Here is a 216,321-nt window from a genome sequence, read left to right as displayed (position 1 = left end):
GCCGGCTCGGCCGCGTCCGGTGACGCGCTGACCTCGCCGATGCAGGGCACGATCGTCAAGGTCGCCGTCGAGGAGGGTCAGGAGGTCGCCGAGGGCGAACTCATCGTCGTCCTCGAGGCGATGAAGATGGAGCAGCCCCTGAACGCGCACCGCGCGGGCACCGTCAAGGGCATCACCGCCGAGGTCGGCGCCTCCGTCTCCTCCGGCGCCGTCATCTGCGAAATCAAGGACTGACGCAACAGCCGTTGTCCGACTGTGGGCCCCCGCCGAGCGCTCGGCGGGGGCCCACAGGCTTGTCGGTGGCATCCTTGGCAGACGGGGAGAGAGAGGGAGGACTCGGCAGCCATGGCCACGGAGAGCACACAAGCGTCACCGCGCCCCATGCGGGCGGACGCCCGGCGCAACTACGAGCGGCTGCTCACGGAGGCCCGGACCGCGTTCACCGAGCACGGCACGGAAGCCTCCCTGGAGGACATCGCCCGCCGGGCCGGGGTCGGCATCGGCACGCTCTACCGCCACTTCCCCAACCGCACGGCGCTGATGAGCGCCGTCTTCCAGGGCGAGGTCGACGGGCTCCTCGCCCGCTCCCGCGAACTCCTGGCCTCCCCCGAGCCCTGCCGGGCCCTGGTGGACTGGCTACGGGCCTGCGTGGCGCACGCCAGCACGTACCGGGGGCTCTCACGGGCCCTGCTGGCGGCCCAGGCGGACGAGGCGTCCGCGATGTCGCGCTGCAGCCTTCCCCTGCGGGAGGCGGGGAGCGTGCTGCTCGCGCGGGCGCAGACGGCCGGGGCGGTCCGCGCCGGCGTCGACATCGTCGACATCATGCAGCTGACGAACGCGATCTCGCTGGCCGCGGAACAGTCCCCGGACGACCCCCGACTCCCGGACCGCCTTTTGTCGCTGACGCTCCAGGGCCTGGCCACGGCCCCGTGCCCGGAGGGGCCCTGACCCTTTACGTCCGTCTCGGCACCGCCGGACCGCACCGCCGTGGTGCCTCACCGCCACGGCGGAAGCAGGCGGACAGCCCCGGCTGAACGACTCCGCCGCAACGGCGCCTCGCCCCCACGGCGCGGACCGGCGGTGCCGTCGTGGCAGTGCCCCGCGCGGAAGCGCTCACCGCCTCCGCGGCGCCAGGTCCGCCACCCTCGCCGTCCCCGTCGGAGGCTCAGCGCCGAGCGAACCCGCGCTGCGGAGCTGCGGGGACGAGGCGCCGCCCCCGGAAGGGCCCGGTGGGCCCGGTGGCAGGTGGTGGCCCCCGTGCGTGCGGCGCTGCCCCGGCAAGGGCGGGACGTCGCGGCGGCGCTGCTGCGGCGGCACCTGCTCGCCGCCGCCCGACACCGCTCCCGTCGGTCCGGACCCCGGCCCCTGGCCCGACCCCGCGCCGGGCCCGGCGACCGAGATGTGGACGCCCTGGTCGGCGAGGGCCTGCAGCTCCGTCGCCGCGCGGTCGTCGTGGGACGGCGGCTCGTCCGTCACGAGCCGCGTGATCACATCCGTGGGCACGGTCTGGAACATCGTGTCCGTACCGAGCTTCGTGTGGTCCGCGAGCACGACCACCTCCGCCGCCGCCTGCACCAGCGCCCGGTCGACGCTGGCGGAGAGCATGTTGGACGTGGAGAGGCCACGCTCGGCGGTCAGCCCGCTTCCGGACAGGAACGCCCGTGTCACGCGCAGCCCGTGCAGGGACTGCTCCGCACCGCTGCCCACCAGGGCGTAGTTGGATCCTCTGAGCGTGCCGCCCGTCATGACGACCTCGACCCGGTTGGCGTGGGCGAGGGCCTGGGCGACGAGCAGGGAGTTGGTGACGACGGTCAGTCCCGGTACGCGCGCGAGCCGGCGGGCCAGCTCCTGCGTGGTCGTACCGGCGCCGACGACGACGGCTTCGCCTTCCTCGACGAAGCTCGCCGCGAGATCGGCGATGGCCGTCTTCTCGGCGGTCGCTAGATGGGATTTCTGCGGGAAGCCGGACTCTCTGGTGAAGCCTCCCGGCAGCACCGCACCGCCGTGCCGGCGGTCGAGCAGTCCTTCTGCCTCCAGTGCGCGCACGTCCCGCCGTACGGTCACTTCGGAGGTCTGGACGACGCGGGCGAGCTCACGGAGCGAAACCGCCCCGTTGGCCCGCACCATTTCGAGGATCAATTGACGACGTTCTGCAGCGAACACGAAACCGACAGTAACGCCAACGACCATCCGTTTTCAGCAGGTTGCAGCAATTAACGGAAGTTGTCCGCTGCGGAACGCTCAAAGTGGTATAGGAGGCCCGGGCTCAAGGCCAAAGCCTCCCCGACCACTCAGCGCAACAATCCAACCCCTAGGCCTCGCGCTGCGTCTTGCGCGAGTGGAGCTGCCGGGCGACCTCCGCGAGCGAACCGGACAGCGACGGGTAGACGGTGAACGCGTTGGCGATCTGCTCGACCGTCAGGCTGTTGTCGACGGCGAGGGAGATCGGGTGGATGAGCTCGCTCGCCCGCGGGGCCACCACGACGCCGCCCACGACGATGCCCGTGCCGGGCCGGCAGAACAGCTTCACGAAGCCGTCCCGGATGCCCTGCATCTTCGCCCGCGGGTTGCGCAGCAGCGGCAGCTTGACCATGCGGGCGTCGATCTTGCCGCTGTCGACGTCGGCCTGCGTGTAGCCGACGGTCGCGATCTCGGGGTCCGTGAAGACGTTCGCCGAGACCGACTTCAGGTTGAGCGGCGCGACCGCGTCGCCCAGGAAGTGGTACATGGCGATGCGTCCCTGCATCGCCGCGACCGAAGCGAGCGCGAGCACGCCCGTGCAGTCACCGGCGGCGTAGACGCCCGGCGCGCTGGTGCGCGAGACCCGGTCGGTGTGGATGTGCCCGGACTCCTTGAGCCGGACCCCGGCCTCCTCCAGCCCTATCCCGGCCGTGTTCGGAATCGAGCCGACGGCCATCAGGCAGTGCGTGCCGGTGATGACGCGGCCGTCCGCGAGGGTGACCTCGACCCGGTCGCCGACGCGCTTCGCGGACTGCGCGCGCGAGCGCGCCATGACGTTCATGCCGCGGCGCCGGAAGACGTCCTCCAGGACGGCGGCCGCGTCCGGGTCCTCACCGGGCAGCACGCGGTCCCGCGACGACACCAGCGTCACCTTGGACCCCAGCGCCTGGTACGCGCCGGCGAACTCGGCACCGGTCACACCCGAGCCCACCACGATGAGCTCCTCGGGGAGCTCGTCCAGGTCGTACACCTGGGTCCAGTTCAGGATGCGCTCGCCGTCCGGCTGCGCGTCGGGGATCTCGCGCGGGTGCGCGCCCGTGGCGACCAGCACCGCATCCGCGACGAGCGTCTCCTCGGTCCCGTCCGCGGCCGTCACGATCACGCGGCGCGAGCCGTCCGGGGCCTGGTTCGGCTCCAGCCGGCCCCGGCCGCGCAGCACGCGTGCACCCGCCCGGGTGACGGACGCCGTGATGTCGTGCGACTGCGCGAGCGCCAGCCGCTTCACACGGCGGTTGACCTTGCCCAGGTCCACGCCGACGACCCGGGCCGCCTGCTCGATGTGCGGCGTGTCGTCGGCGACGATGATCCCGAGCTCCTCGTACGAGGAGTCGAAGGTCGTCATCACCTCGGCCGTCGCAATGAGCGTCTTCGAGGGGACACAGTCGGTGAGCACCGACGCCCCGCCCAGACCGTCGCAATCGACGACGGTCACCTCCGCACCGAGCTGCGCGGCGACGAGCGCCGCCTCATAGCCGCCGGGTCCGCCACCGATGATCACGATCCGAGTCACGTACTCCATTGTCCCGCACCCGTCGAAGGGACTTCTCCCGGGGCCTCCCCAGCGGATCCGTACCCGCATGCATACGGCAATCCGTGCGAGAACCGGCAGGAGGTTCCGGACGAACCTCCCTTCGAGACTGCCATCCCAAATGCCGTCGCGCCTCACTCCCGTACCCTCGAAACCATGTCGCTCTACGCCGCGTACGCCGGCAACCTCGACGCGCGGCTGATGTCCCGCCGCGCACCCCACTCGCCGCTGCGCGGCACGGGCTGGCTCGCCGACTGGCGGCTGACCTTCGGCGGCGAGCAGCTGGGCTGGGAGGGCGCGCTCGCGACCGTGGTCGAGGCACCCCGCTCCCAGGTCTTCGTCGCCCTCTACGACATCGCCCCGATGGACGAGGACTCGATGGACCGTTGGGAGGGTGTCGGCCTCGACATCTACCGGCGGATGCGCGTCCGCGTGCACACTCTGGACGGTGAGGAGCCCGCGTGGATCTACGTCCTGAACGGTTACGAGGGCGGCCTGCCCTCCGCCCGCTACCTCGGCGAGATCGCCGACGCGGCGGAGTCCGCGGGCGCGCCCCACGACTACGTGATGGAGCTCCGCAAGCGTCCCTGCTGACGCGGCGCGCCGGGGAGTGACGATTGCATCTCGTCACAACCCACAAAGCAACAATCGGAACACCGTGAGCAGTGACATCTACGCGCGTAGGCGATAAGCGGCTACCCTCGTCCGCGTGAACGCATCAGTTACTCCCGACATCCAGGCCGACCCGTACGCCGCGGCGGACGCCGCCGCCGCCCGTCTGCGCGAGCTGACCGGCGCCGAGACCCACGACGTCGCCCTGGTCATGGGCAGCGGCTGGCTCCCCGCGACCGAGGCGCTCGGCGCTCCCGAGGCCGAGTTCCCGGTCACCGAGCTCCCCGGCTTCACCGCCGCCGCCGTGGCCGGCCACGCCGGCACGGTCCGCTCGTACAAGATCAACGACAAGCGCGCCCTGGTCTTCCTCGGCCGCACGCACTACTACGAGGGCCGCGGCGTCGCCGCCGTCGTCCACGGCGTGCGCACCTCCGTGGCCGCCGGCTGCAAGACCGTCGTCCTCACCAACGGCTGCGGCGGCCTCCGCGAGGGCATGCGCCCCGGCCAGCCCGTGCTGATCAGCGACCACATCAACATGACGGCGACCTCGCCGATCGTCGGCGCCAACTTCGTCGACCTCACCGACCTGTACTCGCGCCGCCTGCGCGCGCTGTGCAAGGAGGTGGACGAGACCCTCGAGGAGGGCGTCTACGTCCAGCTCCCCGGCCCGCACTACGAGACGCCGGCCGAGATCCGCATGGTCCGCACCCTCGGCGGCGACCTCGTCGGCATGTCCACCACGCTCGAGGCCATCGCGGCCCGCGAGGCCGGTGCCGAGGTCCTCGGCATCTCCCTCGTGACGAACCTCGCCGCGGGCATGACGGGCGAGCCCCTCAACCACGAAGAGGTCCTCCAGGCCGGCCGCGACTCCGCGTCCCGCATGGGCCAGCTCCTGGCCCGGGTCCTCCCGAAGCTCTGACCCAGCCGGTACGGCGCCGTTCCCCACACCCGGGTGCGGCGCCGTTGGCGTTCCCCGCGCGCCTGCGGCGCGCGACACGCCCGCCCACCCGTTGAGGTGGGACCGTGCCCGTACGGCGGGTCTGCGGGCCGAGCCCCCGGCTCAGGCACCACGGACCCGCAGCGGGCCACCGGCCGTAGGGGGCGGGGCGGGGTGGGCCGGGCCTGGCAAGGGGCGTAAAGCGTGATTTGTGGGCCCTGCTTCCGGGCACCCAAAGCTCGGGCCGGAGGGCCCGTAAATCATGCAGCCCCGGAAGGCCCGGTCCACCCCGACCCGACCCCGGCCCACCACCCACAGACCCCTACCCACCCAGCCACCCCTCCGGAGGAGACACCGTGGAGCGAGAGCGAGACGCCCTCATCGCCCAGGCCAAGTCCTGGCTCGCCGAGGACCCCGACCCCGACACCCGCGAAGAGCTCGCCCGGCTCATCGACGCCGGGGACACCGCCGAGATCGCCGCCCGCTTCGCCGGCACCCTCCAGTTCGGCACCGCCGGCCTCCGCGGTGAGCTCGGCGCCGGCCCCATGCGCATGAACCGCTCCGTCGTCATCCGCGCCGCCGCCGGCCTGGCCGCGTACCTCAAGAAGCAGGGCCACACCGGCGGCACGGTCGTCATCGGCTACGACGCCCGCTACAAGAGCGCGGACTTCGCCCTCGACACGGCGGCCGTCATGGTGGGCGCCGGCCTGAAGGCCGCGCTCCTCCCCAAGCCCCTGCCCACGCCCGTCCTCGCCTTCGCGATCCGCCACCTCGGCGCCGTCGCCGGCATCGAGGTCACGGCCAGCCACAACCCGCCGCGCGACAACGGCTACAAGGTCTACCTGGGCGACGGCTCCCAGATCGTGCCGCCTGCCGACGCCGAGATCGCCGCGGAGATCGCCGCCGTCCGGACCCTGGACGACGTCCCGCGCCCGTCCGCCGGCTGGGAGACCGTGCGCTACGAGAACATCGTGGGCGCCTACCTGGAGCGCACGGACGCCGTCCTGACCGGCGGCTCCGCCCGCGACGTGCGCGTCGTCTACACGCCCATGCACGGCGTGGGCCGCGACGTGCTGACGGCCGCCTTCGAGCGCGCGGGCTTCCCCGCCCCGACGGTCGTGGCCGCCCAGGCCGAGCCGGACCCGGACTTCCCGACCGTGGTGTTCCCGAACCCGGAGGAGCCGGGCGCCATGGACCTGGCGTTCGCCACCGCCCGCGAGGCCCAGCCGGACATCATCATCGCCAACGACCCGGACGCGGACCGCTGCGCCGTGGCCGTGCCCGACGCGGACAGCGTCGAGGGCTGGCGCATGCTGCGCGGCGACGAGGTCGGCGCGCTGCTCGCCACGCACCTGGTGCACAAGAGCGCCCGCGGCACGTTCACCACGACGATCGTCTCGTCCTCCCTCCTCTCCCGCATCGCCGCCGCGAGCACCGGCACGCCCTACACGGAGACGCTGACGGGCTTCAAGTGGCTGGCCCGTGTCGACGGCCTGCGCTACGCCTACGAGGAGGCGCTCGGCTACTGCGTGGACCCCGAGGGCGTCCGCGACAAGGACGGCATCACGGCGGCCCTGCTGGTCGCCGAGCTGGCCGCGGAGCTCAAGGAGTCCGGCCGGACGCTGACCGACCTCCTGGACGACCTGGCGGTCGAGCACGGCCTGCACGCCACGGACCAGCTGTCGGTGCGCGTCCAGGACCTGTCGCTGATCGCGGACGCGATGCGCCGCCTGCGCGAGCAGCCGCCGACGGTGCTCGCGGGCCTGCACGTGACGTCCGCCGAGGACCTGGCGAAGGGCACGGAGTCCCTGCCCCCGACGGACGGCCTGCGCTACCACCTGGCCGGTGACGAGTCGGGGGCCGTCTCGGCCGCCCGGGTGATCGTCCGGCCGAGCGGTACGGAGCCGAAGATCAAGTGCTACCTGGAGGTCGTGATCCCGGTCGCCGACGCGGCCGCCCTCGCGGGCGCCCGCGCCAAGGCGACGGCGGTCCTGGCCGAGATCAAGGCCGACCTGTCGAAGGCCGCGGGCATCTGAGCCCGTGACATGCGAGAAGGGCCCGGGGCGGACGCCCCGGGCCCTTCTCGCATGTCCGTAAGAACAACCGTCAGCCGACCACCAGCAACACCACGAACAACACCAGCCCCACCCCCGCGGGCGCCAGCACCTCGTACGCCCACCGCACGACGACGTCCCCCTGCGCGTCCTCCCGCGAAGCGTTCCGCTCGGCGAGCTCCTGCAGCTCCGCGACGGTCTGGTCGGCCGGAGCCGCCTCCGCTGCCCCGCCCCGGGCCGCCCGCTTCCGCTTCCTCAGCGACACGGGCACCGCCCACAGCTGGTAGGTGGAGCCCCCGGCCAGCACCTCACTGGAGTAACCGGCGCGCACCGCGTCCACCGCGCCCCACGGCAGCGTGATCGTCCGGAAGGGGTTGCGCACCAGCAGCCGCGAGGCCCCGGCGAAGACGGCCGGCCGCAGCGTGAAGGCGATGATCAGCGGCACGACGCACAGCAGCCCGGCCAGCGCGAGCCAGGGCGTGCTGCCCTCTCCGCGGACGGCGGCGTCGCCGCCCAGCCAGCCGGCGAGGGCGAGCATCAGCACGCCACCGGCGATGCCGGCGGGCGAGCGGTAGCGCCTGTCGGCGTATTCCTGTTCGGGGCTAGGGCTCGTCATGGGCAGATTGTGCCTGACGCCTCCCGCGGGGCCGCCCGAGACCGAGCCGGAACCAAGCCGGAACCAAGCCGAAAACCACCCCGCACCAGCGGGGGTGTACACGCGCTACGCGCGTAGATATGCTCATCTGGTGACCATGCCCACCACAGTTTCCGCACACGGCAACGACGCCGCGGGGCGGCTGAAGGAGCTGGCGGACGCCACCGCCTCCGACAGTGCGCTGCGCCGCTTCCTGCACGGACTCCCGGGGGTCGACGCGGTCGGGCTGGAGGCCCGCGCCGCCTCCCTCGGCACCCGCTCGATCAAGACCTCGGCGAAGGCGTACGCCATCGACCTGGCGATCTCGATGATCGACCTCACGACGCTCGAGGGTGCCGACACCCCGGGCAAGGTCCGGGCCCTGGCCGCCAAGGCCGTCCACCCCGACCCCACCGACCGCACGACGCCGCGCACCGCCGCCGTCTGCGTCTACCCCGACATGGTGGCGACGGCCAAGGCCGTCCTCGCCGGCACGGACGTGAAGGTCGCCTCCGTCGCCACCGCGTTCCCGGCGGGCCGCGCCGCGCTGCCGGTCAAGCTCGCGGACACCCGCGACGCGATCGCGGCCGGTGCCGACGAGATCGACATGGTCATCGACCGTGGCGCCTTCCTCGCCGGCCGCTACATGGACGTCCTGGAGGAGATCCGCGCCGTCAAGGCCGAGTGCGGCGACAAGGCCCGCCTGAAGGTGATCTTCGAGACGGGCGAGCTGTCGACGTACGACAACATCCGCCGCGCGTCCTGGATCGGCATGCTCGCGGGCGCCGACTTCATCAAGACCTCGACCGGCAAGGTCGCGGTCAACGCCACCCCGGCGAACACCCTGCTGATGCTGGAGGCCGTACGGGACTTCCGCGCGCTGACCGGCGTCCAGGTCGGCGTGAAGCCGGCCGGCGGCATCCGCACCACCAAGGACGCGATCAAGTTCCTGGTCCTGGTCAACGAGACCGTGGGCGAGGAGTGGCTGGACAACACCTGGTTCCGCTTCGGCGCCTCCAGCCTCCTCAACGACCTGCTGATGCAGCGGCAGAAGCTGAGCACCGGGCGTTACTCCGGTCCCGACTACGTGACGGTGGACTGACCGACATGGCATTTGAATACGCTCCCGCACCCGAGTCGCGCGCGGTCGTCGACATCGCCCCGTCCTACGGCCTGTTCATCGACGGCGAGTTCACCGAGGCGTCCGGCGGCAAGGCCTTCAAGACGATCAGCCCCTCCACCGAGGAGGTGCTCTCCGAGGTCGCCCAGGGCTCCGCGGAGGACGTGGACCGCGCGGTGAAGGCCGCCCGCAAGGCCTTCGAGAAGTGGTCGGCGCTGCCCGGCGCCGAGCGCGCCAAGTACCTGTTCCGCATCGCCCGGATCATCCAGGAGCGCAGCCGCGAGCTGGCCGTCCTGGAGACCCTGGACAACGGCAAGCCGATCAAGGAGACCCGCGACGCGGACCTCCCGCTGGTCGCCGCCCACTTCTTCTACTACGCCGGCTGGGCCGACAAGCTCGACCACGCAGGCTACGGCGCGAACCCCCGCCCGCTGGGCGTCGCGGGCCAGGTCATCCCGTGGAACTTCCCGCTGCTGATGCTGGCGTGGAAGATCGCCCCGGCGCTCGCCACGGGCAACACGGTCGTCCTCAAGCCGGCCGAGACCACCCCGCTGTCGGCGCTGTTCTTCGCGGACATCTGCCGCCAGGCGGGCCTGCCCAAGGGCGTCGTCAACATCGTCACCGGTGACGGCACCACGGGCGCCGCGCTCGTCGCGCACGAGGGCGTCAACAAGGTCGCGTTCACCGGCTCCACGGCGGTCGGCAAGGCCATCGCCCGCACGGTCGCGGGCACGGACAAGAAGCTCACGCTGGAGCTGGGCGGCAAGGGCGCCAACATCGTCTTCGACGACGCGCCCATCGACCAGGCCGTCGAGGGCATCGTCACCGGCATCTTCTTCAACCAGGGCCAGGTCTGCTGCGCGGGCTCGCGCCTGCTGGTCCAGGAGTCGATCCAGGACGAGCTGCTGGACGCCCTCAAGCGCCGTCTGTCCACGCTGCGCCTCGGCGACCCGCTGGACAAGAACACCGACATCGGCGCGATCAACTCCGCCGAGCAGCTGGCCCGGATCACCGAGCTGGCCGACAGCGGCGAGGCCGAGGGCGCCGAGCGCTGGGCCCCGTCGTGCGAGCTGCCGGAGAACGGCTTCTGGTTCCGCCCGACGCTGTTCACGGGCGTCACCCAGGCCCACCGGATCGCCCGCGAGGAGATCTTCGGCCCGGTCCTGTCGGTGCTGTCGTTCCGCACCCCGGGCGAGGCGGTCGCCAAGGCGAACAACTCGCAGTACGGCCTCTCCGCCGGCATCTGGACGGAGAAGGGCTCGCGCATGCTGGCCGTCGCGAGCAAGCTGCGCGCGGGTGTCATCTGGGCCAACACGTTCAACAAGTTCGACCCGACGTCGCCGTTCGGCGGCTTCAAGGAGTCGGGATTCGGCCGCGAGGGCGGCCGCCACGGCCTGGAGGCGTACCTCGATGTCTGAGCGCTTGACTGTCTTCAAGACCTACAAGCTGTTCGTCGGGGGCAAGTTCCCCCGGTCCGAGAGCGGGCGGGTGTACGAGGTGACCGACTCCAAGGGCAACTGGCTGGCCAACGCCCCGCTGTCCTCGCGCAAGGACGCCCGTGACGCGGTCGTCGCGGCCCGCAAGGCCGTCGGCGGCTGGTCCGGCGCGACCGCGTACAACCGCGGCCAGGTCCTCTACCGCGTCGCCGAGATGCTGGAGGGCCGCCGCGACCAGTTCGTCGCGGAGGTCGCCGACGCCGAGGGCCTGTCCAAGGCGAAGGCCGCGGCCCAGGTGGACGCCGCGATCGACCGCTGGGTCTGGTACGCGGGCTGGACCGACAAGATCGGCCAGATCACCGGTGGGACGAACCCGGTCGCGGGCCCGTTCTTCAACGTCTCCTCCACCGAGCCGACCGGCGTCGTCGCCGTGCTCGCGCCGCAGGAGTCGTCGTTCCTGGGCCTGGTGTCGGTGATCGCCCCGGCGATCGCCACGGGCAACACGGTGGTCGTGGTGGCCTCGGAGAAGGCCCCGCTGCCCGCCCTGTCGCTCGGCGAGGTGCTGGCCACCTCCGACGTCCCGGGCGGCGTCGTGAACGTCCTGTCGGGCCGTACGGCCGAGATCGCGCCGTCGCTGGCCGCGCACCAGGACGTCAACGCGATCGACCTCGCGGGGGCGGACGCCGGCCTCGCCAAGGAGCTGGAGATCGCCGCGGCGGACAACCTCAAGCGCGTGCTGCGTCCACAGGCTGTGGACTGGGCCGCGGCCCCGGGCACGGACCGCATGACGGCCTTCCTGGAGACGCGGACGGTCTGGCACCCGACGGGTTCGCTCGGCGCGGGCGGCTCGTCGTACTGAGCCGTGGCGGCCTGACGACGCACGGAGGCCGGGGCGGGTCGTGCGACCCGCCCCGGCCTCCGTGCGTCCGGGCTCAGTGCGCCTTGGGGGCCGCCGCGGGCCGTCCGGTCGGCAGCAGCGACGTCAGGTTCCCCGCGACCGGCAGGTCGGTCAGGCTGCCGCCGTTGGAGATCGGCTGCGTGGCCGGCTTGGTGGTGACCGGCTTCATGTTCCCCACCTTGGTGCCCACCGTGTTGTCGAACGGGTCGACGGGCGTGCCCGCGAAGGGGTTGGTGCGCAGGGTCTTGGCCGTGTCGAAGACGGCCTCCGCCCCCGCCCCCAGGCCCTTGTTGGCCCCCTCGATCGCGGCGGGGATGTTGGTCTCGCCGAACTGGGCGCGGGCCATGCCGGTGCTCGTGCCGCCGTCCATGCCGGTGTCGGCGCTCGCGGAGGCCGCGCCGCCCGCCGCGAAGGCCGCACCCGCCGAGACGGTCAGCCCTACGCGCAGGAGCATCCGGCGCCGCAGCGCCCTCGACTCCTTGCTGGCGGAGCGTGCGTGTCGAGCGTGCGAAGCCATGGCCACCTGCCGGGGTCGTGAAGGGCGGACGAACGACAACGCACAGTATGCGAGCGGTGACGCTGCGCGCACCATGCAACCCATGGGGATCCCCCATCCGGCCCAATGCCTCACACTGGTGTCCCGTGACTCCCCACTTGACCCCCGCGCGCGTCATCCTGCTGACCGGCCCCTCCGGCTCCGGCAAGTCGTCCCTCGCGGCCCGCACCGGGCTGCCCGTCCTCAACCTGGACGACTTCTACAAGGAGGGCACGGACCCGACGCTGCCGCTGCTCGCCGACGGCTCGGGCACCGACTGGGACTCCCCGCTGTCGTGGGACGCGGACGCCGCCGTCGCCGCGATCGACGGCCTGTGCCGGACGTCGCGGGCGGACGTGCCGCTCTACGACATCTCCAGCAGTTCGATCACCGGGGCGAGCGTTCTGGACATCGGGCGCACCCCGCTGTTCATAGCCGAGGGCATCTTCGCGGCCGACATCATCGACCGCTGCCGCGACCTGGGCGTGCTGGCGGACGCCCTGTGCCTGCGCGGCCGCCCCTCCACCACCTTCCGCCGCCGCCTGGTGCGCGACCTGCGCGAGGCCCGCAAGCCGGTGCCGTACCTGGTCCGCCGCGGCCTGCGGCTGATGCGCGCCGAGCGCGGGATCGTGGCCCGTCAGACGGCGCTGGGCGCGTACGCGTGCGGCGGGGAGACGGCGATGGGCCGGATCGCGGCGGCGGCAGCGGGCCACCGCGAGACCATCAAGATCTAGCGGCGCACAGTCGCACTGCGGGGCGCGCGGCGGGCCCCGGACGCGCAGAAGCGGGTCGGGACAGGCCCCCCGGCTGTCCGACCCGCTTCCGCTCCCCCACGGCCCTGTCCGCGCTCCCCCGAGCGCCCCCCGTTCAGGGCCCCTTGTGTCCGTGCTGTGCCGCGTCCTCGCTCCGCCCCGCCCTCAAGCGACGAGCTCGCCGAAGGACTCCAGCTGGTCCCGGCCGGAGCCGATGACCTCGTCGTCGCGCAGGCGGCGCAGCGAGCGCCAGATGCTGCTCTTGACCGTGCCCACGCTGATGTCCAGGATCTCCGCGATCTCCGGGTCCGTGCGGCCCTCGTAGTAGCGCAGGACGAGCATCGTGCGCTGCAGCTCGGGCAGCCGGGCGAGGGCCTGCCAGAGGACGGCGCGCAGCTCGGTGCCGCGCATCGCGTCGCCCTCGCCGGGCATCTCCGGCAGTTCCTCGGTCGGATACTCGTTGAGCTTGCGCCGGCGCCAGGCGCTGATGTGCAGGTTCGTCATGGTGCGGCGCAGGTAGCCGCCGACGGCCGCCTTGTCGGTGATCCGGTCCCAGGCCCGGTAGGTGGAGAACAGCGCGCTCTGCAGCAGGTCCTCCGCCTCGTGCCGGTCGCCGGTCAGGTGGTACGCGGTCGCGTACAGGGAGGCCCGGCGCTCCTGGACGTAGGCGGTGAACTCCGCCTCGGCCCGGGACGCCCCCTTGCTCTCCCCCGATGCCCCCGGAGCCGCCCCCGCGGCTCCCTTGGGCTCCCCGTACGTGACCGCGTCGATCGCCACCATGTAGGGCGGCCGCACACGTCCGGTGCCGCGGGCGCACCCCCGCCCGCCCACGGCACCGGACTTCTCCGGGCCCCGTCCGGCGTCGTGCAGGCGCGTGCGAATGACTGCGCTGGTAGTGGTGCTGTGCAGTGTGTTCATCTCGCGCCCCCCGTCGGTGGAGCCAGCCTCGGTCCGATTTCCGTACCGGGCTCCGCTGCCCGATGACCAAAAGCCTGCCGGGCCAGTTTCATCGCGTTGTCCGCCGACTGTCACAGCCCTGCAACAGGCGGCGGGGACGGGCGCGGAGGGCGGCGGTCGAACCACCTGCCCGTCGTAGGCCAGAATGACCACCGTGCCTTCCCTGTTGCTGATCGAGGACGACGACGCCATCCGCACCGCTCTCGAGTTCTCCCTGTCCCGTCAGGGCCACCGTGTGGTGACCGCGGCGACGGGCGAGGACGGCCTGAAACTGCTGCGCGAGCAGCGGCCGGATCTGATCGTGCTGGACGTGATGCTGCCCGGTATCGACGGTTTCGAGGTGTGCCGGCGGATCCGCCGCACCGACCAGCTGCCGATCATCCTGCTCACCGCGCGCAGCGACGACATCGACGTCGTCGTGGGTCTGGAGTCCGGTGCCGACGACTACGTGGTCAAGCCCGTGCAGGGCCGGGTGCTCGACGCCCGGATCCGTGCGGTGCTGCGCCGCGGCGAGCGCGAGACCAACGACTCGGCCGCGTTCGGCTCGCTGATGATCGACCGCTCCGCGATGACGGTCACCAAGAACGGCGAGGAGCTCCAGCTCACGCCGACCGAGCTGCGGCTGCTGCTGGAGCTCAGCCGCCGGCCCGGCCAGGCCCTCTCCCGGCAGCAACTGCTGCGGCTGGTCTGGGAACACGACTACCTCGGCGACTCCCGGCTGGTCGACGCCTGTGTGCAGCGGCTGCGGGCCAAGGTCGAGGACGTGCCCTCGTCCCCGACCCTGATCCGCACCGTGCGCGGCGTCGGCTACCGCCTGGACGCTCCGCAGTGACCGGACGCGTACGACGCTGGACGGCCGCCCGTAACGTGATGAAGCTGAGTCTGCGCCGGATAAGCCTGCGGCTGCGGCTGATGCTCGTCTTCGCGCTGGTCGCCCTGGCCGCAGCCGTCTCCGCGTCCGCCATCGCCTACTGGCTCAACCGCGACGCGGTGCTCACCCGCACCCAGGACGCGGCCCTCGACGACTTCCGCAAGTCCCTGCAGGACAACACCGGCACGCTGCCGCTCGGGCCGACCTGCCAGGAGCTGCAGGCGGCGGCCGAGCGGATGGCGGCCACCTCGCAGAAGTACGAAGTGCTGCTGATCGACACCGGCGAGGGCGGCCGGGCCTGCGCCGCGCCCTCCGACCGCGACCTGTTCTCGCTCAAGGTCGTGCCGAAGTCGCTGCAGGCGGCCGTCAACCGCGAGCGGCGCGTCGACGACTCCAACCGCTACGCGTACCACCTGTACTGGCAGCGGATCACGCTGGACGGCAAGCCGTACCTGGTGGGCGGCGCGAAGGTGATCGGCGGCGGCCCGACGGGCTACCTGCTGAAGTCCCTGGAGAACGAGCGCGCCGACCTCAACTCGCTGGCCTGGTCGCTGGGCATCGCCACGGCGCTGGCGCTGATCGGCTCCGCGCTGCTGGCGCAGGCCGCCGCCTCGACCGTGCTGCGGCCCGTGCAGCGGCTCGGCGACGCGGCCCGCCGGCTCGGCGAGGGCAAGCTGGACACCCGGCTGCACGTGTCGGGCACGGACGAGCTGGCCGACCTGTCGCGCACCTTCAACAAGACCGCGGAGTCCCTGGAGAAGCGCGTCGAGGAGCTCAGCGCCCGGGAGGCGGCGAGCCGCCGCTTCGTCGCGGACATGTCGCACGAGCTGCGGACCCCGCTCACGGCCATCACGGCCGTGACCGAGGTGCTGGAGGACGAGGCGGACAACCTCGATCCGATGATCGCCCCGGCGGTGCAGCTCGTGGTGAGCGAGACCCGCAGGCTGAACGACCTGGTGGAGAATCTGATGGAGGTCACCCGCTTCGACGCGGGCACGGCCCGGCTCGTGCTGGACGACGTGGACGTCGCCGACCAGGTCACCGCCTGCATCGACGCCCGCGCCTGGCTGGACGCCGTCGAGCTGGACGCCGAGCGCGGCATCGTGGCCCGGCTCGACCCGCGCCGCCTGGACGTCATCCTGGCCAACCTCATCGGCAACGCCCTCAAGCACGGCGGCTCCCCGGTGCGCGTCTCGGTCCGCACCGAGGACGACGCGCTGCGCATCGACGTGCGCGACCACGGCCCCGGCATCCCCGAGGAAGTGCTGCCGCACGTCTTCGACCGCTTCTACAAGGCGAGCGCCTCCCGTCCGCGGTCGGAGGGCAGCGGCCTCGGCCTGTCCATCGCCCTGGAGAACGCCCACATCCACGGCGGCGAGATCACCGCGGCCAACTCCCCCGAGGGCGGCGCGGTCTTCACCCTGACCCTGCCGCGGGACGTCTCGGGCCTGGAGGACCAGCCGGCCGGCGACCGGGACGGCGGCAACGGGAAGGGCGGCCGGTGAGAAGAACCCTGCGCACCGCAGCCCTGGCCCTGGCCCTGCTGGGCTCGGCCACGGCGTGCGGCATCCGCGGCACCGCCGTGCCGGTGGACGCGGGCGGCGCGCCCTCCCGCGCGTCGTGCGTCGTGCGGCCCGAGCACGCCATCCCCTCGGGCGCCGCGACCGTGACCGTCCAGCTGGAGTGCACCTCGCAGCTGGTGCCGGTCACGCGCGCCGTCGCCGAGACCTCCGAGGACAGCGTGGCCGTCGCCCGGGTCCTGCTGCAGGAGCTGCGCAAGGCGCCCGCGAACGAGGAGGCCGAGGCGGGGATGTCCACGTCCGTGCCGCAGCGGCTGACGGTCTCCGGGCAGCGCCCCGGCGACCCGGCGGGCACGCTGCGGCTGAGCCGGGAGCCGGGCGAGCTGCCGCAGGCCGGCCTGGCCCAGCTCGTGTGCACGTACGCCGGGACGGCCGCGGCCGACGGCAAGCGGTCGGTGATCCTGGGCGGGCCGGCCGACGAGCCCCCCAAGAGCTTCGCCTGCACCGACGAGCTCAGGGTGCACCCGGACAGCGCGAACATCACGGGCACCCCCGTCTCCTAGGGCCGCGGCGGGCCCGCGGGCTCCGCATGTCACCGGTGACGCTCCGTGTCCGCGCTCCGTCGCCACTCCCCGTCGCCGTCGGCCGGAACCGTGCGACCGGCGCACCGCGTCATGTGGGGCGTGCAGGGTCATGGTTACGGCGGTACGCCCGCCCTCCGATACCGCTACCGCGTCGCCGGCTGCGTGTTGCTCGTCGCCCATCTGCTGGCGGTCGTCTGGCTCGCCCTGCGGCCGCTGACGGTGCCCTGGGTGTCCGCCTCGCACCTGGAGCCGCTGGCCACGATCCGTGCCGACCTCGCCCTCGGGCCGTGGGAGGCCGCACGGGCCATAGGGGCGGGGGTGCTGCCGCTGGCCCCGCTGGGCGTGCTGCTGCCCTGGGCCAGGGGCCGGGTGGCCGCGTCGTCGCTGGGCTCGCTGACCCGCACCGTCTTCACCGCCGCGATGGTCTCGCTGACGCTGCAGGTGGTGCAGAGCGGCGTCGTGGGCCAGGTGCTGGACGTGGACGCGCTCCTGCTGAACGTGACGGGGGTGGCGGCCGTGCACCTGGCCGTCGTCCCGGCGGTCAGGGCCCGTCTCCGTCGCAGGGGTGAGAGCCCCCGCCCGGAACCCATACGCCGGGAGGAGACCCCTCAGGGTGTCACCCCGACGATCCCCAGGGTCGGGATCGCCCCTTAGGCCGACGTTCCGGCCGGGCCCGCGGACATAACGTGGAGTCATCGGGAAGCCGACGGGAGAGACGGGAAAAACGTTCCCGCGCCGTATCGGTCCCCCGTCAGACGAGGAGTCGCCGCCATGTCCGCCAAGCTGGTCCGTCCCCGCAACCACAGGATGATCGCCGGGGTGTGCGCCGGTCTGGCCGAGCGCTTCGGAATGTCCCGCACGACGATGCGGGTGATCTTCCTGCTCTCGTGCCTGCTGCCCGGCCCGCAGTTCCTGCTCTACATCGCCCTGTGGATCCTGCTGCCCTCGGAGAACTCGCACCGGGGCCACGGCGGGGCGGCGCATTCCTGGTAAAGGATCGCGGCAGGGGCCCTGGTAAGGGATCCCGGTAAGGGTTCCTGCCAAAAGCCTTCTGTACGCAAAACGGCGGGCCGTCTCCCGGACATCACGTCCGGGAGACGGCCCGCCGTCGTACGGCTCGTACGGGCGGGCGGGACGGCCCGCGAGGATCAGCCGCCGATGCCCGACACCGGCAGGCTGCCGAGCGGCAGCCCGGACAGGGGCGCCAGCAGGCCGCCGTTGCCCTTGTTGTCGGCCGGGGCGGCCTTGGTCGCGCTCTTCGGCGCGAGCTCCTGCGTCGGGAGCTGCGGCGCCACGGCCTTGTCCACGGCCTGGGCCGGGGCCTGCAGCATGCCGCTCTGGATCGCGCGGTCCGCCGCGGAGACGACCGGCCCGCCCGCGGGGGCGACCTGGGCGACCTGCTGGATGGGCAGTCCCGCCGTCGTGGTGCGGGCGGTGGTCGTGAGCGATTCGACGGCACCGGCGCTGCCGGCCGCCTGCGCGCTCCCCGCCGCGGCGGCGGCGAAGGCGACTCCGAGGGCGGCGGCACCGAGAGTCCTGAAGGTTCCGAGCTTCATCTGAATTCTGTCCTCGCGACGGGGGATTCTTGAGCGGCACTGAAACCTAGCCACGACTTCCCGGCCGCCGCAATCAGTGACACGGCCGGGACCCGAAAGTCCCGGCCGTCGCACGGTATTCCCCGCAAATTCACCGTCCGTTGCGGCCGGTGAAGACTTCGCTGGTCAGAAAGGGCCCGCTCGGGCCTACTGGAAGAGCCACTCCGACTTGATCTCGGCGTAACCCGGCTTGATCACGTCGTTGATCATGGCCAGACGTTCGTCGAATGGGATGAATGCGGACTTCATCGCGTTGACGGTGAACCACTGCATGTCGTCCAGCGTGTAGCCGAAGGCCTTCACCAGGTGCTCGAATTCGCGGCTCATGCTGGTGCCGCTCATCAGGCGATTATCGGTGTTGATGGTCGCCCGGAAATGCAGTTTACGGAGCAGTCCGACCGGGTGCTCTTCGTACGAGGTGGCCGCACCGGTCTGCAGATTCGAGGTGGGGCACATCTCCAGCGGAATGCGCTTGTCCCGGACGTAGGAGGCGAGGCGGCCCAGCTCGGCCTTCCCGTCCTCACCGATCTCGATGTCGTCGATGATGCGGACGCCGTGCCCGAGCCGGTCCGCGCCGCACCACTGGAGCGCCTGCCAGATCGACGGCAGGCCGAACGCCTCGCCCGCGTGGATGGTGAAGTGGTTGTTCTCGCGCTTGAGGTACTCGAACGCGTCCAGGTGACGGGTGGGAGGGAAGCCCGCCTCGGCGCCCGCGATGTCGAAGCCGACGACGCCGGAGTCGCGGTAGCGGTTCGCGAGTTCGGCGATCTCCAGGGCGCGGGCGGCGTGCCGCATGGCGGTCAGCAGCGCGCCCACGCGGATGCGGTGGCCGTTGGCCTTCGCGCGGCGCTCGCCCTCGCGGAAGCCCTCGTTGACGGCCTCCACGACCTCTTCGAGGGTGAGGCCGGCCTCCAGGTGCTGCTCCGGCGCGTAGCGCACCTCGGCGTAGACGACGCCGTCCTCGGCCAGGTCCTCGGCGCACTCCGCGGCGACCCGGACGAGGGCGTCACGGGTCTGCATCACGGCGCAGGTGTGCGCGAAGGTCTCCAGGTAGCGCTCCAGCGAGCCGGAGTCGGCCGCCTCGCGGAACCAGACGCCAAGCTTGTCCGCGTCGGTCTCCGGCAGACCGGTGTAGCCCGTCTCGCGGGCCAGGTCCACGATCGTGCCCGGGCGCAGGCCGCCGTCCAGGTGGTCGTGCAGCAGGACCTTGGGGGCGCGGCGGATCTGTTCGGGGTTCGGTTGGGAGTTGGTCTCGGTCGTCATTTCGGCACTCTAGCCCCTACGCGCGTAGATATCGGCGAACGATACGGAACGGTGACCCGTCGGCGGGGTGGACACCACCGGTCCTTCTGTCATCGTTTCTGCCATGGCTCAGCAAGCGTTGCCTCAACGGGACCCGGAAGGAACGCACGGACGGCCGAACGCGCCGCGGGAGAGCGGGGATACGGCGCGGCTGGGAAAGCCGCTCGGCGCCGGACGCACGGTGCACGGGGTCGCCCTGCTGCTCCCCGGCGGCCGCCCCGAGGGCACCGGCAGGCCCTCCCCGCTGACGCTCGCGGCGCAGCGGCCCCTGGCCCGCCGGCTGACCCGGGCGTGCGCCGAGGAGGGTCTGGTCACGCACGTCGTCCACTACCGGCGGCGTGGATGGAACGGTTCGGCGGCCGACCCGGTGCGGGACGCCGGCTGGGCGGCGGACGAGGTGGTGCGGCGCTACGGCGACGTGCCCGTCTGCCTCGTCGGCACCGGCATGGGCGGCCGGGCCGCACTGCGGGCCGCGGGGCACCCGGCGGTGGCCGCGGTGCTGGCGGTCGCGCCGTGGCTGCCGGAGCCCGGGGAGCTGCCGGAGCCGGAGCCGGTGCGGCAGCTGTGCGGGCGGCGGGTGCTGATCGTCCACGGCACGAACGACGAGCTCACGGACCCCGACCTGTCCTTCCGGCTCGCCCAGCGGGCGAAGAAGGCCAACCGCGACGTGTGCCGCTTCGAGGTCCACTCGGACGGGCACGGGCTGCGGCAGCACCGGGCGGAAGTCCAGTCGCTCGTGGTCGACTTCGTCCGGGGCGCGCTCTTCGGCCACCACTTCGCCCGGCCGGTGGCGGACGCCCTGGCGGCTCCGCCGCCCCTCGGCCTGCGCATGCCGCTCGCCTCCGGGTTCGGGGCGAGCCTGGGGTACTGAGGGGCCTCAGCGGGGCAGCAGTTGGCCCCTGCGCGAGAGCAGGAAGCGTTTGAAGGCCGCCACCGGCGGTGTGTCGGGGTGGCCGTCCAGCCAGGCCACGCCGATCTCGCGGAAGGCGCGCGGCGCGGTGACCGTGAGCTCGGCGACGCCGGGCCGCGGGACGGCGGGCGGGGGCAGCAGGGCCACGCCCAGGCCCGCCGCGACGAGGCCGCGCAGTGTCTCGGCCTCCTCGCCCTCGAAGGCGATCTTCGGGGTGAACCCGGCCTCCGCGCACACCGCGTCGGTGATGCGCCGCAGCCCGTACCCGGGTTCGAGGGTGACGAAGAGCTCGGAGGCGGCCTCGGCGAGGCGGATGCGCTTGCGGGAGGCGAGGGGGTGGTCGTCGGGGACGACCAGGCGCAGCTTCTGCTCGTCCAGGCGGCGGGAGACCAGGTCCGGGGCGTCGGGCACGGGCGAGGTGAGGCACAGGTCGAGCTCGCCGTCGCGCAGGCGTTCCAGCATCGACTCGCCGTAGTTCTGCACGAGCTGGAACCGGACGCGCGGGTGGTCGGCGCGGAAGGCGCGGATGAGCTCGGGTACGGTCTCGGAGCCGAGGGTGTGCAGGAAGCCGAAGGCGACCTTGCCGGCGGCGGGGTCGGCGTCCGCCCGTACGGACTCCGCGGCGCGGTCGACCTCGGACAGGGCGCGCTCGACGGTGGCCAGGAAGGTGCGGCCGGCCGCGGTCAGGGAGACCGTGCGCCCGTGGCGGGCGAACAGGGCGACGCCCAGGTCATCTTCGAGGCGGGCGACCGAGCGGCTGAGCGTGGACTGCGGCATGCCGAGCTGCTGCGCGGCGCGCGTGACGTGCTCGTGGCGGGCGACGGCCACGAACTGAGCGAGCCGCGGAGTGAGCGTGACCGCCCAGGAATCGGCCTCGACATCGACTGTTACGGGGATGTCTTTTTCGTTGCCGCCCGGTGACAAGGACCGCCGCGACCTGTACTCATGCAACACAGGATCGATTATCGCCATTCTGTGCATTGGACGCATCAGCCCAGGGTGCCTACGGTTTTTCCATGCCTCCTGCCGATACCGGGGCATCCAGCGTCATCGTGCGCTCGGGTGCCTCTGCTCTGTCGTCCCTTCACTCCTCTCACTCCGATGACACCCGGCTGGATCCGGGCGGCCCCGGCTACCGCCGGATGAGCTTCGCCCTCTTCGCCGCGGGCGTCGCCACGTTCGCCCTCCTCTACTCCACGCAGGCGCTGCTGCCGGCCGTCTCCGCCGGCCTCGGGGTGACGGCCGATCAGGCCAGCTGGACGGTCTCCGCCGCGACGGGCGGCCTCGCCCTCGCGGTCGTCCCGCTCAGCGCGCTCTCCGAGCGCTTCGGCCGCCGCACGATGATGACCGCCTCGCTGTGCGTCGCCGCGTGCCTGGCCCTGCTGGTGCCGCTCGCGCCGAGCCTGGGCTGGCTGGTGGCGCTGCGTGCGGTGCAGGGCGCGGCGCTGGCCGGGGTGCCGGCGTCGGCGATGGCCTACCTCGCGGAGGAGGTCCGGCCGAAGGCGCTGATCGGCGCGATCGGACTGTTCGTGGCGGGCAACAGCATCGGCGGCATGACGGGCCGCATCCTCGCGGGCTGGGTGGCCCAGGCGTGGGGCTGGCGGGCCGGCCTGGCCGCGGTGGGCGCCCTCGCGGTGGTCTGCGCGCTGGTCTTCCGGGCGATGATCCCGCGGGCGCGCCACTTCCGGCCGGCGCCGCTGTCGCCGCGCAGCCTGGCCCGGACGGTGGGCGGTCACCTCTCCGACCCGCTGCTGCGCCGCCTGTACGTGATCGGCGCGCTCTTCATGACGGTCTTCGGCGCGGTCTACACGGTGATCGGCTACCGCCTGGCGGAGGCGCCGTTCTCCCTCCCCCCGGGCATCGTGGGCTCGGTCTTCGTGGTCTTCCTGGTCGGCACGGCGTCCTCGGCCGCGGCCGGGAAGCTGGTCGGCCGGCTGGGCCGCCGCGGGGCGCTCTACCTGGCGGTGAGCACGACGACGCTGGGCCTGCTGCTGTCGCTGACGTCGTCTCTGCTCGCGGTCCTGGCGGGTCTGGTCCTCATCACGGCGGGCTTCTTCGCGGGCCACGCGGTGGCGTCGTCCTCGGTCAGCCGCGCCGCGAAGACGGGCCGCGCCCAGGCGTCGGCGCTCTACCAGACGGCCTACTACCTGGGCTCGTCGGTCGGCGGCACGCTCGGCGCGATGGCCTTCGGCGCGGCGGGCTGGGACGGCACGGTGGTCCTGGGCCTGCTGGCGATGGTGGGCGCGGCGTCGATCACGCTGTACGCGACGCGGCAGGCGCTCGTGGAGCGGCGCCGGGGCGTGACGGCCCGCGCGTGACCGACTCGGGCCTCGAACCCGAAGGGGCCGTCCTCCATCACCTTTCCTGGTGGGGGACGGCCTTTCGCTGCGCTCAGCCGAAGGGGAACTCCTTCGTGTCGAGCGTCAGGTCGAACGGCTCCGGCAGGTGGATCTCCTCGCCGTACTTCACAGACCGCTGCACCTGATAGACGTCTCCCTTCGGCTGTTCGAAGAGCGTGACGGTCGGCCCTGACGATGCATAGCCGTCGATGAGCAGGTACAGCGGAACACCGGCCTGTGCGTACCTCGCCGTCTTATTGATCCGGTCATGGTTCGCGTTGGATAGCGACGTGATCTCCACGATCAGTTCCGCCGCCGGCAGCGGAGCCGCCTCCCCGCCTTCGAGACCGGTGAGAACAGCGTCCGGCATGACCACCAGGTCCGGAATGTAGATAGACCAGTGGGAGGGGTGGGCCACTCCCAAGGTCTGATAGACCTCCCAGTCCTCCGGCAGGACCGTGTACAGGCGGCGCTGGACCTTCGCGGCAATGCGGTTGTGCCTGGCGGCAGGCGGTGGTGTCACAGTGATGATCCCATCGATGATCTCCACCTTGCTGCCTTCGGGCCAGTCCGACTCCTCCCAGAATCGGACGAGCTCGTCCCAGTGCCGCCCCGGGGCAGGGTCGGCCGGGAGTGCACTCATGGCGGTCTCCTTTTGTCGGAACATCACCGACTCCAGCATGCCGAACGGGGCCTCCAGAGGTCCACCGATGCCGTTCACCCATACGGGTCGCCGACGGCCTCGGCCCTGCCCAGGCGTAGGGGGCGACCGCCGATTACCGCCGAGGCCCCGCCGTCGCGCAGGATGGACCGTATGACCGAGATCCACACCCCCCGTCTCCTCCTGCGCCGCTGGCACGAAGACGACGTCCCCTTCCTGGCGGACATCAACGCGGACCCCCGGGTCATGCGGTGGGTCGGCGACGGCTCGGTGATCGGCGCCGGCACCACCGCCGAGGACGTCGAGCGGTGGGAGGAGGAGTGGGACGACGAGGGCTTCGGGGTCTTCGCCGTCGAGCTGCTGGGCTCGGGCGAGCTCATCGGCTTCACGGGCCTGTCCTGGACGGAGTTCTCCCCGGAGGAGCTGCCCGACGTGGCGATCGGCTGGCGGCTCGGCGCCCAGTTCTGGGGGCAGGGGTACGCGTCCGAGGCCGCCCACGCCACGCTGGAGTTCGCGCTCCAGGACCGGGGCCTCGACCGGGTCGTCGCCGTCATCCGGACCGGCGACGAGGCGTCCGAGAACGTCGCCCGCAAGCTCGGCATGGCGCCGGAGCGCGAGACCACCCACCCCGTGCACGGCTTTCCGCTGACGGTGCACGCCATCGACCTCACCGAGTACCAAGCCTGAGCCGGGCAGGCCCCGGAAACGCGAAACGGGCCCGGCGGAAGACTCCGCCGGGCCCGTCCCTTCGCCAGGAAATCAGGCGATGCGGTCCAGCACGATCGGGTTCGCCGTGAAGTCCGTGCCCGCCGGGGCGATCTCCACGCCGCCGTCGAGCGCGGCCAGCGCGTAGTCGAACTTCTCCGGGGTGTCCGTGTGGAGGGTCATCAGAGGCTGGCCCTCGGTGACCTTCTCGCCCGGCTTGGCGTGCATCTCGATGCCCGCGCCGAACTGGACCGGGTCCTCCTTGCGGGCGCGGCCCGCGCCCAGGCGCCAGGCGGAGACGCCGACGGCGTAGGCGTCCAGCTTGGTGAGGACGCCGGAGGCGGTCGCCTTCACGACGTGCTGCTCGCGGGCCACCGGGAGCGCCGCGTCCGGGTCGCCGCCCTGGGCCTGGATCATGCGGCGCCAGTGGTCCATGGCGGTGCCGTCGCGCAGGGCCTTGGCCGGGTCGGCGTCCTTGATGCCGGCCGCGTCGAGCATCTCGCGGGCCAGGGCGATGGTCAGCTCGACGACGTCGGCCGGGCCGCCGCCGGCGAGGACCTCGACGGACTCGCGGACCTCGAGGGCGTTGCCCGCGGTGAGGCCGAGCGGGGTGGACATGTCGGTGAGCAGGGCGACGGTCTTGACGCCGTGGTCGGTGCCGAGGCCGACCATCGTGGAGGCCAGCTCGCGGGCGTCCTCGATGTTCTTCATGAAGGCGCCGGAGCCGACCTTCACGTCCAGGACGAGCGAGCCCGTACCCTCGGCGATCTTCTTGGACATGATGGAGGACGCGATCAGCGGGATCGCCTCGACCGTGCCGGTGACGTCGCGCAGGGCGTAGAGCTTCTTGTCGGCCGGGGCCAGGCCGTCGCCGGCGGCGCAGATGACGGAGCCGACGTTGCGCAGGACGTCCATCATCTCGTCGTTCGAGAGGAGGGCGCGCCAGCCGGGGATGGACTCCAGCTTGTCGAGCGTGCCGCCGGTGTGGCCGAGGCCGCGCCCGGACAGCTGCGGGACGGCCGCGCCGCAGGCCGCGACGAGGGGGGCCAGCGGCAGGGTGATCTTGTCGCCGACGCCGCCCGTGGAGTGCTTGTCCGAGGTCGGCATGGGGAGCGACGAGAAGTCCATGCGCTCGCCGGACTTGATCATCGCGGCGGTCCAGCGGGCGATCTCGGCCCGGTCCATGCCGTTGAGCAGGATGGCCATCGCGAGCGCGGACATCTGCTCGTCGGCGACCTCGCCGCGCGTGTACGCGTCGATGACCCAGTCGATCTGCTCGTCGGTCAGACGAGCGCGGTCGCGCTTGGCGCGGATCACGGAAATGGCGTCCATCAGCACATTTTCCTTAAGTTCGTAGTCCTCAGGTCTTTCCGGGGCCGGAAAGTGACCCGGAGGGGTTGCATCAGCAACCCCTCCGGCGCTTAGGGACATCTTTAACGATTCAGGTCAGCGGGCCCAAACGCATCCGGCAGGAGCTCCGCCAGCGGGCGGATGCCGGTGGTGGTGTCCACGGCCAGCTCGGGGCCGCCGTGCTCCCACAGGAGCTGGCGGCAGCGCCCGCAGGGCATGAGGACGTTGCCGTGCCGGTCGCAGCAGGTGAAGGCCACGAGCCGGCCGCCGCCCGTGGCGACCAGCTCGGAGACCATCCCGCACTCGGCGCACAGGGCGACGCCGTAGGCCGCGTTCTCCACGTTGCAGCCGGTCACGGTGCGGCCGTCGTCCACGAGGGCGGCCGCGCCGACGGGAAAGCCGGAGTACGGGGCGTAGGCCCGGGACATCGCGTCCCGGGCCTGCCCGCGCAGCTCCTCCCAGTTGGGGGAAGAGGTCACTTGCCTTGGCCCTTCCGGTAGGGCTTGCCGTTCGCCTTGGGCATCCGCAGGCGTTGCGAGGACACCGCCAGGACGAGCAGCGTGGCCACGTACGGGGTCGCGACGACGAGCTCCAGCGGCACGGTGTCGGTCGTGGCGTACCAGACGACCAGCAGGACGCCGATCACGCCGGCGATGACCGCGGCACGCATCTTGCCGACCTTCAGGCGCCAGGCGGCGACGCCGATCAGGATGACGGCCAGGAGCAGCAGCAGCGCGTGGACGGTCGGGCCGCCGGCGCGCAGCTGGAGGCTGTCCATGAAGCCGAACAGGCCGGCGCTCATGGCCACGCCGCCCGGCCGCCAGTTGCCGGAGATCATGGTCGCGAGACCGATGTAGCCGCGGCCGGCGGTCTGGCCGTCGGAGTACATGTGCGTGCCGATGGCGAGGAACGCGCCGCCGAGGCCCGCGAGGGCGCCGGAGACGACCACGGCCGCGTACTTGTACGTGTAGACGTTGACGCCGAGGGACTCGGCGGCCACCGGGCTCTCACCGCACGAGCGCAGGCGCAGGCCGAAGGCGGAGCGCCACAGCACGTAGAAGGTGAGGACGAAGAGCAGTCCGGCGACGATCGTCAGCCACGAGACGCCGGTGGTGAGGCCGCGGACCATGCCGGCGACGTCGGAGACGAAGAACCAGTGGTGCTTCTCGATGTCGCCGAGCCAGTCGGACAGGCCGGGGATGGAGAAGTCCGGCATGTTCTCCATGACGGGCGACTGCTTGTCGTTGCCGCCCGCCTCCTGGGCCGCGCTGCCCTCCGCGCCGAACCACAGCTTGGCGAGGTACTGCGTGACGCCGAGGGCCAGGATGTTCATGGCCACACCGGAGATGATCTGGTCGACGCCGAAGGTGACGGTGGCGACGGCGTGCACGAGGCCGCCGAGCGCACCGCCGACGATGCCGGCGAGCGCCGCGGCCCAGGGGCCGTGCTGCCAGCCGATCCAGCCGGCGCAGAAGGTGCCGAGCATCATCATGCCTTCGAGGCCGATGTTGACGACGCCCGCGCGCTCGGCCCACAGCCCGCCGAGGCCGGCGAGGCCGATCGGCACGGCGGCGGCCAGCGCGGAGCTGTACTGGCCCGAGGAGGTCAGGTCGTTGGCGTCCGTGATCATCCGCAGGGCGGAGAGCAGGAGCAGGGCGCCCGCGATCATCAGGAGGACGACGGGGTAGGAGAGCTTGCGCCGCTCCTTGCCGTCCTTGTTCTTGCTGCTCAGTCGCCCGGCGAGGGCGGCGGTGAAGGTGGTGCTCACGCGGAAACCTCCGCCTTGTCGCTCTTACGGGCCTGGGCGGCGAGCTCCTCGCCGACCTTGCGCTGCTGCATCTTGAGGCCGTACCGGCGCACGAGCTCATAGGCGATGACGACGCACAGGACGATGACGCCCTGCATCACACCGACGATCTCCTGGGCGTAGCCCTCGAACTCCAGCTGGGTGCTGGTGCGGTCCAGGAAGCCCCACAGGAGGGCGCCGGCCACCATGCCGATGGGGTGGTTGCGGCCCAGGAGGGCGATGGCGATACCGGTGAAGCCGATGCCGGTGGGGAAGTCGGTGCCGTAGTTGTACGAAACGCCGAGCAGGGTCGGCATGCCGACGAGGCCGGCCATGGCGCCCGAGAGCAGCATGGCGGTGATCACCATGCGCTTGACGCTGACGCCGGAGGCGTGGGCGGCGGACTCGGACTGGCCCACGGTGCGCAGGTCGAAGCCGAAGCGGGTGCGGCCGAGCACGAACCAGTAGGCGAGGCCGGCCAGCGCCGCGACGACCACGAAGCCGTAGATCGGCTTGGGCTGGGTCGGGATCTCGAAGAAGTGCGCCGCGTCGGGCAGGTAGGGCGTGTGGACCAGGTTGCCCTCCTTCTCCGCGAGACGGCCGTCCTTCAGGAAGTAGGCGATGACCGAGGCGCCGATGGCGTTCAGCATGATCGTGCTGATCACCTCGCTGACGCCGCGGGTGGTCTTCAGCAGACCGGCGATGCCCGCCCAGAGGGCGCCCACCAGCATCGCGACGATGATGATGACCGGGATCTGGATGATGCCGGGCAGCGTGAGCGCGCCACCGACGACGGCGGCGAAGAAGGCCGCGATGCGGTACTGGCCGTCGACGCCGATGTTGAAGAGGTTCATCCGGAAGCCGATGGCGACGGCCAGCGCGGACAGGTAGTACGGGGTGGCCTTGTTGATGATCCAGACCTGGCTGTCGCTCTTCGAGCCGTAGTCGACCATCACCTCGAAGGCGTGGAACGGGTCCTTGCCGGTGGCGGCGATGATGATCGACGTGAGCACCAGGGCGGCCACGACGGCCAGGACCGGGGCGGCGATGCCCAGAATTACCTTGTTCTTGTCGAACTTCTTCACTTCTCGTCACCCTCCCCCGCGGCCTCGTCGGTAGCGTTCTTCTCGTCGCCGGCGACGTCGGCGACGCCCTCGGCGGTGGTCTTCTCTCCGCCGGTGGCGGTCTCCTCGCCGTCCTCGGTGTGCTCGAGGTGGCCGGTTGCGGCGCCGGTCATGGCCGAGCCCAACTCCTCCGGGGTGATCGTGGCGGGGTCGGCGTCGGCGACCAGGCGGCCGCGGAACATCACCCGCAGGGTGTCGGAGAGCCCGATCAGCTCGTCCAGGTCGGCGGAGATCAGCAGCACCGCCAGGCCCTCGTGGCGCGCCTCGCGGATCTGGTCCCAGATCTGCGCCTGCGCGCCGACGTCCACGCCCCGGGTGGGGTGCGCGGCGATGAGCAGCTTGGGCGCGTGGCTCATCTCGCGGCCGACGATCAGCTTCTGCTGGTTGCCGCCGGACAGGGAGGCCGCGGTGACCTCGATGCCGGGCGTGCGCACGTCGTACTCGCGCACGATGCGCTCGGTGTCGGTGCGGGCGGCCTTGTTGTCGAGGACGCCGCGCTTGCTGTTGGGCTTCTCGGTGACGTGACCGAGGATGCGGTTCTCCCACAGCGGGGCTTCCAGCAGCAGGCCGTGGCGGTGGCGGTCCTCGGGGATGTAGCCGATGCCGTCCTCGCGCCGCTTGCGCGTCGGCACGTGGCTGATGTCGGCGCCGTCGAGGGTGACGACGCCCCCGTCCGGCTCCCGCATGCCCATGATGGCCTCGACGAGCTCGGCCTGGCCGTTGCCCTCCACGCCGGCGATGCCCAGGACCTCGCCCTTGTGGATGGTCAGGGAGATGCCGTCGAGGACCGCGCGGACCACGCCGTCGGGGTCGGTCGCCGACAGGTGCAGCCCGTCCACCTTCAGCATCTCGACGTCGGTGACCGTCGACTCGCGGGTCTCCGGCGAGGGCAGCTCGCTGCCGACCATCAGCTCGGCGAGCTGCTTGGGGGTGGTCTCGCTGGGGACCGCGGTGCCGACGGTGGTGCCGCGGCGGATGACGGTGATGTCGTCCGCGACGGAGAGCACCTCGCCGAGCTTGTGCGAGATGAAGATGACCGTGAGGCCCTCGGACTTGAGCTCGCGCAGGTTGTCGAAGAGCGCGTCGACCTCCTGCGGGACCAGCACCGCGGTCGGCTCGTCGAGGATCAGCGTGCGGGCGCCGCGGTAGAGGACCTTGAGGATCTCCACGCGCTGGCGGTCGGCGACGCCGAGGTCCTCCACGAGGACGTCGGGGCGCACGCCCAGGCCGTACGCGTCGGAGATCTCCTTGATCTTCGCGCGGGCCTTGCCGCCGATGCCGTGCAGCTTCTCGGCGCCCAGGACGACGTTCTCCAGGACGGTGAGGTTGTCGGCGAGCATGAAGTGCTGGTGCACCATGCCGATGCCGCGCGCGATGGCGTCGCTCGGGCTGTGCAGGGTGACCTGCTCGCCGTCGAGCGTGATGGTGCCCTCGTCCGGCTTCTGCATGCCGTAGAGGATCTTCATCAGGGTCGACTTGCCGGCGCCGTTCTCACCGCAGAGGGCGTGGACGGTGCCGCGGCGGACCGTGAGGCGGATGTCGTGGTTGGCCACGACACCGGGAAACCGCTTGGTGATGCCCTCGAGCTCTACTGCGGGGGCCTGCGTACCTGCGGCTTCGGTACTGGTGGACGCTTTGATGGCGCACTCTCCTCGGGGAAGGGAGCGGGAGGAAGAAGAGGAACCGCCCGGGCGGGGACCGGGTGAAGCTCCTTGGGGCGGGGGCGACGCTACACGCGTCAACGGGATGCTACGCGCGTAGCGTTGGCCGCAGCGCCCCCAGCCGGGGGCCGGGGGCGTGTGTACGGGCCCGGTGGAGAGGTCCTCTCTCCGCCGGGCCCGAGGCCTTGCGGTCCGGCCGGTCGCGGGGACCGGCCGGGCCGGTGCCGGTCAGGGACCGGCACCGCGTCACGGGGTGGTCTTGACCTTGACCTTGCCGTCGACGATGTCCTTCTTCGCTTCCTCGATCTTGGCCTTGATGTCGTCGATGAAGCCGCCCGAGGTGGCCAGCGAGACGCCGCCGTCCTTGACCAGGTACGGGTGCGGGCCGGTCAGCGGCTTGCCGTCCTTGACGCTCTTGATCATGTCGAAGACCGCGACGTCCACGTTCTTCACGACCGAGGTGAGGATGTGGTCCTTGTACTTGGCCAGACCCGGCTGCTGGTACTGGTCGGAGTCGACACCGATGGCCCAGGCGTCCTTCTTGCCGGCGACGGCCTCGATGGAGCCGTTGCCGGAGAGACCGGCCGCCGTGTAGATCACGTCGATGTCGCGGTCGAGCATGCCCTTGGCCTTGTCCTTGGCGGCCGCCGGGTCGTTGAAGCCCTTGTCGCTGCTGCCGAGGTACTCGGAGGTGACCTCGATCTTCGGGTTCGCGGCCTTCGCGCCCTGCTCGAAGCCGGCCTGGAACTTCTTGATCAGCTCGTTGTCCACGCCGCCGATGAAGCCGACCTTGTTGGTCTTGGACTTCAGGGCCGCGGCAACGCCCGCGAGGTAGGAACCCTCGTGCTCACCGAAGGTGATGCTGTCGACGTTCGGGCTGTCGACGACCGAGTCGACAATCGCGAAGTTGGTCTTCGGGAACTCCTTGGAGACCTTCTCGATCGACTTCGCGTAGTTGAAGCCCACGCCGATGACCGGGTTGTAACCCGCGTCGGCGAGGGAGCTGAGGCGCTGCTCGCGCTCGGCCTCGGTCTCGCCGTTCTTGGCGGTCATCATCTTGCCCTTGATGCCCAGTTCCTTCTCGGCCTTGTCCAGGCCACGAGCGGCGGACTCGTTGAAGGAGTGGTCGTCACGACCACCGACGTCGAAGGCGAGACCGACACCCTTGCTGCTGCCGCCACCGGATTCGGTGGAGGACTCACCACAAGCGGTGAGGGTGAACGCGAGAGCTGCGGTGGTGATACCCGCGGCAGTGATTGTGGATACCCGGCGCACGAGGGGCCCCTTCACTCGAAGCGCCTCCATTGGCGCTGGACGCCGGAATCGTAACGCGCGTAGATGGACTGAAAAGGGGTACATCAAAGCCGTTATCGGATCGTCGCGAAGCACTATTGACCCGATTGCGTCGGGGATACATCCATCCAGCCCAGTCAGGGCTGGGATCGGCCGTCCGCACCCCCGATGGGTTTTACGTACAACGTGATCTGACCCCGAACCACCCAGGTTTTACGTACAACGTGACCTGGAACTCTCGATCCGGACCCGAGTCCGGCATCAACACGCCCAATGTGCACGCCTATGTGCAATCAATACGCACCCAAAAGCCGGTGCTTACTACAGCTAAACCGGCTGCCCATCCAGCAATGCGGCGGCCGTGAAGAGTTCCACGCCGGCGGTGATGGAACCCTCATCCACGTCGAAATCCCCGCAATGCAGGTCACGTCGGGTCGTGTCGCCCACCGGGCGGACGCCCAGGCGGGCCATGGCGCCGGGCACGTGCTCCAGGTACCAGGAGAAGTCCTCGCCGCCGAGGCTCTGCTCGGTGTCCTCGACGGAGGCGGCCCCGCGGCGGGCGGCCATGGCGCGCCGCAGCAGGCCCACGACCTCGGCGTCGTTGACGACCGGGGGCACCCCGCGGACGTAATTGATCTCCGACTTGGCCCGGTGGAGCGTCGCGACCTCGTCGATCGCCGCGTGCACCAGGTCGGGGGCGTCCCGCCAGGCGTGCAGGTCCAGGCAGCGGACGGTGCCGGAGAGCTCGGCGTGCTGCGGGATGACATTGGGAGCGTGACCCGTCTCCATCCGGCCCCAGGTGAGGGAGAGGCCCGAGCGGGCGTCCACCCGGCGGGCCAGCACCGCGGGCACGTCGATCGCGATGCGGGCGGCGGCGGTGACCAGGTCGGTGGTGAAGTGCGGGCGGGCGGTGTGGCCGCCGGGGCCGCCCAGCGTGACCTCCAGCCGGTCGCACGCGGAGGTGATGGGGCCGACCCGCAGGCCGATGCGGCCGACCTCGACCTTGGGGTCGCAGTGCACCGCGATGATCTTGCCGACGCCGTCCAGGGCCCCGCACTCGATGGCGTCGAGGGCGCCGCCGGGCAGCACCTCCTCGGCGGGCTGGAAGATCAGCCGGACGGGCTGGGGCAGCAGGCCCTGCTCGGCGAGGTCGGCGAGGACCAGGCCGGCGCCGAGGACCGCGGTGGTGTGCACGTCGTGGCCGCAGGCGTGCGCCATCCTGGGGACCGTCGAGCGGTACGGGACCGTCTTGGTGTCCGGGATGGGCAGCGCGTCGAGATCGGCGCGGAGCGCCAGCATGGGCCGGGCGGGCACGCCCGGCTCCCGCCCGACGTCGCAGAACAGCCCCGTGCCCGTGGACAGCGTCCGCGGGGAGAGGCCCGCCCGCTGCAGTCTCGCCTTGACGGCCGCGGTGGTCCGGAACTCGCGGTTGCCCAGCTCGGGGTGCATGTGCAAATCCCGCCGGAACGCGATGAGTTCGTCGCGCAGCCCCGGGGGGAGCGCACCGGCGAGCACCCCCTCGCCCGTCCCCTGAGAAGTGGCAGTCCCGGCGTCGCAAGGCATCAGATGGTTCACGCAGGGAAGAGTAGAGCCCCCACCCGGGCAACTGCCCCCCGATCAAGAAAAGTTCAGCCGCATGGATGGCTCACCTGAGGGGTATGACCAGTCTTTACGGCTCAGGGAGCGGTCAGCGGGCTGGCCGGAAGTCGCCGCACATCCCGGGCCGTGTCCGTCACCTCGGCCAGGAATCCCTCCGCCCGAGGAGAGGCGTGCTCGGTGAGCCAAACGGGGTCGATGTCGCAGACCGCGACCGTGATCCCGGTGCCGGCGAGGGCCAGCGGCAGCGTGTGCACGACGGTCGAGGGGAAGCTCAGGACCGTGCGGCCGACCGGGCCGCGGCGGGCGACGATCTCCAGTGGGAGCTCCGGGCGCACGACTTCCAGCCCCACCGCGTCCGCTATCCGGCGCAGCTTCTCCGCGCTCTCGCGGCGGTGGGCGAAGTAGCGGGTGGCGCCGTGGGCGCGGGCGAGGGAGGCCACGGCCCCGAGGTAGCGTTCCGGGTCCACGACCCCGGTCTCCACCAGGGAAGTGCCCACGAGGTCCGTGCCGCCGGTGAGCCGGGGCGGGCCGAAGGCGGCGCGCGTCCAGGCGAAGTCGTTGGCCCGGACGTCTACGCCGGGTGGCGGTTCGACCGGCATCGAGGTGAACACCTCTACGCTCCGGCGATCGTTGGGCGTCAGCATCCGGCGCGCTGAAGCAGAGACCGGCGCGAAGATGAGATCGCGCGCCCCTTTACTGCCGCGGCGGTGCCACCGTACAAGGCTTTCGCCCCGGCCGAGTTGGGCGACGAACTCCATGGTGGCCGTGCCGTCGTCCACCACCACCAGCTCCCGGGCGCGGGTGATCGTCAGCAGCAGCTGCACGTAGCGCGAGAACGGGTCGCCGATCACGATCCGCTGCGCCCGGCGCAGCGGGCCCGCGAGGCCGCCGACCGTGGCCACCGGCGCCGTCGGCCCGCCCCGCGCCTCCTCCCAGCGCACCTCGTGCCCCTGGTCGCGGGCCAGCTCGGCCATCCGGCGCAGCTGGCCGCGCGACATCGGGTCGTGGGGCGCGAGGACGACGACCAGGAGCCCGCTGGGTTCGGGCCGGACGGGCGACGCCCCCGGCCCGGTGCCGGCGTCCTGGTCGCGCGGCCCGGGCTGCCGGGGGACGCCGCCCGCCAAGGGCAGGCCGGGCGGTCCGGGGTGCCGGGCCGCGGAGGCCGGCCGGGCCCGCTGCCCGTCCGCCCCCGTCGCGTACGCCCATTCGAGGACGTTGAGGAGCTGGACGGGGCTCTCGACGAAGGCGAGGGTGCGGGCGGGGCCGGGGGCCGCATCGCGGGCCGGGGCAGGGGCACGGACCGGCTCGGGGGCCGGTTCCGGCGGGGGGCCGCCCTCGGGGGCGGGGCTCGGGGTCACCTGGGGCCCGTCAGACCGCGGCCGGCTCGCGGTCGCCGCCCTCGGCGACGACGCCCGCGACCCGGCGCAGCTTGCGCATCGGGCCGAGCTCGCTGTCGTAGACGCGCTTCACGCCGTCGCCGAGGGACTCCTCGACGACGCGGATGTCGCGCACGAGCCGCGCCAGGCCGCCGGGCTCGACGGAGGCGGCCTGGTCCGAGCCCCACATGGCGCGGTCGAGGGTGATGTGGCGCTCGACGAAGGCGGCGCCGAGGGCGACGGCGGCGAGGGTGGTCTGCAGGCCCGTCTCGTGGCCGGAGTAGCCGATCGGCACGTTGGGGTACTCGGCGCGGAGGGTGTGGATCACCCGGAGGTTGAGCTCGGCGGCCTTGGCGGGGTACGTGGAGGTGGCGTGGCAGAGCAGGATGTTCTCGCTGCCGAGCACCTCGACGGCGTGCCGGATCTGCTTCGGGGTGGACATGCCCGTGGAGAGGATCACCGTGCGGCCGGTGGCGCGCAGGGCGCGCAGGAGCTCGTCGTCGGTGAGGGAGGCGGAGGCCACCTTGTGGGCGGGGACGTCGAACTTCTCCAGGAAGGCGACGGCCTCGGTGTCCCAGGGCGAGGCGAACCAGTCGATGCCGCGCTCGCGGCAGTGGGCGTCGATGGCGCGGTACTCGTCCTCGCCGAACTCCACCCGGTGGCGGTAGTCGATGTAGCGCATCCGGCCCCAGGGCGTGTCGCGCTCGATGTCCCACTGGTCGCGCGGCGTGCAGATCTCGGGGGTGCGCTTCTGGAACTTGACGGCGTCGCAGCCCGCGTCGGCGGCGGCGTCGATGAGGGCGAAGGCGTTGGCCAGGTCGCCGTTGTGGTTGATGCCGATCTCGCCGGTGACGTAGACGGGGTGGCCGGGGCCCGCCGTTTTGGCGCCGAGGGTCCGGACGGGGGCGTACGGGGCGGTGAGCACGGAGTTCATGCGGGGCGGTTCCTTCGCGGTACGGGGACGGGGGGTCGTAAGGGGGCCGGGCCCGGGCGGAGAGGGCTCAGGGCATGGCCAGGCCGGGGCCCAGCAGCCAGGTGGCGATCTCGCGCAGGGCGCCGTCACCGCCGCGCGCGGCGGTGACGGCCCGGGCCGCGCCGCGCACGGTGTCGTGGGCGTCCGCGACCGCGACCGGCCAGCCGACGAGCCCGAGGCAGGAGAGGTCGTTGACGTCGTTGCCGACGTAGAGCACGCGGTCGGGGGCGATGCCCTGCTCCTCGCACCACTGCTTGAGCGCGCGGTCCTTGCGGTCGACGCCGTGCAGGACGGGCACGCGCAGCTTGCGGCCGCGGGCGGCGACGACGGCGTTGGCCTCGGTGGAGAGGATCAGCAGGCCGAGTCCGGCGCGGCGCAGGGCGGCGATGCCGAGGCCGTCGCCGCGGTGGACGGCGACGAGTTCGCGGCCGTCGGCGTCGATGAGGACGCGGTCGTCGGTCTGGGTCCCGTCGAAGTCCATGACGACGGCGTCGACGTCGGCGCGCGTGGGGCGGGCGGCGGGGTCGGGGCCGTCGAGGAGGGGCGCGAGGGCGCGGGCGCGGGCGAGGTCGTGCGGGTCGTCGACCTCCAGGACGCGGGCGGTCTCGGAGCGGACGAGCTCGGTGCGGCCGAAGAACCGGTGCCGGGCGGCCCGGAAGCCGTCGGCGCGCATGGCGTAGGCGGCGCCGGTCTCCAGGAGGTCCTGGGGGCGGTCCTGGCGGCGGGGGCGGTGGGCCTTGTCGTGGTTGACGCCGAGGGCGCCGGAGGGGGGCGGGGTTGCGGCGCGGGCGGCCGGGGTGCCGGCGTCCTCACCGCGGTCCTCACCGCGGCCCTCACCGCGGTCCTCGCCGCCGTTCTCACCGCGGTCCTCACCGCCGTCCTCGCGCCACACGAAGCCGTGGAACGGCGCCACCGTCAGGGCGCTGTCCGCGCCCCCTTCGAGGACCGCCGCGGCCACGCCGTCGACGTCCCCGCTGGTCAGGAACGGGCTCGTGCACTGCACGAGCAGGACCGTGCCCACTCCGGTGCCGTGCAGCGCCTCGTACGCGTCCATCGCGTGCAGCACGGCCGCCTCGCTGGTCGCGGTGTCCCCGGAGAGGTCGGCGGGGCGCTGGACGACGACGGCTCCGGCGCCGCGCGCGGTGGCCGCGATGCCGGGATCGTCGGTGGAGACGACGACGTCGGTGACGAGGCGGGCGGCGCGGCACGCGCGGACGGCGCGGGCCACGAGGGGCACACCGCCGATCGCGGCGAGGTTCTTGGCGGGCACGCCCTTCGACCCGCCGCGGGCGGGGATGACGGCCAGGACGGCCGGGACGGCGGAGTCGGCCGGGACGGCGGAGTCGGCCGGGACGGCGGAGTCGGCCGGGACGGCGGAGTCGGCCGGGACGGCGGAGTCGGCCGGGACGGCGGAGTCGGCCGGGACGGCGGAGTCGGCCGGGACGGCGGCTGAGGCAGCCGTGTCGGCCCGGTCGGCCGGGGCGGCTTGCATGACGGGCTCCTTGCGTGTCCGGGGTTCGGGGTGTCCGGAGCGGCGGCGGGGCACTGCCGCTCCGGCGGTCACAGCTCGCCCGCCCGGCGGATCAGCGGAGCCACCCGCTGGACGCCGTGGCGGTAGGCGCCGCGGGCCGCGTCGCGCAGGGCGGCGCGGCCCGCGCGGCGCAGGGCGCTCTCCTCGCGGGGTGTTCCCGCCCGGCCGGGAAGGGGACGGCCTCGGTGGTCGAGGCCGTGGCGGGCGAGGACGGCGGGGAGGTACCCGGGTGCGGTGGCTGCGGTGTAGTAGGGGTCGAGGGGCGGGAGGGCCGGCCGAGCTGCGAGGTCCTCGACGCGCTGCCGGGCGGCGGCGAAGGCGGCCTCCCCGGAGCCGTCGGAGGGCACGCCCTGGCGGGCGGCCCACTCCGGGTCGGCCTCGGGCAGGTGGCCCGCGTCGAGCCGGTCCCAGGAGGCGAGGCAGCCCGAGCCGAGGAAGTGGTGGTTGCCGAGGGCCTCGCGGATGCCGAGGTCGGTGAGGACCGCGGTGGGGATCCCCCGGTGGAGGGACTCCAGGGCCGCGGTGGAACTCACGGTGACCAGGAGGTCCGTGCGGTCGAGCACCTCGCCCATGTGCCCGTAGACGAGGCGGCAGTTGGCCGGGAGTCCGCCGGGCAGGCGCAGGGCGAGCTTCTGGTACGGGAGTTCCTCGATGTGGGTGGTGTGCTCTCCGGGCTTGCTGCGGAGTTTGATGAGCACCTCGCGCTCCGGGTGCGCCCGGGCGTGCGCGACGGCGCGCCGCAGCAGATAGGTGCGGTCGGCGCGGCTCTCCGGCACGGAGGGCTGGGCGGCGAACACGACGGTGAACGGGCGCACTTGATCGCGCTCGGGTCCGTTCCGGTCGCCGAGGAACGGCAGCGCCCATGCGGTCACGCACGACGCGTCCGCACCCACCCCCTCGTAGACCTCGCGGAAACGGACGGCGTCGTGCGGGGAGTTGGCGAGGACGAGGTCGGCACCGTGGCGCAGCAGCAGCCCGTCGGCGAGCTTCTCGTAGACGACGCCCACGTAGCCGGTCACCACGACGGGCCTGCGGGGTTCCCCCGCCCAGGCCGCGGCGAGACCGTGCACCATGGCCTGGACGGCGCCGCCGACGCAGGCGAGCACCACGACGTCGCAGCGGTCGCGTCCGGCCGAGCGGACGAACTCCGTCCCGGTGACCTCGGCGATCTCCGCCGCGGCCACGCCCACTTCGGTGAGCTGGCGGGCGGTGGGGGTCGCGCGGCCTCTCAGGAGGCGCCCGTCGAGCCGTGCGCCCGGGGCGAGGCGGTGCGCGGTGAGCGCCCCCCATTTCCACCGGGTGTCGGAGTCGGCGAGCACGGCGATCCGCAGCGGAGGTTCGGTACGTGATGGCACGTCGCCGACGATAGAAATCCATTCCGTTTCGTTGCCCAACGCGAGGGCAACAGCCGGTAAACAGCACACCGACGATCGGCGAATCGGCCCGGGAGCGGGTCGGGTTCATCATTCCGCCGCGCTTCGTTCACCTCCGCGCCCGCCCGTGGACAAGACGAATGCCGGGGGGCCGCCTAATGTCGCCGGGGTGGTCAAGCTCTCCGTCATCGTCCCGTTCTTCAATGTTCAGACCTTTGCGCCCGATGTGCTGAGAAGTCTGCGTGCGAATGCCCGTGGGGATTTCGAATTCATTCTCGTGGACGACCGTTCGACCGACGGCACGCCGGCGCTCCTGGAGCGCGCCGGGCGCGAGCTGCCGGGCGCCGTGGTCGTGCGCCACGAGCGCAACGGCGGCCTCGCCACCGCCCGCAACACCGGACTGGACGCGGCGCGCGGCGAGTACCTGACCTTCCTCGATGGCGACGACTGGCTCGCGCCCGGCTACTACGAGCAGCTCGTCTCGTTCATCGAGGGACTGGACGTCGACTTCGTCCGCACGGACCACGTGCAGTGCACGGGCCGCACCCGCACCGTGCAGCGCGTGCCGCACGGCCGCCGCGGGGTGGTGCTCGACCCCCGCGGCGCGATCCTGCCGGCGGACCGCTCGACGTCCGTCGACTATCCGTACGCCTGGGCCGGCATCTACCACCGGCGGCTGCTGGACGCCGGGCTGCTGCACTTCACCGACGGCCTGCGGACGGCCGAGGACCGGCCCTGGATCTGGCGCCTGCACCGCGAGGCGCGCACGTTCGCCGTGGCCGGGCTGCTGGGCGTCTTCTACCGGCGCGGAGTCGCGACGTCGCTCACCCAGATCGGCGACGTGCGCCAGCTCGATTTCCTGCGCGCATTCGATCAGGTCATCGAGGAGACGGCCCGGGACCGGGACTCGGAGGAATTCCTCCCGAAGGCCGTTCGAACATATTGCGCAATCATTGCCCATCATCTGACGAATATCGAACGTTTTGAGCCGCAGGTGGCCCGTGCATTGCGCACGAAGAGCGCGGCCGCACTGCGCCGACTGCCACCGGAACTCGTCAAGGACGCCGTGAATTCCATGGACTACGACCGTGCGATCCGCTTGCGGAGGCTGAGGCGACGGCCGGGCGGGAGGCCGGGTATTACGGGCACTGCGGGTGCTGCGGGTGCTGCGGGTGCTGCGGGTGCTGCGGGTGCTGCGGGTGCTGCGGGTGCTGCGGGTGCTGCGGGCACCGGCGGGGCCGGCGGGGCGGCCGCCTGATGCCCGCCCTGCCGCCCTCCGCGCGCCACCGCACACAGATCTTCCTCGCGTCCACGCTCTACGGAGCCGCGACGCTCGCCGCCGCCCTGGACGCCGGGTGCTTCACCCCCGCCGACCGCCGGCTGCTGCTCGTCGCCAACACCGCGGCCGTACCGGAGACCACCCCGGCCCTGGACGAAGCCCCCGGCTTCGAGCGGCTGCGCAGCCGCTTCGACGGCGTCCTTTCCTGGAACGACGCGATCCGCCCCTTCCACCCGTCCGGCTGGTCGCCCCGCCCTGACGACGCGCCCCTGTGGGAACGGCATCTGCGGCTGCTCTGGGACCTGGGCGACGACGACGTCTCCCTCGTCGTCGAGTCCCTCCAGGTCAGCCCCGCGCTCGCGATCGTGCAGTGCTTCCCCGACGCCCCTCTCGACGTCTACGCCGACGGCCTCATGAGCTACGGCCCCACCCGCAACAAGCTCGACCCGCTGATCGGCACCCGCGTCGGGCGGCTGCTCCACCTCGACCTCGTCCCCGGGCTGCGGCCGCTGCTGCTCTCGGAGTTCGGCGTCGCGCCGGAGACCGTCCCCACGGAGGTCTTCACCAAGGTGCTGGCCGAACTCGCCGACGCCGCACCCGCTCTCGACGCCCCCGAAGGCGCCGCGCTGCTGCTCGGCCAGTATCTGTCGGCGCTCGACATCCTCACCCCCGAGGAAGAGGAACAGCTGCACGTGCGGATGCTGCGCGGCGCGGCCGGGCGCGGCCACCGCGACCTCGTCTTCAAGCCCCACCCGGCGGCACCGGCCCGCTGGTCGCAGATGCTGGAGGAGGAGGCCGGCCGGCTGGGCGTCACCCTGACCGTCCTCGGCACACCCGTCCTGGCCGAGGTCGCCTACCAGCAACTGCGCCCGGCCCTGGTGGCGGGCTGCTTCTCAACGGCCCTCCTGACGGCGACGACCTTCTACGGCCTCCCGGCGGCACACACGGGCACGGACCTCCTCCTGGAACGCCTGAGCCCGTACCAGAACAGCAATCGGGTGCCGGTGACGTTGGTGGATGCGCTGCTGCCTGCGTTGCACACAGACTCCTCCCAGCCCACGTTGTGGGCAGGCGTCGGCGAGCACCCCGACCTGAACGACCTCCTGGCCGCGGTCGGCTTCGCGATGCAGCCCCAGATCTACCCGAACCTGCGCGGCACCGCCGAGCGCTACCTCACCACCCACCTCACCCCCCACACCCGCCGCTACTTCAAGCGCCGCCGCCTGACCTCCCTGGCATTGCCGGGCGCGATCCCGTCGCAACTGGCGTTCCTGCCGCGCAACCCGACCGTACGGAAGGTGGCCCGGAGGGCGCGCGCTCTGCAGCGGCGGCTGTCCAAGGCGAGGGCAGCAAAGGCGACGAAGGCGACGGTGACCACGTGACGGCCCCGACCCAGCCGCGGCTGCGCCGCAAGGCACCCTTGGAGCGGCCGGCGCCGTTAGGGGAGCCCCACGGCGGCAGCCGCCTCCGTGCCCTGGACGCCCTCCGCATCATCGCCGCCCTGATGGTGGCCCTCTACCACTACGGCGGCCGCGACGGCGACGTGAGCCGCGCGTGGGGCGCATCGCCGCGGCACGAATTCCCCACCCTGTCGGGCGCGTTCGCCTACGGCTGCCTCGGCGTCGAGATCTTCTTCGTCATCAGCGGCTTCGTGATCTGCATGAGCGGCTGGGGACGCCCCCTGCGCTCGTTCTTCGCCTCCCGCGCGGCCCGCCTCTACCCCGCCTACTGGGCGGCGATCGTGCTGGTGACCGTCGCGTTCGCGCTACCGTGGGTCGCGTACAAGACGGTGTCGTTCAGCGACGCGCTCGTGAATCTGACGATGCTGCAGCAGCCGGTGGGCGCGCAGCGCGTGCTGGGCGTGTGCTGGACGCTCTGGGCGGAGTTGCGGTTCTACGCGCTCTTCGCGTTGTTCGTGGTGCTGCCGGGGGCGACGCGGCACCGGGTGGTGCTGTTCTGTGCGGTGTGGACGCTGGCGACCGTGGTGACGACGGCCTCGCACGTGGAGTTCCTGCGGGTCGTGGTGATGCCGGAGTACTCGTCGTACTTCATCGGCGGCATCGGCCTGTATCTGCTCCACCGCTTCGGGCACGACCTCCTGCACTGGGGGATCGTCGCCGTGAGCTTCCTGGTCGGGCAGCACTACGCGGTGGCGGGGCTGTGGCACCCGCCGAGCCCGCACTACTTCTCGTACCGCTCCCCGTACGTGATCGTGGCCGTCCTGGCGCTGGGCTACGCGGCCGTGGCGGCCGTCGCCCTGGGCCGGTTCTGTTGGGCCAACTGGCGCTGGCTGACGGTCGCGGGCGCGCTGACGTACCCGTTCTACCTCGTGCACGAGCACCTGGGGTGGGTGGTGATCGGCGCCCTGCACCGGAGCCTCGGCATCCCCTCGTACGCGACGCTCGGTCTGACCGTCGCCCTGATGCTGGGCCTGGCGTGGCTGCTGCACCGGTGCGTGGAGCAGCGGCTCACGCCCGTCCTGCGCAGGTCACTCGACGCCGGGGGAACCGCCCGCGGATCCTCTGACGGACGGCGGTAGCAGGGTCGCCTCGATGCCGGCGACGACGGCGTGCAGTCCGTCCTCGAAGCCGGCGTCGAGATCGCTGAAGAACACCTCTCCGGCCTGTATGGCCAGGGGGTAACCCTCCAGTTTCCGGGCGCGCTCGGCCAGTTCGTACGCGGGGTCGCGCTCGCCGCCGGGGTCGGGGTAGACGGACTGCTCCTCGATCACGTACCCCATCGTGTACGTGTTGATCGTGAACCAGGCGCGGGCGGCGGCCTGCGGGGTGAAGCCCGCGTCCACGATCACCCGCATCATCTCCTCCACCGGGCCCGCGTAGCCCATGCCGGTGAAGCGCGTGCCGCTGAAGACCTTGGCGCCGTCGCGGTAGCCGAGCAGGAAGCTGCGGATCGCGCGGGCCGCGCCGGTCAGGAACTCCTGCCACGTGCCGGTGTCGACGGCGGTGAGCGATCCGGCCATGCGCCGGAACATCTCGGTGGCCACCTCGTCGAGCAGCTCCTGCTTGTTCTTGAAGTGCCAGTAGAGCGCCGGGGCCTGGACGCCCAGCTCCTGGGCGATCCTGCGCAGGGTCAGGCCTTCGAGGCCCACCTCGTTGAGCAGGCGGAGGGCGGTTTCGGCCACTTGGGCGCGGTCGATGCGAGTTGCCACCTTGACAGCTTAACGGCGTTCAGTTCAGTCTGGGTACAGCGCGAACTTAACAACGTTAAGGGGGATTCTCGTGGACACCGCAGCACTGGGCACCACAGCCATGGGCACCGCAGCACCGGGCATCACAGCACCGGACACCGCAGCGCTGGACACCGAAGTACTCATCGCCGGAGCCGGGCCCACCGGCCTCGTCCTCGCCATCGACCTGACGCGGCGCGGCATCCGCCACCGGCTCGTCGAGCGGGACGGGCGCGGATTCCCCGGCTCGCGCGGCACGGGGATACAGCCGCGCAGCCTGGAGGTGATGGACGACCTGGGCACGGTGGCGGCCCTGATGGCCTCCGGCGGCCCCGTCCCGCCCATGCAGACGTGGGAGGGCACCGAGCGCCTGCGCGAGTGGGATCTCGTCGAGCCCGGCGATTCCTCACCCGGCGTGCCGTATCCCCATGTGCTGATGTGCCCCCAGTGGCGCACGGTGGAGGTGCTGTACGCGCGCCTCGAAGAGCTGGGCGGCCGGGTGGACTTCAGCACCGAGCTGACGGGATTCGCTCAGGACGAGGACGGCTCCGGTGTCACGGCCGAGCTGCGGCATGCCGACGGCACGGTGGAGACGGTGCGGGCGGCCTACCTCGTCGCGGCGGACGGCGGGCGCAGCACCGTCCGGAAGGCGCTCGGCGTGCCCTTCGAGGTCGAGGTCGTCGACGCCCGTGCGGCACAGATCGCCGATGTGAGGATGAGCGGCTTCGAGCAGGCGGGGATCGACCGCGATCACTGGCACATGTGGCCCACGGCGCCCGGCGGGCTCATCGGCCTGCGCCCGCTGGAGGCCTCGGCGGACACCGTCCAGATCATGGCCTTCTGGTCCGACACCTCCTACGAGCCGGATCCGGAGCGCGACGCCACCCCGGAGGCGCTGGCCCGGCTCATCGCCGAACGCACGGGGATCACGGGCCTCGTGCCGGAGGAGACCGTCTGGGCGTCGTCCTTCCGGCCGAAGGCCGGCATGGCCGAGCGCTTCCGCACCGGCCGGGTCTTCCTCGCCGGGGACGCCGCGCACATCCACTCCCCCGCCGGTGGGCAGGGCCTCAACACCAGCGTGCAGGACGCCTACAACCTCGGCTGGAAGCTGGGCGCCGTCCTGCGGCACGGCGCGCCGGACGCCCTGCTCGACACGTACGACGCGGAGCGGATGCAGGTGGCCTCCGACGTGCTGGCCCTGAGCACGCGCATGCATGCGCAGGACCGCTCCCTCGGCGTCGAGCGGGGCCTGTCGCGGCGCGGGAAGGACACCCACCAGCTCACCCTCCACTACCGGACGGGCCCGCTGGCGCGCGAGCTGCGCCGGGGCCTGCCGGAGGGGGCGGAGGAGAGCGCGTCGAAGGCCGGCTCGAAGTCCGGCTCGAAGTCCGGCCCGGAGGAGGACGTCCTGCGGGCGGGCGACCGGGCGCCCGACGCGCCCTGCACCGACCCCTCGGGCGCGCCTTTCAGCCTCTTCGACGCCTTCCGGGGCCCGCATTTCACCCTGTTGGACCTCACCGGGTCGGATGCCGAGGGCGCTTCGGCGGCGGCCGCGGTGGCGGACGTGGAGTGGGTGCGTACGTACCGGATCGGCGGTGCCGCGCCGGATCTGATCGATGCCGGCGAGCACGCCAAGGCGGCGTACGGCACGGGGTTGTTCCTGGTCCGCCCGGACGGCTATGTCGGGCTGGCCACGGACGACGCGGCGGACGTTCGGGCGTATCTGGCGGAGGTGTCGGGGATAGGGGCGGCGCCGGGGATACGCCCCTGAGCGGTGGTACGGGCGGGGCCTGCGGGCTCAGGCGGCGTCGTGGTCCGTGGCCGACCCGGCCGCCGGCACCTTGAGCGTGTAGTCGACCGAGACGGTGAAGCGCCCGGAGGATCCCCGGATCTGCACGGTGTGGTTGCCGGGGCGCAGCGGCTCCATCTGCACCCACAGCCCGCAGGCGTGGGTGCGGAAGCTGCCGCCGCCGTCGGTGAGGGGGTTGCCCTCCTCGGCGGTGACCCGTACGGGCGTGGCGTCGTAGCGCTCGGCCCGCAGGGGCTTGCCGTCGAGGGTGGCGGTGCCCTTGGCGGGGGCCATGAACTCGGAGCAGCCGGCCTGGTCGCTCATCAGGTTCACCAGCGGGAAGGCCACCCGCCGCCCGGCCGGGACGGCGCACGTGCGCTTGGCGCGTTCGCCGAAGGTGCCGGCCAGGAACCAGACGCCGTCCTTCTGGCCCCGGTCGCACAGGCTGCCGTCCCGGTCCTCGACCGGGTTGGAGCCGCTGGGGCTGGAGGCCGCCCAGGTCCACCAGCGGCCCTGGAGGTCGGAGGCGCCGAGCGGGCCCGCCGCCGCGTCGGGGGACGCGGGGGCGGTGGCGCCGCCGTTCGGGGTGCTCTTCGCGTCCGCGTGTTTCGGGGAGGGGCTGCCCGAGCAGCCGGCTGCCAGCAGGGAGGCGCCGAGCAGTACGGCGACAGGTCTTCCGATGCGCATGCGCGAAGCCTAAGGTCCGATATGTCCATCGGAGCGGCAGCAACGCAGAGCGGACGGCGCAACCACGGCCGAGAGGAGCAACGGACCGGGGGCCGGGGCCCCCGGCGCGTCAGAGGACCAGCGAGAGCAGCAGCACGAACACGAGGGAGACGACGGAGATCACGGTCTCCATCAGCGACCACGTCTTGACCGTCTGCCCGACGTCCATGCCGAAGTATTCCTTCACCATCCAGAACCCGGCGTCATTGACGTGGCTGAAGAACAGCGAGCCACCGCCCACGGCCAGGACGAGCAGCGCGGCGTGCGTCGTGCTCATGTCGGCGGCCAGCGGGGCGACGAGGCCCGCGGCCGAGATGGTGGCGACCGTGGCCGAGCCCGTCGCGAGCCGGATGGCGACGGCGATCAGCCAGGCCAGCAGCAGGGCCGAGACCGACCAGTCCTTGGAGAAGTCCAGGATCATCCGGCCGACGCCCACGTCGATCAGGGTCTGCTTGAAGCCGCCGCCGGCGCCGACGATCAGCAGGATGCCGGCGATGGGGACGAGGGACTTCTCCACGGTCACGGCGAGCCGGTCGCGGCCGAAGCCGGCGGCGCGGCCGAGCGTGAACAGCCCGACGAGGACGGCGGCGAGCAGGGCGATCAGCGGCGAGCCGATGACGTCGGTGACGCGCTGGACGTGGTTCTCGGGGTCGTCCACGACGATGTCGACGAGGGCCTTGGCCAGCATGAGGACGACGGGCAGCATGACCGTGGCGACGGTGGCGGCGAAGCTGGGGCGCCGCTCCAGTTCGGCCGAGGGCCGCTGAGGTATGAGCTTCTCGGGCGGCGTGACGTCCACCCAGCGGGCCGCCAGCCGGGAGAAGAGCGGGCCGGCGATCACCGCGGTGGGCACGGCGATGAGCACGCCCAGGGCGAGGGTGACGCCGAGGTTCGCGCCGATGGCGTCGATGGTGGCCAGCGGGCCGGGGTGCGGGGGCACCAGGCCGTGCATGACGGACAGTCCGGCGAGCGCGGGGATGCCGATGCGCATCAGGGAGTGGTTGCCGCGCTTGGCGACGAGCAGCACCACCGGGATCAGCAGGACGATCCCGACCTCGAAGAAGAGCGGCAGGCCGATGACGCTCGCGATCAGCACGATCGCCCAGGGCATTGAGCGCGGCCCCGCCTTCGCCAGGATCGTGTCGACGATCTGGTCGGCGCCGCCGGAGTCGGCCAGGAGCTTGCCCAGGATCGCGCCGAGCGCGATGAGGACGCCGACGCCGGCGACGGTCGCCCCGAGCCCGGTGGTGAAGCTCGCGATGGCCTTGTCCAGGGGCGCGCCCGCCACGGCCCCCAGCACCAGCGAACCGATGGTCAGGGAGAGAAAGGCGTGCAGCTTGAGGCGGGTGATGAGAAGGACGATGACGGCGATGCCGACGAGGACGGCGATCCCCAGCTGTGCGTGACCCGCCGACGTGATCGGTTCGGCGGGGGCCGCGGCCAGCATCTCGACGCTGAGAGTGCTCACGGGGCTTCCTTGGAGGGAGGAAGGGGGGAGGGGGGAAGGAGAAGGGGGAGGAGGAAGGAGAAGGGCAGGAGTGATCAGAACTGCTGCAGGCCGTGAACGGCCCGCTCCGCGATGACCTCCGGCCCGGGCTCGACGTCCACGTCGACGCCCGCCTCGTCCGCGCCGAGCGGTTCGAGGGTGGCGAACTGGGAGTCCAGCAGCCGGGTGGTCATGAAGTGGCCCTTGCGGGCGGCCATGCGGCCGGCGATCAGTTCGTGATCGCCGGTGAGGTGGAGGAAGACGAGACCGGGGGCGGCCGCGCGCAGCCGGTCCCGGTACGCACGCTTGAGCGCGGAGCAGCTGACGACCCCGCCGCGGCCGGCCCGGCCCGCGGCCCACGCGCCGATGGCGTCGAGCCAGGGGGCCCGGTCGGCATCGTCGAGGGGGGTCCCGGCGGACATCTTGGCGATGTTGGCGGCCGGGTGGAAGTCGTCGCCTTCGGCGTAGGGGACGCCGAGGGCCTCCGCGACGAGCGGGCCGACGGTGGTCTTGCCGGTGCCGGCGACGCCCATCACGACGACGACGTGGGGGTATGCCGGACGGCTGCTCATCGGGGCCTCGCTGTCTCCGTTGACGGGGGGTGCGGACACTGAAACCCATTACGTACGACATATTCAAGACTCTGTGACTCAAACGTCATACTTAATTTGCCGCGGCGGAGGACCGTAGGCTTGCCCCATGGAAAACCAGGGGCAGGGGCTGCACGGACGCGTGCTGGAGTCCCTCGGGCCCGCGATCACGGCGGGCGCGTACCCGCCGGGCAGCGTGCTGCGCACTGACGAGCTGGAACAGCGCTTCGAGGTCTCCCGCACGGTGATCCGCGAGGCGATACGCGTCCTGGAGTCCATGCACCTGGTCGTCTCCCGGCGCCGGGTCGGCGTGACCGTCCGCCCCACCGAGGAGTGGAACGTCTACGACCCGCAGGTCATCCGCTGGCGCCTGGCCGGCGCGGACCGCCCGCGCCAGCTCCGCTCCCTCACCGTCCTGCGCTCGGCCGTCGAGCCGGTGGCGGCGGGCCTCGCGGCACGCCTCGCCACGGCCGAGCAGTGCGAGGAGCTGACCCGGCACGCCCTCGGCATGGTCGCCACCTCCCGCGGCCAGCAGCTGTCCGCCTATCTGGTCCACGACGTGGCCTTCCACCGGGTGATCCTGCGCGCCTCCGGCAACGAGATGTTCGCCCGCCTGGGCGACGTCGTCGCCGAGGTCCTCACCGGCCGCACGGAACACCAGGTCATGTTCACCGACCCCGACCCGGCCGCCGTCACCCTCCACGTACGCGTCGCCGAAGCCGTACGGGAACGGGACGCGGCCCGCGCGGAGGCCCTCACCCGCGAGATCACCGCCGGCGCGATGGCGGAGCTGGACATCCTCGCCCCCTGACCCGGATGTACCAGCCACGCCACAAAGCAACAGGGGTGCGACAAAATGATCGCCACATCGAACGGCCGTCCGTAGCCTGACCCTATGCGCCCCGAGAACGACCACGCCGGCGATCCCCACCGCGACCGCACCCCCGCCGACGACGACCAGCCCCTCTTCATGCGCCAGCGCTACGGCACCCGCTGGGTCTACAACCACCGCAACCCGATGGGCCTCGCCCTCATCGTGATCACGCCGATCCTCGCCATCGGAGCGCTGCTGCTGATGACACGGGGCGGGCGCTAACGCCTCCGGCGCACCGCGGATGCATCGGGGCACGGTTTCCTACCGATGCGGGCCGGGCCCGGCGGAAAAGCGCGCACTCATGCGCGCGCCGCGCCACGACCAAGTTCACCCAACAGAGGCGCATCTCCGCCGAGTTGAGCCGATAGGGTGATCTCAGCGCGCCAATGGTGCGCCTCCCCTCATGGATCGTCTCCGGACCCCGGCCCTCGGGGCCCGGCCCGACCCTGAGGAAAGGTCGTCGACCGGGATCTCGGCGGCCGGTCTGAGGGGAGGCGCCCATGGGGCGTCGCAGGAAGCCGAAGCTGCCCATCCGCAAGCGCGTCGAGGACCTTCTGGTCCGCGCCGCGTGGAAGCTGGGGAGGTGGTTCAAGGGCTGACCTGAGCCCCAACACACGAGGCTCAGGTCAAAGCCCTTGCTTTGGCTCCAGGCTCCCGCCTTGTGGTTTCCCGGCCCTTGGCGGGGGCCCTTCGCCTTCACGGTACCGGATGCGGAGGCGCCATGGCCTCCCTCTTGAGGGTGCGTATCAGGGCGCCGAGGGCGGGTGGGGTGGTCCGCACTACGGTGCGGGGGGTGTCGCTCTCGCGGAGGACGATCAGGTCGCCTGCTGAGGCGATCTCCACGCAGTCGTTGTTGTCGCCGTTTCCCGAGTAGGTGGACTTCTGCCAGCCATCACTCATGGCCCGCTCCTGCCTTGAGGGTGCGTATCAGCGCGCCGAGGGCATGTGGGGTGGCCCGCACCACGGTGACGGGGGTGTCGATCTCGCGGAGGGCGATCACGTCGCCCTCCGCGACTACTTCCACGCAGTCGTTGCCGTCTCCCGTTCCCGAGTACGTGGATTTCTGCCAGGCACTACCCATGACACTCTCCCGCCTTGAGCCGACGTATCAGTGCCGCGAATGCCTCCGGTGAGGCTGCTATCGATCTGCTGGGCTCGTCACTTTCGCGGACCGCCACCGCGCCAAGCAGGTCAGCCACCTCAACGCAGTCATTACCCGGGCCGTTGCCGGAGAAAGAGGACTTCTGCCACGCTACTTGGCGCATCTTCGACCCCTCAGAGCTCGCGCGCAACGCGATGAATGACATTCCGCGTCTCCCCGGGGCCCAGGGCCGAGCGCTCGACCGTTCGCCAGCGGTCCCGGTAGTGGGCAAGCTGCTCCTCGGTGTCCAGGAAGACGCTGCCGTGTACGTGGTCGATCTGTACGGTGTCCAGCTGCGGCACGGGACCCGTTGCATACAGCATCGAGTAGCCCATTCCCGCGAAGCGCTCGGCCGAAAACGGAACGACGCGGATGGTCACGCCTGGTTGCTCGGACTGCTCCAAGAGGGCGTTGAGCTGTTCCCGCGCTACATCCCGGTCGCCGACCAGCACGCGCAGCGCCGCCTCATGGATGATCGCTGAGTACGGCGGAGGATCGTCTCGTTCCAGAACCGCACGACGTCGCTTGCGGAATTCCACCTCGGCATCAAGGTCGGCCGGCATGGTGCCAGGGCTCAGGTAGCTGAACAGGGCACGTGTGTAGGCGGTGGTCTGCAGCAGTCCGGGAACGTGCACGGTTTGCAGCCCCTGGATGCTCTTGGCGTACCACTCCAGCGCGGCAAGGTCCAAGGCCTCGGGAGGTACTGAATTCCGGAACTTTTGCCACCACTCCGGGCCCCGGCGTCCCGTCATGGCGACCAGCGCATCCACGTATGCGGCATCGGCGCAGCCGTACTGCGCAGCCAGGGTGCGTAGGCGCTCTTTACCGACGCCGAGGCGTGCCGTCTCCATGTGGCTCATCTGCATGGGGCTCACCCCGAGCAGGCGAGCGGCCTCGCTGGCCTTCATGCCTGCTTGCTCGCGCATCCTGCGCAGCTCCGTTCCCAGCCGGACCTGCCGGGCGGTCGGGTTGTTCCTGGGCGCCATGCGCCAACTCTCCCTGTCCTGAGGCGTCAACGGTCGTCACGATGCCACGGCACACCCCTACGGGCTAACTCCTCCGATCCCGTTGCGGGGGTGCTACCTAGCACCCTAGGTTGAGTGTCGCGCAGCTCACACCACGAGCTCACCGTCCCGGAAGCGCACCGCCCCGCCCTGCCCCCACGCAGTGGCGCCCGCGGCAATGACACCGGGCGTCAGGTCACTTCACCCCACCCCGCCGGAGGCGACATGCTGCTCCTGCCTGTCCCGAAGCCAGTTCTCTCCGTTCCCGATGAGATCGAGCCGTTCGAATACCGTCTGCGCGTCCCGAACGACGCGCGCGCCGTCCCCATCGCGCGCGGTGCCACCCGCGCCTTCCTGGCGGCCCACGGCCTGGGGGAACTGACGGGCCGGGCCGAGCTGTTGGCGTGTGAGCTGCTCACCAACGCCATCGTGCACACGACCGACGCCGCCGAGCTGCGCGTCTCCTGGTCGCAGTGGGAGGTCCTGACGCTGACCGCGTGGGACAGCGGTGACCTCCCGCCCGCCCCGCGCCCGGACTCTCATCCCTACGACGACAACGGGCGTGGCCTGACGCTTCTCCGCTCGCTCGCGGACAACTGGGGGCACTTCGCCTCGCCTCACGGGTTCACGTGCCGTCCCTCCAAGGCCGTCTGGTGTTCGATCACGCGCAGGCCGTCGCCGTCGTCGCGCCCGCCCGTGTGAGCTCGGGCCACTGTTCGAACCAGCGTTCCTCCGCCTCCAATTGGGCGGCGAGGGAGATGAGGCGCGGTTCGCTGTGGGCCGGGCCGAGGAGCTGGGCGCCCAAGGGCAGGCGGTGTTGTTCCGTGAAGCCCGCGGGGATGCTCATGCCCGGCCAGCCGAGGACGTTCCAGGGCCAGGAGTACGGGCAGGCCGCGATCATGGTCGCGTCCGTGCGGCTGCTGGAGAGGTCCGAGAGCTCCCCGTTCCGTAGCGGGGGCACGGCGGTCGTCGGGGTCAGGACCACGTCGAAACGGTCGAAGATCTCTCCCACGCGCCGCCGCAGCGGCTCCTCCGCGGCGCGGGCCACGCGCAGCACTCCGCCGCCCAGGATCAGGCCGCCGCGCGCGTTGACCTTCGTGCGGGCGTCCAGCAGGGCGGGGTCGGGGACGCGGCCGGTCCACTCCCGGATGCCGGACATGGAGCGCGGTACGAACGTGAGGCCGATCAGTCCGTAGCGCGGCTCTTCCTCGATCACCTCGTGGCCCAGGGAGGCCAGCCGTTCCGCGATACGGAGGGTCGCCGCGGCGGCCTCGGGGTCGAGCCACTGGCGGGCGGCGGCGAAGGCGGGGCGCAGGGAGAGGGCGATCCGCAGTCGGCCCGGGTCGCGTCCGGCGGCCGCCACCACGTCCACGGGCGGGGGCCGGTGCAGGTCCCCGTCGTGGCTGCCGCTCGCCGCCTGCAGCAGCAGGGCCGCGTCGGCGACGGTACGGGCGAGCGGGCCGTGGCAGGTGATGCCGCGGAAGGCTTCCGGTTCGGGCCAGGTCGAGACGCGGCCCCGCTGCGGTTTGATGCCGACCAGGTGCGTCCAGGCGGCGGGGATCCGGATCGAACCGGCGCCGTCCGACCCGAGCGCGGCCGGTACGAGCCCCGCCGCGACGGCGGCCGCGGCGCCGCCCGAGGAGCCGCCGGGCGTGTGCTCCGGACTCCACGGGTTGCGCGTCACCCCGAACGCCGGGCCCTCCGTGACGGGCCACTGCCCGAGCTCCGGCGTGTTCGTCTTGCCGACGACGACCGCGCCCGCGGCCCGCAGCCTCCGTACCGCCTCGCTGTCCGCCGATTTCGGCGGGAAATCGCCCGCGCAGCCGAAGGCGGTGGGCTCGCCCGCGACGTCGACGTCGTCCTTCACCGCGACGGGGACGCCGAGCAGCGGAAGCCGCTCCCCGGCCTCGCCCGCCGCCAGCCGCCGGTCCGCCGCGTCCGCCTCGGCGAGCGCCGCCTCGGCCCGTACGCGCCGGAACGCGTTGAGCAGCGGCTGGGTCTCCGCGATGCGGGCCAGCGAGCGTTCTACGAGTGCGCGTGACGTGACGTCACCTGCGGCCAGTGCCCGTACCTGCTCGACCAGTCCACTGCCCGTCAGATCCGTTAAGCCCGTGGTGTCTGCCATCGGGTCCCTCCCCCGTGGTTCGGAACTCTTCGCTCCGAATACCGTGAGTGCACCTCTGGCCTCATTTTGTACCCTTCCTCTGGCTTGGGGAGGCGAGAGTGACGTCATCGACGGCGTTGACGGACGAAATACGCGCACTGCATGCGGAGGAGGGGCGGCCGGCGGCGCTGGTCGGCCTGTTCCGCAGGACGGCGGTGCTGGTGCCGTCGGACGGACAGCACCGAGAGGGCGGTCAGGGCGGTCAGGACGGTCTGTGGTCCGTCGAGTACGGCGGGATCCGCTGGATCTGCGCGTTCACGGACGAGAGGGCGCTCGCGCGGTTCGCGCTCGCCCAGGGGACGGCGCCGCGTGCGGACGGGACGACCGACTGGACGTACCGCACGGTCCTGGGCGCACGGCTGCTGGACGTGGTCGTGCCGGCCGTCGGCGTACCGACCGGGGTCGCTCTCGACGTCGGCAGTGAGCATCCGATGCTGTTCCCGCCGGTCGTCGGGATCGTGCCGGACGCGTACGCCGTCGATGGCGCCGTAGATGCCGCCGTAGACGTCGCCGTCAATGTCGCCGTCGGCGGCCCGGGCGCGGAGGGCGCCGCATGACCGGCACCGGCCCCGGCGACGGCCCCGGCTCTGGCCCCGGCGACGGCCTCGCGGCCGACTCCGCCGCGCTCGACAACATCGCCAAGGGCATCAACGGTGCCATCGGCGAACTCAAGTCCATCGGCTCGCCCGGTGACGCGGCGGTCGGCCGCGGCTTCGACGAGCTCGCCCTCAGCGGCGTCGAGCTGGGACACGAGGGACTGGCCGCGGCGTTCAAGACCTTCTGTTCCCGGTGGGACTGGGGAGTCCGCGCCCTGGTCCACGACGGCAGCCAGTTCGCGCAGCGCGTGGGGCTCGCCGCGGGTTACTACCACGAGCAGGACGCGTACATCCGGGACACGTTCAAGGTCGGCGTGAACGCCGTGATGGGCAACCCGCACCTCATGGAGGAGGACGTGGAGAAGAAGTCCATGTCCGAGATCCTGGCCGACAACCCCGTCAACGACTTCAGCCACCCGGACTACAGCGCCGAATCGTTCCGCCAGGCGGACGCGAACATCCGCCGGGTCTGGGCCGACACCGCCCGCGACGCCTCCACCGGCGCCGCCAACGGCTACGGCAAGGGCCCGCTCGGCCGGCAGGGCACGGAGGCGGCGAACCGACTCGCCGACAAGCTCGACGGAGGGCGCGGCGGCGAGCACGCGGGCGAACGCGCAAGCGAGCACGGCGGCGAACGCGGCGGCGAACGCGGCGGCGAGCCGGAGGGCCGCGACTGATGGGTGTCTTCGATCCGCTGGTCAAGGGCCTCGACAAGGTCGGCGAAGCCGCCGAAAAGGGCCTGGACAAGATAGAGAAGAAGGCGGGTGAGGCCGTCGAGTGGGGCGCGGACCAGGCCGCCAAGGGGCTGGACAAGATCGGCGCCCACGACGAGGCGCTCGCCGTCAGGTACCTGGGCGACCGCACGGCATCGGAGCTCGGCGCCGAGATCAAGGAACAGCAGCTCGGTCAGACCGAGAACCCGCTGGCCCTGGTCCACGGCGAACCCTGGGGCATCGAGGCCGCCGCCAAGCACCTGCAGGCCTTCCACAAGGCCTTCGACACCACGCACTCCGGCCTCCAGCGGGTCCGCTCCGGGGAGTGGAAGGGCGAGGGCGCGAAGGGCTTCGACACCCACTTCGCGCCGGAGCCGAAGAAGTGGGCGCGGGCCGCCGACGCCTGCGAGAGCGCCGCGAGCGCGCTCACCGCGTACGCGCACACCGTCCGCTGGGCCCAGAAGCAGGCGCTGGAGGCCGTCCGCCTCTACAAGCAGGGCACGAAGGCGACGGAGAAGGCCACCAAGGCCTACAACGACAAGGTCGACGCGTACAACGCGAAGCTGAAGGCGGGCGAGGACCCGGGCACCCGGCCCGGCGCCTTCGAGGACCCCGGTGCCGCCGACATCAAGGAGGCGCACCGCATCCTTGGCGAGGCCCGCAAGCAGCGGAACACGGCGGCGGGCGAGGCCAAGTCCCGGATCGACAAGGCCGTCGAACTCGCTCCGAAGGAGCCGGCCTTCCACAACCGCATGAAGGGCGACATCCAGGACTTCGCGGCCGCCTCGAACGTCGAGCTGCTCCACTTCGGCGGCGGTGTCTTCCGGGCCGGTACGGATCTGGTGAAGTTCACCCGCAGCCTCGATCCGCTCGACCCGTACAACATCACGCACCCCGCGGAGTACGTCACCGGCATCAACAACACCGCTGCCGGTCTCGTCTCCCTCGCGTCCCACCCCGAGCGGATTCCGGGGACGCTGCTCGGCCCCGGCTGGGGCTCGGACCCCTCCGAGGCCGCGGGCCGCCTCACCGGCAACTTCCTCATGGGCCTCACCAGCGGCGGCGTCGCCGGAGCGGGCACCCGCATGGGCACGGGCGCGGCCCGGCAGGGCGCGGAGGCCGGAGCGCGGGCCGGAGCGCGGGCGGGGGCGCGCGCCGGGGTGAAGGCGGGCGCGCGGGACGCCGGGAAGGAGGGGGCGGAGAGCGCGGCGCGGCGGGCGGCCAAGGAGGAGCGGCAGGAGCCGAAGAAGGACCCCAAGGAGGTCGAGGTCTGCGAGACGGACCCCGTGGACATCGTCACGGGTCGCATGTTCCTCCCGCAGACGGACGTCACGCTCCCCGGTGCGCTGCCCCTGGTCTTCTCCCGCCACGTGAAGTCCGGCTACGGCTGCGGCCGGTGGTTCGGCCCGTCGTGGGCGAGCACCGTGGACCAGCGGCTGGAGATCGACGACGAGGGCGTGATCTTCGTCGACGAGCATGCGCGGCTGCTGGAGTACCCGCATCCGGTTCCGGGCGTGGCCACGTATCCGGCGAAGGGCCCGCGGTGGCCGCTGACGATCGAGCCCGACGGCACGTACAGCGTGACCGAGCCGGAAACGGGTCACACCAAGCACTTCACCCCCTACCCTCATCACTCCTCCGGTCTCCGGGGAGACGGCGGCCGGGCGCTTCTGCACCAGCTCAGCGACCGCAACGGCCACTGGATCGCCTTCGAGTACGACGCCGGCGGCACGCCGACCGCGATCGTCCACGACTCCGGCTACCGCATCCGCATCACCACGGATCCGGAGGCGGGCCGCATCACCGCGCTGCACCTGGCGGACACGGAAGTGATCCGCTACGGGTACGGGGGCGGGGATGGGGATGGGGATGAGGGTGAGGGTGAGGAAGGTCGTGAGGGCGGCAACCTGACCGAGGTCGTCAACTCGTCCGGTCAGCCGCTGCGTTTCGCGTACGACGAGCGCGGCCGGATGACGTCGTGGACCGACCGGAACGGCGCGCACTACGCGTACGAGTACGACGACCAGGACCGCTGCGTCTTCCAGTCGGGGACCGAGGGGCACATGCGCGGCACCCTCGAGTACGGAAGCCCCGACCCCGGCACCGGCGTGCGCGTCACCAAGGTGACCGACGCCCTCGGCAACACCAACACCTTCACCATCAACCGGCGCTCGCAGATCGTCGCCGCCACCGACCCCACGGGCGCCACGACACTGTCCACGTGGGACCGTCACGACCGCCTCCTCTCGCGCACGGACCCCCTGGGTCACAGGACGGAGTTCCGTTACGACGAGGACGGGCGCCTGGTGTCCGTGTTCCGCCCGGACGGGCGGCAGGTCTCGGCCACGTACACCGCGCTCGGCCTGCCCGAGACGACGACCGGCCCGGACGGGACGCTCTGGCGCCACACGTACGACGCGGCGGGCAACCGCACGTCGACGACGGACCCGGCGGGCGCGGTCACGACGTACGCCTACGACGGCGTCGGCCACCTCACCTCGGTCACGGACGCCCTGGGCAACACCACGCGGCTCACCTGCAACAGAGCCGGCCTGCCCGTCGAGATCACCGACCCCCTGGGAGCCGTCACCAGCTACCGCCGGGACTCCTTCGGCCGCGTCACGACCGTCATCGACCCGCTCGGCTCCACGACCCGCCTCACCTGGACGGTGGAAGGCCGGCTCGCCCGCCGCATCTCCGCGGACGGCGCCGAAGAACGCTGGACTTACGACGGCGAAGGCAACTGCACGGCGTACACGGACGCGCTGGGCGGCGTGACGCGCTACGAGTACGGCCCCTTCGACCTCATGACCGCCCGGACCGGGCCGGACGGCGTACGGCACGAGTTCACGCACAACACCCGCCTCCAGCTCACCCGCGTCACCAACCCGCAGGGCCTGACCTGGGACTACACCTACGACCCGGCAGGCCGCCCGGCCACCGAGACGGACTTCGACGGCCGCACGCTGACGTACGCGCACGACCCGGCGGGGCGGCTCGTGTCCCGTACGAACGGGATGGGCGAGACGATCACGTACGAGCACGACGTGCTGGGGCGGGTGGTGCGGAAGGACGCGGCGGGCAGGGAGACGGCATACGTCCACGACGCGGCGGGCCGGCTGGTGGAAGCCGTCGGCCCCGGCGCGACGCTCGTCTACAGCCGCGACCGCCTCGGCCGCGTCAAGTCCGAGACGACGAACGGCCGGACGCTGACCTTCGCGTACGACGCACTCGGGCGGCGCACGCGCCGGGTGACGCCCGGCGGGGCGGTGAGCACCTGGACGTACGACGCGGCGGGGCGGCGCACGTCGCTGACGGCGTCGGGGCGCGTGATCGACGTCGAGCACGACGCGGCGGGCAGGGAGGTGGCCCGGCACTTCGGGGAGGGCGTGACCCTGTCGTCGGCGTGGGACGCGGTAGGGCGCCTGGTGTCACAGGGGCTGGAAGGCGCGGGCGAGTTGCTCCAGCACCGCGCCTACACCTACCGCCGCGACGGCCACCTCACCGGCGTCACGGACACCACCACCGGCTCCCGCACCTTCGACCTGGACACGGCGGGACGGGTCACCGCCGTCCACGCCCCCGGCTGGACCGAACGCTACGTCTACGACGAAGCCGGAAACCAGACGGAGGCCACGTGGCCGGCGGCCCACCCGGGCGCCGAGGCGCAAGGCGTCCGCGCGTACACGGGCACGCGAATATCCCGCGCCGGTGGAATCCGCTACGAACACGACGAACAAGGCCGCGTAACCCTCCGGCAGAAGACCCGCCTCTCGCGGAAACCGGACACATGGCGCTACGAGTGGGACCCGGAGGACCGCCTGACCGGGGTCACCACCCCGGACGGCACGCAATGGCGCTACGCGTACGACCCGCTGGGCCGCCGCATATCCAAGGAACGCCTGACGGCGGCGGCGGACGAGGTCGCGGAACGCGTGGACTTCACATGGGACGGCGCGACACTGACGGAACAGACGTCGTGGTCACCGTCGCTGCCGAACCCCATAACCCTCACCTGGGACCACAACGGCCTCCACCCGATAGCCCAGACGGAACGCATATCGGCGGCGGACGCGCCCCAAAGAGAAGTGGACCGCCGCTTCTTCGCGATCGTCACCGACCTCGTCGGCACACCGACGGAGTTGGTCGACGAGACCGGCCGAACGGCGTGGCGCACCCGCGCGACCCTCTGGGGCACGACGGCGTGGTCACGCGACAGCACGACGTACACCCCGCTCCGCTTCCCGGGCCAATACTTCGACCCGGAAACCGGCCTCCACTACAACTACCACCGCCACTACGACCCGGAAACGGCCCGCTACACCTCCCCGGACCCCTTGGGCCTGACCCCGGCCCCGAACCCGGCGACGTACGTCGAGAACCCGCACACGTGGGCAGATCCGCTGGGCCTTGCACCCTGCAACAAGGACTTCGAAAACCGGAGAGAGGCCTTCAACGCAGCCAAGGACTGGGCAGGCATTCCTCATAGCCAGCAGCCGACAAAGCAATGGACGGTCGGCGCTGACCCGACACAACGCCACAGGGTGAGCAATTACGTCTACGACGAGAGCCCAGGCTCACACGGGCGCTACTACCAGTTCGAAACCCCGGAGGGCACTCGCGTCATCGTCAATCACACCAATGACCCGAAAGCCCCTGACCCTCACTTTCACGCCGGCCAGTCGAAGAGCGGAGGCCATGATGTCGACATGATGGGAGAGCGATACCAGCAGGTCGGAGAGAAACATCATTTCTACTACCCGGGGAACTGACGTGCCGATGAGCGACCTTCAGCGGAAGATCCAACTGAACAAGGAACGCAAGGAAGCCGAACTGCTCCCCAGCAGACTGACCGGGGTTCGGGTTCTCGGATACGCCGATGCGACAAGCATGCCAAGCTGGACGGACGATGCCCGGAAAGCATGCCTCGGCATCGCTTCCACCCCCGACACCCAGATCCCTTGCTCTGCCAGCAGCACAGATGTGGACTCCTGGTACGCGAGCCTCCTGCACACCGCAGGCGTGAAGGAACGGTTCTACTGCAGCACAAGGATGACGAACTTCCCATGGGTGGAGTGTCTCGTCACGGAAGACGGGTGGATCCGGTCAGTCCGTGAAGCACTCGGAGACGACATCTATTTCATCTCCCATGACAAGCGATCACTGGTCGTGGTGTTCGAGGAGGAGTACGAGTACATCGGCTTCCACTGCAGCGAGCCCACCCTCAAGTGACCCTGCAGCTAGCCCCACCCCGCTTGGCCAGTTGTCCCCATAGTTGTCCAACGCCCCGTCAGCCACCCTCATCCCTATGAGATCCCGTAGCCGTACCGGCATTCTCCTGACCCTGTCCGCCGCCGCCTGTGCCACCGCTCTCACCGCCCCCGCGCAGGCGGTGGGTGCCGCCGCGCCGCACACCGGCTCCCTTCACTGGGGCCCCTGTGCCGCCAAGGACAGTGCCCCCGGGTCCGAGTGCGCCACGCTTCCCGTTCCGCTCGATTACCGGAAGCCTTCCGGGCCCGCCGTCGACGTTGCCGTCTCCCGGCTTCGTTCGGAGCGGCCCGGGGCGCGGCGTGGGGCGTTGTTGCTCATAGCGGGTGGTCCGGGTGGGTCGGGAGTGGGGGCTGTGGCGCAGGAGGGGGAGAAGGTACGGAAGGCGACCAACGGGGCCTACGACGTCGTGGGGATTGATCCGCGGGGCGTGGGCGGCAGCACCGCGGCCGACTGCGGGATCGCCGAGAGCGACCGGCAGATGGTCGACTTCCGGGCCTGGCCGCGGCCGGACGGGGACATCTCGGAGGGCGTGGCCCGGGCCCGGCGCATCGCCGAGGCGTGTGCCCGCAACGGCGGCGACATCGTGCGCAGTCTGACGACGCGCAACGAGGCCCGGGACATCGACAGCTTCCGCAAGGCGCTGGGTGAGGAGAAGCTGTCCGCCGTCGGCGTGTCCTACGGGACGTACGTCGGGGGCGTCTACGCGCAGATGTTCCCCGAGCGCACGGACCGCTGGGTACTCGACAGCAGCGTCGACCCCGACCCCGCCCGCGTCGGGCGCGGCTGGCTGGCCAACATGGCGCCCGGCGCGGAGGAGAGCCTTCCCGACTTCGCGCGGTGGGCCACCGACCCCGCCCGCGGCAAGGACCGGATCGCCGAGCGGCCCGAGGAGGTCCGCCCCATGTTCCTCGCCCTGGCCGCCGAGCTCGACCGCAAGCCGCGCACCTTCAAGGACACCGGCCACCGGCTGACCGGCAACGTCCTGCGGCAGTCCCTGCAGTTGAGCCTGTACGACCCCGACCGCTATCCCCAGGCCGCCGCGCTCATCCGGGCCGCCCGCAGCGGCGGTGACGGCCCGCTCACCGCCCCCGACCCGTTCCCCGAGCCGCTGCCGCAGCGCGACGCCGCCGTGTTCGCCGGCATCGTCTGCAACGACGGAAGCTGGTCGCGCGACGTCTCCTCGTACGAGCGGGGCGTGGCCGCCGACCGTGCCCGCTACCCGCTCACGGCCGGCATGCCGGCGAGCATCACGCCGTGCGCGTTCTGGAAGGGCGAGCCCGCGGAGAAGCCCACCCGCATCACGTCCCGGGGGCCGTCCAACATCCTCATGGTCCAGAACCTGCGCGACCCCTCGACCCCGTACCGCGGGGCCCTGAAGATGCGCGCGGCGCTCGGTGACCGCGCCCGGCTCGTCTCGGTGGACGCGGGCGGGCACGGCGTGTGGCTCGACACCGGCAACGCGTGCAGCGATCGTGTCGTCAGCCGGTTCCTCGTCACGGGGCAGCGGCCCGCCGGGGACACCCTCTGCGCGGCGGAGGGTCAGCGCTCCAAGTAGGCCAGCACCGCCAGTACGCGCCTGTTGTCCGTGTCGCACGCGTGCAGGTCCAGCTTGGCGAAGATGTTGCCGATGTGCTTGGCCACCGCCTTCTCCGTGATGAACAGGTCCTCGGCGATGCCCGCGTTCGAGCGGCCCTGGGCCAGGCAGGACAGGACCTCGCGCTCGCGCGGCGTGAGGGCGGCCACCCCGCGGTCGCGGTCCTTGCTCCCCAGGAGCTGGGAGACGACCTGGGGGTCCATGGCGGTGCCGCCCTCCGCCACGCACTCCAGCGTGGCCATGAACTCGGCGCCGTTGGAGACCCGGTCCTTCAGGAGGTAGCCGACGGCCCCCGCGCCGTCGGCGAGGAGTTCGCGGGCGTAGAGCGGCTCGACGTACTGGGAGAGGAGCAGCACCGGCAGGCCGGGCAGGGCGCGGCGGGCGGTGAGGGCCGCACGCAGGCCGTCGTCGGCGAAGCCCGGGGGGAGGCGGACGTCGACGAGGGCGAGGCCGGGGCGGTGCTCGGTGAGCGCGGCCAGCAGGCCGGGGCCGTTGTCGACCGCCGCGACGACCTCGTGGCCGAAGGCCTGCAGCAGCCGGATCAGGCCGTCCCTCAGCAGGAAGTGGTCTTCGGCGAGGACAACCCGCACGGCACCTCCATCGTCACGATCGTCGGCCCGCCCGCGGGGCTGCTGACGGCCAGCACGCCGTCGAAGGTGGCCAGCCGCCGCTCGATGCCGCGCAGCCCCGTGCCGCGCGCCACGTCGGCGCCGCCGTGCCCGTCGTCGGTGACGGTGATCCGCAGCATCCCGGCCCCCGCTACGGTTCCAGCCCCCGCCCCGGCCTCGTAACGGGCGTCGATCCACGCGCGGTCGGCGCCGGCGTGCTTGGCGGCGTTGGTCAGGGCCTCGGAGACCGCGAAGTACAGGGCGGACTCGACGGGCGGCTCGGGGCGGCCGGGCACCTCGAAGGAGACCTCGGTCGTCAGCGGGCTGACCAGGGCCAGGGCCCGTACGGCGTCGGGCAGGCCGCGGTCGGCGAGGACCGGCGGGTGGATGCCGCGGACGAGGTCGCGCAGTTCCTCCAGCGCCTTGGCGGACGACTCGCGCGCCTCCTCCAGCAGGACCTTGACGGCTCCGGGGTTCTTCTCCAGCAGGTGCGCGGCGGCGTCCAGGGTCATTCCCATGGCCACGAGCCGTGCCTGGGCGCCGTCGTGCAGGTCGCGCTCGATGCGCTGGATCTCGGCCATGCGGACGTCGACGGCGTGCGAGCGGGTCGTGGCGAGGTGCTCGATGCGGTCGTTCATCCGGGCCATCCGCTCCGCCTCGTTCGGGGCGAGGATCCGGCGGGTCCACCGCGCGTGGGCGCGCACCGTCCGGGGCGCGACCCAGAGCGCGAGCCCCAGCTCGCCGACGCCGAGCACCCCGGCGAGCGCGGCCGTGACCGGGCCCTCGACCGGCAGGAACCCGAACCACACCCCGCCCCACAGCTCCGCCAGCCGCTCCCCCTCGAAGCCGAGGAAGACGCCCCAGAGCCCACTCAAAATCAGGGCGACCGGCGCGAAGGCCAGCGCCCCGCCCACGACGGGGTCGAGGGTGACCCAGCGCCAGTACCGCCAGGTCCTGCCGTCCTTGAGGACCCGCCGGGCGCGGTCCTTCGCGCCCGCGCCCCGCGGCGCGTCGGCCCCGGCTCCGGCCCCGGCTCCGGCAAGCGGCGGACCGTCCGCGTACGGGTCGGGGACCTCGACCCCCGACCACCGGGCGGCCAGCTCCCGCTGCCGGTCGGCCAGCCGACGGACGTCGCGCGCGGCGCGCGGCAGCAGCGCGAAGCCCAGGCCGGAGCCGAGCGTGAGGACGGCGAAGCCGAACACCAGGCCCACCAGGGTCTCCCTGACCGACAGCCCGCCGAGGATCAGAGAGCGGCGCAGCGCCAGCAGCCCGGCGGCCGCCGCCCCGCTGCGTCCTTCTCCGCCGCGTCCGTCTCCTCTCCGTCCTTCTCCTTCTTCTTCCCTCTGTGTCTCGTCCCGCCCCATGCGAGCTTCCCCCATGCCGTTGTCGTACGTCCCGTCCCGTCATTCTCGGGGGTCGTGCGGCCGGACGTCGGTGGGAAAAACTCCCCTGTTCGCAGCAGCAGCCGGTCAGAACAGCTGCTGCTGTCCGTCCGTCGGGGGCTCCTCCGGGTCGAACAGGCGCGGCTCCGTCGCCAGCAGCGGGGCCGAGCGGCGCGAGCCCGGGCAGGAGACCAGCTCGTACGAGAAGGCGGGGCGGCGGCCCGGCGGGTCGTGACGGGCGTAGCGGCCGCCGACGACGGCGATCTCGCGAGTGCATACGGGGCAGGCGCGGCGGGGAGCGGACATACCCTCCAGTGTCTCCTACGGAGCACAGTGGTCGGTCAGAAGACGTCCGCCGGGACGTGCGTCCCCCACACCTCCCGCAGCGCGTTGCACACCTCCCCGACCGTCGCCCGCGCCCGCAGGGCGTCCTTCAGCGGATACAGGACGTTGTCCGTCCCGGCGGCGGCCTTGCGCAGGGCCGCCAGCGCCGTCTCCACCGCCCGCCCGTCGCGCTCCTCCCGCAGCCGCGCGAGACGCTCCCGCTGCCGGGCCTCGATGGCCGGGTCGACGCGCAGCGGCTCGTACGGCTCCTCCTCGTCGAGCCGGAAGCGGTTGACGCCGACGACGACCCGTTCGCCGCTGTCGGTCTCCTGCGCGATGCGGTACGCGTTGCGCTCGATCTCGGCCTTCTGGAAGCCCTGTTCGATGGCGGCGACCGCCCCGCCGCGGTCCTCCACCCGGCCCATGAGGTCCAGGGCGGCCTCCTCGACCGCGTCGGTGAGGGACTCGACGGCGTACGAGCCGGCGAAGGGGTCCACGGTCGCGGTCACGTCGGTCTCGTGGGCGAGGACCTGCTGCGTGCGCAGCGCCAGCCGGGCGGCCTTGTCCGTCGGCAGGGCGATGGCCTCGTCGAAGGAGTTGGTGTGCAGGGACTGGGTGCCGCCGAGGACGGCGGCGAGGCCCTGGACGGCGACGCGCACCAGGTTCACCTCCGGCTGCTGCGCCGTGAGCTGGACGCCCGCGGTCTGGGTGTGGAAGCGCAGCATCTGCGACTTGGGGTCGCGGGCGCCGAAGGTCTCCTTCATCACGCGCGCCCAGATCCTCCTGGCCGCCCGGAACTTGGCGACCTCCTCCAGGAGCGTCGTGCGCGAGACGAAGAAGAAGCTCAGCCGGGGGGCGAAGCGGTCGACGTCCATGCCCGCGGCGACGGCCGTGCGCACGTACTCGATGCCGTTGGCGAGGGTGAAGGCGATCTCCTGCACGGGCGAGGCGCCGGCCTCGGCCATGTGGTAGCCGGAGATCGAGATCATGTTCCACTTGGGGAGCTCGGCGCCGCAGTACGCGAAGGTGTCGGCGACCAGCCGCAGCGAGGGCTTCGGCGGGAAGATGTACGTGCCGCGCGCGATGTACTCCTTGAGGACGTCGTTCTGGACGGTCCCCGTGAGCCGGTCCGCCGGGACGCCCTGCTCCTCGCCGACGAGCTGGTACATCAGCAGCAGCAGCGCGGCGGGGGCGTTGATGGTCATCGACGTGGAGACCTCGCCGAGCGGGATGCCGTCGAAGAGCACCCGCATGTCCTCGACGGAGTCCACGGCGACGCCCACCTTGCCGACCTCGCCGCCGGCCACGTCCGCGTCGGAGTCGTGGCCCATCTGCGTGGGCAGGTCGAAGGCGACGGACAGGCCGGTGGTGCCGTGGGCGATGAGCTGCCGGTAGCGGGCGTTGGACTCGGCGGCGGTGCCGAAGCCCGCGTACTGGCGCATCGTCCAGGGCCGGCCGGTGTACATCGTGGGGTACACGCCCCGCGTGAAGGGGTACGCGCCGGGCGCGCCGAGCCGCTCCGCGGGATCCCAGCCGTCGAGGTCCCCGGGTCCGTAGACGGGCCGGACGGCCTGCCCGGACTCGCTGAGCCGGGGCGCGCGCCCCGCGCCGTGCCGCCCCGCTCCCCCGCCGCCGTCGGGCTCGCCGCCGCCGGGCCTGTCGCCGTGGGGCCCGTCGCCGTGGGGCCTGCCGCTGTCCGGTTCGCGCGCCATGGGCGTCCCGCCTCCCGCTGCTGCTCGGCACATCCTGCAGACAGGATGCGCCGACCGGTGCGCCCGGGGCAGCCCCGACACGGGTGAGAACACCGGTGAGAACACCGGTGGGAACACGGGTGGGAACACGGGTGGGAAAGAGGGGGGCGCGGGCAGAGCCGGGGGAAGAGCCCCGCCCGCGCCGATGCGCATGAGCCGACGGTATGGGGGGAACTCCGGCTCGTGCGCAGCCGATGACCAGTCGGCTCACTACCTACAGCGCCGTGGGGTCGGAAAACGTCACACCGGGGGCCGGAACGGTGAAACGGGGATCGCTGTGGACGGGCGGCACAAGGCGGGAGAGACGCCCCGGAGTGTCCCAGCCGCCGCCGTCGTCACCCGTGCCGCCGGTCTTCCCGGAGCTCTGTCCCCCACCGGAATGGCCGTCGCCGGTGCCGGAGATCGTGCCGGAGCGGGCGGAGCCGCCGGCGTCGGCCGCCTTGACCACGTTCTCGCAGAACGTGCGCAGGTCGGCGTTGTTGCCGAGGCCCGCGGCGCGCTCCAGCGTCCGGACGGAGTCCTCGTCGACGCCGCCGCGGGCCTTCTGGGCCGCGAGGTAGTCGCGGCACAGGCGGGTGGCCAGGGGGCCGGCCTTGGTGCCGTCGCGGCGGGCGTCGTCGCCCTTGTCCGTCTCGTCGCGGCCGGGGCGCTGCGACGGGGACGCGGAGTCGCCGGGTCTGTCCCGGTCGGCGGGTGCGCTGCTGCGGCCGGAGCCGGGCGTGGGCGAGCCGGAGCCGTCCGGTTTCCCGCCTCGGCTCGGGCTGCCGTCCGGGCCGCGGGAGGGGGTGCCGCCGGGTGACCTGCTGCCGTCGGGGGACGCGCTCCCGGCGTGCTCGTCGCCGAAGGCGGACACGCTCGGCGCGGCCGCGGGATGCCCTCCCGAGCCGCCGAAGGGCCCGGGCAGCACGCCCGCGCCGGCCGCCACCGCGACGCCGCCGATGGCACAGCCGGCCAGGGCCATGGCCAGCGCGGCCTTGACGGGCCGCCAGCGGGTGAGCAGACCGCGCCCCGCCGCGGGGCGGGTCGCGGGCGCACCGAGCTGCACGGCCGGCTCGGGCACGGCCCGCTCGGGCACGGCCGCGAAGGCGGGCGCGGCTGCCGCGGCCCGCGCCGCGCGGAACGCCGCCAGCGCCGCGTCCTCGCCCGGCAGGGGCTGCCCGGCGGGGGCGGGCGGCGGCACGAGCGACCGCAGCGTGGCGACGAGGCGCTCGGCCTCGGGCGGCACGGCGTGGCCTTCCGGCCGGGTTCCGCGTACGGGGTCGGCCGGACCGCCGGATGCGGGTGAGGTGCCGGTTGCGTCGGCGGGGGCTCCGGGAGCGCCGGCGGCCGCAGGGGCGTCGGAGTCGGCCGAGGCGCCGGAAGTACGGGGAACCCCGGGAACGCCCGCAGCGCCGGACACGCCGGAGGCGCCCGACGCGTCGCAGGTGCCGGACGTACCGGACGGACCCGGAGCCCCGGAAGCCTCGTCGGAGCCGGAGGCCCCCGAAGGCGTCGGCGCAGCGGACTCGTTCACGGGGTCGGCGGAGTCGCCGGCCCGGGCGACGGGCGCCGTTCCGCTCAGCAAGCGCTCCACGGCGTCCTCGTCCAGCCAGTCTTCCAGCCAGTCGTACCGGTGGTCGTCCGCCATCACATGTCCTTCTGCGTCCGCGCACGCATTTGCGTCACACCGGCAGAAGCATTCGCTCCGGGGTGTGACCCGGGCTGTGCCCGCCGCTGCTGGGGGACGGTGTCGGTGACCGGCTTCCCCGCCGGCCGGTCGGCGCCACCGGGCGCCGGCACCGTTCCGCTGCCGCCCACGGTCCCGGGCGTCCCGGCCGTCCCGTCGATCGCGTCGACCCCGTCTGCTCCCGGCGTCACCATTTCGGCCAGCCGTCGCAGCCCGCGGTGCGCGGCGGTGCGCACCGCTCCCGGGCGCTTGCCGAGCACCCCGGCGGCGCTCTTCGCGTCGAGGCCGACGACCACGCGCAGCACGACGGCCTCGGCCTGGTCCTGCGGGAGGCGGGCTATGAGGGCGAGGGTGTTGCCCGTGCCGACGGCCTCCAGGGCCTCGCCGGCGGTGTCGGCGTCGGCGGCGCGGCCCGCGAGCTCGCTCTCGTCGCCGCCGATGGCGGGGCGCCGGCCGCGCATGCGTATGTGGTCCAGGGCGCGGTTGCGGGCGATCCTGGCGGCCCAGCCGCGGAAGCGGTCCGCGTCGCCGGCGAACCGTTCGAGGTCGCGGGCGATCTGCAGCCACGCCTCGGAGGCCACGTCCTCGGCGTCGGCTTCGCCGACGAGCGTCCGCACGTACCCGAGCAGGCGGGGGTGCACGGAACGGTAGACCGTACGGAATGCCGTCTCGTCCCCACCCTGGGCCGCGTTCACCGCGGCCGTCAGCTCGGCGTCGTCCCCCTGCACGCCCTCATCCTGCACCACTCGGAGATTCCGTGGCTCAGTAGCCCGCCGGCCCGCTGCCGTAAGGATTCTGCGGCGGGTTGGGCCAGCCGGCCGCGGGGCCGCCGGGCTGCTGCACGGGGACATACCCGGGCGCGCCGTACGGCACACCGGCGGGGACGGCTCCGCCGGGGCCCGCCATGGCGCGCTGCTCCTGCAGGCGGGCGAGCTGGCGGACGACGAGGACGGCGAGGACGCCGGCGGCGATCATCAGCAGCGTGGCGAGGCCGGAGACACTGGCCGAATTCTTGAGCGCCTCGACGTCCTCCCGCCAGGTGGAGCCGTCGTAGCCCTTGGTGGCGATCCGCGTGGAGGCGCCGAGGCTCAGCGCCGTCGAGAGGATGTTGCAGACCCCGCTGGCGAGCCAGAGGGTCCACCAGGAGTTCAGCAGGCCCTTGGAGACGCCCTGCGGGGCGCTGGCCTTGTAGATGTCGTTGACGATCTGCTTGGGGAACCAGAGGTTGACCACCGGGGTGAACCACGAGCCGGCGGCCCAGCCGATGCCGAGGCGCTGGCTGCCGGGCGCGAAGAACTCGGCGTTGATCCGGGCCCGGCGGAACCAGATGGCCCAGAACGTGGCGGAGGCGGCCAGGGTCAGGAGGTAGAGCAGCGCGGAGACCGTGGCCAGGGCGTCCGTGTCCTCAAGGTCCTCCTGCGTGGTGGAGCTCACGCCGTTGTCGAGCATGTCCTGCAGCGCCATGCGCGTCTGGGTGTCGGTCCAGAAGACGAACAGCAGCGACGCCACGCTCGCCCCGAGCGAGACCATCAGCGCGATCCTCAGGCCGCGGCGCAGGTCGACGCCGCCGACGGGCATCGGGGCCTGCGGCATCGCGGGGGCGTACGGGTACCCGTAGGCGGGCGCGGGCGCCGGGGCCGCCTGCTGCTGGTAGGCACCGCAGGCGGCGCAGCGGCCGTCCGGGCCGACGGCGGCGGCGCGGCAGTGACCGCACGGATACATAGGTGAGAACCCCCTGGAATGTGACCGTTTTTCCCTTTGGTCCGGTGTGCCCGGACCCGGCCACCGGGACGACAAGCGAGAGGCGCACGCTGAGCGGCGCGGACCCGCACGTTACGGGCAGCAACCCGGCTTCGTCCAGAAAGGGTCCCCGGCACCCCGGTATGACAGTGTGACGGATTGACGGCCTGCGGCGCTGTAGGAGGTGTGGGCCCCACCAGGGTTCACACCGGACGGCGGTCGGGGCCTCTCCTGTGGGGGGTGGCGGCCCCGGCCGTCCTCCGTACCGGGCCCGCCCCGCCGCCACTCCGCTCCGGGGAGGGCGCCTACGCCGCGTCCTCCTGCGCCACGTCCTTCACCGTGATCGTCAGGTCGTTGGTCACCGTGAAGTACGGCCGCAGCCGCACCTCGCCGCGCACGGCGCCCGGGAAGGTGTCGATGCCCTTGCGGTCGGCGAAGTCGCCGGCGATCCGGCCGACGCGCACCAGCGCCGCCCCCGCCCGCGGCCGCACCCACAGGTCCCACAGGTCCTGCTCCTCGTCCGGCTTCTGCCGCTTCTGCATCGGCTCGTAGGGCAGGTTCCCCGAGCCGTCCTCCAGCGGCACCCGCACGTCGGCCGCGGAGCCGTCGCCGTGGCGCAGCCGCGCGATGAGCTCGGCGCCCTCGCCGAGCGAGGTGCCGTGGGCGCGGACGGCGATGCGGACGCCGTCCGCGCCGACCTGCACCTCGGTGGCCTCCGCGTGCTGCGGGCGCAGCCAGGTGCGCACCGCGAGGAAGCCGTCGCTCGTCTCGTAGGGCACGGCGGCGGCGACACCGGCGGCGCCCTGCGCGAGCTCCAGCCCGAGCAGGGCCTTCTGCTCGACCAGCGCGGCGGTCAGGCGGCGGCGCGACTTGTCGCCGGAGCGCTCGGCGTAGGTGTCCCAGCGGCCCTCGGCCAGGGTGTGCGCGGCGCGGTCGAGGCGGGCCTCGACCCAGGTGCCGGGCTCGCGGCGGGCGGGGAGCGGCACGCGCACGGACTCCTTGCCCTTGGTGCCGCGGTGGCGCAGCAGCAGGTGCGAGTCCGCGGCGGTGAGCTGGTCGGCGCGCAGGCGGACGACGAGGGAGCCGTCGGCGGCGACGGCGCAGCGGGCCTCGGGGTGGGCGCTCTCGCCGGGGGCGGGGGCGGCCACGGCCGCCTGCTTCTTGCGGCCGCCGCCGAACAGGCCGCCGAACAGGCCCTTCTTCTTCTCGGGGGTGGTGGTGGAGCCCGGGCGCAGCTCCTCGAACAGCTCCTCGTAGCGGGCGGCGATACGCGCGGGCTCGTAGCGGCCGGCGGTCTCGCGGGCGGCCGCGCCGAGGCGGGCGCGCAGCGCGGCGTCCCCGGTGATCTTCAACAGGGCGTCGGCGTAGGCGTCGACGGCGTCCGCGTCATCGAGCGGGACGAGCATGCCGTCGGTGCCGTCGGTGAGGATCTCGCGGGGGCCGTAGGGGCAGTCGGTGGCGACGACCGGCAGGCCCGCGTGCATGGCCTCGACGATCGTCATGCCGAAGGACTCGGCGTCGGAGGCGACGGCGGCGACGGCGCCCTTGGACCACTCGGTCTCGATGGGCGAGCGGGCGCCCATGAGGGTGACGCGCTCGTAGAGGCCGAGCTCCTCGATCTGCTTGCGCAGCTTGGCCTTGGCGGGGCCGCGGCCGTAGATGCGCAGGTGCCACTCGGGGCGCTGGGCGGCGACCTTGGCGAAGGCGGCGACGAGCCGGTCGTAGCGCTTGACGGCGACGAGGCGGCCGGCGGAGACGATCAGCCGGGAGGTGCCGTCGGAGGGCTCCGCGACGGGGGCGGGGACGGCGTTGGGGATGGAGAGGATGCGCGCGCGGGCACCGGGGAGGGCCTCGCGGTAGTGCCCGGCGTCGGCCTCGGAGACGGTGGCGAAGGCGTCGAGGGCGGCGATCGCCGGGTCCATCACGGCGTGCAGCTCGGGGACGTGGGCCTCGTGCGTGAGGTGCTCCTGGCCCAGGCGCAGGTAGCGGTCGGAGCCGTACTTCGCGAGGTAGCCGATGAGCTTGGGGCGGGTGGCGATGACGACGTCGGCGTCGGTGCCGGCGAGGTGCTCGCGCAGGCGCTGGTCGGTGAGGGCCGTCGCGGCCATCCGGCCGTTGTCGATGCGCTCGTCCCGGAAGATCTCGCTGGGCTGCTGGTTGAGCGGGGCCTCGTACTCGTCGCCGTCGGTGCCCTCGCGCAGGTCGACCAGGGGCGTGAGGCGTACGCGCGGGTCGATGTCCAGCTCGGGGACGTCCACGGGCCGGTTGACGCTGATGATCCGGACCTCGTGCCGGTCCGCGAGGGCGGCGGCGAGGTTGACGGTCGAGCGGATGGTGCCGCCGATGCCGTACGCGTTGTGCAGCAGGAATTCGATCTTCATCGGGCCCTCGTTCAGATGCGCGTGCTTCCTCCCGGAGGTTAGGCCCTCGGACGGCCGGGCCGCACGTACCGTGCTGCGGCCCGCTCACCGCACGGCCCGCGCGGCGCCGGTGACCTCGCGTTCCGCCGGGCCGCCGGCGCCGAGGTGCGCCCCGCCGCGGCGGGCGTTTCACCGGATCCGCGCGCAATCACCGGCCCCGCCCGCCATCACCGGACCCGCGCGTCTCACCGGACCCGGGCGTCCAGAGCCACGAAGTCCTGCCACGGCATCGTCGGCCGGCGGGCGTCCCACAGGCGCTGGGCGACCGCGGCCAGCGGCAGCCGGATGCCGGCGGCGACCTGCTGGGCGTTCTGCGCCTCGGCCCGGTCGCACCAGACGGCCAGCCGCCCGCCCACGACCCGGTCGGGGCCGGACTGCCCCGGTACGGGCGCCGTGCCGCGCAGCACGGCCGGCGACCACTGCTCGTAGATCCGCTGCCCGGTGGGGTAGGTGAACTGGTTGGGCTCGCCGAGGACGTAATAGAGGTACTCGTCGTTGAGGTTGACGAGCGTGCGCCCCTCGTTCAGGTACTCCTGCGGGAGCCGGGCGCCGATCTCCTTGCCCGTCCAGTACTCGACCTCGATGTCCTTGTTCGCGCTCACGACGCCGCCGCGGAAGAAGCCGTCGTTCCACGCCTTGGCCTTCTTGCCGAGGGTGCGCACGAGGGCGGCCCGGTCGTTGAGCCAGCCGGTGGCCAGGTCCTGGACGCGGGCGCGCGGCCCGTACTTCTCGCGGGCGCGGGCGGCCAGGCGCGGGTAGGAGGCCTCGGGGTTCTTGGCCATCAGCGCCCGGTACTCGTCGGCGCCGAGGTGGAAGTACGGGCCGGGGAAGAGCGGGGCGTACTCGCGCAGCAGGTCGTCGACGATGCGGGCGGCGTCGGGGTTGGCGATGTCGACCGCGCCGCGGGCGGCCTTGCCGGTGGCGTCGCGCAGCTGCAGCGTGGGGTGGGCGGCGATGACCGCGCCGAGGTGGCCGGGCGAGTCGATCTCCGGGATGACGGTGATGTGCAGGGACTCGGCGAGGGCCACGATCCGGCGGACCTCGGCCTTGGTCAGCCGCTGCGGGGAGACGATCTCGGGGTGGGAGTCGCTCTCGATGCGGAAGCCCTGGTCGTCGGAGAAGTGCAGGGCGAGCTGGTTGAGCTTGAGGGCGGACAGCTCGCGCAGCCGGGCCTCGATCCACTCGGCGGTGAAGTGCTTGCGGGCGATGTCGAGGTGGAGGCCGCGCTGGGCGCGGTCGGGGGCGTCGCGCACGACGCCTTCGGGGAGCCCGCCGCCGGAGCGCACGGCCTGCAGGAGGGTGCGCGTGCCGTAGAACACTCCGGCTTCGCCCGCCGAGGCGACGAGCACCTTGCCGTCGCGGACGGTCAGCTCGTAGGCCTCGGCCGCCAGGGGGCCCTGGCCCGTGCCGGGGCGCAGGACGAGTTCGACGTCGCCGGCGCGGGCGGGGCCGGCCGCGTAGCCGAGCTTGAGTTCGCCGGCCAGGCGGCGGCCCTCGTCGGCGAGCGGGCCGGAGGCGATCACGCGGGCGCCGTCGGTGGGCCGCCAGCCGGGGCCGGCGGCGGCCTCGGCCGAGCGGACGGCGGGGATGGCGCGCGGGACTCCGGCGGGGACGGGGGCCTGCGCGGAGGACTGGCGGGCGGGCGAGCGGGTCAGGGAGGCGGGGGCCGAGGCGGAGGAGGCCCCGGGGGAGCGCGAGTCGTCCCCGCCCGGCCGGGTGCCGCCTTCGCCGGGGCAGCCCATCAGGGTCATGGTGGCGAGGAGGACGCCGGCGCAGACGGTCCCCCGGACGGCCGACGCTCTGGTCATCCTGAGGCGCAGTCCCATGGAGCAAGCCTCCTCTTCCGGAGTCTTCACGGCTCTTTCGGCCTGAATGGGGCGAAGGTAGTCCTCTTTCCCCCCGGGGCGTTCCGCCCATGTCCACCGCGCACCGGAATCCGCCCCCGTCCGAATGAAATTCATCCATACGCCGGACGGTGGCCGAGAAGCATCGCTACGGTGGCGGCCCGGTTTGACTCCTTCACCCGCCCGGTGCCGCCGGGTCCAGCTGCCGGAGGTTCGGAGATCACGCTCTACGGCCTCGACCGCCACGGCCTCGACCGGCTCAACTCCGCCGCGCCCGGCGCGGCCGAGGCCGCCCTCCTCGCCTGCTGCGGCAGCCGCCGCTGGGCCCGCCGCCTCGCCGACCTGCGCCCCTACCCCGACCTGCGCACCCTGCTGAACACCGCGGAGCACGCCGCCCGCGGGCTGGCCCCCGCCGATCTGGCCGAGGCGCTCGCCGACGAGACCGTCCCCCAGCACCTCCTGACGGGCCCCGGCGTCACCGAGGCGACCCGCGGCGCGCTGCGTCAGGCCCAGGCCGCCTACGAGGCCAGATTCGGCCATGTTTTCGTGCTCTGCCTGGACGGCAGCCGCCCGGACGACGCCCTGGACCGCGCCCTGGCCTCCTTGCGCGCCCGGCTCGCCGCCACCCCGGCCCAGGAGGCCGCCGTCACCGCCGCGGAGCTCGCCCGCCTCGCCCGCGGCCGGCTCACCCGGCTGGCCCCGGACACCCCGCCCATGCGGCCGCGCACCGCCCGGCCGTGCGGGACATAACACCCATTCGGACGGACGTCGCAGGCCAGACCGGGTGTGGAATTCTCCGCAGAGTCACCCCGTACGGCCCTTGACGGGCGCACACATGCCTGTTTGATCACACCTGCGGACCCCGGGACGCCGAACCGACAAGGCGTCGCTACGATGGCCAGGGCCGGTGGACCGTACCCGGCCGGGCCCGACCGACAGAGAAGCCGGCAGGCCCTGATCCCCGCTCCCGGAGGGTTTTCCGTGCCGGCTGGAACGCTGTACCGCGGCCGGGAAGGCATGTGGTCCTGGGTGGCTCACCGAGTCACCGGCGTCCTCATTTTCTTCTTCCTGTTCGTGCACGTCCTGGACACCGCTCTCGTCCGCGTCTCCCCCGAGGCGTACGACGACGTCGTCGCGACGTACAAGACGCCCCTCGTGAATGTGATGGAGTATGGCCTCGTCGCCGCCATCCTCTTCCACGCGCTCAACGGCCTCCGCATCATCGCCGTGGACTTCTGGTCCAAGGGCCCGCGGAAGCAGAAGCAGATGCTGTGGTGGGTCGTCGCCATCTGGGCTGTGCTCATGGCAGGCGCCTTCTACCCCGTGCTCCAGCACACGCTGCGCACGCTGTTCGGGAGCTGAGTCGCGAAATGTCTGCTGAAACCACCCCCGCCACCGCCGCCGCGGCCGACGTCTCCCTCTACGACGTCGACAACCCGGCCCCGGTCATCGAAGCGCCCCGCAAGCGCACCAAGAAGACCCCGAAGACGACCCGCACCAACTTCGAGCTGTACGGCTGGCTGTTCATGCGGCTGTCCGGCATCGTCCTGGTCGTCCTGGTCCTCGGCCACCTGCTGATCCAGCTCGTCCTCGACGGCGGCGTCAGCAAGATCGGCTTCGCCTTCGTGGCCGGCCGCTGGGCCTCGCCGTTCTGGCAGGCCTGGGACCTGGTCATGCTCTGGCTCGCGATGCTCCACGGCGCCAACGGCCTCCGCACGGTCATCAACGACTACGCGGAGCGCGCGACGACCCGTTTCTGGCTGAAGAACCTGCTGTACGCGGCCACGGTGTTCACCGTCCTGCTGGGCACGCTGGTGATCTTCACCTTCGACCCGAACATCCGCTAGAGCCCGGGGCTGACGACACCATGAAGATCCACAAGTACGACACCGTCATCGTCGGCGCCGGCGGCGCCGGCATGCGCGCGGCCATCGAGTCGACGAAGCGCAGCCGCACCGCGGTGCTCACCAAGCTCTACCCCACCCGCTCCCACACCGGCGCCGCCCAGGGCGGCATGGCCGCCGCCCTCGCGAACGTCGAGGAGGACAACTGGGAGTGGCACACCTTCGACACGATCAAGGGCGGTGACTACCTGGTCGACCAGGACGCCGCCGAGATCCTGGCGAAGGAGGCCATCGACGCGGTCCTCGACCTCGAGAAGATGGGCCTGCCGTTCAACCGCACCCCGGACGGCACCATCGACCAGCGCCGCTTCGGCGGTCACAGCCGCAACCACGGCGAGGCCCCGGTCCGCCGGTCCTGCTACGCCGCGGACCGCACCGGCCACATGATCCTCCAGACGCTGTACCAGAACTGCGTCAAGGAGGGCGTGGAGTTCTTCAACGAGTTCTACGTCCTGGACCAGCTGATCACCGAGGTCGACGGCGTCAAGAAGTCGGCCGGCGTGGTCGCCTACGAGCTGGCCACCGGCGAGATCCACATCTTCCAGGCGAAGGCGGTCATCTACGCCTCCGGCGGCACCGGCAAGTTCTTCAAGGTGACGTCGAACGCCCACACGCTCACGGGCGACGGCCAGGCGGCCTGCTACCGCCGCGGCCTGCCGCTGGAGGACATGGAGTTCTTCCAGTTCCACCCGACGGGCATCTGGCGCATGGGCATCCTGCTGACGGAGGGCGCCCGCGGTGAGGGCGGCATCCTCCGCAACAAGGACGGCGAGCGCTTCATGGAGAAGTACGCGCCGGTCATGAAGGACCTCGCGTCCCGTGACGTCGTCTCGCGCTCCATCTACACGGAGATCCGCGAGGGCCGCGGCTGCGGTCCCGAGGGCGACCACGTCTACCTCGACCTCACCCACCTGCCGCCGGAGCAGCTGGACGCCAAGCTCCCGGACATCACCGAGTTCGCGCGCACCTACCTCGGCATCGAGCCCTACACGGACCCGATCCCGATCCAGCCCACCGCGCACTACGCCATGGGCGGCATCCCGACCAACGTCGAGGGCGAGGTGCTGGCCGACAACGACACCGTCGTCCCCGGCCTCTACGCCGCCGGCGAGGTCGCGTGCGTGTCCGTGCACGGCGCCAACCGCCTGGGCACCAACTCGCTGCTCGACATCAACGTCTTCGGCCGCCGCGCGGGCATCGCCGCCGCGGAGTACTCGGCGAAGGCCGACTACGTCGAGCTGCCGGAGAACCCGGCGCAGTTCGTGGCCGAGCAGGTCGAGCGGCTGCGCAACTCCACCGGCAAGGAGCGGGTCGCCGAGCTCCGCAAGGAGCTGCAGGAGACCATGGACGCCAACGTCATGGTCTTCCGCACCGAGCAGACCATCAAGACGGCCGTCGAGAAGATCGCCGAGCTGCGCGAGCGCTACAAGAACGTGTCCGTCCAGGACAAGGGCAAGCGCTTCAACACCGACCTGCTGGAGGCCGTCGAGCTGGGCAACCTGCTCGACCTGGCCGAGGTGATGGCCGTGTCCGCGCTCGCGCGCAAGGAGTCCCGCGGTGGTCACTACCGCGAGGACTACCCCAACCGCGACGACGTCAACTTCATGCGCCACACCATGGCGTACCGCGAGGTCGACGCGGAGGGCAAGGACTCGATCCGCCTCGACTACAAGCCGGTCGTCCAGACCCGCTACCAGCCGATGGAGCGTAAGTACTGATGAGCACCGCGACTCTCGACAAGGTCGAGGCCGACTCCGCGGCCTCTCCCTACATCAAGGTCACCTTCCGCGTCCGCCGGTTCAACCCGGAGGTCTCGGACGAGGTCACCTGGCAGGACTTCGAGGTCGACATCGACCCCAAGGAGCGCGTCCTCGACGGTCTCCACAAGATCAAGTGGGACGTCGACGGTTCGCTGACGTTCCGCCGCTCCTGCGCGCACGGCATCTGCGGCTCCGACGCGATGCGCATCAACGGCAAGAACCGCCTCGCGTGCAAGACGCTGATCAAGGACCTCAACCCGTCGAAGCCGATCACGGTCGAGCCCATCAAGGGCCTCACGGTCCTGAAGGACCTCGTGGTCGACATGGAGCCGTTCTTCCAGGCCTACCGCGACGTGATGCCCTTCCTGATCACCAAGGGCAACGAGCCGACGCGCGAGCGCCTGCAGTCCGCCGAGGACCGCGAGCGCTTCGACGACACCACCAAGTGCATCCTGTGCGCCGCGTGCACGTCCTCGTGCCCGGTGTTCTGGAACGACGGCCAGTACTTCGGCCCGGCGGCGATCGTCAACGCCCACCGCTTCATCTTCGACTCGCGCGACGAGGCCGGTGAGCAGCGCCTGGAGATCCTGAACGACAAGGACGGCGTGTGGCGCTGCCGCACGACGTTCAACTGCACGGACGCCTGCCCGCGTGGCATCGAGGTCACCAAGGCGATCCAGGAGGTGAAGCGAGCGCTCATCACGCGCCGCTTCTGACCTCGGGTCCGCTTCCGGACTGCGGCCGGGGCCCGCTCCTCCCTTCCGGGGAGGGGCGGGCCCCGGCCTTTTCCGCACGCGCCGCCCCTCGGGACTTGACCCTGACACCGGTGTCATACGGCAACCTCTTGGCCATGACACAGCTTCCCGCATTCGCCACCACCGTCACCGGCTCCGGCCCCGGCATCCTCCTCGCGCACGGCGCGGGCGGCAGCATCGAGGGCAACTACGCACCGATCCTCCCGGCCCTCGCCGAGCACCACACCGTGGTGGCCCCCGACTATCCCGGCTCCGGTGCGACGCCCCGCGCGGAGCGGCTGACCCTGGACGGCCTCGTGGACGGGATCGTGGCCGCCGCCGACGCGGCGGGCCTCGACACGTTCACCCTCCTCGGCTACTCGCTGGGCACCCTGGTGTCCGTCCGGACGGCGGCCCGCCACCCGGACCGGGTGCGCGGGCTGGTCCTGACGGCCGGTCTGGCCCACCCGGACAACCGCACGATGGCCTCGCTGGACCTCTGGCAGCACTTCCTCGCGGGCGGCGACGTCAAGGCCTTCGCCCGGTTCGTCGCCCTGTCCGGCTTCGGGGAGGACTTCTACAACGCCGTGCCCGCCGAGCACGTGCCGGCCTTCCTGGACCTGATCGCCGCGGGCGTCCCGGCCGGGACCGCCGAGCAGGCCGCCGTGGTGGCGACCGCCGACACCCGGCCCCACCTGGCCGGGATCTCCGTCCCGACCCTGGTGATAGCCACGCTCCAGGACACCCTCGTCTCCCCCGCCAACTCCCGTCTCCTGGCGGACGCGATCCCCGGCGCGGAGTACGCGGAGATCGGGACGGGCCACGTCCCGATGGCCGAGAAGCCGCGCGAGTGGGAGAAGCTGATCGTCGACTTCCTTGCCCGCAAGGAACTCTGACGATCACTTGGCCGGTTTTCCTGACGTACGGCCGTTCCTGTGTTTGAGTGAGGCGCATCACTGGGCGGAGGGGGCGCGGGGATGCGTGGGCTTCGGGCGGGGGCGGCCGTGGTGGCCGCGGTGCTGTTGGCGGGCGGGACGGGAGGGTGTCAGCTGGTCTCGCCGGGGGACGACGATCAGGGGCCGATCACCGTCGGCACCACGGACGCCGTCACCTCCCTCGACCCCGCCGGCGCCTACGACGCGGGCTCCTGGGCGCTGTTCAGCAACCTCTATCAGTCATTGCTGACCTACTCCCCCGGCACGGGCTCCCCCGTGCCGGACGCGGCCGACCGGTGCGACTTCCAGGGGAAGGACTTACGCACGTACCGGTGCGAGCTCCGCGAGGGCCTGAAGTTCGGCAACGGCCGTGAACTGACCGCCGACGACGTGAAGTTCTCCTTCGACCGGATCCTGCGGATCAAGTCGCCCCAGGGCCCGCAGTCGCTGCTGGACACCCTGGAGTCCGTCGCCACCGCCGGCCGGTCGGTCACCTTCCGGCTGCGGGTCCCGGACGCCACGTTCCCGTTCAAGATAGCCACCGGTGCCGGCGCCATCGTCGACAGCTCGCGCTATCCGGCCGACAAGCTGCGCACCGGCACCGAGGCCGACGGCTCCGGCCCGTACGCCCTCAAGAGCTACCGCCCGCGCTCCGTGGCCGAGTTGCGGCCCAACAAGAACTACCAGGGCGCCGTGAAGCACCGGGGCGGCGAGGTGACCGTGCGCTACTTCCGGGACTCGGCCACGATGAGCAAGGCGTGGAAGCAGCGCTCCCTCGACGTCGCCGGGCGCCTGATGCCGCCGTCCGACATCGCCGCGCACTCCCTGTCCGACACCGGGGTGAAGCTGATGGAGAGCGCCGGCTCCGAGACCCGCTCGATGTTCTTCAACCTGCGCGACGGCTCGCCGCTGAAGCAGTTACCGGTCCGCCGGGCCATCGCCGCCGTCATCGACCGCGAGGCCCTCGCGCGCGACGTCCACCACCGCACCGTCGAGCCGCTGTACTCCCTCATCCCCCAGGGCCTCACCGGCCACACCACGTCGTTCTTCGACCTCTACCCCCAGCCGGACCCCGAGTCCGCACGCTCCCTCCTGAGCCGCGCCGGCATCACCACCCCCGTCCGCTTCACCCTCGCCTACTCGCAGGGCGCCGCCACGGACGAGGAGGCGGCGCTGGTCAAGCGGCAGCTGGAGCGCACCGGGCTGTTCGAGGTGACCACGCGGAACGTGGAGTGGACGGAGTTCCGGCAGGGCTACGCCCGGGGCGCCTACGACGCGTACTGCGTCGGCTGGCTGGCCGACTTCCCCGACCCGGACAACTTCACCACCCCGCTCGTGGGCCGGTCCTCCTCCTTCCGCACGGGCTACGCCAACCCGAAGGTGGAGCAGCTCATCGGCGCCACGCAGGACAGCTCCCGGCGCAGCGGGGTCTCGAAGGACTTCCGGGCCATCCAGGACCTCATCGCCCAGGACGTCCCCGTGCTGCCCCTGTGGCAGAAGAAGGACTACGTGCTGAGCAGCGCTTCCGTCTCGGGCACGCAGTACCTCTCCGACGGGACCGGGCAGTGGCGCCTGTGGGAGCTGGGGCGGCTCTGACGGCCCGGCACGCCGGCGGCTTCTATGACCTGCGCCGCAGCGCCCTGACGCCGCGCAACCCGATCAGCCCCACGGCCGTCCCCAGAAGAAACGAGGTGATGGCGAGCGCGAGGTGCACCCAGAAGTACGCGGTCGGGTCGCCCGCGTCGTCGAAGGCGAGACCGCTGCCGTCCTTCCACAGATTCTTCGCGAAGGTGATCCAGATGACCCAGCTCCACGCGCCGAAGGCGAGCAGGAACCAGGAGACGGGACGGGAGAGGACGGCGGGGGCGGGAGCCGCGGAGGCCCCGGGCGCGGCGGGGGCGGCGTCGGACGTAGTGCTCGGCATGGGTTTCAGTATGCGTTCGGGTCAGCGCACTAGTCCTATCGGGTCCCCGGCCGTCATCCGAGCCAGTGAGGCGGCGACTGGAACCCCCAGGTGGCGGGGTAGTTTCACGAACGTGCCGACGACGACATCACGCCCCACGCGGGCCGCCGCGACGCGACGACGTCACGGGGCCGCGCTCGCGGCCGCCGCCTCTCTGATCGTCCCGTTGACGACCGCCGCCCCCGCCCTTGCCGAACCCACGCCCTCGCCGACCCCGAGCCGGCCGAGCGTGAGCCCCAGCCCCTCGGGCCTCCGGGCCCCCGGGGGCGCGACCGCCGTGGAGGACGACGGCAAGGGCATCGGCCGGGGCGCGCCCCGCAGGCCGCCCGCGCGGATGTCCACCGTGGGCGGCGAGATGCTGGGCCGGCCGGGCCCGCAGGTGCAGCTCGGCCCGGGCGCGCCGCAGCTGCCCAAGGACCTGAGCGGGCGCTCCTGGCTCGTGGCGGACGCGGAGTCTGGCGAGATCCTCGCCGCGAACAACGCGCACTGGCAGCTGCCGCCCGCCTCGACGCTGAAGATGCTCTTCGCCGACACGGTGCTGCCGAAGCTGCCCCGGACGAAGACGCACCGGGTGGAGCCCTCCGACCTGGAGGGCATGGGCGCGGGCAGCAGCGCCGTGGGGGTGAAGGAGGGGTCCTCGTACAGCGTCCACGACCTGTGGCTGGGCGTGTTCCTGCGCTCGGGCAACGACGCGGTGCGCGTCCTCGCGTCCATGAACGGAGGGATCCCGAAGACCGTGAAGGACATGCAGGCGCACGCCGAGGATCTGCAGGCGCTGGACACCCACGTGGTCACCCCCGACGGCTACGACGCGGACGAGCAGGTCTCCAGCGCGTACGACCTGACGCTGTTCGCCCGTTCGGGGCTGCAGAAGGCGGACTTCCGGGAGTACTGCTCGACGGTGTCGGCGCAGTTCCCCGGCGAGGAGAAGCCGGGCAAGCCGCGCGAGAGCTTCGGCATCGTCAACACCAACCGGCTGCTGACCGGCGAGGGCATGCCGGGCGGCATGCCGTACAAGGGCATGGCCGGGGTGAAGAACGGCTCGACCACCAACGCGGGCAACACCTTCACGGGCGTCGCCCAGCACGACGGGCGCAAGCTGCTGGTGACGGTGATGAACCCGGAGATCCAGGAGCAGTACGAGGTCTACAAGGAGACCGCGCGGCTCCTGGACTGGGGCTTCGAGGCGGCCGGGCACGTCAAGCCGGTCGGCATGCTGGTTCCCCCGAAGGGAGGCGCCGCGGGCGGCAAGGACGGCGCCGGCAAGGCCGGGAGCAGCACGCAGGCGTCGGTGGCGAGCACGGGCTCCGGCGGGATGTGGACGGCCGTGGGGATCACGGGCGGGGCGCTGGTGGCGCTGGCCGCCGGAGCGTTCGTGGTGCACCGCCGCTGGCCGCGGCCGAAGGGGTAGCCGGTACGTCGCGGGTCCGGCGGTTCCGCATTCCGCCGGACCGGCCTCAGTCCTCCATGAGGTCCTTCTCCCGGGGCGGCTCGCCCGGCGTCGGCGTGGCCGTCCAGGCGGCGCAGAACAGCACCAGCTTCGCCATGAAGTTGATCCACAGCAGCAGGGCGACGGGCGTGCCGAAGGCCCCGTACATGCTCTTCGCCGCCACTCCGCGCAGATAGCCGCCGAGCAGCAGTTTCAGCAGCTCCAGGCCGACCGCCCCGAGGAGCGCGCCGACGACGAGGCGGCGCCGCGGGGGCAGGACGCCGGGCAGCCGGGAGAGCACGTAGAGCATCAGCAGGAAGTCGGCGAGGACGGCGATGCAGAAGCCGGCCCCGGTCAGCAGCACGCCGATGCCGTCCAGCCCGGTCCTGGTGGCCACCCAGTCCACGGCCGCCGACGCGAAGGCCGAGCAGCCCAGCGAGAGCAGCGCGACGCCGCCGAGGCCGAGGAGCAGCCCTCCGTCCTTGAGCCGGAGCAGGACGGGGTTCCCGGGGCTCTCCTCCTTCTCCCAGACCGCGCGCAGGCACTCCCGCAGCGAGCCGATCCAGCCGATGCCGGTGAACAGGAGCAGCGCTCCGGCCACGATCCCGACCGTGCCGGCGTTGTCGACGAGAGTGCTCAGGTCGAGCTGGCCGGAGATGCCGGGCACCTGCTCGGCGAGGCGCCGCTCCAGGTCCCGCATCTGCTCCTCGCTGAGCAGGGCCGCGCCGACGGCGGCCCCGACGGTGAGGAGGGGGAAGAGGGCCACGAAGCTGATGAAGGTGATCGCGGCGGCGAGCCTGGTCCACTTCACCCGGTCCAGGGTCTCGTACGAGCGCCACGCGTGGGTCCGCATGAGGCGGGTGATCAGGGGCCCGATGAAGGGGAGCCGCGTCAGCCATTCCATGGCGTACGTCTACCACCCGGGCGGGCGGTTACGCCCGCGCCGAGCTGCGCTAACGCGAAGGCGCGGGGGGTCGTACGCCGGTCTGCTGGGGGACGGCCGGCGCCGTCCCCTCCCCCTCCCCGAACGGATACTCGCGCTCCAGGCGCCACACGCCGTCCTCGCCCTGCTCGTAGAGGGCGAAGGAGTCGATCGTCCAGGCGGCCCCGAAGCCGGCGAGCTCCTCGTAGGCCCGGTCCATGGCCTCCTCGGCGATGCCGTGGGCGACGGTGACGTGCGGGTGGTACGGGAACTGCAGCTCGCGGGCGACGGGCCCGGAGGCGTCCCGGATGCGCTTCTGCAGCCAGGCGCAGGAGGCGGAGCCCTCGACCACGTTGACGTAGACGACGGGCGAGAGGGGGCGGAAGGTGCCGGTGCCGGACAGGCGCATGGGGAAGGCCCGGCCCTCGGCGGCGACCCGGGCGAGGTGCTCCTCGATCGCGGGCAGGGACGAGGTGTCGACCTCGGTGGGCGGCAGCAGGGTGACGTGGGTGGGGATGCCGTGCGCGTGCGGGTCCCCGAAGCCCTCGCGGCGCTTCTGGAGGAAGCTGCCGTACGGCTCCGGGACCGCGATCGAAACGCCGAGCGTTACGGTCCCCATTGCGTTCTCCCTCCTGTGCGCCTGTATGTCCCCGTGGCCAGTGTGACGGCTGTGCCACACCCCGTGCCAGAGCTCCTGGTCCCGTACGGGCCGGGACCAGGGGCCCGGAGCGCTTCCGGTGGCCCGGCCGCCCTCAGTGCTTGGCGGGCAGGAAGCCCACCTTGTCGTACGCCTGGGCGAGCGTCTCCGCCGCGACCGCGCGGGCCTTCTCGGCGCCCTTCGCCAGGACAGAGTCCAGCGTCTCCGGGTCGTCGAGATATTCCTGCGTGCGGGCGCGGAAGGGCGTCACCCAGTCCACCATGACCTCGGCGAGGTCGGTCTTGAGCGCACCGTAGCCCTTGCCCTCGTACTTCTGCTCCAGATCCGCCATTCCCGTACCGGTGAGCGTGGCGTAGATGGTGAGCAGATTGCTGACGCCAGGCTTGTTCTCCGGGTCGAAACGGATCACCGTGTCGGTGTCGGTGACCGCGCTCTTGATCTTCTTGGCGGAGACCTTGGGCTCGTCGAGGAGGTTGATCAGGCCCTTGGGGTTCGCCGTCGACTTGCTCATCTTCGCCGACGGGTCCTGCAGGTCGTAGATCTTCGCGGTCTCGCGGACGATGTGCGCGGCCGGGAGGGTGAAGGTGTCGCCGAAGCGGCCGTTGAAGCGCTCGGCCAGGTCGCGCGTGAGCTCGATGTGCTGGCGCTGGTCCTCGCCCACCGGGACGGCGTCCGCCTGGTAGAGGAGGATGTCGGCGACCTGGAGGATCGGGTAGGTGAACAGGCCGACCGTGGTGGCCCCGGCGCCCTGCTTGGCGGACTTGTCCTTGAACTGGGTCATCCGGGAGGCCTCGCCGAAGCCGGTGAGGCAGTTCATCACCCAGCCGAGCTGGGCGTGCTCGGGGACGTGGCTCTGCACGAAGAGGGTGCAGCGCTCGGGGTCCAGTCCGGCGGCGAGAAGCTGGGCCGCGGCGAGGCGGGTGTTGGCCCGCAGCTCCTTCGGGTCCTGCGGCACGGTGATCGCGTGCAGGTCGACCACCATGTAGAAGGCGTCGTGGGTCTCCTGCAGGGCCACGTACTGGCGGACGGCACCGAGGTAGTTCCCCAGGTGGAACGAGCCTGCGGTGGGCTGGATACCGGAGAGAGCGCGCGGTCGATCGAGGGCCATGCGCACATTCTCTCAGGTGCGCTGCCCGACTCCGTCCGACGGTGGGGCCGTGAGTAGTAGAAAGGTGGAACAGGGGGCACAGCAATGCCCGCACACGCATGCCCGTACACGAACGGAGCACACGGTGACTTCCACGGAACGCAGCATCGCCGCCGCCGAGGCCCACAGCGCGCACAACTACCATCCGTTGCCGGTCGTCGTCGCGTACGCGGAGGGCGCCTGGATGACGGACGTCGAGGGGCGGCGCTATCTCGACATGCTCGCCGGGTACTCCGCGCTCAACTTCGGCCACGGCAACCGGCGTCTGATCAACGCCGCGAAGGCGCAGCTCGATCGGGTGACGCTGACCTCGCGCGCCTTCCACCACGACCGCTTCGCCGAGTTCTGCACCGAGCTCGCCGCGCTGTGCGGCAAGGACATGGTGCTGCCCATGAACACGGGCGCGGAGGCGGTCGAGACGGCCGTGAAGACCGCCCGCAAGTGGGGCTACAAGATCAAGGGCGTGCCGGACGGCCGGGCGAAGATCGTCGTGGCGGGCGGCAACTTCCACGGCCGCACCACCACGATCATCAGCTTCTCGACGGACGAGGAGGCCCGGGCGGACTACGGCCCGTACACCCCGGGCTTCGAGATCGTCCCCTACGGCGACCTGGCCGCGCTGGAGGAGGCCGTGGACGACCACACGGTCGCCGTGCTGCTGGAGCCGATCCAGGGCGAGGCGGGCGTGCTCGTGCCGCCGGCCGGCTACCTGACGGGCGTGCGGCGGCTGACCGCCGAGCGCGGGGTGCTGTTCATCGCGGACGAGATCCAGTCCGGGCTGGGCCGCACCGGCAGAACGTTCGCGTGCGACCACGAGGACGTCGTCCCCGACATGTACGTGCTGGGCAAGGCGCTGGGCGGCGGCGTGGTGCCGGTGTCCGCCGTGGTGGCCTCCCGGGAGGTCCTCGGCGTCTACCGGCCCGGCGAGCACGGCTCGACCTTCGGCGGGAACCCGCTGGCCTGCGCGGTGGCGCTGGAGGTCATCACGATGCTGAAGTCCGGCGAGTTCCAGCAGCGGGCCACGGAGCTCGGCGAGCACCTCCACCAGGAGCTGGGCCTGCTGGTGGGCGGCGGCGCCGTCGAGGCGGTGCGCGGGCGCGGCCTGTGGGCGGGCATCGACATCGCCCCGTCGCACGGCACGGGCCGGCAGATCTCGGAGCGGCTGATGGAGCGGCGCGTGCTGGTGAAGGACACCCACGGGTCGACGATCCGGATCGCCCCGCCGCTGGTGATCAGCAAGGAGGACCTGGACTGGGGACTGGACCAGCTGCGGGCGGTGCTGGGCTCCTGACGGAGAGTCACGAGTGAAAGAGATGTGACAGAGGGGCCGGCGTGTGCGCCGGCCCCTCTGTCACATCCGGGAGTTGATCTTCTGTACCTACTAGTAGGTACACTCTTTTCATGAGCACCCCGGAACGCCTCATCGAGAGCACCCGCGAGCTGCTGTGGGAGCGCGGCTACGTCGGCACCAGCCCCAAGGCCATCCAGCAGCGCGCCGGAGCCGGCCAGGGCAGCATGTACCACCACTTCAGCGGCAAGCCCGACCTCGCGCTGGCCGCGATCCGGCGGACGGCGCAGGAGATGCGCGGCAAGGCCGAGCAGCAGCTCGGCGGGCCCGGCACCGCCGTGGAGCGGATCACCGCCTATCTGCGGCGCGAGCGCGACATCCTCAAGGGGTGCCCCGTCGGGCGGCTGACGCAGGATCCGGACGTGATGGCCGACGCCGCGCTGCGGGCGCCGGTGGACGAGACGTTCGTGTGGCTGCGGGGCCGGCTCGCCGAGGTGCTCGCAGAGGGCGTCGCGCGCGGCGAGCTGTCCGCGGGCCTCGACCCGGCGGTCACCGCCGCGACCGTCGTCGCCGTCCTCCAGGGCGGCTACGTCCTGGCCCGCGCCGCCGGTTCGACGGCGCCCTTCGAGCAGGCCGTCGACGGGGTGCTCGGGCTTCTCGCCGCGCAGTCCGCCTGATCCGTCACCCTCCAGGAGCGCACCGCATGCTGATCCACCGCGACCCGCCCGCCGCCTCCACGGCCACTCCCGAGTGGGTCACCGGAACCGTCCGCGTCACCTCCCTCGCCGCCGCGGGGGACACCTCGCGGCTGCGCATCGACGACGTCCGCTTCGAGCCCGGCAGCCGCACCCACTGGCACCGCCACCCCGGGGGCCAGGTCCTCCACATCACCGAGGGCACCGGGCTGATGCAGCGCCGGGGCGGGCCCGTCGAGGTCGTACGGGCCGGCGACCGGGTCGTCATCGCACCCGGCGAGTGGCACTGGCACGGCGCCGGGCCCACGACCTCCATGACCCACCTGGCGGTCCTGACGGCCGCCCCGGACGGCACCGAGGCCGAGCGCGGCGAGCCCGTCACCGATGCCTGCTACCCGTCCGGGCCCATCGCCTGAGCACGCGAAAGGCACAAGCACCGTGTACGCGAAGCAGTACGAGATCACCCTCCCCGCCGACTACGACATGGGGATCATCCGCGACCGCGTCGCCACGCGCGGCCACGCCCTCGACGACCGCGCCGGCATGGCCCTGAAGGCCTACGTCATCCGCGAGCGCGGCGTGGACGGGTCGCCCGTCAACCAGTACGCGCCGTTCTACCTGTGGAACGACACCGCGGCGATGAGCCGCTTCCTCGTCGGCGGCGGCGGGTTCGAGGGCGTCGTCCGGGACTTCGGGCGGCCCGTCGTGCGGCACTGGGCCGGGGTCACCCGCGAAGCCGGGCCCGCGCGGGGCGCGGTGCCGCGGGCCGCGTCCCGGCGGCTGACGCAGCTGCCCGCCGAGGGGCTGGCCGAAGCGGTGGCGGCGGAGACCGCCGCGCTGCGCGAACTGGCCGCCGGGCACGACGGCGTGCACACGGCCGCCCTCGCCGTCGACCCGCACCACTGGCAGCTGCTGCGCTTCGTGCTGTGGCAGGAGGCCGTCCCGGACGACGAGGACGCCACCGAGCGGTACGAGGTGCTGCACCTGTCCACGCCGGAGCTCTGACCGTCCGCGCGGCTCAGCCGTCGATCACGTGCGGGAGGAACCGCGCGTACTCGTCGGTGATGAGCCCCGCCGACTCCCGGATGCCCAGCCCGGCCGGCTCGCCGTCGACGACCCACGCGCCGAGGACCGTGCGGTTGCCGTCGAAGTCCGGGAGCGGGCACAGCTGCTGGTAGCAGCACGGCTCGTCCCGCGGCACCGGGGCCGTGCCCGCCTCGTGGACGGTGATGCCGGCGCCTTCCCGGCCCAGCAGCGGCTTGGCGACCCAGCCGCCGTCGCGGGCGAGCTCCCGCGGGCCGTCGAGGTAGGCGGGGAGCAGGTTGGGGTGGCCGGGGTGGAGCTCCCACAGGATCGCCATGAGCGCCTTGTTGGACAGCAGCATCTTCCACGCCGGCTCGATCCACAGCGTGGAGCCCGTACCGCCGCCGTTGTCGAGGGTGTCCAGGGCGTGGGGGCCGAAGCGGTCGGTCGCCAGCCACTCCCACGGGTAGAGCTTGAAGCAGGAGCGGATGAAGGCGTACCGCTCGTCGACGAAGCGGCCCGAGAGGGGGTCCCAGCCGATGTTCTCCATGGAGATCGCCCGGGTGTCCAGACCGGCCTGCTCGGCGGTCTCGCGCAGGTAGGCGACCGTCATCAGGTCCTCGCCGAGCTCGTCGCCGGCCGAGTGCGCGAAGTACAGCGGCGTGCCGGGCGCCAGCAGCGGCGCCTGCCGCTTCCAGGCGTCGACGAGGCGCTCGTGCAGGGAGTTCCACTGGTCGAGGCCGGGGAAGCGGTCCTCCATCCAGAACCACTGGGCGCTCGCCGCCTCCACCAGGGAGGTGGGCGTGTCGGCGTTGTACTCCAGCAGCTTGGCCGGGCCGCGGCCGTCGTGGCGCAGGTCGAAGCGGCCGTAGACCGAGGGGAGTTCGTCGCGGCGGCGCCAGGACTCGGCGATCAGGGCGGTCAGCGCCGGGTCGGTGAGGCCGAGGTCGGCGAAGCGGTCGTGCTCGACGATGTGCGCGGCCGCGGCCGTGCACATCCCGTGCAGCTCCGCGACCGTCTCCTCCAGCTCCTCGATCTCGGCGAGCGTGAAGGAGTAGTACGCGCTCTCGTCCCAGTACGGGCGCAGGGAGCCGTCGGGGAGGCGGGTCAGGGGGTAGATCACGCCCTGCTCCTCGACGGTGGCCTGCCAGCCGGGGCGGGGCTCGGTGCGGTGGCGGCGCATCGGGTCAGCCGCCGCCGGAGCCGGAGTTCGAGCAGCCGAAGCCGCCCCGGTCGGCGGCCTGGCTCTTGCTGAAGGTGCCGCTCTCGGCGTAGCCGCCGGACTTGTTCGAGCCGTAGTACCAGCGGCCCGCAGAGCTGCTGCCGCCGCTGCCGCCGCCGTTCCCGCTGCCGCCGCCCTTGCTCTTGCACGCCTTGGAGTCGACGACCCGGTAGCCGCCGCGCCCGACGTCGTAGCTGTTCGGGTCGACGCAGCGCTTGTCCGGCTCGGAGCCGCAGGAGGTCAGGGCCGCGGCGAGCGCGCCCATCCCGCCGAGGACGACCGTGGACGAGCGCAGCCTGCGCCGTGTCCTGCCCGTCTTTTCCGTCTTTTCCGTCATGCAGATGACCCCCGTCATGTTCTGCCTCTGCCGTTCTTCTCCCGCACTGGCGTGCGATGAGGCCCCTCACCCTAAAGGGCGCTTCCGCCCGCCGGACGGTGGGGCGGCCTACAGTCGGACGGTGCTCCTGGGGATGCTCTGCGCGCTGGGTTCGGCGGTGTGTTTCGGCACCGCGTCCGTCCTGCAGGCCGTCGCCGCACGGGCGTCCGCGCCGGGCAGCGGCTCGGGGGTGGACCCCGTCCTGCTGCTGCGGGTGCTGCGGCAGTGGCGCTGTCCGGCCGGGCTCGCGGCCGGAGCGCCCGCCCCCGGGCCGGTCGTCACTCCGCCGGCGGCAGGACCCTCAGCAGCGCCTCCAGCGCGCCCGGGAACGCGTGGTCCGGCGGGGTGCCGTAGCCGACGATGAGGCCGCTGGGGGCGGAGTCCGGGGCCGGGGTGCAGCGCAGGCGGGAGAGGCCCTCCAGGGCCAGGCCCTCCCACGCCGCCGCCTGCAGGGTGGGGTGCTCCGTGCCCGGCGGCAGTTCGAGGACGGCGTGCAGCCCGGCCGCGATGCCGGTGACCTTGATGTGCGGGGCGCGCTCGGCGAGCACCTCCACGAGCCGGTCGCGCCGGCGCCGGTACCGCAGCCGCATCGCGCGGACGTGACGGTCGTACGCCCCGGAGGTGAGGAACTCCGCGAGCGTCAGCTGCTCCAGGGCGCCCGAGCTCCACTCCCCCGCCCGCTTGTGGGCCAGCACCTCGCCGGCGAGGTGCTCCGGCAGGACCATCCACGCGAGCCGCAGCCCCGGCGCGAGGGCCTTGCTCGCGGTGCCGAAGTAGACGATGCGCTCCGGGCTCAGGCCCTGCAGGCAGCCCACCGGCTGCCGGTCGTAGCGGAACTCGCCGTCGTAGTCGTCCTCCAGGATCGTCCCGCCGGTGCGGGCCGCCCAGTCGACGACCGCGGCGCGCCGGTCGGGGTGCAGGGGCACGCCGGTGGGGAACTGGTGCGCCGGGGTGATCAGCACCGACCGGACGGCCGCCTTGCCGCCTTCCAGCACGCCGACGTCGGCGCCCTGATCGTCCAGCGGCATCGGCAGGCAGCGCAGCCCCGCCCGCTCCAGCGCCTCCCGGTGGAACCACAGCCCGTACTCCTCCACCCCCATCTCCCGCGTCCCGCGCTCCCGCAGCACCCGGCTCACCAGCCCCAGCCCCTGGGTGAACCCCGAGCACACCACGATCCGCTCCGGGTCCGCGTGCACGCCGCGGGCCCGCGCCAGGTAGCCCGCGAGGGCGGTCCGCAGCTCGATCCGGCCCCGCTCGTCGACGTGCCCGAACGCGTCGTTGGGGGCCGCCGCCACGGCCCGGCGGGCCGCGGTGAGCCACGCGGCGCGCGGGAAGGCGGAGACGTCGGCGGTGCCGGGGCGCAGGTTGTAGACGGGCCGCGGCGGCGTCCGCACCGGCGGCGTGCGGCGCTCGGGCGCCCGCGCGGCCGCCCGCCGGGCCACCCGCGTGCCCGAACCCTGACGGGCCGTCAACCAGCCCTCGGCGACGAGCTCCCCGTACGCGTCGGCCACCGTGTTCCGGGCCAGGCCGAGGTCGGCCGCGAGCGTACGGGAGGAGGGCAGCCGGCTGCCGGGCGCGAGCCTGCCGCTGCGGACGGCCTCGCGCAGGGCCCGGATGAGGGAGGCGCGCACGCCGCCCGGCCCGCTCAGGTCCAGGTGGAAGTCCACGCCCGCGCCGGTGCCGTCCCCCGGGACGGCCTCCGCGGCTCCCGGCGCGGACTCCGGCGCACCCCCCGAAGTGGCCCATGTTTTCTCCATGGGAATGGACCATACCCGTGGGCTGCCCCCGGCCTAGTGTCGTATCCATGACGAACGCGACCACTCAGAACCCCACCCACCACCACGCCCCCCGCATGCTGCTCCACGAGGTCGCCCCCGAGGTCCAGAAGGCGATGCTGAGCCTGGAGCGGGCCGCCCGCAAGGGCCTGGAGACCTCCCTCATCGAGCTGGTCAAGATCCGCGCCTCGCAGCTCAACCACTGCGCCTTCTGCCTGGACATGCACACCAAGGACGCCCGCCGCCTGGGCGAGACCGAGGAGCGCATCTACCTCCTCAACGCCTGGCACGAGGCGGCCGGCTTCTACACCGAGAAGGAGCAGGCGGCGCTCGCCCTGACCGAGGCGGTCACCCTGCTGCCCTCCGGCGTCTCCGACGAGGTCTACGAGCGGGCGGCGAAGCACTTCCCCCAGGAGGAGCTCGCCCAGCTGATCGCCATGATCGTCACCATCAACGCCTGGAACCGGATCGGCGTGACGACGGGCCTGGCGCCGGGCGCGTACTCCGCCTGAGCCTGATCCCCCCCTTTGCACGCGGGAGCGGCGCCGTCCAACGGGGGACGGCGCCGCTCGGCTGCTTTCCTGCCACGTGCTACGCCATCACGGCAGCCACTTCTTCCAGACGTCCGGGTTCTTCTCCACCCAGCGCTTCGCGGCCTCGTCCGCGCTGAGCTTGTCCTCTGCGATCATCTGCGAGACGGCGTTCTGGTCGTCCTTCGACCACTGGAAGTTCTTCAGGAAGCGGGCCGCCTTGCCACCCTTGCGGGTGAAGTCCGCATTGAGGAACTTCTTCAGCGGCGTGGTGGGGTAGGCGCAGTTCACCGTCGCCGGGTCCTTCGCGCCCTTGTCCGCGCACTCCTCGGTGTACTCGGGCAGCTTCACCTCCACCATCGGCACCTCGTTGAAGAGCCACTGGGGCTCGTACCAGTAGGTGAGGAAGGGCTTCTTGTCCTTGGCGAACTGCTGGATCTGGGTGATCTGCGCCGCCTCGGAGCCCGCGAAGACGACCTTGTAGTCCAGGTCGAGGTTCTTCACGAGCGCCTTGTCGTTGGTGACGTACGACGGCGAGCCGTCCAGGAGCTGGCCCTTGCCGCCGCTCTCGGGCGAGCGCAGCTGCGACGCGTACTTGTTGAGGTTCCTCCAGTCGAGGACGTCGGGGTGGGCGTCGGCGAAGTACTTCGGCACCCACCAGCCGATGTGGCCGGTGACGCCGAGGTCGCCGCCGGAGGCGATCGTCTTCTTGTCCTCGACGTACCGCTTCTCCTGCTCCGGGTGGCCCCAGTCCTCCATGATCGCGTCGACGCGGCCCTGGCTGAGGGCGTCCCAGGCGGGCACCTCGTCCACCTGCACCGTGTCGACGCGGTAGCCCAGCTCGTGCTCCAGCAGGTACTTGGCGACGGCCGTGTTGGCCCGCGCGCCCACCCAGGACTGCACGGACAGGGTGACGGTCTTCGTCCCCGCCGCGTCGGCGTACGGGGACGCCTGCTTGGTCATGTCGGCCGCGCCGCAGCCGGTGGCCGTGGCGCCGGCCAGGACGGCCAGCGCGGCCGCGGCCGTCATCGTCCTACGCGCCATCACGCGCTCCCTTCGTCGGCTGCGTGACCCGGTCGAGCATCAGCCCCAGGCACGCGATGGCCACACCCGCGGTGAGACCCGTGGCCAGGTCGCCCTGGGCCAGGCCGAAGACGACCTCGTAGCCGAGCGCGCCGCCGCCGACGAGACCGCCGATGATGACGACCGACAGCACCAGCACCACGGCCTGGTTGACCGCGAGCAGCAGCTGCGGGCGGGCCAGCGGGAACTGCACCTGGCGCAGCTGCTGGCCGCCGGTCGCGCCCAGCGAGCGGGCCGACTCCATCGCACCGGGGTTCACCCGGCGCAGGCCCTCGCTCGCGATGCGGACGACGGCGGGCAGCGCGTACACGATCGCGGCCGCGGCGGCCGGGGCCCGGCCGATGCCGAACAGCGCCACGACGGGGATCAGGTACACGAACTGCGGCATCGTCTGGAAGACGTCCAGGACCGGCCGCAGCAGCCGCTCCACGCGCGGGCTGCGCGCGGCGGGCACGGCGATCGTGAAGCCGAGGACGAGCGTGACGGCCACGGCGGCCACCACCTGCGAGAGCGTGTCCATCGACAGCTCCCAGCGGCCCAGCACGCCGATCGCGGCCAGCGACAGGACGGCCGTCAGCGCCGTGCGCCACGTGCCGATCAGCCAGGCGAGGGCGGCCACGAGGAGGAGGGCGCCCCACCAGGGGAGGGCCAGGAGGCCGTCGCGCAGGGGGTCGAGGACCCAGGCGGTGTAGTGGGCGGCGAGGTCGGCGGTGCCGCCGATGCCGGGGAGGCCGGTGTAGAGGTGGTCGACCATCCAGTCCTTGGCCTCGTTGACGGGGCCGGCGATGGCGACGGTCCAGCCGTCGGGCCACGCCGTGCCGCCGAGACGGCCGAGGGCCACGGCCAGGGCTATGCCCAGCGCCCACGTGGCTACCGCCCGGGTGCGGGCCGTCGTTCGGTTGTGCCCACCCTCCCCCAGCCTTCGGCCTGCTGTGATCCTGTCGAACACGATCGCCAGGAGCACGATCGGGATGCCCGCGGCCAGGGCGCTGCCGACGTCGACCGTCGACAGGGCCTGGTAGACGCGGTCTCCCAGGCCGTCCGCGCCGATCACGGAGGCGATGACGGCCATGGACAGGGCCATCATGATGGTCTGGTTGACGCCCAGGAGCAGTTCGCGGCGGGCGAGCGGCAGGCGTGCGGTCAGCAGCCGCTGCCGTCCGGTCGCGCCGAGCGACTCCACCGCCTCCAGGACGCCCTTGTCGGTGGAGCGCAGGCCGAGCGCGGTCAGGCGGGCCATGGGCGGCGCCGCGTAGACGACGGTCGCCAGGACGGCGGGCGCCACGCCGATGCCGAAGACGAGGACGACGGGCAGCAGGTACGCGAAGGCGGGCAGCGCCTGCATGGTGTCGAGGACGGGCCGCAGCGCGCGGAACGTACGGTCCGACAGGCCCGCCGCGAGGCCCATGAGCGCGCCCACGGCGACGGACACCGCCACCGCGACGATCATCAGGGCGAGCGTGCGCATCGTGGGCACCCACATGCCGAGCAGGCCGCAGGCGGCGAACGAGGCGAGGGCGGTCACGGCGACCCGTGCGCCCGCGACGCGCCAGGCGATCAGCGCCGCCGCTGCCGTCACCCCGGCCCAGCCGAGGGCCAGGAGGACGGTGTAGACGGCGTGCACGGCGCCGATGATCGCGCCGCTGATGTGCCCGAAGAAGTAGAGGAAGGCCCAGTGGCTGTCGCGGTTGTCGATGATCCAGTCGCTGGCCCCGGTCAGGGGCTTGCTCAGGTCGACGGTGAGCGCGGTCGGCCAGGTGCCGCTGCCGTGGAGCGCTGCCGCCACGGGTACGAGGACGGCCGCCGCGGCGGCGAGGACGAGCAGCTTGCGGGCCGCGGGGCGGGCCCACAGGGCGCGCAGCGCGAGGGCCGCGGGGTGCGGCCCGGTGGCGTCGCGGCCGGGCGGCGCCGTCTTCATCTGCGGAGGAGCTGTGTGTACGGTCACGCCGCGGTCCTTTCGCCGGCGTCCAGGCCCGCGACCACGCCCAGCAGGCTGCGGTGGTCGACGACGCCGACGCAGCGGCCGCCGTCGACGACGCGGGCCGGGGTGCCCGTGCGCGCGACCGTCTCGATCGCTTCCGCCACGGTCGTCGTGGGGGCGAGGGACTCGCCCGCCTCCGACTCGCCCGCGGCGGCGGGCCGCATGGCACGCCGGACGGTCAGGACCTGTTCGCGCGGGACGTCCCGCACGAAGTCGCGGACGTAGTCGTCCGCGGGGGAGCCCACGATCTCCTCCGGCGTGCCGCACTGCACGACGCGGCCGTCGCGCATCAGGGCGATCCGGTCGCCGAGGCGCAGCGCCTCGGACAGGTCGTGGGTGATGAAGACCATGGTGCGGCCCTCGTCGCGGTGCAGGCGGACGACCTCCTCCTGCATGTCGCGGCGGATGAGCGGGTCGAGGGCGCTGAACGGCTCGTCGAACAGGAGGACTTCGGGGTCGGCGGCGAGGGCGCGGGCGAGGCCCACGCGCTGCTGCTGGCCGCCGGAGAGCTGGCCGGGGCGGCGGTCCTCCATGCCCGCGAGGCCGACCTTCTCCACCATCTCGGCGGCCTTGGTGCGGCGTTCGGCCTTGGCGACGCCCTGGATCTCCAGGCCGTAGGCGACGTTGTCGAGGACGGAGCGGTGCGGGAGCAGGCCGAAGTGCTGGAAGACCATGGCCGCGCGGTGGCGGCGCAGCTCGCGCAGGGCGCCCTTGTCCATGCCGCACACGTCCTCGCCGTCGATGGCGATGGTGCCGGAGGTCGGCTCGATGAGCCGGGTCAGGCAGCGGACGAGCGTGGACTTGCCGGAGCCGGAGAGGCCCATGACGACGAAGACCTCGCCCTGGCGGACGTCGAAGGAGACGTCGCGGACGGCCACGGTGCAGCCGGCGCGCTCGCGCAGCTCCTCCGCGGAGAGGCCGGCCAGCTCGCTGCCGGGGACGCGGTCGGCCTTCGGCCCGAAGACCTTCCACAGGTTGCGGACGGAGAAGACGGCCGGGGCGTCGGCCGGGGCGGCCTGCGGCGTGCCCTCGGGCACGGTGCCGGTGGGTGCGCCGGTGCCGGCGCCGGTGCCGTTCACCGGGCGTCACCCCCGGTGCCGGGGCCTGCCACAAGCATCTCCGCGCACTTCTCTCCCACCATCAGGACTCCGATCATCGGGTTCACGGCGGGCATCGTCGGGAAGACGGACGCGTCCGCGATGCGGATGTTCTCCAGGCCGCGGATCCGCAGCTGGGGGTCGACCACGGCGAGGGCGTCGCCGGCGGCGCCCATCCGGCAGGTGCCGGCGGGGTGGTACACGGTGTGGGCGGCCTTGCGGACGAGTTCGCTGATCTCGGCGTCGTCGGTGACCTCGGGGCCGGGGAAGACCTCGCGCTTGAGCCACTTCCTGAACGGCTCGGCCTCGGCGACCTTGCGGGCGAGCTTGATGCCGTCGACGAGGGTGCGGCCGTCGTAGTCGCTCTCGTCCTCGAAGTACCGGAAGTCGAGGGCGGGCTTGACCTCGGGGTCCGCGGAGGTGAGGTAGAGGCGGCCGCGGGCGCGGGACTTGGGGATGTTGGGGGTCATGGACACGCCGTGCTCGGGGCGTTCGTAGCCCAGGCGCTCGGGGTTGTCCGTGAAGGGGATCTGGTAGAAGTGGAACATCAGGTCGGGGCCCTGGTGCTCCGGGTCCCGCTTGACGAACAGGCCCGCGTCGGAGTCCATCGCGGAGTTGCCCGGGATGGGGCCCTCGGTCTCCCAGACGATGACCGACTCGGGGTGGTCGATGAGGTTCTCGCCGACGCCCGGCAGGTCGAGCACGCAGGGTATGCCGAGCGCTTCGAGGTCCTTCTTCGGGCCGATGCCGGAGTGCATCAGCAGCCGGGGCGTGTCGACGGCGCCGGCGCACACCAGCACCTCGCGGCCGGCCTCGACGTAGATCTCCTCGCCGGCCTTGGTGCGCACGTGCACGCCCGTGGCGCGGGTGCCGTCCAGCTCCAGCTTGTGCGCCCAGGTCTCCAGCATCAGGCGGAGGTTGGGCCGGTCGCCGGCCTCCATGTGGGGGTGGAGGTAGGCGACGGAGGCGGAGGAGCGCTTGTTGTTCTCCGGGTGGTACGCGAGGTCGAAGAAGCCGACGCCCTCGTCGAAGGGCTTGTCGTTGAAGCCGGTGACCTCCGGGACGCCGAGCGCGGTCTTCACCGCCTCGATCCAGTCGGAGGCGATGGCGTTCTGGTCCTTCTTGGCGACCCGCACGATGTTGTTGCGAAGCTTGCCGAAGTAGGGGTCCATGTCCTTCGCGCCCCAGCCCGCGGCGCCCGCGGCCTCCCACTCGTCCCAGTCGGAGGGCAGGGGCTTGAAGGAGATGAGGGTGTTGTGGGAGGAGCAGCCGCCCAGCACCTTGGCGCGGCTGTGCAGGATGTGCGAGTTGCCGCGGGGCTGTTCCGTGGTGGTGTACTCGTAGTCCAGCTCGCCGCCGAGCAGGCCGAGCCACTTGCGCAGCGTCAGCACGTCCTCGCGGTCGATGTCGGACGGGCCGCCTTCGATGACGACGACGGAGGTCCCGGGGTCCTCCGCGAGGCGGGAGGCGATGACCGAGCCGGCGGTGCCGCCGCCGACGACGACGTAATCGGCCGTGATCTTCTGGGCTACGGGGGGCATGGGGGTACTCCTCGGGGGCAGGAAGGTTCTTCGCTTACGGAATGAGGCTGGCTCAGCCGGCGAACCAGCGCACCGGCTCGGGCGCGAGGTTCTGGTAGATGTGCTTGGCCTCGCGGTATTCGGCCAGGCCCGCGGGGCCGAGCTCGCGGCCGATGCCGGACTTGCCGAACCCGCCCCACTCCGCCTGCGGCAGGTAGGGGTGGAAGTCGTTGATCCAGACGGTGCCGTGGCGCAGCCGGCCGGCGACGCGGCGGGCGCGGCCGGCGTCCTTCGTCCACACGGCGCCGGCGAGGCCGTACTCGGTGTCGTTGGCCAGGGCCACGGCCTCGTCCTCGGTGCGGAAGACCTCGACGGTGAGGATCGGGCCGAAGGTCTCCTCGCGGACGACCTTCATCGCGCGGTGGCAGTGGTCGAGGACGGTCGGCGCGAAGAAGTAACCGCCCGCGGGGCGCTTCTCGTCGGGCTCGGGCTGGGCGCCGCCGCAGCACAGCGTCGCGCCCTCGGCGAGGGCGGAGGCGACGTACGCCTCGGTCTTGTCGAGCTGCTGCGCGGAGACCAGCGGGCCGCACTCGACGCCGTCCTCGGTGCCCCGGCCGAGGCGGATCTTCGCGGCACGGCGGGCGAGTTCGGCGACGAAGCGGTCGCGGACGGACTCCTCGACGATGAGGCGGGAGCCGGCCGAGCAGACCTGGCCGCTGTGGATGAACGCGGCGTTGAGGGCCTGGTCGACGGCGGTGTCGAAGTCCTCGTCGGTCGCGCAGGCGTCGGCGAAGACCACGTTGGGGTTCTTGCCGCCGAGTTCGAGGGCGACCTTCTTCACGGTGGGCGCCGCGGCCTGCATGACCTTGGTGCCGGAGGCGAGGCCGCCGGTGAAGGAGACGAGGTCGACGTCGGGGTGCTCGGACAGGCGGGCGCCGACGGGGTCGCCCGCGCCGGTGACGAGGTTGCCCACGCCGTCCGGCAGACCCGCCTCCACCAGCAGCTTCATCAGCAGCACGGTGGACAGCGGGGTGACCTCGCTGGGCTTGACGACGAAGGTGTTGCCCGCCGCCAGCGCGGGGGCGATCTTCCAGCTGGCCTGCAGCAGCGGGTAGTTCCAGGGCGTGATCAGCGCGCAGACGCCGACCGGCTCGTGGACGACGACGCTGTGCACGGTGTCCGAGCCCGCGTCGACGACGCGCCCGCCCCCCTCGTTCACGACGAGGTCGGCGAAGTAGCGGAAGGCGTCGGTCACGCAGTCGACGTCGGTGCGGCCCTCTTCGAGGGTCTTGCCGGTGTCCCGGCTCTCGGTCAGCGCGATCTCCTCGCGGTCGCGCTGCAGGAGCTCGGCGACGCGGCGCAGCAGCGCCGCCCGCTCGGCCACGGGCGTCCGCGGCCAGACGCCCTGCCCGCCGTCGAAGGCGCGGCGGGCCGCGGCGACGGCGGCGTCCGTGTCGTCGGCGCCGCCCTCGGAGACCACGGCGAGGGTCTTGGCGTCCGCGGGGTCGAGCACCTCCCGCTGGGCACCGGACGCGGCTGCGCGCCACACCCCGTCGACGTGGATGGTCTCGGCTGACGACATGTCTTCTCTGCCTTCCGGTTCCTGGTCTGTCCCGCTGCCGCCGGGCAGGACGCTCGGGCGGCAACGGGACGCGCCTAACCAAAAGGCGAAAAGCTATGCGTCTTTCTTTACAAAGAGTGACACGGGTCACTGAGTGTCGCTGCCGCCACCGCTGCTCGCGCAGTACCCGGAAGGGCAGAACGACCCCAGCAGCACCCGGTAGATCTCCTGGTGCCCGGACCACTCGCCGGCCGGCCCCGCGACCAGCAGCGCGTACTGCCGCCGGTCGGGCCCGGTGAACGCCCGGTCGACGACGCGGCGCACCGTGCCGTCGGGCCGGACGTAGGTGTACTCCAGCTCCGCCGCGTCGGACGAGGGGCTGCCCACCGTGGTCAGCCCCAGCTTGCGGTACCCCTTGTTTTCGGACACCGCCCGCTCGGTCTCCTCCAGGGATTCATAGGGCGTCGGCTCGGGGCCCGCCAGGGTGAACACCTGGATCAGGCTGTTGCCGTCCGCCCGCCTGAAGAAGACGCTGGCGCCCTCCGTGGTGCGCTCCCACCCCTGCGGGACGTCCGCGCGGAAGCCGGAGACGTCCTCCGTGCGCCGGAAACCGGCCGGGGCGTCCGGGGCGGAGCTCTGACCGGACCCCGGTCCGGATCCTGACCCGGAGCCGGACCCGGATCCTGTTCCGGAGAAGGTGCCCGGCGGGGCGCTCGGGCTGTAGCCGCCCGTGGCATAGCCCGTGGCGCCCGCGGTGAGGCCGCCCGTGAACCCGCTGGTGCTCCCGCCAGTCGTCCCACCCGTGGTGCCTGTGGTGCCCGTGGTGCCGGAGATGCTGCCGTACGACGGGCCCGGGCTCGGCAGGACGCTCGCGCTCGGGCCGGGCGACGCCTCACCGGAGATGCCCGGGCCCGGATCGCCGCCGTCGTCCCGCATCAGGGCCCAGGCCCCGACGCCCAGGCCGCCCATGAGGACCACCCCGGCCAGCGCACCGGCCAGGATCGCCGCGTGCGAGGGCCCCTCGGGCAGGCCGTCCGGCGGCCCGGGGAGCAGGTGGACCTCGGGCTCGTCGGGATCGTGGAGGCGGTCGTGCTCGTCCGCGGCGTCCTCCGGCGCCGCGTGCGGTCGCCGGCCGGGCGGGTCGTCCTCGACCCACTGCTGGAGATCCGCGTCCCAGCGGCTCATGTGCCCCTCCCCCTCACGTCAGCAGCCGGCCGGCCGCCTCGGCGACCGTGGCCGCCGAGGCCAGGCCGCCGGCGGCCGTGGTTCCGCTGCTCAGCAGGGCCCGCAGCCGCACCAGGCGGCCGCGCTGCGTGCGGCCGGTGCGGCGGGCCTCCTCCTCCAGGCCGGCGAGCTCGTCGCCGACCGCGTCGACGCCGTCGCCCTCGGCCCGTACGAGCAGGGGCAGTTGGCGGCGCAGCTCCGCGACGGCCTCCAGCAGCTCGGGCGGCACGGCCAGGACCTCCCGGGAGGAGTCGACGGCCCGGGCCTGCCGGCCCGCGGCGACCGCGCCTCCCGAGAGCTCGCCGACCGCGACGCCCCCGTGGCCGGGCGCCTCCGCGGGAACGGGCACTAAGCCGGTGCCGGGGTGGGCGTCCCGGCCGGCCCGCTCGGCGCGGCTCTCGTTCTTCCCGGCGTGGTGCGCGGCCCGTTCCGCGTGGTTCTCGGCCTGCGCGCGCTCCCCGGCGGCCACGGCGCCGCCCGTCATCCGGCCGATGGTGATGCCGCCTCCGCTGCCGGCACCTCCGCCCGCACCGCTGCCGGCACCGCTGCCGCCGCCCTGCTTGCGATCCGTCATGATCCCCCGTCCTTCGTGGTGTTCTTGGCCTGGGCGCCGCTGCCCGCGGCCACGGCGCCGCCGCTCATCGAGCCGATGAAGACGCCGCCGTCGCTGACCTGCACGATCTGCTGCTCGAACTGGTCGGTCTCATATCCCTGGGAGCGCAGCGCGTCCCGTACGCCGCTCGCGATCCGGTCCTGGACCGTCTTCACGTAGCGGCTGATGTCCATCTCCTGGAACAGCGAGACGGACTGCACCCCGGCGATCTCCCGCACCGAGCCCGCGGGGCCGTCCGGGACCGCGCGGCGCGGGTCGGCCAGCCACGTGCGGAAACCGGCGACGGCCGTGCGCACCGTCGAGACGGCGGACGCGAACCCGGCGGCCGGCGCGGTCAGCAGGGCGCGGACGCCGTCGCGCAGGATGTCGTCCTCGCCGCGGGCGGCGATCACGTCGACCGCGCGGAACTCCGGCTTGACCGGCTTGAGCACGTGCGGCACGACCTCCAGCACCAGCATGCCGCCCTGGGTGTGCACCCTGACCAGCAGGGAGACGACGACCTGCTCGTCCCAGGCGCCGACGCGGACCCGCAGGAAGTAGCGGCGGGCCTCGCCGCCCTCGTCCACGGCGTCCCGCAGGTGCTGCCGGACGACGGGCGCGTCGTAGCGGACCTCGGGCCGGGGCGGGCCCACGGGCAGGTAGACGAACTCCTCGATCTCCAGGTCCTTCAGGCGGTCGCGGCTGGTCGCGGCGGCGGAGTCGCGCAGCGCCTCCAGGCGGGGCCGGATCAGGTCCACGACGGCGCGGGCGGTGAACGGCGGCCGCGGACCACCCTTGCCGCCGTCGCGGGGCTTGAGCTCCAGGACGAGCGACCACGGCTCGTGCGGGCGGCCCATGCCGAGGAACGGGCGGGAGGGGTCGTAGATGGTCAGCCCCGCGTACTGCTCGCGGTCGATCGTCGCCGCGATGCGGCGGTGGTGGCGCGAGCGCGGCACCGCGCGGGGGTGGTGGGCGAAGGCCTCCCGGCCGAGCTCCAGGCGCATGATCGAGGCGACGCGCGAGCGGTGCATCCACACGGGCAGGACGAGAAGCAGCGGGAAGAGCAGGGCCGCCCAGTTGCCCGCGCCCTCGAACAGGGCGACCAGGACGAAGCCCCAGTAGCCGAGCTGCAGCACGGGCGGCCCGACCGCCCGCAGGGCACGCAGCGAGGTCCGCCCCTTGACGGCTTCGCGCAGGGTCTTGTTGTCGACGGCGTAGACGGCGCTCCCGCGCCCGGCGGCCGCCTGCCCGATCCACTGCACCACGCAGACCACGGCGTAGAGGACGGCCCAGGGGATCTGCGTCTCCGGGTCGGCGCCCGCGTCGGTCGCGAACCCGACGGCGAAGAACGCGACCCATAAGCAGGCCAGCAGCACCGCCGTGAGCACGTCCTGCGCACGCGCCCGCAGCGCGTGGGTGAGCACCGGCACGACGTCGACGCCGAGCGACGGCGCGATCGGCCGCTCCTCGTGCTCCACCAGCTCTTCGACGACGCGCCGGCGGAAGTCGAGATCGAGGTACACCCCCGCGCAGAGCAGGCGGGTGGCCTCGCTCCGCGCGTCGGGCCGCACGTCGGACCTGCCGGTACCGGCCGTTCTCGCGGACCCGGAAGACGTGGCCTGATCGGTTCTTGCGGATCCGGCGGATAAGGTCATGAGCTCTCCGATCGTCGAACTCACCTGCGAATATGCAGGAGTTGACGGATTTTCGGAGAACTCACAATAAGCCAATCCGCTTCCCGCCGACCCCACTTGCACTCGGATAACGGACGGAAAAACGACCCCGTACGAGTGCAGGGCCACACGCCTGTACGGAAAAACGGGAGTGCCCCGGCAGCTGTTGCTGCCGGGGCACTCCCGTCAAGGATCCGGAAGATCAGATGAGGCCGAGGGCGCGGACCGCGTCGCGCTCCTCCGCCAGCTCCTGGACCGAGGCGTCGATGCGGGCGCGGGAGAAGTCGTTGATCTCCAGGCCCTGGACGATCTCGTACTTGCCGTCCTTGCAGGTGACCGGGAAGGAGGAGATGAGGCCCTCGGGGACGCCGTAGGAGCCGTCCGACGGGATGCCCATGGAGGCCCAGTCGCCCTCGGCGGTGCCGTTGACCCACGTGTGGACGTGGTCGATGGCGGCGTTGGCGGCCGAGGCGGCCGAGGACGCGCCGCGGGCCTCGATGATCGCCGCGCCGCGCTTGGCGACGGTCGGGATGAAGGTGTCCGCGAGCCAGGCCTCGTCGTTCACGACCTCGGCGGCGTTCTTGCCGGCGATCTCCGCGTGGAAGACGTCCGGGTACTGGGTGGCCGAGTGGTTGCCCCAGATCGTCAGGCGCTTGATGTCGGCGACGGACGAGCCGGTCTTCTGGGCCAGCTGCGTCAGGGCGCGGTTGTGGTCCAGGCGGGTCATCGCGGTGAAGCGCTCGGCCGGGACGTCCGGCGCGGCGGCCTGGGCGATGAGGGCGTTGGTGTTGGCCGGGTTGCCCACGACGAGGACCTTGATGTCGTCCGCGGCGTGGTCGTTGATGGCCTTGCCCTGCGGCTTGAAGATGCCGCCGTTGGCCTCCAGCAGGTCACCGCGCTCCATGCCCTTGGTGCGCGGGCGGGCGCCGACCAGCAGCGCGACGTTCGCACCCGCGAAGCCGACGTTCGGGTCGTCGGTGATGTCGATGCCGCGGAGCAGCGGGAAGGCGCAGTCGTCGAGCTCCATGGCGGTGCCCTCGGCGGCCTTCAGGCCCTGCGGGATCTCCAGCAGGCGCAGCTTGACCGGCACGTCGGCGCCGAGGAGCTGACCGGAGGCGATGCGGAAGAGCAGCGCGTAGCCGATCTGGCCGGCTGCACCGGTGACGGTGACATTGACGGGAGTGCGGGTCATGGCGATCTCCTGCTGCGAACTGGGGTTGGGTGTCCCTGCCCATGAGTGAGGATCTCTCTCGGTATCAAGAGATCCGGCGTCAGGCTATCCGACCCGGCCCGCTCCGAACCCCCGCCCCCGTGTGGGACGCCTCACCGTGCCGCACGCGGCGCCCCGGCCGCCGGGCGCTCACCCGGCCGGGGCGGAGGCGGCGCGCGCCACCGTGCACCCCTCGGGCCCCGAGGTCAGCGCCGCGCAGGCCGTGGCCTTCCCCGGTCCGGAGACCGCGACCATCGGGGTGTAGCCGTCGGCGTCGCGCACCACCTTGCCGGACTCCGAACGGGCGGGCACGCCGCCGTCCGCTGCCGCGTCTATCCGGACGGCGTCGCCCGGGGCCGCCTGCGTTATCCGCGCCCACGCCGCGCCGCACACCCGGCTGTAGCGGACCTCGACGTAGGACGTGCCGACGGTCGCGGATCCGGCGGTCGTCGCCCGGCCGCCGCCGCAGCCCATGGCCTCGGGGTCTTTGCCACTGCACTCGGCGCCCGTGCACTTGACGCCGGCGGGCAGGACGACGGAGGGAGAGGAGAGCGGCGGCGCGCTGCCGGGGCCCCCGCCCGCGCCGTCGCCGACGCCCAGCAGCAGGACGATCGCCGCGACGACGAGGAGGGCGCCCACCACTCCCGTGACGAAGAGGGCCGCGCGGCGGCGGGGTGCCGGGGCGTCGGCCGGGATGGCCTTCGCGCGGTAGTCGGGCGGCCGGGGCGAGTCCGGGACGGGCGGGCGCGGGGCCGGCCCGGAGGGACCCGCGGCTGCGGCGGGGCCCGCTGCTCCCGCTGGGCCCGCGGCCGGGTTCTCCTCCGTCGCTGCCGCACGGCGCGCCACCTCGTGGCAGAGCGGCTCCGAGATCACCGCACCCGGCCGGCCCCCGGCCCGTGCGGAGTGCGGGGCGGCCTGCGGGGCCGCGGTCTCCGGGGCGGCCTGCGGCGGGCCGAACTCTCCCAGCGCGGCCCGCGCCCGGGCGATCCGCGCCGACTCCACGGTGGAGTCGTGCCGCATCTCGCTGCGGCTCCACGCCCGCTCGGCGAGCTCCCACATCGTGCTCAGGTGGACCACGTCGGTCCCGGTCGCCTCGGCCAGCGCCTCGGCGGCCCCCAGCGGCGGCAGCAGCCGCCCGCCGAGATAGCGCTCCCACGACGTCTTGCTGTAACCCGTGCGGTCCGCGACGGCGCCGATGCTCAGCCCGCTGCGCTCCACGAGTCTGCGCAGCTGTTCGGTGAATTCGCGCACTTCCGGGTCGAGTTCCTCCGGTAGCGCCCTCCAACGAGGCATTGCACTCCCCTGTCCCCCGGTGTCTTCGGTGCTCTTCCCGTGCCGTGACCCGATTTCCGTGCCGTGCGTGCCGCGGCGCCCCTTCCGCAGCCTCGGTGCTGGCTACCCAGGGGGATGCCGCAATCCAGCATGGCAGTTCCCACAGGCGGGGCGCATCGTGGCATTTGGGTTAATCAGGAGTCCCACCGCGCGCCCTTGTCACATCTGCTGCACAACTGATACGCGACGGCGAACTCGTCGCAGAACCGTCACCCCCCGGCCACAGCAGGCTTGAAGATCTTGAAGCCCGAACACGCGATCATGAAACTCGTCTGCGGGGCGGTGGCCGGTCCCCCCACGGGGGTGGAGGACCGGCCACCGCGGCCGCTCACGCGACTGCCGGCACGCCGTTCACACGGCTGCCGGCACGAGCTTCCCGCGCAGGTTCGCCTCGACGGCCGCGAGGAACTCCTCGGTGGTCAGCCAGGGGGTCTCCGCACCGACCAGCAGCGCCAGGTCCTTGGTCATCCGCCCGCCCTCGACGGTCTCGACGCACACCCGCTCCAGCGTCTCCGCGAACGCGGCGACCTCGGGCGTGCCGTCCAGCCGCCCGCGGTGGGCCAGGGCCCGGGTCCAGGCGAAGACCGAGGCGATCGGGTTGGTGGAGGTGGCCTTGCCCTGCTGGTGGCGGCGGTAGTGGCGGGTGACGGTGCCGTGCGCGGCCTCGGCCTCCAGCGTGCGGCCGTCGGGCGTCATGAGGACCGAGGTCATCAGGCCGAGCGAGCCGAAGCCCTGGGCGACGGTGTCGGACTGGACGTCGCCGTCGTAGTTCTTGCAGGCCCAGACGTAGCCGCCGGAGGACTTCAGGGCGGTCGCCACCATGTCGTCGATGAGGCGGTGCTCGTACGTCAGCCCGGCCCGGTCGAAGTCCGGCTTGAACTCGGCGTCGAAGACCTCCTGGAAGAGGTCCTTGAAGCGGCCGTCGTACTTCTTCAGGATCGTGTTCTTGGTGGACAGGTAGACCGGGTAGCCGCGGTCCAGGCCGTAGCGGAAGGAGGCGCGCGCGAAGTCGCGGATCGACTCGTCCAGGTTGTACATGGCCAGGGCGACGCCGGGGCCGGGGAAGTCGTAGACCTCCAGCTCCAGCGGCTCGGAGCCGTCCTTCGGGGTGTAGGTCACGGTCAGGGTGCCCGCGCCGGGGACCTTCAGGTCGGTCGCGCGGTACTGGTCGCCGAAGGCGTGACGGCCGACGACGATGGGCTTCGTCCAGCCGGGGACGAGCCTCGGCACGTTCGCCATGATGATCGGCTCGCGGAAGATCACCCCGCCGAGGATGTTGCGGATGGTGCCGTTGGGCGAGGGGTACATCGCCTTGAGGCCGAACTCCTCGACCCGCGCCTCGTCCGGGGTGATCGTCGCGCACTTCACGCCGGCGCCGTACTGCCGGATGGCGTGCGCGGCGTCGACGGTCACCTGGTCGCCGGTGGCGTCGCGGTTCTCGATGCCCAGGTCGAAGTACTTCAGCTCCACGTCGAGGTGGGGCAGGATCAGGCGGTCCTTGATGAACCGCCAGATGATCCGGGTCATCTCGTCGCCGTCGAGCTCGACGACCGGGCCGACTACCTTGATCTTGGCCATGACGGGGACCGTCCCTCTCGCGGGCAGCACCGGCCCTTCCCCGCCCCGGAGGCAGGAAAGGGATCACCTCGTCATCAAACTACTCGAAATCAGGCAAAGCCGGTCGAGCCTGGCCCGTGGAGTCGGAGCTAGACCGTGAAGTGGAGGATGTCCTCCAGGAACGGCACCTTCAGCCACGGGTGCGGCTGCGCCATCAGGGACAGCAGCAGGATCGCCCCGCCCAGCCCGCCGTACGTGATCATGTCCGTGAAGCGCGAGCGCACGGCCAGCATGCCCACGGACGGCAGGGCCCAGCGCAGCACCGCCCCGCCGGCCATCGCCAGCCCGATCAGCAGCGTCCCGACCCGGAACGCGTCGAAGGCCACGATCAGCAGCCCGAGCCCGGTCACGCCCATGACCGCCAGCAGCGGCCACTGGCGCGCCGGCGCCGGGGCGTCACCCGGGGCGGCGCGCCCGCCGCCCTCGGGGCGGGCGGTGTCCCGCGTGAGCTGGAAGCGCCGGCCCTTGCCCGCGCCCGGCTCCTTGCCCGGTCCCTTGCCCGGTCCTTCGCCCGGCTTCTCCTCAGCCCGCATTGCCGCTTCCGGCGGCGCGCTCGGCGGCCTCCACCACGTTCACCAGCAGCAGGGCCCGGGTCATCGGGCCGACGCCGCCGGGGTTCGGCGAGACCCAGCCGGCGACCTTGGCGACCGCCGGGTCGACATCGCCCATGATCTTGCCCTCGCCGTCGCGGCTGACGCCGACGTCCAGCACGGCCGCGCCGGGCTTGACGTCCTCCGGCTTGATCAGGTGACCCACGCCCGCCGCGGCGACGATGATGTCGGCCTCGCGCAGGTGCGCCGACAGGTCACGGGTACCGGTGTGGCAGAGGGTGACCGTGGAGTTCTCGGTGCGGCGGGTCAGCAGCAGGCCGATCGAGCGGCCGACGGTGATGCCGCGGCCGACGACCACGACGTGCTTGCCGTTGAGCTCGACGTCGTGGCGGCGCAGCAGCTCGATGATGCCGTTGGGGGTGCAGGGCAGCGGGCCGGTCTCGTTCAGCACCAGGCGGCCGAGGCTCATCGGGTGCAGGCCGTCGGCGTCCTTGGCCGGGTCCATCAGCTCCAGGACGCGGTTGGTGTCGATGCCCTTGGGAAGGGGGAGTTGGACGATGTAACCGGTGCAGTCGGGGTTGTCGTTGAGCTCGCGGACGACCGCCTCGATCTCCTCCTGGGTGGCCGTGGCGGGGAGTTCGCGCTGGATGGAGGCGATGCCGACCTCGGCGCAGTCGCGGTGCTTGCCGGCGACGTACCACTTGCTGCCGGGGTCGTCGCCGACGAGGACGGTGCCGAGACCGGGCTGCACGCCCGCGGCCTTCAGCGCCTCCACTCGCACGGTGAGTTCGGACTTGATCGCTGCTGCGGTGGCCTTGCCATCGAGAATCTGGGCGGTCATGACCCCCATCCTCGCGGATGGGGCGGCCATGGTTCCAATCAGGGCGGCCCGCCGAAGGTGACGAATTCGCTTCGGTTATTCCCTGCAGCCCCCGCGGCCCCTCGGATACGGGTATCAGCTGGACAAAAGTCAGAGGCCCTATAACGATGATCCGCGTGCCGCGGGTGCAAATCGGGGGCGAGCCGCTGACACAACTCTCCTCCGAATGCCTGCGCCGTCCCCGCACGACACCGACGGAGGAAATCCCCAGCATGAGCTTCGGCGATCAGAACAACCCGTACGGCGCGCCCCAGCAGGCGCCCGGTTACGGATATCCGCAGCAGCCCCAGGGCGGTCAGCCCGGTCAGCCGTACGCCGCGTACCCGCAGGCGCAGGGCGGCTACGCCGGTGCGCCGCAGGGGCCGCAGGTGATGCCGGGCATCACCAAGGCGGCCCGCATCATGCTGTACGCGATCGCCGCGGTCCACGTGATCGTGGCGGGCCTGTGCGTCGCCGCGGTCGCGGCGATCGGTGACGCGAAGAAGACCCACGGAGGCGGCACGGTCACCACCGCGCAGGGCGACACCGTGGACGCCGACACGGTCTTCGACGCCGGAAAGGGCGTGTTCGCGTTCCTCGCCGCGCTGGCCGTGATCTTTGCGATCCTCGGCATCATTCTCGCGGTGCGCTACGCCAAGGGCGCCAATGGCGTCCGCGTCGGCTCGATCGTCTATGCGGCGTTCGGCATCATCAGCGGCCTGGTGTGCATCGTCTTCTACGGCATCGGCCTCATCGGCCTCATCCTGTCGATCCTGGTGATCGTCTTCGCGGCCAAGCAGGCGTCTCAGGACTGGTTCCGCCGCCCGCGCTTCTGAGCGCCCCCGTGACGGACACGGAGGCCCGTACACCCGATCGCATCGGGGTACGGGCCTCCGCCCGTTCCACGGCCTAGTGGAAGAAGTGGCGCGTACCCGTGAAGTACATCGTCACGCCCGCCGCCTTCGCGGCCTCCACGACCTGCTCGTCGCGGACCGAACCGCCCGGCTGCACCACGGCCTTGACGCCCGCGGCCGTCAGCACCTCCAGCCCGTCCGGGAAGGGGAAGAAGGCGTCGGAGGCGGCGTACGAGCCGCGCGCCCGCTCCTCGCCCGCCCGCTGCACGGCCAGCTTCGCGGAGTCGACGCGGTTGACCTGGCCCATGCCGACGCCGACGGTCGCGCCGTCCTTGGCCAGCAGGATCGCGTTGGACTTGACCGCGCGGCAGGCGCGCCAGGCGAAGGCCAGGCCGGCCAGCTCCTCGGCGGACAGCGCCTCGCCCGTGGCGAGCGTCCAGCCGGCCGGGTCGTCGCCCTCGGCCTGGAGGCGGTCCTTGACCTGGACCAGGACGCCGCCCTCGACGGGACGGGTCTCGCGGTGCGCCGCGGGGGCGTCGGCGCAGCGCAGCACGCGGATGTTCTTCTTGCGGGCCAGCACCTCGACGGCGCCGTCCTCGTAGGCCGGGGCGACGATGACCTCGGTGAAGATCTCGGCGACCTGCTCGGCCATGGCGACCGACACGGGGCTGTTGACGGCGATCACGCCGCCGAACGCGGACAGCGGGTCGCACTCGTGGGCCTTGCGGTGGGCCTCGGCGACGTCCGAACCGGTCGCGATGCCGCACGGGTTGGCGTGCTTGATGATCGCGACGCAGGGGTCGGTGTGGTCGTACGCGGCCCGGCGGGCCGCCTCGGTGTCCACGTAGTTGTTGTAGGACATCTCCTTGCCGTGCAGCTGCTCGGCGTAGGCGAGGCCCTTGCCCGTGCCGTCCGTGTAGAGGGCGGCGGGCTGGTGCGGGTTCTCGCCGTAGCGCAGGACCTGCTTGCGCTCGTAGGAGGCGCCGATGAAGTCCGGCCAGGGGCCCTCGTCGGCGCCGCTGTGCTCATCAGCGGCTCCGCCGCGGGCCTCGGCGAACCAGTTGGCGACGGCCACGTCGTAGGCGGCGGTGTGCTGGAACGCCTCGGCGGCCAGGCGCTTGCGCTGCGCCAGGTCGAAGCCGCCGTCGGCGACGGCCTTGAGGACGTCCTGGTAGCGGCCGGGGTTGACCACGACGGCCACCGAGGGGTGGTTCTTGGCGGCGGCGCGGACCATCGAGGGGCCGCCGATGTCGATCTGCTCCACGCACTCGTCGGGCGAGGCGCCGGAGGCGACGGTCTCCCGGAACGGGTAGAGGTTGACGATCACCAGCTCGAACGGCTCCACGCCCAGCTCGGCCAGCTGCTCGCGGTGGGAGTCCAGGCGCTGGTCGGCCAGGATGCCGGCGTGGACGCGCGGGTGGAGCGTCTTGACGCGGCCGTCCAGGCACTCGGGGAAACCGGTGAGCTCCTCGACCCGGGTGACCGGGACGCCGGCGGCGGCGATCCGGCCGGCCGTCGAGCCGGTCGAGACGAGCTCGACGCCCGCCTCGTGCAGACCGCGCGCGAGCTCCTCCAGCCCGGCCTTGTCGTAGACGCTGACCAGCGCGCGGCGGATGGGCCGCTTCATACCTTCGGCGGTCACAGGAATTTCACCTTTCGTCCCTCTATGCGGTAGCCGTTGCGGGCCAGGCGCCCCACGACCTCGACGAGCAGCTCGCGCTCGACTTCCTTGATCCGCTCGTGCAGCGCGGATTCGTCGTCCTCGTCCCGGACCCCGACCACGCCCTGGGCGATGATCGGGCCGGTGTCGACGCCGTCGTCGACGAAGTGCACGGTGCACCCGGTCACCTTGACGCCGTACGCGAGCGCGTCGCGCGCGCCGTGGGCGCCGGGGAAGCTGGGCAGCAGGGCGGGGTGCGTATTGATCACGCGGCCCCCGAAGCGGGCCAGGAACTCCTTGCCCACGATCTTCATAAAACCGGCCGAGACCACGAGGTCCGGCTCGTGGGCCGCGGTGGCCTCCGTCAGCGCCCGGTCCCAGGCGTCGCGCGTCGGGTGGTCCTTGACGCGGCAGACGAACGTGGGGATCCCGGCGCGCTCGGCCCGCTCCAGGCCGGCGATGCCGTCCCGGTCGGCGCCCACGGCCACGATCCGGGCGCCGTAGCCCTCCGGATCGGCGGCGATCGCATCGAGCAGGGCCTGCAGATTGGTGCCGGAGCCGGAGACCAGGACGACGAGGCGGGCGGGGGGCGCGGGAGGCGGGGAGGCCACGGTGGGGCCCTTTCTCGCGGGCGAGCGGTGTGATGGCCGTACGGTTTGTATGGTCGTACGAGACGAGGGCGTCGCCGAATACGGGGGACTCTACGAACCCGTCGACCGCCAGCAACGATACCGGCACACCGAACGGCCCCCGCGGGACGGGGGCGCGCGCGGAAGGTAGCGTCTGGAAGCAGCGCACGGAAAAGCGCGGGCCACGTGCACGGAATCCGGGCGCGACGCCGTACGTTCGGAGTGCGGTAGGCACGGACGCCGGGGATGTGCCGTACGTCCCGGGCGTTCGGGCACACATCCTGGACGGCGCACATCCTGGGCGTGCCGGACGACGACACAAGGGGAAGACACACTCCACATGCCGGACCGACGCCGTCACGCGGCACACCGCCTCGCGCTGCCCACCGACACCCCCGGCGGCGGTGCGATGAGGAACGCCCGCATGTCGCACGACCGCCCCACGCCGCCCTCCCCCGGCGAGCAGCGGGACAACCCCTTCGCGCCGCCGCCGGAGGGGCAGCCGGACCGGCCCTGGCAGCCGCGGCAGGCACCGTAGGGCCGCGGGGACGGCCGGGACGACGGCCGGGGAGACGGCTCGCAGGACGGGAACGACTCCGGCGACGAGCGGCAGCAGCCCCCCGCCTGGGGCAGCCAGTGGAGCAGCCGGCAGCCCGGCCGCCACGACGGCGGCTTCGGCGGCGGCCCGGGCGGCCCCGCGGGCGGTCCGGGCGGAAAGGGCGGCCCCGGCGGGAACGGCGGCCTGCGCTGGGACCCCACGGACCCCGCCCAGCGGCGCGCCCGCTACGCCCTGCTCGCGGGCATGTGGGGCTTCTTCTTCGCCCTGTTCAGCATCCCCTACGTCGCCCTGCTGCTCGGCGCCCTCTCCCTCTACTGGGGCGTCAGCGCCCTGCGCGCCAAGGCCCGGCCGCCGCGGCAGGACCCGGACACCCCGGCGGCCCCCGCCCCGGCGCCCGGCGCCTTCCGGCCGCAGACGACCGCGGCGGTCAGCGGCCTGGTGACGGGCGGACTGGCGCTGGCCATCGTGGCGGCGACGTTCGTCTTCCAGATCGTCTACAGCGACTACTACACGTGCGTGGACGACGCCCTGACCCAGAGCTCGCAGCAGGCGTGCGAGAAGCACCTCCCGAAGCAGCTGCGGCCGCTGCTGGGGACGCGGGACTGAGCCGGACGGGAGCGCGGCCGGGCCGGACGGATCCCGGCCGGGACCAGGGGCCCGGGCTCAGCCCCGGTCCTGGGGCGCCGCGTCGTGCGGTTCGAACGCCGGCATCAGACCGCCCCCGGAATCCCGCAGCGCGGCCCACCGCACCTGCCGCGCCCCCGTGTCGTGCCAGGCCGCCGCGTCGAACGCCGGCACCCGCGACTCCCCTCTCCCCCGCCGCCTGCTCCCCTTCGCCTTGCGGCGCCCGAACCACCCGCGCCGCGCGTCCCGCTCCTCGGCTCCGGACGGCCCTGACGTCCCTGACGTCCTTGACGACACGCCCGGCGCGGCGAGCCCGACCGGAGCGGAGCCGGCCGGAGCACCGCGCACGGGAAGCGCCTCCACCGCCGTGGCCCCCGGCTCGGCCGACCACGCGGGCCCCTTCGCCCCGGGCCGGGCGAAGGAGAGGGTCGCCGTGTCGGCGCGCGCCCCGCTCACCGCGGCCCGGCCCGTACCCGCACCGAAGCCCAGCCAGGAGCCCATCGCGCGGACGGCCCGGCCGCCGGTCCACCAGCGGGCGCGCGACCGGCGTGTTTTGCGGGGGCGGTCCGCCCGCGTCGGGGGGACGCGGCGGTGGGTGCCCGCGGACAGCCGGAGGGGCGGGTTCCCGGCCGGGGCGACGGAGGACGCCCAGGCCTCCGCCGACGGCCCGCCGGTCACGGCGACGGCAACCGCGCCGGGGACGGCACCGGCACCCACACCGGCACCCAGGGCGATGCGCCGCCGCAGCCAGCGGTGCACGATCGCGCCGGGGACGCTCACGGCGGTCGTCCAGGCGAGCGCGGCCGCGCCCACCAGCGGCCACGGGGGCCCGAACGTGGCGAGGACGGACGCGCCCAGGGTGCCGCCCGCCGCGTAGGCCAGCAGGGTGACGACGAGCGCGCAGAACACGGAGCCGAGGGCGGCGACGCCGGCGGTCTCGCCGAGCCCCGACCGGGCCAGGTCCGCGCCGCGGCGCGGCACGGCGGCGTAGGCGACGGTGGCCCCGGCCGCGAGGCTCACCGCCGCCGAGGCCGCCAGGGGCAGCGGCTCGGCGGGGCCCGGGGTGGGGAGGATCGCGAAGAGCGGGAAGGCGGGCAGCAGCGGGTACGCGGTGATGCCGAGGGGCGCGACGACGCCGGCCGTGCCCACGGCGAAGCCCGGCCCGAGCCCGTAGGCCGCGGCCCAGACGACGGCGTTGGGCAGCAGGGCGAGGCACAGCAGCAGCACCGCGGCGCGGCCCGACCAGGCCGCGGTGATCTGCAGGAGGGACTCGCGGACGGCGCCCGCGTGGACGGCGAGGGAGGCCGCGAGGAGGACGGCGGCCCCGCTGAGCAGGACGACGGTGCCGGCGGCCCCGGCGCGCAGGGCCGCGGCCGACCGGGCCCGGGTGAACCGGCGGCGCAGCCCCGCGGGGACCGCCGCGAGCGCCCGGCGCAGGACCGGTGGCGGCGTGCCGTGCGGGCGGCCCGCGGCGGCCCACATCCCGGCCGCGACGGACGCCCCCGCGACGGCCGGCACGTGGAGCAGGGCGCTCAGCGGCTCGGCCCGCACCGGGCCCGAGGCGGCGTAGAGGACGGCGCCGACGGCGACGAGCAGATAGCCGCCGAGCAGGGCCGCGGCGACCTTGCGCGGGGCGGGAGGGGGTCCGGCTTCCACCGGCGCCGGGGGCGGCGGCGTGGTCGCGGCGAGGATCTCCTCGGGCGTGAGCTCCTCGAAGGGGACGGCTTCCGGGTAGGGGAAGTCGTCGTGATCGCCGGGCGGCTCGACCGCCGGTTCCAGGGCGTGCCGCGCGGCCCGGTAGAGCAGCCAGCAGGGCAGCGCGGTCAGCAGCATCGGCGTGAGGCCGATCGGGGCGGGCGCCCCGGTAAGGGTGTCCGTGCGGACGAGGTCCGCGCCGTGGGCGAGCAGCCACAGGCCGGCGGCGGAACGCAGGGCCTCGCCCGCGCCGCCGTCCGGGTACGGCGAGGTGATCCACAGCAGCAGGACGACCACGGCCAGCGCCCCGAGCCCCAGTCCCGCGGCGATCGCCCCGCCGACGAACACCGTGCCCGCGGGGGGCGGCGCGCTCGCGGCGGGCCGGCCGGGCGCGGGAGGCGGGCTGTGCTCGGCATCGTGGGTCACATGGTCATGCTGCCAAGAACACGCCTTTCGTTCGGGTAGCGGGTAAATGACCGTCGTGTCGCTTTTGATACCCGGATAAACCTATTTGACGCGCAATTACCCTTACGTGAACCCGGGAACGGGCGCGGGCCCGCACCCCCTTCGAGGGGTGCGGGCCCGCGCGCGGGAACCGTCAGGCTCAGGCGCCCAGCGCGGCGCGCGCGAGGCGGGCCGTCTCGGACGGGGTCTTGCCGACCTTCACACCGGCGGCCTCGAGGGCCTCCTTCTTCGCCTGGGCGGTACCGGACGAACCGGAGACGATGGCGCCGGCGTGGCCCATGGTCTTGCCCTCGGGCGCGGTGAAGCCCGCCACGTAGCCGACGACCGGCTTGGTGACGTTGGCCTTGATGAAGTCCGCGGCACGCTCCTCGGCGTCGCCGCCGATCTCGCCGATCATCACGATCAGCTCGGTCTCCGGGTCGGCCTCGAACGCGGCGAGCGCGTCAATGTGCGTGGTGCCGATGACCGGGTCGCCACCGATGCCGACGGCGGAGGAGAAGCCGATGTCACGGAGCTCGTACATCATCTGGTAGGTCAGCGTGCCGGACTTGGACACGAGACCGATCTTGCCGGGCTTGGTGATGTCGCCCGGGATGATGCCGGCGTTGGACTGGCCCGGGGTGATGAGACCGGGGCAGTTCGGGCCGATGATGCGGGTCTTGTTGCCCTTCGAGCCCGCGTACGCCCAGAAGGCGGCGGAGTCGTGGACGGCGATGCCCTCGGTGATCACGACGGCCAGCGGGATCTCGGCGTCGATCGCCTCGACGACGGCGGCCTTGGCGAACGCCGGCGGCACGAAGACGACGGTGACGTCGGCACCGGTCTTCTCCATCGCCTCGGCGACCGAGCCGAAGACGGGGACGGCCGTGCCGTCGAAGTCGACCTCGGTACCGGCCTTGCGCGGGTTGACGCCACCCACGATGTTGGTGCCGTCGGCCAGCATGAGCTTGGTGTGCTTCATGCCCGTGGCGCCGGTCATCCCCTGGACGATGACCTTGCTGTCCTTGGTGAGGAAGATAGCCATGGTTGTGGAGTCCTCGTCCCTTACTTAGCCGCAGCCAGCTCGGCGGCCTTGTCGGCCGCGCCGTCCATGGTGTCCACGCGCTGCACCAGCGGGTGGTTGGCGTCGGACAGGATCTTGCGACCCAGCTCCGCGTTGTTGCCGTCGAGGCGCACGACCAGCGGCTTGGAGACGTCCTCGCCCTTGCTCTTGAGGAGCTCCAGGGCCTGGACGATGCCCTTGGCGACCTCGTCGCACGCGGTGATGCCACCGAAGACGTTGACGAAGACGGACTTGACGTCCGGGTCGCCGAGGATGATCTCGAGACCGTTGGCCATGACCTCGGCCGAGGCGCCGCCGCCGATGTCGAGGAAGTTGGCGGGCTTGACGCCGCCGTGGTTCTCACCGGCGTAGGCGACGACGTCGAGGGTGCTCATGACGAGACCCGCGCCGTTGCCGATGATGCCGACCTGGCCGTCGAGCTTGACGTAGTTCAGGCCCTTGGCCTTGGCGGCCGCCTCGAGGGGGTTGGCCGCGGCCTTGTCCTCGAGCGCCTCGTGCTCCGGCTGGCGGAACTCGGCGTTGGCGTCCAGGGACACCTTGCCGTCGAGGGCGATGACGTCGCCGTTCGCGACCTTGGCCAGCGGGTTGACCTCGACGAGGAGCGCGTCCTCGGCGACGAAGGTCTTCCACAGGGTCACCATGACCTCGGCGACCTTCTCGGCGACCTCGGCCGGGAACTTCGCCTGGGCGACGATCTCGCGGGCCTTCTCGATGGTGACGCCCTCGTTGGCGTCGACCGGCACCTTGGCGAGCTTCTCGGGGGTCGTCGCGGCGACCTCCTCGATGTCCATGCCGCCCGCGACCGAGGCCATGGCCAGGAAGGTGCGGTTGGTGCGGTCGAGGAGGTACGAGACGTAGTACTCCTCGAGGATCTCCGGAGCGGTCTCGGCGATCATCACCTTGTGGACCGTGTGGCCCTTGATGTCCATGCCGAGGATGTCCGTCGCGCGGGCGACGGCCTCGTCCGGGGTGGCGGCGAGCTTCACGCCGCCGGCCTTGCCACGGCCGCCGACCTTGACCTGGGCCTTGACGACCGACTTGCCGCCCAGCCGCTCGGTCGCCTCGCGGGCCGCCTCAGGCGTGTCAATGACTTCACCGGCCAGCACCGGTACACCGTGCTTGGCGAAGAGGTCCCTCGCCTGGTACTCGAACAGGTCCACGCGCGTCCGTCCCTTTTCCATGGATATCGCGGTTCGTTGTCTGCGCGGGCGTGCCGCTGGGCGGCGTGAGAGCGCGATCTCCGCAGAAGTCCGGGGGTTGCGCCCCGGGATAGCACGGGCGAGGGCGGCACACGTTCACCGTTGACGCGGCATGTCCGTCTCGCAGGTTATCCCCGCTGGCGGGGAGGCCCTAAATCAGAGGTCACACTACGGCCGTGATTACGCTCACAGATCGCAACGGCATCCGTACGCGTCCGGCCCGCGGGACGGGCGCGGCGGCCCGTCACGCGGCCGGGTCGGGGACGGGCAGCGGGCGCTTCTCCAGGGCGGCGGCCATCACCTCCGGGAAGAGGTCCGGAGTGCAGGCGAAGGCCGGTGCGCCGAGGGCGGCCAGGGCCGCGGCGTGCTCGCGGTCGTAGGCCGGGGCCCCCTCGTCGGAGAGCGCGAGCAGCGTCACGAACTGCACGCCGGAGGCCTTCATGGCCGCCACCCGTTTGAGCATCCCCTCGCGGATCCCGCCCTCGTAGAGATCACTGATGAGGACCACGACGGTTTCCGCCGGGCGGGTGATCCGCGACTGGCAGTAGGCGAGCGCGCGGTTGATGTCGGTGCCGCCGCCGAGCTGGGTGCCGAAGAGCACGTCGACCGGGTCGGTCAGCTGGTCGGTGAGGTCGACGACGGAGGTGTCGAAGACGACGAGACGGGTGTCGAGGGTGCGCATCGAGGCCAGGACGGCGCCGAAGACGGAGGCGTAGACGACGGACGCCGCCATGGAGCCGGACTGGTCGATGCAGAGGATGACGTCCTTCTTCACCGCCCGCGCCGCCCGGCCGTAGCCGACCAGCCGTTCGGGGACGACCGTGCGGTACTCGGGCAGGTAGTTCTTGAGGTTCGCCCGGATGGTGCGGTCCCAGTCGATGTCGCGGTGGCGGGGGCGGTTGATGCGGGCGGAGCGGTCGAGGGCGCCGGTGAGGGTGGCGCGCGTGCGGCCGGCCAGGCGCCGCTCCAGGTCCTCGACGACCTTGCGGACCACGGCGCGGGCGGTCTCCTTCGTGGTCTCGGGCATCGCCTTGTGGAGGGAGAGCAGCGTGCCGACGAGGTGGACGTCGGCCTCGACCGCCTCCAGCATCTCCGGCTCCAGGAGCAGCGAGGAGAGGCCGAGCCGGTCGACGGCGTCGCGCTGCATCACCTGAACGACGGACGCGGGGAAGTACGTGCGGATGTCCCCCAGCCAGCGGGCGACGCGCGGCGCGGAGCCGCCGAGGCCGGCCTCGCGGGAGCCGCCGCCCTGGGCGCCCGGGGTGCCGGAGCCGCCGTAGAGCGCTTCGAGGGTGCGGTCCATGGCGGCGTCGGTGCCGGAGAGGGCGCGGCCGGTGCCGTCCGCGGAGCCGTCGCCGCCGAGGACGAGGCGCCAGCGGCGCAGGCGCTCGTCGCCGTCGGTGGCGCTGCTGGGTGCGGTCATCGTGCGGCTCCTGGGGTGGTGGGGACTGCGGGGCCGGAGGGAGAAGAGGAAGAAGAGGGAGAGGAGGGAGAGGAGGGATCGGGGAGGCCGAGGAGGAGGTGCAGGGTGGGCAGCACGGCGTCCGCCCGTGCCGGGTCCAGGGGCGCGGCGGCGGGCCGGGCCCCGCGGCGGGTGCCGCTGCCGCCGGCCGGTCCGCCGTGGCGGACGAGCTCACCGAGGGAGCGGCGCACGCCGGGGTCGTAGGCGGAGAAGGTGCGCCGGAGGAGGGGCAGGACGTCGGTGAAGGCGCCCGGGGGCACACCGGTGAGCCAGTCGTCCACGAGGGAGAGCAGGCGCTCGTCGTGGACGAGGAGCATGCCGCCGGAGCCGCCGCTGCCGAGGAACCCCTCGATCCAGGCGGCTGCCCGGGCCGGTTCGGTGCCGGCGGACAGGGCGAGCCCCATGAGCCGGGCGGCCCGCCCGTCGGGCAGCAGCCCGTCGTCGAGCAGCAGCCGCGCGGCCCGCCCCCGGATGCCCCCGGGCAGCCCTTCCCGCCCGGCGAGCACGCCGAGCACACCGGACCAGCGGTGGCGCAGGTCCGGGGGCGCGCCGGTTTCCGGGGCGAGCAGGGCCACGGCCCGGTGGACCGCGTCCACATGGCCCCGCATGGCCTCCGCGGCGTCCGCGTCGAGGCCGGCGCACGCCGCCGGGAGGCCGACGAAGATGCGCTCGGCGAGGCCCGCGGCCACGGCGCCCAGGGCGGCGGTGTCCGTGTGGCGGACGTCGCCGTAGCGCACGGAGCGGACGAGGGCCGGCAGGGCCTCGGCCAGGTGGGCGACGTCCGCGTCGAGGGCGGCGCGGTCGGCCAGGACGCGCATCACGACCGGGAGGGCGTCGGGGAGCTCCGCCAGCAGGCAGTGCTCGGCGAGGGCCGTGACGTCGGCGAGGGCGGTGGAGCCGACGGCCCGGGCCTCTGCTTTCGCGGTGGCCGCGGCAAGCACGGTGGTGCCCCAGGCCGAGGCCTCGGCGACCCGTACGGCCAGCTCGGGCTCCCAGCTCAGCCGCCAGGTCTCGCGGAAGGTGCCGGTCCCCGCGCGGGAGCGGACGGGCTCGCCCCAGCCGACGCCGAGGAGCCGCAGGCGGTGCAGCAGCCGGCTGCGCGCGGCGTCGGTGTCCTTGCGCAGGTCGAACTCGACCTCGCGGGCGTCCGGTTCGGGCTTGAGGCGCAGGCTGCGCTGGAGGCGGGAGAGGTCGCGCTGCAGGGGCGTGGCGGGGGCCGAGTCGGGCACCTCGCCGAGGACGTCCCCGATGACGAGGCGGTCCCGTACGAGGGCGAGGGGCACGTCGGAGCCGTCGCACATCACGGCCCTGACGGCGTCGGTGGTCTCGGTGAGCCCGGCGAGCGGGCGGCCGCGCAGGGCGGCGAGGGAGCCGGCCAGGCGGACGGCTTCGATGACGTGGGCGGAGGAGACGGGGAAGTCCTCCTCCCGCAGCAGCCGGGCGGCCTTCGTCATCCAGCGTTCGAGCGGGCGGTCCGCGGCGTGGAAGAGGTGGCCGTACCAGCCGGGCGAGTCGATGCCGGCGCCGTAGCCGCTGTGACGGGAGAGGCGCCGGTGGGTCCAGGGGACCCAGCCGATCGCGGTCTTGACCTTCGGCAGGCCCTTGAGGGCCTGCCGGTCGGCGGTGACGGTCCGCCGCTCGGCGAGGGCCGGCACGTGCCAGGCGCCGCAGACGACGGCGATCCCGTCGCCGAACTCCCGCCGGGCGTCGCGGATCCGGAGCCGCATGTGCGCTTCGCGGACGAGGTCCCGCGCGCCGCCGGACCCGTCGCCGTCACCGTCGTCATCGCCGCCGTCGCCGAACGCGGACCGCAGTTCGGCCATGGCGTCGGCGAGCGCGGCGAAGGGAGCGAGGGCGTCGGCGCCGTCCCGGCCGCGGCGGTGCTCGACGGCGTCCTCCCACCACACTTCGGGGTCGTCGTAGCCCGCGGCGGCGGCGAGCGCGGCGAGGGGATCGAGACGGGGGGCGGCGTGCGGGGCTGCCGGCTGCCGCCCGGCGGTCGGCTCCGGGACCGCGACCGCGGGGTCCGGCGCGGGCCGGGGCCCTTCCTCGTCGCCCAGTGCGAGCGAGTGCGCCGCCGGCAGGTCGATGAACCGTACGGGCACCCCGTGCGCCAGGGCCCAGCGGATCGCCACCCACTCCGGGGAGAACTCGGCGAGCGGCCAGAACGCGGCACGGCCCGGGTCGTCCACCGCGTGGGCCAGCAGGGCGACGGGCGGGCGCATGCCCTCGTCGGCCGCGAGGGAGACGACCGCATCGGCCTCGGGCGGCCCCTCGATGAGGACGGCCGCGGGCCGGCACTGCTCCAGGGCCGCCCGTACCGCCCGCGCGGAGCCGGGGCCGTGGTGGCGGATGCCCAGCAGGGCGGGGCCGGTGCCGCTCACGCCGAGACCTCCCGGCAGGCGCGGTAGAAGTCCTTCCAGCCGTCGCGCTCGCGGACGACCGTCTCCAGGTACTCCTGCCAGACGAGGCGGTCGGCGGCCGGGTCGCGGACGACCGCGCCGAGGATGCCGGCGGCCACGTCGCCCGCGCGCAGCACGCCGTCGCCGAAGTGGGCGGCGAGGGCGAGGCCGCCGGTGACCACGGAGATCGCCTCGGCCGTGGAGAGCGTGCCCGAGGGCGACTTGACCTTGGTGCGGCCGTCGGTGGTGACGCCGTCGCGCAGCTCGCGGAAGACCGTGACGACGCGCCGGATCTCGTCGGTGCCGTCGGGCACGGACGGCAGGTCGAGGGAGCGGCCGATCTGGTCGACGCGCCGGGAGACGATGTCGACCTCGTCCTCGGGGGTGGCGGGCAGGGGCAGGACGACGGTGTTGAAGCGGCGGCGCAGGGCGCTGGAGAGGTCGTTGACGCCGCGGTCGCGGTCGTTGGCGGTGGCGATCAGGTTGAAGCCGCGGACGGCCTGCACCTCCTCGCCCAGCTCGGGGACGGGCAGGGTCTTCTCGGAGAGGATGGTGATCAGGGTGTCCTGGACGTCGGCGGGGATGCGGGTGAGCTCCTCGACGCGGGCGGTCATGCCCCGGGCCATGGCCCGCATGACGGGGCCGGGCACGAGCGCCTCGCGGCTGGGCCCGTGGGCGAGGAGCCGGGCGTAGTCCCACCCGTAGCGGATGGCCTCCTCCGGGGTGCCGGCCGTGCCCTGGACGAGCAGGGTGGAGTCGCCGCTGACGGCGGCTGCCAGGTGCTCGGAGACCCAGGTCTTGGCGGTGCCGGGGACGCCGAGCAGGAGCAGGGCGCGGTCGGTGGCGAGCGTGGTGACGGCCACCTCGACGACGCGGCGCGGGCCCACGTACTTGGGCGTGATCACGGTGCCGCCGGGCAGGGTGCCGCCGAGCAGGTAGGTGGCGACGGCCCACGGCGAGAGCTTCCAGCGCTCGGGGCGGGGCCGGTCGTCCGCGGCGGCGAGGGCCTTGAGCTCATCGGCGAAGGCGTGCTCCGCGTGCGGGCGCAGGGCCTGGGAGGCGGTCGCGGATTCGGGTGCGGCTTCGGGTGCGGCTCCGACTGCGGCTTCGGTTCCGGGCGCGGTCACAAGTCCCCCTAGGAGTGCGGATCCGGGATGTGCGAACCACCTTGCACCACCCCACTGACAATGGGCCGGGACCTACCGAAACCGCAGGTCAGGGCCATTGTCAGTGGGTGGTCCTAGCGTTTGGGGCATGAATCCGCAGGGGGATCGATGGACGGCGGAAACGGTGCTCTCGCTGGCGCCTGACGCCGCATCACGCAAGGCAGGAAGCAAGCTCGCGGCGCCCGGTCCGTGGTCGGGCGCGGGGGCGCGCCCGGAGGGGGGCGGGGGCGTGGTCTGGGGGGAGTGCTCCGGCAGCGGCAGCAAGCCGTACCGCACGGTGGTGGACCTGTCCGGGGAGGGCGGGCCGGGGTTCAACTGCTCCTGTCCGAGCCGCAAGTTCCCGTGCAAGCACGCGCTGGGCCTGCTGCTGCTGTGGGCTTCCGGTGAGGCGGCGGTGCCGGTCGCCGACGCTCCGCCGGAGTGGGCGGAGCAGTGGCTGGAGCGGCGCCGGAAGCGGGCCGGGAAGGCCGCCGCGGGCCCGGCCGCGGCGGGGCCCGCGGCGCCCGCGGACGAAGAGGCCTCCCGGCGGCGCGGGGAGCGCCGGGCGGAGCGGATCGGCGCGGGCGCCACGGAGTTGGAGCAGCGGCTCGCCGACCTGCTGCGCGGGGGGCTGGCGTCCGCGGAGGGCGCGGGGTACGGGCAGTGGGACGAGACGGCGGCCCGGATGGTCGACGCCCAGGCGCCCGGTCTCGCCGCGCGCGTACGGGAGTTGGCGGCCTTGCCGGGCTCGGGCGCCGACTGGGCGGGCCGGCTGCTGGAGGAGTGCGCCCTGCTGCACACCCTCAACCAGGGGTGGCTGCGCCTGGAGGAGCTGCCGGAGCCCTTGGCCGCGACGGTCCGGTCGCGGGTCGGCCTGACCGCGGACGCCGCGGCGCTGCTCGCGTCCGGGGCGCCGGTGCGCGACCACTGGCTGGTGCTGGCGCAGCGGGACGGTGACGACGGGCGCCTGGTCACCCGCCGGATCTGGCTCCACGGCCGGGACTCGGGCCGGATGGCCCTGCTCCTCTCCTACGGAGCGGCCGGCCGGGCGCCGGAACTGTCCCTGCCCGTGGGCCTGTCCCTGGACGCGGACCTCGTGTACTACCCGGCGGCGCACCCGCTCCGTGCCGCGCTGGGTACACGTCACGCCCCGCCCGCGGAGGGTGCGGGTCCGCCGCCGGGGGGCGGCGTGGAAGCGGCCCTCTCCGCGTACGGGGAGGCCCTGCGCGACGATCCCTGGCTGGAGGCGTGGCCGGTCGTCCTCGACGGCGTGGTCCCGGTCCAGGCCCCGGACGGCCACTGGCAACTGGCCGACGCCGAGGGCGGTTCGGCCGCCCTGCCCGTGGATCCCCGGATCCACGACAGCACGGCCCTGTGGCAGCTGGCCTCGATATCGGGCGGAGCCCCGATCAAAGTCTTCGCCGAATACGGCCACAGGGGCGTATCCCCTCTGGCCACGTGGACCCCGGACCCGCTCGCCCTCTGACGACCACCGACCCACACACCAGGACAGGCCGCGCGGCGAGCACCCACACCGGCGGCGCCGAACCGTCCTCAGACAGCCCGGCACCGCCGGACACCACGACGGGGGCTGATCACCATCGCGGCGGAAGCAGGGCCCGGCCCGCCGACCCGAAACCCCGGCCACCCGGCCACCCGGCCAAGCCTCGGCCGGCTTCCCCACCCCGCCGCAACGGCGAGCAACCACCCACAACCCCACCAGCGGTGCCGAGCCCACCTCAGGCAGACCGGCACCGCCGGACACCACGACGGGGGCTGATCACCATCGCGGCGGAAAGAAAGCCCCGGGCCGCCAGCCCAAGCCCCCAACCACCCGGCCACCCGGCCACCCGGCCACCCGGCCAAGCCTCGGCCGGCTTCCCCACCCCGCCGCAACGGCGAGCAACCACCCACAACCCCATCGGCGGTGCCGAGCCCACTTCAGGCAGCCCGGCACCGCCGGACACCACGACGGGGGCTGATCACCATCGCGGCGGAAGGAAGGTCCGGGCTTCCAGCCCGGTCACCCCGTCCGCATCTCGCCCCGCAGCAGCGGCGAGCAACCACCCCACAACCCCATCGGCGGTGCCGAACCCGCCCCTGCGGACCGGCACCGCCCCACCCGTCAGGAAAGGCCGCGCATGAACCGTACTTGGGACGAGCTCGTCACCTCCGCTCTGCTCGGGACCGGGCGGCGTGTGCCGCCCGTGGAGGTGCGGGACGGGCAGGACGCGGCCGTGGCGCTGCTGGACGCCGCCGCGGTGGATACCGTGCGGCGGCGCGCCGGGGCGGTGCCCGCGGCGGCGCTCGCCCGGCCCGCGCCGGCGCCGGCGGACGCCCGGCCGCCGTTGCCTCCGGCGGCCCGGCGGCGGCTCGCCCTGCTGCTCGCGGACCGCAGCGGCGGCGGCAGCGGCGGGCGCCGGGGCGCCGCCCCGGATCTGACGGAGCTGCTCCCCCAGTGGCTGGCCGCGGCCAACGGGCACGGCTATCAGGCGCCTCCCGCCCTCCTGCCCGCCCTCCTGGACGCGGCCAGGTCCCGCAGCGATCTGCGGCAGGAGGCGCTCGCGTTCGGCGGGCCCCGCGCCCGGTGGCTGGCGGCGCTCAACCCGCAGTGGAAGTACGCCTTGAGGCCCGGCCCCACCGCGGGCGCGGACGCGGGCACAGCCACGGGCACGGGCACGGGCACCGACACCGGCATCTGGGAGGAGGGGCTGTTCGCCGAGCGCGCCGCGCTCCTCGCCTCCGTACGGCTGCGGGACCCCGCGGCCGCCCGCGAGCTGCTCGCCGGCTCGTGGGCGACGGAGCGGGCGGAGGACCGTCTGATGTTCCTGGACGCGCTGCGCGAGGGGCTGTCCGCGCAGGACGAGCCGTTCCTGGAGCGGGCCCTGTCCGACCGGAGCCGCAACGTCCGGGCCACCGCGGCGGAGCTGCTGTCGGCGCTGCCCGGCTCGGCGCTCGCGGCCCGCATGGCAGAGCGGGCCCGCAGCTGCGTCTCCCTGGACCGCACGGGAGAGGGCGAGGGCCCGCGGATCGCGGTGGAGGCGCCGCACGAGTGCGACAAGGGCATGCAGCGCGACGGCGTCGTCGTGAAGCCGCCGTCCGGGCGCGGCGAGCGCTCGTGGTGGCTGGCCCAGATCGTGGAGGCGGCTCCGCTGGCGGCCTGGTCCGAGCGGTTCGGCGGCCGGAGCCCGGCGGGGATCGTGGCGCTGCCGGTCGCGGACGGCTGGCAGCCGGAGCTGCACGCCGCCTGGTGCCGGGCCGCGGTCCGGCAGCGGGACGCGGAGTGGGCGCGGGCGCTGCTGGGCCCCGCGTCGGCCCCGCCCGCGGCCGAGGGCACCTCGTGGAGGGATCCGGCGAAGCTGCTGTCGGCGCTGCCGCGGGACGAGCGGGCGGCGTGGGTGGCGGAGTTCGTCTCGGCGCACGGGCTGTCGGACGCGTTCCGGCTGCTCGGGGTGTGCGCGGTGCCGTGGGCGGAGCCGCTGGGCCGGTCGATCGTGGACGCCCTGGACGCCGCCCGCGACGCGGGCGGCTATCCGTGGAGCTTCAGCGGCGTGATGGGCCTGGCCGAGCGCTGCCTGGACCCGGCGCAGGCCGACCGGCTGGAGGCGCTGACCCTGCTGCCGGAGGAGCCGGCCGCGGACGCCCCCGGGCGCGCCGGGGCCGCCGCGTACTGGGCGGAGGCGTTCCAGCGTCTCGTGGGCACGCTGCGGCTGCGGGCCACGATGCGGGCGGAGCTGGCAGGGCGGGCGGGGTGACCCGCCGGCTCCGTCAGGCCTCGGTCGGCTGGCGGACGTTCGCGTTGACCCACTCCACGATGGAGGCCGTGGTGGCCCCAGGGGTGAAGATCGCGGCGACGCCCTGCTCCTTCAGCGGCGCGATGTCCGCCTCGGGGATGATCCCGCCGCCGAAGACCTTGATGTCCTCCGCGTCGCGCTCGCGCAGCAGTTCCAGGACCTTGGCGAACAGGGTGTTGTGGGCGCCGGAGAGGATGGAGAGGCCGATCGCGTCGGCGTCCTCCTGGATGGCGGTGTCCACGATCTGCTCGGGCGTCTGGTGCAGGCCCGTGTAGATGACCTCCATGCCGGCGTCGCGCAGCGCCCGTGCGATGACCTTCGCGCCGCGGTCATGGCCGTCGAGCCCGGGCTTGGCCACCACCACGCGGATCGGACCGGTCACTCCCATCACTGCCTCCATGTACGACTGCCGGTAACCGGCGCCCAGGGATGTGAACGAACGTTATCTCCAGCATCCCGCACGCGGCCGTTTCGCGGTGCGGAGCGAGGGGGAAATCACACGTGGGACAACACGTCGCTACGCACCGTCCGCGCGCTTCCGCGTCTTACGGGTCGCCCAGTCACCCGCGTCGCCGGGGTGGCGAGTCTCCGGGCGGACGCGAGGGGAGCCGCGACGAGGCCGCCGCACCACTGTGCCGACAGCCGCACGGCACAGCGGTGCGGCCGGTCGCGCGCAGCTGCCCGTGGGCGCACACGGGGGACTGCAGCCGCGCTTCCCGGGTGCCGTTCGGGAGGTCGGCCATGAGGACCCTGCCCTTCATCAGCATCCTTGCCGCCTTGCTGCGCCCGTCGACCGCGCTCGTCCGGTCCACGGTGCTGGAGCTGGCGATTCTCACCGGCCATCTGCTGCTCTACCCGACCGGTGTCGTCCAGGAGCGCCCGCCGCCCCGGCGGGCGCTGCCCGCGCTTCCGGCCGCCGGCGACACGCCCGACACACCCGGACTGCATGAATCCGTCGAAAGCGGACAAGAAGGTCATCTTCCTGTTCTGCTCCTCCACGGCTTCATCGACAACCGCTCGGTCTTCGTCCTGCTGCGCAGATCTCTGCGCCGGCACGGCTGGCAGCAGGTCGAGGCGCTCAACTACTCGCTCCTGACCTGCGACATCCGCACGGCCGCCCGCCTGCTGGGCCGCCACATCGAGGACATCTGCGCCCGTACGGGGCAGCGGCGGGTCGACGTGGTGGGACACAGCCTCGGCGGCCTGATCGCGCGCTACTACGTCCAGCGGATGGGCGGCGACGTCCGCGTCAGGACCCTGGTCACGCTCGGCACGCCGCACGGCGGCACCCGCGCGGCCTCGCTGCTGCCCGCACATCCCCTGGTGCGCCAGATGCGCCCGGGATCGGACGTCGTCGCCGAACTCACGGGCCCCGCACCGGATTGCGCGACGCAATTCATCGGTTTCTGGAGTGACCTGGACCAATTGATGGTGCCTGTGGAATGCGCCCGCATCGACCACCCGGATCTGAGCGCGCGCAATGTCCGGGTGACGGGCGTGGGGCACCTCGCCCTGCCGGTGCACTGGGAGGTGGCCGCCGGCATACGACAGGCCCTGACCACGGAAGAGGCGCAGGACGACGCGTCGGGGGCGGCGTCGGTCGCCTGATCCACCGGCGTTCCGCGGGGGCTCCCGGAGGCCCCGAAACCGAACGCGGGTCGAACGTCAAATCGGTTTTCCGGGGTTCAGTCCACCAAAAGGCGGCTAAATGCCCGGGCCCCTGCCGCCCGAAACGTGACGAAGATTGTCGCCGTCCCATACCGCCGGGTACAGTCGCCGCTAATTCTCCTCCCTCGGCGAAAGAGAAGTGGTGGTGAACGACCGTCACCCGGCGGCGGGCCCCGGCCCGTCCGACCCCGCTCAGGATGGCTCCTACGGGCAGTACGCGTCGTACGGTCAGCAGAGCGCACCGCACAACTACACCGGGTACGACGGCTACGACAGCGGTCAGTGGGAGACCACGGGCCAGTGGGCCAGCACCAGTCAGTGGGGCGGAGTCACCGGCCAGACCCAGATCTGGGACTTCAGCGCCTACGACGCCGGGCAGGCCGACGCCACCGGGCACTGGGACACCTCCGCCGGCATCACGACCCCCGCCACCGGGCAGTGGGACACGAGCGCCATGACGCCGGGCGCCTGGGGGGCGAACGGCACCTACGACACCTCCGGCCACTGGGAGCTGACGGGCCGGACCGGGTTCCCCGACCAGGCCCAGGCGCCCGCCCCCGACCAGGCCGCGGCACAGGGCTGGGACACCACGGGGACCGGGCAGTTCACCTCGTGGGACGGCTCCGGCCAAGCGGCGGACGCCCCGGGCTGGGGGCACCTCCCGGACGAAGCCCGGGGGAGGGACACGTCCGGGCAGTGGGACACCTCCGGAGCCTCCGGGCAGTCGGGCCAGTGGGAGACCGGGGCCGGCCAGTGGGAGGCGGGCGCCGGACAGACCCAGATCTGGGACGCCGGTGCCTTCGCCGCCGTCGACGGCACGCAGGGCGAGCCGGAGCACGCCCCGACCCTCATGACCGACCTCTCCACCATGGCCGGCCTCTCCGGCATGGCGCCCGTGGACTCCGTGCCCGCGAGCAACGAAGCGGACGGGCAGCCGGCCGACGAGGTCAAGGCCTCCCCCGCCGGCGCCGTCGCGAACGCCGAGACGCAGGCCATGCTGTTCGTCCCCCCGGACCTCGACGAAGCCGGCCCGGACGACGCCCCCCGGGACACTCCCCGCGACACCCCCACCCGCAGCAGCCGCCGCAAGAGCGCGCCCGCCCGCACCGGCTACCGGCCGCGCCGCAAGGCGCTGCTGACCGTCGCCGTGCCGTCGGTCGCCGTCATAGGGGTCGCCGGGATCGCCGCCGCGACCGTCTCCGGCGGGCAGAGCGACGACAAGAAGGAGGTCCAGGCGGCGTCCGCCCCCGACAGCGCGCCCGCACCCTCCGTCGCCAACAGCAAGCTGGACACCCAGCTCGCGAGCCTCAGCCACGGCGCCGACGACTTCGCGAACCGCGCCAACCGCACCCAGGAGCGCATCGACCTCAAGGCGCGCCAGGAAGCGGAGAAGAAACGTAAAGCGGAGGAGGCGGCCCGCAAGGAGGCCGAGCGCCCGAAGTTCTCCCTCCCCGTCGCGCAGCACGGGCTCAGCGCGATGTACGGACAGGCGGGCGTCAACTGGATGTCCGTGCACACGGGCATCGACTTCCCCGTCAGCTACGGCACCCCGGTCATGGCCGCCACGGACGGCACGGTCCGCACGCAGTACAACGTGGCCTACGGGAACATGGCCATAGTGACGTCGCCCGACGGCGTCGAGACCTGGTACTGCCACCTCAGCAGCACCAAGCTCCGCTCCGGCCAGGTCAAGGCCGGCGACGTCATCGCCTACTCCGGCAACTCCGGCAACTCCACCGGGCCGCACCTGCACTTCGAGGTCCGGCCGGGCGGCTCCGCCGTGGACCCGCTGCCGTGGCTGCGCGCCCACGGCTACGACCCGACCTAGCGGTCCGACCTAGCGGTCGGCGACGGCACACCGGCGGGTCCGCACCGGGGCTCATCCCCCGTGCGGATCCACCGGAACGGCTAGAGCTTCTCGACCGGCGCGTAGCGCAGGAGCAGCCGCTTCGGCTTCTCCTCGCCGAAGTCCACCGTGGCCTCGGCGTTGTCGCCGCTGCCCTTGACCCCGACGACGGTGCCCAGCCCGAACGAGTCGTGCGTGACCCGGTCGCCGACGGCGAGGGCCACCACGGGCCGGTCCTTGGCCCGGCGCGTGGCGAAGCCGGACGGGCCGGCCTTGCGCGACGTGAAGCCCGACGTGATCCCGGACCCCGCGCCGCCGCCCGAGCCGATCGAGTTCACCGACGCCGACGGCTTCGCGGGGCCGGTGCGCCGCCACTGCACGTACTGATCGGGGATCTCCTCGAGGAACCGCGACGGCGGGTTGTACGAGGGCTGGCCCCACGCGCTGCGCATGCTCGCGCGCGTCAGGAACAGCCGCTCCCGGGCGCGGGTGATGCCCACATAGGCGAGGCGGCGCTCCTCCTCCAGCTCCTTGGTCTGGCCGAGGGCGCGCATGTGCGGGAAGACGCCGTCCTCCATGCCGGTGAGGAAGACCACGGGGAACTCCAGGCCCTTCGCGGTGTGCAAGGTCATCAGCGTGATGACGCCGGTGCCCTCCGCGTCCTCGTCGGGGATCTGGTCGGAGTCGGCGACGAGGGCCACCTTCTCCAGGAACTCGGCCAGCGTGCCGGGCTCCCCCTCCTCGCGCTCCTGCTCGAACTCCAGGGCCACGGCCGCGAGCTCCTGCAGGTTCTCCACGCGGGTCTCGTCCTGGGGGTCGGTGGAGGCCTGGAGCTCGGCGAGATAGCCCGTGCGCTCCAGGACCGCTTCCAGGACGGTGGCGGGGCCGGCGCCCGACTCGGCGATCGTGCGCAGCTCCTCCATGAGGACGTTGAAGCGCTTGACCGCGTTCGCCGAGCGGGCGGCCATGCCGTAGGCCTCGTCGACGCGGCGCAGCGCCTGCGAGAAGCTGATCTTCTCGCGCAGCGACAGGGCGTCGATCATGGCCTCGGCGCGGTCGCCGATGCCGCGCTTGGGCACGTTGAGGATGCGCCGCAGCGGGACGGTGTCCTCGGGGTTGGCGAGGACGCGCAGGTAGGCCAGGACGTCGCGGACCTCCTTGCGCTCGTAGAAGCGCACGCCGCCGACGACCTTGTAGGGCAGGCCGACGCGGATGAAGATCTCTTCGAAGACACGGGACTGGGCGTTGGTCCGGTAGAAGACGGCCACGTCCCCGGCCTTGGCGTCGCCGGCGTCGGTGAGGCGGTCGATCTCGTCGGCCACGAACTGGGCCTCGTCGTGCTCGGTGTCGGCGACGTAGCCGGTGATGGCCGGGCCGGCGCCGGCCTCGGTCCACAGGTTCTTCGGGCGGCGGCTCTCGTTGCGCTCGATGACCGCGTTGGCGGCGTTGAGGATCGTCTGCGTGGAGCGGTAGTTCTGCTCCAGCAGGATCGTCGTGGCGTCGGGGTAGTCCTCCTCGAACTGGAGGATGTTGCGGATCGTGGCGCCGCGGAAGGCGTAGATCGACTGGTCGGCGTCACCGACGACGCACAGCTCGGCCGGGCCCTCGGCGGGCGTGGTGGCGTCGCCCGCGGTGCCGACGAGCTCGCGCACGAGGGTGTACTGCGCGTGGTTGGTGTCCTGGTACTCGTCGACCAGGACGTGCCGGAAGCGGCGGCGGTAGTGCTCGGCCACGTCGGGGAAGGCCTGGAGCAGGTGCACCGTGGTCATGATGATGTCGTCGAAGTCGAGGGCGTTGGCCTCGCGCAGCCGCGACTGGTACATCACGTACGCCTCGGCGAGGGTCTTCTCGAAGCCGTCCGCGGCCTGCGCCGCGAAGGCCTCCTCGTCGATGAGCTCGTTCTTCAGGTTGGAGATCTTCGCGCTGAAGGACTTCGGCGGGAACTTCTTCGGGTCCAGGTCGAGGTCCCGGCAGACGAGCGCCATGAGCCGCTTGGAGTCGGCCGCGTCGTAGATCGAGAAGGAGGAGGTGAAGCCGAGCTTCTTGCTCTCCCGGCGCAGGATCCGCACGCACGCGCTGTGGAACGTCATCACCCACATGGCGTGGGCCCGGGGGCCGACGAGCTGCTCGACGCGCTCCTTCATCTCGCCCGCGGCCTTGTTGGTGAAGGTGATCGCGAGGATCTGGCCGGGGTGCACGTGCCGGGCGCCCAGCAGGTGGGCGATGCGGTGGGTGAGCACGCGCGTCTTGCCCGAGCCGGCGCCGGCGACGATGAGCAGCGGGGAGCCCGTGTGCACCACCGCGGCGCGCTGCTGCTCGTTCATCCCGTCGAGCAGGGCGGCGGGGTCCACGGCGGGCCGGTGGGCGCCGTCGCGGTAGTAGGCCTCGCGGGGGACGGGCACGTCGAAGGCGCCCTGGAAGAGGTCGTCCGGCACCGGCTCCGGGGCCGCGTCCTCCGGGGGAGGGGGGTGCTCCTCGTCCGCGGGGCCGAGGTCCGCCAGGAAGCTGTCGTCAAAGAGGCTGCTCATCGCCTCCCGAGTCTAGGCCGCCCCACTGACAGCCGGGCCCCGATTCCCGGCGACAGTGGTCACCCCCACAGCGCGGGCGCGGCCGGCGCCGCACCGCGGCACCGGCCGCAGCCCCGCTTCACGGCATCGCGGCATCGCGGCATCGCGGCATCGCGGCATCGCGGCATCGCGGCATCGCGGCATCGCGGCATCGCGGCATCGCGGCATCGCGGCGGAGGTCAGACCCACATCACCGCGATGAAGATGTTCACCACGGTCAGCGCGCCCACCGCGCCGAACACCGGGGCCGGGACCTTCTCGTCGTCGCGCTTGACGTAGACCAGGCCGAGGATCACGACGAGCAGCGCGAGCTTCGTGCCGATCTTGACCATGTTCAGGGTGTGGTCCTGCGCCTGGTTGAGGCCCACCAGCGCCACGCCCGTGACGAGCATGGTCAGCGCGCCGTGCAGCATGGCGGGCACCATCCGCGCCTCGCCCCTGCCCATGGCCTTCATCTGGGTCATGAAGCCGCCGAGCAGCGCGCCGATGCCGACGATGTGCAGGCCGACGACGGCGTGAATGAGTACGTCCATGAGGCCGACCCTAGCGGGGGCCATATCACCCACGGGCAGGCAGGTGGGGCGCAATCGCCACTTCGGTCACGGGCGGCATATATCCATCCGCAGGGGCGGGGTCCACATGATCACCCGCCAAAGCGCGCCGATCGATTTCATCCACTACCGGTCATCTGTGTTCTGGAGCGTGACCCTGCGGAATAGCGTCCTGGCCCAGACGGCGGCGGTCCGCGCGCTCCCCCCTCGCGACGGACCGCCGCCGGACACCGTCCGGCGCGGCCACAGGGCCGGCGGACCGGGCAGGAACAGCAGGTCTGGAAGGAAGTGACGGCCGGCGTGGCAGCAGCGCACCGCAAGCCCAGGCAGCACCCGCTCACCAGCGGCACCGTACGGACCGCGGCCGGTCTCGCCCTCGCGGGCGCCGCCACCGCCACGCTCCTCGACGGCACCGCGCAGGCCGCTCCCCCGCCGTCGACGGCCCAGCTCAGAACCCAGGTCGACCGGTACTACCGGGAGGCCGAGGAGGCCACCGAGCGGTACAACGGCGCCAAGGAGAAGGCCGACCGGGCGGAGGCCGCCCTCGAAGAGCTGCAGGACCGGGCCGCCCGCAGGACCGAGCGCCTCAACGCCGCCCGCAACGCCCTGGGCTCCTACGCCACCGCCCAGTACCGCGAGGGCGGGATGCCCCCGAGCGTGCAGCTGATGCTCTCCTCCTCCCCCGGCCAGTACCTGGAGCGGGCTTCCCTGGCCCACCAGGCGGGCAGCCGGCAGGCGGTGGCCGTCAGCCGTTACGAGCGCGAGGTGCGGGAGATCCGGCAGGTCCGCACGGCCGCCGACGCCCGCCTCGCGGAGCTCAAGCAGGAGCAGGCCGGCCTCGCCCGCCACAAGCGGACCGTCGAGGGCAAGCTCGCGGAGGCCCGGCGGGTGCTGGCGGAGCTGCCGGAGGAGGAGCGCGCCGCCGTCGAGCGCGGGGATGCCGCCGGGGCCGCGGGCGCCGTCACGGCCGCGGCCGACCGCGCGGCCGCACCGCACGGCGGCGTGCAGGCCCCCACCGAGCGGGCCGCCCGGGCCGTCGCCTTCGCGTACTCCGCACTCGGCAAGCCCTATGTGTGGGGGGCGACCGGCCCCGCCGCCTTCGACTGCTCCGGGCTCACCAAGGCCGCCTGGCAGGCGGCGGGCGTCTCGCTGCCGCGCACCACGTACACGCAGATCAACGCGGGCCGGCGGATCTCCCGGAGCGCTCTCGCCCCCGGCGACCTGGTGTTCTTCTACTCGGGCATCAGCCACGTCGGGCTCTACATCGGCGGCGGGCGGATGATCCACGCTCCGCACCCGGGTGCGCCGGTCCGGATCGCCCCGGTCGACGAGATGCCCTTCGCGGGGGCGTCGCGACCGGTGTGAGCGCCGCGGGGCCGGTGTGACCCTGCGGCGCTCTTGTGGTGTCCACAGGCGATCTTGTGGTGTCCGACTTGTGGTGTCCAAAGGGACGAACCCCGGACGCAACACCCGCTTTCACTCAGGTGCTAGCCGAGGACCAGCAGGGTGGCGAGCGCCGGGCCGAGGGCTCCGCCCATGAGGTAGGAGAGCTGGAAGAGGCCGATGCCGGTGGGGCGCTGGGAGTCGGGGACGGCGGAGGCCGCGACCATGGACTGGGTGGCGTTGACGCCGGTGGCGCTGAAGACGGCGAAGCCGATCGCGAAGAACAGGATGACCGCGCTGTGGGCGAAGACCGCCGCCGTTGCGGCGAGCGTTCCCACCACGAGCAGGATCGCCCGCACCCTGGTCCGCCCCAGGCGCGCGGCGACGGCCGCGAAGCCGAGGGTGAGCAGAGATCCGGTGATCATGGCGGCCATCTGGCCCGTGGCCACCGAGCCGGTCGACCAGCCGGCCCGGTCGGCGATCAGCCGCGGGATCGCGAACAGCAGCGTGAAGTACGACGCGGACAGGGCGAGGGCCATCAGGACCGAACCGCGGAAGAGCCGGGAGCGCAGGGCGGCTGCCGGGACGTAGCCGTCCGGGCGGCGGCGTATGTGCAGGGCCAGCAGGACGCCGGCGACAGCCGCCGCGGCGAGGGCGGGCAGCGGGTTCGACGGCAGCAGGACGAGGCTGCTGGACAGGACCGCCAGCAGCACCGCGCCCCGGGCGTCGAAGCGGCCCTCGGCGGCCGGGACCCGGGTGGTGTGGCGGCTGACCGCCGGGACGGCCAGGAGGGTGACCAGCACGACGGACAGGGCGGCGCGCCAGGAGAGGCCGTCGGTGAGGCGCTCGCCGAGCAGCGGACCCACCGCGCCGAGGATCCCGGACCCGGCGCTGATCACGCCCATGCGGCGGGCGGTGCCGGCCAGGTTCATGGCGATGGCCACCATGCCCGCGCCGCCCGCGGCCTGGCCGGCCCGTCCGGCGAGGGTGAGCGGCAGCCAGGGCGAGGTGGCCACCACCGCGGTCCCGGCGGCGACGAAGGCAGCGCTCAGCCACAGCGCGGTGCGCGTGCCGCGCCGGCGCACCAGCGTCGCGATCAGCGGCGTCGCGATCGCCAGTGCCAGCGCGAAGACGGTGACCAGCCACGATGCGCCGGCGGTGCTGATACCGAGTGCGCGGCCCATGTCGTCGAGGATCAGGACGGTCGCGTTGTTGGCGGCGGCGACCGGTGTGGCGAGCAGCGCCAGCCACAGGACGGGGACGCGACGCGCGGATCCGGCGACGGCGGAAGGGGAGGGCGAAGAGGAAGACGAAGAGGAAGACGAAGAGGAAGGCGAGGGGGAGGGCGTGCGCGGGGCGGCCGCCACAGTGGTGGTGGGCATGTCTCTTCCTGCCGGTTGGTGTGTCTGCGGGTGCGGGGCGGATCAGAGGGTGGGCACGAGGCGTTCACCGTGGGCGCTGGTCAGTGCGCGGTCACTTCGTCGAGCAGCCGCGGGGCGTCGCCGCTGAAGTCGATCCACGGGTTCGTGCCCAGCACCTGTGCGCCGTCCACGCTCGGCTCCTCGTAACGCATGACGAACTTCTCGGGGCCGTGGACGTGGGCCACGATCAGGCCGTGCCCGGCGTCGAGGTAGGCGCCGTGGGGGCCCAGGCCGGGGTAGCTCACGCGCCAGGCCGGATCGCCGGTCCCGACCGCGCCCACCGACAGCTTCGCGACCACGCCGTCGGGCAGCAGGTAGAACCAGGTCCACGGGCCTCCGGAGACGACCGTCATCACCTCGTCGACGCCGACTCCGTGGTCGGAGCTGTTCACGTGGAGCCTGCCGAAGCGCGCCTGGACGGCGTGCAGGGCGTCGGCGTCCATCGTCCTCATGTCGTACACCTTCGGGTACGGGGGAACGCCGATCTCGGAGGTGTTCAGGAACCCGCCCCGGTGGGCCTCCGGGCGGCGGCCGGCCAGCTCGATCTGCTCCACCAGCTGCCCCCGGTGCATGCTGAACAGCTCAAGCAGCTCCGCGCCTTCCTCTTCCGAGAGCGCCCGCTCCTTCGACGCCTCCACGAGCGGGCGGGCCTCCGCGGGAACGGGAACCCGGCTGACCCGCACGCCCACCGTGCGCAGTACGCGGTTGACCGCCTCGACGCCGGTGGTGGCCGGCCGGCCGTCGGAGTACGAGAGCTTCAGGGTTCCGTGGTCTGCGGTCGTCATCGCTGCTCCTGAGTTCCTTCAACGCAAGATCTTTTGACGTTGAAATAACACCACGCTTGCTCGTTCAACGTCAAGTCTTTTAAGGTTGAAAAAAATCGAGAGAGGGTGTGGCGGCGTGACCGATGCGGTGGACCTGGTCATCGAGCAGTGGCGCAAGGAGCGGCCCGAGCTGGCGGACGGCCTGCGGTCCGTGGAGGTGCTGGGACGCATGCAGCGCATGCAGCTCGTGTACGACCAGCACTACAAGAGGATCAGCGACGAATTCGGCGTGAACGTGGGCGAGTTCGACGTGCTGTCCACGCTGCGCCGCTCGGGCGCGCCCTACACGCTCAGCGCCGGCGCCTTCGCGAAGGCGGCCATGGTGTCCCCGGGCGCCATCACGAACCGCCTGGACCGCCTGGAGGACAAGGGTCTGGTCGAGCGGATCCGCGACCGCGCCGACCGGCGCTCGGTACGGATCCGCCTCACCGGGCGCGGCAAGGCGCTGATCGACGAGGCCATGGTCGCCCACCTGCGGGACTACGACGAGATCCTGTCCGTCCTGACCCCCGAGGAGTGCGAGCAGATCGCCTCGGGGCTGCGCAAGATCTTCGAGGCCCGGGGCGACACCACGCTCACCTGATCAAGGCGCGGCGGGCAGCCCGGCCGGATCCCGGCCGAACCCCGCCGGTCCCTGCCGGGCTACGGCTTGATCTGCTGCGAGAGCCAGCGGAAGACGTCGGGGACCTGCCGCTTCCACACGGCCGTGCCGTGGCCGCCCGCGCCCGCGGGGACCTTGGTCACGTGCACCGTCGTCGGCGGCTTGGCCGCCTGCTTGAGCGCCACGCCGCCCTGGTAGCCGTCGCCCTCCGCGCCGGAGACGAACAGCGCCACGTGCGGCGGGGTCTTGGCCCGCTGGAGCATCTTCAGGACGTTGTTCTCGTCGCGCAGCTCGGGCGTCTTCGCCGTCAGCGAGGAGGGCTCGCCGGCGGGGTCGTTGTAGCCGGAGAGGCTGACGCCGGCGCGGTAGCGGTCGGGGTGGGCGACGGCCAGCTTGGCGGCGCAGTGCGCGCCCGCCGAGTAGCCCGCGACGGCCCATCCCTCGGGCTTCTCCTGCGCGCGGAAGGTGTCCGTGACCATCTTGCGGACGTCGACGCTGAGCCAGGTGTCGGCGTTGACCTTGCCGGTGATGTTGGCGCAGCCGGTGTCCACGTCGCCGAGGAGCGTGGTGCGCGGGGCCACGATGATGAAGGGCTCGACCTCGCCCTTCTCCATCATCGGCTTGAGCTGGCTGTTGACCTCCAGCGTGCCGAACCAGGCCTTCGCCGAGCCGGGGAAGCCCGGGAGGACCTCGACCACGGGGAACCTCCTGTCCTTGTACGCGGGGTCGTCGTACTGCGGCGGCAGCCAGACGTAGACCTCGCCCTCCACACCCGATATGCGGCCCTTGAACTGGGTCTCCTGCACGCCCGGGCCCATCCGCCTGTCGGACGCGGGCTTGAACTTCTGCGGGTTCCTGGGGGCCGCGTCGAGGTTCTTGCCGCCGGTGCCGTCCGGGCCGAGGTCGGCCGCGGTCCGGACGTGGTCGCCGGTGCCGAGGAGGTCGTCCCAGTTGTCGAAGAGCCCGTTGGCGTTGTTGACCATCACGAAGACCATGGCTATGGCCGTGACCTGGGCGAACAGCAGCATGAGCAGCCGCGCCGCGTGCCGTACGAGCTTGGGGCCGCCGATCCTGCCCCACAGCGTGAGCGGCAGCACGAGCGCCACCACGACCAGCGCGACCGTGGTGAGGAGGAAGGGGGTCCCCGTCAGGCTCATCGGGCTCTCGTTTCGGATCTCGGGCCCCGCGCGGGGCCGGGGCCCTGCGTGAGTGAGAGCCTCTCGTCCGTTCAAGAGTGCGAGCGGGGCGCCGGGGTTCCGCCCCTCCCCCGGCGGGAGCCGGGCTTATCCGAAATCGGACCGGAAGGGCGGCGTTCCCTTGCGGGATCCGCGGCGAGGGTCCCGCCGCGGATCCGGGGGCGGGATCAGACCAGGCGCCGGGCCGTCGCCCACCGGGTCAGCTCGTGGCGGTTGGAGAGCTGGAGCTTGCGCAGCACCGCCGAGACGTGCGACTCGACCGTCTTCACCGAGATGAACAGCTGCTTGGCGATCTCCTTGTAGGCGTAGCCGCGGGCGATCAGGCGCAGCACCTCGCGTTCGCGCTGGGTGAGCCGGTCGAGGTCCTCATCGACGGGCGGGGCGTCGGTGGAGGCGAAGGCGTCGAGGACGAAGCCGGCCAGCCGCGGCGAGAAGACGGCGTCGCCGTCCTTGACGCGGAAGACGGCGTCGACCAGATCCGCGCCGGTGATGGTCTTGGTGACGTAGCCGCGGGCGCCGCCGCGGATGACGCCGATGACGTCCTCCGCGGCGTCGGAGACGGACAGGGCCAGGAAGCGGACCGGGCGCTCGGCGTCGGCCATCAGGGGCGCGCAGCGGCGCAGCACCTCGACCCCGCCGCCGCCGGGGAGGTGGACGTCGAGGAGGACGACCTCGGGGCGGGTGGCCGTGATGACGGTGACCGCCTGGTCGACGTCGGCGGCCTCGCCGACGACCTCGACGCCCGTCCGGTCGGTGGCCCCGATCTCGGCCTGCACGCCCGTACGGAACATCCGGTGGTCGTCCACCAGCACGACCCGTGCGTGGCGCTGCACCGTCTCTTCGGTCGTCATGACGCGTTCTCCGCCCTCTCCATTTCCAGCTCCACTTCGGTTCCCCCACCGGGCACGGACCGCAGTCTCGCCGTGCCGCCGTTGCGCTGCATCCGGCCGATGATGGATTCGCGGACGCCCATGCGGTCGTCCGGCACCGCGTCCAGGTCGAAGCCGGGGCCGCGGTCGCGCACGGAGAGGAAGACCGTACGCCCCTCGACCTCGGCGTACACCTGGACGGCGCCGCCTTCGCCACCGTACTTGGCGGCGTTGACCATGGCCTCACGGGCGGCTTGCATCTGGGCGGCCAGGCGCTCGTCCAGCGGGCAGTCGCCGACGACGACCACCTCGATGGGCACCCCGTGGTAGTCCTCGACCTCGGCCGCGGTGGCCTTGACGGCCTCGGCGAGGGTGTCGGGCTGCTCGGCCTCGTCCTTCCCGCGGCCCTCGGGCCGGTAGAGCCAGGCGCGCAGCTCGCGCTCCTGGGCCCGGGCCAGGCGGGCGACCTCACGGGCGTCCTCGGCGTTGCGCTGGATCAGGGTGAGGGTGTGCAGGACGGAGTCGTGGACGTGGGCCGCGACCTCGGCGCGCTCCTGGGCCCGGATGCGCATCGTGCGCTCGGCGGAGAGGTCCTGGGTCATGCGCACCAGGGAGGGACCGGCCAGCAGCGCTATGCCGACCAGGACCGCCAGCGACGCCTGCAGGACGGTGCCCAGGTGCGCGGCGGAGCCCTGGAGGACGACGATGCCCGTGACGCCGGCGGCGGCGAGGACCACGCCGGCCGCGGCGCGCGCGAGCGGCAGGACCCGCTTGCTGCGGCCGACCTCCATCCAGTGGGCCCGGCGGGCGTTGTCGGCCTGGCGCCAGACGAGGGCGACGCCCGCGCAGACGAGCAGCAGCGGCCAGATGTAGGCGTTGGCGCGGCCGAGGTGGAGGTTGTCCACGAAGATCGCGGCGCCGATGACCAGGGCGACGAGCGCGACGACCTGCCCGCGGTCCGGCTTGCGGGCGAAGAGGCGCCGGCGGCCGTCGGAGCCCGTCTCGGCGGAGGCCCGGCGCGGGGCGTCGACGCCGCCCACCCCGAGCGGCACCACGAACCAGAACACCGCGTACAGCACGGCGCCCATCCCCTGGGCCATCAGCAGCGCCACGAAGACCAGGCGCACCCAGGAGACCGGCAGGCCCAGGTGCCCGGCGAGCCCGCGCGCGACACCGCCGAGCATGCGGCCCTCGGCGCTGCGGTAGAGCTTGCGCAGGGGTGGGCCGTCGGGGTGCTGCGGGCGGGCGGGGGCGGTCATGTACTGATCGTCACATGTCCGCGGGGGCCGCGGCATCAGGGTTCGCCCCTGACGGGACCCCTACTGGTGACGGGGCGTCCGGCGGCGACGGGGTGCCTGCCGGTGACCGGATCTACCGGGCGTCGGGCCGGAACCCTTCGCGCACCACGTCGAAGACCTGGCTGTGCTTGTGCCAGTCGGCCTTGGGCGCCGAGAGGTAGATCGCGTACTCCTTCCCGCCCGGGCGGCCGAACCCGAGGTCGGCGGCCCGGTACTCGCGCGCCCGGCCCTGCCAGGTGAACTCCCAGATCGCCGCGGGCAGCCCGCGGTACTCCGTGCCCTGCATGCGCAGCTGGTGGTAGCCGGGCAGCTTGCCCTCCTTGACCGACTTCGTCTCGTCGTCCTTCCAGCGCTGGAGCGGGTCGCTGCTCGCGAGGTCGAAGACGGAGACCCGCAGGCCCACCAGGCCGCTCGGGTCGATGTAGAGGATCTCGTCGCTCTCCTTGAGCTTCCCGCGCTTCCAGCCGTCCGGCACGGGGAAGGAGACGCCGGCCGCCTTCTCCGTCACCAGGTGGTAGCCGCGCGGCGGGTCCGGCACCGGTGACGGGGCCGCGCTCTTCTTCTCGCCCGGGCTCGCAGAGGCTTCCTGGCCGGACGCGGCGCGCGGGGCGGGGTCGTCGTCCTCCTGGTCGCCGCCGGTCATGAAGTACGCGCCGGCCGCGATGCCCGCGACGGTGACGAGAACCAGGGCGCTCCACAGGACGGGGCGGTGGCTGCGGCCCGTGCGCGCGGTACGGCCGGCGCGGGCGCCGCCCCCGGCCTTCGTGTCCGGGTCCGGGCCCGGGGCCGGGCCGGCAGCGGCAGGCGCCGCAGTTGCGGCTGTCGCCACGGCCGTGGCCGTGGCATCGGCGGCCGCAGGGGCCGGCGCGGGCACGGGGGCCGCGGTCTCCACCGGAACGGCCGGGGCCGCCCGCGGGGCCGGCACGGCCGGCACCGTCGCCGCGGTCCGCCCGGCCGCCGTGGTGCCGCGGTCCGCCGCGTCGTCCCAGGGGCCGCGCGCGGGGGTGCGGCGCTGCTCCGCCGCGGGCAGGTGGGCGGTGTCCGACTCGGCGGCGGGCTCGCGCAGGATCTGCTCGGCCAGGTCGGCCGGGGGCCGCACGGCCGGGTCCTTCGCGAGCAGGGTCTCGATGAGGCGGGTGAGCGCGCCCGCGCGGCGCGGCGGCTCCAGGGGGTCCATGGCGATCGCGTAGGCCGTCTCCACGGCCGTGTCCTTGCGGAACGGCGGGCGGCCCTCCAGCGCCTGGTACAGCGTCGCGCCCAGGGCCCACAGGTCGGACGCGGGGCCGGGCTTGGCGCCCTTGACGCGCTCGGGCGCGATGTAGTCGATCGAGCCGACCATCTCGCCGGTCTTGGTGAGGGTGGAGGTGCCGGTGGACTGGGCGATGCCGAAGTCGGTGAGGACGACGCGGCCGTCGTGGCCGAGCAGGACGTTGCCCGGCTTCACGTCGCGGTGCAGCACGCCGGCCGCGTGGGCCGCGCGCAGGGCGGCGATCATGCCGCGCCCGATGCGGGCGGCCTCGTCCGGGGTGACGGTCCCGTGCTTGAGGACGTCGCCGAGCGTCCTGGAGGGTACGTACTCCATGACGATGCAGGGCAGGCCCCGGTCGTCGACGACGTCGTGGACGACGACCACGTTGGGATGGGTGATCCGGGCGGCGCTGCGGGCCTCGCGGCGGGTGCGCTCGTAGAGCGTGGCGAGCTCGTCGTCGTCCAGGTACGGCGAGACGTGGATCTGCTTGAGCGCGACCTGACGGTCCAGCAGCTCGTCCTGGGCGCGCCAGACCGTACCCATCCCGCCGCGGCCTATCCGGTCGACGAGGCGGTACCGCCCGGCGACCAGCCGACCGGTGTCCGGCCCCGGCCCGGACACCGCCTGTCCGGACACTGACCCATCCACCCCGAAGCCCTCCGGTTCCCCTGCTGTGCTGTGTCGCGACACGATATACGGCACCTTCTCAGGGGCGATCTCAGGGAACGGCCAGGGTTGCCGGGTGTGCCACAAGCGCGTTCCGATTGACACCATGTCCATATGACCGACACACCCAACACCCAGGACGCGCATCAGGCGGGTCCGGTTCACGGTGATCCGCAGGACGCCCGGCCCCCGCTGCGGCGCAGCCGGGAGCACAAAGTGGTGTCCGGCGTGTGCGGCGGCCTCGGCCGCTTCTTCGACGTCGATCCCGTGATCTTCCGGGTGGTGCTCGGTGTGCTGGCCGTCTCCGGCGGCCTGGGTCTGATCCTCTACGGCTTCGCGTGGCTGCTGATCCCCCTGGACGGGGAGGAGGAGAACGAGGCCCGGAGGATGCTCTCGGGCCGGGTCGAGGGCCCCGCGCTGACAGCGGTGCTGTGCGCGCTGGTGGGCTGCGGCCTGTTCCTGTCGATGCTCAACAACAGCGCGGTGATGTCGTTCGCGCTGATGCTGACCATAGTGATGGCGGGGGCGGCCTACTGGTCGTACCACCGGCACGAGCCCGAGGCCGAGGCTGCCGTCGCCGCGGCCCAGAAGGCGCAGAAGACGTCGGCTCCCCCGCCCGAGACCAAGGCACCGCCCGCCCCGGGCGGCCCCTCCTGGTGGCGCGACCCGATCATCAAGGACGGCACGACGGGCCCGCTGGGCGCCGAGACCGGCTATCTGTGGGGTCCTGACGACGAACCGCAGGACGGGCGCGAACGGCCCCCGGCCCGGCTCCGCCAGGCCCGCGCCGGCACGCCGCTCGGCGGCTGGACGTTCCTGACCGCCGTCGTCGCCTTCTGCCTCGGCGCAGGCCTCACCTGGCGCCACCACCCGCTCGGCACCTGCCTGGAAGCCGGCCTGGCCTGTGCGCTGGCCGTCTTCGGCCTGGGCATCGCCGTCAGCTCCCGCTACGGGCGCACCGGCGGCGGCACCGTCGTCGCCGCCGTCCTCACCGGCGCCCTGCTGGCGGGCGCGGCCGCCCTGCCCAAGTCCGTCTCCACGGACTGGACGCGCACCACCTGGCGCCCGGACGCCGTCGCCGCGGTGCGCGAGGAGTACCGGGTGGGCAGCGGCGTGGGCGTGCTCGACCTCACCGGCCTGGCCTGGCCGCGGGCCGGCACGGTCGCCACCCGCGCGGAGGTGGGCGCGGGCCGGCTCAGGCTGGTCGTCCCGGAGGACGTCACGGCGCGGATCACCCTGGACGTGGGCGTGGGCGACATCCGCCTGCCCGGCGAGGCGCGCGACGACGTCGACGTCCGGCCGGGGCAGAAGAAGCGGACGACGCTGGAGCCCGCCTCCGGGAAGCCGTCCCGCGGAACGCTGGAGGTCCTGCTCAAGGTCGGTATCGGTCAGGTGGAGGTGGACCGTGGGTCGTCATGACTTCGAGCCGGGCAAGCTGGTCGTCGGGCTGGTCCTGCTGGGGTGCGCCGTCGCGTATCTGGGGGCGGCCCGCGGGGATCTGCACTTCCCTTCGTACATGCTGCTGCCGGTGCTGGGAGCGGGCTTCTGCCTGGCGGGCGTGGTGTCGTCCGTGGCCTTCGCCGTCCGCCGGAGGAGGGACCCGGACCGGGAGCGGTAGCCGCTCGCGCGGACACCGGACCGCCCCCGGCGGCGCGGGCACCGAGCCCCACTGCTGACGGACGCTGCTGCTGACGGGCGCGGGCGCACGGTGGCGGCTCCCCCGCCCCCGGCACCCACGGCCGACCCACAGTCGGCTCGCAGCCGGCCCACAGCCGACCTGCCGCCTACCGCTTACGCCCGGCCGGACCCGCGCGGCGCCTTGCCGGACGGCTTGCCCGCCGACTTGGCCGTGGACCTGGCCGCCGGCTTCGCGGACGGCTTCCCCGGCGACTTGGCGGCAGGCTTCCCGGACGGCTTTGCCGACGGCCTCGCGGGCGGCTTGGCGGGCGACTTGGCCCGCGGCTTGCGCGAGGGCTTTCGCGCCGGCTTGCGGGATGCCCGCAGCGGCCCCGCGTCCACCGACCACACCGGCGCCCCCGCCACCACCAGCGGCAGCCACGCCATCAGGTAGATCAGGTCGTTGCCGTAGAAGTAGGGCGTCGTCTGCCAGCTGACGGTCAGCCAGAGGCTGAGGGATATGAGCGCGCCGCCGGCCGCGGCGACGCGGGCGAATATGCCGAAGAGCGTCCCGACGCCCACCGCGAACTCGCCCAGGCCCATCGCATAACCGAAGCCCTCGGGGTCCTTCAGGGCCAGGTCGACCAGGCCCGGGACGGCGGACGAGCCGCGGACCGTACGCATCAGCTCGCCGATCGAGCCGGGCCCGCTGTCCGCCAGGAAGCCGGAGTCCGTGATCTTGTCGAGGCCCGCGTAGATGAAGGTGATGCCGAGGAAGATGCGCAGGGGCAGCAGTGCGTACTGCGCGCTGTCCCCCTGCTTTCCGCGCCCGATGAAGCCCATGGCGTCCGCCGCCTCTCCGTTCCGTCGTCGACGAGCCCGACTGGTCGTCATCCGAACCATACGGACGGAAGGCTGAACGCGTTCAGCCCTGTGGATAAACCCGGATACCGGGGCAGGTCCCGAGGTCAGAGCCCCGCAGCGAACCGCAGCGAACCGCGGCGGACCGCAGCGAGGGCGGCGAGGGCCGCGGGCGGTCAGGCCCCGGTGCGGACGCCGAGGGCGCTGCCCTCCAGCCACTCCTGCCAGCTGATGTTCCAGTCGCCGTAGCCGTTGCCGAAGCGGTCCATCGGCTTCGGCTTGGTGCTGCCGGTGACCTGGACGACGTCGCCCTTCAGGCTCAGCCCGTACAGCCACTTGGCGTCTTCCGTCGACATGCCGATGCAGCCGTGGCTGACGTTCTCCTTGCCGAACGACTCGGCGTTGTCGGGGGCCGCGTGCACGTACTCGCCGCTGATCGTCTCGCGCATGCTGTAGTCGTACGACCCGAAAAAGCCGTCGGGGTGGTTGCGCGGGATGCCGATGGAGAGCGAGTCCATGACGACCCGGCCCTCCTTGGCGAGGATCGTCTTGATGCCCTCGCGCGTCCCGAAGCCCTTGCTCTCGTCGCCGCCGCTGACCGGGATCGTGCGCAACGTCCTGCCGTTGCGGACGACGGTCAGCTTGCGGGCCTTGAGGTCGACGGTGCTGACCATCGAGTCGCCGACGGTGAAGGAGACCGTGCGGTCGCCGGCGGCGGCCGTGCCCTCGGCGAGCTGCACGCCCGCCAGCCGGGCGTCCAGGGTGACCTTGGTCCCGGCGGGCCAGTACTTCTCGGGACGGAAGTGGACCCGGGTGTCGCCCTTGGTCTCGTTCCAGTGCCAGGCGCCCGGGACCCGCGGCGAGGTGGAGACCTTCAGCCGGCCCTCGATGCCCGCACGCAGCTCCTTGGAGACCTTCTGCTGCTTGAAGACCAGGGCGATGGGCTGACCGACGCCGACCTTCTCGCCGTTGGCGGGGGCCATCTCGGGCCGGACGGTCCGCGCGGCACCGGGCAGCATCTTCGCCGCCGGCGCGGGCTTCTCCGTCACGGGGGCCGCCGGGGGCGAGGCCGAAGACGCCGAGGACGCGGACGGCGAGGACGCCTTCCGGCCCGCCTTCTCCTCGGCCTCCGCGCCGCCGCCGCATCCGGTGACGGCCAGGCCCGCGAGGGCCAGGGCGGCGGACAGCCCGACGCAACGGGAGAGGCGGTGCATGGTTCTCCTACCAGGTTCTGATCATCCGGGCGCGACAGCCCTTCAGGCATGCAGGAGCCGAGGCGGCTACGCCCCGGCTCCTGCCCATCGTAAGCAGGGCGAATACCCTGAAACGGCGCCCGGAAGAACGAGCGACCCCCGCCGACAGGAGGGGGTCGCAGACCCTCCCGGGCCGCAGGCCTCTCCCGGATCACGGGCGGCCTCCCGGATCGCGAGCGGCCTCCCGGATCACGGGCGGCCTCCCGGACACGGCGACCTCCCGGTCGGCTCAGCCCAGCAGCTCCGGCTCGCTCCGCGTGATCTGCTGGTACAGCGGCTGGTAGTTGATCCACGCCGCCAGGTCGTTGCCGAGCTGGCCGCGCGTGTGCCGGGCGCTCGCCTGGTCGATGAGGACGGGCTTCCCGGCCGCCTTCGCCGCGAGCTGCACCTGGCAGGAGCGCTCCATGGTGATGAACCACCACGCGGCCGCGTCCACGGAGTCGCCCACGGTCAGCAGCCCGTGGTTGCGCAGGACGACCGCCTTGTGCGGCCCGAGCGCCGTGGCGATCCGGCGCCCCTCCTCCTCGTCCACCACGACGCCCGTGTAGTCGTCGAAGAGGGCGTGGTCCTCGTAGAAGGCGCACACGTCCTGGGTGATCGGCTCCAGCAGCTCCCCCAGCGCGGACAGCGCCCGGCCGTACGTGGAGTGGCTGTGCGCGGCGGCGACGACGTCGGGCCGGGCCTTGTGGACCTGCGAATGGATCGCGAACGCCGCCTGGTTGACGTGGTACCGGCCCTCGACGACCTGCCCCTTGTGGTTCACGAGGATCAGGTCGCTCACGGTGACGTGCTTGAACGACATCCCGAACGGGTTGACCCAGAAGTGATCGGTGAACTCGGGGTCGCGCGCGGTGATGTGCCCCGCGACCCCCTCCTCGAACCCGAGGCGCCCGAAGAGCCGCAGCGCCGCCGCGAGCCGCTCCTTGCGGTGCCGCCGCTCGTCCTCGGCGGTCTCGTGCTTGGGCGGCATGGCGAAGTGGAGCTGATCGGCGGGGATCGGTTCCGGTGCTGTTGCCTGCGACATGGCGGTGCTCCTCCGGTCGTTCCTGTTGTTCCGGTCGTTCCGGTCGTTCCGGTCGTTCCGTTCCGTTCCGTGGCTACGGAACGGAAGCTACCGCCGGGTACCCGCCGGGAACAGGCCTACGACGCGGCGGGCGCCGCCGACGCGGCCGCGGTGTGCTCCAGGATCGCCCCGGCCAGCGGCCCCAGGCTCTCGCGCGGCAGCGCGTGCCCCATGCCCGGCATGGCCACCGTCCGGGCGTTGCCGGTCACTTGGGCGATGTGACGGGCGTGGGCCGGCGGGAAGACGGGCTCGGCGGAGGCCTCGGTCACCAGCGTGGGAACGGTGTTGCGCGCCAGCTCCTCCGTACGTTCCATGCCGGAGTGATCGGCGCGGCCGTGGGCGGTGGAGACGTCGTACCGCCCCGCGTGCTCGATGATCCGCCGCTCGCGCTCGCGCATCTCGTCGGCGTGGAAGGGGAGTTCCTCGCCGCTCAGGAGCCGCCAGTGCGCCACGCGCCGGTCGAGCTCGGCGCCCAGGCCGTGGTCCTCCACCGGCCGGGCCCACATCTCCAGGACGCGCGGGTCGATGCCCGGCAGGTCGGCGACGGCGGTCTCCGTACCGTCGGCCTCGACGAGCGGCCTCCCGCTCAGCGCGCACGTGCCGATGAGGGTGGCGCTGAGGATGCGGTCCGGGTGATCGGCGAGCAGCAGCTGCGCCAGCATGCCGCCGAGCGACATGCCGACGATGTGGGCGCGCTCGGCGCCGTGGGCGTCCAGGACGGCGAGGGCGTCGTCCGCGAGGTCGGTGATGCGATAGGGCTGCTCGTCGTAGGACCAGGTGGAGCGGCCGGCGTCGCGATGGTCGTAACGGATCACGCGGTGACGGGCGGCGAGGGCGTCGGTGAACTCCTCGGGCCAGGCCAGGCCGGACGCCTGGGCACCCATGATCAGCAGCAGCGGGGGCGCGTCGGCGGCGCCACGCACGTCGCTCCACAGGTGGACGCCGGGGGCGACGTCGACGGTGAGGGTCCGGATTCCGGCTCGGGGCATGACGAGTCACTTCCTGGGGTTCGTGTGCGGGTGCGGCCTCAGGAGTGACACGATACGTCTCGTCTCGCAATGTTGCCAGCGCCATCGACCTCCCCTTAGGAGACCGACACGCGACTCGCAGACTTATCCGCGATCAGGGCGACGTCGGTTGACCGCAGTGAGATCGATGTCGATACAGAAGGGGACGCTCAGCTTGAGTCTGTCGTGGTAGATGCCGGTCAGGGCATAGGACTTGGCGACGGGGTCGAGTTCATAGACGTACACGACAGGCAACCCGTCGTTCTGCTCGACCAGCCAGAAGTGCGGGATGCCTGCAGCTGCATACTTACGGGGCTTGACCTCATGATCACGCTCAACGGAGTCTTCCGAGACGACCTCGACCGCGAGGATGACGTCCTCTGGCTTGAGCCAGGTTTCTTTGGGCCCTGTGTCCGCTCCGTCTGGAACCACCAGGACATCCGGCTCCGGCCGGTTTCGCCTGTCCAGCCTGATGGTGAACTCCCGGAAGACATCGAGCTCATCCGGTGCCTGATGCAGGAGGGAATTCTCCAGCAATCGCATGGTTCGCAAATGGAACTTGGTCTGCGGGCTCACAAAGACGAGGCTCCCGTCGATCAGCTCAGTGTGCCGCGGCAAGTTCGGGAGCCGGTCGAGGTCGTCCGCCGTCCAGCCCCCTGGCGGGGGAACCGGATAGTTGTACTGCTCGTCCAGCTCGAACTCGGGTGCGGCGCTCATGGTTGCTCCCATGGGACGGAGTCTCGCCTGTACGGCCAGCGTACCCAGACGAAACGCCACCGCCGCCGCTCAAACGAATGAGCGACGGCGGTGGCGTTGACCTTAAGGCCCTACAAGAGGGCCAGGGGGATTACTCCCACTCGATGGTGCCCGGCGGCTTGCTGGTCACGTCCAGCACCACGCGGTTCACATCGGCGACCTCGTTCGTGATGCGGGTCGAGATGCGGGCCAGCACCTCGTACGGCATACGGGTCCAGTCGGCCGTCATGGCGTCCTCGGACGAGACGGGGCGCAGCACGATCGGGTGGCCGTACGTGCGGCCGTCGCCCTGGACGCCGACCGAGCGGACGTCGGCCAGGAGCACGACCGGGCACTGCCAGATCTCGCGGTCCAGACCGGCGGCGGTGAGCTCCTCGCGGGCGATGGCGTCGGCCTCGCGCAGCAGGTCCAGGCGCTCCTTGGTGACCTCGCCGACGATGCGGATGCCGAGGCCGGGGCCCGGGAAGGGCTGGCGCTGGACGATCTCGTCCGGCAGGCCGAGCTCCTGGCCGACCATGCGGACCTCGTCCTTGAAGAGCTGGCGGAGCGGCTCGACGAGCTCGAACTCCAGGTCCTCGGGGAGGCCGCCCACGTTGTGGTGGGACTTGATGTTGGCGGTGCCGGTGCCGCCGCCGGACTCCACCACGTCGGGGTAGAGGGTGCCCTGGACCAGGAAGGCGACGTCCTCGCCGCCGGCGCCGGCCTCGGCCACGATCTCGGCCTGGGCCTGCTCGAAGACGCGGATGAACTCACGGCCGATGATCTTGCGCTTGGTCTCCGGGTCGGAGACGCCGGCCAGGGCGTTCAGGAAGCGCTCCTGGGCGTCGACGACCTTGAGCTGGACGCCCGTCGCGGCGACGAAGTCCTTCTCGACCTGCTCGGTCTCGCCCTTGCGCATCAGGCCGTGGTCGACGTACACGCAGGTCAGCTGAGAACCGATGGCCTTCTGGACGAGGGCCGCGGCGACCGCGGAGTCCACGCCGCCGGACAGGCCGCAGATGGCGCGCTTGCTGCCGACCTGCTCGCGGATGGCGGCGACCTGCTCCTCGATCACGTTGCCCGTGGTCCAGGTCGGCTCGATGCCCGCGCCGCGGTAGAGGAAGTGCTCCAGGACCAGCTGGCCGTGCGTGGAGTGCATGACCTCGGGGTGGTACTGGACGCCGTAGAGCTTCTTCTCGTCGTTCTCGAAGGCGGCGACCGGCACGACGTCCGTGGAGGCGGTGACGGTGAAGCCCTCGGGCGCGGCCGAGCAGGCGTCGCCGTGCGACATCCACACCGACTGCTCCGCCGGGGTGCCCTCGAAGAGGGTCGAGCCGGTCTTGGAGACGTGCAGGGGGGTGCGGCCGTACTCGCGCGCGCCGGTGTTGTCGACGGTGCCGCCGAGCGTGGTGGCCATCAGCTGGAAGCCGTAGCACATGCCGAAGACGGGGACGCCGGACTCGAAGAGGCCGCGGGCGTCGTCGAGGCGGGGGGCGCCCTCCTCGTACACGGACGAGGGGCCGCCGGAGAGGATGATCGCCTTCGGCTTCTTGGCGAGCATCTCGGCCACGGGCATCGTGCTGGGCACGATCTCGCTGTAGACCCGCGCCTCACGGACTCGGCGGGCGATGAGCTGGGCGTACTGCGCGCCGAAGTCGACAACGAGCACCGGCTCCGCGGTGTTGTCGTGGGCGGCGGGGGGTGCTGCTGACACGGGAGCGGCCTTCCGGCGGTGGAGGAGGGGGTCTGTATTTGTCGATTCTACCGGGGCGCCGGTGCTTGCTTTTGTCTCACCATCCGAAACCCGGCCGGGCCGCCGCTGGCCCCGGCGGCGCCCGCGGGTCATACTGTCCCCCATGCGCAAGCACCAGACCTTCGTCTTTACCTATGGCAACCGGCCCGTCCGGCTGCCATGGTCGTGCTGCTTGAGCAACTGACAAGCGACTTCCACAGGCGCCCCGGGCCGACAAGGCCCGGGGCGCCTGTCGTTTTTCCCGGGTCCTGTCGCTCCGGGGGGCCGCCGCCCTTTTTGGAGGATCAGACATGAGCGCCCCCACCATCACCGGCACCGCAACCGCCACCCGTCCCGCCGCCACCGCGGCCCGTCCCACCGCCGCCGCGGCCCGCCCCGCGGCCGAGACCGGCGCCCGTACCGACGAGGCCGCCGGGGTGATCACCGGCGCCCGGCAGCGGATCGACGATCTCGACGGCAGGATCATCGGCCTCATCCAGGAACGGATGGCCGTCTCGGCCGTGATCCAGCACGAGCGCATCACCTCCGGCGGGCGCCGGGTGAACCTCTCCCGCGAGATGGAGATCATCGGCCACTACAGCGACCAGCTCGGCAAGCCTGGCACCGCGCTCGCCATGACGCTGCTGGAGCTGTGCCGGGGCCGCATCTGACTCCCCTCCGGCCCAGCCGCGTCCCCCGGGACCCCCTGGCCCCGGGCGCCCCTGGGGATCTGTACAGGTGCCGCATGCGGGTTCGGGCCGCAGGGCCGTCACATCACCCGGACGGCGCGTGACCGCCCGGCGGCCCGCCTCGTTGAGCCGGGTGCCCGCGCCATCCAGGAGCGGCCCACCTGAAATCCACGCGTGGCTTCCGCCCCTGTTCACCTGGGCGCCCGGCACCGACAGGGCGGATCCACCGGAGTGTGAGACGTGCGAGTGCGCGCGTCGTGGGACCTCACTCCGGTGCCGGTGACCGGTCAGCAGGGGACAGCAGCCCGGTTGCCACCGAAAAGACGGTCGGTTCCGGGGACGCCTGGAACCGACCGTATCCGGTCGAAACGGTTGCGCCGGGTCCGGCCCATCCCGCACGATGCCAAGAGAGCACCAACCTCCTGGTCCCGAACCGCCATTGGTCGAACCAGTGAGGCCGTACGCCCCCGCACCACCCGTACGCCCGCACCACATCCCATGACCAGCGGCGCTCCCCCCGGCGCCGCTCCGCGGCACCGACCTCGCCCTGACCTCGGTGCCGGCAGTCAAGGGCCCCGAGGCCGCCCGCACGCCCCCGCGGAGGCGGCCCGGGGCCCTTCGCCGTTCCTGCGGGCGCCGATCGGCCGGCAAGCGCCTGTACCGATCGGCCGGCAAGTACCTGTGACGTCGGTCACCCGCCCGCCCTCGGCGGCCGGGCCGTCACCGCTCCCCCTACGATGCTCATGTACGTGCCAACCAGCACGGCCACACCGCGACCTCCCCCCACCGCGACGGCCTTTTTCACTCCGCATCCGGATGGGGTGTTTCCATGAAGCTTCGCCGCGCGCTGGCAACCGCCGCCGCCACGGCCGTCATCGGCCCGGCCACGGTCCTCGCGGCCCCCCACGCCTTCGCGACGGGGGACGGGCCGGCCGCGACGACGGCATCGGCCTCCGCGTCCGCGTCCGCATCGGCCTCCGCTTCCCCATCGGCCTCGGCATCCCCCTCGGCCTCCGCATCCGCGTCCGCCTCCGCATCCGCATCTGCATCCACCGGCCGCTCCCCCAGCCCCTCCTCCAGCACCTCCGCCTCCCCGCCCGCGCCCGGCGCATCGAAGAGCTCCGCCCCGGCCTCGCCCGCCGAGGACCCCTGCCGCGCCCACACCGAGGAGAAGTGGGTGACGACCGAACTCCGCGGCCTGCCGCGGGAGATCGTCGCCGGTTCCGGCTGGCACGCCTTCACCTACCGGGCGGCCAACACGTCCGGCAGGGTCATCGCGTCCCTCTCCGCCTCGATGGAGCTGTGGTCCTGGGACCGGAAGAACCTGGAGAACGAGACCACGAAGTACATCACCGTGCAGTGGTACAACTCCGGTTCCCGCCGGTGGGAGCCCATGCCCGCCGACTACGGCTACTTCGCCGAGACGCGCAACCTCAAGCCTCGCGCGTTCGCGGAGGCGTCGCTGCGCCTGAAGGTCGACGCAAAGACCCCGGCCGGCTTCGGCGGGGCGTTCCAGACGGGCTTCTTCTCCGACCGGAGCCGCACCTGCGGCTACTCGGCCGGCGCGTACTACTACTTCGACGTCCTGGCCGCGGGCAGCAAGCCCACCACGGGCGAGGACTCCAAGGGCACGACCACCAGGCCCGGGAAGGCCGTGACGACGGTGGTCGACAAGCCGGCCCCGAAGGGCGGCCTGTCGGACCTGCCGGCGACGGGCGAGCTGGCCACGACCGGCGCGTCGTCCTCGACCCCGCTGCTCCTGGGGGTCGCCGGTGCGGCGGTCGTGGTGGGAGGCGCGGCGGTGGCCGTCGCACGGCGCGGACGCGGCTCCCGGTAGCGCCGCAGCCGACCGCCGGCCACCGGCCACCGGCCCTCGCAGCGCAGCCCGCGCCCGGGCATCAGCGGCCGAACACGCCCCTGGTCACCGACCGGACGCGCATCCCCGCCCCGGCCCGTCCGGCGGGAGCAGCGGCAGCAGCCGCAGCACCGGGCGCCCCGGCTCGAAGGGGGCGCCCGGACCGGCCGCGCCGTCACCCGTCCCGCCGGCCCCGCCCGCCCGGCCCGGCTCCAACTTCAGCTCCCCGTAGGCCCCTTCCGGCACAGCGGGGTTCACCGGCGCGACCGCCTCGATCCGCTCGTACGCCCGCCCCTGCTCCGGCCGCGGGTCCGGCTCGCCCTTGTTCGGCCAGAGGGACATGGCCCGTTCCGCCTGGGCGGTGATGGTGAGCGCCGGGTTGACGCCGAGGTTGGCGGAGACGGCCGAGCCGTCCACGACCGTGATGCCGGGATGCCCGTACAGCCGGTGGTACGGGTCGATGACGCCCTGGGAGGCGTCGGCGCCGATGGGGCAGCCGCCCAGGAAGTGCGCGGTCAGCGGGGTGCCCATCAGCTCGCCCACGTTGCTGCCGGGGAAGCCGTTGATCTCCTCGGCGATGATGCTCGCGGCCATCGTCGCGGCGGGGATCTGCTGGGGGTTGGGCGCCCCGTGCCCCTGCGTGGCGGTCAGCAGGCCCTTGCCCGGTCCCTTGCTCCTGCGGTGCGTGGTCAGGGAGTTGTCGAGGGACTGCATGACCAGCCCGATGATCGTCCGCTCGGACCAGCGCCGGTTGGAGAGCGACCTCAGCAGTTGCAGCGGGTGCCGTACGCAGCGCGCGGCGAACGCGACGGCCCGGGGCGCACGGGTGGCCACCGGCACCTGGAGGACGGACAGCGCGCCCATCGCGTTCGAGCCCTTGCCGTAGCGCACGGGCTCGATGTGGGTGTGCTCGTCGAGGTGGGCGGACGAGGTGATGGCGACGCCCTGCGTGAAGTCGGGCCGGGCCCCGCCGTGCGCCTTCCCGTAGCGGCGGTCGTCGGTCTGGGCGCCGACCAGCGCCTCGGAGTTCGTGCGCGTCAGGCGGCCCAGCCCGTCGGGGATGCGGGGCAGCAGGCCCTTGTCCTTCATGGTGTGCAGCAGGGTCTGGGTGCCGTACGTGCCGGCGGCGATCACCACCCGTTCCGCGCGCAGCACCCGCGGGCGGACGCTCCCCCGCCGCTTGTCGGTCGGGACGGTCACGACGCGGTGCCCGCCCTCGCGGTGCTCGGTCACGGCGACGACCGTGGTCATGGGGTGGACGACGGCTCCGGCCCGCTCGGCGAGGTGGAGGTAGTTCTCGTTGAGGGTGTTCTTCGCGCCGTGGCGGCAGCCGGTCATGCACTCGCCGCACTCGGTGCAGGCCCGGCGGGCGGGCCCGGCGCCCCCGAAGTAGGGGTCGGCGGTCTCCTCGCCGGGCCGGGCGCGGTGCGTGCCGTCGGCGTCCGCGCCGTCGCCGAAGAACACCCCGACCGGGGCCATGCGGAAGGTCTCCCCCACGCCCAGGCGCTCGGCCGCGGCCTTCAGGTGGACGTCGGAGGGCGTCATCGTCGGGTTGAGGCGGACGCCGAGCATGCGGCGCGCCTGGTCGTAGTACGGCCGCAGCTCCTCCTCCCAGTCGGTGATGCCGGCCCACTGCCGGTCCTGGAAGAAGGCCTTCGGCGGCACGTAGAGGGTGTTGGCGTAGTTGAGAGAGCCGCCGCCGACCCCGGCGCCCGCGAGGACCATGACGTTGCCGAGCAGGTGGATGCGCTGGAGGCCGTAGAGGCCGAGGGCGGGCGCCCACAGGTAGTTGCGCAGGTCCCAGGAGTTCCTGGGCAGCGTCTCGCGCGTGAAGCGGCGGCCCGCCTCCAGCACGCCCACGCGGTAGCCCTTCTCGCTCAGGCGCAGGGCGGACACCGCGCCGCCGAAGCCCGAACCGACGACGATCACGTCGTAGTCGTAGTCGTAGTCGAACGCTGTCACCATGGCCTCCGAACCGGGCGAACTGGTGGTGCTGAACGAACCTTTGGTCAGCGCAGGCGCAGCGCCTTCATCACCCGCAGGCTGCGCGTCATGAACTCGGCGTACTTCTCGTCGTCCAGCCCGAAGGCGGGGGCCAGCGGCATGACGCGCTGGTGGGCGACGGTCTGGGCCTCGGTGTACTTGAGGATGCCCTCCGAGCCGTGCCGGCGGCCCAGCCCCGAGTCCCCCATGCCGCCCATGGGGGACTGCGCGCTGCCGTACGCGGCCGCGTAGGCCTCGTTGACGTTGACGGTGCCGGTGCGCAGGCGCGCCGCGAGGGCCCGGCCGCGCCGCCCGTCCACGGTCCAGACGCTGGCGTTGAGCCCGTACGGGGTGGCGTTGGCCAGGGCGACGGCTTCGTCCTCGTCCTGGAAGCGGTGCACGGAGACGACCGGGCCGAACGTCTCCTCCGCGCACACGGCCATGGACGGCTCGACGCCCTCCAGGACCGTCGGCTCGTAGAAGAGGGGGCCGACGTCGGGGCGGGGCCGCCCGCCCGCGAGGACGGTGGCTCCCCGGGAGACGGCGTCCTCGACGTGCCGGGTCACGGCGTCCAGCTGCCGCTGCGAGACGAGGGAGCCCATGTCGGCGCCGTAGGCGAGGCCGGTGCCGAGCCGCAGGGCCTTCGTGCGGGCGGTGAAGCGCTCCAGGAAGGCGTCGGCGACGGACGCGTGCACGTAGAGCCGCTCGATGGAGATGCACAGCTGTCCCGCGGAGGAGAAGCAGCCGCGCACGGCGCCGACCGCGGCCTTCTCGACGTCGGCGTCGTGCAGGACCAGCATGGCGTTCTTGCCGCCGAGTTCGAGCGAGGAGCCGATCAGGCGGGCCGCGGCGCCCTGGGCGACCTCGCGGCCGGTGCGGGTGGAGCCGGTGAAGGAGACGTAGTCGGCGTGCTCGACGACGGCCGGGCCGACGACCGGTCCCTCGCCGAGGACGACCTGCCAGACCTCCTCGGGCAGCCCCGCCTCGATCAGCAGCTCGCGCGCCCACAGGGCGGTGAGGGCGGTCTGGGTGTCGGGCTTCATCACGACCGCGTTGCCGGCGGCGAAGGCGGGCAGCGCGTCGCCCACGGACAGCTCGAACGGGTAGTTCCAGGGGGCGATCTGGCCGACGACGCCGCGCGGGTGGCGCAGCTCGGCGACCTTGGTGAGGAGGGGCACGACGCCCGTGTGGGCCTTGGGCCGCAGGTAGGCGGGGCCCTTGCGCCCGTAGTGGCGGGCGGCGACGGCGACGGCCTGCACTTCCTCGTGGGCGTGGAGACGGGCCTTGCCGGTCTCCACCTGGATGAGGTCGAGGACCTCGGACTGCCGGTCGAGGAGCAGGTCGTGGAAGCGCAGCAGGACGGCGGCGCGCTCGCCCACGGGCACGCGGGCCCAGTGCGACTGCGCCTCGCGGGCGCGGGCGAAGGCTGTGGCCACGTCCTGCGGGGTGGACTGCGGCAGGTCGGCGAGCTTCCGCCCGGTGAGGGGCGTGCGGCTGACGGTGCTGCCGGAGCCGATGACTGCGCGGGTGAGCCGGGCGACGACGCCGGGGGTGACGACGTCGTCGGCGGTGCGGGCGCCGGGCGGGGCGACGGGGTTGCCTCCGGCGGCCGGCCCCGGTACGGGGGCCGCCTCCGCCGTCGTCACTGCTGCCACTTCCGGTGCGCTGTGCCGCGAGTCCGTCATACGGGGAGCGTATGACGGACCACCGCCGCTTGAATACCCGGCGGTAACCCGATCACGTCATTGATCCGGGATTATCACTTGTCCTGGATCTTCAGGTACTTGACGACGTCCTCGAAGAGCTTGTCGCCGTCCTTGCGCCCCTCGCCCTTCTCCGGCATGCGCACCTCCAGCCTCCACGTCACGGTCCTGGCCTCGTTGACGATGATCAGTTCCCGCTTCAGCGCCTTGGGGTCGGCGTCGTTGCTCCCGGACTTGCGGTACACGGTGACGACCTCGGCCGTCCGCATGCCGGGGTACGGGGTCGCCTTGACGGTGTCGGCCTTGGCGTCGTTCAGCTTGCTGCCCGGATCCGTGGTGTGGCGGGCGATGAGCCGCTTGGCCTCGGCCTCCGCCGAGCCGATGTCCTTCGGTTCGTAGCTCCCCGTGTTCTTGGCCCGCTGCTCCGCGGTGTCCTTGTCCAGCGAGATGGCGAACACGCCGCTGGGGTCCTGGAAGTAGACCCAGTTGTCGTTGCTGTCGACGGACTTCTCGTAGTCCTCGGGCACCGCCATCGACGCCCGTACGATCTCCGGCTCGTCCCGCACCTTCCAGTGCAGCGGGACGGCCGGGCCGACGGCGAAGGGGTTGACGATCAGCATCGTCGCGGCCGTGGCGACGGCCACCACGCCCACGCCGAGCCCCCACTGCGCCTTGCGGTTGCCCTGCAGTACCGGCGGGACCCACTTGCTGCCGGTGGCCTGCGGCCGGCCGGACGCGCCGAAGGCCGCCTCCCCGGCCGCCGCCGGGCGGGCGATCGCCTCCAGCGTCCGCCGGACCTCGGCCCTGCCGGGCCGGGCCGCCGGGTTCTTGTGGAGCAGGGCCATGACGAGCCCGCCCAGCACGCCCGCGCCGCGCGACGGCATCTGCGGCTCCGCGGAGAGGATGGCCTGCATGGTGGCCTGGGTGTTGGAGCGGCGGAAGGGCGAGACGCCCTCCACCGCGGAGTACAGCACGACGCCCAGCGACCACAGGTCGGACTCGGGGCCGGGCCGCTGCCCCAGGACGCGCTCGGGCGCCACGTACTCGGGCGAGCCGACGAAGGCGCCCGTCTCCGTGAGGCCCTGCTCGCCCTCGATCTGGGCGATGCCGAAGTCGGTGAGGACGACGCGGTCGTCGCGGCCCAGCAGGACGTTGTCGGGCTTGACGTCGCGGTGCAGCACGCCCGCCTCGTGGGCGGCGCCGAGCGCGTCCAGGACGGCGAGGCCGATGCGGGCGGCCTCGCGCGGGTCCAGGGTGCCGTCCGACAGCCGGTCGCCGAGCGACTGCCCGCGGACGAGCTCCATGACGATCCAGGGGCGGCCGTCCTCGACGACGACGTCGTGGACGGCGACGACCGAGGGGTGGGCGACGCGGGCCGCGGCGCGGGCCTCGCGCTGCATGCGCTGGTGGACGTTCTCCCGCATGGACGCGGGCAGGTGGTCCGGGACGCGCGGCTCCTTCACGGCGACCTCACGGTCGACGACCTCGTCGTGCGCCTTCCAGACGGTGCCCATGCCGCCGTGGCCGAGGCGGGAGATCAGCCGGTAGCGGTTGCCGACGCGGCGGCCCGCCCCGGGCTCGGGAACCGGGCCGGTGCCGGCGGCGGGGCCGGGAGCGGGAACAGCCGCGGTGGCGGCAGGGGCGGCGGGGGCGGCAGGGGCATGGGCCGCGGGGTGGGGGACGTGCGGGGGCGGCACGGGGGCGGCGTACGGGTTCGGTGCGCCCTGCGTGTGGACGCTCCCGGTGGCGCCGGGAATGCTGCTGGTCGCCGCGACCGGCGCTCTGGGTGGCTGAAGGTCGTAGCTGGTGGGCTCGCTCGCCCCGGTCGGCCCGGTCGGCCGTCCCCCGTCGTTCGTCATGGCCCCATCATTACCAAGGGGGGCCGGGCAGGCGCACCTTCGAATGCGCAAACCCCTCCCCATGCCCCTTTAGGGGCTGGATACGGGCCGGATCCGCACGAACGTGTCGAGCACGGCCCGGGCGTGCCGTCGGGCCTGCGCCGCCTTCCCCGCGGGCCCCGCCACCCACACCTCGTACATCTTGCCTCCCTCTTCCCAGCAGGTGTCGTACGTACGCACCGCCCCGCCGGCCTCCGCCTCGGGCCCGTCCCACGTGAACTCCCAGGAGGCCGCGGGGTATCCCTTGTGCGTGGTCTCGCGGACGGTGGCGGAGCGGTAGCCCGGGTAGCGGTCGGGGGCCGCGGCCGCGGCGGCGCGCAGGGTGCCCGCGGGCCCGCCGCCCTGCGGGTCCTGGATGAGGATGCCGAGGCGGAACTGCCGGTCGTGCGAGTAGTAGAAGACGCGGGGCGGTTCGAAGGAGCGGGTGAAGCCGTCGGGCACGGCCAGCGCGAAGCCCGCCGGGTCCTGCACGGCGTGGTACCCCTCCGGGGGCCGTACGGGCGCGCTCACCGGCGGTTCGCGTGTGACGGGCGGGCCGGGCGAGCGGCTGAGCGTCCCGCTGGAGACCTGCGGGGGACGGCCGTCAGCACCCTCCGCGCCGCGCTCGGCCAGCAGCACGGCGAGGCCGGCTCCCGTGCCCGCCAGGGTGACGACGGCGACGGCGGACATCAGGACGGTGCGGCTGCGCGGCACGTACGCGGGCCTGACCCGGCCGCCGTCGACCCACCCGGAGGCCAGGTAGTCGTGCAGCAGCCGCTCCGCCTCGTCGGCGCCCATCCGCCGCGCCGGGTCCCGCTCCAGCAGCCCCTGGACGACGGGCAGCAGGGGGGCCACGGCCGCCGGAGGGCGTATCTCGTCGTGGACGACGGCGTGCAGGATGCCGCCCAGCGAATCGCGCCGGAAGGGGGTGACGCCGCTGAGGGCCGCGCACATCAGCACCCCCAGGGACCACAGGTCGGACGCGGGGCCGGCCGGGCCGCCCGACATGCGCTCCGGCGCGGTGTACTCGGGCGAGCCGACGAACGCGCCCGTCTCGGTGATCGTCGTGGCGCCGCGGACCTGGGCGACGCCGAAGTCCGTCAGCACGACGCGGCCGGTCGCCGACTCCAGCAGGACGTTGGGTGGCTTGATGTCGCGGTGCAGGACGCCGCAGGCGTGCGCCGCGCGCAGCGCCGACAGCAGGGCCATGGCGATCCGCGCCGTCTCCCGCGGGCCCACCGGGCCGTCCGCGGCGAGCACTTCGGACAGCGCGCGCCCGTCCACGAGCTCCATCACGATCCACGGACGCCCGTCCTGAACGACGATGTCGTGCAGGGCGACCACGTTCGGGTGGCTGATGAGCGCGGCGGCACGGGCCTCTCTCAGGGTGCGGTCGCAGTCGGAGAGGCCGGAAGGGCAGGTGCCGGAGTCCGCGTCGTCCATGTGCAGCTCTTTGACGGCCACTTGACGGGCCAGCAGCTCATCGGTGGCACGCCATACGGTGCCCATGCCGCCGCGCCCTATCCGCCCGGACAGGCGGTACCGGCCGGCGATCAGACCATCGTGCGCAGCGAAGGTCCCCATAAGCCCATCTTGCCCCACACCTCCCCGGACCACGGCTGCTGGGAGGGTCGGGTTCCGGCCAGCTGCAGGCGCGCCTGCCGCCTCCTTTCCGTCGGAGACTTCTGTCCATTGCGTCAATCCGAACGGCGGGCATTCTTCCGCCCGCCCGGGGTAAACGGTCCACCCGAGCGCGCAATGAGCCCTCTGACATCCCCCCAAGCGGTGCAAAATTACCGCCGGTTCGGACGGTTCCCGAAACGCCTGCGATGTAGGTCACATTTGGAGCGGACCGGTGGATGATCCGGGCTTGATAGTGTCGCCCCGTGCTGGCTGACCACCAGCTGTCTTAAGGGAAAGGGGGATTCCCATGAGCATTGCGCAACGCAGGTACATTTCCGTTGCCCTGCCCACTCACCGCAGCGAACTACACCCTGATGCCGACCGGGTGTCAGGCACAGGACGGACCGGCCTCAGCCGTACGGCGGCGAACCATCGTCAGTCGATACAGGCTCTGCTTCCGGGGAAGACTCCGGTCTAGCCCGGACAGCTCCGTCCCTTTTTCGAACATCACCAAGTAACTCATTTCCTGTGGACGCCAGGGCCCACCGGCATGCCCGGACCGCCCGGCATCCCGGCATGCCCGGCACCGGGGCCCGCGCCATCGCCATGCCCTGACCAGGCATGCATGCAGGCATGCCGGAATTTCATGCGCCCGGCCGCAGGGACTGGACCCGGGCATCCATGCATCCGATGCACCGATGCCCGTGCGGATACGAGTGGGAACCATCAAATGGGCTGTTCAATCAAGGAAATTCAGACCGAGGCATGGGTGGACGCCCTCCCTCGCGTCGATCAACTGACCGCTCGGGAGCTCGAAGTCTTCACTCTTCTGTCCCATGGAAGTTCCAACCAGGCACTGGCCGACGCGCTGTTCGTCAGCGAGCGGACGGTACGCGCGCACCTCACCAGCATCGCCATCAAATTGGGGCTCGACTCACGGCTGCAACTGTGCCTGGCGTCCCACGCCCACAACCATGGCTGCTGCACGCGTCCGCTGCATATTGTCGCCGACGACAATAGCCTCGCCGCTTGACCAGGCAAGAGACTGATGCCGTAAGGGAGATGAACTCTCCACAGTCCGATGAAAGGGTGAGGCGAACATGCAGAACCGCAACGTCGACATTCTGGAAGAGATCAGCGAGCAGAACCTCGACGGTCTGAGCGCGGGCACGTTCACCATCGAGGTGGTGACCTACACCGTGGCCAGCTGGGCGCTCGGCAACAACGGCCGCCTGTGCACCGCCACCGTCGAGTGCCAGAAGAACTGCGGCTGATTTCACTGCAGCTGATTCACCTGGGTGCCGGGCGCACACCGCCCGGCACCCGCCTCTCCGCGAAACCGGAATTCTCATGACGCCTGCACCAACATCCAGCGCAGTGGCAGGAATCCTGCACAAGTATCTTCCGGAGCTGCCCGCCGGCGAGATATGGGACCGCCTGCACGACAAATTCCTCGACGAGGCGGCCCGCGCCGATGAGGCGGGAGCGGTCGGCGTGGACGTCGCACCGCCCGCGGCCTATGACCCCGCACTGGACGCCGACGGCCAGCTCTGGGACTACTTCAGCCATTTTGTCCGCCTATGGGCGGACAGGGTGGACGGTGTCGTGGCCGCCTCGCCCGCGGTCGCGCCGGAGAACACGATCGTCCGGGACTTCGTCAACGGCCTGGCCGGGGCGGTGTCCGGCCTCATGCTGCGCACGCTCCTGGAGGAGCTCCACCGGCACCGGGCCGCCGGTCTGCTGTCCGGTGACACCCCGGAGGCGCGCTACCGCAGCTTCCGCGAGTGGACGAACAGCGCTGCGGGCCATGCCGAACTGCTGGAACGCTACCCCCATCTGTTCCTGGCGGTCCGGACGCGGGTGCGCACCGCGGAGGACTACCTGCTGCACCTGATCGCCGAGGTCGGGCGCCACCGCGAGGCGCTGGCCGCACGGATCCCGGGCGTGGGTGCGAACCCCCTGGTCACCGCCGTCTCGCTGGGTGCGGGCGACACGCACAACGGCGGCAAGACGGCGGCGCAGATCCTCTTCGCGGACGGCGGCCGCGTCCTGTACAAGCCGCATCCGATCGAGGCCGAGGTCGGGTACAACGCCTTCATCGCGTGGGCCAACGAACACCTGGGCACGGGCCTGCGCACGGTCAGCGCGCTGCCCGCCGGCGAGGGCGGGTTCGTCGAGTTCGTGCGGACCGAGGAGTTCGCCGGCGAGGCCGAGGAGTACTTCGCGCACATCGGCCGGCTCGCCGGGCTGCTCTATCTGCTCAAGGCCACGGACATCCACTACGAGAACGTGGTCACCTGCGCCGAGGGGCCGGTGGTCGTCGACACCGAGACGCTGCTGACGCCGCGCCTGAGCCGGCCGGCCACCGACGCGGACGGCTCGGCTGCGCATCAGGCGGCCACGGCGATCCGCGACTCGGTCGCGGGAATCGGCATCCTGCCGATGGTGGTGAAGGCCAACGACTCCGACCGGGGCATGGACATCGGTGCCATCGGCTACGACCCGGGCCAGGAGATCCCGTACCGGACGTTCGTGGTGCGCAACCACGGCCGCGACGACATGTTCGTCGAGCTGGCCGAGGCCAGGACGGCGGCGGCGAACGCGAACCTCTCCGTGTTCGGGGCCGCCACCGTGCCGGTGCCGGTGCAGCGCGAGGTGATCAAGACCGAGTTCCGCCGCGTCCTGGAATACGCCCGTGCCCGTCCCGACGAGGTGCTGGGCGCGATCGGCACCCACCTCGGCGACGCCCGGTTCCGGCACGTCAACCAGCCCACGATCTTCTACACGCAGCTCCTGCGGATGGCCACCCACCCGGCCGCCATGCGGGATCCGCTCGTCAGGACGGCCCTGCTGAACCGGGTGGTGCTGCGGACCGGCGACGCCCACCAGCTGGCCGACGAGGAAGCGCGGCAGCTCGCCGCCTGGGACGTCCCCTACTTCTCGTACTCGGCACGGTCCACCGCGCTGCTCGCGGGATCGGGCACCCCGGCGGGCGAGAAGGTCGTACGGGCCGAGGCCTTCGAGGAACCGGCCCTGGACACCGTCCGGCGGCGCATCGCCACACTGAGCCCGGAAGTGATCGACCGCGAACTGCTCATGGTCGACCTGGCCTTCGTCAACAAGCTGCCCGAGGAGCAGGAACCGACCGGCTTCGTCCCCGTACCGCCCGCCGGCGGCACGCCCGTGGACGTCTCCCGGGAGCGGCTCCTCGGCGAGGCCGCCCGCATCGGCGACGAGCTGGTGGCCACCATGTTCGAGAGCGCGGACCCGTCCTTCCCCGCCACGTGGATCGCCCCTCAGGTCATGACGGCGGAACAGAGCCAGTGGAGCCCGGGAACGCTGGGCTACGACCTCTACGGCGGGAGCCCCGGCCTGGCCCTCGTCCTCGCCGGTCTCGCGCGCGAAACCGGCGACCGCCGGTACGCGGACGCGGCCCGGCTGGTCCTCGGCCCCATGGAGGATCAGCTGCGGCGCGGCGCGATGGACGGGCCGAAGATCTCCGTGGGCGGCATGACCGGTCTGGCCGGCACCGTGTACGCGATCACGACGGCCCGGCGCCTGCTGGGCACCCCGGGCGGGCTGTCGGCAGGTGAGCTGGCCCGTGAGCTCGCCCGCCGGGCGGAGCCGGACGCCGGCTGCGACTTCGTGAGCGGGATGGCGGGCACGCTGGCCGTCTGCATGGTCCTGTACCGCGACGCGGCGGAGGGCACGGACAGGAAGCTGGTCGAGGAGGCGGCGCGCACCGTCGCCGCGGCGGAGGCCGCGCTCCTGAGGGGACCCCACGCCGAGCACGGCCGGGCCACCCCGTACACCGGCTACGCCCACGGCTCCATGGGGATCGCCCCGGTCCTGCTCGAGTACGCGCACGTCTTCGAGGACGCGGACGTGCGTGACCTGGGGCTCGCCATGGTGGCCGACGTGCTCGGGGCCTACGACGAGAGCGACGGGGACTGGCCCCGGATCTGGGGCGGGAAGGAGCGTTCCTGTGCCTGGTGCCACGGCGCCCCGGGCATGCTGCTGGGCGCGCTCTCGGCAGTGAGGCACGCCCCCGGCTCCATCCCCCGGGCGCAGCTGGAACGGCTTGCCGAACTGACGCTGCAGCACGGCTTCGGCAACAACCCGACCTACTGCCACGGGGACCTGGCCAGCGCCGAGATCGCCGTCATGGCCGAGCGCGAACTGCCCGGCCTGTTCGGCGGAAGGGTCTCGGACGATCTCTACCCGCGCCTCTTCACCCAGGTCGTCGAGCGGTACGGCGAACGGGCCGACACGAAGTACGCCTACAGCAGCAGTCTGCTGGTCGGCCGGGCGGGATTCGCGTGGTCGGTGCTCCGGCACCTCGACCCCGGCACCTACCCCTGCGTGCTGAGCCTCGCCTGACGACCCGGCGGTCCGCCTCCGCGGCGCTCCCCGGTGCGGACCGCCCCTGGACGAGGTTCCCGGAACCCCCGGGAACCTTTCACGAATAACACGATGGGAAAGGAAAAGTCATGAGCGACATCATCATGGACGCCACCACCGGCTTCGTCTCCGCGGAGGAGCTGGTCCAGCTCGCCGAGGAGCCGAACGAGCTCGCCGCCGGCGCCGCCGCCACCGGCATCCTCTGCGCCACCGCGATCACCGGTGTCATCACCACCGCGAGCGCCGCGCTGCAGGGCGGCTGCCCGACCAGCGGCTGCACCGTCCGCTGCTGATCCGCCTGCCAGGAGTCCGACAGGAGTCCGCTGAGCGGTAGCCATGTGGAATACCGGCCCCGGGAATTCCGGGGCCGGTATCACCGTAACGAGTCAACAGCGAGAATCCATGGTGCAGTTGAGTAACGAATCCCTTGAGGAACTGCTGGAGCGGTGCGTCAAGGACAGGGCCGAGGTGTTCGGCGGTTTCTACCGGCCGTTCCTGGCGGATTGCGCGCGGCGCATGGCGGAATGGGAACGGCGATGGGAAGCGGACCCGGCCGGCTCCACCGACGTCATCGACCTTCCGCACGTCGCCGGTTCACTCCTGCACTCCGTCATGGACACCTGCTGCGAGACCGGTGTGCGCACACTGATCTCGGCCTTCCGCGCCCGTGAGCACGACCCGGAGTGCGCGGCCATGGGATACGAGGAGTTCCACGCGTGGGTCAGCGGGGACGAGGGCCGGCAGAAGCTCCTCGGCCGCTTCCCCGAGCTGGAACGGCTGTTGCGCCTGGTGGCCGAGCGCCGGGTGGAGCACGCGGAGAGCGTCCTGCGTGCCGTCCGGCAGGACCGGCACCTGCTGGAGGAGGCCTTCGGAACGGGCGAGCGCGTCGTCTCCTTCGTCCCGGGCCTCGGGGACTCCCACCGCGGTGGCATGACCGTCTCCCTCCTGCGCTGGGACAACGGCGTGACCGTCATCCACAAACCGCAGAAGGAGAGCGCCCAGCCGATCCTCGAAGCCGTGCGCTCACGGACCGACGAGGACGGCACGTTCTTCGGACCCGTCCACCCCAGGACGGTCGCCCGCCCGGCCCATCTGTGGCAGGAATTCGTCCAGCACACCGATGCCGACGAGGCCGAGGGCCCGGCCGGGTACTTCCGGCGGTTCGGCCGCGTCGCCGCACTGCTGACCATGACGGGCGCCACGGACCTGCACTACGAGAACGTGATCGCCACGGCGCGCGGCCCGGTCGTGATCGACACCGAGACCCTGGTGTCCCTGCCCGGTCAGCACACCACGGGAGGCGCCGGGGCCCTGGCCCGCGAGATCGAGTCGTCGGTCCTCAACACCGTCCTGTTCCCCGGCCGCTTCAGCGGAGCCGCCCTCGACGTGGACCTCTCCGCCGTCGGATGCATCCGGCCCGCGGACTCCCGGCAGCTCCAGTCGTACCGCGTCGTGGACACGGGCACCGACCGGATCCGGTTCGACCAGGTCCCGGTCGTCGTCGGGCACGGCTCCAACATGGCCACGGTGCGGGGCGAGCGGGTGGACCCGCGGCTGTGGGCCGGTGAGATCACCGCAGGGTTCCACGAGGCCCGCGAACGGCTCCGCACCCACCGGCAGGCGATCGAAGAGGTGGTGGAGCAGTACCGCGACTGGTCGGTCCGCCAGGTCCTGCGCCCCACCTACGTGTACGCCCGCTTCCTCGAAGCCTCCACGCACCCGGCCTATCTGCGCAGCACCGCGGACCGCACGGAACTGCTCGGCAGGCTTCCCCGGCGCCACCGGGGCGTCGACGGCAAGGAGGTCGGGGACGCGCTGCACCGGGACGAGGTGGCGGCACTCGCCGATCTCGACGTGCCGTTCTTCGACGTGCCGTGCGACTCCCGCGACCTCCGCGGCAACGACGGGCAGCGCGTCACCACCGTCTCCGGCCGCCCGGCCGACGTGGGCAGCACGCCGCGGGAGGCCGCGCTGCGCAGCATCGCCGACTTCTTCGAGCGCCCTGCCGGACGCGATCTGACCTACATCGGCTACTCCCTCGGCAGCTCGGTGGACGACGTGTGGGAGGCCCGCCGGGAGCCCGTGCACGACGGCCCCGCGCTCGCCGACGTGCACGGGTGGCACGCGATGCTCGCCGACCTCGTCGTGAGCGAGGACGACCAGCCGACATGGCTCATGCCCAAGCTCGACGGGGACGGCCTGCGTCTCGGAAGCGTCAACGCCCCCCTGTTCGAGGGCGGCGGGCTGCTGCTCCACCTCGCCGAGGCCGGGCGCGCCCAGGGCGCCTGCGTGATCGGCGCCGACCCCGGCGACGTCTACGCGGCGGCGATGCCGCGGGAGGTCCCCCCGGCGAACGACGCCCCTTCCTTCTCGCCCTTCACGGGGGCGCTCTCGGCCGTGGTCACCGGACTGGAGCTGGCACGGCGCGGCATGGACGCCGGCCGCATTCCGCTCCGGGCCGTCCCGGACGGGCGGGGCATCGACGCCCGCAGCCTCTCCCTGGCGGACTTCGACCATCTCAACGGCTTCGGCGGCTACCTCCTCTACCGCGCGGAGTACGCGGGCGAGGACGGCTTCGCGCCGGCCGGCCCGGACGCCGGGCAGCTGCTCGACCGCCTGGTGGAACTGGACGGTTCGCCCGCGGAGCACACGGGCGAGCTGGGCCTGGCCCACGGCCGCTTCGGGCGCATCGCGGCGATGAGCGCCATGGCCGGGCAGGAGGCCGACGCCGGCGGCCGGGTCCGCGAGCACCTGGACGCCTTCGCGTCGTCCTACCTGCGCCACCGCTGGCAGGACGACGCGCTGCGGGACGCCGGGAGCAGTGCCGGCTGGTGCAAGGGGTACGCCGGTGTCGCCTTCGCCGCCGCCAAGCTCCTGCGGGCCGTGGGGTATTCGGCCGAGCGGACCCGCGACCTGATCGCGCCCGAGGTGGAGCGGATAACCGGCGGGGAACTCAGGCCCGACCTCAGCTTCTGTCACGGGGCCGCGGGGCGCGTGGCGATGCTGTGCTGGCTGGCCGACCGCCTTTCCTGGCCGGAGCTGCGGTCCGAGGCGGCGTCGCTCAGCGACCGGTTCCTCGACCGCTACGGGGACGGCGGCTGGTCGTTCGGCATCGGGTCCGTATCGGACCTGCCGTCCTTCCTCTACGGCCGTTCCGGCTGGTACTACGCGCAACAGATGCTCGGAGACGCACGGGTCGAGCTGCCCCTGTGCCTGGGAGGCCGCTGATGTCGGAGAAGCCACCGGTACGTGCCCGCCGGGTCCGGGAAGTCCACCAGTTCGCGCCCACGGAGTGCGCGCTGTGCTGCGTCGCGATGGTGCTGTCGGCCTACGGGTCGCACAACTCGGTGACCAAGCTGCGCCGCGAACACGAGACCGGCCGTGACGGGCTGACCATCAAGCAGACCGCGGACATCCTGCGCGGGCACGGCATGCAGGTCCGCACGTTCCGCGCCACCACCCGGAGCCTGCACAAGCTGGCGTTCCCGCTCATCACGTACTGGAACGACAGCCACCTGGTGGTGCTGGAGAAGCTCACCGACCACCACGCCCACGTCGTCGACCCTTCCGGCGGGCGCCGGAAGTACACGATCGAGGAGTTCGAGAGCAACTACTCCGGCCTGGCCATGGAGGCGACCCCCACCAGCGCCTACACACCGGTCCGGCACCGTGAGCCCAGCGTCTGGCGGGAGTTCCTGCGGGCGATGGGCGGGGCGAAGTGGGCGCTGGTCCAGGCGTCCTTGATGTCGCTGCTCCTCTACGCGTTCACCATCCTCATGCCGATGGCGATCGAGCACGCGATCAACAACTTCGCGAAGTACTTCGAGGACATGTCGCTGCCGCTGGTGCTGGCAGTGCTCCTCGTCCCCATGGCGGCCCACATGGCCGTCTCCTTCCTGCGCTCCGCCTGCCTGGCATCGGTGATCCGCAGTCTGGGGGAGGTGATGATGGGCAGAACGTTCAGGACACTGCTCGGGCTCCCCTACAAGTACTTCGCCAACCGCTCGCAGGGCGAGCTCATGTACCGGCTGTCCAGCATCGCCTCGGTGCGCGACATGCTTTCCAGCCAGATCTCGGCGGTGCTGCTGGACGTGGGAAGCCTGGTCGTGGTGTTCACGTACATCTTCCTGCGGTCCGTGACCCTGGGCCTGATCGCCCTGGCCGTCTTCCTGTGCATGGCCGCCGTGGCCGCGGTCGCCTACCGGCCGATCCGCAAGGTGACCACCCAGGAGATCAACGAGACCGCCGAGTCGTCCTCCCTCCAGATGGAGGCCATGTCGTCGATCGAGACCCTGAAGGTCTCGGGCATGACCGGCCCCTTCTTCGAGGACTGGCAGCGCGTGTACGCCGGGGCGATGGACCGCACACGACGGCGGATCGTCCTCCAGGGCGCGGCCTCCAGCGCGCAGGGCATGTTCCAGATGTTCGGCCCGCTGCTGGTTCTCGCGACGGGCCTGTGGCTCGTCTGGAAGGGCCGCCTCGACCTGGGCACGGCGGTGGCCGTCCAGGCCATGACCGCCACCAGCCTGGGCACGGTGACGTCGCTGTCCAGTGCGTTCTCCCAGCTCATCATCGCCAATGCCCAGGTGTCCCGGGTCGGCGACATCCTCCACCAGCCCCCGGCGCAGGAGACCTTCGGCGAACGGGCGGTCGACATCCGGGGCGATGTCTCCCTGCGTGACGTGTCCTTCTCCTACCCCGGCGCCAGGTCTCCGGCCCTGGACGGCATCAGCTTCGACGTCCGCGCCGGCCAGAGCGTGGCCGTCGTCGGCAGCTCCGGCTCCGGCAAGAGCACGCTGGGCAAGCTTCTGATGGGGCTCTACCCCGCCGGGTCCGGCAGCATCGACTACGACGGCACGCCGATCAGCGAGATCAGCGCGGACTCGTTCTACAGCCGCGTCGCCTACGTTCCCCAGGAGATCGTCCTCAGCAACCGCGCCATCGCGGAGAACATCACGTTCGGCGTCCCCGGCGCCGGCGTGGACACGGTGCGCGAGGCCGCCCGGCAGGCACAGATCCACCAGGACATCGAGGCGATGCCGCTGGGCTACCACACCCAGATCCGGGAAATGGGCGGCAGCCTGTCGGGCGGCCAGCGCCAGCGGGTCGCCCTGGCGCGCGCCCTCGCCCGGCAGCCCGGGGTGCTCGTCCTCGACGAGGCCACCAGCGCGCTCGACACCGTGACCGAGTCCCGGATCGCCGAGGCGCTCGCCGGCCTGAAGTGCACGCGCATCATCATCGCCCACCGGCTGTCCACGATCATGAACGCGGATCTGATCGTCGTCCTGCAGCACGGAAAGGTCGTGCAGACCGGCAGGCACCACGAACTGGTCGCCGTGGAGGGCCCCTACCAGGACCTGGTCCGCTCCCAGGTGAACGTCCAGGCCGCCGTGTGAGAGGCGCACGCGGAACGAAGGAAAGGCGGAGGAGATGAAGGGAACGGGGACGAAGACGAAGGTGCCCGGAGAACGGATCATGTGGGTGTGCCTGGCCGGCTGCCTGGCCGCCGCCCTCGCCGCCCCGTTGTTCGGCGACGACCCGAAGGCCGTCGCGATTCCCGGAGCGGCCGCGGTGTCCATCGCCGTGGGCATCGCGTGGCTCCGTAAGAAGCAGACGCAGTAGCGAGACGCAGCAGCGCAGGGGAAGAACCACGTGACACGTTCAGCATCGCTCGGCGCCGTCGGCGCCTTGATAGCCGGCGCGCTCCTGGCCGGTACGGCGGCAGCCACGCCGGCGGCCGCCCGGGAAGACCGCGACGGCCACCGTCGCGGGAGCACGGCCGAGGAGCGCGGAGTACGCGCCGCCGCCGACCGGGCGGCGAAGGCGGGCGTCGACTGGCAGGACTGCCCCGCCGACTGGGGCCTGCCGGCTCCCGTCCGGTGCGGGTACGTCAGCGTGCCCCTCGACTACGCCCGGCCCGACGGCCGCACCATCAAGATCGCCGTGGACCGGGTCGCGAACACCGGCGGCAAGGGCGAGCGCCAGGGCGCGCTCGTCCACAACCCCGGCGGCCCCGGCGCCTCGGGCCTGCTGTTCCCGATGCACGTCATCGGCAAGAACCCGGTCTGGGCGGGCACCGCCAAGGCGTACGACTTCGTGGGCTTCGACCCGCGCGGCGTCGGCCGCTCCGCCCCCGTCTCCTGCCAGGACCCGCAGGAGGCCGCCGAGGCCGCGCCCAAGCCGGATCACGTTCCGGGCAGCGAGGCGGACAAGCAGGCCGGGCGCAAGCGGGCGAAGGCGTACGCCGACGGCTGCTTCGCGCGCAGCGGCGACCTCCTGCCGCACATGACGACCGCCGACACCGCCCGCGACCTGGACGTCATCCGCGCCGCGCTCGGCGAGAAGCAGCTCACCTACCTGGGCGTCTCCTACGGCACCTACCTCGGCGCCGTCTACGCCACGCTCTTCCCCGGCCACGTGCGCCGGATGGTCCTCGACTCCGTCGTGAACCCCTCCCGCGACAAGATCTGGTACCGGGCCAACCTGGACCAGGACGTCGCGTTCGAGCGGCGCTGGGCCGACTGGAAGAAGTGGGTCGCCGGGCACGACGCCGTCTACCACCTCGGCGGCACCCCGGCCGAGGTCCAGGCCCGGTGGGACAAGCTGCGCGCCGTCGCCGCGAAGAACCCCGTCGGCGGCACCGTCGGCCCCGCCGAACTGACGGACCTCTTCCAGAACGCCCCCTACTACGACTTCATGTGGGCCCCGCTCGCCGCCATCTGGAGCGCCTACGCCTCCGGCAACGAGCAGCCGCTGATCACCGCGGCCGGCGCCGCCGGCGCGGACCCGGTCGCCGCCGAGAACGCCGACGCCGCCTACACGGCGGTGGAGTGCGCGGACGCCGCGTGGCCCACGTCGTGGAAGACGTGGGACCGCGACAACACCCGCCTCCACCGGCAGGCCCCGTTCATGACCTGGTCCAACGCCTGGAAGAACCTGCCGTGCGCCACGTGGCCGGTGAAGCGGAAGCCGACCGTCGAGGTCGGTACGGGCCAGGGCCTGCCCCCCGTCCTGCTCGTCCAGAGCGCCCGGGACGCCGCCGCCCCCTACGAGGGCGCCGTCGAACTCCACAAGCGCCTGAAGAGCTCGCGGCTGATCACCGAGCGGGACGCCGGTTCGCACGGCGTCACCGACCTGGTCAACCCGTGCGTCAACGACCGCGTCGAGGCGTACCTAGTGCGGGGCCGGACCGACGCGGAGGACGTGACGTGCGCGCCGCACGCGGCGCCGGAACCGGTGCCGGCCGGAGGCCGGTAACCTGCCGGGGCGGTCGGCAGGCCCGGCGGGCGGAGGGCGGCGTACTCGGTGAAGCGGACGGTGCCGCAGTCGCGGCAGCGGGCCTCGCCCCGGGTACGGGCCGCCCAGCCGCCGCGGTGCGTGCAGATTCTCCGCACGGTCACGCACCCCCCATGTGCACGGTCCGCCAGTGGCGGCGCTGCAGCACCAGGGCATCCCCTGTGGTGAGGGGGTCGTCCCCGGCGGCGGCTTCCTTGTAGGCGGCGGCCAGTTGCGCGCAGTCCCCGCACCCGTACATGGACCGGGCCCCGGCCGGCAACAGCCCGGCGGCCTCCCGATCGTCCCGCGTGGCAAGCCGGAGCGCGGCGAACGGCGCCTCCCACTCGAGCCCGCCCCCGGGACGGCGCAGGGTGACGCGGCTCCCCGTTCCACCGATCACTTGCGCGACCCGTCCCTCCCGGGTGTCCACCACGAACGCGCCGATCCTGTAGGTCATGTCTCGCTCCTCCCCGAGTGCCTTGGTAGCAGCCACACCTTCCCAGTCGGCGAGCCTTGAATGGAAAGCTTTCCATTCAAGTTGCCTCCTTCGGGTGAACGCGATTATCCGACCGAGCAGTTGGGATCGGTAGAGTCGTCGCACGAGGAGGTGATCGCATGTCCGACGCCACACCCACCCTGTTGCGCCGACGGCTTGGGGTGATGTTGAAGACGATGAGGGTGAGAGCCGGACTGAACCTCGCCGAAGGAGCCAAGCGACTGGGCACGACCGGGCCGACCCTGAGCAAGATCGAACATGGCAGGCTGCGCCCTGACTTGAAGAAGTTCTTCACCGCATACCAGGTCACCGACGCTGCTCGCATCGCGGAGACCATGGAGATCGCGAAGATCGCTAACAGCACTCGGCAGAGAAGCATCTTCGCGCAGTACAGGGACGTAATTCGTCCACGGTTCGCCGACTTCATCGAGCTGGAGGAGATCGCCACCCGCACTGACTGCTACGCGGCACTCGCCATCCCGGGGCTGCTACAGACCGCCGCCTATGCCCGTGCAGTCATCGAAGGCGGCGGCGTTTGGAGCACACCCCGTGACGTACGAGACTTCATCGAGTTGCGCATGAGGCGCCAGGACATCCTGGCAGCGACAGGTAGTGGAGCCGCACGCCCCCCACTCTCCCTGCGGTGCATCCTCGATGAGGCGTGCCTGAGACGCGAGATGGGCGGCCCCGAAATCCTGCGAGACCAGCTCGATCATCTTGTTGGTATGTCGGCAGAGCCGAACATTGAACTGCGGGTTCTCCCGTTCAAAGCAGGCGCGCACACTGGGATCGACGGCGCTTACACCGTCTTCCACTTCGAGGTAGGCGATCCTGTCGTGGCTGTGGAATCGCTCGCGAGCTCCCTCTACCTGGACGACGATGCCCGCGTCACACGGTTCACCACCTCGTTCGATCACCTACGGGCCCAATCGCTGGATGCAGAAGCGTCTCGCAGCTTCATCACCGGGATCGCCAAGGAGGCACTGTGAACAACATCGCGGTCAGATTCAGAAAGAGCTCCTTCAGCTCTGCAGCCGAGGATTGCGTGGAGATCGCCCTGCCCCAAAGAGACCCGGTGAGGTTCAAGAAGAGCAGCTACAGCAGCACTTCTGGTGAGACCTGCGTGGAGATCGCCCTACCCGAAGGCATACGCATACACCCCGAACCCATACTCATACGCGACTCAAAACGGCCCGACGGGCCAGCCCTCCGCGTCGCCGCTGAGCCGTATCGTTCCTTCACCCGTGCCCTGAGGCGCGACGCCCTCGGCGCGACGCACGACGATGGCCGAAAGGGTCGCGTAGGGCGGGCGCGGCCGATACCGTAAGGGGGCGCCCCCCTTCGGGCATAGCAAGCGGCCCCTGCCACGACGGCTTCCGTGGACGAGGGCCAACCGCAAGTAGACGGTTTCCGGCCGTCAGTCCTCAGGTGTTCGGAGGACTGGCGGCCACCGTCCAGCAGCCACCTTCTGGTGCAATGAGAAGTGGCCCCCGCCACGGCGGTACCCGTGAACGAGGGCCGACCGCAGGTAGACGGTTCCCGACCGTCAGTCCTCAGTTACTCGGAGGACTGGCGGTCACCGTCCAGCGGTCCCCAGGTCATCGCCTGGTGCACCACCTCCACAGCGGGGGGCGCGCTTGAAGCGCTGGCGCCGACACTACACGCGAGCAAAGGGCTCAATCCGCCGTTTTCTGCGCGGAGTTGCGGACCTGCGTCGCCGCTCAGACCATCGCTGCTGCAGCATCATGATCTGTCGTACGCGAGCTACGGCGGACGCCGTAGCGAGATCGTCACCGAGCGTGGCGGAATCCACGGCGGTAAAAGCACCCCTCCGCGTCGGGTAATATTGTTCCCGCAACGCCGACGAGCGATCACTGTCGCTCGGGAGCCGAGCGCTCGTAGCTTAACGGATAGAGCACTTGACTACGGATCAAGAGGTTGCAGGTTCGAATCCTGCCGAGCGCACATCGCCGTAAGAGAGTCGGATGCACTACGCATCCGACTCTCTTCGTTATTTCCGGGGCTTCGAGAATGCGCTTTCGCTATCCCGAGGACGGAGGACGGAATCCGTCCTCATTCCCCTCTACGCTCGCGCCCATGAGCAGCAGCCCCCGGAACCGCGCCCGTGTCACCGACGACCAGCGCCGTGCGCGCCTCGCCCGGCGGCACCTCCTGCATCCCGGCCTGCGGGCCGGCTCCGTCGAAGAGGTGGCGGACGCCCTGGTCGGGCTGCATGCCACCGATGCCGCCACCGTCTACCTGTCGGCGTGCGTGCGGCTGGCCGAGCCGTCCCCCGCGGAGGTGGAGCGGGCGCTGTACGAGGACGTGACCCTCGTGAAGCTGCTGTCCATGCGGCGCACGCTCTTCGCCGTCACCACGGAGCTCGCCCCGTACGTCAGCTCCTCCACCGCCCGCGCGATCGCCCTCCGGGAGCGGGCGACGCTCCTCAAGCACCTGCGGGAGAACACCGAAGGCCACGCGCCCTGGGACGAGCAGCGGCTCGCCCGCACCGAACGGGAGGTGCTGGACGCGCTGGCCGCGCGCGGCGAAGCGACGACCGCCGAACTGAGCAAGGACGTGCCCGCGCTGCGCGAGACGCTTCTGATGTCGCCGGGCAAGGCGTACGCGTCCCGGCAGAGCGTCGGCAGCCGGGTGCTGCGGATGCTCGCCTCGGACGGGCACCTGCGGCGCGCCCGCCCGCGCGGCTCGTGGACCAGCAGCCTCTACCCGTGGGCGCTTGTGCCGCAGATCCCGGACATCGACGTGCGGGAGGCCAAGGCCGAGGTCGCGCGGCGGTGGCTCGCCGCGTACGGGCCGGCCACGGAGGCCGATCTGAAGTGGTGGACGGGCTGGACGCTCGGCGACACGCGCAAGGCGCTGGCGGACGTGGGCATGGAGGACGTCGGGCTCGCGGACGGCGCCGTGGGCCACGTCCTGCCCGGCGACCTCCCCGCCGCGGACGAAGCGCCCGGGCCCTGGGCCGCGCTCCTGCCCGGCCTCGACCCGACCGCCATGGGCTGGCGCGGCCGCGACTGGTACCTCTCCCCCGACCACGTGCCCGCCCTCTTCGACCGTGCGGGGAACGTCGGCCCGACCGTGTGGTGGAACGGCCGCGTCGTCGGCGGCTGGGCGCAACGGGCCGACGGCGAGATCACCTGGCGCCTCCTGACGGACGCGGGCCGGGAAGCGGAGTCCGCCGTCACCGCGGAGGCCGCCCGCCTGTCCGCGTGGCTGGGCACGGTACGGGTCACACCCCGCTTCCGGACACCGCTGGAACGGGAACTGGCGGGACGGTAGGCCCGGCCGGCGAGCAGGTCGCCCTTCGGCGGCGCGCCACTCGCTACTCGTACCAGGTGATGCTGCAGATGTAGATCGCCTGGTGTCGGGGGACGGCGAGGAAGGAGAAGAACCCGCGTCCGCCGAGGATGTCGAACTCCCGCAGTCCGCCTTCCTTGTCCTCCGGGCGCCCGACCTTCACCGCGTCGCGCCCCAGCGCGGCCAGCTCGGCGGCCAGCCGCTCCACCTCCGCCACCACACCGGGAGGCAGGCCGCCGGCCACGTGGTCATAGCCGGGGTTCCACTCCCAGGTCCAGTCGTTCACAGCCCCGCTTCCGTCTCGGCCGCCTTGCGGATGGTCAGGATCTCGGCGACCGCGTCCGTGGGGTCGGCTTCGCCCTCGTCCACGATCCGCTCCAGCTCGCGGAGCCGCGCAGCGCGCTCGGGGTGGCGTTCGATGGCGACGAAGACGGCCCAGGAGTGGACGAAGGCCCGCAGGGGAGCCAGGCTGCTGGTCCGCTGCGCGTTGGTGGTGGCTTCGAACAGGTGCCGGGTCAGGGCGGGGACACGACTGGGGGCGATCTTGGCGACTGCGGCCCGCAGGGCGTCGGGCGTCAGCTCCGGCATCGGAATCAGCGGCCCGTAGGGACCACCCGGCTGCTCAGTCATGATCGTCCTCCTGGGCGCGGCAGGCTCCGGATTGCACCGTACCGGCTCGCGCGCCGGGCGAGCGGCCTGAACAGCCCCCGGCGCGCGCTGGAGAAGCCCCGGATCGTCCAGCTCAAGGCAGCCGGGCGAGCCGCAGCCCGCCTACGCCCGTGCCCTGGCCGACGGCTTCTCCCCGTACGGCGTCGTCATGAATTCGACGGCGCAGGTGCCGCCCGGGTCCTTGAGGTAGACGCCGCGGCCCCCGTACTCGCGGTTGATCTCGCCCGGCTGCTTGAGCATCGGGTCGGCCCAGAACGGGACGTCGCGCTCGCCGATGCGGCCGAGTATCGCGTCGAACTCCTCGTCCGTGACGAGGAAGGCGATGTGGCTGCGGTTGATGTCGCCGGTGGGCACCATGTCGTCGATGAAGTCGATGCCGACGCCGTTGGAGCTGGTGATCTGGGTGAAGCGGCCCCATTCGAGCGGGGCCGCGGTGTCCATCAGCCAGGACAGGAACTCGCCTGTCTCCCGGCGGTCCTTGACGTGGACGATGACGTGGTTGAGTTCGTTGGGCATGACGGTCCTTTCGAAGAATTCGAAGAAATCGGAGAAATCGGCGGAATCGATTGCCGAGTGGAGCGCTTTCACGTGGTCTTGCGCGGCCGGCCCGGCAGGGCCAGCGCCCCCAGCGCCGCGCACGCCGTGAACGCCGAGGCGATCAGCAGCGCCCTGCCGTGACCGGCGGCCAGGTCGGCGGCCGTGTTGCCGGTGGCGCGGGCCGCCGTCGTGTGGGCGGCGACCGTGGTGAGTGCGGCCAGGCCGAGGGCGCCGCCGATCTGGCGGGAGGAGTTGACGAGCCCGGAGGCCAGGCCGGCCTCGGCCGGGGCCGTGCCGCTGGTGGCGGCGGCCGTGACGGGCACCAGGGACAGGCCCGCGCCCAGGGTGGCCAGGCAGAACGGGACGAGCACTGCGCTCACGTACGCCCCACCGCCGCCTCCCGCACCCCCGCTTCCCGCACTCCCGTCACCGATGCGCGACAGCCCCAGGAACCCCAGCGTGCTGATCGTCATGCCGGTGAAGATCAGCACGCGCGGCCCGGTGCGGGCGATGAGGCGGGTGGAGACCTGGGCGCCGACGACGATCGCGAGCGATCCGGGCAGGAAGGACAGGCCCGCGCCGAGGGCGCTCTGTCCGAGGACCTGCTGGAAGTACAGGGAGAGCAGGAACCACATGGCGAACGCGGCCGCGCCCATCCCGAGGACGAGGAGGTTGGCGGTGGCGAGCGTGCGGCGGCGCAGGATCGCGAGTGGTACGAGCGGGTGGGCGACGCGGGCTTCGATCGCCACGAAGGCCGCGAGCAGCAGTGCCCCGGCCGCGAACGACCCCCATACGTGCGGCGCGCCCCACCCGTGCGTCTCACTGGCGATGGTGCCGTGCACGAGGGCGGTGAGGCCGGCGGTGACGGAGACGGCGCCGGGCAGGTCGAGGCGGCGCAGCCCGGCGGGGGCGGAGACGGCGGCCGGTACGGAGGCGAGGGCCGCCGCCAGCAGGCCCGCGCCGATGGGGACGTTGACGAACAGCACCCACCGCCACCCGGCGTACTCGGTGAGCAGGCCGCCGATGACGCCGCCGACCGCGCCGCCCGCCGCCATGACCGCGCTCCAGGCGCCCATGGCCCGCGTGCGGGCGGCCGGTTCGGTGAACGTCCGCATGATCAGGGTGAGGGTGGCGGGCGCGAGGACGGCGCCGCCGACGCCCTGGACGGCGCGGGCGGCGATCAGCAGGGGGCCGCCGGAGGCGAGCCCGCCGACGAGGGAGGCGAGGGTGAACGCGGTGACGCCCGCGAGGAAGGCGCGCCGGGTGCCGACGAGGTCGGCCGCGCGGCCGCCCAGCAGGAGCAGGCCGGCGAAGCCGAGGGTGTAGGCGTTGACGATCCACTGCTGGCCGGCGGTGCCCAGGTGGAGTTCGGCGCGGATCGCCGGGAGGGCGACGTTCACGATCGACACGTCGAGGATGACCATGAACTGGGCCGTGCAGGCGATGACGAGGATCGCGGTGGTGGCGCGTGGGGGCCGGCCGCCGGCTGTGGCGGGACCGGCCCTGCGTATGGCGGGACGTGGTGACGGGGGGTCGGCAGCGCGCATGGCAATCACGTCCTCCGGCGGGTGGCGGAGCAGCGAACAAGCAAAACTGGAGATGCTCTAAAAATGTAGCATCTCTATTTCTACTTGCCGGACGGCTACCCTGGGGACATGACCAGCAGCACCACGACCAGGAGCGGCACCGCGGCCAGGAGCGGCACCGCGGCCGAGACCGGCACCGCGGCCGGGACCGGCGCCACCACCGGCATGCGCGGCCGCAAGCGCGAGCGCACCCGGCGCGCCATCGCCGAGGCCGCCTTCCGCCTCTTCGCGGAGGAGGGCTTCGACGCCGTGACGCTCACCCGGATCGCGGCCGCGGCGGACGTGGCGCCGGCCACCGTCTTCACGCACTACGCCTCGAAGGAGGACATCTTCTTCGGCCGCCGGGACGAGTTCGAGGCGGGCATCGCCGAGGCCGTGGCGGGCGCGGCGACCGCCGTCGAGGTCGTCGACGGGGTGCACCGCGCCTGTGCCGACGCCTTCGACGCGGTCCTGGACGAGGGCTCCCTCCCCCAGGCCCGCACCTTCTCCCGCATCCTGCTGAACAGCCCCGCCCTGCGCCGCAGTTACCTGCCGCTCGGACAGGCGCGCCGGGAGCAGCTGCTGGACCTGCTGCTGGAGCGGGCCGGGGAGCGGGCCGCGGACCCGGGCGTACGGGCCGAGCTGGAGGTCTTCGCGTCCCTGACCGGTGCGGTCCGCGAGCTGTCCTTCGACGCGCTGCACGCGGCGCTGGCGGCGGACGAGCCGGCCGAGCGCGTGCGGGAGGCGGCCCGCGCCGCCCTCGCCCACGGCTGCGACCGCCTCACCCTCGCCTACGCGGACGCGGAGTTCCTGAACGCCGCCCGGCCACAGCCGTAGCCCGCAGCCGCAGCCGTATCGATTCAGCTCCTCACCGGAGCTGAATCGCTCAGCGCTTCACCTCCCACGTCAGCGAGCCCGCCAGCCGCTTGCGCAGCTCCGGGTCCAGGACCGCGTCCGTGCGGTCCACGGCGCGCGCCGTCAGCGTGTGCGGGCGGCCGTCGCCGGGCACGCCGAGCATCCGCGGGACGACCTCGGTCCGGCCGCGGGCTGCCACGACCTCCAGCCCGTCCACGTACCAGCGCACGGTCGCCGTGGGCACGGCCGGCCGCACGACGACCCGCTCGCGGCGCGAGACCGTTCCGTACCGGCCGCTGTCGCTGGTCAGCACGCTCGCGTGGCGGTAGAAGCCCGCGATCATGGCTTCGCGCCCCGGCAGGTTGAACTCCCGGCCCAGCGTGCGCATGATCGAGTTCTGGGTGGGGCGGTAGAGGCCCTTGGGGTAGTAACCGCCGCCCTCGTACGCGCCGACCGTGCCGCCGTCCGGCGAGGTCCGCCCGATCCAGCGGTACCACTTCTTGCGCTGCGCGCTCTGCTGCCCGGCGTCCAGCGTGCTGATGTTGGTGTCGCCCGGTTCGGCGCCGGTGTACGTGCCGTACTCGTCGTACTGGTACTCGTCGGCGAGCTTGCCGAGCGAGTGCCCGGTCTCGTGGACGGCGACCTGGTCGGACTTGGGGTGGTCGGAGGAGGCGGTGGCGATGCCGTCGTAACCGGCCTGGGAGACCACGTCGTTGTAGCCCGCTCCGCCGTACTTGGCGGAGTTGGACAGGACGACGACGAGGTCCGCGGCCGGCGCCTTCGCCGCGTACGACTCCACGCGGGCGGTGTCGACGCACAGCAGCCGCTCCACGTCGTCGCAGAAGAAGTACGACCGCAGGGCGGTGTCCTTCGTGACGCCCTTGGCCGGGTCGTTGGTGACGCCGGACTCGCGGGAGACGGCGTCGACCGCCCACACGTTGAACAGGCCGGCGTAGGAGGCGTACGGCTCGACGGCCGACATCTTGGCCCACTTGGTGCGCACGGCGGCGTGGAAGGCGTCCTGCTGGTCCGCGGTGTAGCCGTCGCCGATGAAGACGACGTCGAGCTTGGAGCCGACCGGGCCGTTGCTGACGACGGGGGTGACGTCCCCGTCGCCCTTCGCGGTGGGGGCGAGGGGGCGCGGCAGGGGCGGGGACGCGGGGATGGTGGTGTGGCGGGGGTGGCCGTCGGGGCCGGTGAAGTACTCGACGTCCTGGGTGCGTTGAGTGGTGACCGGCTTGTCCGGTCCGGACGCCGCCGCGGGGGCCGTGGCGGCCAGGGCCGCCGCGAGGGCCAGACCGCCGGCCGCGAGGGATATGCGTCTTCTCATGGGGGGTTCCTCCCGAGCTCCGCCGCCATTAAGCGGCGGGTCAAGTCGCTTTAACGCGCGGCTTAACGTAGGGGCCCGGGAGGCGCCCGGCAATGGATACGGCCGAAGAAACGGCTAAGCGGTCGGCTGACGAGACGTCCGGGGTGACCTCACGCCTCGTCCCGGACGAGCCTCAGCAGCCGGTCCAGCACGACCCGTCCGCTCGCCCGTACGCCGTCGTGCTCGTACTCGTCGGTGACCCACGTCCGCAGCCCGCGGATCGCGCGTGCCGTGCGCAGGGAGTGCTCGGTGTCGACGTAGAGGTCGTCGTGGTAGACAGCGGCCGCGACCGGCACGGTGTTGCGGGCGAGGCGCTCGGGGTCGTAGAGCGGCGTCCATCCCTTGCGTTCGGCGAGGAGTTCGGCGGTGCGGCGCAGCGGGCGCAGGGCCGGGTGGGTGTGCAGCATCCAGGGGTGGACGGTCTCCCCGGTGAACAGGAACCGGCCGCCGTCACCACTACCACCGTCAGCATCGCCACCGACACCGTCCCCGGCGCCGTCTACGCCGCCGTCCGCGTCCCCGTGCCGGTCGAACTGCGGGTACTCCGCCCGCACGCGCTCGGCCGACCAGTGCGTCGCCTGCCCGTCCTGGGCATAAATGGCCTCGTGGAGCAGTGTGTAGAGCGGGCAGTGGGCGCGGGAGAGGATCGCCGCGACCGCTTCGCCGAACGCGTCGGAGAGCCGCGGCCCGGCGACCGTGTCCGCGAACGCGTCCTCCAGGAGGTAGTGCAGCCGGTGCGAGCCGTCTCCGGTGCCGAGGAGGATGCCGAGCTGCTGGAAGGCTTCGACGGTCAGGAGGGTGCCGTCGGCGAGCACTTCCTCGTGCTCCGCGAGGTGGGCGGCGATGCGGCGGGCGGCGGCCTCGTCGCCGGGGTAGCGGTCGTAGTGGGCGAGGGTCTTGCGCTCCATGCGCGGGTAGGCGGCGCGGTAGACGGCGTCCGCGTCGGCGTCGAGGCCCGGGAGGCCGCCCGTGATCAGCACCTCGGCGAGGCCCTCGGGCGCGTGGGACAGGTAGGTGACCGCGCAGAAGCCGCCGAAGCTCTGCCCGAGCACCGTCCAGGGCCTGCCGCCGGTCAGCTGCCGCCGGATGAGTTCGCAGTCGCGGACGATGGAGTCGGCGCGGAAGTGCGCGAGGTAGTCGGCCTGCCGGGCCGGGGTGCCGCGGAGCGGGAGCGTCTGGCGGGTGGCGGGGGTGGAGCGGCCGGTGCCGCGCTGGTCGAGGAGGAGGACGCGGTAGTCCTCCAGGGCGCGGTCGAGCCAGTTCTCGCGGCCCACGGGGCGTCCGGCGGGGAAGCCGGGGCCGCCCTGGAGGTAGACGAGCCAGGGCAGGTCGTCGTGCTCGCGGGAGGCGGCGACGACCTCGCGCGCGTAGACCCGTATGTGCTCGCCGGAGGGGGCGTCGTGGTCGAGCGGCACGTCGAAGTGGTGGTCGGTGAGGACGAGGCCGGGCTGGCGGTGGCGGCCGGTCGCCGAGGGCACCGCCGCGCCTGCCGGTGCCCCACCGAGCGCCCCTCCGAGCCTCTGTGCGCCCCCCACGAGATCCTGCCCGTCGAGACCGTCCGGCATGGTTCCATCCTCACGTAACTCACATACTCACGACACTCACATACTCACGACCTCACACGGCGTAACCTACCGAGGGGCGGCAGTGGCCGAGAACAGCACCCACGGCATACGGGCCGACGGGCCCGCCGAGATCGGCCGGCGCGTGCTGCGGCTGCGCACGGCCAAGGGCCTCACCCAGCGCCAGCTGGCCGAGCCCGCCTATACGGCCGCCTACATCTCCACCCTGGAGTCCGGCCGCGTCCGCCCTTCCGAGACCGCCCTGCGCCACCTCGCCGACCGGCTCGGCACCACCGTCGACGAGCTCGCCACCGGCCGCCCCGCGCACCTGGCCACCGGGCTGCGGATGCGTCTCACCGACGCCCGCCGCACCCTGGCCACCGGCGCCGCCGAGGACGCCGCCGCGCTCTACGGGGCGCTGCACGAGGAGGCGGCGCGCGCGGAGCTCGTCCCCGAGCGGGCCGCCGCGCTCCTCGGGCTCGGCGACTGCGCCCTGGAGACCGGCGACCTCTCCGCCGCCCGCGACCACTACGCCGCCGCCGAGACACTGCTGGCCGACGAGCCGCTGCCCCGCCGCGTCCCCGCGCTGCGCGGCCGCGCCACCGCCCACCTGCTGGCCGGGGAGCTGCGCTACGCCTGCTACTTGCTGGAGACGGCGCTCGACGAGCTGAACGCCTCGGGGCTGCACGACCCGGACGCGCTGCTGCTCCTCTACACGGCCTCCATCGCCCCCTACATGGACATGGGGGCGCACGCCCGGGCCGCGCACGCCGCGGAGCTGGCGCTCGCGCTGGCGCCCCAGGTGAACGATCCGGCGCTCGTCGCCGGCATGCACCGGGGCGTGGCCCGCACCCTGATCGCCGAGGGCCGCATCGAGGAGGCCGACGCCTCGCTCGCCAAGGCCCAGGAGCTCTACCAGCAGCTGCACATCCGCACCGAGCTCGCGCACTGCCACTGGATGCGCGGTTACGTCCGCGCGCAGAACGGCGACCTGGAGGGCGCCGAGAGCGAGCTGCGGACGGCGCGCGACATGCTGGCGTCGAAGCGGGCGGCGCTGTTCACCGTGCAGGTGGAGGTGGAGCTGGCCGACGTGCTGCGGCGCCGGGGCAAGGCGGCCGAGGCGGAGCGGCTGCTGAGCCCGCTGCTGTCGCCGTCGGCGCTGGGCGCCGAGCGCGGCGCGGTGCACGCGGGCGGTGCGCACCGGCTGCTGGGGCTGATCGCGGAGGAGCGGGGGCTGACGGAGTCGGCGGAGGAGCACTACTGCGCGGCGCTGTCGCTGCTGGAGCGCACGGGGGCCGCGGGGGACCTGGCCGACCTGTGCCGGCTGCTGGGCGATCTGCTGCGGCGCACGGGGCGGGTCGAGGCGGCGCTGGACGCGTACCGCACGGGCCTCGGGCACCGGGCCGCGCCGGGGACGACGACGCTGGGGCCGGCGCCGGCCGCACCGCCCATGTGACGGCACAGCACGGCTTCGGCCCCCTGTGCATACCCCTGTGTGCAGAGGGGATCTCCCCCGGCCGGGGGTCGCCGCCTGTGGGGGATGCGGCGACCCTCGGCCGTGTGCTGCAGCACCTCACGCCGGTAGGTCAGTCCCGGCATGCTGCAGTACGGACAGCACTCTGCCCGCCCGCACGCCCCGGGCGGAATCCCCCGTGGGTCCCGGCTCGCCCCCGCCGGTCGGAGGGGGTCCCTCCGCCCATCGGGGGGACGACCGGGGGACGCCCCGGGGGACAACCGGGGGAAGATCATGAGGAACGCCACGCTCCGTTTTCGGCCGTGGTTGCCGGAACCGTGCGGCAGGCTGGAGGCGTGACGGGAACCGGACGAGGTGCGTGACCGGAACCGGAGCAGGGAGAACCGGCTCTAGCCGGTCGTGGAACCAGCGCGGACGAGCAGGGAGCGAGCGGCATGACACCGGGCAGCGGGCGTGGAAGAGGTAACGGCAGGTGATCCGTGTTGCGGTGGTCGACGACGAGCAGCTCGTCCGGTCCGGTCTGAGGATGATCCTGGGCACGGCCCCCGACATCGAGGTGGTCGCCGACTGCGGCGGCGGCGAGGCCGTCGCCACCGTGCGCGCCTGCGCCCCCGACGTCGTCCTGCTCGACATCCGCATGCCGGACGTCGACGGGCTGACCGTTCTCCGCGCGCTGCGCGACGCCCCGCAGCCGCCCGCCGTCGCCATGCTCACGACCTTCGACGCCAACGAGTACCTGGCGGCGGCCCTGCGCGGCGGCGCGACCGGCTTCCTCCTCAAGGACACCGACCCGGAGCAGCTCGTCCAGGCCGTACGGACCCTCGCGGCGGGCGGCAGCGTCCTCGACCCCGGCGTGACCCGCGCGGTCATCGGCGGCTACCTGGCCTCCGAGGCGGAGACGACGGCCGCCGAGGCGGTGGCGGCACTCACCCCGCGCGAGCGGGAGGTGCTCGCACACCTCGGCGCCGGGCTGGCCAACCCGCAGATCGCGGAGCGCATGGGGCTCGCGCCCAGCACGGTCAAGGACCACGTCCGTGCCGTGCTCGGCAAGCTCGGCGGCCTGAACCGCGTCCAGGCCGCGATCGTCGCCGACCGGGCCGGGCTCGTCGCCGCGCAGGGCAAGCAGCGGCCGCAGGGCGAGGAGGCGGGCCGGGGCCCGGGCGCGGGACAGGTGCGCGCGGCCGGACAGGTGCAGGGCGCCGGTCCGCCGGGCGGCGGCGCGTGACCGCCCCCGCCGGGCTCCGGCTCGGCTCCCGGCTCCCCCCGCGGGCGCACACCGCCGTGCTGCTGGTGGTGCCCGTGCTGATCGCCGCCCTGGACGCGGTGCTGGTCAACTGGCCGGGGCCCGGCCTGGACCTGGGCGTGTCACTGCTGGCCGCGGTCGCGCTGCTGTGGCGCAGGCGCTTCCCGCTCACCGTCTTCGCGGTGACGCTGCCCGGCATCTACATCGGCTACATCTGGTTCGCCCCGATGATCGCGCTGTACACGGTGGCGACGCTGCGCCCGGACCGGCGCCTGCTCGTCGGGGCCGCCGCGCTGCTGGCCGTCGCGCACTTCCTGCCGTACCCGATCTCGGAGCTGTCCTTCGACGACCGGCGCGAGGTGGCCCTGCAGTTCGTCGACGCGTGCGTCACCGCCGCCACGCCCGTCGCACTCGGCCTGCTCACCCGCACCCGGCGCGAGCTCGCCTCCCGGCTGGACGAGCTGACGCGCAGCCGGGCGCGCGAGGACCGGCTGCTCGCCGACCAGGTGCTGGCCACCGAGCGCGCCCGGCTCGCCCGCGAGATGCACGACGTCGTCGCCCACCAGGTCAGCCTGATCAGCCTGCAGGCCGGCGCCGTGCAGATCAGCACGGGGGACGCCCAGGCGCGCGAGGGGGCCCGCAGGATCCGCGAGCTGTCCGTGCGCACGCTCGAGGAGCTGCGGCACATGGTCGGCATCCTGCGCGCCGCCGGGGCCGACACCGAGGAGCTCACCCCGCAGCCGCGCCTCGCGGACCTGCCGCGGCTGATCGAGCTGAGCGCGCTCGACGTGACGTACGAGAACACGTGCGGCGCGCGGACCGCACGCTCCGAGGCGGTCGAACGGGCGGCGTTCCGCACGGTGCAGGAAGCGCTGACCAACGCCCGCAAGCACGCGCCGGGCGCCCACGTGCGGGTGCGGCTGGCGGAGGACGCCGCGGAGACGCTCCTGGTGGAGATCCGCAACGGGCCGCCGGACGCGGCCGTACCGGCGCCCGGGCTGCCCGGCGGCGGGCACGGTCTGGTGGGACTGCGCGAGCGGGCGCAGAGCCTGGGCGGAACGATGGAGGCGCACGCGACGCGGGAGGGCGGCTTCGTCGTACGGGCCGGATTCCCGCGGGAGGGGTAGGGGGCGGGCCCTCGTGAGGGGCCCTTCCAAGGGCTCGTGAGGGGCCCCTTCCAAGGGCTCGCGAGGGGCCCTTCCGGGAGAGGGAGCGCCGGTCCTAGGCGGACTGCGCGGGGAGGGGGTCGCCGCTGTCGCGGCCCTCGTGGGTGGCCGTGGCCAGGTCCGGATAGATCTCGAACAGGCGGCGCACCCCGAGTGCGCCGAGCACCCTGTTGACGTGGGAGCCGTCCGCCGCGCCGCCCTGCGGGGGCAGGATGAGTCTCAGGCGCCCCTGACAGGAGCGCATCAGGCGGCGGGCGGCGATCAGCACGCCGACGCCGCTGGAGTCGCAGAAGCGCACCTCGGCCAGGTCGAGCACGAGGCTGCGCCGTCCGTCGGCAACCGCGTCGTGCACGCGTTGCCGGACCACCGGCGACGTCACCAGGTCCATCTCGCCGGAGACCCGGAGGACGGCCCAGTCCCCCCGCTCGGCGTCCTTCACCTTCAACGTCACGCGCTCGAAGCCCCTTCGCTCGGTCTCTCGCTCCCCGGAACGGACCTTTCCGCAGCCGTGGCTGCCCGGCGTCTCCCCCGTCTCTCCCTCGTGAAACGCCGGTGGGACCGGATGCACAGAACCGGACCCCAACGAGCCTATGCCCAGCTCGAACCCTTAATCCCCAAAGTTCCGGTCACACCCGCATAACACATCGGCACATTCGCGCACGTACGATCCGTAACGATCGGCCAGATGTGCGGAAAGTGACCGGGGCAATACCATCCGGGGCCGTTCGGCGGGGCGATCTTCACGATGTTCCCCGCAAAGACGGCCTGACTGTCGGATCCGGCCACTACATTCGAGGAGTATGTGACCGTGAGCACAAGCGTCGCGCGCCGCGGACAGCGGTCATGAGTGCGACGCACACCAGCGCGACGCCGACCGGGCGGACGGACGGAACGGGCGGACGGAGGGGCAGCCATGGCGACCGACGCATCATCAGCAGTAGCAGCACCAGCACCACCCCGGTGGGACCGCAAGATGCAGCAGCGGCTCGCGCACGGCGAGGCCGCCGCCCTCGGCGAGCTCTACGACCGCTTCGCCTCCCTCGTGCACACCCTCGCCCACCGCGTCCTCGGGGACGAGGCCGGCGCCGACCGCGTCACGCGCGAGGTCTTCGGCCATGTCTGGGAGCACCCCGGCGAGTTCGACCCCCGCGAGGGCTCGCTGCGCTCCTGGATCGCCGGGCTCACCCACCGTCAGGCCGTCGAGCGGCTGCGGCAGTCGCAGAGCGACGGCGCGGCCACGCCCGAGGAGATCGAGGAGAAGGTCCGCGCGGCGTCCGCCGCCGCCCGCGCCGACTACATCGTCACCTCCATGCCGGCCCCGCTGCGCGCCGCCCTCGACCTCGCCTACCTGCGCCGTCTCGACTACCGCCGGGCCGCCGCCCACCTCGGCGTCACGGAGGACGAGGCGCGCCGCCGGCTGCGCCTGGGCCTGCAGCTGCTCTCCACCGCACACCCCGGGCCGCGCGCCGTCGCGCCGCCCGCACGCGGAGGGGCGCTGTGAGCGAGGCACCCGGCCGGGGCGGACCCGGCAGTCGAGACGGAAACGGCGCTTCCGGTCCGCCCCGTCCGCCGCGCATACCGCTGCCCCGGACCGCCGCCGAGGACACCGCACGGTGGCCGGAAGCCTCCCCCGCCCCCGCCCCCGCTGCCGAGACGGCTCCGAACGCTCCCGAGACGGCCCCGATGTCGCACAAGGTCCTCAAATCCCTCCTCGGCGCCTGGGCCCTCGCCGCGTGCTCCCCCGAGGAGACCGCGGCCGTCGAGGCACACCTGACCGACTGCGCCACCTGCGCGGACGAGGCCGTACGGCTGCGCGAAGCCGTCGCCCTGCTGCACCCGGAGGACAACCTGGACCTCGACCCGCGGCTGCGCTCCCGCGTGCTCGCCTCCTGCCTGGGCCGCCGCCCGGCCCGCGTCCCCCTGCCGTCCTGGGTCGCCCCCTACGACGCGGAGACAGCCCGCCTCGACGCCCTCCTGCGCGACTTCGGCGAGGCGGAGTGGCAGGCGCCGGTGCGGCTGCAGTGGTTCGACGGATCGCGGGCCGTGGAGCGCGACATGACGGTCGCCGCGGTCATCGCCCACCTCACGGCCGCCGACGGCCGCGTCGCCACGGCCCTGGGCTTCCCGGAGCCGCCGGAGGAGGCCGAGGCCGCCACGGGCCCGCCCGGCGCGGTGCGCGCGGAGTGGCGGCGGCAGGGGCACGCACTGATACGGAGCGCGTCGTTCGCCGACGGCGGCGCCGCGGAACTGCCCGTCCTGGACGGACGGTTCACCCTCCCCCTGCGCGATGCGTTCCTCGACCGGGCCTTCGAGTGCTGGATCCACGCGGAGGACATCGCCGAGGCCGTCGACTATCCCTACCGCCCGCCCTCGCCCGGCCACCTCCACGACCTGGTCGACCTGACCGCCCGCATGCTCCCGTCGGTCATCGCCGACCGCCGCCGCGCCGGCCTCGCCCCGCCGCCGCGCACCCTGGCCGCGGCGGGCGCCCCGGGCCGCACGCTGCACCTGGAGGTCGAAGGCAGCGGCGGCGGCCACTGGTACCTCCCCCTCGACTCCCCCGCGGCCGGGGCCGCCCCGGAGGACGAGGTCGCCCACGTGGCCCTGGACGCCCTGGAGTTCTGCCGCCTCGCCGCGGGCCACGTCCACCCGGAGGAGGCCGCAGCGGGCCACACAGGGGACCGTGAGGCGATCCTGGACGCCTTGTATGCGACGGCTTCGCTGTCGCGGATGTAGAAGCGGATACAGAAGCGGTGTAGAAGCAGTGCAGAAGCGGATACAGCCCTGCAGAACGGCTTGTGGCCCGCATCGAGTCGATGCGGGCCACAAGCCGTTCTGCAGGTGCAGGTCCTACGGGTCGGGGTTGTTCGCTGCTACGCGAAGACGACCGTCCGGCGCCCGTTCAGCAGCACCCGGTGCTCGCTGTGCCACTTCACCGCGCGCGCGAGGGCCTGGCACTCGACGTCGCGGCCGACGGCGACGAGCTGCTCCGGGGTGACCTCGTGGCCGACGCGCTCGACCTCCTGCTCGATGATCGGGCCCTCGTCGAGGTCCGCGGTCACGTAGTGCGCGGTGGCACCGATCAGCTTCACGCCGCGCGCGTGCGCCTGGTGGTACGGCCGCGCGCCCTTGAAGCTCGGCAGGAAGGAGTGGTGGATGTTGATGATCTTGCCGGAGAGGACCTTGCAGAGGTCGTCGGAGAGCACCTGCATGTAGCGGGCGAGGACGACCAGCTCGACGTTCTCCGCCTGGACGAGCTCCAGGAGCTTCGCCTCCGCCTCCGGCTTGTTGTCCTTCGTGACCGGAATGTGGTGGAAGGGGATGCCGTAGGAACCGACGAGCTCGGCGAAGTCGGTGTGATTGGAGACCACGGCGGCGATCTCCACCGGCAGGGCGCCGATCCGGGAGCGGAAGAGCAGGTCGTTCAGGCAGTGGCCGAACTTGGACACCATCAGGACGATGCGCATCTTCTCGTCCGCCCGGTGGATCTGCCAGTCCATGTGGAAGGAGTCCCCGATGGCGGCGAAGCTGGCCCTCAGCTTCTCCACGGTGACGGACGCCTCCGCGCCGAAGTGGACGCGCATGAAGAAGAGCCCGGTGTCGCGGTCACCGAACTGCTGGCTGTCCTCGATGTTGCACCCGGTCATGAAGAGATAGCTGGACACCGCGTGGACGATGCCCTGCTTGTCGGGGCAGGAGAGGGTGAGGACGTACTGCTCGGGCTGCGCGGGGGCCCCTTCGGCGGCAGGGGACTGGGAGGCGTTCATAGCCCAATAGCCTCGCACACCCGCGGGGCCCGCCCGACCGCCCGGACCCCGCGGCGCCCGGCGGCGCGGCTCAGCGCGCCTGTGTGAGCCGGTCCAGGACGTCCAGCGGGCGCGGCGGCACCTCCGGCTCGTCCCCGTCGTTCAGCGCCAGCCGCACGTGCGCCTCCCGCGCGGCCCGTACGGCCTCGGGCCAGCCGTGGTGCTCCAGGTACGCCGAGACGGGCGCGTCGGGCCCGACCTGGTGCATGATCCGCAGGACCCGCAGCACGGCCAGGTCGACGAGCGCGGCCTCGCCCGAGTCCCGGAAGATCGTCCCGATGTACTTCTCGGCCGACCAGTTGTCCAGCCAGGTGTCCTCGACCAGCCGGTAGACGGCGTCGGTCACGTCCCCGAATCCCGCGTCGCCCGCGAGCCAGCGCTCGCGCTGGAAGTCGGGGTCCGAGAGCATGTGCAGCGCCGAGCGCACATGCGCACGCCAGCGCCACCACGGCATGTCATTGAGCGGCATGCCGTCCATGGTGGTCGAGCGGCGGCCGCGGCGGGAAGACTTCTCCGAACCCTGCATAGCAATCGATCGTACGTTCCCACCCGGGCGGCCCGCTCCGGCCCCCGGATTCCGCGCCCGCACCCGCCGCGGCCGCCGGCATCACCGAAGATCGCCGAAGGGCGCCGACGGGCGCCGCGGTCGCTGCAGCTGCAGCTGCGCAGCTGCAGAGACGCCGCTACAGCTGCGCCCAGGAGTGCTGCGACAGTCCGTACTTCTTGGCGATCGGGTTCCACAGCTCCGCGGCCGCCTTCTTGGCGGCGGTCGCCTCGCCGCTGGCCCGGTCGCCCGCGGCGCTCTCGCCGGACGGGCGGGCGTGGCCCTTGACGCACCCGTGCTTGCCGCCCACCTGGTCCGCCCACGCCGCGTAGTGGGTGTCCGCGGACGCGGAGGACTTCCAGGCCTTGGTCAGCTGCGCCGAGAGCTGGGCGCTGTTGGGGAGCTTGTCGATCGGCGTCTGCTGGAGGCGGGTCACCAGGCCGTCGCGCTGCTTGGCGGCGTCGCGCAGGTCGGAGGCGGATTTGCCCAGGTCCTTGCAGTTACGGGTGGAATCGACCGCCTTGATGACGGCGTCGCGGCTGTTGTTGCTGTCCTTCAGCAGGGCGTCCAGGGCCTTGGCCTGGGCGACGGCCGGGTCCGCGGGGTCGGCGGACGGCTCCTTTTTCTTCTTCCCGCCGTCGTCCTCCGGCGCGCTGCTGGGCGCCGCGGAGCTGACCGCGGCGTTCTGCGGGGGGTCGCTCTTCTTCTCGTCCCCGCCGCTGAGCAGCGCCCCGGCGGCGAGCCCGGCGGCGGCACAGCCCGCGACGACGATGCCGACGATGGCCGCGGTGGGCAGCTTCCGCCGGGAGGGCGGGGAGGCGGGGGCCGGAGCGGGGGCGGGGTGCCGGGGAGCCGTGTGCGGGCCGCGCGGCGGGGGGACGTGCCCGGCCGCCGCGGGCTCGCGGCCGGCCTGCCGGGCGGCGGTGCCGGCGGCGGCGTCCGCGGAGGCGCGGAACAGCCCGTCGAACTCGGAGGGCGGCGGCCGCTCCCCCTGCGCGGCCATGCCCCCGAGGGCCCCGAAGGGCGGACGGGCGGCGGGAGCGCCGGGCGGCGGCGGGACGGGGCCGCCGGTCTGCGGGGGAAGCATCTGCGTCGCTTCACCGGCGGACGCCGCGGCTCCGGGGGCGGGCGGCGGATACGGGGCGCCCGCGGCGGGGGCCCCGCCGGAGGACGCGTTCCCGCCGACCGGCGGAAGGTACTGGGTCGCTGCCGCGGCCGCGTCCCCGCCGGAGGGCGCAGCCCCCGGCACGGGCGGAAGGTACTGGGTCGCTGCGGCGGCCGCGTCGCCGCCCGCGGGCGCGCCACCGCCGACCGGCGGGAGGTACTGCGTGGCCGCGTCCCCGACGGAGGGCGCGTTTCCGCCGGAGGGCCCGTTCCCGGCGGAGGGCGCGCCTCCACCGATCGGTGGCAGGTACTGGGTCGCCGCGGCAGCCGCGTCCCCGCCGGACGGGGCGGAACCCGGCACGGGCGGAAGGTACTGGGTGGCGGCGGAGGCCCCGTCCGAAGAAGCGTTTCCTCCGACCGGCGGCAGGTACTGCGTGGACGCCGCGGCCGAGTCGGGGAGCGGCGGCAAGTACTGGGTCGCGGGATCCGCGGACTGCCCGCCCGGGGCACCGCCGGACGCACCCCCCTGGGCGCCGCCCTGACCGGCACCGCCCTGCGCGTACGGCGCGGGCGGCTGCGGGGCTCCCGGGAGCGGCCCGGAGGCGACCGGCGGCAAGTACTGCGTGGCCTCGGAGGCGGAGTCGGGGGCGGCGGGAGCGGGCCCGGTGCCCAGGACCGGCGGCAAGTACTGCGTGGCCTCGGAGTCACCGGGGCGCGGAGGCGCGCCCGGCGGCGTGCCCGGCGGCATCTCGGGCGGCAGGGGGGCGCGCTGCGCGTCGGGCCCCCACGGCTCGCCCCAGGGCCGGCCGGGGGCCGGCTGAGGCGCGTTGCCCTGTCCGCTCTGCGTCACCGGGACTCCTCAAGCTGTACGGCAACTTATCGATAGCGCGGCCACGCTACCGGGTCGCCGCACGGCAGGGCCATGCGGCCGCCCCCTGCCCGGTAAGGGGCAGGGGGCGGCGCCTGCGGCGGTCCCCCTTACGCCGCCTGCACCTCCAGCCGGGCGCCGAATTCCCGTACCACCGGCTCCTCCCGGTAGGGCGCGAGCCGCTGCTGGAAGTCGTCCAGGTACTCCGCGCCCCGGTTCGACCTCAGCGTGCCCAGCAGGTCCAGCGCCCGTACCCCGGTGGCACACGCCTCGTCGACGTCCCGCTGCTGGACCTGCGCCGTGGCCAGCAGCATCATCCCGATGGCGCGCCTGCGCACGCGTCCCTCCGCGTGCCCGGCGATGGCCTCCTCCGCGTGCCGCCGGGCCTGTTCGGCCTGCCCGAGATCCCGGTGGCAGTGGGCCAGTTCGTCGGCCAGGTAGGCGTGGTCGAAGTGCCGGATCCAGGAGGGGTCGTCGCCGGAGTCCGGCGAGGGGTCCCCGGCCTGTTCGAGCTTGGCCATGGCCTTGGCCGCGACGCCCTGGCACGACCGCGCGTCGCCGAGCAGGGCGTGCCCGCGCGCCTCGGCCGCGTAGAACATCGCCTCGGCCCGCGGTGTGACGTGCCCCCGCGCCCCTTCCTGTGCCGCTTTCGCCAACTGGGCGATTTCCCTTGGGTTCCCCAACGAAGCCGCCAGGTGACTCATGCTGGCGGCCAGCACGTACCCCCCGTACCCACGGTCCCCCGCAGCCTGGGCGAGGCGCAGCGCCTGGATGTAGTACCGCTGGGCGAGGCCCGGCTGGCCGGTGTCGACGGCCATGTAGCCGGCGAGCTCGGTCAACCTAGCGACCGCGGCGAAGAGTTCGCGCCCCACGGACTCGCGGTAGGAGCCCGCGAGGAGCCCGGAGACGACGCTGTTGAGGTAGTGCACGACGACGGGCCGCACGTGCCCGCTGCCGTACCGGTGGTCGAGTTCGACCAGGGCCTCCGTGGTGGCGCGCACGGCGTCGACGTCGGACGGCCCCACGCGCGCCCCGGCGTTGCGGGCGACCTGGGGGTCGGCGCCGGTGATGAGCCAGTCGCGGCTCGGCTCGACGAGCGCGGAGGAGGCGACGGACGTCCCGCTGAGGAAGTCCCGCCGGCCGACGTCGCTCCGCCACAGCTCACACACCTGCTCGATCGCGCCGAGCACGGTGGGCGAGAACTGCAGGCCGACGCCGGAGGCGAGGTTCTTGCCGTTCGCCATGCCGATCTCGTCGATGGTCACGGTGCGCCCGAGCTTGCGGCCCAGCGCCTCGGCGATGATGGCGGGCGCCCGCCCGCGCGGCTGCTGACCGCGCAGCCAGCGCGCTACGGAAGTCTTGTCGTAGCGCAGGTCGAGCCCGTGTTCGGCGCCGCACATATTGACGCGCCGGGCGAGGCCGGCGTTGGAACAGGCGGCTTCCTGAATGAGCGCCTGCAGCCGTTCGTTCGGCTGCCGCGCCACGAGTGGCCGTGCGGCCATGCTGTACCCCCTGAGACTGCTAAGCGTTCGCGGCGCCGTCCGCCGCGGAATGCGGAGAAGCTGAGACAGCTCACGACTGCGTCTTCCCCTGTGATCTTTGCCCCCTGAATGTCCGGAGAATGCGGACTTAACGGTAATGACAGCAAAGGCGGCATTGGCCAGACAATGACGGTCTCGCCCTGTCGCCGCAGAGGTGGCTACCCAGCCTCGGAGGCCGACCCGCGTCTGCGCCCCCGTACATGCATCCGTGCGCCCCACGTGCATGTCCTGGCACCGCCCACAAGCGTGAGCCTGAGCCGTAACCCCTCGTGACGAGGGGAGTTGTGATGGGCGTGGAAGAGACCATCGCAGTAGGAGCCCCGCACATCCCCCAACAGCGCAGCGAGCAACTGCTGGACGCCGCTGTCAGGTATGCGGAGGAGCGGCACTGGGACGTATTCGGCGGCACGTGGCTGCAGGTGGAGGAGGGGCGGGAGCACTGCTCGTGCGGTGATCCCGGCTGCCCCGCCCCCGGTGCGCACCCGGACCGCCCGGACTGGGCGAACCAGGCCACCGGCAGCGCGGTCGCCGTCCGCCGCATGTGGCAGAAGCAGCCCGCCGCTTCGGTCCTGCTGCCGACTGGCCGCACGTTCGACGCGCTGGACGTCCCGGAGACCGCGGGCTGCCTGGCGCTGGCCCGGATGGAGCGGATGGACATCCAGCTGGGGCCGGTCATGTGCACGCCGTTCCGCCGGATGCAGTTCTTCGTCCTGCCCGGCGGGGCGCTGAAGGTCGCGGACCTCGCCCGGAAGCTGGGCTGGCACCCCACGTCGCTGGACCTCATCGCGCGCGGCGAGGGTGACTACGTGGTCGCGCCGCCCACCCGCATGGGCACGCGCGGTTCGGTGCAGTGGGCGCGCCAGCCCACGGCCGCCAACCGCTGGCTGCCGGACGCGGAGGAGCTGGTGAGCGCCCTGGCGTACGCGTGCGGGCGGGATGCGGCGGACGCCCGCCGCAGGTGAGGCACGCGGCGGCGGGCGCGAGCGGGGTCAGCCGTGGTCGGCGGCCTCGGCCACGTACCCGTCGGGCCGGACGAGGAGCGTCGTGGGGCGGGCGTCGGCACGGGTGACCGTGGTGACGCCCGCCTCGTCGTGGGACGGTGCGCCCCCGCCGCGCGGCAGGACGCGGACGTGCGTCCCGGCGCGCAGCGCCTCGTACAGGCGGGAGGGCTCGCCCGGGCGCTCCACGAGGGGCAGGTCCGGGGCGCGGCGCCCGGTCAGCGGGTGGGAGCCGGGCGGCGCCGGGTAGCCGATGCCGATGCCGGAGATCATGAGCGCGCCCCGGTCGGTGGCGAAGGGCACCGCTCCCGCGGCCAGGGCGACGGCGTCGCGCAGCCCGCGGGCGACGGGCGAGGCCAGCAGCACGGACCGCACGAGGGTGCCGCTCAGGCGCAGCACCAGCCGTCCGACGGGGTGGCGTTCGTCGTGGTAGCTGTCGAGCAGGGAGTCGGGGGCCGTGCCCTTGAGGACGGCGGCGAGCTTCCAGCCGAGGTTGGCTGCGTCCTGGAGCCCGGCGTTCATGCCGAGCCCGCCGGCGGGCGAGTGGACGTGGGCGGCGTCGCCGGCGAGGAGGACCCGTCCCTCGCGGTAGCGCGGCACCTGCCGCTCGTCGCTGTGGAAGCGCGAGGTCCAGCGGGCGTCGTGCATGCCGTAGTCGGTGCCGAAGACGGCGCGGGTGAGGTCCTTGAGATCGTCCAGATCGACAGGGGCGCTGGAGGGCAGCTCGCAGCCGCGCCGCCAGGCGATGGCCCGGTAGTAGCCGTCGCCGAAGGCCACGAGGAAGGCGAAGCCGTCGCGGCCGCTGTTGAAGACGGGCAGCCCGTCGGGCTCGGTCTCCAGCCGCACGTCGGCGAGCATGACGGACCGCAGCACGGACCGCCCCGGGAAGGGCATCCCGAGCGCCGTGCGCACGGCGCTGCGGACGCCGTCGGCCCCGACGACGTAGGAGGCGCGCAACGTCTCGGAGGCCCGGCCTTCCGCACCGTCGCCGTCGTGACGAATGCCGTCGTCACGAATGCCCTCGCCACGAATGCCCTCGCCACGAATGCCGTCGTCACGGGCGCCCACGTCACGGACGTCCAGTTCGACGCCGTCGGCATCCTGCCGCAGCCCGGTCACCTCGACCCCGCGCCGCAGCACGGCCCCGGCCTTCAGCGCGCGCTCCTCCAGCACCCGCTCCGTCTCGTACTGCGGCGTCATCAGCACGCCGGGGAACCGGCTGGGCAGCCGGGAGAGGTCGATCCTCCCGCGCCCGAAGATCCGGAGGCTGTCGAGGAAGGGCCCGGTGGCCAGCAGCGGCTCGGCGATCCCCCGGGCGTCGAACGCCTCCAGCGTGCGCGCGTGAACGGCGAACGCCCGGGTCAGATTGGACTCCCGCGCCCTCTTCTCCACCACCGTCACCCGCACACCGGCGGCGGCCAGATCCCCGGCGAGCAACAGCCCGGTGGGACCTGCGCCGACGACGATGACATCGGCGGGGGCGGAGGCAGAGGCGGAGGGAGGCGTGGAAGCGGTCCGGGGGGAGAGCGGGGAGGACATAACGGCTCCTCGGGTGGCTCGTCAGGACATGTGGCCGTAATGCCAGTGCACACCCGCGCCCGAGATATGTCAACGCTTGTTGAATTAATGTGCAGCGCGGGGCCGGGAGCAGTCCGCCGCTCCCGGCCCCGGTGATCGGATCAGTTGGCCTGCGCCCCGCGCCACGTCGGCAGCAACTCGTCCAGCAGGGCCTCCGTGCGCGGCGGCAGGCCGCGGGCGGCGCCGCCGAGTGCGGCGTTCCGGGCGACGAGGGAATCCGCCGTCTCCGCCAGCAGCGCCACGTCGCCCGAAGCGTGCACCGCACGGAGCAGCTGGTTCCACAGCCGCTCGTCGGCGGGCGCCGTCACCAGCGCCGCGTTCACGGCCTCGGCGGCGGCCTCCACGCGGCCGGCCTCCAGGTGGTGGGCGGACAGGGCGAGCGCGACGTCGGCGACGAGCAGGGGCAGCTGCGCCTCGACGATCTCGTGTTCCAGCCAGCCGTACCGGCCGGCGGGCCGGTCCGTGAGCAACGGTCCCCGGGCGAGCCCGAGGGCGTCGGTCAGCAGGCGCTCCCGCACGGCCGGACGCTGCGCTCCCTCGCCCTGCGTGGCCTCGTGGTGGAGCGTGCGCAGCACGTCGAGGTCCGAGACCACCGACGGCGCCAGCGTCAGCCTGCCCGCCGCGTCGGTGCGGAGCCGGGGCGCGCCGTCGGGTTCCGTACCGAGCCAGTCCCGCAGCCGGGCGACGAGCGCGTCCCGCACGTCGGTGGTGACGCCGCGCGGCCACAGGCCGGAGGCGAGGACGCGCGGATGCACGCCCTCGCGGTGCAGCAGGAGCATGGCCAGAGCCTCGTGCAGCAGAGGGCTGCGCTCGTCGTCGGGAGCAACGGGCCCGATGACCTCGTAGGAGCCGACCAGACGGGCGTACACCGCGGGCCTGCCGGCCTCGGTGATGTCGACCAGGAAGGGGCTGTCCGCGGGGTCCGGGTCGTGCTCGGGCCCGCTGTCGGCGGTGGTGGCGAAGAGCTCGACGACCGCCTCGACCTGCGACTGCGGCAGCTTCTGGGCGTCGAGCTCCAGGCCCAGGAGGGGAGCTAGGAGCCGCCCGGCGGGGGTGATCTCCAGTTCCCACGACGCGCCCTGCAGCCCGGAGCCCCCGATGCCGACGAGGTAGCCGATGCCGAGCCGGTCGGAGCCGGCCGCGAGCTCGGCCAGGGCGGCGGCCTCGGCCTCGCCCGGCTCGGCGGCCACGATCACCAGGTGGGGCGCCCACTGCGTGTGCCGGGCCCGTCCCGCGCGGCCGGTCAGCACCGAGTCGTGGCCCGCCGTGCTCAGCGCGGCACGGCGCTGCCGGGTCTCGACCCGCATGGCCTCGACCAGGGCGTCGACGTCGTCGAGCACGCGGATGCGGGCCGGGGCCAGCGCGCGCAGGTCCTGGTCGAAGCCGACGAGGGTCAGGGTGAGCCGGTCCGACCAGCCGTTGGTGGCGAGCTCGGCCGCCACGGAGGCGAGGACGTCGGCGCGGTCGGCCGCCGCGCCGGTCAAGGAGACGATGCCGGGGACGGCCTCCAGGTTCAGCAGCAGCCGTGCGCCGTCGACGGTGCCCAGGCTGACGAGCCCGGGGTACGGGGCGGCGGTGTCCTCGTCGGCGTCCTCGGGCAGGCGGGTCTCGGAGCGCGGCACGCTCCACACGGCCGTTCCGGTGCCTTCGCGCCAGGGGGCGGGGGGCTCGCCGGAGTCCTGCGCGAGCTGCAGGTGGAGCTCCGTGTCGGTGAGCCAGGCGGCGTAGACGGCCGGCAACTGCCGGGAGGCGGCGGAGAGGACGGCCGACAGCGAGCGCAGCCCGCGGTCGAGGTCTCGCACTGCCGCCGGGTCCGCTCCGACCATCAGCGCGTCCCGGGCGTTCGCGGCGGCACCGGTCGGCGCGGCACCGGAACGGCGGCCGGCCACGGTGGCCGCCGCCTGCCACAGCTCCGTACGGCGGCGGCGTCCCAGGGCGGCGAGCAGGCCCGCGGCGAGCAGAGGCGCGGCGACGAGGGCCTCGGCGAGGCCGAACGAGCCGGGGCCGCCGGCCGCGGGAACGGCCGTGGCGCCGCCGGGAGCGGTCTCGATGGGAAGCTCGGCCGGCGCCCCCGCGGGCTGCTCGGCGTTGACGTCCTGTGCAGGCTGTGCAGGCTGTGCAGGCTGCTGGTGCCCGGCCTGCCGGTCCTCCGCGTGGGGGCCCGTCCGGTCGTAGTCCCGGATCTCCTGGCGCACCTGCTCGGGCACCCGGGGCGCTTCGTCGGGCATCTGGACGAGTTCGCCGCCGTGCGCGTCCGCCGGCATCTCCATGATCCAGCCCGGGCGGATCAGGCTGGCCTCGGTGAGCTTCTCGCCGTCCGGCTGCACCCGGTCCTTGTTGAGCTCGTAGATCTCCTTGTACCGGCGGCCGTCGTCCAGGTGGCGTTCGGCGATCTCCCACAGGGAGTCGTGGTGGCGGCCCTCGGGCGGCTGGACGCGGTAGAACTTGGTTCCCTTGTGCAGTTCGTCGCCCGTGGCGCCGGAGGGTGCCGGGCGGGCCCGGTCCGCGGTGCCGCCCCGCTCGCCGTCCGCCCGGGCGCCGGCCGGCTGTTCCTGACCGCCGCCCGGCGTCTGCTCGGCCACCGCCACCGGAGGCCGGTGGTTGCCGCCGTCCAGCTTGTTCCCGAGCTGGGCCAGACCGGGGGTGAGGCTCGCGCCGGCCGCGCCGACCAGCAGCAGGGCCGCCACGAGCTGACGGGCGAGGAGCTGGCTCGGGCCCGCGCCGGGCACCCGCGGGGACAGTCCGACCCCGGAGACCTCCGCCTTCACCTCGACGAGGACGCACGCCGCGAACTGGGCCCAGGCCAGCCAGACGAGGGCCGTCAGCACCTTGATGAAGAGGTCCGCCGTGATCTCCCGCCGGAAGACGTCGGCGGAGGGCACAGAGTGCGGCAGCGGCCAGCCGACGAAGTGCGCGAGCGCGACGGGCACTCCGGCGAGGAGGGCCGCGAGAGCCACGAACGCGAGGAACGCCTTGACGAAGTCGCCCGCGGTGCGGCGGTGCCGGGGCAGGCCCGGTCGGGGGGTCCTGGTGGTGTTGCGCGCCATGGCTCTCTGCTCCCGTGGACGACTGTGGTGGCTGGCTTGGGGACTGATCGGAGGAAGGGGGGACGGGGACGGCGGGAAGGGGTGCGGCAGGGACGGCGGTACAGCGGGTCAGCCGGTGTGGGACTCGGCCTTCGAGGTGCCGTGCACGGTGAGGTCGCCCTGGTAGAAGAGACCGGTCAGCACCGGCCGGTACGTCAGCCGGACCTCGACTTCGACCTGGCGGGGGCCGCTGGCGTCCGTGCAGTGCGAGGCCGCGACGTCGGGTCCGGACATCCCGGCCTCGGCCATGTACCTGCGCGCCCTGGCCGTGCAGTTCTCGTAGTTGATGGGCGCGGAGCCACCGCCGTCGCGCAGGGCCGACACGTCGATGTCCTGCGCGGCGTACCGGGCGGCCTGCTCGGCGATGTCGGCCGCGCGCTCCCGCTGGGAGATGGACATCCCGCCGTCGACGACGAAGGCGGCGAGGGCCAGGAAGAGCAGGGCGAAGACCAGCACCGCCGCGGCTCCGGACCCGCGATCGCCGAACCGCGCCAGGTCGCCGAACCGTGCCTGCTCGCCCGGCCGTCCCCCGGGCCGGCGGAACGGGCCGGTGCCCGGCCGGGACGGGCCGTCGCGCCGCTCCGGGGCCGTCATGCCGCCCTCCGGTACGGGTCGATGGGCGAACTGGAGTGCCCGGTCATCGTCTTGCCGATGTCCAGGCCGAGCATGGCCAGCCCCCGGACCTCACAGCTCACCTCGACGGTGAAGAAGCCGCCGGGCCGGAACTCGGACGTCATGCGGACGGTCACCGGCCCCGAGCACACGTCCTCCAGGTCGGCCTCGGCCGCCTTGCGGGCCTCGCTCATGGCCACCGGGTAGGCGTGCTGGATCGATCCGGCGCGTGCGGCGTCCCGGGCCGCCCCGTCCACCGCACCGCGACCGTCGACCATCTGCCCGAAGGCGACGAGCACCAGGATGAACAGGATCATCACCGGGGCGAGGATGACGACCTCGATGGTCGACAGCCCCGCGTCGCCGGCCGGGCTCCGCCGCTGCACCGCTCTCACCCCCGGTCCTCCACGAAACGCTCGACCGGGCCCTGCGACTGCGCGTGCACGGTCAGCCGCATGCCCGGAAGGATGGTCGGCACCCCCGCCTCGACCTCGACGCCCACGGTGCCCGGCCCGGGGTGCACCGCCTTGACCTCGGGGTCGACGAGCAGGCTGGGGCCGAGCTGCCGGATGTACGAGCGGGCCTGCTCGCCGGCCTTCCCGCGCCAGCCGCCCGGGTTCTCGTCCGCCTCGGCCCGGGCCTTGCGCGCCCCTGCCTGAGCGGCGGCCTGGGCGACGTGGTCGGCCCAGAAGTACAGGGCGAACTGCACCGTCGCGAAGATCATGAAGAACAGCACGGGGGTGAGCAGCACGAACTCGATGGCGGTCATGCCGCGGTCGCTCGTACGACCGCGGAGGATGCCGACGCGAGCGCGCACGCCGGCACGGGCGCAGCCGTCCGTACGACGGCGGCCGCTGCCGGCGTCACCTCCTACGGCTTCCACCCGGCGGCGCACAGCGCGCCGCACGGCCCCCCGTCGTCCCATGGGTCACTTACTCGTGCAGGTCTTGTCGGCGTCGGCGCCCTCGATGCAGTGGCTGACCTTGTCGGCACCGCCCTTGAGCGCCTTGCTGATGACGGCGGCGACCACCCCGACGATGGCGACGACCACCGCGGAGATGATCACCCACTCCACCGCCGACGCACCGCGGTCCGTCTCGGCGGAGCGCGCCTTGGCCACGCGGCCCTGCAGGAAGACGACGAGGAAGTCCACAGCCGGGTGGCTGATACGGAGTCCGGATTTCACTTGGGTGTCCTTTCGGAGAGGGGGAAGGGCGACGGCAGGTCATCCCTGCTGGAAGACCCGCATCGCCGCCGGGAAGATCAGAAAGACCAGGAAGCCGGCACAGAGGAGCAGCTGGGCCACGAGCATCGACTGCGACTTCTCGCCCGCGCTTCCTTCGATCTCCGCCATTTCCCGGTGCCGCATCGTTTCTGCGCGGGAGCCGAGCGACTCCCGCACCTTCGCGCCGTCGTCGGCCACCAGGGCCAGCGACGCGGACAGGTCCTTGAGTTCGTCGATGCCGAGTTCCTCACCGAGGTCCCCGAGCGCCTGCCACTGGCTCAGTCCGGTGATGCGGGCGTCGGCCAGCGCGTTGCGCACCCGCCGGATCGCCCAGCCGTCGCTCACCTCGGCGGCCGCCATCAGCGCCTCGGGGAGGCCGCGGCCCCCCGCCAGGTTCATGGCGACCAGGTCCAGGTAGGCGCCGACGACCCGGCGCAGGTCACGGCGCTTGTCGGCCGCGTCGCGCCGGACCTCCAGGTCCGGCAGCATGAAGAAGACCGCCGCGAACACCAGCGCCAGCCAGACGGGGATCACCGGCCCGCTGCCGAAGCCGAGCGTCCAGACCACCACGAAGACGAACGGGCCGAAGACCAGGCCCGCCGCCGCCAGGAGGATCTTCGTCGCCAGGAACGCCTCCCAGCCGCGGTCCAGGACCGCGAGGTCGGCGCGGAGCGAGCGCTGCTCCCAGCCCTGCTGCCGGTAGAACTCCGCGACCCGCTGCCCCACCCGGGCGCGCAGCGAACCGAACCGTCCGGCCTCCTCTTCGGCCGCGCCGTGGTCCGCGGCCAGGGCGGCCGCACCGCGGGCCCGCAGCGCGTCGATCTGCGCCACCTGCGACAGGCTGCTGCGCTTGCCGGGCACCAGGGCTCGTATCAGCACGAAGACGCCGAGGCCGAGAACCGCTCCGACGAGCACGGGCATGGTCAGCGCGTCATTCACGCGGGCCCACCTCCTCCTCGGCCTGGCGCGGCCGTACGAACTGCACCGACGGCTCGTCACGGACGAGGAAGCGGTCGGGCGTCTCGATGCTCGACAGCTTCCGCAGCCACCAGAAGCCCAGGCCGAACAGGCCGCACACACAGGCCAGGACGAGCTGGCCCAGCGGCGAACCGTAGGGGGAGACGAACTCCCGGTTGAAGACCGACAGGCCGAGCACGAAGGCCACCGACACCCCGACGACGATCTGCACGCTGCGCCGCGTCGACGCGCGCTGCGCCATCACCCGACGGCGCATGTCCACCTCCTCGCGGGCGGACTTCGCCAGGGCGCCGAGCACTTCGCGAAGGCCGGGCCCGCGCAGCCGCGCGTTGAGGATGAGAGCGGCGACGACGATGTCGGCCGACGCGTCGTCGATCTCGTCCGCGAGCGTCTGGAGCGCGTCGGGCAGGGGCGTACGGGCGCGCAGCCGGTCCACCAGGGCGTCCAGGTGGGGGCGGAGCGCCGGGGCCGCGCCGCGGGCGGACGCGGGGATGGCCTGCTCCAGGCCGACCGCGCCCGCGATGGTGTCGCGCAGTGATTCGGTCCAGGAGGCGAGCGCCTCGATGCGCCGCATGGCGAGGCGTTCCTCGCCGGCTCCGCCGAAGAGGCGGTCCCAGACGAAGACGAGCAGGCCGGCGGCGGCGCCCGCGACCAGCCACCGGGTCAGCAGCAGGACCACCAGGCCGACGCCGACGGCCAGCGAGCCGCGGCGGCCGGCGAACCGGACCAGCTCGGCCAGGCGGTCCTGCGCCTTGGCCTTCTCGTGGGCGGGCTTCGCCGGCAGCCCCCGCAGCGCGACGATCAACAGCGCGAGCCCGCCGCCGACGACGACGCCGCAGAGCAGCGCGTACAGCACGGGCAGCGAGAAGAGGCCCCCCGCGCCGCCCGCAGGCAGGAAGCCCGAAGCCGCTTCCGAAGCCCCGCCCGAAACCGAAGCCGCGCCGGAAGCCGGAGCCGCGCCGGAAACCGAGGCCGCGCCGGAAACCGCGCCCGAAGCCAGTGAGGACATGCCCACGCCGCTACCTCCAGTGCCCGGTCGGGCGGTATCCCTGCGCGACCAGCTCGTCGAGACACGCGATGGGCGCGTGCGGCAGCACCCGGCCGTCCGGCCCTTCGGCGAACACCTCGCTCGACAGCACCCGGCCGTCGACGCCGTTCACCTCCCGGACGGAGGTGACCACGCGACTGAGTCGCCCCCCGTCCTGGTACTGGTTGCGGCGCTCCACGAAGACGACGAAGTTGACGGCGCCCGCGATCAGCATCTGGCTCGCCTCGATGGGAAGCCGCTCGGCGGCCTGGAGGGCGTAGGTCGAGATGCGGTTGAAGACCTCGCTGGAGCTGTTGGCGTGGATCGTGGAGAGCGAGCCGTCGTTGCCCTGGGACATCGCGTTGAGCATCGTCACGATCTCGTCACCGAGCACCTCGCCGACGATCACCCGGGAGGGGTTCATGCGCAGGGAGCGCCGCACGAGCTCCGCCATGGCGATGGACCCGAGGCCCTCCGAGTTGGGCAGCCGTTCCTCGAACGCGACCACGTTGGGATGCAGTTCCGGGAACTGGTCCAGGCCGAGCTCCAGCGCCCGCTCCACGGTGATCAGCCGCTCGTGCGCGGGAATCTCGTTGGCGAGGGCACGCAGCAGGGTCGTCTTCCCCGCGTTCGTCGCCCCGGCGATCATGATGTTCTTACGGGCCCGGACCGCGCAGGTCAGGAAGTCGCCGAGCTCCGGGGTGAGGGTGGCGTTCCCCACGAGATCGGCCAGGAAGACCTTGCCCAGGCGGGCCCGGCGGATCGACAGCGCCGGCCTGCGCGTGACATCCATGACGGCCGAGAGCCGGGAGCCGTCCGGGAGCCGCAGGTCGAGCTGGGGGTTCGCCGAGTCGAAGGGGCGCGACGACAGACCCGAGTAGGCGCCCAGGATCTGGATGAGCTCGATCAGCTCCTCGTCGCTCTCGGCCACCGGCTCCCCGCGCTGCTCCCGTCCGTCGGCGTAGCCGACGAAGACCTGGTCGCAGCCGTTGATGTCGATGTTCTCGACGTCCGGGTCGTCCAGCAGGGGCTGCAGGCGACCGACGCCGAAGAGCGCCGCGTGCACGGCGTTCGCGTACTGCTCCTCGGTCACCGCGTCCAGCGGGGTACGGCCGGCGCCGATCTCGGCGCGCGCGTACTCCTCCAGGATCTGCGCGATGACCGCCCGCGCGTACTGCCGCTCGTCCTCGCCCGACATCGGGGCCAGGCCCGAAGCCTGGTCGAGGCGGCGCTGCTCGGCGATGCGGTCGCCGGCCTCCTGCCGGAACTGCTTGACGAGGTGGTGGTTGACGGCGCTCATCGCGGGCCACCCGCCCCGTCGGGCATACGGGTGCCGGTGCCCGCCCCGGTCGCCGCCCATGCGGCCCCGAACTGCTGGTGGAGATCGGCGGCCACCTTGCGCACCGAGCGCACCAGAAGCGACTTCGCCGCACTGCCGCGCCTGCGCCCGGCCAACTGCCCGGCGCCCGCGGGGTCGTGGGCGACCACGCCGACGACCCTGGCCACCGACTGGGAGGCGACGAGCATGTCGTTCATCTGACCAGCGATCTTCGCGCTGTCCCGCGCGTCCACGACGAGCACCACCCCGATGAGGGGCGTGATGTGGGCGGTGCCGCGCTGCGCACCGTGCAGCCTGGCGGAGAGCGCGGCCGCCCGGTCCCGTACGCGGGCGAGCTGCTCGGGCTCCGTGCGGGACACCAGGAGGACCAGCGAGGCCTGGGCGAAGAGGCCGGTGACCACCGGGTCCACGCCGATGCGCCCGCAGTCGGCGATCACGTCCGCGGCACCGTGCTGGGAGCCTGCGAGCCCGGCGAAGGCGCTGCCCAGGACGGGCCACACACCGGCGAGGCCGGTGGACTGCTCGGAGTTGCCGAGCCCGACGAGCACCTCCAGGCCGCCGGAGACGGGCTGGGCGTGGTCCCAGACCTGCTCGGCGACGAGCCCGCGGCGCGCCGTCGCGGCCAGGGAGAGCATCCCGGTGTTCGGGTCGAGCGGGCCACCGTGCGCCGCCGCGCACCGGTACACCAGGTCGCCGCCGGCCGGGTCGGCCTCGGCGAGCAGGGCGCGCCGCGGCCAGACCGCGGCGAGGGCCACGGCTGTGGTGGTGACGCCGGGGGAGCCTTTGTCGGCGGCTATGGCGATGAGGGCCATGTGTTGTCTACGTCTCCGCTTTCTGCGTCTCCGCCGGGTGCGCTGCCGGTATGGGCTGCCGTGTGCGCTGCTGTATGCGCTGCCGTCGATGACATCGGCTTCCGTCCGGCCAGGGGCTGCCGCCCGGATACCGGCTTCCGCCCGGACATCAACCCGCGCTCGCCGGAACCTTGACGACGGCGACCTGCCCGGCCGCCGCGGCCTGGGTCAGTGCGGCGCTCTCCGCTTCGGCGACGACGACGGTGACGGGCAGGCCACCGCCGCCGAATCCGTCCTTGCTGCCGGAGGGGACGGACTGGACCTTGGCGGTGCGGGCGAGGAGGTTGCCGTTGCCGACGGAGCCGGTGGATCCGGAAGACTTGTCCCCCGAGGATCCGGTGGAACCGGAACCTCCGGAAGACTTGTCCCCCGACCCCTTCTGCGCGTCGGATCCGACGCGGTACACGGCGACCGTGTCGCCTTCGGCGAGCCCCTGCGGATACTGCCCGTCCTTGAGGGAAAGACCGACGACGACCTTTCCTTCGGCAAGCCCTTCCTTGCCCGTCAGCATCGAACCGACGAGCAGCGTGCCGGGGACGATATCCGTGACGGCCCGGTACTTGGTGAGCAGGCTCCGGTCGCTCCAGCGCACGTACTTGATGGCCGAGTCCTCGGCCACCATGACGGGCTCGATGACATCACGGGAATCCGGAATCTTTTTCCCTGCGGTAACCCGCTGCTTGACCTTCACGACCTCAATGCGTTCACCGGCGCGCATTACCAGCACGGTGGCGCCGAGGGCCCCCACGAGAATCAGCAGAACCGCGAGTGCGGCCAATGCGGGCTTACGCTCGCGCGGCGCGGAAGGAAGCCTCTCCCCTACCGCGGCGCCGGCTCCCTTGAGACCCGCAGTCGCACGCTCCTGGACCTTCACGTCCAATGCCCCCGCAACTTTTGTCCGGATTAACGCTCTTGATCCACCGACACCCCATGTGGACCGGCACACCCCGGACAGGTGCTTCCTCATGGTCGACGGGGTGTCAGCTGTCACGGCACGGTATCAGCAGCCCATAACCACCTCAAGGCGCGCCATCCCCTGCCGACACACCACGCCAACCCTTATCACCGGGAACTGCAGACGCACGGTTGCCGTCTTGTGCCACGTGCATCCATGCCATCATCACCTAAGCACGCCGAATGGACCGGAACGCCCTGGGAGATGGGGAAGTTGACTATCCACGCACGAAGCCGGGCCGGTATCGCCTTTGTCACAGCAGCGGCCGCGCTCACCCTGACCGCGTGCGGCAGCGACGCGAAGCCGAAGGATGACGGCAAGATCGACGGAGCGGAGAGCGCACCCGCGACGTCACCGGCGTCCCCGGGCAAGGGGTCGCCTTCGGCGGGCGGAAGTGGGGGCGGGGCGGAGCGGCCCAAGATCTCTTTGCCAGAGGATGTGCACAACGTCTTCGAAGGCGGCAAGACGGGCGATGCGCAGAAGGACGCGATCCTGGCGGACAACGAGCAGCGCATCAACTCGGTCGACGAAGCAGTCACCGCCGGGGATGTCAACCGGCCGGGATTCAAGTACTACTCGGCCGAAAGCGCCCTCGCTTCGGCGACCCAGTACGTCAAGGACTTCCTGGCGTCCGGCGAGACGTTCACCGGGACCACTCGCTACTTCAACAGAAGCGTCACGCTGCTGAAGACGGATGGCCTGGCAGTGGTGTCCTACTGCACAGACGAAACCAAGGCATACAGCAAGGACCGGAAGACCGGAGAGGTGAAGTCGGTTCCGGGATCCGACAAGGACTTCGCCTTTTACAACACCCGCGTGAAGCGCAACAGCGCAGGGGTATGGCAGACCGTCAGCGTCCTGAGCGAGGAGGGTTCCGCGCGATGCAAGGCCTGACCGGCAGGATTCCCCGGCAGTCGACGATAGCGATCGTGGCGATCGCCCTGGCGGTCACGCCCACGGCGGCCTACGCCGGCGGCAAGGGCCGAAACCACCGTGAATCCCAGGCGAGCGGGTCGAGTAACGGGCAGAACGTCGGTGCCGAGGTTCGAATATCCGGTGTCCAGACGACAGTCAACGGCGGTTCAGGCAGCGGGAAAACCCGGTCGCTCACACCATCCGAAAGCAGCTGGACTCCCCCTGCCTGCTGGTACGAGCCCACCGTCTCCCCCAAGGAACTCAAGGAGACGATCGAGGCGCTGGAAAAGGACAAAGGCATCTTCGGGATGGGCGGCATCGGGCAGACGTTCGCCGCAGCCTTCAAGATGATTTACCAGACCGACAAATACGAAGACTACAACATGGCCAAACAGGGAAAGGGCATGTTCTGGGGCGCCGTCATCAACCCGGCCCGCAAGGACGACCCGGCGGCCATGTCCTGCGACAGGCTGCCGTTCTGGGTGGACGACAACAAGACCCCCGACGTCCCCCTCGCCGTGTCGCCGAAGATCCTCGCCGAATACGCCTACGACGAGCTCCCCATCCCGGGCACGGACATTTCCATGAGCCCGGACGGCACGCAGACGGTCAACCTCTCCACCTGGATCTGGGCCGACAAATCCCGCTTCAAGCCGGTCTCCGTGACCGCTTCCCTCCCGCACACCAGCCTCTCGGCGACGACCACGGCCACCCCGGTGTCCCTCAAAATCGAACCGGGCACCGGCGAAGCGACGATGCACCCCACATCCGGAGAATGCCCCATCAACGCCGACGGCAGCATCGGCACGCCGTACACGGACGCGCAGAAGAAGGACACCCCGCCCTGCGGGCTCACCTACCTCCGCTCCAGCACCAAGGCCGGCTCGTACCCGCTGAAGGCCACCATCACCTGGAAGATCTCCTGGAAGAGCTCGGCGGGTGAGGGCGGCGACCTGCCGACGGGTACGTTCGACAAGACGACGAACGTCACCGTCCAGGAAATCCAGTCCATCAACCGCTGACCGGCCTACCGGCTGCGGAGTGTCACAAGGCCGGCCGCAAGGCCACAGCGGCAAAGGTCCAGGATCCGTCGTACCCCCGGACCTTTGCCGCCGGGCTCCTGTTCACTCACGGGCCGGTCGGCTCTGCCGCCCTCCCGCCGTCAGCCCACGAGCCGGAGATCCACGTAGCCGGCCTTGAAGTCGCTCGCATTTGCCGGAGCGTCCATGTTTCCCAACTCGATGTTCTCGACCTTCCAGAGGCGCCCGGCGATCTCCAGCGTGTCCCCCACGCGCGCGTCGTCGTAGCTTGCCGCGGCGCCGCCCCGGATGGCCCCGACACTGATATCTGCTCGCTTCGGGTCGCCGGAGAGGTCCGAGAGCACGACGCTGTACCCCTCTCCGCCGTACTGGGTGTGCGGTACGTGCCAGCGCAGCCGCCAGCGTCCGTCGGCGACGGCCGGCCAGGTGTTCATGTCGCTTCCCTGCTTGGTAGGAGTCGGTGCAGATGATGCGTCATCCGCGCCCTTGGGCGTGAGCACGACCCGGTAGGTGCAGATCTGCCGGACTATGTAGACGTGTCCCTTGACGGTGAGTTCGTCACCCGGCGCGACGGTCCAGTGCTGCCCGTCGCGGCGGTCGGCGGGCGTCTCGCCCTCGGCCAGTACGGCCTTGCGGTGCGTGCCGTCCGCCGCGGCCTCGGCGTATGCGAGCGGCAGGCCGCCCGCGATCCGCGTGAAGCCGCCCCTGAGGATCCGGGTGCCCGCGATCCCGGGGCTGCCGTCCTCGTCCCCGTCGCAGAGCGGGCCCTTGTCGGGTGGCAGCGGTGGTGCCGCCTGCGCCTTGGTGGCGTCGGCCCGGGGGCTCTCGGCCGGCTCGCTGCCGGACGTCCCGCATCCGGCAGCGAGCAGCACCAGGCTCACGGCCGCGGCGACGCGTACGGCCCTCACCGGGGCACCTTCAGTGCCTGCGGGTCGTTGAAGTACTTCTTGTACTCCTCCGGCGTGGCCCTGATGTCCCCATTGGGCGGCCCCCAGGGATTTCCCAGCACGATCTTCCCGTTCTCGAAGCCCTTGACGTAGTAGACGTGCCGGGTCGAGAAGGTGTTGCCCCACAGGGCCTTGCCATCCGCCTTCAGCTTGTCACCGCCCGGAGTGCTCACGATGACGGGCCGCTTCTCCGACTCGAAGGACTGCCGCACCGAGTCGAAGTCGTTGTCGATGGACTCGGAGCCGTGACCGGTCACGTACGGCGGGGCATTCTTATTGAAGTCCCACTCGGTGGCCCCGTAGTTCCCGCGCTCGGTGCGGTCGTAGCGCTTGTCACCCTGGTGCCCGTCGGGAGCACCGCCGTCGTCCTCGCCGTACATCAGCGCGAAGGCCTTCTCGTAGTAAGCCGGCCACCTCTCGTGGCTGACCCGGTTGTAGGCCGTCATGGGCTCGCCGTTCTTGTCCAGGGGAAGGTCCGGCGTAACGGTCACCCAGCGCAGGTTTCCGTCCTTGTCCCAGATCCGCACGTCAAGGGTCCCGTTGGGGTTCTCCTTGATGCCTTCGCGGATGAACTGGGGGTTCCGCTGCGCGGTGGCGGTGAGCGAAGAGATGTACCAGCAGTCGGCGAATCGCCCCTGGGATATCTCCCCCGCGTTCAGCTCGCGCCCCGGGGTGAACAGCGGGTCCGTGGGCGTGCCCCAGTGCATCCCCTGGGCCTGCTGCCCGTTCTGAGCGTTCTGTCCGTCGAGCCAGGCGTCGGTGGTGTCGAAGCCCGGCTGGATCCCGGGAAAGGCGTCCTTCATCTTCCCCCAGTTCGAGGGTCCGATCCGCGCCAGGATGCGACTCAAGTGGTCCCGTCGGGCCGCCTCCGGGATTCCGTTGTGGTCCCACCACTTCAACCAGCTGCCGTCGTCGGCATTCGAGGCCAGCTTCCCGTACAGGCGGAAGTCCGCATCCGGGACCTTGGCGAAGAACGCGTCGAGCTCGGCGCTCGTCATACCGTCCAGCTGCTTCTGGATCTTCTCCAGGTCGTCCCGGTTGCCGTTGCTGCCGAAGTCCTTGCCCTTCAGCTCGCCCATGGCGCGCAGGGCGTCCTCGATCTTCTTGGCGTCCGGGGGATTCTCGTCGGAGAAGGCGATGACCGGATCGATGCGGTAGCCCTGCTCGGCCAGCTTCTTGCACGCTTCCAGCTGCGTGCAGCGACGCTCGATCGACTTGGACATATCGCCGAGTTCACTGGCCAGGCCACCGGGCAGATTGCCGCCCCCGAAGAACGGGAACGGGCCCAGAAGATCGCCGACCAGCGGCGCGAGGAGCGCATCGGTCGTGGCGCGCTTGGCTCCCATCAGGGCGTCCGCCTGCGTGAGCAACAAGGCGACAGAGGAGTGCAAGTCCCGGGCGCCTTCGCCCTGGCGCCCCAGGTCCTTGGCCAAGGCACGGATCTTCGTCACGTCGAATCCGTCGAAACCCATCAGCCGCCGCCCTTGTTCTTCTTGTCCTCACCTGCGGCCTGCTCGTCCAGACGCCGTGCCTCGGCTTCCCACCGGGCGGCATCGTTCATGAGGGCGTCGGCCATCCGGTTGAGCTTGCCCTTGCGATCGGATATCTGCGCCGTCGCACTGGTCGCGTAAGGCCCCTTCCAGATCGCCGGTGCCGACTGCTGGGCCTGCTTCGCCGACGAGTCGAGGTACGGCCCCAGTCGCTTGGCCAACGTCCTGGCCTGACGCGCGCACTCCCGCAGATCGCCGGCCCGTTTCTTCATCTGTGCAGGTGTCTCACCTGTCGCCTCACCAGGCGGCACGGTTCCCCCTTATGATCCGTGATCCTCGCGCGTCGAACGGCGCCCGAGGGCGTAGGCGCATGCTAGAGGGTGATCCGGGGTGTCGTGACCTCGACAAACGTAGCGGCGTGCCGGGACTCTTCGCCAACCGCCCTGCACGGACCACCGAGCTGCTCGGACGTCCGCACCCGGCATCTGCCGAGTACGTCAGTAGGGTTGACGCATGGCTTTCGGAAGAAGCAGGAACAGCGAGCCACCGGTCGAGGTCGTCGACTGGCGCGCTGTCGAGCGATTCAAAATAAGCACCGTGGAACGGGATATCGGGCCCGGACGCAAGCGTCCCGTGGTCGGGCAGAACGCTGTGCGCGTTCCCCGGATCGAGGGCCAGGAACGCATCAATGCCCCTTGCGCGTTCTTCGGCTCACGAACCGCCCGCGTCGGCACCGCGGATCACGTGGTGTACGAGGATGAAGGGACGCAGCGGGTCCTGTGCTCGATCGGCGAGCCCACGTCCGTCGGTGATGAGCGGCGTTACCGGGTATATGACGGTCAAGGCCAGGACATCGGCGGAATCCGGCGGCTTCCGCCGTCGCACCAGCTCCATCGGCACACTTGGCGCATCGAGCAACCGGGCCACCCGGAGATCACGGGACTCAACAAATGGTCCACGCTGAACCCCCTGGGGGTTGCAGCGCACGCGGCCGGCAAGGTTCTCGGCGGGCTGGCGATGGCCGTGTTCATGTCCGAGCCCGACGGCGGGGATCAAAGGGATCGGACCCTGTTGTGGTCTGCAGGCCGTGAGAAAGTGATGGAGTCGGACGACTACACATTCACGGTCATGGCGTCCTGGCTGGATCGCAGGCTGGCTTTTGCTGTCGCGATGCTCGGTGACCGCTGAACTGCTGGGGGAATTCAGCGCCGACGGCGCCGCATCCTGCCGTAGAGAATAGACGCCTCCATGGCCGCCAGCAGTCCACCGCAGGTCCAGGCCATCCCGGTGGAGAGGCCGTGGACGGCGTTACTCAGCCTCGTCGTCAACCAGCCGTCGGGGTCGACCACGAGAGTCACGCGCTGCCCCCGCTCCATGCCCTCGCCACAGCCGACCGTATCGTTCACCTCATAGGTGTGCGTCCGCCCGGAGTGCGTGCCCTCCACCGAGCACTCACGGCCGTCCCCATGCTTCTTGTGGTAGCCCTCAATACTGGTGACCACCCCTTCCTGCCGATCACCGCGCCGGTCGAGCACGTAGTCATTCATGGCGGGTCCGACGAAGAGAAGCAGGGCGAATCCGAGGATGGCCACGCATGTGCCGGGCCCCGCGCCGGGCCCGCACATCGCGCCGGCAACCACCAAGGCAGGCAGCAGGACACATACGGCCACGGCGATCCAGAGCAAGCTGTCACTCTGGATGAGCCATGCGCAGCCCATCACGACCAACGGCGTAGCGGCCATCACCCCGATGGTGCCCGGCCATCTGCGCTCCCTCGGCGTTTTCTCCGGCTTGACCGGCCCTATGTGCCGAGTTACCTCTGTCCTCACTGCCTTCACTTCCTCAGATTGCCCGGCCGTCTAGAACCAATTCAATGGGTTCGCCTTTTTGGCGAGGCTCTTCGCCTTGTCACCGGTCCAAGAGAGGGCCTTGCCACCCTTCTCCTTGATGTCGTCCCAGTGCTCCACGGCCTTGGCACCGACGTACACCGCTCCGGTCACCGCCACGGCTCCGAGCGTGATCGGGTTGGGTGCGACCGTCGCCGCGGTCAGTGAAGCGTTGAATCCGACCTCGGCCACGTCCGCCACATACTTCGCTCCGTGCTCCCGGTCCGTGAAATGGCTGGCCGGGTTTCCCTGCGCCACCAGATTGGCCACGCTGTAGCCCGTTGAATACGCACCGCCCACGACACCGAGCCCGCGAAGGGCACCACCCGTCTTTCCCGCGACCTTGAGCCCTTCGCCCCACGCGGCAAACCGCCCCTTCCCCTCGAGCATCCGGGCGTCCATGGAGACGTTCCTGGAGACCTTCCACAGGCTTGCGTGTGCCGCGCGGCTGGGGATCTGGCCGGCGTGTGTCCGGGCACCGTGCAGTGCGGCCAGTTCGTCGTTGCCCACCAGCGCGCGGATGATCTGATTCCCGGAATACCCACGAAACACCTGGGCGTCCATGGCCCCGGCCCTGAGCGCACTGTCCCACCGGGCACTTATCTGGTCGCCGATGAACATGCCGACGACCGGCCATGTCCTGGCACGCTGAAAGAGCTGGCTCCCCGTGGCCAGTGAGCCGAGCTGCCCGGGAAGCCAGGTTCCCGGCGCCGCGAGGTTCCGGACGACAGGCGCCGTCTGGGCCCACCTCTCCCCCCAGACGCCGATCTGACCCGGAACCCACCAGCGCCCGTTGGGAAGGGTCTGCATGAGGCCGGCCACCTGGAGCTTCTTGGTCTGCAGGTAGCCCTGTGCCAGGGAGTTGGACAGCAGCGTCTTCGGCACGTAGACGCCGTAGAACGCGGCGCGACCCCCGTGTCCGATGGATTTCTTGATGTCCCCCCAGGCGCCGAGCACTTCCTTGATCTGCGCCTCGTAGGGTTCGAGGCCAGGGATCCGTGCGATCTCGTGCGCCCGCATGCGGTCGATCCAGTCGTCGAGGGATTCACCCTTCTCCCGGCGGAATGCGTGCCCTCGTACGCTGTCGCTGGTCGCCATGGCGTTGGCGATCACAAGAATGTCGGGAGCGAAGTAGACGACGCCCGCCCGCGCGATGTCCTCGGCGCTGAACCCCGCCCATTTAAGGCCCGCCGTCGGGTCCCCGTCCTCCAGCCTGGCGACGACTGCACGTTTCCGGAGATCCGGTCCCGTGTCAGTGGTCCAGGTCCGCATGGGTTTGAGAGCCGTCAGCTTGTCGCTCACGCCCAGGCTCTGCGCCCGTGTGAAGGCTTCGTCGAGCTTGTCCCGGACCCCGCCCCGTTCGTCGAAGAGCTTCGCGAGCTTGTCCAGGTCGTCCGGGTTGACGTTCCTCATGTGCATCCCCCCTGACGCATTGCGCGTCTCGTGCACGGCTGTTCCCGGTTTCGGCGCCGTGCAATTCGGGTGTTCGCCGACGCCGCCGTCGAGAGGACGGTGCGAGCGGCGGGCGGGAACGTCCGCCACTCGGGCCCGCAGACGACGGCTTCGGGATCACGCCTCGTCGATCAGATCTTCTGTATCCGGCAGCAGGTCGGCGATCTTGTCCCAGACCTCGCCTGGACTCGTCGCGACCAGGTGCAGGGCACTGTCCGGGCCCACCTGGCCCGGCTCGATCGGCTCCTCCGGCTGCTCGCGAATCCAGTAGCCACGAGGGCCGCCGTCCCACACCGCCAGAGCGCGGACCGTGGCCTCCTGCTCACCCTCGCGCTTGCCGCCCCAGGCCACGGTGACCCGCCAATGGGAGTCGAGCGCCATGACCAGATCACCGAACTCGGTCAGCTCCGGGCCCTGGAGCCCGGACGTCCCGCCGAGGGCAGCCCTTGTCAGCCGGACGGCCTTCTCCTCGTCCCCCGCGGACTCGTCCAGCGCGACGAAGGCGGCGTCGAGGGCGGCCATGGTCGTCTCGATGCGGTCAACCGCCGGCTTCTCCGTCTCGCGGCTGCGCAGGCCGACCATCCGGGCCAGCTCCCACACCAGGGTGCGCAGCTCGACGGGGACGTATTCGGACTCCTCCTCACCCGGCCACCCCTCGTGCGCAAACACGCAGTCCCGGCCTACGACGAGTCCGTGGTTCACCGGACCGAGCTGACCGGTGACCTCCACCTGCATCACGACCAAAGGCTCGGCCAAGGTCGTGAGCAAGTCGCGCAGCAGGGGAGCCAGCTCACCTTCAGGACCCACCAGACCGATCTGCTGGAGCTCACCCAGCGAGGGCAAGAGTTCCTCGGGCGGAGTCTCGCCGTCCACAAGGTGTCCGAACACCGCGATATGGCGATCGGCCAGCCTGAAGCGGCCGCGTGAACTATCGAAAGAAGGCATGTTCCGTCTCTCCGAGTGAGCCGGTCCGGCGACCCGGGTCACTTCTTCTGCTGCAGATCCTTGGCGTCCTGGGTGCACTTGGTCGCTTCGGCCCGTAGCTCCTTCGCCACGGTCTGGCATGTGGTGTTCCAGGTGTTCAGCTTGCCGCGCGTGTCGTCGGCGTTGGGGCCGGCCCAGGTCTTCATCGTGGTGGTGGCGTACGTGCGCGGCTTCTCGACCAGCGATTCGACGTGGTCGGCCAGCGAATTCAGCTTTCCTGCACGCTCGTTGAGCTCTTTGGCGTCCGGCTCAGCCATCCCTCAGTACCCCCCTGACCCACGAACCGTCAGCATAACCCCACGTCCAGACCGTCACGGGCGCATCTTCGGAGCCGTGTTCGATCACTATACGGAAGGCATTGTTCCGAATCGACGCGCAAGGCGACCGGGCCGAGCGTAGGAACACACGTGCGGTACCGTCCCTTCGAACACCCGGGCAGACCGCTTGCCCATGACTACGGGGAGGGATTTCCATGAGCGTGGACCACGGTGCCGATCTCAAGGCGCTGGAGCTGCTCTCCAAGGACTTCCACAAGAAGGCCGGCGACCTGGCCTCGATGATCAAGTTCCTGCAGACGCGCACCAGCGGCAGCAAGGACTTCTGGAAGGGCCCCGGCGCGGACCACTTCCGCGAGGAGTGGGCCAACATCAAGCCGACCTTCGACAAGTTCGTGGAGACGCTGAACGCTGCGAGCAAGTCTGCGAAGACGAGCCACGACAACATCCAGCGCGCAACCGCCCGCTGACGCCTCGTCGTCGCGGCACCACCGCGACGACGACGGCGACGGAATGCCCCCGCCCTGCATCGGGCGCGGGGCATTCCGTCGTTCTGGCGCTGCGGCACCCGGCCGGTCGCCCTGTCCGCTCAGCCTTCCAGCACTCCCTGCACCGGCATCGACTGACCGGCCCGCACGAACAGACCGTTTCCGGCGGTGGCGCCCCCTCCGCTGTTCGCGGCGAGGCGGACGCCGAACAGCTCGCCTTCGGACGGGCCCTGCGGCATCAGCAGCACGCCGTTGCGGGATTTGCGGGCCTCGACGACGAAGCCGCGGTACTGGCTCGCCAGGGAGTCGGTCGTGCCGGCGGCCAGGATGGCGTGGCCACCGTCCATGCCGCTGCGGACGACCTCCTCCAGCGCCTCGTCCAGCGCGGTGTCGTAGAGCAGTTCGGCGTCGTCGACCACCACGACGTACGGGCGGCCCTCGGCCTTCTCCGTCAGTTCCTCCAAGTCGCTGCTGGAGTCGTCCGCGCCCAGAACGCCCAGGACTCCGGGCTCGTCCGCCAGGTTACGGAGCGGGGACCGGCGTGGGGTGACGAGGACGAGGGGCGTGCCGATGCGCAGGAGGAGGCGGGCCGCCCCCATCAGCATGGTGGAGCGCCCGGACTTCGGCGGGCCCGCGATGACGAAGCCGGGGCCCAGTTCCTCGAGGTCCACGCCGACCGGCTGCAGTTCGTCGCCGCCGACGCCGACCAGCGCCCACAGCGGGGTCGGTGCGAAGTCCGGTGCCAGGGCGAACGCCTGGGAGGCGGTGATGCGGGCCGGGAGGGCGTCGACGCGCAGGGGGCGCAGCTCCTGGGGTGCCCGCGACCGGCCCCGGGCCGCCTCTTCACCGATGCTCCGCAGTGCGCCGACCTGCGCCTGACCGGAGGGGTCGTCGGCCAGGAGAGCGAGCTGGGTCTCCTGTACGCCGTCGTCCGTCAGGCGCAGCGCCCGCCCGGCGGGCATCTCGCCGGGCACGTCCCGGGAGCGGAAGCCCGCCGAGGCGTAGTCGCCGGGGTCCGCCAGGCGCAGGATCAGCTTGTCCGCGAAGGCGGAGGAGACGTGTCCGCCGAAGCCCGAGCGGTCCGCGGTCATGACCACCTTGAGTCCCACGGCGGAGCCCTCGCGGAAGATGCGCAGCATGGCTTCGATGAGGCGGCCGTAGTCGTAGTTCTCGAAGGCCGAGGTGAAGCCCTCCCAGCCGTCCAGGATGAGCACCATCCACGGCAGCCGGTCCTCGGGGCGTGCCGCCGCGGCGCGCTGCTCGGCGGCGCTGGAGATGCCGTCGGTGGCCAGCAACTGCTGTCGCCGTGAGATCTCGGCGAGGAGGCGGTCGATGAGGCGGCGTACGCGGTCGGGCTGGTCGCGGGTGACGACGGCACCGACGTGCGGCAGGCCCACCAGGGGCAGCAGGGCGTTGGATCCGCAGTCGACCGCGTAGACGTGCACGTCGGTCGGCGCCGCTGTCCGGGCCAGGGAGCCCGCCAGCGTGCGCAGGGCCGTCGAGCGGCCGGAGCGCGGGCCGCCGATGATCATCGTGTGCTCGCCGTGGACGAGGTCGAGGGCCAGGGGCGCCCGGCTCTGCAGGGCGGGGAGGTCGGTGAGGCCGTACGCGGCCGGGGCCACGTCCTGGTGGGTGGCCGCGGGCGCCGGC

General features: G+C 72.4%; 191 protein-coding genes, 1 tRNA gene and 3 pseudogenes (1 of these 195 running past the window's edge). 77 read left to right on the top strand and 118 right to left on the bottom strand.

Going from position 1 to position 216,321, the window contains the following annotated elements; genetic code table 11:
• Both NQU55_RS06255 and NQU55_RS06250 read left to right on the top strand, forming a co-directional pair.
• Window positions 1-234: biotin/lipoyl-containing protein (locus tag NQU55_RS06255; RefSeq protein WP_168094822.1), on the top strand; the 234-nt coding region annotated here is incomplete at its 5' end.
• Between the two features lie 111 nt (window positions 235-345).
• Window positions 346-948 (top strand): TetR/AcrR family transcriptional regulator, encoded by a 603-nt coding sequence (locus NQU55_RS06250; protein ID WP_240976740.1) that lies wholly within the window; start codon window positions 346-348, stop codon window positions 946-948.
• A 165-nt stretch (window positions 949-1,113) separates the two neighbouring features.
• Here the strand turns inward: NQU55_RS06250 and NQU55_RS06245 are convergent, their stop codons facing one another.
• Both NQU55_RS06245 and NQU55_RS06240 read right to left on the bottom strand, forming a co-directional pair.
• Window positions 1,114-2,190 carry a DeoR/GlpR family DNA-binding transcription regulator gene (locus NQU55_RS06245; protein WP_168094823.1) on the bottom strand — a complete coding sequence of 359 codons (1,077 nt, stop codon included), beginning with the start codon at window positions 2,188-2,190 and terminating at the stop codon, window positions 1,114-1,116.
• Window positions 2,191-2,311: 121 nt separating this feature from the next.
• On the bottom strand, window positions 2,312-3,760 hold the full coding sequence (locus NQU55_RS06240; protein ID WP_058045958.1) for an NAD(P)H-quinone dehydrogenase: 1,449 nt from the start codon (window positions 3,758-3,760) through the stop codon (window positions 2,312-2,314).
• 165 nt (window positions 3,761-3,925) lie between these two features.
• On the opposite strand from NQU55_RS06240, the gene NQU55_RS06235 reads away from it, so the two are divergent.
• The 3 genes from NQU55_RS06235 (at window position 3,926) to NQU55_RS06225 (ending at window position 7,354) form a co-directional block, all read left to right on the top strand.
• A complete protein-coding gene (locus tag NQU55_RS06235) occupies window positions 3,926-4,363 on the top strand; it encodes a gamma-glutamylcyclotransferase family protein (RefSeq protein ID WP_030369994.1) in 438 nt (145 codons plus the stop codon).
• Between the two features lie 115 nt (window positions 4,364-4,478).
• Entirely contained in the window at window positions 4,479-5,300 is an 822-nt protein-coding gene (locus NQU55_RS06230; RefSeq protein ID WP_168094824.1) for a purine-nucleoside phosphorylase, read from the top strand.
• A gap of 374 nt (window positions 5,301-5,674) precedes the next feature.
• Window positions 5,675-7,354 (top strand): phospho-sugar mutase, encoded by a 1,680-nt coding sequence (locus tag NQU55_RS06225; protein ID WP_168094825.1) that lies wholly within the window; start codon window positions 5,675-5,677, stop codon window positions 7,352-7,354.
• Window positions 7,355-7,424: 70 nt separating this feature from the next.
• Here the strand turns inward: NQU55_RS06225 and NQU55_RS06220 are convergent, their stop codons facing one another.
• Window positions 7,425-7,988 (bottom strand): PH domain-containing protein, encoded by a 564-nt coding sequence (locus tag NQU55_RS06220; RefSeq protein WP_168094826.1) that lies wholly within the window; start codon window positions 7,986-7,988, stop codon window positions 7,425-7,427.
• A gap of 136 nt (window positions 7,989-8,124) precedes the next feature.
• Between NQU55_RS06220 and deoC the strand changes: the two genes are divergently transcribed.
• Genes deoC through NQU55_RS06205 form a run of 3 tightly spaced genes read left to right on the top strand, consistent with a single transcriptional unit; the run spans window position 8,125 to window position 11,421 of the window.
• Window positions 8,125-9,108, top strand: coding sequence for a deoxyribose-phosphate aldolase (deoC, locus tag NQU55_RS06215; RefSeq protein WP_256789978.1), 984 nt, complete (start codon window positions 8,125-8,127; stop codon window positions 9,106-9,108).
• 5 nt (window positions 9,109-9,113) lie between these two features.
• A complete protein-coding gene (locus NQU55_RS06210; protein WP_168091962.1) occupies window positions 9,114-10,544 on the top strand; it encodes an aldehyde dehydrogenase family protein in 1,431 nt (476 codons plus the stop codon).
• Window positions 10,537-11,421 (top strand): aldehyde dehydrogenase family protein, encoded by an 885-nt coding sequence (locus NQU55_RS06205; protein WP_168091961.1) that lies wholly within the window; start codon window positions 10,537-10,539, stop codon window positions 11,419-11,421. The genes NQU55_RS06210 and NQU55_RS06205 overlap by 8 nt, the downstream gene beginning before the upstream one ends.
• Before the next feature lie 73 nt (window positions 11,422-11,494).
• Here the strand turns inward: NQU55_RS06205 and NQU55_RS06200 are convergent, their stop codons facing one another.
• Entirely contained in the window at window positions 11,495-11,977 is a 483-nt protein-coding gene (locus NQU55_RS06200; RefSeq protein ID WP_168091960.1) for a hypothetical protein, read from the bottom strand.
• Window positions 11,978-12,024: 47 nt separating this feature from the next.
• Between NQU55_RS06200 and NQU55_RS06195 the strand changes: the two genes are divergently transcribed.
• Entirely contained in the window at window positions 12,025-12,729 is a 705-nt protein-coding gene (locus NQU55_RS06195; protein ID WP_168091959.1) for an ATP-binding protein, read from the top strand.
• Window positions 12,730-12,912: 183 nt separating this feature from the next.
• Here NQU55_RS06195 and NQU55_RS06190 read toward each other — a convergent pair whose 3' ends face one another.
• On the bottom strand, window positions 12,913-13,665 hold the full coding sequence (locus tag NQU55_RS06190; RefSeq protein ID WP_168091958.1) for a SigE family RNA polymerase sigma factor: 753 nt from the start codon (window positions 13,663-13,665) through the stop codon (window positions 12,913-12,915).
• 193 nt (window positions 13,666-13,858) lie between these two features.
• On the opposite strand from NQU55_RS06190, the gene afsQ1 reads away from it, so the two are divergent.
• The 5 genes from afsQ1 to NQU55_RS06165 all read left to right on the top strand — a co-directional run bounded on the left by afsQ1 (window position 13,859) and on the right by NQU55_RS06165 (window position 17,672).
• Entirely contained in the window at window positions 13,859-14,536 is a 678-nt protein-coding gene (gene afsQ1, locus NQU55_RS06185; protein ID WP_256789960.1) for a two-component system response regulator AfsQ1, read from the top strand.
• 38 nt (window positions 14,537-14,574) lie between these two features.
• Window positions 14,575-16,080, top strand: coding sequence for an ATP-binding protein (locus NQU55_RS06180; RefSeq protein WP_240976220.1), 1,506 nt, complete (start codon window positions 14,575-14,577; stop codon window positions 16,078-16,080).
• Window positions 16,077-16,658 (top strand): hypothetical protein, encoded by a 582-nt coding sequence (locus tag NQU55_RS06175; protein WP_168091956.1) that lies wholly within the window; start codon window positions 16,077-16,079, stop codon window positions 16,656-16,658. Before NQU55_RS06180 ends, NQU55_RS06175 begins: the two co-directional genes overlap by 4 nt.
• Before the next feature lie 120 nt (window positions 16,659-16,778).
• Window positions 16,779-17,333 carry a VanZ family protein gene (locus tag NQU55_RS06170; protein ID WP_168091955.1) on the top strand — a complete coding sequence of 185 codons (555 nt, stop codon included), beginning with the start codon at window positions 16,779-16,781 and terminating at the stop codon, window positions 17,331-17,333.
• A 117-nt stretch (window positions 17,334-17,450) separates the two neighbouring features.
• Entirely contained in the window at window positions 17,451-17,672 is a 222-nt protein-coding gene (locus tag NQU55_RS06165) for a PspC domain-containing protein (RefSeq protein WP_168091954.1), read from the top strand.
• A 155-nt stretch (window positions 17,673-17,827) separates the two neighbouring features.
• Here NQU55_RS06165 and NQU55_RS06160 read toward each other — a convergent pair whose 3' ends face one another.
• Window positions 17,828-18,235, bottom strand: a complete 408-nt coding sequence (locus NQU55_RS06160; protein WP_168091943.1) for an ATP-binding protein — start codon at window positions 18,233-18,235, stop codon at window positions 17,828-17,830.
• A 186-nt stretch (window positions 18,236-18,421) separates the two neighbouring features.
• Window positions 18,422-19,537: an adenosine deaminase gene (locus tag NQU55_RS06155; RefSeq protein WP_168091953.1), complete on the bottom strand. Its 1,116-nt coding sequence runs from the start codon at window positions 19,535-19,537 to the stop codon at window positions 18,422-18,424.
• A gap of 103 nt (window positions 19,538-19,640) precedes the next feature.
• On the opposite strand from NQU55_RS06155, the gene NQU55_RS06150 reads away from it, so the two are divergent.
• Entirely contained in the window at window positions 19,641-20,447 is an 807-nt protein-coding gene (locus tag NQU55_RS06150) for an alpha/beta hydrolase family protein (RefSeq protein WP_240976219.1), read from the top strand.
• A 6-nt stretch (window positions 20,448-20,453) separates the two neighbouring features.
• Here NQU55_RS06150 and NQU55_RS06145 read toward each other — a convergent pair whose 3' ends face one another.
• On the bottom strand, window positions 20,454-21,458 hold the full coding sequence (locus NQU55_RS06145) for a LysR family transcriptional regulator (protein WP_206329114.1): 1,005 nt from the start codon (window positions 21,456-21,458) through the stop codon (window positions 20,454-20,456).
• 44 nt (window positions 21,459-21,502) lie between these two features.
• On the opposite strand from NQU55_RS06145, the gene NQU55_RS06140 reads away from it, so the two are divergent.
• A complete protein-coding gene (locus NQU55_RS06140) occupies window positions 21,503-22,804 on the top strand; it encodes an MFS transporter (RefSeq protein WP_168091951.1) in 1,302 nt (433 codons plus the stop codon).
• A 73-nt stretch (window positions 22,805-22,877) separates the two neighbouring features.
• On the opposite strand, the gene NQU55_RS06135 is transcribed toward NQU55_RS06140, so the two are convergent.
• Window positions 22,878-23,468, bottom strand: a complete 591-nt coding sequence (locus tag NQU55_RS06135; protein ID WP_168091950.1) for a Uma2 family endonuclease — start codon at window positions 23,466-23,468, stop codon at window positions 22,878-22,880.
• Window positions 23,469-23,639: 171 nt separating this feature from the next.
• On the opposite strand from NQU55_RS06135, the gene NQU55_RS06130 reads away from it, so the two are divergent.
• Entirely contained in the window at window positions 23,640-24,173 is a 534-nt protein-coding gene (locus tag NQU55_RS06130; RefSeq protein WP_168091949.1) for a GNAT family N-acetyltransferase, read from the top strand.
• Between the two features lie 72 nt (window positions 24,174-24,245).
• On the opposite strand, the gene NQU55_RS06125 is transcribed toward NQU55_RS06130, so the two are convergent.
• The 11 genes from NQU55_RS06125 to NQU55_RS06075 all read right to left on the bottom strand — a co-directional run bounded on the left by NQU55_RS06125 (window position 24,246) and on the right by NQU55_RS06075 (window position 38,239).
• Window positions 24,246-25,529, bottom strand: coding sequence for a thymidine phosphorylase (locus NQU55_RS06125; RefSeq protein WP_168091948.1), 1,284 nt, complete (start codon window positions 25,527-25,529; stop codon window positions 24,246-24,248).
• 95 nt (window positions 25,530-25,624) lie between these two features.
• Complete coding sequence (locus tag NQU55_RS06120; RefSeq protein ID WP_168091947.1) at window positions 25,625-26,020, bottom strand: cytidine deaminase; 396 nt, start codon at window positions 26,018-26,020, stop codon at window positions 25,625-25,627.
• Window positions 26,017-27,309: an ABC transporter permease gene (locus NQU55_RS06115; RefSeq protein WP_372504637.1), complete on the bottom strand. Its 1,293-nt coding sequence runs from the start codon at window positions 27,307-27,309 to the stop codon at window positions 26,017-26,019. Before NQU55_RS06115 ends, NQU55_RS06120 begins: the two co-directional genes overlap by 4 nt.
• Window positions 27,306-28,412, bottom strand: coding sequence for an ABC transporter permease (locus tag NQU55_RS06110; RefSeq protein ID WP_168091946.1), 1,107 nt, complete (start codon window positions 28,410-28,412; stop codon window positions 27,306-27,308). The genes NQU55_RS06115 and NQU55_RS06110 overlap by 4 nt, the downstream gene beginning before the upstream one ends.
• Window positions 28,409-30,091, bottom strand: a complete 1,683-nt coding sequence (locus tag NQU55_RS06105; protein WP_372504641.1) for an ABC transporter ATP-binding protein — start codon at window positions 30,089-30,091, stop codon at window positions 28,409-28,411. Before NQU55_RS06105 ends, NQU55_RS06110 begins: the two co-directional genes overlap by 4 nt.
• A 267-nt stretch (window positions 30,092-30,358) precedes the next feature.
• Window positions 30,359-31,387 (bottom strand): BMP family lipoprotein, encoded by a 1,029-nt coding sequence (locus NQU55_RS06100; protein WP_168091944.1) that lies wholly within the window; start codon window positions 31,385-31,387, stop codon window positions 30,359-30,361.
• A gap of 345 nt (window positions 31,388-31,732) precedes the next feature.
• Window positions 31,733-32,968 (bottom strand): amidohydrolase, encoded by a 1,236-nt coding sequence (locus NQU55_RS06095; protein WP_168091964.1) that lies wholly within the window; start codon window positions 32,966-32,968, stop codon window positions 31,733-31,735.
• 113 nt (window positions 32,969-33,081) lie between these two features.
• Entirely contained in the window at window positions 33,082-34,362 is a 1,281-nt protein-coding gene (locus NQU55_RS06090) for a hypothetical protein (RefSeq protein ID WP_256789955.1), read from the bottom strand.
• Window positions 34,363-34,372: 10 nt separating this feature from the next.
• On the bottom strand, window positions 34,373-35,314 hold the full coding sequence (locus tag NQU55_RS06085) for an N-acetylneuraminate synthase family protein (protein WP_179082331.1): 942 nt from the start codon (window positions 35,312-35,314) through the stop codon (window positions 34,373-34,375).
• 67 nt (window positions 35,315-35,381) lie between these two features.
• A complete protein-coding gene (locus NQU55_RS06080; protein ID WP_256789951.1) occupies window positions 35,382-36,845 on the bottom strand; it encodes a cytidylyltransferase domain-containing protein in 1,464 nt (487 codons plus the stop codon).
• Window positions 36,846-36,913: 68 nt separating this feature from the next.
• The gene (locus tag NQU55_RS06075) at window positions 36,914-38,239 is read right to left on the bottom strand and encodes a DUF6716 putative glycosyltransferase (RefSeq protein ID WP_256789949.1); all 1,326 of its coding nucleotides are present in this window, start codon (window positions 38,237-38,239) and stop codon (window positions 36,914-36,916) included.
• A 187-nt stretch (window positions 38,240-38,426) separates the two neighbouring features.
• Between NQU55_RS06075 and NQU55_RS06070 the strand changes: the two genes are divergently transcribed.
• From NQU55_RS06070 to NQU55_RS06060, 3 genes are read left to right on the top strand one after another with little or no spacing between them, the layout of a single operon-like run.
• Window positions 38,427-39,515 (top strand): glycosyltransferase family 2 protein, encoded by a 1,089-nt coding sequence (locus NQU55_RS06070; protein ID WP_256789947.1) that lies wholly within the window; start codon window positions 38,427-38,429, stop codon window positions 39,513-39,515.
• The gene (locus NQU55_RS06065; protein WP_168096765.1) at window positions 39,515-40,918 is read left to right on the top strand and encodes a polysialyltransferase family glycosyltransferase; all 1,404 of its coding nucleotides are present in this window, start codon (window positions 39,515-39,517) and stop codon (window positions 40,916-40,918) included. Before NQU55_RS06070 ends, NQU55_RS06065 begins: the two co-directional genes overlap by 1 nt.
• The gene (locus tag NQU55_RS06060) at window positions 40,915-42,075 is read left to right on the top strand and encodes an acyltransferase family protein (protein ID WP_372504636.1); all 1,161 of its coding nucleotides are present in this window, start codon (window positions 40,915-40,917) and stop codon (window positions 42,073-42,075) included. Before NQU55_RS06065 ends, NQU55_RS06060 begins: the two co-directional genes overlap by 4 nt.
• On the opposite strand, the gene NQU55_RS06055 is transcribed toward NQU55_RS06060, so the two are convergent.
• Window positions 42,025-42,705: a TetR/AcrR family transcriptional regulator C-terminal domain-containing protein gene (locus NQU55_RS06055; RefSeq protein WP_256789944.1), complete on the bottom strand. Its 681-nt coding sequence runs from the start codon at window positions 42,703-42,705 to the stop codon at window positions 42,025-42,027. The genes NQU55_RS06060 and NQU55_RS06055 overlap by 51 nt on opposite strands.
• Before the next feature lie 70 nt (window positions 42,706-42,775).
• Between NQU55_RS06055 and NQU55_RS06050 the strand changes: the two genes are divergently transcribed.
• Window positions 42,776-44,494 (top strand): FAD-dependent monooxygenase, encoded by a 1,719-nt coding sequence (locus NQU55_RS06050; RefSeq protein WP_308402200.1) that lies wholly within the window; start codon window positions 42,776-42,778, stop codon window positions 44,492-44,494.
• 27 nt (window positions 44,495-44,521) lie between these two features.
• On the opposite strand, the gene NQU55_RS06045 is transcribed toward NQU55_RS06050, so the two are convergent.
• The 3 genes from NQU55_RS06045 to NQU55_RS06035 all read right to left on the bottom strand — a co-directional run bounded on the left by NQU55_RS06045 (window position 44,522) and on the right by NQU55_RS06035 (window position 47,296).
• Window positions 44,522-45,199, bottom strand: coding sequence for a signal protein (locus NQU55_RS06045; protein ID WP_168094651.1), 678 nt, complete (start codon window positions 45,197-45,199; stop codon window positions 44,522-44,524).
• Window positions 45,200-45,308: 109 nt separating this feature from the next.
• The gene (locus NQU55_RS06040) at window positions 45,309-46,706 is read right to left on the bottom strand and encodes a GntP family permease (protein ID WP_168094652.1); all 1,398 of its coding nucleotides are present in this window, start codon (window positions 46,704-46,706) and stop codon (window positions 45,309-45,311) included.
• 74 nt (window positions 46,707-46,780) lie between these two features.
• Window positions 46,781-47,296, bottom strand: a complete 516-nt coding sequence (locus NQU55_RS06035) for a gluconokinase (protein ID WP_168094653.1) — start codon at window positions 47,294-47,296, stop codon at window positions 46,781-46,783.
• A 127-nt stretch (window positions 47,297-47,423) separates the two neighbouring features.
• On the opposite strand from NQU55_RS06035, the gene NQU55_RS06030 reads away from it, so the two are divergent.
• Complete coding sequence (locus tag NQU55_RS06030; protein ID WP_168094654.1) at window positions 47,424-48,125, top strand: FadR/GntR family transcriptional regulator; 702 nt, start codon at window positions 47,424-47,426, stop codon at window positions 48,123-48,125.
• Between the two features lie 84 nt (window positions 48,126-48,209).
• Window positions 48,210-48,410: a hypothetical protein gene (locus tag NQU55_RS06025; protein ID WP_168094655.1), complete on the top strand. Its 201-nt coding sequence runs from the start codon at window positions 48,210-48,212 to the stop codon at window positions 48,408-48,410.
• A gap of 474 nt (window positions 48,411-48,884) precedes the next feature.
• Here the strand turns inward: NQU55_RS06025 and NQU55_RS06020 are convergent, their stop codons facing one another.
• From NQU55_RS06020 to NQU55_RS06005, 4 genes are read right to left on the bottom strand one after another with little or no spacing between them, the layout of a single operon-like run.
• Entirely contained in the window at window positions 48,885-49,088 is a 204-nt protein-coding gene (locus NQU55_RS06020; RefSeq protein ID WP_168094656.1) for a DUF397 domain-containing protein, read from the bottom strand.
• Entirely contained in the window at window positions 49,081-49,269 is a 189-nt protein-coding gene (locus NQU55_RS06015) for a DUF397 domain-containing protein (RefSeq protein WP_168094657.1), read from the bottom strand. The genes NQU55_RS06020 and NQU55_RS06015 overlap by 8 nt, the downstream gene beginning before the upstream one ends.
• Complete coding sequence (locus tag NQU55_RS06010; RefSeq protein ID WP_168094661.1) at window positions 49,262-49,453, bottom strand: DUF397 domain-containing protein; 192 nt, start codon at window positions 49,451-49,453, stop codon at window positions 49,262-49,264. Before NQU55_RS06010 ends, NQU55_RS06015 begins: the two co-directional genes overlap by 8 nt.
• Before the next feature lie 10 nt (window positions 49,454-49,463).
• Window positions 49,464-50,315: a helix-turn-helix domain-containing protein gene (locus tag NQU55_RS06005; protein WP_168094658.1), complete on the bottom strand. Its 852-nt coding sequence runs from the start codon at window positions 50,313-50,315 to the stop codon at window positions 49,464-49,466.
• A 243-nt stretch (window positions 50,316-50,558) separates the two neighbouring features.
• Here NQU55_RS06005 and NQU55_RS06000 point away from each other — a divergent pair, with 243 nt between their 5' ends.
• Window positions 50,559-51,035 carry an ATP-binding protein gene (locus tag NQU55_RS06000; protein ID WP_168094659.1) on the top strand — a complete coding sequence of 159 codons (477 nt, stop codon included), beginning with the start codon at window positions 50,559-50,561 and terminating at the stop codon, window positions 51,033-51,035.
• On the opposite strand, the gene NQU55_RS05995 is transcribed toward NQU55_RS06000, so the two are convergent.
• A complete protein-coding gene (locus tag NQU55_RS05995; protein WP_256789940.1) occupies window positions 50,995-52,458 on the bottom strand; it encodes an amidase in 1,464 nt (487 codons plus the stop codon). The genes NQU55_RS06000 and NQU55_RS05995 overlap by 41 nt on opposite strands.
• Window positions 52,459-52,556: 98 nt before the next feature.
• Here NQU55_RS05995 and NQU55_RS05990 point away from each other — a divergent pair, with 98 nt between their 5' ends.
• The 5 genes from NQU55_RS05990 to NQU55_RS05970 all read left to right on the top strand — a co-directional run bounded on the left by NQU55_RS05990 (window position 52,557) and on the right by NQU55_RS05970 (window position 60,632).
• The gene (locus NQU55_RS05990) at window positions 52,557-53,054 is read left to right on the top strand and encodes an SseB family protein (protein WP_372504635.1); all 498 of its coding nucleotides are present in this window, start codon (window positions 52,557-52,559) and stop codon (window positions 53,052-53,054) included.
• A complete protein-coding gene (locus NQU55_RS05985) occupies window positions 53,051-53,770 on the top strand; it encodes a hypothetical protein (protein WP_168096390.1) in 720 nt (239 codons plus the stop codon). Before NQU55_RS05990 ends, NQU55_RS05985 begins: the two co-directional genes overlap by 4 nt.
• The gene (locus NQU55_RS05980; RefSeq protein ID WP_256789939.1) at window positions 53,770-58,578 is read left to right on the top strand and encodes a putative T7SS-secreted protein; all 4,809 of its coding nucleotides are present in this window, start codon (window positions 53,770-53,772) and stop codon (window positions 58,576-58,578) included. The genes NQU55_RS05985 and NQU55_RS05980 overlap by 1 nt, the downstream gene beginning before the upstream one ends.
• Before the next feature lie 7 nt (window positions 58,579-58,585).
• A complete protein-coding gene (locus NQU55_RS05975; protein WP_168096403.1) occupies window positions 58,586-59,038 on the top strand; it encodes a hypothetical protein in 453 nt (150 codons plus the stop codon).
• 76 nt (window positions 59,039-59,114) lie between these two features.
• Window positions 59,115-60,632 carry an alpha/beta hydrolase gene (locus tag NQU55_RS05970; RefSeq protein ID WP_256789938.1) on the top strand — a complete coding sequence of 506 codons (1,518 nt, stop codon included), beginning with the start codon at window positions 59,115-59,117 and terminating at the stop codon, window positions 60,630-60,632.
• Here the strand turns inward: NQU55_RS05970 and NQU55_RS05965 are convergent.
• The 9 genes from NQU55_RS05965 to NQU55_RS05925 form a co-directional block, all read right to left on the bottom strand.
• Window positions 60,617-61,261 (bottom strand): LuxR C-terminal-related transcriptional regulator, encoded by a 645-nt coding sequence (locus NQU55_RS05965; RefSeq protein WP_256789937.1) that lies wholly within the window; start codon window positions 61,259-61,261, stop codon window positions 60,617-60,619. The genes NQU55_RS05970 and NQU55_RS05965 overlap by 16 nt on opposite strands.
• The gene (locus NQU55_RS05960; protein WP_240976195.1) at window positions 61,225-62,658 is read right to left on the bottom strand and encodes a sensor histidine kinase; all 1,434 of its coding nucleotides are present in this window, start codon (window positions 62,656-62,658) and stop codon (window positions 61,225-61,227) included. The genes NQU55_RS05965 and NQU55_RS05960 overlap by 37 nt, the downstream gene beginning before the upstream one ends.
• 90 nt (window positions 62,659-62,748) lie before the next feature.
• The gene (locus NQU55_RS05955; RefSeq protein ID WP_168091753.1) at window positions 62,749-62,967 is read right to left on the bottom strand and encodes a hypothetical protein; all 219 of its coding nucleotides are present in this window, start codon (window positions 62,965-62,967) and stop codon (window positions 62,749-62,751) included.
• 35 nt (window positions 62,968-63,002) lie between these two features.
• Window positions 63,003-64,697 carry an acyl-CoA mutase large subunit family protein gene (locus tag NQU55_RS05950; protein ID WP_168091752.1) on the bottom strand — a complete coding sequence of 565 codons (1,695 nt, stop codon included), beginning with the start codon at window positions 64,695-64,697 and terminating at the stop codon, window positions 63,003-63,005.
• A 253-nt stretch (window positions 64,698-64,950) separates the two neighbouring features.
• On the bottom strand, window positions 64,951-66,363 hold the full coding sequence (locus tag NQU55_RS05945) for a hypothetical protein (protein ID WP_168091751.1): 1,413 nt from the start codon (window positions 66,361-66,363) through the stop codon (window positions 64,951-64,953).
• Window positions 66,363-67,130 carry an RNA polymerase sigma factor gene (locus tag NQU55_RS05940; protein ID WP_168091750.1) on the bottom strand — a complete coding sequence of 256 codons (768 nt, stop codon included), beginning with the start codon at window positions 67,128-67,130 and terminating at the stop codon, window positions 66,363-66,365. The genes NQU55_RS05945 and NQU55_RS05940 overlap by 1 nt, the downstream gene beginning before the upstream one ends.
• Before the next feature lie 34 nt (window positions 67,131-67,164).
• Window positions 67,165-68,124: a DUF4328 domain-containing protein gene (locus NQU55_RS05935; RefSeq protein WP_168091749.1), complete on the bottom strand. Its 960-nt coding sequence runs from the start codon at window positions 68,122-68,124 to the stop codon at window positions 67,165-67,167.
• A 323-nt stretch (window positions 68,125-68,447) separates the two neighbouring features.
• Complete coding sequence (locus NQU55_RS05930) at window positions 68,448-70,523, bottom strand: glycosyltransferase (protein ID WP_168091748.1); 2,076 nt, start codon at window positions 70,521-70,523, stop codon at window positions 68,448-68,450.
• A gap of 224 nt (window positions 70,524-70,747) precedes the next feature.
• Complete coding sequence (locus NQU55_RS05925) at window positions 70,748-72,388, bottom strand: beta-N-acetylhexosaminidase (RefSeq protein ID WP_168091747.1); 1,641 nt, start codon at window positions 72,386-72,388, stop codon at window positions 70,748-70,750.
• 171 nt (window positions 72,389-72,559) lie between these two features.
• Here NQU55_RS05925 and NQU55_RS05920 point away from each other — a divergent pair, with 171 nt between their 5' ends.
• The 7 genes from NQU55_RS05920 (at window position 72,560) to NQU55_RS05890 (ending at window position 79,335) form a co-directional block, all read left to right on the top strand.
• The gene (locus NQU55_RS05920) at window positions 72,560-73,156 is read left to right on the top strand and encodes a 2-oxo-4-hydroxy-4-carboxy-5-ureidoimidazoline decarboxylase (RefSeq protein ID WP_256789936.1); all 597 of its coding nucleotides are present in this window, start codon (window positions 72,560-72,562) and stop codon (window positions 73,154-73,156) included.
• Window positions 73,157-73,387: 231 nt separating this feature from the next.
• Window positions 73,388-73,768 carry a succinate dehydrogenase, cytochrome b556 subunit gene (gene sdhC, locus NQU55_RS05915; RefSeq protein ID WP_168091746.1) on the top strand — a complete coding sequence of 127 codons (381 nt, stop codon included), beginning with the start codon at window positions 73,388-73,390 and terminating at the stop codon, window positions 73,766-73,768.
• 8 nt (window positions 73,769-73,776) lie between these two features.
• A complete protein-coding gene (locus tag NQU55_RS05910) occupies window positions 73,777-74,253 on the top strand; it encodes a succinate dehydrogenase hydrophobic membrane anchor subunit (RefSeq protein WP_058045913.1) in 477 nt (158 codons plus the stop codon).
• 20 nt (window positions 74,254-74,273) lie between these two features.
• Window positions 74,274-76,028 (top strand): succinate dehydrogenase flavoprotein subunit, encoded by a 1,755-nt coding sequence (sdhA, locus tag NQU55_RS05905; RefSeq protein ID WP_168091745.1) that lies wholly within the window; start codon window positions 74,274-74,276, stop codon window positions 76,026-76,028.
• Complete coding sequence (locus NQU55_RS05900) at window positions 76,028-76,786, top strand: succinate dehydrogenase iron-sulfur subunit (RefSeq protein WP_168091744.1); 759 nt, start codon at window positions 76,028-76,030, stop codon at window positions 76,784-76,786. Before sdhA ends, NQU55_RS05900 begins: the two co-directional genes overlap by 1 nt.
• Window positions 76,787-76,920: 134 nt before the next feature.
• On the top strand, window positions 76,921-77,700 hold the full coding sequence (locus NQU55_RS05895; protein ID WP_168091743.1) for an alpha/beta fold hydrolase: 780 nt from the start codon (window positions 76,921-76,923) through the stop codon (window positions 77,698-77,700).
• An 81-nt stretch (window positions 77,701-77,781) separates the two neighbouring features.
• Window positions 77,782-79,335, top strand: coding sequence for an ABC transporter substrate-binding protein (locus tag NQU55_RS05890; protein WP_168091742.1), 1,554 nt, complete (start codon window positions 77,782-77,784; stop codon window positions 79,333-79,335).
• 22 nt (window positions 79,336-79,357) lie between these two features.
• Here the strand turns inward: NQU55_RS05890 and NQU55_RS05885 are convergent, their stop codons facing one another.
• Window positions 79,358-79,570, bottom strand: coding sequence for an SCO4848 family membrane protein (locus NQU55_RS05885; RefSeq protein WP_168091756.1), 213 nt, complete (start codon window positions 79,568-79,570; stop codon window positions 79,358-79,360).
• 205 nt (window positions 79,571-79,775) lie between these two features.
• Here NQU55_RS05885 and NQU55_RS05880 point away from each other — a divergent pair, with 205 nt between their 5' ends.
• Window positions 79,776-81,113 (top strand): D-alanyl-D-alanine carboxypeptidase family protein, encoded by a 1,338-nt coding sequence (locus NQU55_RS05880; RefSeq protein WP_505017568.1) that lies wholly within the window; start codon window positions 79,776-79,778, stop codon window positions 81,111-81,113.
• 46 nt (window positions 81,114-81,159) lie between these two features.
• On the opposite strand, the gene NQU55_RS05875 is transcribed toward NQU55_RS05880, so the two are convergent.
• The 3 genes from NQU55_RS05875 to trpS form a co-directional block, all read right to left on the bottom strand.
• Window positions 81,160-82,035, bottom strand: a complete 876-nt coding sequence (locus NQU55_RS05875; RefSeq protein WP_168091741.1) for a YihY/virulence factor BrkB family protein — start codon at window positions 82,033-82,035, stop codon at window positions 81,160-81,162.
• 49 nt (window positions 82,036-82,084) lie between these two features.
• Window positions 82,085-82,672, bottom strand: coding sequence for a 2'-5' RNA ligase family protein (locus tag NQU55_RS05870; RefSeq protein ID WP_168091740.1), 588 nt, complete (start codon window positions 82,670-82,672; stop codon window positions 82,085-82,087).
• Between the two features lie 133 nt (window positions 82,673-82,805).
• A complete protein-coding gene (gene trpS / locus NQU55_RS05865; RefSeq protein WP_058045905.1) occupies window positions 82,806-83,819 on the bottom strand; it encodes a tryptophan--tRNA ligase in 1,014 nt (337 codons plus the stop codon).
• 124 nt (window positions 83,820-83,943) lie between these two features.
• Between trpS and rocD the strand changes: the two genes are divergently transcribed.
• The 4 genes from rocD to NQU55_RS05845 all read left to right on the top strand — a co-directional run bounded on the left by rocD (window position 83,944) and on the right by NQU55_RS05845 (window position 86,846).
• Window positions 83,944-85,149, top strand: a complete 1,206-nt coding sequence (rocD, locus tag NQU55_RS05860; protein ID WP_256789935.1) for an ornithine--oxo-acid transaminase — start codon at window positions 83,944-83,946, stop codon at window positions 85,147-85,149.
• A 110-nt stretch (window positions 85,150-85,259) separates the two neighbouring features.
• Window positions 85,260-85,823 (top strand): TetR/AcrR family transcriptional regulator, encoded by a 564-nt coding sequence (locus NQU55_RS05855; protein ID WP_168091738.1) that lies wholly within the window; start codon window positions 85,260-85,262, stop codon window positions 85,821-85,823.
• Between the two features lie 26 nt (window positions 85,824-85,849).
• On the top strand, window positions 85,850-86,257 hold the full coding sequence (locus NQU55_RS05850) for a (R)-mandelonitrile lyase (RefSeq protein WP_168091737.1): 408 nt from the start codon (window positions 85,850-85,852) through the stop codon (window positions 86,255-86,257).
• 22 nt (window positions 86,258-86,279) lie between these two features.
• A complete protein-coding gene (locus NQU55_RS05845) occupies window positions 86,280-86,846 on the top strand; it encodes a DUF4865 family protein (protein ID WP_168091736.1) in 567 nt (188 codons plus the stop codon).
• A gap of 13 nt (window positions 86,847-86,859) precedes the next feature.
• On the opposite strand, the gene NQU55_RS05840 is transcribed toward NQU55_RS05845, so the two are convergent.
• From NQU55_RS05840 to pdxR, 3 genes are all read right to left on the bottom strand, one after another.
• The gene (locus NQU55_RS05840; RefSeq protein WP_168091735.1) at window positions 86,860-88,047 is read right to left on the bottom strand and encodes a glutathionylspermidine synthase family protein; all 1,188 of its coding nucleotides are present in this window, start codon (window positions 88,045-88,047) and stop codon (window positions 86,860-86,862) included.
• 4 nt (window positions 88,048-88,051) lie between these two features.
• Window positions 88,052-88,423: a hypothetical protein gene (locus NQU55_RS05835; RefSeq protein ID WP_168091734.1), complete on the bottom strand. Its 372-nt coding sequence runs from the start codon at window positions 88,421-88,423 to the stop codon at window positions 88,052-88,054.
• A 317-nt stretch (window positions 88,424-88,740) separates the two neighbouring features.
• Window positions 88,741-90,219, bottom strand: coding sequence for a MocR-like pyridoxine biosynthesis transcription factor PdxR (gene pdxR / locus NQU55_RS05830; RefSeq protein ID WP_256789933.1), 1,479 nt, complete (start codon window positions 90,217-90,219; stop codon window positions 88,741-88,743).
• A gap of 47 nt (window positions 90,220-90,266) precedes the next feature.
• Between pdxR and NQU55_RS05825 the strand changes: the two genes are divergently transcribed.
• Window positions 90,267-90,749 (top strand): carboxymuconolactone decarboxylase family protein, encoded by a 483-nt coding sequence (locus NQU55_RS05825; RefSeq protein ID WP_168095157.1) that lies wholly within the window; start codon window positions 90,267-90,269, stop codon window positions 90,747-90,749.
• Between the two features lie 87 nt (window positions 90,750-90,836).
• Here NQU55_RS05825 and NQU55_RS05820 read toward each other — a convergent pair whose 3' ends face one another.
• The 13 genes from NQU55_RS05820 to NQU55_RS05760 form a co-directional block, all read right to left on the bottom strand.
• Window positions 90,837-91,811, bottom strand: a complete 975-nt coding sequence (locus NQU55_RS05820; RefSeq protein WP_168095156.1) for an ABC transporter substrate-binding protein — start codon at window positions 91,809-91,811, stop codon at window positions 90,837-90,839.
• Complete coding sequence (locus tag NQU55_RS05815) at window positions 91,801-93,768, bottom strand: ABC transporter permease (protein WP_168095160.1); 1,968 nt, start codon at window positions 93,766-93,768, stop codon at window positions 91,801-91,803. Before NQU55_RS05815 ends, NQU55_RS05820 begins: the two co-directional genes overlap by 11 nt.
• Before the next feature lie 23 nt (window positions 93,769-93,791).
• Entirely contained in the window at window positions 93,792-94,868 is a 1,077-nt protein-coding gene (locus tag NQU55_RS05810) for a quaternary amine ABC transporter ATP-binding protein (RefSeq protein ID WP_168095159.1), read from the bottom strand.
• 38 nt (window positions 94,869-94,906) lie between these two features.
• A complete protein-coding gene (locus tag NQU55_RS05805) occupies window positions 94,907-96,469 on the bottom strand; it encodes a GMC family oxidoreductase (RefSeq protein WP_168095155.1) in 1,563 nt (520 codons plus the stop codon).
• 52 nt (window positions 96,470-96,521) lie between these two features.
• A complete protein-coding gene (locus NQU55_RS05800; protein ID WP_168096353.1) occupies window positions 96,522-98,030 on the bottom strand; it encodes an aldehyde dehydrogenase family protein in 1,509 nt (502 codons plus the stop codon).
• Window positions 98,031-98,156: 126 nt separating this feature from the next.
• Complete coding sequence (locus tag NQU55_RS05795) at window positions 98,157-99,194, bottom strand: serine/threonine kinase C-terminal domain-containing protein (RefSeq protein WP_168096354.1); 1,038 nt, start codon at window positions 99,192-99,194, stop codon at window positions 98,157-98,159.
• A 13-nt stretch (window positions 99,195-99,207) separates the two neighbouring features.
• On the bottom strand, window positions 99,208-99,807 hold the full coding sequence (locus NQU55_RS05790) for a hypothetical protein (RefSeq protein WP_168096355.1): 600 nt from the start codon (window positions 99,805-99,807) through the stop codon (window positions 99,208-99,210).
• Window positions 99,804-101,396: an AbeC-like domain-containing protein gene (locus NQU55_RS05785; RefSeq protein WP_256789932.1), complete on the bottom strand. Its 1,593-nt coding sequence runs from the start codon at window positions 101,394-101,396 to the stop codon at window positions 99,804-99,806. The genes NQU55_RS05790 and NQU55_RS05785 overlap by 4 nt, the downstream gene beginning before the upstream one ends.
• Window positions 101,397-101,700: 304 nt before the next feature.
• A complete protein-coding gene (locus tag NQU55_RS05780; RefSeq protein ID WP_168096094.1) occupies window positions 101,701-102,690 on the bottom strand; it encodes a malate dehydrogenase in 990 nt (329 codons plus the stop codon).
• 168 nt (window positions 102,691-102,858) lie between these two features.
• A complete protein-coding gene (locus tag NQU55_RS05775) occupies window positions 102,859-104,001 on the bottom strand; it encodes an XRE family transcriptional regulator (protein WP_168096095.1) in 1,143 nt (380 codons plus the stop codon).
• Between the two features lie 390 nt (window positions 104,002-104,391).
• Window positions 104,392-105,618, bottom strand: coding sequence for an NADP-dependent isocitrate dehydrogenase (locus NQU55_RS05770; protein ID WP_256789929.1), 1,227 nt, complete (start codon window positions 105,616-105,618; stop codon window positions 104,392-104,394).
• 128 nt (window positions 105,619-105,746) lie between these two features.
• A complete protein-coding gene (locus NQU55_RS05765) occupies window positions 105,747-106,190 on the bottom strand; it encodes a DUF3017 domain-containing protein (protein WP_168093860.1) in 444 nt (147 codons plus the stop codon).
• Window positions 106,180-107,049: a bifunctional methylenetetrahydrofolate dehydrogenase/methenyltetrahydrofolate cyclohydrolase gene (locus NQU55_RS05760; protein WP_168093861.1), complete on the bottom strand. Its 870-nt coding sequence runs from the start codon at window positions 107,047-107,049 to the stop codon at window positions 106,180-106,182. Before NQU55_RS05760 ends, NQU55_RS05765 begins: the two co-directional genes overlap by 11 nt.
• Before the next feature lie 251 nt (window positions 107,050-107,300).
• Between NQU55_RS05760 and NQU55_RS05755 the strand changes: the two genes are divergently transcribed.
• Window positions 107,301-107,903 (top strand): hypothetical protein, encoded by a 603-nt coding sequence (locus NQU55_RS05755; RefSeq protein ID WP_168093862.1) that lies wholly within the window; start codon window positions 107,301-107,303, stop codon window positions 107,901-107,903.
• 73 nt (window positions 107,904-107,976) lie between these two features.
• Here NQU55_RS05755 and purH read toward each other — a convergent pair whose 3' ends face one another.
• Window positions 107,977-109,548 (bottom strand): bifunctional phosphoribosylaminoimidazolecarboxamide formyltransferase/IMP cyclohydrolase, encoded by a 1,572-nt coding sequence (gene purH / locus NQU55_RS05750; protein WP_168093867.1) that lies wholly within the window; start codon window positions 109,546-109,548, stop codon window positions 107,977-107,979.
• An 11-nt stretch (window positions 109,549-109,559) separates the two neighbouring features.
• The gene (purN, locus tag NQU55_RS05745) at window positions 109,560-110,192 is read right to left on the bottom strand and encodes a phosphoribosylglycinamide formyltransferase (RefSeq protein WP_058045884.1); all 633 of its coding nucleotides are present in this window, start codon (window positions 110,190-110,192) and stop codon (window positions 109,560-109,562) included.
• A gap of 358 nt (window positions 110,193-110,550) precedes the next feature.
• On the opposite strand from purN, the pseudogene NQU55_RS05740 reads away from it, so the two are divergent.
• Window positions 110,551-111,375: pseudogene (locus NQU55_RS05740) on the top strand (hypothetical protein).
• Window positions 111,376-111,432: 57 nt separating this feature from the next.
• On the opposite strand, the gene NQU55_RS05735 reads toward NQU55_RS05740, so the two are convergent.
• The 6 genes from NQU55_RS05735 to NQU55_RS05710 form a co-directional block, all read right to left on the bottom strand.
• Window positions 111,433-113,514 carry a cell division protein PerM gene (locus NQU55_RS05735; RefSeq protein ID WP_206329537.1) on the bottom strand — a complete coding sequence of 694 codons (2,082 nt, stop codon included), beginning with the start codon at window positions 113,512-113,514 and terminating at the stop codon, window positions 111,433-111,435.
• A gap of 178 nt (window positions 113,515-113,692) precedes the next feature.
• Window positions 113,693-114,577 (bottom strand): succinate--CoA ligase subunit alpha, encoded by an 885-nt coding sequence (gene sucD, locus NQU55_RS05730; RefSeq protein ID WP_168093864.1) that lies wholly within the window; start codon window positions 114,575-114,577, stop codon window positions 113,693-113,695.
• 20 nt (window positions 114,578-114,597) lie between these two features.
• Window positions 114,598-115,776 (bottom strand): ADP-forming succinate--CoA ligase subunit beta, encoded by a 1,179-nt coding sequence (sucC, locus tag NQU55_RS05725; RefSeq protein ID WP_168093865.1) that lies wholly within the window; start codon window positions 115,774-115,776, stop codon window positions 114,598-114,600.
• 283 nt (window positions 115,777-116,059) lie between these two features.
• Window positions 116,060-117,238, bottom strand: a complete 1,179-nt coding sequence (locus tag NQU55_RS05720; protein WP_168093866.1) for a VWA domain-containing protein — start codon at window positions 117,236-117,238, stop codon at window positions 116,060-116,062.
• Complete coding sequence (locus tag NQU55_RS05715; protein ID WP_256789925.1) at window positions 117,235-119,661, bottom strand: DUF5682 family protein; 2,427 nt, start codon at window positions 119,659-119,661, stop codon at window positions 117,235-117,237. Before NQU55_RS05715 ends, NQU55_RS05720 begins: the two co-directional genes overlap by 4 nt.
• Window positions 119,658-120,806, bottom strand: coding sequence for an ATP-binding protein (locus NQU55_RS05710; RefSeq protein ID WP_168094903.1), 1,149 nt, complete (start codon window positions 120,804-120,806; stop codon window positions 119,658-119,660). Before NQU55_RS05710 ends, NQU55_RS05715 begins: the two co-directional genes overlap by 4 nt.
• Window positions 120,807-120,933: 127 nt before the next feature.
• On the opposite strand from NQU55_RS05710, the gene NQU55_RS05705 reads away from it, so the two are divergent.
• Together NQU55_RS05705 and NQU55_RS05700 are read left to right on the top strand one after the other, a co-directional pair.
• A complete protein-coding gene (locus NQU55_RS05705) occupies window positions 120,934-122,310 on the top strand; it encodes an SWIM zinc finger family protein (protein ID WP_168094904.1) in 1,377 nt (458 codons plus the stop codon).
• A 655-nt stretch (window positions 122,311-122,965) separates the two neighbouring features.
• Window positions 122,966-124,579: a DUF5691 domain-containing protein gene (locus NQU55_RS05700; RefSeq protein WP_168094905.1), complete on the top strand. Its 1,614-nt coding sequence runs from the start codon at window positions 122,966-122,968 to the stop codon at window positions 124,577-124,579.
• A gap of 13 nt (window positions 124,580-124,592) precedes the next feature.
• On the opposite strand, the gene icmB is transcribed toward NQU55_RS05700, so the two are convergent.
• The gene (icmB, locus tag NQU55_RS05695; protein WP_058045874.1) at window positions 124,593-125,006 is read right to left on the bottom strand and encodes a coenzyme B12-dependent isobutyryl CoA mutase small subunit; all 414 of its coding nucleotides are present in this window, start codon (window positions 125,004-125,006) and stop codon (window positions 124,593-124,595) included.
• Window positions 125,007-125,359: 353 nt separating this feature from the next.
• Between icmB and NQU55_RS05690 the strand changes: the two genes are divergently transcribed.
• Both NQU55_RS05690 and NQU55_RS05685 read left to right on the top strand, forming a co-directional pair.
• Window positions 125,360-126,226, top strand: a complete 867-nt coding sequence (locus NQU55_RS05690; RefSeq protein WP_168094906.1) for an esterase/lipase family protein — start codon at window positions 125,360-125,362, stop codon at window positions 126,224-126,226.
• A gap of 205 nt (window positions 126,227-126,431) precedes the next feature.
• A complete protein-coding gene (locus NQU55_RS05685; protein WP_256789923.1) occupies window positions 126,432-128,114 on the top strand; it encodes a M23 family metallopeptidase in 1,683 nt (560 codons plus the stop codon).
• An 80-nt stretch (window positions 128,115-128,194) separates the two neighbouring features.
• Here the strand turns inward: NQU55_RS05685 and pcrA are convergent, their stop codons facing one another.
• Both pcrA and NQU55_RS05675 read right to left on the bottom strand, forming a co-directional pair.
• Window positions 128,195-130,660 carry a DNA helicase PcrA gene (pcrA, locus tag NQU55_RS05680; protein ID WP_256789921.1) on the bottom strand — a complete coding sequence of 822 codons (2,466 nt, stop codon included), beginning with the start codon at window positions 130,658-130,660 and terminating at the stop codon, window positions 128,195-128,197.
• Window positions 130,661-130,878: 218 nt separating this feature from the next.
• Window positions 130,879-131,232, bottom strand: coding sequence for a hypothetical protein (locus tag NQU55_RS05675; protein WP_168096620.1), 354 nt, complete (start codon window positions 131,230-131,232; stop codon window positions 130,879-130,881).
• A 306-nt stretch (window positions 131,233-131,538) separates the two neighbouring features.
• Here NQU55_RS05675 and NQU55_RS05670 point away from each other — a divergent pair, with 306 nt between their 5' ends.
• On the top strand, window positions 131,539-132,615 hold the full coding sequence (locus NQU55_RS05670) for a C40 family peptidase (RefSeq protein ID WP_168096619.1): 1,077 nt from the start codon (window positions 131,539-131,541) through the stop codon (window positions 132,613-132,615).
• Window positions 132,616-132,737: 122 nt separating this feature from the next.
• Here NQU55_RS05670 and NQU55_RS05665 read toward each other — a convergent pair whose 3' ends face one another.
• Both NQU55_RS05665 and NQU55_RS05660 read right to left on the bottom strand, forming a co-directional pair.
• On the bottom strand, window positions 132,738-134,015 hold the full coding sequence (locus tag NQU55_RS05665) for an MFS transporter (RefSeq protein WP_256789917.1): 1,278 nt from the start codon (window positions 134,013-134,015) through the stop codon (window positions 132,738-132,740).
• Window positions 134,016-134,095: 80 nt separating this feature from the next.
• Window positions 134,096-134,839 carry a hypothetical protein gene (locus tag NQU55_RS05660; RefSeq protein ID WP_168091444.1) on the bottom strand — a complete coding sequence of 248 codons (744 nt, stop codon included), beginning with the start codon at window positions 134,837-134,839 and terminating at the stop codon, window positions 134,096-134,098.
• A gap of 115 nt (window positions 134,840-134,954) precedes the next feature.
• Here NQU55_RS05660 and NQU55_RS05655 point away from each other — a divergent pair, with 115 nt between their 5' ends.
• On the top strand, window positions 134,955-135,461 hold the full coding sequence (locus NQU55_RS05655; RefSeq protein ID WP_168091445.1) for a MarR family winged helix-turn-helix transcriptional regulator: 507 nt from the start codon (window positions 134,955-134,957) through the stop codon (window positions 135,459-135,461).
• A gap of 59 nt (window positions 135,462-135,520) precedes the next feature.
• Here NQU55_RS05655 and NQU55_RS05650 read toward each other — a convergent pair whose 3' ends face one another.
• From NQU55_RS05650 to NQU55_RS05635, 4 genes are all read right to left on the bottom strand, one after another.
• On the bottom strand, window positions 135,521-136,636 hold the full coding sequence (locus tag NQU55_RS05650) for an alpha/beta hydrolase (RefSeq protein WP_168091446.1): 1,116 nt from the start codon (window positions 136,634-136,636) through the stop codon (window positions 135,521-135,523).
• A 206-nt stretch (window positions 136,637-136,842) separates the two neighbouring features.
• Window positions 136,843-137,526, bottom strand: coding sequence for a LuxR C-terminal-related transcriptional regulator (locus NQU55_RS05645; RefSeq protein WP_168091447.1), 684 nt, complete (start codon window positions 137,524-137,526; stop codon window positions 136,843-136,845).
• A complete protein-coding gene (locus NQU55_RS05640) occupies window positions 137,523-138,803 on the bottom strand; it encodes an ATP-binding protein (RefSeq protein WP_168091448.1) in 1,281 nt (426 codons plus the stop codon). The genes NQU55_RS05645 and NQU55_RS05640 overlap by 4 nt, the downstream gene beginning before the upstream one ends.
• 112 nt (window positions 138,804-138,915) lie before the next feature.
• Window positions 138,916-140,727 (bottom strand): protein kinase domain-containing protein, encoded by a 1,812-nt coding sequence (locus NQU55_RS05635; protein WP_256789916.1) that lies wholly within the window; start codon window positions 140,725-140,727, stop codon window positions 138,916-138,918.
• A 144-nt stretch (window positions 140,728-140,871) separates the two neighbouring features.
• Here NQU55_RS05635 and NQU55_RS05630 point away from each other — a divergent pair, with 144 nt between their 5' ends.
• Window positions 140,872-142,176: a PspC domain-containing protein gene (locus tag NQU55_RS05630; RefSeq protein WP_168091449.1), complete on the top strand. Its 1,305-nt coding sequence runs from the start codon at window positions 140,872-140,874 to the stop codon at window positions 142,174-142,176.
• The gene (locus NQU55_RS05625) at window positions 142,163-142,375 is read left to right on the top strand and encodes a hypothetical protein (RefSeq protein ID WP_168091450.1); all 213 of its coding nucleotides are present in this window, start codon (window positions 142,163-142,165) and stop codon (window positions 142,373-142,375) included. Before NQU55_RS05630 ends, NQU55_RS05625 begins: the two co-directional genes overlap by 14 nt.
• Window positions 142,376-142,767: 392 nt before the next feature.
• Here NQU55_RS05625 and NQU55_RS05620 read toward each other — a convergent pair.
• The 6 genes and pseudogenes from NQU55_RS05620 to guaA all read right to left on the bottom strand — a co-directional run.
• Window positions 142,768-143,217, bottom strand: a pseudogene (locus NQU55_RS05620) (DoxX family protein); the annotation flags it as partial.
• A gap of 194 nt (window positions 143,218-143,411) precedes the next feature.
• Window positions 143,412-144,449: a L,D-transpeptidase gene (locus tag NQU55_RS05615; RefSeq protein ID WP_168091451.1), complete on the bottom strand. Its 1,038-nt coding sequence runs from the start codon at window positions 144,447-144,449 to the stop codon at window positions 143,412-143,414.
• 268 nt (window positions 144,450-144,717) lie between these two features.
• Window positions 144,718-145,512 carry a class II aldolase/adducin family protein gene (locus NQU55_RS05610; RefSeq protein ID WP_168091452.1) on the bottom strand — a complete coding sequence of 265 codons (795 nt, stop codon included), beginning with the start codon at window positions 145,510-145,512 and terminating at the stop codon, window positions 144,718-144,720.
• A 116-nt stretch (window positions 145,513-145,628) separates the two neighbouring features.
• Window positions 145,629-146,540, bottom strand: a complete 912-nt coding sequence (locus tag NQU55_RS05605) for an alpha/beta fold hydrolase (RefSeq protein ID WP_168091453.1) — start codon at window positions 146,538-146,540, stop codon at window positions 145,629-145,631.
• Between the two features lie 123 nt (window positions 146,541-146,663).
• On the bottom strand, window positions 146,664-147,275 hold the full coding sequence (locus NQU55_RS05600) for a Uma2 family endonuclease (protein WP_168091454.1): 612 nt from the start codon (window positions 147,273-147,275) through the stop codon (window positions 146,664-146,666).
• A 130-nt stretch (window positions 147,276-147,405) separates the two neighbouring features.
• On the bottom strand, window positions 147,406-149,007 hold the full coding sequence (gene guaA, locus NQU55_RS05595; RefSeq protein WP_168091455.1) for a glutamine-hydrolyzing GMP synthase: 1,602 nt from the start codon (window positions 149,005-149,007) through the stop codon (window positions 147,406-147,408).
• A 329-nt stretch (window positions 149,008-149,336) separates the two neighbouring features.
• Here guaA and NQU55_RS05590 point away from each other — a divergent pair, with 329 nt between their 5' ends.
• On the top strand, window positions 149,337-149,696 hold the full coding sequence (locus NQU55_RS05590) for a chorismate mutase (protein WP_168091456.1): 360 nt from the start codon (window positions 149,337-149,339) through the stop codon (window positions 149,694-149,696).
• Window positions 149,697-150,515: 819 nt separating this feature from the next.
• Here the strand turns inward: NQU55_RS05590 and NQU55_RS05585 are convergent.
• Complete coding sequence (locus NQU55_RS05585; RefSeq protein WP_168091443.1) at window positions 150,516-150,797, bottom strand: hypothetical protein; 282 nt, start codon at window positions 150,795-150,797, stop codon at window positions 150,516-150,518.
• A 94-nt stretch (window positions 150,798-150,891) separates the two neighbouring features.
• On the opposite strand from NQU55_RS05585, the gene NQU55_RS05580 reads away from it, so the two are divergent.
• Window positions 150,892-151,551, top strand: coding sequence for an LAETG motif-containing sortase-dependent surface protein (locus NQU55_RS05580; protein WP_168091457.1), 660 nt, complete (start codon window positions 150,892-150,894; stop codon window positions 151,549-151,551).
• A gap of 84 nt (window positions 151,552-151,635) precedes the next feature.
• Here NQU55_RS05580 and NQU55_RS05575 read toward each other — a convergent pair whose 3' ends face one another.
• The 4 genes from NQU55_RS05575 to NQU55_RS05560 form a co-directional block, all read right to left on the bottom strand.
• Window positions 151,636-153,534, bottom strand: a complete 1,899-nt coding sequence (locus NQU55_RS05575; protein WP_168091458.1) for a GMC family oxidoreductase N-terminal domain-containing protein — start codon at window positions 153,532-153,534, stop codon at window positions 151,636-151,638.
• Between the two features lie 44 nt (window positions 153,535-153,578).
• A complete protein-coding gene (locus NQU55_RS05570) occupies window positions 153,579-155,237 on the bottom strand; it encodes a succinic semialdehyde dehydrogenase (RefSeq protein WP_168091459.1) in 1,659 nt (552 codons plus the stop codon).
• A gap of 74 nt (window positions 155,238-155,311) precedes the next feature.
• Window positions 155,312-157,114 carry a serine/threonine-protein kinase gene (locus NQU55_RS05565; RefSeq protein WP_168091460.1) on the bottom strand — a complete coding sequence of 601 codons (1,803 nt, stop codon included), beginning with the start codon at window positions 157,112-157,114 and terminating at the stop codon, window positions 155,312-155,314.
• Between the two features lie 69 nt (window positions 157,115-157,183).
• Entirely contained in the window at window positions 157,184-158,716 is a 1,533-nt protein-coding gene (locus NQU55_RS05560; protein WP_168091461.1) for a serine/threonine-protein kinase, read from the bottom strand.
• 769 nt (window positions 158,717-159,485) lie between these two features.
• On the opposite strand from NQU55_RS05560, the gene NQU55_RS05555 reads away from it, so the two are divergent.
• The 8 genes from NQU55_RS05555 to NQU55_RS05520 all read left to right on the top strand — a co-directional run bounded on the left by NQU55_RS05555 (window position 159,486) and on the right by NQU55_RS05520 (window position 170,413).
• On the top strand, window positions 159,486-159,788 hold the full coding sequence (locus tag NQU55_RS05555; protein ID WP_206328983.1) for a response regulator transcription factor: 303 nt from the start codon (window positions 159,486-159,488) through the stop codon (window positions 159,786-159,788).
• Window positions 159,789-159,855: 67 nt separating this feature from the next.
• Window positions 159,856-160,029: a plantaricin C family lantibiotic gene (locus NQU55_RS05550; protein WP_168091463.1), complete on the top strand. Its 174-nt coding sequence runs from the start codon at window positions 159,856-159,858 to the stop codon at window positions 160,027-160,029.
• 103 nt (window positions 160,030-160,132) lie between these two features.
• Complete coding sequence (locus NQU55_RS05545; RefSeq protein ID WP_168091464.1) at window positions 160,133-163,135, top strand: type 2 lanthipeptide synthetase LanM family protein; 3,003 nt, start codon at window positions 160,133-160,135, stop codon at window positions 163,133-163,135.
• A gap of 110 nt (window positions 163,136-163,245) precedes the next feature.
• The gene (locus tag NQU55_RS05540; RefSeq protein ID WP_168091465.1) at window positions 163,246-163,449 is read left to right on the top strand and encodes a hypothetical protein; all 204 of its coding nucleotides are present in this window, start codon (window positions 163,246-163,248) and stop codon (window positions 163,447-163,449) included.
• Between the two features lie 118 nt (window positions 163,450-163,567).
• Window positions 163,568-166,384, top strand: coding sequence for a type 2 lanthipeptide synthetase LanM (gene lanM / locus NQU55_RS05535; RefSeq protein ID WP_256789912.1), 2,817 nt, complete (start codon window positions 163,568-163,570; stop codon window positions 166,382-166,384).
• On the top strand, window positions 166,384-168,552 hold the full coding sequence (locus tag NQU55_RS05530) for a peptidase domain-containing ABC transporter (RefSeq protein ID WP_168095313.1): 2,169 nt from the start codon (window positions 166,384-166,386) through the stop codon (window positions 168,550-168,552). Before lanM ends, NQU55_RS05530 begins: the two co-directional genes overlap by 1 nt.
• 34 nt (window positions 168,553-168,586) lie before the next feature.
• Window positions 168,587-168,778 (top strand): hypothetical protein, encoded by a 192-nt coding sequence (locus tag NQU55_RS05525; RefSeq protein WP_168095312.1) that lies wholly within the window; start codon window positions 168,587-168,589, stop codon window positions 168,776-168,778.
• Between the two features lie 30 nt (window positions 168,779-168,808).
• Window positions 168,809-170,413 carry an alpha/beta hydrolase gene (locus NQU55_RS05520; protein ID WP_168095311.1) on the top strand — a complete coding sequence of 535 codons (1,605 nt, stop codon included), beginning with the start codon at window positions 168,809-168,811 and terminating at the stop codon, window positions 170,411-170,413.
• Between the two features lie 11 nt (window positions 170,414-170,424).
• On the opposite strand, the pseudogene NQU55_RS37055 reads toward NQU55_RS05520, so the two are convergent.
• Together NQU55_RS37055 and NQU55_RS05515 are read right to left on the bottom strand one after the other, a co-directional pair.
• Window positions 170,425-170,550: pseudogene (locus NQU55_RS37055) on the bottom strand (DUF6255 family natural product biosynthesis protein); the annotation flags it as partial.
• A gap of 2 nt (window positions 170,551-170,552) precedes the next feature.
• Window positions 170,553-170,888: a hypothetical protein gene (locus tag NQU55_RS05515; RefSeq protein ID WP_168095309.1), complete on the bottom strand. Its 336-nt coding sequence runs from the start codon at window positions 170,886-170,888 to the stop codon at window positions 170,553-170,555.
• A 158-nt stretch (window positions 170,889-171,046) separates the two neighbouring features.
• On the opposite strand from NQU55_RS05515, the gene NQU55_RS05510 reads away from it, so the two are divergent.
• From NQU55_RS05510 to NQU55_RS05495, 4 genes are all read left to right on the top strand, one after another.
• On the top strand, window positions 171,047-171,916 hold the full coding sequence (locus tag NQU55_RS05510; protein ID WP_168095310.1) for a helix-turn-helix domain-containing protein: 870 nt from the start codon (window positions 171,047-171,049) through the stop codon (window positions 171,914-171,916).
• A complete protein-coding gene (locus NQU55_RS05505) occupies window positions 171,913-172,254 on the top strand; it encodes a DUF397 domain-containing protein (protein WP_308402199.1) in 342 nt (113 codons plus the stop codon). The genes NQU55_RS05510 and NQU55_RS05505 overlap by 4 nt, the downstream gene beginning before the upstream one ends.
• Window positions 172,255-172,819: 565 nt before the next feature.
• A tRNA-Arg gene (locus NQU55_RS05500) sits at window positions 172,820-172,892 on the top strand.
• A 132-nt stretch (window positions 172,893-173,024) separates the two neighbouring features.
• On the top strand, window positions 173,025-174,224 hold the full coding sequence (locus NQU55_RS05495) for a winged helix DNA-binding domain-containing protein (protein ID WP_168096260.1): 1,200 nt from the start codon (window positions 173,025-173,027) through the stop codon (window positions 174,222-174,224).
• Between the two features lie 43 nt (window positions 174,225-174,267).
• Here the strand turns inward: NQU55_RS05495 and NQU55_RS05490 are convergent, their stop codons facing one another.
• The 4 genes from NQU55_RS05490 to NQU55_RS05475 form a co-directional block, all read right to left on the bottom strand.
• A complete protein-coding gene (locus NQU55_RS05490; RefSeq protein ID WP_168096259.1) occupies window positions 174,268-174,528 on the bottom strand; it encodes a hypothetical protein in 261 nt (86 codons plus the stop codon).
• Window positions 174,525-174,872, bottom strand: a complete 348-nt coding sequence (locus NQU55_RS05485; RefSeq protein WP_168096258.1) for a DUF6247 family protein — start codon at window positions 174,870-174,872, stop codon at window positions 174,525-174,527. The genes NQU55_RS05490 and NQU55_RS05485 overlap by 4 nt, the downstream gene beginning before the upstream one ends.
• A gap of 141 nt (window positions 174,873-175,013) precedes the next feature.
• Window positions 175,014-175,427 (bottom strand): VOC family protein, encoded by a 414-nt coding sequence (locus NQU55_RS05480; protein WP_168096257.1) that lies wholly within the window; start codon window positions 175,425-175,427, stop codon window positions 175,014-175,016.
• A 68-nt stretch (window positions 175,428-175,495) separates the two neighbouring features.
• Window positions 175,496-176,995, bottom strand: coding sequence for an MFS transporter (locus tag NQU55_RS05475; protein WP_284702461.1), 1,500 nt, complete (start codon window positions 176,993-176,995; stop codon window positions 175,496-175,498).
• A 108-nt stretch (window positions 176,996-177,103) separates the two neighbouring features.
• Here NQU55_RS05475 and NQU55_RS05470 point away from each other — a divergent pair, with 108 nt between their 5' ends.
• Window positions 177,104-177,850, top strand: coding sequence for a TetR/AcrR family transcriptional regulator (locus NQU55_RS05470; protein ID WP_168096869.1), 747 nt, complete (start codon window positions 177,104-177,106; stop codon window positions 177,848-177,850).
• Between the two features lie 49 nt (window positions 177,851-177,899).
• Here NQU55_RS05470 and NQU55_RS05465 read toward each other — a convergent pair whose 3' ends face one another.
• Both NQU55_RS05465 and NQU55_RS05460 read right to left on the bottom strand, forming a co-directional pair.
• Window positions 177,900-179,198, bottom strand: a complete 1,299-nt coding sequence (locus NQU55_RS05465) for a M64 family metallopeptidase (RefSeq protein WP_256789910.1) — start codon at window positions 179,196-179,198, stop codon at window positions 177,900-177,902.
• A gap of 149 nt (window positions 179,199-179,347) precedes the next feature.
• On the bottom strand, window positions 179,348-180,802 hold the full coding sequence (locus tag NQU55_RS05460) for an alpha/beta fold hydrolase (protein ID WP_168094172.1): 1,455 nt from the start codon (window positions 180,800-180,802) through the stop codon (window positions 179,348-179,350).
• An 82-nt stretch (window positions 180,803-180,884) separates the two neighbouring features.
• Between NQU55_RS05460 and NQU55_RS05455 the strand changes: the two genes are divergently transcribed.
• From NQU55_RS05455 to NQU55_RS05445, 3 genes are all read left to right on the top strand, one after another.
• Window positions 180,885-182,255 carry a helix-turn-helix domain-containing protein gene (locus NQU55_RS05455; protein WP_256789909.1) on the top strand — a complete coding sequence of 457 codons (1,371 nt, stop codon included), beginning with the start codon at window positions 180,885-180,887 and terminating at the stop codon, window positions 182,253-182,255.
• 490 nt (window positions 182,256-182,745) lie between these two features.
• Window positions 182,746-183,498: a response regulator gene (locus NQU55_RS05450; RefSeq protein ID WP_168094170.1), complete on the top strand. Its 753-nt coding sequence runs from the start codon at window positions 182,746-182,748 to the stop codon at window positions 183,496-183,498.
• Window positions 183,495-184,643 (top strand): sensor histidine kinase, encoded by a 1,149-nt coding sequence (locus NQU55_RS05445; protein WP_168094169.1) that lies wholly within the window; start codon window positions 183,495-183,497, stop codon window positions 184,641-184,643. The genes NQU55_RS05450 and NQU55_RS05445 overlap by 4 nt, the downstream gene beginning before the upstream one ends.
• A gap of 94 nt (window positions 184,644-184,737) precedes the next feature.
• Here the strand turns inward: NQU55_RS05445 and NQU55_RS05440 are convergent, their stop codons facing one another.
• Window positions 184,738-185,133, bottom strand: coding sequence for an STAS domain-containing protein (locus tag NQU55_RS05440; protein ID WP_058045842.1), 396 nt, complete (start codon window positions 185,131-185,133; stop codon window positions 184,738-184,740).
• A gap of 462 nt (window positions 185,134-185,595) precedes the next feature.
• On the opposite strand from NQU55_RS05440, the gene NQU55_RS05435 reads away from it, so the two are divergent.
• Entirely contained in the window at window positions 185,596-186,183 is a 588-nt protein-coding gene (locus NQU55_RS05435; RefSeq protein WP_168094168.1) for a sigma-70 family RNA polymerase sigma factor, read from the top strand.
• A complete protein-coding gene (locus NQU55_RS05430; RefSeq protein ID WP_168094167.1) occupies window positions 186,180-187,418 on the top strand; it encodes a zf-HC2 domain-containing protein in 1,239 nt (412 codons plus the stop codon). The genes NQU55_RS05435 and NQU55_RS05430 overlap by 4 nt, the downstream gene beginning before the upstream one ends.
• Before the next feature lie 137 nt (window positions 187,419-187,555).
• On the opposite strand, the gene purU is transcribed toward NQU55_RS05430, so the two are convergent.
• From purU to NQU55_RS05410, 4 genes are all read right to left on the bottom strand, one after another.
• Window positions 187,556-188,449 (bottom strand): formyltetrahydrofolate deformylase, encoded by an 894-nt coding sequence (gene purU, locus NQU55_RS05425; RefSeq protein ID WP_168094166.1) that lies wholly within the window; start codon window positions 188,447-188,449, stop codon window positions 187,556-187,558.
• Window positions 188,450-188,519: 70 nt separating this feature from the next.
• Window positions 188,520-189,020, bottom strand: a complete 501-nt coding sequence (locus NQU55_RS05420; protein WP_417801534.1) for an SCO4402 family protein — start codon at window positions 189,018-189,020, stop codon at window positions 188,520-188,522.
• 151 nt (window positions 189,021-189,171) lie between these two features.
• Complete coding sequence (locus tag NQU55_RS05415; RefSeq protein ID WP_256789908.1) at window positions 189,172-190,986, bottom strand: hypothetical protein; 1,815 nt, start codon at window positions 190,984-190,986, stop codon at window positions 189,172-189,174.
• Between the two features lie 128 nt (window positions 190,987-191,114).
• Window positions 191,115-192,506 (bottom strand): NsdA family TPR-like regulatory protein, encoded by a 1,392-nt coding sequence (locus NQU55_RS05410; protein ID WP_256789907.1) that lies wholly within the window; start codon window positions 192,504-192,506, stop codon window positions 191,115-191,117.
• Window positions 192,507-192,832: 326 nt separating this feature from the next.
• Here NQU55_RS05410 and NQU55_RS05405 point away from each other — a divergent pair, with 326 nt between their 5' ends.
• On the top strand, window positions 192,833-193,507 hold the full coding sequence (locus NQU55_RS05405; RefSeq protein ID WP_168095905.1) for a bifunctional DNA primase/polymerase: 675 nt from the start codon (window positions 192,833-192,835) through the stop codon (window positions 193,505-193,507).
• Between the two features lie 27 nt (window positions 193,508-193,534).
• On the opposite strand, the gene NQU55_RS05400 is transcribed toward NQU55_RS05405, so the two are convergent.
• The 11 genes from NQU55_RS05400 to NQU55_RS05350 all read right to left on the bottom strand — a co-directional run bounded on the left by NQU55_RS05400 (window position 193,535) and on the right by NQU55_RS05350 (window position 205,113).
• Complete coding sequence (locus NQU55_RS05400) at window positions 193,535-195,082, bottom strand: FAD-dependent monooxygenase (protein WP_168095906.1); 1,548 nt, start codon at window positions 195,080-195,082, stop codon at window positions 193,535-193,537.
• Between the two features lie 140 nt (window positions 195,083-195,222).
• Window positions 195,223-198,168 carry a BTAD domain-containing putative transcriptional regulator gene (locus NQU55_RS05395; RefSeq protein ID WP_256789906.1) on the bottom strand — a complete coding sequence of 982 codons (2,946 nt, stop codon included), beginning with the start codon at window positions 198,166-198,168 and terminating at the stop codon, window positions 195,223-195,225.
• 108 nt (window positions 198,169-198,276) lie between these two features.
• On the bottom strand, window positions 198,277-198,801 hold the full coding sequence (locus NQU55_RS05390) for a pilus assembly protein TadG-related protein (protein WP_168096214.1): 525 nt from the start codon (window positions 198,799-198,801) through the stop codon (window positions 198,277-198,279).
• Entirely contained in the window at window positions 198,798-199,214 is a 417-nt protein-coding gene (locus NQU55_RS05385; RefSeq protein ID WP_256789905.1) for a TadE/TadG family type IV pilus assembly protein, read from the bottom strand. The genes NQU55_RS05390 and NQU55_RS05385 overlap by 4 nt, the downstream gene beginning before the upstream one ends.
• Window positions 199,211-199,744 carry a TadE family protein gene (locus NQU55_RS05380; RefSeq protein WP_240976966.1) on the bottom strand — a complete coding sequence of 178 codons (534 nt, stop codon included), beginning with the start codon at window positions 199,742-199,744 and terminating at the stop codon, window positions 199,211-199,213. Before NQU55_RS05380 ends, NQU55_RS05385 begins: the two co-directional genes overlap by 4 nt.
• Before the next feature lie 3 nt (window positions 199,745-199,747).
• Window positions 199,748-200,005 carry a hypothetical protein gene (locus NQU55_RS05375; RefSeq protein ID WP_168096215.1) on the bottom strand — a complete coding sequence of 86 codons (258 nt, stop codon included), beginning with the start codon at window positions 200,003-200,005 and terminating at the stop codon, window positions 199,748-199,750.
• 39 nt (window positions 200,006-200,044) lie between these two features.
• Window positions 200,045-200,965 (bottom strand): type II secretion system F family protein, encoded by a 921-nt coding sequence (locus NQU55_RS05370; protein WP_168096219.1) that lies wholly within the window; start codon window positions 200,963-200,965, stop codon window positions 200,045-200,047.
• 10 nt (window positions 200,966-200,975) lie between these two features.
• A complete protein-coding gene (locus NQU55_RS05365) occupies window positions 200,976-202,031 on the bottom strand; it encodes a type II secretion system F family protein (protein WP_256789904.1) in 1,056 nt (351 codons plus the stop codon).
• Window positions 202,032-202,041: 10 nt separating this feature from the next.
• A complete protein-coding gene (locus tag NQU55_RS05360) occupies window positions 202,042-203,349 on the bottom strand; it encodes a TadA family conjugal transfer-associated ATPase (protein ID WP_168096073.1) in 1,308 nt (435 codons plus the stop codon).
• The gene (locus NQU55_RS05355) at window positions 203,346-204,200 is read right to left on the bottom strand and encodes a hypothetical protein (protein WP_168096072.1); all 855 of its coding nucleotides are present in this window, start codon (window positions 204,198-204,200) and stop codon (window positions 203,346-203,348) included. Before NQU55_RS05355 ends, NQU55_RS05360 begins: the two co-directional genes overlap by 4 nt.
• 148 nt (window positions 204,201-204,348) lie before the next feature.
• Window positions 204,349-205,113, bottom strand: coding sequence for a hypothetical protein (locus tag NQU55_RS05350; protein ID WP_168096074.1), 765 nt, complete (start codon window positions 205,111-205,113; stop codon window positions 204,349-204,351).
• 294 nt (window positions 205,114-205,407) lie between these two features.
• Between NQU55_RS05350 and NQU55_RS05345 the strand changes: the two genes are divergently transcribed.
• Complete coding sequence (locus NQU55_RS05345; protein WP_240976943.1) at window positions 205,408-206,088, top strand: hypothetical protein; 681 nt, start codon at window positions 205,408-205,410, stop codon at window positions 206,086-206,088.
• A 35-nt stretch (window positions 206,089-206,123) separates the two neighbouring features.
• Window positions 206,124-207,131, top strand: coding sequence for a hypothetical protein (locus tag NQU55_RS05340; RefSeq protein WP_256789902.1), 1,008 nt, complete (start codon window positions 206,124-206,126; stop codon window positions 207,129-207,131).
• Window positions 207,132-207,271: 140 nt separating this feature from the next.
• On the opposite strand, the gene NQU55_RS05335 is transcribed toward NQU55_RS05340, so the two are convergent.
• From NQU55_RS05335 to NQU55_RS05325, 3 genes are read right to left on the bottom strand one after another with little or no spacing between them, the layout of a single operon-like run.
• Window positions 207,272-208,057: a DUF6406 domain-containing protein gene (locus NQU55_RS05335; RefSeq protein WP_168095758.1), complete on the bottom strand. Its 786-nt coding sequence runs from the start codon at window positions 208,055-208,057 to the stop codon at window positions 207,272-207,274.
• Complete coding sequence (locus NQU55_RS36755) at window positions 208,054-209,547, bottom strand: C2 family cysteine protease (protein ID WP_168095757.1); 1,494 nt, start codon at window positions 209,545-209,547, stop codon at window positions 208,054-208,056. Before NQU55_RS36755 ends, NQU55_RS05335 begins: the two co-directional genes overlap by 4 nt.
• A 20-nt stretch (window positions 209,548-209,567) precedes the next feature.
• A complete protein-coding gene (locus NQU55_RS05325; protein WP_206329986.1) occupies window positions 209,568-209,858 on the bottom strand; it encodes a hypothetical protein in 291 nt (96 codons plus the stop codon).
• 241 nt (window positions 209,859-210,099) lie between these two features.
• On the opposite strand from NQU55_RS05325, the gene NQU55_RS05320 reads away from it, so the two are divergent.
• Entirely contained in the window at window positions 210,100-210,774 is a 675-nt protein-coding gene (locus NQU55_RS05320; protein WP_168095755.1) for a hypothetical protein, read from the top strand.
• Between the two features lie 14 nt (window positions 210,775-210,788).
• Here NQU55_RS05320 and NQU55_RS05315 read toward each other — a convergent pair whose 3' ends face one another.
• The 4 genes from NQU55_RS05315 to NQU55_RS05300 all read right to left on the bottom strand — a co-directional run bounded on the left by NQU55_RS05315 (window position 210,789) and on the right by NQU55_RS05300 (window position 214,165).
• Complete coding sequence (locus tag NQU55_RS05315) at window positions 210,789-211,328, bottom strand: hypothetical protein (protein ID WP_168095754.1); 540 nt, start codon at window positions 211,326-211,328, stop codon at window positions 210,789-210,791.
• 117 nt (window positions 211,329-211,445) lie between these two features.
• On the bottom strand, window positions 211,446-212,885 hold the full coding sequence (locus NQU55_RS05310; protein ID WP_256789901.1) for a PE-PGRS family protein: 1,440 nt from the start codon (window positions 212,883-212,885) through the stop codon (window positions 211,446-211,448).
• 156 nt (window positions 212,886-213,041) lie between these two features.
• Window positions 213,042-213,767 (bottom strand): hypothetical protein, encoded by a 726-nt coding sequence (locus NQU55_RS05305; protein ID WP_308402198.1) that lies wholly within the window; start codon window positions 213,765-213,767, stop codon window positions 213,042-213,044.
• Window positions 213,768-213,907: 140 nt separating this feature from the next.
• On the bottom strand, window positions 213,908-214,165 hold the full coding sequence (locus NQU55_RS05300) for a hypothetical protein (RefSeq protein WP_256789899.1): 258 nt from the start codon (window positions 214,163-214,165) through the stop codon (window positions 213,908-213,910).
• A gap of 215 nt (window positions 214,166-214,380) precedes the next feature.
• Here NQU55_RS05300 and NQU55_RS05295 point away from each other — a divergent pair, with 215 nt between their 5' ends.
• Window positions 214,381-214,653 carry a WXG100 family type VII secretion target gene (locus tag NQU55_RS05295; RefSeq protein ID WP_256789898.1) on the top strand — a complete coding sequence of 91 codons (273 nt, stop codon included), beginning with the start codon at window positions 214,381-214,383 and terminating at the stop codon, window positions 214,651-214,653.
• Between the two features lie 119 nt (window positions 214,654-214,772).
• Here the strand turns inward: NQU55_RS05295 and NQU55_RS05290 are convergent, their stop codons facing one another.
• On the bottom strand, window positions 214,773-216,321 hold the 3' portion of the coding sequence (locus NQU55_RS05290; RefSeq protein ID WP_256789897.1) for a type VII secretion EssC family protein. 2,918 nt of this gene lie beyond the right edge of the window; only the last 1,549 of its 4,467 coding nucleotides appear in the window; its start codon lies off the right edge, out of view; its stop codon occupies window positions 214,773-214,775.

It is taken from the genome of Streptomyces telluris, from assembly GCF_024519335.1.
Lineage (GTDB): Bacteria > Actinomycetota > Actinomycetes > Streptomycetales > Streptomycetaceae > Streptomyces > Streptomyces telluris.
This window is presented reverse-complemented; position numbering and strand designations above follow the sequence as displayed.

Excerpts from the sequence above, each read along its gene's own strand:
- NQU55_RS06250 (WP_240976740.1), top strand. The coding sequence starts at position 346 with ATGGCCACGGAGAGCACACAAGCGTCACCGCGCCCCATGCGGGCGGAC.
- NQU55_RS06245 (WP_168094823.1), bottom strand. The coding sequence starts at position 2,190 with ATGGTCGTTGGCGTTACTGTCGGTTTCGTGTTCGCTGCAGAACGTCGT.
- NQU55_RS06240 (WP_058045958.1), bottom strand. The coding sequence starts at position 3,760 with ATGGAGTACGTGACTCGGATCGTGATCATCGGTGGCGGACCCGGCGGC.
- NQU55_RS06235 (WP_030369994.1), top strand. The coding sequence starts at position 3,926 with ATGTCGCTCTACGCCGCGTACGCCGGCAACCTCGACGCGCGGCTGATG.
- NQU55_RS06220 (WP_168094826.1), bottom strand. The coding sequence starts at position 7,988 with ATGACGAGCCCTAGCCCCGAACAGGAATACGCCGACAGGCGCTACCGC.
- deoC (WP_256789978.1), top strand. The coding sequence starts at position 8,125 with ATGCCCACCACAGTTTCCGCACACGGCAACGACGCCGCGGGGCGGCTG.
- NQU55_RS06210 (WP_168091962.1), top strand. The coding sequence starts at position 9,114 with ATGGCATTTGAATACGCTCCCGCACCCGAGTCGCGCGCGGTCGTCGAC.
- NQU55_RS06205 (WP_168091961.1), top strand. The coding sequence starts at position 10,537 with ATGTCTGAGCGCTTGACTGTCTTCAAGACCTACAAGCTGTTCGTCGGG.
- NQU55_RS06200 (WP_168091960.1), bottom strand. The coding sequence starts at position 11,977 with ATGGCTTCGCACGCTCGACACGCACGCTCCGCCAGCAAGGAGTCGAGG.
- NQU55_RS06195 (WP_168091959.1), top strand. The coding sequence starts at position 12,025 with ATGCGAGCGGTGACGCTGCGCGCACCATGCAACCCATGGGGATCCCCC.
- NQU55_RS06190 (WP_168091958.1), bottom strand. The coding sequence starts at position 13,665 with ATGAACACACTGCACAGCACCACTACCAGCGCAGTCATTCGCACGCGC.
- NQU55_RS06180 (WP_240976220.1), top strand. The coding sequence starts at position 14,575 with ATGAAGCTGAGTCTGCGCCGGATAAGCCTGCGGCTGCGGCTGATGCTC.
- NQU55_RS06165 (WP_168091954.1), top strand. The coding sequence starts at position 17,451 with ATGTCCGCCAAGCTGGTCCGTCCCCGCAACCACAGGATGATCGCCGGG.
- NQU55_RS06160 (WP_168091943.1), bottom strand. The coding sequence starts at position 18,235 with ATGAAGCTCGGAACCTTCAGGACTCTCGGTGCCGCCGCCCTCGGAGTC.
- NQU55_RS06155 (WP_168091953.1), bottom strand. The coding sequence starts at position 19,537 with ATGACGACCGAGACCAACTCCCAACCGAACCCCGAACAGATCCGCCGC.
- NQU55_RS06150 (WP_240976219.1), top strand. The coding sequence starts at position 19,641 with ATGGCTCAGCAAGCGTTGCCTCAACGGGACCCGGAAGGAACGCACGGA.
- NQU55_RS06145 (WP_206329114.1), bottom strand. The coding sequence starts at position 21,458 with ATGGCGATAATCGATCCTGTGTTGCATGAGTACAGGTCGCGGCGGTCC.
- NQU55_RS06140 (WP_168091951.1), top strand. The coding sequence starts at position 21,503 with ATGCCTCCTGCCGATACCGGGGCATCCAGCGTCATCGTGCGCTCGGGT.
- NQU55_RS06135 (WP_168091950.1), bottom strand. The coding sequence starts at position 23,468 with ATGAGTGCACTCCCGGCCGACCCTGCCCCGGGGCGGCACTGGGACGAG.
- NQU55_RS06130 (WP_168091949.1), top strand. The coding sequence starts at position 23,640 with ATGACCGAGATCCACACCCCCCGTCTCCTCCTGCGCCGCTGGCACGAA.
- NQU55_RS06095 (WP_168091964.1), bottom strand. The coding sequence starts at position 32,968 with ATGCCTTGCGACGCCGGGACTGCCACTTCTCAGGGGACGGGCGAGGGG.
- NQU55_RS06085 (WP_179082331.1), bottom strand. The coding sequence starts at position 35,314 with ATGAACTCCGTGCTCACCGCCCCGTACGCCCCCGTCCGGACCCTCGGC.
- NQU55_RS06080 (WP_256789951.1), bottom strand. The coding sequence starts at position 36,845 with ATGCAAGCCGCCCCGGCCGACCGGGCCGACACGGCTGCCTCAGCCGCC.
- NQU55_RS06065 (WP_168096765.1), top strand. The coding sequence starts at position 39,515 with ATGCCCGCCCTGCCGCCCTCCGCGCGCCACCGCACACAGATCTTCCTC.
- NQU55_RS06045 (WP_168094651.1), bottom strand. The coding sequence starts at position 45,199 with ATGCGCATCGGAAGACCTGTCGCCGTACTGCTCGGCGCCTCCCTGCTG.
- NQU55_RS06035 (WP_168094653.1), bottom strand. The coding sequence starts at position 47,296 with ATGAGCAGCCGTCCGGCATACCCCCACGTCGTCGTCGTGATGGGCGTC.
- NQU55_RS06030 (WP_168094654.1), top strand. The coding sequence starts at position 47,424 with ATGGAAAACCAGGGGCAGGGGCTGCACGGACGCGTGCTGGAGTCCCTC.
- NQU55_RS06025 (WP_168094655.1), top strand. The coding sequence starts at position 48,210 with ATGCGCCCCGAGAACGACCACGCCGGCGATCCCCACCGCGACCGCACC.
- NQU55_RS06020 (WP_168094656.1), bottom strand. The coding sequence starts at position 49,088 with ATGAGTGATGGCTGGCAGAAGTCCACCTACTCGGGAAACGGCGACAAC.
- NQU55_RS06015 (WP_168094657.1), bottom strand. The coding sequence starts at position 49,269 with ATGGGTAGTGCCTGGCAGAAATCCACGTACTCGGGAACGGGAGACGGC.
- NQU55_RS06010 (WP_168094661.1), bottom strand. The coding sequence starts at position 49,453 with ATGCGCCAAGTAGCGTGGCAGAAGTCCTCTTTCTCCGGCAACGGCCCG.
- NQU55_RS06005 (WP_168094658.1), bottom strand. The coding sequence starts at position 50,315 with ATGGCGCCCAGGAACAACCCGACCGCCCGGCAGGTCCGGCTGGGAACG.
- NQU55_RS06000 (WP_168094659.1), top strand. The coding sequence starts at position 50,559 with ATGCTGCTCCTGCCTGTCCCGAAGCCAGTTCTCTCCGTTCCCGATGAG.
- NQU55_RS05995 (WP_256789940.1), bottom strand. The coding sequence starts at position 52,458 with ATGGCAGACACCACGGGCTTAACGGATCTGACGGGCAGTGGACTGGTC.
- NQU55_RS05985 (WP_168096390.1), top strand. The coding sequence starts at position 53,051 with ATGACCGGCACCGGCCCCGGCGACGGCCCCGGCTCTGGCCCCGGCGAC.
- NQU55_RS05980 (WP_256789939.1), top strand. The coding sequence starts at position 53,770 with ATGGGTGTCTTCGATCCGCTGGTCAAGGGCCTCGACAAGGTCGGCGAA.
- NQU55_RS05975 (WP_168096403.1), top strand. The coding sequence starts at position 58,586 with ATGAGCGACCTTCAGCGGAAGATCCAACTGAACAAGGAACGCAAGGAA.
- NQU55_RS05970 (WP_256789938.1), top strand. The coding sequence starts at position 59,115 with ATGAGATCCCGTAGCCGTACCGGCATTCTCCTGACCCTGTCCGCCGCC.
- NQU55_RS05960 (WP_240976195.1), bottom strand. The coding sequence starts at position 62,658 with ATGGGGGAAGCTCGCATGGGGCGGGACGAGACACAGAGGGAAGAAGAA.
- NQU55_RS05955 (WP_168091753.1), bottom strand. The coding sequence starts at position 62,967 with ATGTCCGCTCCCCGCCGCGCCTGCCCCGTATGCACTCGCGAGATCGCC.
- NQU55_RS05950 (WP_168091752.1), bottom strand. The coding sequence starts at position 64,697 with ATGGCGCGCGAACCGGACAGCGGCAGGCCCCACGGCGACGGGCCCCAC.
- NQU55_RS05945 (WP_168091751.1), bottom strand. The coding sequence starts at position 66,363 with ATGGCGGACGACCACCGGTACGACTGGCTGGAAGACTGGCTGGACGAG.
- NQU55_RS05935 (WP_168091749.1), bottom strand. The coding sequence starts at position 68,124 with ATGTATCCGTGCGGTCACTGCCGCGCCGCCGCCGTCGGCCCGGACGGC.
- NQU55_RS05930 (WP_168091748.1), bottom strand. The coding sequence starts at position 70,523 with ATGAAGATCGAATTCCTGCTGCACAACGCGTACGGCATCGGCGGCACC.
- NQU55_RS05925 (WP_168091747.1), bottom strand. The coding sequence starts at position 72,388 with ATGGGACTGCGCCTCAGGATGACCAGAGCGTCGGCCGTCCGGGGGACC.
- NQU55_RS05910 (WP_058045913.1), top strand. The coding sequence starts at position 73,777 with ATGTCTGCTGAAACCACCCCCGCCACCGCCGCCGCGGCCGACGTCTCC.
- sdhA (WP_168091745.1), top strand. The coding sequence starts at position 74,274 with ATGAAGATCCACAAGTACGACACCGTCATCGTCGGCGCCGGCGGCGCC.
- NQU55_RS05900 (WP_168091744.1), top strand. The coding sequence starts at position 76,028 with ATGAGCACCGCGACTCTCGACAAGGTCGAGGCCGACTCCGCGGCCTCT.
- NQU55_RS05895 (WP_168091743.1), top strand. The coding sequence starts at position 76,921 with ATGACACAGCTTCCCGCATTCGCCACCACCGTCACCGGCTCCGGCCCC.
- NQU55_RS05890 (WP_168091742.1), top strand. The coding sequence starts at position 77,782 with ATGCGTGGGCTTCGGGCGGGGGCGGCCGTGGTGGCCGCGGTGCTGTTG.
- NQU55_RS05875 (WP_168091741.1), bottom strand. The coding sequence starts at position 82,035 with ATGGAATGGCTGACGCGGCTCCCCTTCATCGGGCCCCTGATCACCCGC.
- NQU55_RS05870 (WP_168091740.1), bottom strand. The coding sequence starts at position 82,672 with ATGGGGACCGTAACGCTCGGCGTTTCGATCGCGGTCCCGGAGCCGTAC.
- trpS (WP_058045905.1), bottom strand. The coding sequence starts at position 83,819 with ATGGCCCTCGATCGACCGCGCGCTCTCTCCGGTATCCAGCCCACCGCA.
- NQU55_RS05855 (WP_168091738.1), top strand. The coding sequence starts at position 85,260 with ATGAGCACCCCGGAACGCCTCATCGAGAGCACCCGCGAGCTGCTGTGG.
- NQU55_RS05850 (WP_168091737.1), top strand. The coding sequence starts at position 85,850 with ATGCTGATCCACCGCGACCCGCCCGCCGCCTCCACGGCCACTCCCGAG.
- NQU55_RS05840 (WP_168091735.1), bottom strand. The coding sequence starts at position 88,047 with ATGCGCCGCCACCGCACCGAGCCCCGCCCCGGCTGGCAGGCCACCGTC.
- NQU55_RS05835 (WP_168091734.1), bottom strand. The coding sequence starts at position 88,423 with ATGACGGAAAAGACGGAAAAGACGGGCAGGACACGGCGCAGGCTGCGC.
- pdxR (WP_256789933.1), bottom strand. The coding sequence starts at position 90,219 with ATGGAGAAAACATGGGCCACTTCGGGGGGTGCGCCGGAGTCCGCGCCG.
- NQU55_RS05825 (WP_168095157.1), top strand. The coding sequence starts at position 90,267 with ATGACGAACGCGACCACTCAGAACCCCACCCACCACCACGCCCCCCGC.
- NQU55_RS05820 (WP_168095156.1), bottom strand. The coding sequence starts at position 91,811 with ATGGCGCGTAGGACGATGACGGCCGCGGCCGCGCTGGCCGTCCTGGCC.
- NQU55_RS05815 (WP_168095160.1), bottom strand. The coding sequence starts at position 93,768 with ATGAAGACGGCGCCGCCCGGCCGCGACGCCACCGGGCCGCACCCCGCG.
- NQU55_RS05805 (WP_168095155.1), bottom strand. The coding sequence starts at position 96,469 with ATGCCCCCCGTAGCCCAGAAGATCACGGCCGATTACGTCGTCGTCGGC.
- NQU55_RS05800 (WP_168096353.1), bottom strand. The coding sequence starts at position 98,030 with ATGTCGTCAGCCGAGACCATCCACGTCGACGGGGTGTGGCGCGCAGCC.
- NQU55_RS05795 (WP_168096354.1), bottom strand. The coding sequence starts at position 99,194 with ATGAGCCGCTGGGACGCGGATCTCCAGCAGTGGGTCGAGGACGACCCG.
- NQU55_RS05790 (WP_168096355.1), bottom strand. The coding sequence starts at position 99,807 with ATGACGGATCGCAAGCAGGGCGGCGGCAGCGGTGCCGGCAGCGGTGCG.
- NQU55_RS05780 (WP_168096094.1), bottom strand. The coding sequence starts at position 102,690 with ATGACCCGCACTCCCGTCAATGTCACCGTCACCGGTGCAGCCGGCCAG.
- NQU55_RS05775 (WP_168096095.1), bottom strand. The coding sequence starts at position 104,001 with ATGCCTCGTTGGAGGGCGCTACCGGAGGAACTCGACCCGGAAGTGCGC.
- NQU55_RS05770 (WP_256789929.1), bottom strand. The coding sequence starts at position 105,618 with ATGGCCAAGATCAAGGTAGTCGGCCCGGTCGTCGAGCTCGACGGCGAC.
- NQU55_RS05765 (WP_168093860.1), bottom strand. The coding sequence starts at position 106,190 with ATGCGGGCTGAGGAGAAGCCGGGCGAAGGACCGGGCAAGGGACCGGGC.
- NQU55_RS05760 (WP_168093861.1), bottom strand. The coding sequence starts at position 107,049 with ATGACCGCCCAGATTCTCGATGGCAAGGCCACCGCAGCAGCGATCAAG.
- NQU55_RS05755 (WP_168093862.1), top strand. The coding sequence starts at position 107,301 with ATGAGCTTCGGCGATCAGAACAACCCGTACGGCGCGCCCCAGCAGGCG.
- purH (WP_168093867.1), bottom strand. The coding sequence starts at position 109,548 with ATGAAGCGGCCCATCCGCCGCGCGCTGGTCAGCGTCTACGACAAGGCC.
- sucD (WP_168093864.1), bottom strand. The coding sequence starts at position 114,577 with ATGGCTATCTTCCTCACCAAGGACAGCAAGGTCATCGTCCAGGGGATG.
- NQU55_RS05720 (WP_168093866.1), bottom strand. The coding sequence starts at position 117,238 with ATGACCGCACCCAGCAGCGCCACCGACGGCGACGAGCGCCTGCGCCGC.
- NQU55_RS05705 (WP_168094904.1), top strand. The coding sequence starts at position 120,934 with ATGAATCCGCAGGGGGATCGATGGACGGCGGAAACGGTGCTCTCGCTG.
- NQU55_RS05700 (WP_168094905.1), top strand. The coding sequence starts at position 122,966 with ATGAACCGTACTTGGGACGAGCTCGTCACCTCCGCTCTGCTCGGGACC.
- icmB (WP_058045874.1), bottom strand. The coding sequence starts at position 125,006 with ATGGGAGTGACCGGTCCGATCCGCGTGGTGGTGGCCAAGCCCGGGCTC.
- NQU55_RS05690 (WP_168094906.1), top strand. The coding sequence starts at position 125,360 with ATGAGGACCCTGCCCTTCATCAGCATCCTTGCCGCCTTGCTGCGCCCG.
- pcrA (WP_256789921.1), bottom strand. The coding sequence starts at position 130,660 with ATGAGCAGCCTCTTTGACGACAGCTTCCTGGCGGACCTCGGCCCCGCG.
- NQU55_RS05675 (WP_168096620.1), bottom strand. The coding sequence starts at position 131,232 with ATGGACGTACTCATTCACGCCGTCGTCGGCCTGCACATCGTCGGCATC.
- NQU55_RS05665 (WP_256789917.1), bottom strand. The coding sequence starts at position 134,015 with ATGCCCACCACCACTGTGGCGGCCGCCCCGCGCACGCCCTCCCCCTCG.
- NQU55_RS05660 (WP_168091444.1), bottom strand. The coding sequence starts at position 134,839 with ATGACGACCGCAGACCACGGAACCCTGAAGCTCTCGTACTCCGACGGC.
- NQU55_RS05650 (WP_168091446.1), bottom strand. The coding sequence starts at position 136,636 with ATGAGCCTGACGGGGACCCCCTTCCTCCTCACCACGGTCGCGCTGGTC.
- NQU55_RS05645 (WP_168091447.1), bottom strand. The coding sequence starts at position 137,526 with ATGACGACCGAAGAGACGGTGCAGCGCCACGCACGGGTCGTGCTGGTG.
- NQU55_RS05640 (WP_168091448.1), bottom strand. The coding sequence starts at position 138,803 with ATGACCGCCCCCGCCCGCCCGCAGCACCCCGACGGCCCACCCCTGCGC.
- NQU55_RS05630 (WP_168091449.1), top strand. The coding sequence starts at position 140,872 with ATGACCGACACACCCAACACCCAGGACGCGCATCAGGCGGGTCCGGTT.
- NQU55_RS05615 (WP_168091451.1), bottom strand. The coding sequence starts at position 144,449 with ATGCACCGCCTCTCCCGTTGCGTCGGGCTGTCCGCCGCCCTGGCCCTC.
- NQU55_RS05610 (WP_168091452.1), bottom strand. The coding sequence starts at position 145,512 with ATGTCGCAGGCAACAGCACCGGAACCGATCCCCGCCGATCAGCTCCAC.
- NQU55_RS05605 (WP_168091453.1), bottom strand. The coding sequence starts at position 146,540 with ATGCCCCGAGCCGGAATCCGGACCCTCACCGTCGACGTCGCCCCCGGC.
- NQU55_RS05600 (WP_168091454.1), bottom strand. The coding sequence starts at position 147,275 with ATGAGCGCCGCACCCGAGTTCGAGCTGGACGAGCAGTACAACTATCCG.
- NQU55_RS05590 (WP_168091456.1), top strand. The coding sequence starts at position 149,337 with ATGAGCGCCCCCACCATCACCGGCACCGCAACCGCCACCCGTCCCGCC.
- NQU55_RS05575 (WP_168091458.1), bottom strand. The coding sequence starts at position 153,534 with ATGGTGACAGCGTTCGACTACGACTACGACTACGACGTGATCGTCGTC.
- NQU55_RS05570 (WP_168091459.1), bottom strand. The coding sequence starts at position 155,237 with ATGACGGACTCGCGGCACAGCGCACCGGAAGTGGCAGCAGTGACGACG.
- NQU55_RS05565 (WP_168091460.1), bottom strand. The coding sequence starts at position 157,114 with ATGACGAACGACGGGGGACGGCCGACCGGGCCGACCGGGGCGAGCGAG.
- NQU55_RS05560 (WP_168091461.1), bottom strand. The coding sequence starts at position 158,716 with ATGGGGACCTTCGCTGCGCACGATGGTCTGATCGCCGGCCGGTACCGC.
- NQU55_RS05555 (WP_206328983.1), top strand. The coding sequence starts at position 159,486 with ATGGGCTGTTCAATCAAGGAAATTCAGACCGAGGCATGGGTGGACGCC.
- NQU55_RS05550 (WP_168091463.1), top strand. The coding sequence starts at position 159,856 with ATGCAGAACCGCAACGTCGACATTCTGGAAGAGATCAGCGAGCAGAAC.
- NQU55_RS05540 (WP_168091465.1), top strand. The coding sequence starts at position 163,246 with ATGAGCGACATCATCATGGACGCCACCACCGGCTTCGTCTCCGCGGAG.
- NQU55_RS05530 (WP_168095313.1), top strand. The coding sequence starts at position 166,384 with ATGTCGGAGAAGCCACCGGTACGTGCCCGCCGGGTCCGGGAAGTCCAC.
- NQU55_RS05525 (WP_168095312.1), top strand. The coding sequence starts at position 168,587 with ATGAAGGGAACGGGGACGAAGACGAAGGTGCCCGGAGAACGGATCATG.
- NQU55_RS05515 (WP_168095309.1), bottom strand. The coding sequence starts at position 170,888 with ATGACCTACAGGATCGGCGCGTTCGTGGTGGACACCCGGGAGGGACGG.
- NQU55_RS05510 (WP_168095310.1), top strand. The coding sequence starts at position 171,047 with ATGTCCGACGCCACACCCACCCTGTTGCGCCGACGGCTTGGGGTGATG.
- NQU55_RS05495 (WP_168096260.1), top strand. The coding sequence starts at position 173,025 with ATGAGCAGCAGCCCCCGGAACCGCGCCCGTGTCACCGACGACCAGCGC.
- NQU55_RS05485 (WP_168096258.1), bottom strand. The coding sequence starts at position 174,872 with ATGACTGAGCAGCCGGGTGGTCCCTACGGGCCGCTGATTCCGATGCCG.
- NQU55_RS05480 (WP_168096257.1), bottom strand. The coding sequence starts at position 175,427 with ATGCCCAACGAACTCAACCACGTCATCGTCCACGTCAAGGACCGCCGG.
- NQU55_RS05475 (WP_284702461.1), bottom strand. The coding sequence starts at position 176,995 with ATGCGCGCTGCCGACCCCCCGTCACCACGTCCCGCCATACGCAGGGCC.
- NQU55_RS05470 (WP_168096869.1), top strand. The coding sequence starts at position 177,104 with ATGACCAGCAGCACCACGACCAGGAGCGGCACCGCGGCCAGGAGCGGC.
- NQU55_RS05465 (WP_256789910.1), bottom strand. The coding sequence starts at position 179,198 with ATGAGAAGACGCATATCCCTCGCGGCCGGCGGTCTGGCCCTCGCGGCG.
- NQU55_RS05460 (WP_168094172.1), bottom strand. The coding sequence starts at position 180,802 with ATGCCGGACGGTCTCGACGGGCAGGATCTCGTGGGGGGCGCACAGAGG.
- NQU55_RS05435 (WP_168094168.1), top strand. The coding sequence starts at position 185,596 with ATGGCGACCGACGCATCATCAGCAGTAGCAGCACCAGCACCACCCCGG.
- purU (WP_168094166.1), bottom strand. The coding sequence starts at position 188,449 with ATGAACGCCTCCCAGTCCCCTGCCGCCGAAGGGGCCCCCGCGCAGCCC.
- NQU55_RS05410 (WP_256789907.1), bottom strand. The coding sequence starts at position 192,506 with ATGGCCGCACGGCCACTCGTGGCGCGGCAGCCGAACGAACGGCTGCAG.
- NQU55_RS05405 (WP_168095905.1), top strand. The coding sequence starts at position 192,833 with ATGGGCGTGGAAGAGACCATCGCAGTAGGAGCCCCGCACATCCCCCAA.
- NQU55_RS05400 (WP_168095906.1), bottom strand. The coding sequence starts at position 195,082 with ATGTCCTCCCCGCTCTCCCCCCGGACCGCTTCCACGCCTCCCTCCGCC.
- NQU55_RS05395 (WP_256789906.1), bottom strand. The coding sequence starts at position 198,168 with ATGGCGCGCAACACCACCAGGACCCCCCGACCGGGCCTGCCCCGGCAC.
- NQU55_RS05390 (WP_168096214.1), bottom strand. The coding sequence starts at position 198,801 with ATGACGGCCCCGGAGCGGCGCGACGGCCCGTCCCGGCCGGGCACCGGC.
- NQU55_RS05380 (WP_240976966.1), bottom strand. The coding sequence starts at position 199,744 with ATGGGACGACGGGGGGCCGTGCGGCGCGCTGTGCGCCGCCGGGTGGAA.
- NQU55_RS05370 (WP_168096219.1), bottom strand. The coding sequence starts at position 200,965 with ATGCCCGTGCTCGTCGGAGCGGTTCTCGGCCTCGGCGTCTTCGTGCTG.
- NQU55_RS05365 (WP_256789904.1), bottom strand. The coding sequence starts at position 202,031 with ATGTCCTCACTGGCTTCGGGCGCGGTTTCCGGCGCGGCCTCGGTTTCC.
- NQU55_RS05360 (WP_168096073.1), bottom strand. The coding sequence starts at position 203,349 with ATGAGCGCCGTCAACCACCACCTCGTCAAGCAGTTCCGGCAGGAGGCC.
- NQU55_RS05355 (WP_168096072.1), bottom strand. The coding sequence starts at position 204,200 with ATGGCCCTCATCGCCATAGCCGCCGACAAAGGCTCCCCCGGCGTCACC.
- NQU55_RS05325 (WP_206329986.1), bottom strand. The coding sequence starts at position 209,858 with ATGAAGAAACGGGCCGGCGATCTGCGGGAGTGCGCGCGTCAGGCCAGG.
- NQU55_RS05320 (WP_168095755.1), top strand. The coding sequence starts at position 210,100 with ATGGCTTTCGGAAGAAGCAGGAACAGCGAGCCACCGGTCGAGGTCGTC.
- NQU55_RS05315 (WP_168095754.1), bottom strand. The coding sequence starts at position 211,328 with ATGGCCGCTACGCCGTTGGTCGTGATGGGCTGCGCATGGCTCATCCAG.
- NQU55_RS05310 (WP_256789901.1), bottom strand. The coding sequence starts at position 212,885 with ATGAGGAACGTCAACCCGGACGACCTGGACAAGCTCGCGAAGCTCTTC.
- NQU55_RS05300 (WP_256789899.1), bottom strand. The coding sequence starts at position 214,165 with ATGGCTGAGCCGGACGCCAAAGAGCTCAACGAGCGTGCAGGAAAGCTG.
- NQU55_RS05295 (WP_256789898.1), top strand. The coding sequence starts at position 214,381 with ATGAGCGTGGACCACGGTGCCGATCTCAAGGCGCTGGAGCTGCTCTCC.